Origin of the sequence: Aeromonas sp. FDAARGOS 1408, assembly GCF_019048665.1 — a bacterium.
Taxonomy (GTDB): domain Bacteria; phylum Pseudomonadota; class Gammaproteobacteria; order Enterobacterales; family Aeromonadaceae; genus Aeromonas; species Aeromonas dhakensis.
This window is the reverse complement of record NZ_CP077394.1, coordinates 1,189,058-1,418,247: the sequence shown is the minus strand read 5'-3', so window position 1 is coordinate 1,418,247 and position 229,190 is coordinate 1,189,058. Positions and strand designations below refer to the sequence as shown.

Sequence of the window (229,190 nt, the reverse complement as noted above, 5' to 3'; positions counted from 1 at the left end):
CGCTCACGATGCCGGCTATATCGATCAGAGCCTGGAGCAAATCGTTGGTCTGCAGACCGACAAGCCGCTCAAGCGCGCCATCATCGCCAACGGCGGTATCAAGATGGTCAAGACCTCTTGCGAAGTGTACGGTCGTCAGCTGGACCCGATGGTCGAGAAGATCTTCACCGAGTACCGCAAGACTCACAACCAGGGCGTGTTCGACGTCTACACCAAAGACATCCTGAACTGCCGCAAGTCCGGCGTCATCACCGGTCTGCCGGATGCCTACGGCCGTGGCCGTATCATCGGTGACTACCGTCGTGTTGCCCTGTACGGTATCGACTTCCTGATGGCCGACAAACTGGCCCAGTTCAAGTCCCTGCAGGCTGACCTGGAAAACGGTGTCAACCTGGAAGCCACCATCCGTCTGCGCGAAGAGATCTCCGAGCAGCACCGTGCCCTGGCCCAGATGAAGGTGATGGCTGCCAAATATGGTTGCGATATCTCCGTTCCGGCCAAGACCGCCAAAGAAGCCGTACAGTGGACCTACTTCGCCTACCTGGCGGCCGTCAAGTCCCAGAACGGCGCGGCCATGTCCTTCGGTCGTACCTCCAGCTTCCTGGACATCTACATCGAGCGTGACCTGCAAAAAGGCCTGATCACCGAGCAAGAAGCCCAGGAGCTGATGGACCACATGGTCATGAAGCTGCGTATGGTTCGCTTCCTGCGTACCCCGGAATACGATTCACTGTTCTCCGGCGACCCGATGTGGGCTACCGAGACCCTGGCTGGTATGGGCGTTGACGGCCGTACCCTGGTCACCAAGAACAGCTTCCGTATGCTGAACACCCTGTACACCATGGGCCCGTCCCCTGAGCCGAACCTGACCATCCTGTGGTCCGAGAAGCTGCCGGTCGGTTTCAAGAAGTACTGCGCCAAGGTATCCATCGAGACCTCTTCCGTTCAGTACGAGAACGACGACCTGATGCGTCCGGACTTCAACAACGATGACTACGCCATCGCTTGCTGTGTGTCCCCGATGATCGTCGGCAAACAGATGCAGTTCTTCGGTGCTCGTGCCAACCTGGCCAAGACCATGCTGTACGCCATCAACGGCGGTATGGACGAGAAGATGAAGCTGCAGGTGGGTCCGAAGACCGACATGATCACCTCCGAGTACCTCGAGTACAACGACGTGATGGATCGTCTGGATCACTTCATGGACTGGCTGGCCAAGCAATACGTTGCCGCGCTGAACATCATCCACTACATGCACGACAAGTACAGCTACGAAGCCTCTCTGATGGCGCTGCACGACCGTGACGTCTATCGCACCATGGCTTGCGGCATCGCCGGTCTGTCCGTTGCGGCTGACTCCCTGTCTGCCATCAAGTACGCCAAGGTCAAGCCGGTTCGTGACGAAGATGGCGTGGCCATCGACTTCGAAATCGAAGGCGAGTACCCGCAGTTCGGTAACAACGACGCTCGCGTCGATGACATCGCCTGTGACCTGGTAGAGCGCTTCATGAAGAAAATTCAGAAGCTGAACACCTACCGTGGTGCCGTGGCTACCCAGTCCGTGCTGACCATCACCTCCAACGTGGTGTACGGCAAGAAGACCGGTAACACTCCGGATGGTCGTCGCGCCGGTGCGCCGTTCGGCCCGGGTGCCAACCCGATGCACGGTCGTGACCAGAAGGGTGCCGTTGCTTCCCTGACTTCCGTCGCCAAGCTGCCGTTCGCTTACGCCAAAGATGGTATCTCCTATACCTTCTCCATCGTGCCGAACGCGCTGGGTAAAGACATGGAAGCCCAGAAAGCCAACCTGGCCGGTCTGATGGATGGTTACTTCCACCACGAGTCCAACCTGGAAGGCGGTCAGCACCTGAACGTCAACGTGATGAACCGTGAAATGCTGCTGGACGCCATGGAAAACCCGGAGAAATATCCGCAGTTGACCATCCGCGTATCCGGTTATGCCGTTCGCTTCAACTCTTTGACCAAAGAGCAACAGCAAGACGTCATCACCCGTACCTTCACCGCCTCTCTGTAATAGAGTCTCGGTGAACAAAAACCGGCGCCCAGGCGCCGGTTTTTTTATGCCTGATAGTCAGGGAACATAGGCCTGAAAACCTGCAGGCAGGGCCGGCACTCCACTTCTCTCACCCCACCTTGTTCAGGGCCGCTCCCCTGCTGCCAGACGGCGGTTGATATCAGCGATGACCGGAGCAATGTCGGCCAGGGTATCGATCACGTAATGAGCCCCCGCCGCCCGCAGTTTGGCCTCGGCCGGTGCGCGCCTAGTGGCGATCTCCGCCTCGCTCATGGCGGAAAACGCTTCCCAAGTGGCGCCAAACTCGTTGCCGGAGACCGACAGACCTACGGTCCACATGCCCGCGTTCAACCCTTCGCTGATGCCAGGCACGGCGTCATCCACCTTGATGCAGCGATGCACCGCGCTTACTCCGAGCTCAATCACGTTGGCCAGCGCCATCCAGGGGCCGGGACGGCCACCCGCCTTGAGGTCATCGGTGGCGACCCAGTGATCCGGGCGATAGCCGTGATCCAACGCCGCCGGCACCAGCGCTTCCATTACCGGACGGGGGTAACCGGAGCAGGAGCCGATGCGCAGCCCCTGCTCCCGCAAGGCATCCAGCACCGACAGCACCCCGGGAATGGGAGTGGCAAAGCGGGTCACCGCGGCAATCTGCAGCGGCATAAAGGTGTGATAGAGGTGGTCCACCTCGGCGTGGCTCATAGGGTGGCCGAAGCGGGCCTGCCAGCGGGCATCCACCGAGGGCAGACGGCCGAGCGCCGCGATATGATCCCACTTGCCCAGCCCCATGGGCTGGCGCGCCTCATCCAGGGTCACAGCAAAGTCATAGGCGCGGGCGAAGGCCTCGACGAAGATGGAGGTGGGGGCGAAGGAGCCGAAATCGACCACGGTACCGGCCCAGTCGAGGATCAGTGCCTCTATGTCTGTGGTCGGGTGGCTGGCAATCTGCAAGTCAGTCATGGTGATGTTCCTGTTTCGGTGAAAGCGCGATCTCGCCGAGGGCGCGATCGAGAATGGCGATGGCGCGCACCAGATCGGCGCGAGCGATATTGAGCGGGGGCGAGAGCTGGATGACGTTGCCCTGGGAGACCTTGAAGCTGAGCCCAAGCTCCAGACAGCGGTAGAGCAGCCGCTCGGCGGCCTGACTATTGCGGGTGCGACTCTGGTGATCGACCACCAGATCGAGGGCCCACAGAAGGCCGATACCGCGCACCTGGCCGATCAGCGGGTAACGCTCGGCAAGCGCCGCGAGCTCGCGCGCCATAAAGCGACCATCCTCCCGCACCTTGGCCAGCAACCCCTCTTCTCGGATGGTAGCGATGGTGGCGAGAGCCGCCGCGCAGCCGATAGGGCTCTTCTCGTGGGTGTAGTGACCGAGCGAGATGGCCGCCGCCTGATTGAAACGATCCCGGGTGATGAGCGCGGCAAACGGCACCACCCCGCCCCCCAACCCCTTGCCAAGACAGATGATATCGGGCTCGATGCCGAACTCTTCGAAGCTGAACCAGTGGCCGATGCGGCCCAGGGCATTGGGGATCTCGTCGACGATCAGCAGCACATTATGGCGATCGCAGATCTCCCGCACCCGTTGCCAGTAGGCCCTTGAGGGCACCTGCACGTCGGTGTTGCGAATGGGCTCGGCGATAAAGGCACCTATCCCCCCCTCCTTCTCGATGACGTACTCCAGATAATCGGCGTAGTGCAGATCATCCCCTTCCCCGCGATACCAGACGCCGCGATAACGGGTGGGGGGCGGGATGCGCTCCACTCCGGCCATCAGCGGGCCCATGCCGGCGCGAAAACAGGCCTCACCACCGACCGAAATAGCATCGAGGGAGGCGCCGTGAAAGGCATCCCACAGGGACACCACCTTGCTGTTGCCGGTAATGAAGCGGGCAAGCTTCAAGGCAATGCCCACCACCTCGCTGCCGCCGGGGGCGAACAGCACCCGGTTGAGATCGCCGGGGGCCAGCTCGGCCAGAGTGCGGGCGCAGTCGATAGCGACCCGGTGGGTGTAGCGGCGGGGGGCGAACGGCAAGTCGGCGAGCTGCTGCTGCACCGCGGCCACCACCCTGGGATGACCGTGACCCAGCTGATGGACGCTGTTGCCATGAAAATCGAGGTAGCGTTTGCCCGATACGCTGGTCAGCGAGCTCCCCTGCGCCCCCTCAAGCAGATCGAGACAGGGGGTGGAGAGCGCCTGATGGAGGAAGTAGCGGCTATCCTCCGCCAATCCGGCCTGTACCTCTTCGCTCTGGCCCGCCCACCAGCGCGCCCGTCCCTCGCCGAGGTTGATATCCCCTTCGCTGTCGGCGCGGCCACTGCTGTGCAGCTTATGGTCATGCAAATCGCAGCCACGCAGATCGCAACCGTGAAGCGCTTGGCTCGTCATCGCGCATCCCCTCGCCAGTAGCAGGCGCTGGCCATGGCGGCGAGCAAGGAGCGCACCCGCTCAGGAGTCACGTCACCGATATTGCCGATACGGAAGCAATCGGCTTGCGAGACCTTGCCCGGATAGATGACAAAGCCCTGCCCCTTGAGCCGCTGGTAGAAGTCGGCGAAGCGGTAGTCCGGGTGGGCCGGGGAGTAGAAGGCGGTGATGATGGGGGATTGCCATTGTTCTGGCAGCAGCGGCGCAAAGCCAAGGGCGGCCATGCCATCCACCAGGGTGCGCTGATTGTCGCGGTAGCGCCGATGGCGGGCGGCGATGCCCCCCTCTTCGTCCAGCTCGCGCAGGGCCTGGGCAAAGGCGAGTACGGTATGGGTGGGCGAGGTAAAGCGCCACTTGCCCCCCTGCTGCTCCATGGTCTGCCACTGGGCGTGCAGGTCGAGGGAGACCGAACGGGCACGACCGGCGCAGGCCGTGAGCGCCACGCGGCGGGCGATGACGAAACCAAAGCCCGGCACCCCCTGGATGCACTTGTTGGCGGAGCTGATGAGAAATTCGATGCCAAGGCGGCCCATGTCGATGGGGATGCCGCCAAAGCTGCTCATGGCATCGACGATCAGGCGGATGCCGCGGCGCTGGCAGAGCGCTGCCACCTCCTCCAACGGGTTGAGCATGCCGGTGGTGGTCTCGCAGTGCACCATGGCCAGATGGGTGATCTCGGGGTGGCGCGCCAGCATCGCCTCGATGGCGGCGGGTTCCGGGCGGCTTGTCTCGCCGCAGTCGAGCTCATGGTGACGCAAGCCAAGGCAGCGGGCCATCTCCCCCATGCGGGCACCGTAGGCACCGTTGTTGATGATAAGCAGACACTCATCGGCGCCTATCGCCGAGCCCAGCACGCTCTCCACCACATAGCTACCACTCCCCTGCAGCAGCACGGCGCTGTAGTCGCTTTCATATTCCGGGCCGGTGGCGAGACGCACCAGCTCGCGGCGGATGGGCTCGACCACGCCCTGGTTGTAGTCCGCATCCCAGGTGCAGCTGTCTTGCAGCATGGCGGCACGCACCGTGGCGGTGGTCGAGAGGGGGCCCGGGGTCAGCAGCAGGTAATCGACGGCGGCAGGGGCCGCAGGAATATGGGTCATGACTTCGCTCCTTTTGGTATATACCAGAATGAGCGCATTGTGGGTAACTGCCCCGCCAAGGTCAAAGGTGTGGGGTTACGTGCAACAAAAAATTCATTTTCAGCGCCGGGATCGCGATAATCTAGGAAGCCTGAACAGCAGGGGCGATGCTGGTATCTACCAACATGTTTTTATTTCGTCGTTTAACGGTCGGGCTGATGACCAGCCCTGCGCCCAGCCCATTGCCCAACTCATTGCACAACTTATTGCAAAACCAGGGATTTTCATGAGCAAACCCCAATACCTGCAGATCAAGGATGCCCTCGCCAACCAGATCCTGGCGGGGGGGCTGGCCCCCAACGACAAGCTCCCCTCCGAGCGACTGCTGGGGGAACTCTATGGCACCACAAGGGTCACCATCCGCGAGGCGCTGGTGCAGCTGGAGGCAAACGGCCTTATCTATCGGGAGGATCGCCGCGGCTGGTTTGTCACCCCGCCGCGCTTTCGCTTGAACCCCAGACGCACCTCCAACTTTCACCAGATAGTACGTGAGCAAGGGGGCGAGCCGCGCACCGAGCTGCTGGAGAAAAGCCGCCAGGCAGTGCCGCCCGCGTTGATGGCACAGTTGCAGCTCAAGCCGTTCGACAGCCTGTTTCTGCTCAAACGGCTGCGCTATGCCAACGGGCGCGCCATCTGTTACTGCGAGAACCACTGCCTGCCAGAGCGGGTGCCCGGCCTGCTAGAGCTGGATCTCAACGGCAGTCTGACCGAGATCTACCAGGCCCATTACGATCTCCACTATGCCCGCATGCAGGTGCGCTTCTTCCCCACCGCCCTGCCGGACGAAGTGGCCAAGGCGCTGGGGGCCACCGCCGGTCTGCCCGCCCTGCGCCTTGAGCGACTCAACTTCGATCAGCACGGCCGGGTGCTCGACTTCGATCTGGAGTACTGGCGCCACGACAGTCTGGAGATAGAGGTGGATACCCAGGATTAGTCACGGATAAATCAGGGACGGCAAAACGTCACGGGGCTGTCACGGTCACGTCATAAAGTTCCCCTAGCCTCTCTCTCGACCAATCTGGTTTATACCAAGCCAACTTATATGGAGAAGAGGATGAAACAGGGAACCCATCTGCTGGCCGCCGCCGTGCTGGCTGCCATGACCACCCCGGCACTGGCCGCAACCGATCTCACCGTCTATACCGCCTTCGAACCGGAGCAGCTCAGCGAGCTGAAAACCGCGTTCGAGCGCCAGCATCCGGATATCAACATCAAGTGGGTGCGTGACTCCACCGGCGTGGTCACCGCCCGCTTGCTTGCAGAAAAAGCCCAGCCCAAAGCGGATGTGGTATGGGGACTGGCCGCCACCAGCCTGATGCAGCTCGATCAGCAGCAGATGCTCAATGCCTATGCACCGAAAGGACTGGATAAGCTCGACAGCCGCTTTCGCGACAGCAAGGCCGAGCCGCACTGGATCGGTCTGGACGCCTTCTTCAGCGCCATCTGCTTCAACAAGGTAGAGGCGGAGAAACAGGGGATCCCGGCCCCCACCAGCTGGGCCGACCTCACCAAGCCCATCTACAAGGGCAAGGTGATCATGCCCAACCCCAGCTCCTCCGGCACCGGTTACCTGAGCGTCGCTGGCTGGCTGCAGACCATGGGCGAGAAGCAGGGCTGGCAATTCATGAACGGCCTGCACCAGAACATCGACCGTTACACCCACTCGGGCTCAGCCCCCTGCAAGCTGGCCGCCAGCGGCGAGACGGTGATCGGTATCTCCTTCGACTTCCCGGCCACCAGCCTCAAGGCCAAGGGGGCCCCCATCGAGGTGGTGTTCCCGAGAGAGGGTTCGGGCTGGGACATGGAAGCTGCCGCCATCATCAAGGGCACCTCCAAGCTGGATGCCGCCAAACAGCTGCTCGACTTTGCCGCCACCGAACAGGCCAACGCCCTCTACAACAAGTCGTTCGCCGTGGTTGCCATTCCGGATGTGGCCAAGCCCAGAGCCGGCTATCCCGCCAACATCAAGGGCCAGATGATCGACAACGACTTTGGCTGGGCTGCCCGCGAGCGCAACACCATCCTGGCCCAGTGGAGCGCCAGCTTCGACGGCAAGACCGAAGCCAAGCAGTAATCCTGTTGAGGGCAGGTTTGTGCGATGGCTGTAAATCGCCGCCGACAGATCCATTGCCGAAGGCCAACCCAGGTTGGCCTTCGTTTTTTGGCATCGCCCCCGTGTTTGTGTCGTCCTCAATGGGTGGCGCCCCCATCCACACGCGGCCAAGCTAGCTGCTGGCTACCCATCGTCATCTAACTGTCATCAAGCCGTCATCCCTAGATCACCTGACCGTCACACTTTGCCCGCAAACTGGTATATACCAAATCAGTAGCGAGTCGCACCATGACCCAGCCTTATCTGAACATTCAACACCTCAACAAGCAGTTTGGGACTTTTCAGTCCCTCAAGGGGATCTCTCTGACCATTGAGCCGGGGGAGTTTATCTGCTTTCTTGGCCCCTCCGGCTGCGGCAAGACCACCCTGCTCAGAGCCATCGCCGGGCTGGATCTGCCGGACAGCGGCGAGATCTGGCAAGGGGGGCGCAATATCTCCCAGCTGCCGCCCCAGCAGCGCGATTTTGGCATCGTGTTTCAGTCCTACGCCCTCTTCCCCAACCTGACGGTGGCCCAGAACATCGCCTTCGGCCTTGAGAATCAGGGGCTGGCGCGGGATCTCATCAAGGAGCGGGTCGCTCACTGGCTGGGGCTGGTGGATCTCACGGCCCAGTCCCACAAATACCCGAGCCAGATCTCCGGCGGTCAGCAGCAGCGGGTGGCGCTGGCCCGGGCACTGGCCCTCTCCCCCGGTCTGTTGCTGCTGGACGAACCGCTCAGTGCGCTGGATGCGCTGGTGCGCACCCACCTTCGCAGCGAGATCCGCGCCCTGCAGCAGCGCCTTGGCATCACCACCATCATGGTGACCCACGATCAGGAAGAGGCGCTGACCATGGCCGATCGCATCGTGGTGATGGATAGCGGCCGCATCGTGCAGGTGGGCACCCCGCAGGAGATCTACCACCAGCCTGCCAGCCGCTTCGTGGCAAGCTTTGTCGGCACCATGAACTTCCTCGACACCCTGGTGCTGAGCCCCACTCAGGTGCGCCTTAACGATCAACCGTTGCCACTCACCAACCGGGCCACGGCCGGCAGTAAATTGCAGGTGGCGATCCGCCCCGAGGCGATCACCCTGAGTGCGCCGAGCGAGCCCTATCTTGGACAACATGGCGTTGAGGCAACCATCGATCAGGTGGAGTTTCTCGGCGCCGCCCAGCGCCTTATCTGCACCGCCGACACCTATCTGGGCCCGCAGCAAATTCTGGTGGAGCGCCCGACCCACGAGCTGCCCCGCCACGAGCAGGGGGGCTGGCGCAGCGGCATGCGCTGCTCGCTGCACTGGCCCGCCGGAGCGATGCAGCTGTTTGAAGGAGAGCGCCCATGACAGCCCCCCTTGCGACCTCCTCTCTGCTGCCACCAGCGACAGCCCGCCAAGACTCCCACTGGCAGCGGCTTTGTCGCGGCTGGAGCCGGGATCAACTGCTGCAGCTGATCCTGCTTTTGCTTGGCATCGCCCTGCTGGTGGGGGGCCTCTTGCTACCGCTGCTCACCATGCTGCAAAAGAGCCTGCAGGATGAGAACGGGCTCTGGGTAGGGCTTGCCAACTTCAGCGCCTATTTCGACTCCCCTCATCTGGGGCGCACCATTGGCAACACCCTCTGGCTCGGGGTGCTGATCACCGCGCTGGTGGTAACCATCGCCTTTGGTTACGCATATGCCCTCACCCGCACCTGCATGCCGGGCAAGGGGCTGTTTCGCCTCATTGGTTTGATCCCGCTCTTGATGCCCTCCCTGCTGCCCGCCATCAGTCTGGTCTACTGGTTTGGCAATCAGGGGATCGCCAAGGGGCTGCTCGGCGGCGAGAGCATCTACGGCCCCATCGGTATCGTCATTGGCCTTGGCTTCTGGTGCTTCCCCCACGCCCTGATGATCCTTATCACGGCGCTCGGTCAGAGCGACGCCCGCCTCTATGAAGCCTCCCGGGTGCTGGGCAGCAGCGGCTGGCGCACCTTTGTCACCGTCACCCTGCCCACCGCCCGCTATGGCCTGCTCAGCGCAGCCATCGCGGTGTTCACCCTCACCATCTGCGACTTCGGGGTGGCCAAGGTGATTGGCGGCCAGTACAGCGTGCTGGCCACCGATATCTACCGGCAGGTGATCGGGATGCAGAACTTCTCCCTCGGTGCCGTTGCCAGCGTCACCCTGCTGCTGCCGGCACTCTTGAGCTTTGCCCTGGAGCACAGGGTGCGCAGCAAGATGCAGGAACAGAGCAGCACCAAGGCGGTGCCCTATTGCCCCAAACCCCATCGGCTGCGGGATCTGCTGGCGCTCGGCTGGTGTACTCTCTGGGGCCTGCTGTTTCTGGCGCTGGTGGGCATGGCCGTTTACGGCTCCCTGGTGCAGTTCTGGCCCTACAACCTCGGGCTGACGCTGGATCACTACGCCTTTGACAGCAACAGCGTCTATGGCTGGCAGCCCTTTACCAACACCTTGCAGCTGGGTCTTTTTACCGCCATCGCGGGCACAGTGCTGGTGATGGTGCTGGCCTGGGCGCAGGAGAAGGGACGCCACTTTGCATGGCTGCGCCAGTTACTGCATCTGCTCGCCATGCTGTCGCTGGCGGTGCCCGGCATGGTGCTGGGGCTGGGTTATATCTTCTTTTTCAACGGCAATCCGCTCTTTGGCAGCCTCTACGGCAGCCTGCCGTTAATGGTGCTCTCCTGCGTCATCCACTACTACACAGTGGGCCATATGACGGCGGTGACCAGCCTCAAGCAGCTGCCCAAAGAGCTGGAGCTGGTGGCCATCTCATTGCGAATCCCGCTCTGGAAGGCGTTCTGGCGCGTCACCCTGCCCGCCTCCCTGCCGGCGCTGCTGGAGATCTTCATCTATCTGTTCGTCAATGCCATGACCACCACCTCTGCGGTGATCTTCCTCTATTCGAGCGACAGCGTGCTCGCCTCCATCGCCGTGCTCAACATGGAGGACTCCGGCGATACCGCCGCGGCCGCCGCCATGGCCACCCTGATCCTGCTGGCCGCCGCCACCGTCAAACTGCTCCAGCTCTTTTTGAGCCGCGCCCTGTTGGCCCGCACCCAGCGCTGGCGCCATCCATAACCTTGTTGAGGAGTCATCATGTCCACTCTCCCCTTCTGGCTGGCCGAAGCGCTCGCCGCCGAACAGCCCGCGCCGCCCACGCCCCTAGTCGGCCACCACGAGGTCGATGTCTGTGTCGTCGGTGGCGGCTTTACCGGGCTGTGGAGCGCCATCGCCCTTAAACAGGCCGAGCCTGCCTTACGCATCCTGGTGCTGGAGAAAGATCGCTGCGGCAGCGGCGCGTCGGGTCGCAACGGCGGCTGCCTGCTCACCTGGTCGGCCAAGTATTTGACGTTAAAGCGCCTCTTTGGCGAAGAGCAGGCCGCCTGGCTGGTACGCACCTCCGAGCAGGCGGTGCACGAGATCGCCCGTTTCTGCGAACAGCACAATATTGAGGCACAGCTGAGGGTCGAGGGCACTTGCTACACCGCCACCAGCGAGGCCCAGCGCGGCCTGATGGAGCCGGTATTGCGGGAGCTCACACAAGCCGGCCTTAACCAGTGGCAGGCGATTGAGGAGGGTTAACTGGCAAACCAGAGCGGCTCCCACGTCCATCTGGAGGGGTTCTACAACCCCCACGCGGGCTCGGTGCAACCGGCACTGCTGGTGCGCGGCCTGCTGCGGGTGGCGCGAGAGCTGGGGGTCGAGGTCTATGAACGCTCCCCCATGCAGCGCCTCGAAGGGGGCCAGCCTGCCCGGGTGCAGACGCCAGAGGCCATCGTTCACGCCCGCAAGGTGGTGCTGGCCCTCAACAGCGCCATGGCGGCGCACTTTCGCGAGTTTCGCCGCAGTATCGTGCTGGTCTCCTCCGATATGGTGATCACCGAGCCGGCACCACAGGCGCTTGCCGCCCAGCAGCTTGCGCACGGCCGCTCCGTGGTGGATGGCCGCACTTTTGTCCACTACTACCGCTCCACTCCGCAAGGGCGGCTGATGCTGGGCAAGGGGGGCAACACCTTTGCCTTTGCCAACCGCCATCTGGCCGAGTTCGATGCCCCCAGCCGTTATCTTGCCCCCCTCACCCGCACCCTGCGCCGCTTCTTTCCGGCCCTTGCAGAGGTGCCCATTGCCGCCAGCTGGTGCGGCGCCTCCGACCGCTCGGTGGATGGCCTCCCCTTCTTCGGCCACTGGCGAGGGCAGCCCAACGTGGTCTATGGCCTCGGCTATTCCGGCAACGGGGTGGCCCAGAGCTGGATCGGCGGCCAGATCCTGGCGGCCCTGGTGAGAGATGAAGTACGGGAGGAGGACAAACCGTGGCGTGACTGCGCCCTGGTAAGCGGCCCGCGCGGCTATTTCCCACCGGAGCCGTTTCGCTGGCTGGGGGCCATGGCGGTGCGCAATGCCATCCGGCGCAAGGAGCGGGCGGAAGATGAAAACCGCCCGGTGGCCTGGTATGACAAACAACTGGCCAAACTTGCCGATGCGGCGGGCAAGGCGGACAAATAGACGCCTTCGCAGCGCTGAGGAAGGAGCCAGAAAGCCGAAGGGGCAGGAGAGTGATGACTCCCCTGCCCCTTCGCAGTTGGTACGGCTCGCAGCTGACCCGATAGACAGGCTGGCGTTAGCTGGCCCAGGTAATGATGTGATCGATCCAGTCGCCGGCATCCACCTCGTGCACCACCTTGCCGCGCACCGACTGGCCGGCCTGGTGCATGGCGCTGCGGCTGCCGGTGATAAGCGGATGCCACTCTGGCAGGCTCTGCCCCTCCGCCAGTAGGCGGTAGGCGCAAGTCGACGGCAGCCAGTCATATTCGGCAATCTTGTCGTGGGTGATCTGCAGGCAGTCCGGCTCTTTCTTAAAGCGGTTGCCGTAGTCGGAGCACTGGCAGGTCTTGGTATTGAGCAGGTTGCAGGCCACGTTGGTGAACACCAGCTCCTCGGTGTCCTCGTCGATCAGCTTGTTCAGGCAGCACTTGCCGCAGCCGTCGCACAGGGACTCCCACTCCGTCATGGTCATCTGCTGCAGGCTCTTCGCCTGCCAAAATGGGGCGTTCTGCACGGGTTCTGTTTGCTGCGCGTTTTGCTGCATGAAGATAGGCTCACTCAATACACTGACAAGCGCGTGGTTATACGCCCTATGGCCCGATTTTTCAAGGTTGGCGGAGGTTTCGCCTATGAACTCCCTGCCGGTACCCTGGAGCAGATTTACGATATCAAAGTCACTCGCATCGTCTGTATGCAGCAAGACCGATTTACCCAATCCAATAAGGCTCAGGCGGTAAGGCTGGCTATCAACTACGAGCGAAGCGGAGATGCCGCCAGCCCAGTGCCTTTACCAGCGAAATGCCGACCCCTGAGCCGGCATTTTTATGGCACGGCGTTATTGTCAGACCTGACAGAGAGGGAAGCTGCGCAAGGGCAAATGGTCTTGGTTGAACACGGATTCAGCTTGCCCCTTTAACCCGGCTCGGAGGAGCATTAGCAACCAGCGTGGCCAGCTTGCTACCCCAAACGACGGCAGTATTGACTCATCAGTAAGACACTGTTGGCCAATACGGTTGCAGCAGCGTAACAATCTTGGCCCGTTGGATTCTGTCCGTAGGCCATAGCAGTGGCATACTAATCCCCCGAACGTCCGAATACGTTTCTTTATTCGAAACAACTAGGTGTGAATTTGCATGAAGAATACTTCATACAGGCAGTTCAACCACATCTATTCCTTTTTCGAGCAGTTCATGACGTTGGTATGCGATTTCTAAAAGTGAATCTCTGTCATAACTATCTACAAGACATATAACAGACTCCCAAACCGGTGGGAAATCAATTAAAATTACATCTTTTTTAGCCTTTTGTAAAAGGTCTTCTAACATAGATGCTGCTGGTCGAGTATCAGAAAACCAATATCTTCCATGTTTTTCAATAGACTGAATGGCTGAAGTGTAATGACTTTTCAAAACAGCATCTTTAAGACTGTCTTTATCGATATCCATCCTTATCTCCTCGATACATTCCACAATTAAAAATATCATATCTACGACTGTACAATCTATGCTTTGACAGAGTTTATGAGCTTACTTATTTGCTCGACCCCATCAAATGTAGATGGTAAATTACCATCCTCCGTTACTATTCCGGAGAAAATAACTCTTTCAAATCGCTCCAAAGCATCAGCATCTTTGCTTTTTATTTCACTAGCATAACTAGAATAACTTTGTATAAATCGACACAATGTCTTTCTAAGATCAATTTGCAATAACTGTGACTTAACCGATTTATAATTAAAGAGAAGGACTCTGAAATAATATATAGATATTGCGACTAAAGATATTGTAGGAAAAATTGATACCAGTAGGCCATCTCTGATGACAGATAAATTATCAATATTGACATAGATAAATATAAGCTCAGCGGTTATCGGTAAAACTATAACCAATGATAGCAGCTTAAGCCAAACAAGAATCCCATCGCGTTCACGCATCTTCTCTTTTGATAAATCATCAAAGCCTTGATACAAACCAACAAAATTATATGCATTTTCATATCTAGACAGAGAATCCTCAATTGACTTTACTCGGCGCTCTCTTTCACTTAAATCTTTATCCCATTCTTCTTTAAGTTGCTTAGCCTTCCCCGCAACAGCATCAAAATTTTTAAGTGAGTCAATCTCGTCACTGTTTGCAACAGCCTTAAAAATAGTTATTGGCATATCGCGTATTGCGAACTCAATTTGCTCTCTAGCTGACTCTTCAAACAACCCAATATTATTAAATACAAATCTTCTAGCTCTTTCGAACTCAAAAGACAAGTCACTTTTAGTTGAGAGATACAATTCAAAAAGAAACCGGAAACACATTGAACAAATGTCATCCAAATGCTCTTTACTTAGCTCATCTTTATCTGCCAATCGACTAATGAATTGATCACCAATCCACTTTATATTTATTTGACAAAAGCTGTTCCATTCATCAGGGTTCTTATCCATGGCATTAATTACTAAACGAATCAGACTATTTCGCTGTTTATCGAAATCATTCAAGGGGATTAAGCCATCTATTCTTTGTCTGAACTTAGCAAGTACAGTTTTACTTTGATTTGTGTCAAATAGTTTAATCATAAATAATACAACTCACTAAAATAAAAACATGGTATCAGACTGAATGTACCATATCCTACTTTGAGAATACTCCAAGATCTAGTTGTATATAAAATGTGTTTTAATATGCTCATAAAAATACCGCCCCAAAGGGCGGCATTTTACTATCCGAGATAACAGGCTAACTTACCAGCCGGTTACTTCACGCAGGGCCTTGCCGATATCGGCCAGGGAGCGCACGGTTTTCACGCCGGCATCTTCCAGGGCGGCAAATTTCTCGGCCGCGGTGCCTTTACCACCGGCGATGATGGCGCCCGCATGACCCATGCGCTTGCCAGCCGGAGCGGTGACGCCCGCAATGTAGGAGACCACCGGCTTGGTGACGTGGGCCTTGATATAGGCCGCCGCGTCTTCCTCGGCGTTGCCGCCGATCTCGCCGATCATCACGATGGCTTCAGTCTGCGGATCGTTCTGGAACATCTCCAGGATGTCGATGAAGTTGGAGCCCGGGATGGGGTCGCCACCGATACCGACGCAGGTGGACTGGCCGAAGCCCTCGTCCGTGGTCTGCTTGACCGCTTCGTAGGTCAGGGTGCCGGAGCGGGAGACGATGCCCACCTTGCCCGGCTTGTGGATGTGGCCGGGCATGATGCCGATCTTGCACTCACCCGGGGTGATGACGCCCGGGCAGTTGGGGCCGATCATCCGCACGCCGGTTTCCTGCAGCTTCACCTTGACGTCCAGCATGTCCAGGGTCGGGATGCCTTCGGTGATGGTGACGATGAGCTTGATGCCGGCATCGATGGCTTCCAGGATGGCGTCCTTGCAGAACGGGGCCGGTACATAGATGACGGAGGCAGTAGCGCCGGTGGCTTCCACGGCGTCACGGACGGTGTTGAACACCGGCAGGCCCAGGTGAGTGGTGCCACCCTTGCCCGGGGAGACGCCGCCGACCATCTGGGTACCGTAGGCAATGGCCTGTTCGGAGTGGAAAGTGCCCTGACCGCCGGTAAAGCCCTGGCAGATCACCTTGGTGTCTTTGTTGATCAGAACGCTCATTATTTGGCCTCCGCTGCTTTTACCACTTGCTGAGCTGCGTCAGTCAGACTCGTTGCGGCGATGATATTGAGGCCGCTGTCGGCCAGTTTACGGGCACCCAGTTCGGCGTTGTTGCCTTCCAGACGCACCACCACGGGCACTTTCACCCCCACTTCCTTCACGGCGCCTATGATGCCTTCCGCGATCATGTCGCAGCGCACGATGCCACCGAAGATGTTGACCAGCACGGCTTGTACCTTGCTGTCGGACAGGATGATCTTGAACGCCTCGGTCACGCGCTCCTTGGTGGCGCCGCCGCCGACGTCCAGGAAGTTGGCCGGTGAGCCGCCGTGCAGGTTGACGATGTCCATGGTGCCCATGGCCAGACCCGCGCCGTTGACCATGCAGCCGATGTTGCCATCGAGGGCCACATAGTTCAGCTCCCACTGGGCGGCGTGCGCTTCACGGGGGTCATCCTGGGACGGGTCATGCATCTCGCGCAGCTTCGGCTGGCGGTACAGGGCGTTGGCGTCGATGTTGATCTTGCCGTCCAGGCAGTGCAGGTTGCCCTTGTCGGTGATGACCAGCGGGTTGATTTCCAGCAGGGCGAAGTCGCAGTCCAGGAACATCTGGCCCAGACCCATGAAGATCTTGGTGAACTGCTTGATCTGATCGCCGACCAGACCCAGTTTGAAGGCCAGCTCGCGGGCTTGATAAGGCTGCGGGCCTACCAGCGGATCGATGGCGGCTTTGTGAATGAGTTCCGGGGTTTCGTGGGCGACTTTCTCGATCTCCACGCCACCTTCGGTAGAGGCCATGAAGACCACGCGGCGAGAACCACGGTCAACCACGGCGCCCAGGTAGAGCTCCTTGGCGATGTCGGTGCAAGATTCCACCAGGATCTTGGTAACCGGCTGACCGTTGGCGTCAGTCTGATAGGTCACCAGGTTCTTGCCGAGCCAGTTCTGGGCGAAGGCGCGGATCTCGTCCTTGCTCTTGGCCAGCTTGACGCCGCCCGCTTTACCGCGGCCACCGGCGTGGACCTGGCACTTGACGACCCAGGTATTGCCGCCAATCTTGTCGGCCGCTTCGGCCGCTTCCTGCGGGGTGGCACAGGCATAACCTTCGGAGACCGGCAGGCCATACTCGGCAAACAGCTGTTTTGCCTGATATTCATGCAGATTCATAGATGCTCTATCCGTGTTGTAGGTATTTCCGTCCGGGGCTCGTGTTTCTCAATCCCCTGTGAAAGAGGCCAGGGTGGCCCCTCGTTATCTTTCTAATTTCACTTTCACTCAGACGTTCCGTCAGGGCCGCGAGGGCCCCTGCTTGCCGCCGGGCAACAGGCCCGGCGGCAAGCTTGTGGCGCAGCTTGGCAAGCCCACAGGCTTGCCACTCCGGCCGATTTCCTTAGACGTCCAGCAGCAGACGGGTCGGATCTTCCAGCAGCTCCTTGATGGAGACCAGGAAGCCCACCGACTCGCGGCCGTCGATGATGCGGTGATCGTAGGAGAGCGCCAGGTACATCATCGGCAGGATTTCGACCTTGCCGTCGACGGCCATGGGGCGGTCCTGGATCTTGTGCATGCCCAGAATGGCGCTCTGGGGCGGGTTGATGATCGGGGTGGACATCAGGGAGCCGAACACGCCACCGTTGGTGATGGTGAAGTTGCCGCCGGTCAGTTCGTCCACGGTCAGCTTGCCGTCACGGCCCTTGCCGGCCAGATCCTTGATGGCCTTCTCGATGTCGGCCAGGCTCATGCTGTCGCAGTCACGCAGCACCGGAGTCACCAGACCACGGGGGGTGGAGACGGCGATGCTGACGTCGAAGTAGTTGTGGTAGACGATGTCGTCACCGTCCAGCGCCGCGTTCACTTCCGGGTAGCGCTTGAGGGATTCCACTACCGCCTTCACGTAGAAGGACATGAAACCGAGCTTGATGCCGTGCTTCTTCTCGAAGATCTCGCCGTACTGCTTGCGCAGCTTCATGATGGGCGCCATGTTGATCTCGTTGAAGGTGGTCAGCATGGCGGTGGTGTTCTTGGCCTCCAGCAGACGCTCGGCGATACGCTTGCGCAGACGGGTCATGGGCACGCGTTTTTCAGTGCGACCGGCCAGCGGGGCGACCGGCGCAGCCGGAGCCGCAGCGGCAACCGGCGCGGCGGCGGGCTTGTTGCCCCCCTTGATGAAGGCTTCCACGTCTTCCTTGGTGACGCGACCGCCCTTGCCGGTACCGGTCAGCTTGGCAACGTCGATGTCATGCTCGGCCACCAGGCGGCGCACGGAGGGGCTCAGGCCATCGGCGGCGTCATCGGCTACCGCTTCCACTGGCTTCTCCTTGGTCTCTTCACCGGCCACCGGGGCAGGCTTGAGCATGGCGATCAGCTGGCGGGAGAGCACGGTGGCCCCTTCGCTTTGCAGGATGTCGCCCAGCACGCCGGCTTCCGGCGCCGGCACCTCCAGCACGACCTTGTCGGTCTCGATGTCAACCAGCACTTCGTCACGGGCAACCAGATCACCCGGCTTCTTGTGCCAGGTCGCGATGGTGGCATCCGCCACTGATTCCGGCAGGTCCGGTACTTTGATCTCGATAGTCATCTAATCAGTTCCTTGTTTACTTCTTGGCCAGCGGGCTTGTTCTTGGTCGAAGAGGACGCTCCCGGGGAGCGCCCTCTCCTTCACAACTCGTTATTCCAGGGTAAGTGCGTCTTCCACCAGGGCTTTTTGCTGCTTGGCGTGGACGGACATGTAACCGACGGCCGGCGAGGCCGAGGCCGGGCGACCGGCATAACGCAGACGGGCATGGCTTGGCAGCACGCTGTCGTAGTGATGACGGGTGCAGTACCAGGCGCCCTGGTTCTGCGGCTCTTCCTGACACCAGACGAAGTCGGTGACATGGCTGTAGTCGGCCAGGATGGCGCGCACTTCCTCTTCCGGGAAGGGGTAGAGCTGCTCGATCCGCACCAGCGCCACATCTTGCTGCTCGGCCTTGCGACGGGCATCGAGCAGGTCGTAGTAGACCTTGCCGGAGCAGAACACCACGCGCTTGACGCCCTTCGGATCCAGCGCATCGATCTCGCCGATGGCGTTCTGGAAGGTGCCTTCGGCCAGCTCTTCGAGCTTGCTCACCGCCAGCGGGTGGCGCAGCAGGGATTTGGGCGTCATCACGATGAGCGGACGGCGCATCGGACGCACTACCTGACGGCGCAGCATGTGGAATACCTGGGCCGGGTTGGACGGCACACACACCTGCATGTTGTGCTGGGCGCACATCTGCAGATAGCGCTCCAGACGGGCGGAGGAGTGCTCCGGGCCCTGCCCTTCGTAACCGTGCGGCAGCAACATGGTCAGGCCGCACATCCGGCCCCACTTCTGCTCGCCGGAGGAGAGGAACTGGTCGACCACGACCTGGGCGCAGTTGGCGAAGTCGCCGAACTGGGCTTCCCAGATGGTGAGGCCGGCCGGCTCTGCGCTGGCGTAGCCATATTCAAACGCCAGTACCGCGTTCTCGGTCAGCACGGAGTCGTACACCTCGAACGGGCCTTGCTTGTCGTGCAGGTTGCACAGCGGGGTGTAGGTGCTGGCATCGGTCTGGTTGTGCAGCACGGCGTGGCGGTGGAAGAAGGTGCCGCGGCCGGAGTCTTCCCCGGTGAAGCGGATGCGGGAACCCTTGTCCACCAGGGTGGCGTAGGCCAGGGTCTCGGCAAAGCCCCAGTCCACCAGCTTCTCGCCGGCGGCCATCAGGCGGCGGTCTTCGTAGATCTTCTCGACCTGGCGCTGCAACACGTGGGTGGTCGGATACTGGCTCACCCGCTCGCCGAGGGCTTTCAGATGATCCATCGGCACAGTGCTGTCATAAGGCATGGCCCAGTCGTGGCCCAGGTAGGGGGTCCAGTCGACGGAGTGCAGCTCCATCGGGCGCCACTCCTTGCTCACCCGCTCACCGCGATCCAGGGTGTCGCGATACTCGTTGACCAGGGTAGTGGCCAGCTCCTGGCTGATGACGCCATCCGCCACCAGCTGATCGGCGTAGATCTTGCGCGGGGTCGGGTGCTGCTTGATCTTCTGGTACATCAGCGGCTGGGTGGCGCTCGGCTCATCGGCCTCGTTGTGACCGTGACGACGGTAGCAGACCAGCTCGATCACCACGTCGCGCTTGAAGGTGTTGCGGTAATCCAGCGCAATCTGGGTCACCAGCACCACGGCTTCCGGATCATCACCGTTGACGTGCAATACGGGAGCCTGCACCGCCTTGGCGATGTCGGTGCAATATTCGGTGGAGCGCAGGTCACGAATATAGGAGGTGGTGAAGCCCACCTGGTTGTTGATGACGATGCGCACCGTCCCGCCGACGCCGTAGGCACGGGTCTGGGACATGTTGAAGGTCTCGGCCACCACGCCCTGACCGGCCATGGCCGAGTCACCGTGGATGGTGATGGGCAGCACGGTCGAGCCGTCCTTGTCACCGCGGCGGTCCATGCGGGCACGCACGGAGCCGATGACCACGGGGTTGACGATCTCGAGGTGAGACGGGTTGAAGGCGAGCGCCAGGTGGACGTTGCCGCCCGGAGTGGCGAAGTCGGACGAGAAGCCCATGTGGTACTTCACGTCACCCGTGCCCCAAGATTCGCCGTGCTTGCCGGCAAACTCGTCGAACAGGTCCTGGGCGCGCTTGCCCAGCACGTTGATCAGCACGTTGAGGCGACCACGGTGGGCCATGCCGATGACGGCCTCTTTGCAGCCCTGCTCACCGGCGCGGCGGATCAATTCTTTGAGCATGGGAACCATGGCATCGCCCCCTTCCAAGGAGAAACGCTTGGCCCCCGGGAACTTGGCGCCCAGATATTTTTCCAGCCCTTCGGCAGCGGTCAGGCTCTCGAGGAAGCGGGTCTTCTCTTCGAGGGTATAGCTCCCCTTCCCTTCGATGGACTCGAGCCTGTCTTGCAGCCAGCGTTTCTCCTCGGTGGAGGTGAGGTGCATGTAGTCGGCGCCTATGCTGCCGCAGTAGGTCTTCTTCAGCGAGGCATAGAGATCGGAGAGCACCATGGTCTCGCGACCGATGGCGTAGGAGCCCACGTTGAAGGTGGCCTCCATGTCCGCGCCTTGCAGGTTGTGAAACGCAGGGTCCAGTTCGGCAACGGTTTCACGCGCCCACAGGCCGAGCGGATCCAGATTGGCGTTTTGATGGCCGCGGAAGCGGAAGGCGTTGATCAGCTGCAGTACCCGCACCTGCTTGGCATCCACTTGCGGATCGGAGACGGGGGCACTGTAACGGGAGGGCTCCTTGGCCAGGCGACGGAAATAATCGCGGACCCGGGAATGGGGTTGTTCTATCGCATGGCCATTGACCTGGGGCAGCGAGCTAAACAGGCTGCGCCACTCTTCGGCTACGGATTCGGGGTCTTCCAGGAAGGATTCGTACAAATCCTCGATATAGCTTGCATTCGCACCAGCCAGGTGAGATGACTCCAACCAGGCCTTCATCACGCCGTTATGCATTTCTATCCCTTGTACATCTTGTTCACTGCAGCGCAGCTTGTAGGGGTCAAATAGCCATCCAGGCTGGATGGCTATCCAGAGGTCGGGCCTGGCGCGTGACGCCCTGGCCCTGATATCAAACAGCCCGGTTGAGCAGCATCGACTTGATGTGGCCGATGGCCTTGGTCGGGTTCAATCCCTTGGGACAGACGTTCACGCAGTTCATGATGCCGTGGCAACGGAACACACTGAAGGCGTCATCCAGATTACCCAGTCGCTCGGTCGCGGCGGTGTCGCGGCTGTCCGCCAGCCAGCGGTAGGCGGCGAGCAGCCCGGCCGGGCCGATGAACTTGTCCGGGTTCCACCAGAAGGAGGGGCAAGAGGTGGAGCAGCAGGCACAGAGTATGCACTCGTACAGGCCATCCAGCTTGGCGCGCTCTTCGGGGGATTGCAGGTGCTCACGCACGGGCGGCAATTTTTCGTCGTTGATGAGGAAGGGTTTGACCTTCTCCCACTGGGTGTAGAACTGGGTCATGTCGATCACCAGATCGCGGATCACCGGCAGGCCTGGCAAGGGGCGGATAACGACGTTATTGCCCTTCTTCAGCAGATCGGAGAGCGGGGTGATGCAGGCAAGACCGTTCTTGCCATTCATGTTGAGACCGTCTGATCCACAGACCCCTTCGCGGCAGGAGCGGCGGAAGGCGAGCGTGGGATCCAGCTCTTTCAACTGGATCAGTGCGTCGAGCACCATCATGTCGGAACCTTCAGGAATATCAAGACGATATTCCTTCATATGGGGGACGTTATCAACATCCGGATTGTATCTGTAGACAGAGAATGTGACGTTCATTGTGCTTGGCTCCGCAATCAGTAAGTCCGGACCTTGGGCGGGAACGCCTCACGGGTCTTGGGTGACATGTTGACAGCGCGACGGGTCATGGACTCGGTGTCCGGATGATAGAGGCTGTGGCACAGCCAGCTCTCATCGTCACGCTCCGGGAAATCGAAGCGGCTATGGGCGCCCCGGCTCTCGGTACGGAAGTTGGCGGCCACCGCGGTGGCATAGGCGGTCTCCATCAGGTTGTCCAGCTCCAGGCACTCGATGCGCTGGGTGTTGAACTCTCTGGAGGTGTCGTCCAGACGGGCGTTCTTGAGGCGCTCGCGGATGAGTTTCAGCTCGGCCAGCCCTTCCGCCATGGCATCCCCTTCGCGGAACACGGAGAAGTTGTTCTGCATGCAGCGCTGCAGATCCTTGCGGATCTGGGCCGGGTCTTCACCGTTACGGTTGCTTTCCCAGCGGTTGAGGCGCTCGAGCGCCTTGGCGATGTCGGCTTCGGTGGCTTCCACGCCGTGCTCCATCGAGCCCAGGGTCTCCACCAGGTGTATGCCGGCGGCACGACCGAACACCACCAGATCCAGCAGGGAGTTGCCGCCCAGACGGTTGGCGCCGTGCACGGAGACGCAGGCGATCTCGCCCACCGCGAACAGACCGACCACCGGCACGTCATTGCCGTCCTTGTCCTGGGTCAGGCACTGGCCGTTCACGCTGGTCGGCACGCCGCCCATCATGTAGTGGCAGGTCGGGATGATGGGGATGGGTTCCTTGACCGGATCCACGTGGGCGAAGGTGCGAGAGAGCTCGCAGATGCCCGGCAGACGGGATTCCAGTACCTCTTTGCCGAGGTGATCCAGCTTGAGCTTGATGTGCGGGCCCCAGGGACCGTCGCAGCCACGGCCTTCGCGGATCTCGATCATGATGGAACGGGCCACCACGTCGCGACCGGCCAGGTCCTTGGCGTTCGGCGCATAACGCTCCATGAAGCGCTCGCCGTCTTTGTTCAGCAGGTAGCCGCCTTCACCGCGGCAACCTTCGGTCACCAGTACCCCTGCCCCGGCGATGCCGGTGGGGTGGAACTGCCAGAACTCCATGTCCTGCACGCCGACCCCGGCACGCAGCGCCATGCCGACACCGTCACCGGTGTTGATGTGGGCGTTGGTGGTGGACTGGTAGATGCGACCGGCGCCGCCAGTGGCAAGCACGGTGGCCTTGGCCTTGAAGTAGACAACTTCACCGCTCTCCATGTCGATGGCGGTACAGCCGACGATGTGGCCGTCCTGGTTCTTCACCAGATCCAGCGCATACCACTCTGAGAAGACGGTGGTCTTGTTCTTGACGTTTTGCTGATACAGGGTGTGCAGCAGGGCGTGGCCGGTACGGTCGGCAGCCGCCGCGGTACGGGCAGCCTGCTCGCCACCGAAGTTCTTGGACTGACCGCCAAACGGACGCTGGTAGACGCGGCCGTTGTCGAAGCGGGAGAAGGGCAGACCCATGTTCTCCAGCTCATAGACGGCCTCGGGGCCTGTCTTGCACATGTACTCGATGGCTTCCTGATCACCGATGTAATCGGAGCCTTTCACGGTGTCATACATGTGCCACTGCCAGTTGTCGTCGTGGGCGTTGCCCAGCGCAACCGTGATGCCGCCCTGGGCGGAAACCGTGTGGGAACGAGTCGGGAAAACCTTGGAAAGCAGTGCGCAGCTCTTGCCGGATTGGGCAATCTGCAGCGCGGCGCGCATGCCGGCACCACCGGCGCCGATCACGACCGCATCAAATTCACGAGTTGGAATAGTCACCTTACACACCCCACAGCACGACGAAACCCGTCATCAGATAGACAAACAGCACCACCACCAGTGCAAACTGCAGCGCACCGCGCAGCCCGACCGGCTTGATATAGTCGGTCAGCACCTGCCACAGACCGATCCAGGCATGGATCAGCACACACAGCAGCGCCAACAGGGTGAACACCTTGGTGAAGGTTTTCGCGAAGAAACCGGTCCACACCTCGTAGGTGATGTCGTTGAACGCAACGAAACCCACCAGATAGAGGACATAACAGGTCATGATGAGGGCGGTGGCGCGGATCAGGATGTAATCGTGAACACCGCTGCGCCCGAATGTTGCAGAATTGGTTACCATACCAGAACCCCCGCCAATACCGCCAAAATCGCAGTGATCACGAAGGCCACACGGGCACTTTGATTACCGGATTCCAGCTCTTCCCAATAGCCCATGTCCATGACCAGGTGACGCAGCCCGCCCACAATGTGGTAAGCCAGCGCGGTCAGGATCCCCCACAGCACGAATTTGACCAGGAAGTTGTCCATGATGGACACCACGGTCTCAAATCCTTCGGGAGAGGCGAGTGAAGTACCAAGCATCCACAGCAAGATTGAGAGCGCCACAAAGGTGATGACCCCTGAGACACGATGCAAGATGGAAGCGATGGCGGTGACAGGAAAGCTGATCGTCTGTAGGTCGAGGTTTACAGGTCTCTGTTTATTTTTCACGGCTTTGCCCACTCAGCTCCATTGAGCACGTTAGTTATTGTTTTTTAACGCTTATGAGGGCACGGAGTGGCATTTGTTAGGTTTTTGTTACCAAAACAACTCGGGAAAGCCAAAAACGACATTTTCAATATCACATCTGGCTTTGCGAAAGCGTTTCAAACACCGACAGCCATCACCCACGAGGCGCAGTATATCGGCGGGCTTAACCAATGACAATCAATTAGCTACAAAGAAAACCCAAAACCGTAAACCAGATCTCACAACTGATTTAACAAAACATTAATGATCATCCAGCAAAATTGACAACAGACCTGAACTCTGTTTCAAATAAGGCGCTCCAGCCGCCCTGGTACGGGTCAGAACCTTTGCCAGCGTCATCAAACTCGTAATAAAGTAGAGCTGGAATCAAATTATAAAAGAGCAAAGGAGACGTGCTATGGCTGATAAGATAGCCACCCTACATCTGCCCGGCAAAGACCCGGTAGAACTCCCGATCCTGTCAGGAACTGTCGGACCCGACGTGATCGATGTCAGAAAGCTGGGCGCGCAAGGGTACTTCACCTTCGACCCCGGTTTCATGGCCACCGGTTCTTGCAAATCATCCATCACTTACATAGATGGCGATCAGGGTGTCTTGCTGCACCGTGGTTACCCCATCGCCCAGTTGGCCACCCAGGCCAGCTACCTCGAAGTCTGCTACATCCTGCTGTACGGCGAGGCGCCCACCAAGGCGCAATACACGGAATTCGAACGTCTGGTCACCCGCCACACCATGGTGCATGAGCAGATCGCCTTCTTCTTCCGCGGCTTCCGCCGCGACGCTCACCCCATGGCCGTCATGTGCGGCGTGGTCAGCGCGCTTTCCGCCTTCTATCACGATGCCCTCGACATCAACAACGAAGAGCACCGCGAGATCTGCGCCTTCCGTCTGCTCTCCAAGATGCCGACCCTGGCCGCCATGTGCTACAAGTACTCCATCGGCCAGCCGTTCATGCAGCCGCGCAACGCCCTCTCCTATGCCGGCAACTTCCTGCACATGATGTTTGGCGTGCCGACCGAAGAGTACAAGGTCAACCCCATCGTCGAGCGCGCCATGGACCGCATCTTCACCCTGCATGCGGACCACGAGCAGAACGCCTCCACCTCCACCGTGCGTCTGGCTGGCTCCTCCGGTGCCAACCCGTTTGCCTGTATCGCCGCGGGGATCGCCTCCCTGTGGGGACCGGCCCACGGCGGTGCCAACGAAGCCTGCCTCAAGATGCTCGAGGAGATCGGCTCCGTGGATCGCATCCCCGAGTACATCGCCAAGGCCAAGGACAAGAACGATCCGTTCCGTCTGATGGGCTTCGGTCACCGGGTCTACAAGAACCACGACCCCCGTGCCACCGTGATGCGCGAAACCTGTCACGAGGTACTGACCGAGCTGCAGATCAAGGATCCGCTGCTGGACGTGGCCATGGAGCTGGAACGCATCGCGCTGTCCGACCCCTACTTCATCGAGAAGAAGCTCTACCCGAACGTGGACTTCTACTCCGGCATCATCATGAAGGCCATCGGCATCCCCATGTCCATGTTCACCGTGATCTTCGCCATCTCTCGTACCATCGGCTGGATTGCCCACTGGAACGAAATGCACTCGGATCCGGATCAGAAGATTGGCCGTCCGCGCCAGCTCTACACCGGTCAGCCGCAGCGCGAGTTCACCCCGCTCGACCAGCGTTGAGTCACGGGTTTCAGTTTTTTTGTTACAAAGGCGGTCATTGACCGCCTTTTCATTTGCCGCTCTAATGCCCCCCTTTTAGCCAAGGAGTCCATCATGAGACCATTATTCATCAGCGCCGGTGCCGCCCTGCTGCTCAGCGCCTGCCAGAGCGCCCCTGCCCCGACCGCCGGCGAGACCCTCTACGTCAACAGTCAGCTGGTGCACTGCGTCGGTGTCGGCCCCATGCAGTGCATGCAGGTGCGCAGCGACGAGCAGCAGCCCTGGACCCTGTTTTATCAGCAGATCGAAGGCTTCCAGTTCGAGCCCGGCTACCGCTACCAGCTGAGCGTCAGCAAGGAGCAGCTCACCGATGTGCCGGCAGATGCCCCTTCCCTGCGCTACCAGCTCATCAAGGTCGTCAGCAAACAGGCGGCGCGCTGATCAAAAAAGGCATCATTTGAAGATGCCTGTTCAGTTGGTGACCCGCTTCTGGTAGGCTGGCTGACGCATTCACTATTTAATCAGCGTTTTCGGGCAGTCATGCCCTGTCACTATGATCAAGATCCGCACGACCCGGGCCAACGACTGGCCCGCCATCATGGCCATTCAGGACGAGTGTTATCACCAGCTGGATCCTGAACCCATCGACGTCATGAGCAACAAGGCCGAACTGGCGCCCGACTGCTGCTGGGTCGCCGAATATCAGGGCCAGGTACTGGGTTACCTGCTCTGCCACCCTTGGCGCGCCCACCAACCACCGCCCCTCTCCGTGTCCATGCAGCGCCTGGCCGGCAACGACGAGTTCTATCTGCATGATCTCGCCGTCTCCAGACAGGCTCGCGGCAAGGGGATCGGCCAGCGTCTGCTCGCCACCGCCCTCGCGTTTGCCACCGACGAAGGGTTCGAGCACGCCGGTCTGGTGGCGGTACAGGATGCGCCAGCCTTCTGGCGAAAGCAGGGGTTCAAGCCTGCCAGCACCCAGAAATCCCTGGCCGAATATGGCGAGGGCGCCACCTACATGCGACTGCCGCTGCAGGCGCGGGCTTGACGAACACCCAATAAAAAAGGCGCCTTGCGGCGCCTTTTTTGCAACTCATGACGGGCTCATCAAGCCTTGTACTTGCTGAACACCAGGGAGGCGTTGGTACCGCCAAAGCCGAAGCTGTTGGACATGACGGTGTTGAGCTCAGCCTCTTCATACTCACGCACGATGGGCAGACCTTCAGCCTTCTCGTCCAGGGTCTCGATGTTGATGCTGGGGGCGATGAAGCCGTGTTCCATCATCAGCAGGGAGTAGACAGCCTCGTGCACGCCAGCGGCGCCCAGCGCATGGCCGGTCATCGCCTTGGTGGCAGAGATCTTGGGACCGTTGGCACCAAACAGGGTCTGGATAGCTTCCAGCTCTTTGGTATCACCGACCGGGGTGGAGGTGCCGTGGGTGTTGATGTAGTCAACCTTGCCAACACCTTGCATCGCCATCTTCATGCAGCGCACCGCGCCTTCACCGCTCGGGGCGACCATGTCGTAACCGTCGGAAGTGGCGCCGTAGCCGGTCAGCTCGGCATAGATGTGAGCACCACGAGCCAGCGCGTGCTCCAGCTCTTCGATCACCAGGATGCCGCCGCCACCTGAGATGACGAAACCATCGCGGTTCGCATCATAGGTACGGGACGCCTTTTCCGGTGTGTCGTTGTATTTGGTAGACAGCGCGCCCATGGCGTCAAACTGGATGGTAGAAGACCAGTCCAGTTCTTCACCGCCACCGGCGAAGACCACATCCTGTTTGCCAAGCTGGATCAGCTCCATGGCGTGACCGATGCAGTGAGCGGAGGTCGCGCAGGCGGAGCTGATGGAGTAGTTCACGCCCTTGATCTGGAACGGGGTCGCCAGGCAAGCAGAGGTGGTGGAGGACATGGTGCGCGGCACCATGTAGGGACCCACACGCTTGACCCCTTTCTCGCGAGCGATGTCCACAGACTCGGAGGTGTTCTTGCCGGAAGCACCACCCGAACCGACCACCAGGCCGGTACGCTCGTTGGAGACCTGGTCTTCCGCCAGGCCGGCATCTTCAATGGCCTGCTGCATGGAGAGGTAGGCGTAGGCCGCAGCGTCCCCCATGAAACGCATGACTTTACGGTCGATCAGTTCAGACGGATCGAGTTTGATGTTACCCCAGACACGGCTGCGCAGGTTGTGCTGCTCGAACTGCTCGGAATAGGTGATGCCAGATTTGCCTGCTTTCAGGGAGGCCAGCACTTCTTCCTTGTTGTTGCCGATACTGGAGATGACGCCGATACCGGTGATCACTGCTCTTCTCATTAATTCATCTCGTCTGGAAAAACTGGCACCGAGTCTACCCGCTTTCGGCTGCCAAACTGGTCTGCTTTCACGTAGAATGCCCGCGATTTTGTGACGCGAGCTGAGGAAAACGTGAGTCAAACATCCTTACATCATGCCCGATTGGACTGGAATGAAGCGGGAACTCCAGTCTCCAGTGAGTTCGGGGATGTGTACTTTTCCAATGATAACGGTCTAAGTGAAACCCGCTACGTCTTTTTGCAGCAAAATCGGCTGCCAGCGCGATTTTCGCACCACGATAGTGACATTTTCGTGATAGGTGAGACAGGTTTCGGCACAGGTCTTAACTTTCTGGCGACAATGGCCGCCTTTCTGGAACAGGCGCCCCAAACCGGCAACGGTTCCCGGCTGCACTTCATCAGTTTCGAAAAGTACCCGCTCACCCAGGCCGATCTGCGCAAGGCGCTGGCGGCCTGGCCCGAGCTTGCCCACCTGAGCCAGGATCTGATTGCCCAGTGGCCGCTGCCGGCCTGCGGCTGTCATCGCCTCATCTTTGCCGGCGGCCGCATCCGACTCGATCTCTGGCTTGGCGACATCAAGGAGATGCTGCCCCAGGTGCCCCACCCGGCAACGGGGCTGGTGGATGCCTGGTATCTGGATGGCTTCTCGCCGGCCAAGAACCCCGAGATGTGGACCCAGGATCTGTTCGACGGGCTGGCCCGTCTCGCTCGTCCCCAGGCGACCATCGCCACCTTTACCTGTGCCGGTTTCGTGCGCCGCGGCCTGATTGCCGCCGGCTTTGCCATGCAGAAGGTGAAAGGGCACGGCAGCAAGCGGGAAATGCTGGCGGGCGAGCGCGCAGACAAGCTGCCGCAGCAGACCATAGCCCCCTGCTATGCCCGTCCGGCCGGGCGGGCGGGAGAAGTACTGATCATTGGCGGTGGCATCGCCTCGGCCATGACGGCGCTCTCGCTGGTGGAGCGGGGCCGCAAGGTCACCCTCTTGTGCCAGGATGACGAGCCGGCCGGCGGCGCCTCCGGCAATCGCCAAGGGGCGCTCTATCCGCTGCTCAACGGTGAGCACGATGCCCTGTCGCGCTTCTATTCGCTGGCCTTCGGCTTTGCCAGAAGTCGACTGCTGGCCCTGGCCGAGCGCCATCCCGTCGCCTTTTCCCTGTGCGGCGTCACCCAGCTCGGTTATAACGACAAGTCCGCCGCCAAGCTGACCAAGATGGCGCAAGGCCCCTTCCCGCCCGAGCTGATGCACCCGCTTTCCGAGCCAGAGGTTGAGCAGGTGGTCGGCCTGCCTTGCGGCCACGGCGGCGTCAGCTATCCGCTGGGGGGCTGGCTCTGCCCAGCCGATCTGACCCGCGCCGCCATCAAGGAGGCGCAGGCCGGCGGACTGCTTGAGGTACTCTTCAATACACAGATCACGACCGTGACCGAACAGGCGGATGGCTGGCAAGTTGAAAGCTGTGACGGGCGCCACTGGCAGAGCCCCACCCTGGTGGTGGCCGCCGGACACCAGTTGCCGGCGCTCATCCCCTTTGCCGAGTTGCCGCTCTATCCGGTGCGCGGCCAGGTGAGCCATGTGCCCACCACCGCCAGCCTGAGCCGGCTCAATACCGTGCTCTGTTATGACGGCTACCTCACCCCAGCCAACGAAGGCCAATACTGCATCGGCGCCAGCTATGGCCGCAACCAGACCGACCTCGCGTTTCGCGCCGACGAGCAGGCCCAGAACCAGGCGCGCCTGCAGGCCTGCCTGCCGCAACAGCGCTGGCCTGCCGAGGTGGACGTGAGCGGCAACCAGGCCCGGGTCGGCGTGCGCAGTGCCAGCCGGGATCATCTGCCGGTGGCGGGGCCGGTCGCCAGACTGGCGGCGCTGGCGGATCACAATCTGAAGGCGCCCGTTGATCAGCAGAGTCCATTGCCCCTCTACCCCGGTCTCTATGTGCTGGGGGCGCTCGGCTCACGGGGTCTGTGCTCGGCCCCCCTTTGCGGCGAGCTGCTCGCCAGCGAGATCTGCGGCGATCCGCTGCCGCTGGCCGCCGATCTGCTGGAGGCGCTCCATCCGGCCCGCTACTGGGTACGCAAGCTGCTCAAGGGCAAGCCGTTGCAGTAAGCCTCAGATGCTCAGCTCAAGTGCTCGGCAAGGCGCAACAACAAAACGGGCTCCCCAGCGGGAGCCCTTTTTGTTCGCTCAAATCCAATCGGGCTCAGATGCCCTTTGGCCAGTTAAGCCCCAGCTTGCGGCCATGGTCGGTCTGCTGCTGCAACTGGGCAAAACGCTCGCGCAAGCTGGCCAGTCCACCCTGCCCGCGCTGCCAGGCCTGATACTGCAGGGCGGCGCAGTCACGCTCCACCGGCAGCTGGGCCAGTTGGATACCAAGCTGGCTCACGCTCTCCAGCAAGATGTCCTTGTGGCGGCTCTCATAATCGAACATGGCGGCCACCAGCTTGTCCCACTTCTGGCGCTCGGCGACGGAGGCCTTGGCCTTGTCCATCCAGTTCGGCACCATCACCTTGATGCGGGTGGTGACCTTGACCTGCTCCAACTCGCAGCGCTGCGCCCCGGGGCTGGTCTGCAACTGCCAGGAGAGTTGATAGCTGGCCATGCCGATGTGGCCATTGGCCCGGGCTGTGCCCGCATTGGTCATCTGGCGGGCCAGGCTCGCCACATCCGGCCCGGAAACCCGATAAAACTGGAAGTCTACCTTGATGTCAGGCACCGCCTTGATGCCGGTGTAATGGGAACTCTCGGCCCCTGCGGTGGCGGCGAACAACATCAGTGCCACCATGAAAAGTTTGCTGACCATTCCCATCTCTGCTGCCTTGACCTCGTTGCTGGCGGGGTTGTTATTTTAATTAATAATCAACGCATTAATATTCAAAGCAGGAGATTAACCGCGATCCCCGCGACTGTCACCTACTCCCGTCACAAAGCCTAAGTGTCAGCTTGACAAGTCGCAACCCCGCGCCCGTATTGATTTGCAAGCGAGATCACAAGTGATGCGCTACATCATGGTGGGTTACCCCTTATTGGATAATAATCGCCGAGTTTTATGTCGATGCATTTCGGGATTGGCCAGATTAACCTCCAAGTTGACGCCAATAATGCATCCACTCCCATTCGTACTCAGGAACTCACTCTATGATGGAACTCCTTATTGGTACCCTGGTCACCCTTGCCGTGGGCCGCTACATCTTCAAGGGCTACTCGGCCACCGGGGTGCTGCTCAGCGGCGGCCTGCTGCTGCTGGCGATCACCGCCCTGATGGGCAAGGCGGTGCTGCCCGCCAGCGTCACCTCCACCGGCCACGTGGCCACCGACGTGTTCGAATACGTGCGCTTCCTGCTGGTGGACCGGGGCGGCGGCCTTGGCATGCTGATCATGGTGCTGTGCGGCTTCGCCGGCTACATGAGCCACATCGGGGCCAACACCATTTTGGTGAAACTGGCCAGCAAGCCGCTCAGCGTCATCAAGTCCCCCTACATCCTGCTGGTGGCCGCCTACCTGGTGGCCTGCGCCATGTCGCTGGCGGTGAGCTCCGCCACCGGCCTCGGCGTGCTCTTGATGGCCACCCTGTTCCCGCTGATGGTCAACATGGGGATCTCCCGCGGCGCCGCGGCGGCGGTGTGCGCCTCGCCGGCCGCCATCATCCTGGCCCCCACCTCGGGGGACGTGGTGATGGCAGCCCAGGCCGCCAACATGGAGCTCATCGAGTTTGCCTTCAAGCTGACCCTGCCCATCTCGCTGGTGGCCATCGCCGCCATGGCGGTGACCCACTTCTTCTGGCAACGCTATCTGGATCAGAAGGCCAGCGAACACAACGCCGCCGTCGCCCCGAGCGATCTCATCACCGACGCCCCCGGCTTCTACGCCATCCTGCCCTTCACCCCCATCATCGGGGTGCTGCTGTTTGACGGCAAACTGGGGCCCAAGCTCGACATCGTCACCATCATCGTCATCTGCCTGGTGCTGGCCGCCCTGCTGGAGCTGGTACGCAAGCGCAACGGCAAAGAGCTGCTGGACGGGTTGCAGGTGTGCTGGCGCAGCATGGCCGATGCCTTCGCCGGCGTGGTAATGCTGCTGGTGGGGGCCGGGGTGTTTGCCCAGGGCCTGATGGGGCTCGGCTTCATCGCCAACCTCCTGGATCTGGCCCAGAGCTTTGGCACCGGCGGCATAGTCATCATGCTGGTGCTGGTGGTCATCACCACCCTGGCCGCCTTTACCACGGGCTCCGGCAACGCCCCCTTCTACGCCTTCGTGGAGCTCATTCCCCATCTGGCCACCAGCCTCGGCGTCAACCCGGCCTACCTGGTGATCCCCATGCTGCAGGCCTCCAACCTCGGCCGCACCATCTCGCCGGTCTCTGGGGTGGTGGTCGCCTGTGCGGGGATGGGTAATCTCTCTCCGTTCGAGGTGGTCAAGCGTACCTCGCTGCCGGTGGCCGTCGGCCTGCTGGTGGTGATCCTCGCCACCCAGATCATGGTGCCCGCCTGACGTGGTCGGGGCTCCCTGAGCGGATGCCCCGCCTCTCCCCGCTCTACCAGCCCGGCCTGCCGCCGGGCTGGTATCTCCCCCCGCCATTGGAGTAGACTCGGTGCTCTTTTTCTCTAAGGAGGACCGAGATGAGTATTACGGTTCAACTTGCCCATTTCAGTGACTGCCACTCCCATTTCGACGGCTCCCCCATGCGCTTCGCCCCCGCAGGAGAGTCCGAGTGGCGCACCCAGTGCGGCGGCTATGCCCGTATCCTGACCCGGCTCAACGCCCTGCGCCGGCAGGCGGACGAGGCGGGTCAGCCCTGCCTGTTTCTGCACGGTGGCGACACCTTCCAGGGCTCGCTCTATTTCAACCGCTTCAAGGGGCGGGCCAACGCCGATCTGCTGAGCCTGCTGCGACCGGACGCCATGGTGATCGGCAATCACGAGTTCGATCTCGGCAACGGTCCTCTGGTGGAGTTCCTGCGCCAGCTCGATTTTCCGGTGCTGGCCGCCAACCTCGACAGCAGCCAAGAGCCGGCCGATACCCCACTCCCCCTGCGCGGCCTGTCCAATCTGCACGATGTCAGCCGCCCCTGGCAGCGGCGCCAGCTCGGCGGCGTGCCCTTTGCCCTGCTTGGCATCACCTTGCCGCAGATGGCCGCCATCGCCAACCCGGATGCCCACACCCGCTTCCACGGCATCGAGCAGACCCTGAAGGCCGCACTGGCAGAGATCAAGGCCGCCGGCATTCAGCACATCATCCTGCTCAGCCACCTGGGGCTAGAGCAGGACAAACGGCTGGCCGAGCGTTTCCCCGAGCTCAGCCTCATCATCGGCGGCCACACCCACAGCCTGCTGGGGGAGCTGGCGCCGCTCGGGCTCGACAGCGAAGGCAGCTACCCGCTGATGGTGAACGGGGTGGCCGTCCTGCACGCCGCCCACAGCGCCCTCTGCCTCGGGGTATGCGAGCTGGCCTTTGACGAGCGCGGCCGGGTAGCGCGCAGCCGCGGCCAGCTGGAGTGGCTGCCCTGGCAGCTCTGGCCCTTTGCCGGCAATCCGCCGGCCGGGCTCACCTTCTGCGACCCCGACCCCGAACTGGAACAGCATCTGGCCAGGCGCTACCGGCCCGAGCTGGAGACCATGACCCAGCGCATCGTGACCCGCCTTGACGAGCCGCTGCACCACCAGCGGCTGCCCGATGCCAACCTGCCGGCCGGCAGCCAGGTCGCCCCCCTGGTGGCGAGCGCCATGCTGGCCAGCGCCCGCGAGCAGGTCGGTCAGGTGGACTTTGCCCTGCACAACGCCGGCGGGGTGCGCTGCTCCCTCGAACCCGGGCCGCTCAGCGAAGCGGACATCGCCGGCCGCCTGCTGCCCTTCGCCATCCCGCTCACTCTCTATCGGGTGCACGGTCATGAATTGGCCGAAGCGCTGGAGGGGGCCATCGACAACGCCACCAACAACGGCGTGACGGGCAATGGCAGCGGCAGCTTCCCCTACACCGCCGGAGTGCGCTTCTGTTATCAGGCGGATCAGCCCAAGGGGCGCCGGATCACCCGGCTGGAGTGGGAGCGTGCGCCTGATGAGTGGCAAGCGGTCGAAGCCGACGCCGTCTATCGGGGGGTCTCCAGCGCCTACACCGCCTCCGGCAAGGAGGGCTACACAGCGCTGGCCCGCACCCTGACCCAGCACAATCAGGAGCTCGGCATCACCCTGGCGGATGCCTTCATTCGCTGGGCTCGCTATCTGCCGGCGCTCACCGCCATGCCGGCGCGGGTGGAGTATCAGGGGCCGACCGCCGGCTGATCCCCCGCCAGCCGGGGCGAAAGCCGGACTCGGCTTCGCCCTTTGTCCCCGTACGCAATAAAACGTGCCGCTTTCTTGTCGTAAAGCGGCACTTTTGCAAATTATTTCAAGCACATTCCCCTGGCCCATTGCATCGTGTGGTCAGGCTCGGCAAGATAGGCCCGCTTTCGAGACTTCCCAGCAGGAACAGGTCACCCATGAATCATGCCATCCGTTTTACTCCTCCTCGCGTCAATCCGGGCCTGCGGCCGCTGGTGATCCTGCTCACCGGTTTGCTGGCCTTGCTGTTCTGCCTGCGCAACCCGCTGTTCCACGGCATGGCGCCGGGCTTCGACGCCTCGCTGTTTGCCGTGATGGGCAAGATGTGGAGCGAGGGGGGCGTGCTCTATCGGGACATGATCGACATCAAGGGCCCCATGATCTTCGCCCTCGACGCCTTCGGCTACGGCCTCGGCGGCTTCTTCGGGATCTGGCTGCTGGAATGGGCGCTCTGCTGGCTGGGGCTGATGGCCAGCTGGCAGGCCTTCGGCCAGCTCGGCCTCTCATTGCGGGCCCGGCTCGGCAGCATGCTGGCGGTACTGGCGCTCTACGGCACCCGCTACTACTACGGCAACATGACCGAGGACTGGACCTTCCATTTGGCCCTCATCGCCCAGTGGGCCTTCATCACCATGCTGCTGGACAAGCGCTGCAGCTGGGGACCGGCGCTGGTGGCCGCGCTCACCTTTGCCATCGTTGCCTGGATGCGCACCAACAACGGCGCCTTCTGGGGCGCCTGGTATCTGGTGCTGTTCTGCCACTGGTGCCTGCGCGAGCAGTGGCGCTGCGCCCTCTCCCTGCTCTGCTCCAGCCTGCTGGGGCTGGCGCTCGTCGGCGGTCCGCTGCTGGCCTACTTCCAGCACCACAACCTGCTGGCCGAATTCAAATACTACGCCTTCGACATCTTCTTCGAGGGGAGCTATGGCAACGGCTTCTCGCCGGATGTGGGCAGCGTCGGCCTGCTGCGTACCGGCCTCATCATGCTGCTGCCCGCCTTCATCGTGCTGATGATGAGCCGGCGTCAGGAGTGGTACCTGCCGGTGCTGTGCGCCACCCTGTTTGGGGTCATCTTCACCCTGATCGCCAACTCGGTCTCCGGCCACGTGTTCGATCACTACGACGTGCTCTATCTGCAGCTGGCCCTGCTGCCGCTGGCCTGCCTGCTGGATCGCAGCGAGCAGCAAGCCGATGCCCTCGGTCTGCTCTGCATCTCGCTGGTGGTGCTGACCGCCAGCTGGCTGCTGGCCCAGCAGCTCGGTTACGGCTGGAGCACCAAGGAGTGGTCACTGGAACGGGTACGTGAAGTGCTCGGCAACAGCCTGCTGTGGGCACTGCCGGTGCTCATTCTGGTGCCCCTGTGGCGCGCCTGGGATGTGCGCAGTGCCACCCCCTGGCTCGCTTCGCTGGCCATGCTGGCCCTGCTGCTCAACAACGCCTGGGAAGGCAGCCAGAAAGGCCGGCCCTTCAACCCGCCGGCCCAGGTACGGGTCGACCGGATCCTGGCCGAGACCACCCCTGCCGACAAGATCTGGGTGGATGGCATCCAGCCGCAATATTACCTCTGGACCGATCGCCAGCCGGCCTCCGCCTACCTCTTCTTCGCCAACGTCAACCCGCCCTACGACGTGCGTGAACGAGTGCTGGCGGATGTAAAACGTCAGGAGCCCAAATTTATCATCGCCAAGCCGGATCGGGTTGCCGATGAGCTCAAGAAGCCGGACTCCCCCTCCAGTCTCGCCTTCTATCAATATCTGGTGAGCCAGTATGAAGAGGTGGAGCCGGGTCTCTATCGCAGACGCTGAGCCCCCTTGAGCGAACAGGGCCGTCATCCCGCGATGACGGCCTTTTCATTGCGGTGAGGCAGGCCCGGCCCGAAACGGTAGGCAAGCGGCGACGCGCTGACTACAATGGCGCTCTTTTGATGTATTGAGTAATGCAGACATGGCGGAACTGACCTATCTCGGTGGCTACCCCGAGCCCCTCAAGGCCCAGGTGCAACAGCTGATCGCGGCGGGCAAGCTCGGGGAGGTGCTGGCCAGGCGCTATCCTGAGACCCACCTCATCCAGAGCGACAAGGCGCTGCTCGCCTACACCATGGAGCTGAAGAACCGCTATCTCAAGAGCTCGGCGCCGCTTTCCAAGGTGATCTTCGACGGCAAGATCAACGTGATCAAGGATGCCCTCGGCCTGCACACCTATGTGAGCCGGGTGCAAGGTAGCAAGCTCAAGGCAAAGAACGAGATCCGCATCGCCGCCCTGTTCAAGGAGGCCCACCCGGCCTTCCTGAAGATGATCGTGGTGCACGAGCTGGCCCACCTGAAAGAGAAGGATCACAACAAGAGCTTCTATCAGCTCTGTCAGCATATGGAGCCGGACTATCATCAACTGGAGTTTGATCTGAGGCTCTGGCTCACCTGGCGCGATCTCGAGCGTGCCGCACGCTGACCCATCGCAGGTTTCAAGGAGGAGACATGACCCCGTTGCGCCGACCACTTGCCCGCTGGTTGATGGCGGCACTCTTGCTGAGCCCTTCCCTCTCGGCGGCTGAACGCTGGCAGAGCGATGCCTATCTCACCGCAAGCTTCTTTGAGATCGCCATGAAGCGGGAGTACGGCCACGAACAGAACGTGCGCTTCTCCCGCTGGGAGCAGCCCATCCGGCTCAAGCTGGTCAACGAGTTTGGCGACAAGGCGCTGCAAAGCGAGGTGGTCAGGGTGCAGAGCCAGCATCTGGCCGGCATCATAGGCCGCCCCATCGCCCTGGTCAGCGAGCGACCCAACATCACCCTGATCATGACCGAGCGCGCCAAGATGGCGAGCTGGGCCCAGCGCACCATGGGGCAGGATGCCTCCGTCAAGACGGCGCTCAAGGAGGGGCTCTGCATGGCCAACTTCACCACCAATACCCGCCGCGAGATGGCCCGCGCCACCATCATCATTCCGGTGGATTACAGCCGGGCCAAGGGGCGCTTCCTCGACTGCGTGGTGGAGGAGCTCACTCAGGTGATGGGGCTGCCCAACGATTCGGACAAGGTGTTTCCCTCCATCTTCAACGACAACAGTATCGACAGTTTTCCGACCGGGCTCGATTACGTGCTGCTCAAGCTCGCCTATCACCCGGCCCTGCAGGCAGGCATGACGGCCAGCGAAGTGCGCGCCGCCCTGCCCATCGCCCTCAAGGCGCTGCGGGCCAGCGGCGACATCGCCCAGGCCGATCAGCGGGTGCAGGTCAACAGCCTCAAACGCTGGGCCGGGCTCTAACGCTTACTGCCTGTTCTAGGCTTTGAGGATTAAGGGCTGAAGGCTCGACAAGCACGGGCTCCCATCCCGCGAAAACAAAAAACGCAGCCGTGGCCGCGTTTTTTCTGTCTATCCAATTCTCATATGCTCGACGCCTGGCTCAGGAGGCTGCACTCTCCGGCATCCAGCTGTCGGCGTTCTCCCACACCTCCTGCACCATGGCTTCCGCCAGCTCCTTCTCCTCCTTGCTGGCCCGGCTGACGGTCAATGCCATGGCACTACCGGGGGCGACGCGAACATGCAGGTCGGGGAATTTCTCGCCCAGCTGCTTGAGCAACTCCTGGCGCAGCGCCTCCATGGTCGAGGTGGGCACCTGATGTTTCTTGTCGATGATGATTTCCAGACGCATAGGATACTTCTCCATGATTTTTACTGTATTTTTATACAGTAAAAGTCAAAAGTAAAGAGGGCGCCAGCGGCTGACCAAAAACTCTTTCCTGCCAGACCTTCTCCCCCTGATGCATTTGGCTGCCTATTCAAGCGGTCAATCGAGCAAACGGCGCAACGCAGCAACGCAGCAACGCAGCAACGCAGCAACTTCATTCTCCTCGCTCAACCCTGATGCCGTGCAAAAAGTTGTTGATATTGATTCTCAACGGAGGCATGATCTTATTGTTATAACATAACACTGAATCACACAGAGCGAACCATCATGCGTCCAGACATTCATCCCGAGTACCGTCAGGTTCTGTTCCACGACCTGACCGCCAACACCTATTTTCTGGTGGGCTCCACCCTCAAGACCGATCGCACCAAGCTGTGGGAAGACGGCAACATCTACCCCTATGTGACGCTGGATGTCTCCAGTGCGTCACACCCTTTCTATACCGGCAAGCAGAAGCAGGTCAGCAAGGAGGGTCAGGTCGCCCGCTTCGGCCAGCGTTTCGGTCAGTTCTTCAACAAAGGAAAAGCGCAGTCATGAAAGTCCTCTCTTCCCTCAAATCAGCTAAGTCGCGCCACCCCGATTGCCAGATTGTCCGCCGCCGCGGCAAGCTGTTCGTGATCTGCAAGAGCAACCCCAGGTTCAAGGCCCGTCAGCGCTGATCCGCAGCATCATAAAAACAAGGCCCTTCTGCGAGGGCCTTGTCCATTTATCACTCCGGCATCACGCCGAATCTGCCGCTGTTGAAGTCATCGATGGCCTGCACTATCTCTTCATGGCTGTTCATCACGAAGGGGCCGTGCCCTACGATGGGCTCCTCGATGGGCTCGCCGCTCAGCAGCAACACAGTGGCGTCGCTGTTTGCCTCGATCAGCACCTGCCGCCCTGCCCGGTCCAGCACCACCATCTGCGCCTCCCGGGCGATGGCACTGCCGTTGACCTGCACCGAACCCTTCAACACGATGAGCGCGCCGGTCCAGCCTTCGGGCAACTCGAGTGTGCTGATGCTGCCCTGTACCAGACTCAGATCCCAGACATGCAGCGGACTGAAGGTATGGGCCGGGCCACGGACCCCCTCAAACTCGCCGGCGATGACCCGTACCGACCCCGCGTCGCTGGCCAGTGCCACCGTCGGAATGTCGCGTGCCAGGATGGGCTGGTAACCGGGCGGCGTCATCTTGTGCCGGCTCGGCAGATTCACCCACAGCTGCACCATCTCGAGCTCACCGCCTGACTTGCTGAAGGCCGGGGCATGAAATTCCTCGTGCAAGATACCCGCGCCGGCGGTCATCCACTGCACGTCACCCGGGCCTATCACGCCGCCCCGACCGGTCGAATCCCGGTGCGCCACTTCGCCCTTGTAGACGATGGTCACCGTCTCGAAACCGCGATGGGGATGTTCACCCACCCCGCGCGGCTGGCTAGTCGGCGTGAAGTTGGCCGGGCCGGCATAGTCGAGCAACAGAAACGGGCTCAACTGCTTGCCGTGGCTGCTGTAGGAGAAGAGGGAGCGTACGGGAAAGCCGTCGCCCACCCAGTGAGGACGGGGGGCGCTGTAGACACCGAGGATCTTTTTCATCTGTCGCTCCTGACATATCCGGTGGAATTGAACACTGGAGACAGCATAGTTTCGAGACGAACAGGTGGGTAGACTGCTAAATTAGGCATCAGCGTCCTATTTTTGGAACGATGAGAGCGCCCTATGCAGGATCTGAACGATCTCTACTACTTCGTCCAGGTGGTGGATCACGGCGGTTTTGCCCCCGCTGGCCGCGCCATCGGCATGCCCAAATCCCGCCTCAGCCGCCGGATAGCACAGCTTGAAGAGCGGCTCGGCGTGCGGCTGCTCCAACGCTCGACCCGCCAGTTTGCGGTGACCGAGCTGGGCCGTACCTATTACGAGCACTGCAAGGGGATGCTGGTGGAGGCCGAGGCGGCGCAGGCTGCCATCGAGATGACCCGGGCCGAGCCCTGTGGTCTCATCCGCATGAGCTGCCCCATTGCCCTGCTGCATACCCATATCGGCCCCATGCTGGCGGATTTCATGGCCCGTCACCCGCAGATCGGGATCGAGCTGGAAGGGACCAATCGGCGGGTCGACCCCATCGCCGAAGGGGTCGATGTGGCGATCCGGGTCAGGCCGCCACCGCTGCAGGACAGCGAACTGGTGATCCGGACACTGGCACAGCGTCGCCAGTGCCTGGTGGCCAGCCCGGCACTCGTCGCACAACGGGGCTTGCCTGCCGCGCCGGCGGATCTGCACGGCTGGCCCAGCATGGGGCTGGGGGCGCCACGGCAGCACTATGTCTGGTCGCTGTTCGGGCCGCAGGGGGCCCATGTCGAGCTCGCCCACCAACCCCGTTTCGTCACCACCGACATGGTGGCCCTGCGCAGCACCGCGCTGGCCGGGATCGGCGTGGTGCAGTTGCCGCTGTTGATGGTGCGGGAGCAGCTCGATGCCGGCACCCTGATCAAGGTGGTGCCCGCCTGGGAGCCAAAGCCCGAACTCATCCACGCCGTGTTCCCCTCCCGGCGCGGCCTGCTCCCCTCTGTGCGGGCGCTGATCGACTATCTGGTGGCACGATTTGCCGCCATCGACGAGGAGTAACCTGCCGTGCCCGGCCGCGATCGCCAGGCTGGACATCCATCCTCGATGTCTGGCACATTGGCGGACGCGGCCAGAGAAGCCGTTGAGCCATGCCTTTGTCTTAGAAGATCATGGCGTTGCTCATCTCACCGGGCTGGCCAACCTGCCGCGGCCAATAAACCGCCAACCACGACGACTGCCCTTCGCTCTGCCTGCGCTATGGTTTACCATGCAGGCAACCGAGGTGCATGGCACCCCCACCCAGGCGCCAGGCGCCGCCGTCATCGGATATCCCTCTCGAGCAACATGAGCAAAACAGCACACGCCGGCAGCGAGCCGACCTTCTACTTCCACGATTACGAGACTTTCGGCATCAGCCCGGCCAGGGACAGACCGGCGCAGTTTGCCGGCATTCGTACCGATGCGGATTTCAACCTCATCGGCGAGCCGCTGGTCATCTATTGCAAGCCGCCGGCGGACTATCTGCCGGAGCCGGAGGCGTGCCTCATCACCGGCATCACGCCACAAAAAGCGATGAAGGACGGGCTGTGCGAGGCGGATTTCATCCGCCAGATCCACGAGCAGTTCGCCACCCCAGGCACCTGCGTGCTGGGCTACAACAGCATCCGCTTCGATGACGAGGTGACCCGCTACACCCTCTATCGCAACTTCTATGACCCCTATGCCTACAGCTGGCAGAACGGCAACTCCCGCTGGGACATTCTCGACATGCTGCGGGCCTGCTACGCCCTGCGCCCGGAGGGGATCGAGTGGGCGTTTGACGAAGAGGGCAAGCCGAGCTTCAAACTGGAGAAGCTCACCGTCGCCAATGGCGTGTCCCACGCCAACGCCCACGATGCGCTCTCCGACGTGCTGGCCACCATCGAGATGGCCAGGCTGGTAAAAAAGGCCCAGCCCAAGCTGTTCGATTATCTCTTTGATCTTCGCAACAAGAACAAGGTGAAGGCCCTCATCGACGTGGTGACCATGAAGCCGCTGGTACACATCTCCGGCATGTTCTCCCCCTGGCAGGGGTGCGCAAGCTGGGTGTCGCCGCTCGCCTGGCACCCCAGCAACCAGAACGCGGTGATCATGGTGGATCTCACCCGCGACCCCACCCCGCTCATCGAGCTCACCAGCGAGGAGATACGCGAGCGCCTCTACACCAAAAAAGAGGATCTCGGGGATCTTGCCGGCATTCCGGTGAAGCTGGTGCACATCAACAAATGCCCTGTGCTGGCGCCGGCCGCCACCCTGACGCCGGAGCGGGCGGACCAGCTTGGCATCGACCGGGCTCAGTGCCGCAAGAGCCTGGATCTGCTGCGCGCCCACCCCGAAGTGCGGGAAAAACTGGTGGAGGTATTCAATCAGGAGTTTACCGGCAACAATGACGGCGATCCCGATACCCAGCTCTACGCCGGCTTCTTCGGTCACGGCGACAAGTCCACCATGGATCTGGTGCGCGCCACCCCGGCGGATCTGCTGGGCGAGCGGGAGTTTGCCTTCACCGACGCCCGGCTGCCGGAGATGCTGTTTCGCTACCGCGCCCGCAACTGGCCGCACACCTTGAGCGAACCGGAGCAGAAGCGCTGGCGACTACACTGCAGCGACTACTTCAGCCGCCGTCTGCCGGACTATGTGCCACGCCTCGAGGCGCTGGCTGAGCAGAATCAGGGGAACGATCGGAACTTTACCATCCTCAAGAGCCTCTATCACTACCTCGAAAATCTGTGAGATGTGACCCGCCTCACGGTTAAATGACTGTACGCTCCCCCGCCCCGCGACATAATGGGAAGGGGAGCAAAGACTCCTGATGTTTCAATTATTTGTGCGCTAACATTGCACTAACGGCCGGTTGGCCTATCGACCCTTGGGGATGCCTCATCCGATGCGTTCAGGATTATCCGGTTTTGGTTTGCTCATCTGCGCCCTGCTGCCATCGACCAGCATGGCGGGTGTGCGCTTTGATATCCCCGACTACCTGCTGCAGTTGCCGCAGCAGACCTATGAGCTGATCGAGAGCAACTTCAGTCGCCTCTATCGGCAGACCGACTTCACCCCCCAGATCACCAACAGCTATTTCAACCGCTCCGATCTCTACAACTTCGTCGGCGTGCCGCTGGCCATCACTCCCCAGGCCGGCTTTCAGCTGGAGGTATTCGGCCAGCTCTACAACCGCGCCTCCCAGAGCTATGTGCACATGAGCCAGGACATGTCGCTCTATCGGATGATCCGGGCCGACATGATGGGCAACACCAACGACGAAGTAGCCCTCGGCATGGGGCTCGGCATTCCGCTCACGGCGCAGCTCACCTTCAAGGCCCTGCTCTCCAGCAACGAGATCCCGGGCTATGGCGCCGCCAACTACGCCATCGGCTTCGAGTGGCGTTACTGACTCAAGGCCAGCAGCCCTCTTTCGCAATAAATTCAGGCTCCCATGGGAGCCTGAATCATGAGTGCCAGCCTGCTCAGCGGTAGCGGATCACCCGCCCCTCACCCCCCTGCAGGGTGAGCGCAGTGCCGACGGCCCCCTCATCCCAGAAATCCTCGCCACCCGCCGGCAGCAAAAACTCCTGAGGCTGCGCCTCCCAGTTGAAGAGGCAGAGCAGGGTACCGCCCTCGGGCAGGCTCACCTCGCCGCAGGCAAAGTCCATCGACTCGAAACGGGCGCAAGGGGCCCGCGCCGCGCAGAGCTCCAGCAGCTTGCGCAGTTGCGCCGCCTGAACCTCGTCGAGATCCTGCAGCCTGTCCCCGGCCAGCATCATGCCACCGCTTGCCACCAGCGCCGCCAGATGGAAGTGGTACTCGGCAGGGCTCGCCTGCTGGCTTGGCAGATCCCGCAGGCAGATGCAGTCAGGATCGAGGGCCCACAGCCGGTCGTTCTGCCAGGCGCGGCAGAAGGCCTCGCGAGCGATCTGGCGATAGCGATGGCCGTGGCGTTCCACGTCATCGCTCACCCGCATGCCGTGCACCAGGCCAAGGCTTGGCCAGATGGGCGCGTTGCAACCGAGCAAAAAGGCCCCCTCGCCCGCCCCGCGCAGGATGGCGGCCATGCCGCGCCGGTAGGCCTCGACCCGGGTGGCAGCCGGGTCGTGGAAGCGACCTCCGTGGATGGCGCCCCAGAAGTTGGCGTCGAGCTTGAAGTAGTGGATGCTCCACTGCTCGCGCAGGGTACGGAACACCCGCTCGAGGTGAGCCTGCACCTCTGGGTGGGTGCCGTCCAGCACGTACCAGGGGGTGCAGCGCCAGCCGCCGTAGGTAACCCGCTCGGAGGGCAGCGGCAGCCCGTCATCCCCCTTCACGAACCAGTCGGGGTGCTCCTGAAACACCTGGGAGCCAGGCTCGGCGATAAAGGGGGCCACCCAGAGAGCCGGCTCGCAACCGGCGCCTTTGATCTCGGCGGCCAGGGATGCCACCCCCTGCTCGAACTTGGCCGACGGGGTGAGCCAGTCGCCCATTTTCGCTTGATAGCCATCGTCAATCTGCACGTAGCGCAGGGCCGGGAAACGCTCGGCACGCACCTGCAGATTCTCGCGAATGTCGGCGGCGCTCACGTCCGCGTAGTAGTGATACCAGGAGCACCAGCCGCTGGGGCGATCGCCAACCTGGCCGATCAGCGAGCCATGTTCGGCCTCGATCCGCTGCGCCAGTTCGGCCAGCAGCGCCTCCCGATCTTTTCCCTCGAGACAGAGCAGCGCCTCACTCTGCCAGAACTGGCCGGCCGGGAGCGCACGCCCCTCGCCGTTCATCAGGATCTGCAGCCGGCCATCGGGGTAGAGCCGAAACTCCCCGCCAAAGCGCTGGCAGCTGGCAAAGGCGAGCAGCAGCCAGCCCCTGTCGTGCTCCACCAGCAGCAGGTTGTGCACCGTGTGATAGCCCTGATCGTCGGTGATGCGATAGACGCCGGCATCGGGGCAGCGACCGACCGGTTGCAGCGCTTGCCAGCTGCCCATGGTCTGGGCCAGCATCTGGAAGCCTTCGCCGTAGATGGCGCTCGCAGGCGAGAGGCCGAGTTTGCCGTCAAACAGCGTCCAGTGCCCGACCCGGGCCTCGCTGCTGCCGGTGTTGTCGAGCCGCACCCGGCACAGGGGGCCTTCCCACTGGCGGGTTTGCAGCAACGAAGGGGGGAGATGGTGGTCGTCCGCCAGCTGGCGCAGGCGGGACAAGAGAGATGTCATGGCGACTCCTTGTGGTTCGAAAAGGGTTCTATCTGAAAATCTTCAATTAAATCAGCCTCAAACGAACTGATTTCAGCTGTTATTGTTTTAATGCCGCGACCCTGTCTCTCTGGTAGACTGGCGTATTCCTTACTTTACCGTTACCAAGATGGGGCTCCTGTGATCGCGCAACGTGCCTTGCTGTACCTTCGTGACTTTCTGGTCATCGTCGCCTGCCTGCTGGCGGGCAAAGCCCTGGCAGCCATCCTGCCGTTCGCCTTTCCCGGCAGCATCATCGGCATGCTGCTGCTGTTCGTGCTGCTCTCCCTGCAACTGGTGAAACTGCACTGGGTCGAGCAGGGCGCCGGCCTGCTGCTGCGCCACATGGGGGTCTTGTTCGTGCCGGTGGCGGTCGGGCTGGTGGCCTGGCTGGAGCCGCTGCGCCAATCCTTCGGCCTCATCATGCTCTGTATCGTGCTCGGGATCGTGCTGATCCTCGGCACCGTCGGCCGTCTCTACCAGAGGATGAACAGATGATCTTCTGGCTGGCCATTCCCTTGACCCTGGCGCTCTATTTCGCCACCCGGGCCCTCTATCGCAAGCTGCCCTGGCCCATCATCAACCCGGTGCTGGTGCCCACCGCCGTCATCATCGGCCTGCTGCTCTGGTTCGATCTGCCGCTGGAGCAGTACGAGAGCGGCACCCGCCCCATCACGGCCCTGCTGGAGCCGGCGGTGGTGGCGCTGGCGCTGCCCCTCTATCAACAGGCCCGCCAGATCCAGGCCAGGCTCAAACCCATCCTGATCTGTACCCTGAGCTCGGTCCTGATCTCGGTCTGCACTACCCTGGTTATCGGTCATTTTATGGGGGCCAATCCGGCACTGCTGGCCTCGCTCGCCACCAAATCCATCACCACCCCGCTCGCCATGAGCGTCAGTCAGTCGCTGGGCGGCATTCCCGCCATCGCCGCCGCCGTGGTGGTGGTGGTCGGGATCGTCGGCGCCCTGGTCGGCTTCCCCCTGCTCAGGCTGATGCGGGTCACCGACCCCGAAGCCCAGGGGCTGGCCATGGGCGCCTGCGCCCACGCCATCGGCACCGCCACCTCCGCCGAGCAGGGCATCACCCAGGGCGCCTTTGCCTCGCTGGCCATGGTGGTATGCGGCATCCTCACCGCCGCCGTGGCGCCCCTGCTGTTTGCCATTTACCACTGGTTGAGCTGAAGCGCACCCTTTTCCGCTGCGGCGGGCCTGCGGGCCCGCCGATGTGCGACCTGCCGCACAATTTGCACAAGACAAACGTTTCCATTAACATCCCCCTCCGTTTGCCCGTCAGGGCGTGAGCACGCTCACACATTTAGCCGAGCTTGCTCCCTACAATGGCCCCCCAATTGGCCTTTGAGGACACACTATGCATCCCCGTTTTGCCAAGCCACTCGATACCCTGTCCGCTCCGCTCAAAGCAGCCCTGCTGCCCATGCTGGGCGATGATTTCCAGGCCCGCTTCACCGCCGATCAGGTCGCGACCCTGAAAGCCGCTACCGGTCTTGACGATCGCGCCCTGCGCCTGGCCCTGCTGCCACTGGCCGCCGCCTGCTCGGTGGCCCCCATCTCCAAGTTCTTCGTCGGCGCCATCGCCTGCGGCCTGAGTGGCAACTGGTATTTCGGCGCCAACATGGAGTTCGCCGGCCAGGGACTGTTCCACTCGGTGCATGCCGAGCAATCCGCCATTTCCAACGCCTGGCTGGGCGGCGAGACCGGCATCTCCGAGATCACCGTCAACTACACCCCCTGCGGTCACTGCCGCCAGTTCATGAACGAGCTGAGCACCGCCAAGACCCTCAAGGTCTCCCTGCCGGACGACTTGAGCGCGCTGCAATCCTTTCTGCCCCACTCGTTCGGCCCGGCGGATCTGGACATCACGGACGCCCTGATGAGCCCGCAGTCCCACGACGAGCTCCAGCTTGAGAGCGATGATCCGCTGTGGCAGGCCGCGCTGGCCGCCGCCCGCCAGAGCTACGCCCCCTACAGCCAGGGTTATGCCGCAGTGGCACTGCAGTTCGCCGACGGTCGCATCTTCTGCGGCCGCTACGCCGAAAACGCCGCCTTCAACCCCAGCCTGCCGCCGATGCAGATGGCCTGCGCCCATGCGGTGCTGGGCGGCGAGGATCTCGCCACCATCCGCCGCGCCGTGCTGCTGGAGAGCAAGGATGGCCAGATCAGCCAGCAGGACTCCGCCCGCGCCACCCTCAAGGCGCTCGGTTCGGTCGAACTGGAGTATCAGGCGGTCTGATCGGCCATGGCCTGAAACAACAAGGGGAGCCAGTGGCTCCCCTTGTTGTTTTGTGGTGATCAGCTGATCCCCCGTCAGGACTCCCAGACGATGCTCTGGGAAGAGGACCAGGCGTCACCCAGGTTCGCGTACTTCTGCTCCAGCAGGTGGCGGCGGATCTTCATGGTGGGCGTCAGCACCCCGTTCTCGATGTTCCAGGGGCTCTTCACCACCAGGATGCCGCGAATCTTGGCATGGGACTCCAGCTGCTCGTTGACCCGGTTGCGGGCCGCCTCCAGCTGGGCATTGACCTGATTGCGATCCCCCTTCATGGCGTGTTCAGCCAGCTGTACCAGCGCCACCGGCTGCGGCATGCCGTAGCCGATCACGCACAGCTGCTCGATGATGGGCTCCTGGCCCAGCAGCCCTTCGATGGGCACCGGCGCCACATACTTGCCCTTGGCGGTCTTGAACACGTCCTTCATGCGGCCGGTGATGGTGAGGTAGCCCTCCCGATCCAGCTTGCCCATGTCGCCGGTGTGCAGCCAGCCCTCTTCATCGATGGCCTCGCGGCTATGCTCGGGATCCTTGTAGTAGCCCAGCATCATGCCCTCGCAGCGACAGAGGATCTCCCCCTCGTCTGAGATCTTGATGTTGACCCCGATCCCTGCCTTGCCGACCGTGCCTATCTTGTCGGCCCTAAACGGGTAGTTGATGGTGGAGTAGGCGTGGTTTTCGGTCATGCCCCAGGCTTCGGTCACCTGAAGGCCGATGCTCAGGTACCACTCAAGCAGGGCCGGCGACACCGGCGCCGAGCCGCAGCCAAGTACCCGCGCCTGATCCAGCCCCAGCCCCTTTTGCAGCTTGCGCTTGATGAGGCCCGAGACGAAGGGGATCTTGAGCAGCAGCGCCAGCTTCTGCTGAGGCAGCTTCTCGAGGATCTTGATGCGGAACATGGCCCACAGCCGCGGCACCGAGATGAACACGGTGGGACGGCAGCGTTTGACGTCCTCGATGAAGGTATCGAGGGACTCGGGAAAGGCGATGGTGGCGCCGCCGTAGAGGCTGCCGCCGTAGATGTAGACCCGCTCTGTGATGTGGGCGAGCGGCAGATAGGAAAAACCGCGGTCGGACTGGGTCAGGCCCACCGTCTCCACCAACTTCTCGCACGACCAGGCGTAACGTTCGACGCTCAGCATGGCCCCTTTCGGCTTGCCGGTGCTGCCGGAGGTGTAGACCAGGCTCAGCAGGGCGTCCGGCGCCTGCACCGGGCTGTCCGGGATCGGTTCGTGGCGATCCAGCAGTTCGTCCCACTGGTGGGCCGCCGGCATAGTGTCATAGGGAAAGGCAATGCGCAGCAGATCGGCGGGCACCCCCGCCTCCTGGCTTTTCCAGTCATCGAGCTTGCCGACGAAAATGGCCTTGGCCTCGCTGTGGCGCAGCACGTATTCGATGGTATCGACGTTGGCGGTGGGGTAGATGGGCACGCTCACGTACTGCCCCATCTGCATGGCGAGATCGGCGATGAACCACTGGGCGCAGTTCTTGGAAAGCAGTGCCACCTTGTCGCCGGCCACCAGCCCCAGTTGACGCAGTGCCGTCACCATGCGGCGGGCCACGTCGGCCACTTCGCCCCAGGTGAAGTCCACGTATTCTCGGTTGATGGTTTGACGCAGATAGACTCTGTCAGGAGACTGCCGCTCCCAGTGATAGAGCATTTCGAGCGGCAGTTTATTGGCAATACGCGAGGAGGAAGCCATAGTTTAATCCCTGAAACAAAAGGCGAAACTTATTATTAACCTTTCACTAACCTCAGGGAAGAATAAACTTAAACTTCTGTTTGAACTGTGTAACCGATCAAGCTTCTGCCTGTTGTTGCAAACGAATCCACATCGCCTGCACCAGCTTCTCATCCTCTTCCGAGAGTTCACCCTGCAAAATGGCCTCGTTCAGGCTGCGCAGCACATAGCTCTTTACATCCCGCACCAGGGTCTTGCCTTCCAGCTCGGCCCGCGCCACCGCCAGCGAGATGTGGCCGCGCAGGTAGCCCCCGGCAAACAGCTCGTCATCGGTCGCCGTGGCCACCATGCTGTCTATCAGTCCCAACAACTTGTGCTCAAATTCATGAATCGTCATTTAACGCAGCCTCATTTTCCGGGATTGCCGGCAAAATAATTCGGGGGAGTGGAACCGCGATCCGGTTGATCGCGGCTCTCTGGCGCCAGGCCAGCCGCATCCTTGATGTCCTATTCCGGGTTGGCCACCGGGTAGATGACCTGATCCTTGTATCCCGTGGTGATCCGCAGATAACCACTTAACGACCGGTTCAGCGCCGGATCATCGGTATCCACCAGCAGCGGACGGCCATCGAGGGCTGCCAGCTTGGCTTTGGTGGCCAGGACCTGGATCTGGTCCCGCCCGACGGCCCGGATCACCTCTGGACTCAGTTGCTGATTTCCGCGCCCGAACAGATGTCCCTGACCGCCGATCAGGGTGATGATCAGCCGGCAGCGACGACCGCGGATCCGGGTCAGGATCTCGGCGGCGCAGAGATCCTGCCCGATAAGCCGGCCATTTTCCACCAGATCCACACCGAGCAGGGTATTTTCCAGACCCAGCTCCGCCATGCAGGCCGCCACCGTGCTGCCGGAGCCCATCAGATAGAGGGTATCGGGCTCCATCTGTTCGACCACACCGGCGGCGATGTCCGCCAGCACCAGCTCTTCGGACTCCCGTCCCCCCTGCTTGACCGCCTGCACGTAGCGCAGATCGCCGGGCACCTGCAGCTGGCCATAGTGGCGGGCGCGCACCTTGCCGGCGCGAAACGCCTCCTCGTCGATGTCCATCACCTCGGCATCCACCAGACTCAGCAGTTCGCCTGCGATCATCCTGGCCGCCACCCGGCCGCTGGCGGCGGGGGTCACCCCGTACACCCCGGAGTGGATCTTGCAGCCAGCCGGAATGCCCAGCACATGGCATGACTCCCCCACCGCCGCACAGATGTCCCGCGCCGTGCCGTCACCGCCGGCAAACAGCAGCAGATCGACGCCGGCCTCGCGCAGCGCCAGCGCCGCCGCGCGGGTATCGGCCGCCGTGGTGGGCACAGTGGCGGGCTGGTAGACGATGCGACAGGGCAGACCGAGCTCGCCGGCAAGCCCGGCCCCCATCTCCCCCGCCACCGTCAGCAGCTCGAAGCGCTCCGCCAGTTCACACAGTGGCAGCAGCGCCTGACGAGCCCGCTCGCAAGCCTTGGGCACGGCACCACGGGCCAGCGCCTCGGCCACCATGCCGTCACTGCCCTTGAGACCGACCGCGCCGCCGATGCCGGCGACCGGATTGATGATGAGTCCTAAACGAAACATATGTCCCTCCCGTTGGATGGTCGCCATTTTTATCTTTTCCAGCCACTGGGACAAGCCATAACCCCCTGCTAGAATGCGCGGTTTCAACCCTCAACCAAAGTTCAACCAAGGTTTCATCATGCTGGAATGGGTTCTGGACCCCTCTGCCTGGGTCGCGCTCGCCACCCTGACCCTGCTCGAGATCGTGCTCGGCATCGACAATATCATCTTCATCTCCATCCTGGTCGGCCGTCTGCCAGAAGCCCAGCGCCAGAAGGCGCGGATCCTGGGGCTGGCGCTTGCCATGGGCACCCGCATCCTGCTGCTGCTATCGCTCGCCTGGGTGATGCGCCTCACCGAGCCGCTGTTCACCGTGCTGGGCGAGGCCATCTCGGGCCGCGATCTCATCCTGTTGCTGGGAGGCCTGTTCCTCATCGGCAAGAGTGCCCACGAGATCCACGCCACCCTGGAGGGGGCCGCCGAGCCCGAGAGCGTGAGCACGGCCGCCTCCGGCTTCATCAGCACCCTGATCCAGATCGCCATCCTCGACATCGTCTTCAGCCTGGATTCGGTCATCACGGCGGTGGGCATGGCGGATCACGTGCCGGTCATGGTGCTGGCCATCATGATCGCCGTCTTCATCATGATGTTCGCCGCCAAGGCCATCGGCGACTTCGTCGACAACCACCCCACCATCAAGATGCTGGCCCTCTCCTTCCTCACCCTGGTGGGCTTTGCGCTGATGGCCGAGGGGATGGACCTGCACATTCCGAAGGGCTACATCTACTTCGCCATGGCCTTCTCGCTGACGGTGGAGATGATCAACATCCGCCTGCGCAGTCACCACGACCGCGAGAAGTTCAAGCAGCAATAACGGCGAGCCACAAAAAAGAGCGCCTGATGGCGCTCTTTTTGTATCTACACAACCGTGTCATTCATTGCTGATGACAATCGCCACGCGGCGGTTTTCGGCCCGACCGGCAGCCGTCTTGTTGTCGGCGATCGGATCGCGCTCGCCACGGCCCCGGATGTCCAGGTTGGCCTGCGGCATGCCGACCGAAACCAGCACGTCGGCCACCGACTGTGCCCGCTTGTAGGAGAGCTGATCGTTATAGTCCGCCGCCCCGTTGGAGTCGGTATGACCATCGATCCGCGCCCGGTTCAAGCCCACTTCCAGCAGAGTCGTCCCCAGTTTTTCCACCACGACGCGCGTCTTGGGGGTCAGGGCATCCGCGTTGTTGGCAAACAGCACACGGTTGGAGAAGTCCAGAGTCCAACCCTCGTCGGTCAGGCGAAAGCCTTGCTCCTTGAGTACGGCGATCTGCTCTGCCGTGAGGCCGTGGGGAGCACTCTGGCAGCCCATCAGCACGCTCAGCAGCAAACCGATCAAGCCGGTTTTCATCAGGACATGGATCTTCATTGTTATTTTTCCTCAGCAGAGACATCAAATTCCAGCTGCTCATGGAGTGCAAGCTCCCGACGCAGCCGTTTGGCTTGGTACATGGCATGGTCCGCCTGCTGCAGCAGATCGGCGGCACTCTGCCCCTGATCCGGATACAGCGCGACGCCAATGCTGACGGCCGCCACCAGCTGGCTGCCGTCCCCCAGTACCACGGGGTCCGCCATGGCCTGCTGGATGCGGGCAACCACATCCTCCACCTCCTCCACCAGGGAGAGGGGGGTGAGCAGGATGGCAAACTCGTCGCCCCCCAGACGGCATACCAGATCCATCGGCCGCAGCTGATGTTGTACCCGTCTGGCCAGCGCGATCAGCACGTCATCCCCGGCGGCATGGCCCAGGGTGTCGTTGATCTGCTTGAAGCGATCACAATCGAGGTAGAGCAGCGCGAAGCGCTCGTCATGCAGCCGGCCCGTGGTGACCGCCTGATCCAGACGAGCCTCAAACAGAGCACGATTGGGCAAGCCGGTCAAGGCATCGTGGGTGGCCTGGTGCAACAGGCTGGCATTCTCCCGCCGCTGGTGGGCCTGCCAGGCCTCCAGTTCGTCGAGCAGGGAGTTGAAATCCTGACCCAGCTCGTGCAGCTCGGCGATGTTGGCTTCCGGCACCCGCATGGCGAGGATCCGCTGGCGGCTCACGCTGTGGGCCACCTGGGCCAGCTCCTTGAGCGGCGCCGTGAGGGAGTGTTGCATCCGGTGCGCCACATAGAGGGCCCCCAGGGTGCTGAGCACCAGGCAGAGCAGCATGGCCAGCAGGGTTTGCAGCAGGAACAACAACAGATACTGGCCGTGCCCCACCAGGTGGATGTGGGCGATCTCCATGCCCCCCCGCATCATGGGCTGATCCACCGGCCCCGGCAGGATGATCCGCGCCAGATACTGCTCAAGGCCGGACCAGGGGGTGCTCATGGCCCGGCTCCAGCTCGCCAGCAGCTGGCCGCTCGGCAGATAGATGCTGGCCTGCGCCACGTCTTCGTGCGTGAGGATGGCCTCCAGCGCCTCCCGGGCCGCCTCCTCGTCGTGGAACACCACGGCCGCTTCGCTGGTATAGCCGATGGCGCGGGCGACCAGCTCCAGATTGTGATCCGCATAGAGCCGCAGCGCCAGCAGGGCGATGCCGGTCAGCAGCAGACCGGCCATGCAGACCGCGGTCAGGGACGTCACCAGGTGGGTGCGTCCCAGACTCTGTCGCAAGGTGAGGCGCTGGGAAGGGGGGCGGAACAGACCTATCATGCCCCCCCCTCATCGGCCTTGGCCAGTTTGAGCACCGCCGGATGCACCCGCACTCCGCTCCTGGCCAGGGCATCCAGATTGACCCTGAACCGGATCCGCTCCTTGCCGATCTGCAGGCAGAAGACGGCGTCGGCCACGCACTCGGAGCTGGATTCGCTGATACTGAGGATGGGGTAGCCACGCAGCCGTTCAAACAGCGGCAAGCGCCGCTCGGAGGAGAGCACCCCCAGATAGAGCACGTCGCACTGGGGGCCGATCGCCTCGTCATCGATTTCGTAGCGATGGACGCTGACCGGTCGGCCGTTGGCCTGCTGCTTGATGGAAAAGAGCGCGGTGGCGTATTCCGTCGGTGCCGCCACGCACAGGCGCAGCTCGCTCGGTTCATTCGGCCAGCGGGTATAGCTGAGAATGTCGAGCACGGTCTGGCGTACCTGCTCGGACCGCAGCTCGGCCGCGGTGAGCGGGGGCGACTCGCCGGAGAGGGCCAGCGAGCAAAACAGGGGCGCCAGCCAGACCAGGATCCTGAACAGTGAAAAAGTGTGCATCATGCCTGCGCTTACACCCGCCTCAGCAACCACACAGGGCACAGGCCCGAAGGGGGTGAGCCGGCAGGAGATAGTATGGAACTTGTCAGCAGCATGACAAGGCGCAGCCCGCAGAGCAAGGGGCTGACCGGGCTGGCGTCACAATAATGAAGAGGGCCCACCCCGGCGTGAGCCCTGCGATAAGTTACATTCATGGGGTTACTTCTTGCTGATCCCGTATTCCCGCAGTTTGTTGGCGATGGCGGTGTGCGACACCCCCAGCCGTTTGGCCAGCTGACGGGTGGAGGGGAACGCCGGGTAGAGCCGCTCCAGCAGCCGGCTCTCGAAGCGTTTCACCGCCTCGTCCAGCCCCCCTTCGAACCACTCGTCGATGAGCGGCATGGCGTCGGCCGCCACCGGCAAGTCCACGTGCTCAGGGCCGATCTCGTCCCCTTCCAGCAAGGTCATGGCGCGATAGAGGCAGTTGCGCAGCTGGCGCACGTTGCCGGGCCAGCGATAGGCGGTCAGGTACTCGGCCATGTTGCGGGTAAAGCGCGGGCGCGGACGCTGCAGTTCGCTGGCAAAACGGGAGACGAACTGCTGGGCCAGCGCCATGATGTCCGCCTTGCGCTCGCGCAGCGGCGGCAGCGCCAGACTCAGCACGTTGAGGCGGTAGTAGAGATCTTCCCGGAACTTGCCCTCGTGCACCAGATCCAGCAGCTGCTTCTGGGTAGTGCAGATGAAGCGCACATTGACCTTCACCTCCTGCTCGTCGCCGACCCGGCGGAACACACCGTCTTGCAACACCCGCAGGAACTTGGTCTGCAGATGGGGCGACATGTCGCCGATTTCGTCCAGCATCAGGGTGCCACCGCTCGCCAGCTCCAGTACCCCGCGCTTGCCCTCAGTGTTGTTGCCAAAGGCGCCGGGGGCGTAACCGAACAGCTCGCTCTCGGCCACGTTGTCCGGCATGGCCGCGCAGTTGAGCGCCATGAAGGGATGGCTGGAGCGCAGACTGGCACCGTGGCAGGCGCGGGCCAGCAACTCCTTGCCGGTGCCGGTCTCGCCGACGATCAGCAGCGGCGCATCCTGCATCGCCAGCTTGCTCGCCTGGGCCAGCACCTGTTTCATCTTCTGGCTCTCGGCCTGCAGGTGCTCAAAGCCCCCCACTTCCACCGCGTGGAGCGCGCTGAAGTGCATGCCGACCCGGCGGGCGGACTTGAGCACCACCACGGCGCCGGCCAGGGCCTGCTTGCCCTTCTCCTCGGCCACGAACAGCGGCATCAGATCCGCCAGATACTCCTCGCCGCCGATGCTGAGCTTGCAGGTCTGCGGGCGGATCTCGCTCGCCTCCAGCCAGCGGCTGAAGGAGAAGCCCTTGACCAGGGAGCCGAGCGCCGCGCCGCGCACCTCCTCCACCGGCAGGGCCAGGGTGGTGAGGGCGGACTGGTTGGCCTGGGTCACCTTGCCCTTGGCATCGAGGGAGAAGACCAGATCCGGCAGCGCCTTGAGCAGCGCCTCAATCTCGTGGTGCTCCCGCTCGGAGGGCATGTAGGGGATGGTCTTGACGTCATAGACGCCGGGAATACGGCGGATCTCCGGCATCAGGTGCTGGAAATCACGAAACTCCAGCTCGGGAAAGTTGAGATAGATGATGCCTGAGGTATCGATTTCGATGCCGCGCAGATCGATGTTGTGCTCCACCAGGCGGTCGAGCAGTTCCCGGGTCAGGCCCAGGCGGTCTTCACAGCTGACTTCAAGACGCATTCGGGACACACTTCCTAGCTAACTCTATGAATGACCGGATAATACAGACTCGATCCCGCCAGTGCGAGCGCCAGCCCATAAAAATGCGGGCCCGCCCCGTTTTCACCGGGCAGGCCCGCGTCATCTACAGGCGTTTATTTGAGCAATTTGTCGATGAGGAATGGCCTCTTCACTTCAGCAGCTCATCCGTGCGCGCCGCCATGATGAAGTCGTTGCGGTGCAAGCCGCCTATCTTGTGGGTCCACCAGCTGACGGTCACCTTGCCCCACTCGGTGAGGATGGCGGGATGATGAAACTCCGCCTCCGCCAGTTCACCCAGCCGGTTGGTGAAGGCGAGCGCCTCCTTGAAATTGCGGAAGGTGAATTCGCGCCGCAGCTGCAGCTCACCTTTTACCACCAGCGGCTGCCAGTCGGGGATGAGGCGCATCAGTTCGCTCAGCTCCTGCTCGCTCACCTTGGGGGCATCGGCGCGGCACGCTTCACACTGCTGGCTGGCCAATTCGGACATGGGACTCTCCTTGTGTATCGATGAAAAGGGGTGATCAACACTGGCGGGCGGTTCAACTCGCCTGCTTGCCGCCGGCCGGTGTAAAACGGGGGGGGCGCAGCCCCAGGCGGCGCGCCTCGGCCACCATGGCCATGATGTCCTGCTCCGCCAGACGATAGAGCTCATCAAGCTCGGGCAGCACGAAATAAGTGGGCTGCATGATGTCGATGCGATACGGGGTGCGCAGCACCTCGATGGGGTCAAAGGGTTGCAGTACCGGCTGGCAGCCGAGGGCATAGGCGGTCTCGCCGATGGAGGAGAGAATACCGCCACCGTAGATGCGAAGCCCCTTCGCCGTGGCCAGCAGGCCAAACTCCACCGTGAACCAGTAGAGCCGCGCCAGAAAGACCCGCTCCTCCTTGCCGGCCCGCTGGCCGAGCTGGCCATAGACATGGGTGAAGTGGGCGAAAGCGGGGTTGGTCAGCATGGCGCAGTGGCCGAAAATCTCGTGAAAGATGTCGGGCTCCTGCAGGTAGTCGAGCTCGTCCCGGCGGCGGATGAAGGTGGCCACCGGAAACTGGCGGTTGGCCAGCAGGGCAAAGAAGCGGTCAAAGGAGATGAGGGCCGGCACCGCCGCCACCGACCAGCCGGTGGCCGGTTGCAACACGGCGTTGATCTGGGCCAGCTGGGGGATCCGATCCCGGGGCAGGTCGAGCCGCGCCAGCCCGGCCTGGTACTCGTCACAGGCCTTGCCTTCGAGCGCCGCCAGCTGGCGTGCGATCAGGATCTGCCAGGTGCCGTGCTCCTCGTCCGAGTAGTGGATCGTGCCCGCTTCGTCCGGCTGGTGGGCGGTGTAGAGACTTGCCATGGGTGACTCCATCCTCTGGGTTGCAACCCGCCATCCGGGCGGTGTGGCGCCATTGCGCGATGAGATCACTGTAACGGTTTGCCCCCCAAAAAAGCAGCCGACCCTGGGGTCGGCTGCTGCGGACAATTGTAAATAATTTGTGACAACCACAATCGAGCCCTTGGCCTGGTGCTCACCCCTTGTTGAGGTAGCCCGCCAGCTGACCGATCAGCCGCTTTCTCAGCTCTCCCAGTCTCGGCTTCTCGTCCGCGCACCAGGGCAACGGGCGGCACGCCTCTATGGTGCGCAGGCCGAGCCGGGCGGTGAGCAGCCCGGCCCCCACCCCTTGCGCGGCACGGGCGGAGAGCTTGGCGGTGAGCTCGGCCCCCAGCAAATCCATCCCCACCTCGGTCACCAGCTCGGTGGCACCGGCGTAGAGCATGTTGCGAAACACCTGACGGATGAGGCGAATGCGGCTCCAGTAGCCGAGCTCGATGGCGTAGACGTCGGCGATGTCCTCGATCATCCGCAGGTTGCGCCACAGCATCAGCGTCATGTCGACGGTGGCGAGCGGGCTCAGGGCCACCAGCACGGCGGCCTCCCCCGACCATTTGGCCACCCGCGCCTGGGCCAACTTGTCGCGCTCGCCGAGCACCAGCTGGCTGTAGAGGGTCAACACCTCCCGATCGTTGTGGCTCTCGTCGAGCTGGGCCAGCCAGGTTTGATACCCCTCGCGCCCCTTGTCGCCGCTGCGCTCGGCCAGCCCTTCGCAAAACCCCTGCCCCTGGCCGACCCCCTGATGAGCCAGCAGATCCTCGGCCCGCGAGCGCACATCCTGACGCCGCTTGAGGGCGCGCAGGCGCAGCCACTCACGTCCCACCACCCCGGCGGTGCCCGCCGCCACCAGCGCCGAAGCCGCCAGCCAGGCGCCGCCCCAGAGCGGGGTGGTGAGAAACTGCTCGTAGAGAAAGGCGCCGTACTGGCCCAGAGAGAGCAGGCCGACCGCCCCCAGCCCCCAGGCCAGCAGCCGATGACGGCGGCGCGGCTTGATGACGAGGGCGCTCTCCACCTCGGTGAGCTCTTCCAGCTCATCGAGGCGCTCGAAGCTCGCCTCCTCCAGTCGCTGGGCGGGTGCCGGCGCTCGCTGGTCGTCAGCTGTCGTCAAGGTGGGCTCCAGGATCACCTTGCCTTGCAGCGGCGGCTGCGCTTTTGTCTGATCGTTCATCGCTTCTCCTGAAAACCGTCTTCTGGGTGCGGCGCAGGCAACAAACCCGGGCCGCACGCCCTTATTCGAGGTGATCCCCGAGCAGAAACTCCAGCGCCGCATCGAGCCGGATATGGGGCAGCGCCTGATGGGCGCTCATGGGCAGCGGGCGAAAAGCCTGAAAATCAAAGCCTTGATTGTTCCACCACTGCGCAGGCGGGATATGGGATGGCACCTCGCCCGGAAACAGCAAGAGCGGCTCACCGCTCAGGCTGGTGCCACGGATGGCGGGGAACTCGCGGCCATCGGCCACCCCCTTGCCCACCTCGGTCGCCTTGATGGCGGCCAGCGCCAGACACTCGGTGGCAATCCCCTCAAAACGGGCCTGGCCGCGGCCGCTGCGCACCAGGTGCTGCAGCAGGGAGACCATGGGGCCGTGCTGCTCCGGGGTGACGTGATCGGCCTTGCTCGCCACGAACAACAGCTTGTCGATGCGCGGCGAGAAGAGCCGCCGCCACCAGTTGCTCTTGCCGTAGGCAAAGCTCTCCATGATGCGGGCGATGGCTTGCTGCATGTCGCCAAAGCTGGCCGCCCCGGCGTTGAGGGGCTGCAGACAGTCCACCAGCACGATCTGGCGATCGAAACCGGCGAAGTGCTGCTCATAAAAACCCTGCACCAGATGCTGCTTGTACTGCTCGAAGCGCTGTTTGAGGGTGGCGTAGAGAGTCCCCTCGGCGGGCTCGCCGGCAGGCATCTCCCACACCCAGGGCACAAACTGCAGCATGGGGGCACCGGCATACTCCCCCGGCAGCACGAAGCGACCGGGCTGGATCAGGTGCAGCCCCAGCTCACGCTTGCAGGCGTGCAGATAATCGGTGTAGCGCTCGGCGAGCTGGGCCACCGGCCGCTCCTCGAAGCCCTGCTCCGCCTGCCATGCGGGTGCCAGCCAGCCGGCGGCCAGGGTCTGCAGCTCGGGGCGGCGCAGCTGCTCGCGCACCTGCTCGCTCCACTGCTCGTAGCTCATCTCCAGCAGCGGCAAGTCGAGCAGCCACTCCCCGGGGTAATCCACCAGATCCACGTAGAGGGTGGAGATCTCCCCCAGGTGCTTGCGCAGCGGATGACGGGTGCGATAGCGGATTTCCAGGCGCACCTCGGCCACCCCGCGGGTCGGCTCGGGCCAGGCCGGCGGATCGCCAAACAGGGCGTCGAGGCCGCGCTCGTAGGCAAAGGTGGGAATGTGGGCATTTTGCTGGGGCACCCGGCGAGCGCCGAGGATGCGCCCCTGGCGCAGGGCATCCCACAGGGGCAGCCGGCCGTCGATGGCCGCGTGTTCCAGCTGGTTGACCAGCGCCGTGATGAAGGCGGTCTTGCCGCTGCGAGAGAGGCCGGTGACTGCCAGCCGGATGTGGCGATCCCGGACCCGGTTCACCACGTCGCTTGCCTTGTGCTGCAGGCGATTGAATTGCTGTTCCAGTTTATTGAGTATCAAGGCTTGTTCTGTTCTCCCGTAGCTGCCCGACGAAGCGGGTGGCAGGCAGCACCACCCTCGTCATGATCCCCGCCCGCCTCCCCTGCCATCAGAGGCAAGTCCAGGTCGGCGGGGCCATCGTACCGCTCAGGCCTTACAAGTTGCGAAACTCCCGCTGCAGGGTGAACTCCTTGGAGGTCACCAGCTTCTCGATGCGCTGCACCCTGGGCTCCAGCGCATCCAGCTCCTGGCCGATGCGGGCAAGGGCCTGATGAGGCGTGACGCCTGCCTGCCAGCTGCGCGCCTTCATCCGCACCTCGGCAAAGTCGGCATCCTCCTGGGCATAAAGGGTGACCGGCTTCTTGTCGAGCAGAAACCAGGCGGCGACGTAGGCGGTGAAGGTGATGAAACCGGCGAAGATGAGGCCACTGATGGCCAGCAACCGCACGATCCAGGTCTCCACCCCGAAGTACTCTGCCAGACCGGCACAGACCCCGGCTATCTTGCCGCGCTGGGGATCCCGGTACAGGTTGCGACCTTCACGACTGATGCTGCTCATACCTTGTTCCTCCAACCCGGGACTTCCGCATCCAGAATCGACTCCAGGGCACCGACCCGCTCCTGCATCTTCTCGGCACGCACCAGCAAACCCTGCAGCTGTTCACGCTCGCCATCGGCAAGACCGGCGCCAATGCGCCCCTTGGCACGGTAGTGCAGCACCAGCCAGATGGGGGCCACCACTACCATGAAGACCACCATGGGAACCATCAACACACCCAGCAGATCTTCCATCTGTTACTCTCCCTGTTTCGGCGTGGTGTCGCTCTGGCCCAGCTTCTGGCGCATGGCTTCCAGCTCTTTGCTTATTTGATCGTCGGCTTCCAGCTCGGCAAACTGTTGGGCCAGCGCCTTGTCGGACTGCCCCAGATCGGCGCGGGCCTCCATCTCGTCGATGCGGCGCTCCATGCGCTCGAACTTGCTCACCACCGCCTGGCTGTCGCCACGGGCAACCTGGCTCTGTACGTTGAGACGGCTGCTGGCCGCTTCGGTGCGAATGGCCATCGCCTTCTGGCGGGCACGGGCATCTTCCAGCTTGGCTTCCAGCTGACGGATCTCCTCCCCCAGCTTCTCGATGCCGCTGTCCACCGCCTGTTGCTCACGCAACAGGGAGTCGGCCAGCTCGGCCTGCTTCTTCTTCTCGATGAGCGCCGCGCGGGCCAGGTCTTCCCGCTCCTTGCTCAGGGCCAGCTCGGCCTTGCCCTGCCACTCGGCGACCCGCTCCTGATGGCGGGCGACCTGGCGGCCGATCTCTTTCTGGTTGGCGAGGAAGCGGGCCAGGTTGGAGCGCTCCTTCACCAGTTCGTCTTCCATCTCCTGGATGATCAGGCGCACCATCTTCTGGGGATCTTCTGCCTTGTCGAGCAGGGCCGTCAGGTTGGAATTGATGATGTCGGCCAGGCGGGAAAAAATACTCATGATTGTACTCCTGTGGTTGGCATACGTTGTTTCTCCATTGACAATGGCAACTTGTGTGCCAATCTGGAACAGAATTTAACTTGTTGATTTATATGGGGCTGCTCGATCACATTTCAAGAGGCACCACACAAGTAATGATTAGAATCACCAACTTTTGGTAAGATTGACCAGCTTTCACCGACTCACGGGGATGACTATGACCACGGCCACGGAAAGCCTGTTGGGGGAATCCAACGCATTTCTCGAGATCATTGAGCAGGCCTCCCGCCTGGCGCCGCTGCGCAAGCCCGTGCTGATCATCGGCGAACGGGGTACCGGCAAGGAGCTGATCGCCCACCGCCTACATTATCTCTCGGCGCGCTGGGATCAAAGCTTTGTCACCGTCAACTGCGCCACCCTGAGCGAGAGCCTGCTGGAGACCGAGCTGTTCGGCCACGAGGCGGGCTCCTTCACCGGCGCCGCCAAACGTCACCAGGGCCGCTTCGAGCGGGCCGATGGCGGCACCCTCTTCCTTGACGAGCTGGCCACCACCAGCGCCCGGGTGCAGGAGAAACTGCTGCGGGTCATCGAATACGGCGAGTTTGAACGGGTGGGCGGCGCCAAGGCGCTCAAGGTGGATGTGCGGCTGGTGTGCGCCACCAACGAGGATCTGCCGGCGCTGGCCGACAAGGGGCAATTTCGCCACGACCTGCTCGACCGGCTCGCCTTCGACGTCATCACCCTGCCCCCCCTGCGGGAGCGGCGCGACGATATTCTGATGCTGGCGGAACACTTTGCCCACGGCATGACCCGGGAGCTCGGCTATCCGCTGTTTGCCGGCTTCTCGCGCAAGGCGACCCAGCTGCTGCTGGACTACCCCTGGCCAGGCAACGTGCGGGAGCTGAAAAACGTGGTGGAGCGCAGCATCTACCGCCAGGGCAACCCCCAGTTGCCGCTGGCCGATCTGGTGCTCAATCCGTTCGATTCCCCCTGGCGACCCTTGGCTCGCACCGACACCGCCGCGGCGCAGCCAAGCGAGGCGCAACCGGCGCCCGTTGCGGCCACTGCCACCCTGCCGCTGGACCTCAAACAGGCGGTGGCGGGCTACGAGATTAATTTACTCAAGCAAGCGTTGCAGCAATCCCAGTATAATCAGCGCAAAGCCGCCCAACTGCTGGCCCTGAGCTATCACCAGTTCCGCGGAATGCTGCGCAAATACCAGCTGCTGGACAGTGACAACGATGCGGATTAATAACCCGGGCAGCCCGTGCCAGAGCGGCTTCCCCCCCTTGCCGGCCCCATCGCCGGCAACTTCGTATAAAAACATGGTTCGACAATGAGAATGCTCAAACCCCTGCTGCTTGGTGTGCTGGTGCTGCTCACCGGTTGTCACAAACAGGATGACGCGTCCAGAACGGGACTCATCTATTGTGCGGAAGGCTCGCCCCAGACCTTCAATCCCCAGGTCTCCAACTCGGGGGTGACCCTGGATGCCAGCTCGCGCCCGCTCTATGACCGCCTGCTGGAGGTGAACCCCAACACCCTGGCGCTCGAAGGCGGGCTCGCCACCCGCTGGCAGGTGAGCGAGGATGGCCTCTCCTATACCCTGACCCTGCGCCAGGGGGTGACCTTTCACCACACGCCCTGGTTCAACCCCTCCCGCCCCCTCAACGCCGACGACGTGGTGTTCACCTGGCAGCGGCTGCTCGACAAGCTGCACCCCTATCACGAAGTGTCCGGCGGCGAGTACCCCTACTTCTACAGTCTGGGGCTGGATCAGCTGATCAAGCGGGTCTACCGGAAGGGGGCCGATAACGTCGTGTTCGAGCTCAACCGGCCGGATGCCTCCTTCCTCGCCACCCTGGCCAGCGACTACGCCATCGTACTCTCCGCCGAGTATGCCGAGCAGTTGCAAAAGGCCGGCACCCCGGGGCTCATCGACAGCCGCCCGGTGGGCACAGGGCCGTTCAGCTTCAAGGAGTATCGCCACAACGAATACGTGCGCTACCTGCGCCACCCCGGTTACTGGGGCGGCGAGGCCAAGATTGAGCAGCTCATCTACGACATCACTCCCAAATCCTCCAAACGGCTGGCCAAGCTGCTGACCGGCGAGTGCGACGTGATGAGTACCCCCTCCGCCAGCCAGCTGTCGGTGATCGACAAGGATCCCGACCTCAGCTTGGCGGTGCAGTCCGGCATGAACGTCGCCTTCCTCGCCCTCAACACCCGCAAGGCACCGTTCAACAAGGTGCAGGTGCGCCAGGCCATCGCCAGCGCCATCAATATCGACAACCTGCTGCAGGCGGTCTATTTCGAGACGGGCCAGCCCGCCAACAGCCTGCTGCCGCCGCTCTCCTGGGGTTACAACCCCTCCCTGCCGATGCGCCAGCCGGATCTCAAGAGGGCGCGCCAGCTGCTCAAGGAGGCGGGACTGGCGCAAGGCTTCGAGATGCAGGTGCTGGTGCAGCCGGGCTCGCGCGCCTACAACCCGGATGCCCTCAAGACCGCCCAGCTGATGCGAAGCGATCTGGCCAAGATCGGCATCAAGCTCAAAATCGTGCAGCAGGAGTGGCCGGTCATCGAGGCCCGCCTCGCCCAGGGTCAGTACGACAGTCTGCTCAGCGGCTGGATCGCCGACAACGCAGACCCGGACAACTTCTTTCGCCAGCTGCTGAGCTGCGCCGCCGTCGAGCGCGGCAACAACTACAGCCGCTGGTGCAGCCCGGCGTTTGATCAGCTGCTGGACGACGCGGTGACCACGCCCCAGCTGGCGTTTCGGCTGCGCAACTACTATTACGCCCAGACCCTGCTCAACGAACAGATGCCGCTCATTCCGCTGGCCCATGCCCTGCGTACCCAGGTCAGCCGCAGCGACATTGAGGGGCTCTCCCTGATGCCCTTTGGCGGCACCGTCTTCAACCAGGCCTATCGGGAGTAAGCATGTTTCTCTATATCCTGCGTCGCATCAATCTGCTGCTCATCACCCTGCTGGCGCTGACCTTCGTCGCTTACCTGCTGGACGTGCGCCTCATCGGCCAGCAAGCCAGCTTCTGGAGCGGCTACCCCGACTTCCTGCGTCGCATTCTGGACGGGGATCTGGGGCTCTCCAGCGTCTCCGGCCTGCCGGTGCTGGACGAGATCCGCCACTATTTCCCCGCCACCCTGATCCTCTGCGGGGCGGCCTTCGCCATCTCGCTGCTGGTGGGCATCCCGCTCGGCACCCTGGCGGCCCTCTCCCAGGGCAAGCCGCTAGATCTCACCATCATGACCGCCGGCCTCATCGGTTACGCGGTGCCGGTGTTCTGGCTGGCGCTGCTGGTGGTGATGTTCTTCTCGCTGGAGCTGGGCTGGCTGCCCGCCTCGGGCCAGATAAGCCTGCTCTATGACGTGCCCTCCATCACCGGCATCGCCCTCATCGACGTCTTGATGAGCCACGAGCCCTGGCGCCAGGCCGCCCTGCACGACGCCCTGCGCCACCTGATCCTGCCCTCGCTGGTGCTGGCGGTGGTGCCCACCACCGAGGTGATCCGCCACGTGCGCAGCTCCCTCATCGACGTGATGAAGCAGAACTACATCAAGGCGGCGGCCAGCCGCGGCCTCTCCCGTCGCCAGATCGTCTGGCGCCACGGTCTCAAGAACGCCCTGCCGCCGGTGCTGCCACTGCTGGGCCTGCAGCTGGGCAGCGTGCTCACCTCCGCCATGATCACCGAGGTGGTGTTCGAGTGGCACGGCATCGGCCGCTGGCTCATCAACAGCATCGCCCTGCAGGACTACGCCGCCATCCGCGGCGCCACCCTGGTGGTGGCCAGCTTCGTCATCTTCATCAGCGTCAGCACCGAGCTGCTCACCACCATCATCTACCCGGCGCGGCGCAAAGAACTCTATGCAAAACAAGACTGAACGTGCTCATGGCATGACCCGGAGCCAGGAATCCTATGCAAGACAAGACTAGCCTCTACCCCGAGCTCAAGATCCTCTCGCCGCTGGAGCAGACCTGGGCCTCCTATCGCCGCAATCCGCTGGCGATGGCAGGGCTCTGGTGCTTCGTGATCCTGCTGCTGATCACCCTGCTCGGCCCGCTGGTGGTGCCCTACGGCATCGACGAGCAGCACAGCTCCCGCCTGCTGCTGGCCCCCTCCTGGGCCAACAGCGGCAACATCGACTACTTCCTCGGCACCGACGATCTGGGCCGCGACATCCTCTCCCGGCTGGTGGTGGGCGCGCGGCTCACCTTTGGCAACGCCCTGCTGGTGGTGGTGATTGCCATGGTGGTGGGCACCGCCATCGGCATCCTCGGCGGCATGAGCAAGGGGCTCAAGTCGAGCGTGCTGCACCACCTGCTCGATACCCTGCTCTCCATCCCCTCCCTGCTGCTGGCCATCATCATGGTGGCCATCCTGGGGCCGGGTCTGTTCAATACCCTGATCGCCATCACCCTGGCGCTGATCCCGCCCTTCATCCGGGCCACCTACAACGCGGTCCACACCGAGATGCAGAAGGAGTACATCATCGCCAGCCGGCTCGACGGCTCGCCCCCCTTGCGCATCATGCGCCTCGCCATTTTGCCGAACATCGTCGAGACCCTGGTGGCCCAGACCACCCGCACCCTGTCGGCGGCCATCCTCGACATTTCGGCGGTGGGCTTTCTCGGCCTCGGCGCCCAGTCACCGCAACCTGAGTGGGGCGCCATGCTGGCGGACTCCAGCGATCTCATCTATCTCGCCCCCTGGACCGTGACCCTGCCGGGCATGGCCATCCTGTTCAGCGTGCTGGTCACCAACCTGGTTGGTGAAGGCATTCGCGAAGCACTCAAAGAGGGGAACGACTGATGCAATGCTCTGTGCCCAAGATAGGCATGCTCACCCTTGTCCCCCGCCAATTCCTGTACGGCGTGCAGGTCAACCCATCGCTGGTTGGCGAGGGCATTCGCGAAGCACTCAAAGAGGGGAATGACTAATGCCGCTGCTCGACATACGCAACCTCACCATCGAGATCGACACCCCGCAGGGCAAGGTCAAGGCGGTGGACAAGGTGAGCCTGACCCTGGCCGAGGGGGAGATCCGCGGCCTGGTGGGGGAATCCGGCTCCGGCAAGAGCCTGGTGGCCAAGGTGATCGTCGGCATCCAGAAGGACAACTGGACGGTACGCGCCGACCGGATGCGCTTCAACGACATGGACCTGCTGACCATGGCCCCCCGCGAGCGGCGCCGCATCATGGGCCGCGAGATCGCCATGATCTTCCAGGACCCCATCAGCTGTCTCGACCCCTCCGAGGAGATCGGTACCCAGCTGGAAGAGGCGATCCCCACCGACTCGTTCGAGGGGCAGTTCTGGCAGCGCTTCCAGTGGCGCAAGAAGAAGGCCATCGCCTTGCTGCACCGGGTCGGCGTCAAGGATCACCGCAAGGTGATGCGGGCCTACCCTCACGAGCTGTCGGACGGCATGTGCCAGAAGGTGATGATCGCCATGGCCATCGCCAACCAGCCGCGCCTGCTGGTGGCGGACGAGCCCACCAGCGCCATGGAGTCCACCACCCATTCGCAGATCCTGCGGCTGCTGGACAAGATGAACAAGCTGGGCAACACCACCATCCTCATCATCAGCAACGACATCGCCGCCATCGCCAACCTGACCGACACCATCAACGTGATGTATTGCGGCCAGATGGTGGAGGTGGGCACCCGGGAGCAGATCCTTGAGACCCCGCACCACCCCTACACCGATGCGCTGCTCAAGTCGATCCCCGACTTTGACAAGCTGGTGCGCCACAAGTCGCGCCTCGAGACCCTGCCCGGCGTCATTCCGCCGCTGCAGCACCTGCCCATCGGTTGCCGGCTCGGCCCCCGCTGCCCCTACGCCCAGAAGCAGTGCGTGCAGACGCCGCTGATGAGCAAGATCAAGGGGCACCAGTTCAGCTGCCACTTCCCGCTGAACATGGAAGAGCCCAAGAAGTGACGTCAATTTCGTATCAGTGCGTGACAGCGAGCCCTGTCACCAAGGAGTCAGGACAGTGATCGAACCCTCTCTGCTGCAGGTCCGAGGCCTGTGCAAGACCTATCAGAACCGCACCGGCCTGTTTCGACGCCGGGCGGTGGAAGCCATCAAGCCGCTCTCCTTTGATCTCGAGGTGGGCCAGACCCTGGCCATCGTCGGCGAGGCCGGCTCCGGCAAGAGCACCCTGGCCCGCATTCTGGCGGGCATGATAGAGCCGAGCGGTGGCGAGATCGCCATCGAGGGGCAGCCGATGATCCACGGCGACTATCAGACCCGCTGCAAGCTGCTGCGGATGATCTTCCAGGACCCCAACTCATCCCTCAATCGCAAGATCCGGGTCGGCCAGATCCTGGAGACGCCGCTGCGCCTCAACACCGAGATGACCGAGGAGGAGCGCCGCGACAAGGTGATACAGACCCTGCGCATGGTGGGCATGCTGGCAGATCACGCCCTCTTCTACCCGCAGATGCTCTCCGCCGGCCAGCAGCAGCGGGTGGCGCTGGCGCGGGCGCTGATCCTCAACCCCAAGATAGTCGTGGCCGACGAGGCGCTCTCCACCCTGGATATCTCGGTGCGCTCCCAGATCATCAACCTGCTGCTGGAGATGCAGGAGACCATGGGGCTCAGCTATGTGCTGGTGGCCAACGATCTGGGGGTGGTGAGCCACATCAGCGACGAGGTGCTGGTGATGCACGAAGGGCGGGTGGTGGAGCGCGGCAAGACCCTCAAGGTGTTCGCCGATCCCCAGCACGAGGTGACCCGCCGCCTCATCCAGAACTACGACAACGAATACCGCCGCTGAGCCCTGCCCGGCGGCCTGCCACCGGCCCTTCCCCGCTGTTTCCGCTGCCCCGAAAATGAGACAAAAAAATCCCGGCTCAGGGGCCGGGAATTGCGCTCAAAAGTAAATGCGTCGCTCGTAGTAGGAACGCTGCAATGGTAGGCAGCCCCCTTCGCGTCAACAACTGTCAGATCTGACAGGAAGACCGCTATGGAACCTGAACTGCGGATCCGGCGAGCGGATCAGCTCCGCCTCCAGTTGGCCGAAGAAGGCCACCCGCTCGCTGATGTCCTCCCCCGCATATTGCTCGGCCAGCGCCAGATAATCCTGATAGTGGCGCGCCTCTGAGCGCAGCAGGGAGACGTAGAAGCGACCCAGCTCCTCGTCCAGATGGGGTGCCAGCTTGGCAAAACGCTCGCAGGAGCGCGCCTCTATGTAGGCGCCGATGATCAGCTTGTCGACTATGGTGGCGGGCTCGTGGGTGCGCACGTGCTGCATCAGGTTGCGCGCATAGCGGGAGGCGGTCACCGGGCCGTAGGGGATGTCGCGGGCGGCCATCAGCTCCAGCACCTGCTCGAAGTGGTGCAGCTCCTCCTGAATGAGCCGCACCATGGGAAACAGCAGCGGATTGCGAGAGAGCTCCTCGAACACGGTGCGATCGGTCTCTCCCATGGTCCGCTTGCCGAGGATCTCGGCCTTCTCCGGAATGGCGTCCAGCTCCCGATAGAACGCCAGCTTGGGCAGCAGATGTCGCTTGCCCTTGGGCAGGCAGTAGCGGCGCACCAGGCTGTGGGCGGTGAGCGCAGCCTTGTTTTCGCAGTTGGCGTGATCGATGAGCAGGGTCGGCAGCTGGGCAGGATCCCGCGCCATCTCGATCCACGCATCCGGGGTCTCGCAGTGCAAAAACTGGCGCACGGGGGCTAGCAGGTCATCCATCTGAACTCTCGTCTGGTCGGGTTGATATGGCGGCGCCCCATGCTAGCGGATCCCGCCGCCACTGCCCATAGCTGCGGCTACAAACGCTGCTTTTTCAAGCAGATGCAGGGCCCTTTTCGGCAAGCGGAAACAACAATGGGGGCCTTGGCCCCCATCTCGTTGCAACACCTCAGCGTGGAAAACGTTTAACTGCCTTCGTTAAAAATTTCCAGGTTGCTGGTGCCTTCCTGCCACTCGCGCACCGCCTTGTTGTCATCGCTGCGCATGGCGTTGAGGTGGTCGAGGTAGGACTGATCCACGTCGGAAGTGACGTAGTGGCCGTTGAACACCGAAGTCTCGAAGTGACGCAGCTCGGGGTTGATCTCCCGCACCGCCGCTTCCAGATCTTCCAGATCCTGGAAGATGAGGCCATCGGCACCAATCAGTTTGCACACCTCTTCCACTTCCCGGCCATGGGCGATCAGCTCGTTGGCGGTGGGCATGTCGATGCCGTAGACGTTGGGGAAGCGAATTTCCGGCGCCGCCGAGGCGAAGTAGACCTTGGCGGCCCCCGCTTCACGGGCCATCTGGATGATCTGCTCGGAGGTGGTGCCGCGCACTATGCTGTCGTCCACCAGCAACACCTTCTTGCCCTTGAACTCGGAGCTGATGGCGTTGAGCTTGCGACGCACCGACTTCTTGCGCTGGGTCTGGCCCGGCATGATGAAGGTACGGCCGATGTAGCGGTTCTTCACGAAGCCCTGACGGTACGGCAGATCCAGGGTGTGGGCGATTTCCAGCGCCACGTCGCAGGAGGTCTCGGGGATGGGGATGACCACGTCCACGTCGAGATCTTCCCACTCGCGGGCGATCTTCTGACCCAGCTTGCGACCCATGTTGAGGCGGGCGGCATAGACCGACACCTTGTCGATGCACGAATCAGGGCGAGCGAAGTAGACGTACTCGAAGATGCAGGAGCTCATCTGCGGGTTCTCCGCACACTGCTCGGAGAAGAGCTGGCCCTGCTCGGTGATGTAGATGGCCTCGCCCGGGGCGATGTCGCGCACCGTCTCGAAACCGATGGCATCGAGCGCCACGCTCTCGGAGGCGAGCATGTACTCCACCTGCCCCTGCTCGTCGACCCGGCGACCCAGGATCAGCGGGCGAATGCCGTTGGGATCGCGAAAGCCGATGAGGCCATGGCCAATCACCAGGGAGACCACCGCATAGGCACCGCGGATCTGCTGATGCACCTTGCGCACCGCAGAGAAGATGTCCTCCGGTTGCAGGGCCATCTTGTCGCAGCGATCCAGCTCGTGGGCCAGCACGTTCAGCAGCACTTCGGAATCCGAGGTGGTGTTGATGTGGCGGCGGGCCACCTTGAACTGCTGCTCCTTGAGCTCCTTGGCGTTGGTGAGGTTGCCGTTGTGGGCCAGCACCATGCCGTAGGGAGAGTTCACGTAAAAAGGCTGGGCTTCAGCGGCACTGGAGCTGCCTGCGGTGGGATATCTGACATGTCCTATGCCGATATGCCCTTTCAGGCGCTGCATGTGACGCACTTCAAACACGTCCTTCACCAGGCCGTTGGCCTTGCGTTGCCGGAAGTTTCCACTGTCAATGGTCACGATCCCGGCGGCATCCTGTCCCCTGTGCTGCAACACCGTCAAGGCGTCGTAGAGGGCCTGATTGACGGGGGTGGTGCCAACTATACCGACAATACCACACATGTCTTTGCTACCTCGAAGTCACTATACCTGTTTAAGAAAACTCGATGAGTTCAGCATGAACCCGAAGAACCACTGGATGACCGGCTTGAACTCGGGCACCAGCTTGGATGCCACCCACCAGTCGCTCTGGGAGAGGCTGGTGAAGGTATCCATGAAAAAAAGCAGGGCACTGACGATCAGTACCCCGCGAATTGCGCCAAAACAGATGCCGAGCACCCGGTCGGTGCCGGACAGCCCCGTCTTGTCTACCAGCAGGCCCACCACGTAGTTGACCACGCTGCCCAGGATCAGGGTCGCCACGAACAGGGCGGCGATGGCCAGGCCATTGCGCACCAAGGGATCGCTGAACGAGGTGAAATAGACGGCGAGATCGGGATAGAAATGGCTGGCGATGAAGAAGGCGACGAACCAGGTGACGAGAGACATGGCCTCCTTGACGAAGCCGCGCACCAGGCTGATGAGAGCAGAGAAACCGACGATGCCGATGATGGCGTAATCAATCCAGACCATAGAAAAAGATGTCCTGCGAAATTGCGGCGCAGTCTAACAAAAACGATTGCGCAATGCTTGATAAAATTGTGTTACATGTTCAAAGAGACGCCGGCAACGAAGATTTATTCACGATAAAAACGGTTGACCGGCGCCAGAATGCACAACGCCATGGCATGCCATGGCGTTGTCGTCTGCAATGAGCGCTTACCCGATGTGGGTCAGGCCGCCCATGTAGGATTGCAGCGCAGTCGGGATGGCGATGCGGCCATCTTCCTGCTGGTAGTTCTCCAGCACCGCCACCAGGGTGCGACCCACCGCCAGGCCAGAGCCGTTCAGGGTGTGCAGCAGCTGCGGCTTGCCATCGATGCGCACGCGAGCCTGCATGCGGCGCGCCTGGAAGTCGGTGCAGTTGGAGACGGAGGAGATCTCGCGATAGGTGTTCTGGGCCGGCAGCCACACTTCCAGATCGTAGGTCTTGGCAGCGCAGAAGCCCATGTCACCGGTGGAGAGTGCCATCACACGATACGGCAGCTCCAGCAGTTGCAGTACCTTCTCGGCGTGACCCACCATCTCTTCCAGCGCGTCCCAGGATTTTTCCGGGTGCACCAGCTGTACCATCTCGACCTTGTCGAACTGGTGCATGCGGATGAGACCGCGGGTGTCACGGCCGTAGGAGCCCGCTTCGGAGCGGAAGCAGGGGCTGTGGGCGGTCATCTTGATGGGCAGTTCCTGCTCGTCGAAGATCTCGTCGCGGGCCATGTTGGTGAGCGGCACTTCGGAGGTCGGGATCAGGGAGAACTTGCGTACCTTGCCCTCTTCTTCCCCTTCCCCTTCGATGCCGGTATTGAAGAGATCCTGAGAGAACTTGGGCAGCTGACCGGTGCCGTACAGGCTGTCCGGGTTGACCAGGTAGGGCACGTAGCACTCGGTGTAACCGTGCTGCAGGGTGTGCAGGTCCAGCATGAACTGGGCCAGGGCGCGGTGCAGGCGGGCGATCTGGCCCTTCATCACCACGAAACGGGAACCGGAGAGCTTGACGCCGTTCTTGAAGTCAACGCCCTTGGCCGCTTCACCCAGATCGATGTGATCGCGCACCTGGAAACTGAACTCGCGCGGGGTACCCCAGCGACGCACTTCCACGTTGTCGTTCTCGTCACGACCGACCGGAGTGGTGTCGCTCGGCAGGTTGGGGATGGCGTCGGCGATGGTCTTCAGCTCGGCCAGCAGGGCATCCAGCTCGACCTTGCTGGTCTCGAGCTCTTCGTTAATCTTGGTTACTTCAGCCTTGAGCGGGGCAACATCTTCGCCGCGACGGGCAGCCTCACCGATGGATTTGGAGCGGGCGTTGCGCTCGGCCTGCAGCTCCTGGGTACGGGACTGCAGATCCTTGCGTTTCTCTTCCAGAGCATTGACAGCCGCTACGTCCAGAGCGTAGCCACGTGTCGCCAGACGAGCGGCGGCATCGTCGATGTCGCTGCGCAGATATTTGGGATCCAGCATGGTTTACCTACTTTTTTAAAATGGGATCTGGGCCTGAGTCATCATGACGGGCTGGGAAACAGATCCGGAAGTTAACATCGGTTGGCACACCCCTGTCGTCTTTTTGCATCGGGCCAACAAGAGCAAGCCTTCGAAATCAAGAAGATGGCACCAGGCCAAGACAAGCGGGGTCAGAGGGGCAGTGTATCAGACCGCCCCCCCGCCCGAACAGGGACTATTGCGCCCGTTTTGCCCTGTTTTCCGGGGGATGACGACCTGGATCAAATCGGCTGACCAATTAACGTGCAATCGGCCCGAATTGGTCAGGCAGAGGCGCGGCCACTCCCCTGCCCCGACCGGTTATTTCTCCCGCTGACGCGGGCTCTGCTTGTCCAGTTCGTGCAGGTAGTCGAGCTTCTGGCCGATCTGCTTCTCAAGGCCGCGATCGGTGGGCTGATAGTACTGCTTGCCAGCCAGCTCAGGCGGGAAGTACTGCTCGCCGGCGGCATAGGCGCCCGGCTCGTCGTGGGCATAGCGATACTCGGCGCCGTAGCCCAGCTCGCTCATCAGCCTGGTCGGCGCGTTGCGCAGGTGCGGCGGCACCTCGAAGTCCGGCAGGTTCTTCGCATCATGAAGCGCCGCCTTCCAGGCGGTGTAGACCGCATTGCTCTTGGGGGCGCAGGCGAGGTAGACGATCGCCTGGGCGATGGCCCGCTCCCCTTCCGCCGGGCCGATGCGATGGAAGCAATCCCAGGCCGAGAGCGCCACCTGCATGGCACGGGGATCGGCGTTGCCCACATCCTCGGAGGCTATCGCCAGCAGCCGGCGCGCAATATAGAGCGGATCGCAACCGGCGCTCACCATGCGGGCATACCAGTAGAGCGCCGCATCCGGTGCCGAGCCGCGAATGGACTTGTGCACCGCCGAGATGAGGTCGTAGAAGTGATCGCCCCCCTTGTCGAAACGGGCCACGTGCTCCCCCACCACGGCGGCGAGCAATGTGCTGTCGATCACCCGCGCCCCGGCACTGTCGGTTTCCGCCATGTCGGCCAACAGCTCCAGATAGTTGAGGGACTTGCGCCCGTCCCCGTCCACGGCTTTCGCCAGCGCCTCCTTTACCCCGGGGGCGAAGGCGAGGCTCGGGTCGTTGAGGCCACGGGGGTCCTGCATCGCCTGATCGATCATGGCGAGGATATCCAGCTCCTCCAGCCGTTTGAGCAGATAGACCCGGGCCCGGGAGAGCAGCGCGTTGTTCAGTTCGAACGAGGGGTTCTCGGTGGTGGCGCCGATGAAGGTGATGGTGCCGTCTTCGATGTGGGGCAGGAACACATCCTGCTGGCTCTTGTTGAAGCGGTGCACCTCGTCCACGAAGAGGATGGTGCGCACCCCGCGCCAGCTGTTCTCCTTGGCCTTGTCGATGGCGGCGCGGATCTCCTTGATGCCGGAGGTCACCGCCGAGAGCCGCTCCACCTCGGCCTGACAGTAGTGGGCAACCAGTTCTGCCAGCGTGGTCTTGCCGGTGCCAGGTGGGCCCCACAGGATCATGGAGTGGCAGTGGCCCGCCAGGATAGCCTTGCGCAGGGGTTTGTCGGGCCCGAGGATATGTTGCTGACCTATGTACTGCTCGAGGGTTTGCGGCCGCATCCGGGCCGCCAGCGGACGAAAGTCCGACGAGAAATCCAGCGATAAATTGCTCATCTGCATTGACCGTCAGGAAGGGTGCAGGCCGCCGTTGCCGGGCGGCCTGCCAATAAAGCCAGCGCCTGCTTGCGCATCAGCGCTGATCGTCCAGTGCGACCCCCGCAGGCGTCTTGAAAACAAATTCGTTGCCCTTGAGCGCCGGCTTGCGGTTGAAGTTGCTCAGGGTGAACTCGCTCCACTGCCCCTGGGCCTCTTTCACGTCGAAGCGGTTGATGTTGTTCTGACGGTCGAAGGTGATGCGAAAGGAGGCGATCAACTCGTCCTGGTTGCGGCTGGTGACTGTGTAGACATCCCCCTGCTGGGTCACATCGTAGTTCTTCCAGAGCGCATCGTCGTTGCCGGCGATCAGCACGAAGGGGGTGTTGAGCACCGCATCCTTCATCTTGAGGGCAGTGACCTGCTCGACGAAGGGATCGTAGATCCAGACATCCTTGCCATCGGCCACGATCAGGCTCTCGTCCGGCGTGGTGGTATGCCAGTTGAAACGGTTGGGACGCTGCACCAGCAGGGTACCGCCGGCACGCTGCAGCTCCTTGCCCTTGCTGTCATAGACCACCTGGGCAAACTTGGCGGAGAAGAGACTCACCCCCGCCAGTTTCTGCTTGAGATCGCTGGCCGCATCGGCCCACGCCTGGCTGCTGGCCACCAGCAGCACAGTGCCCATCAAGAGTTGTTTTTTCATCACGCTTTTCATAACGGCTATCTCGATAAAAGGCCACGCCCGCAGGGGGCATGGCCAGGATGATAGAGGGGTGAGCCTTAGTCCCGCACCGGTGGCGGGGCCAGCACGTCGCGCTGACCATTGCCGCCCGGGGCGCTGACGATGCCCTGGTTTTCCATCTGTTCGATGAGACGGGCCGCCCGGTTGTAACCAATCTTGAACTTGCGCTGCACGCTGGAGGTGGAACCACGGCGCGACTCCACCACGAAGGCCACCGCCTCGTCGAACAGGGGGTCAAGCTCTTCGTCGTCACCACCGCCATATTCGCCGCTGCCGCCCTCGCCGCCCGACTCACCGGAGAGGATCTCCTCGATATAGTTCGGCTCGCCGCGCAGTTTCCAGTCCGCCACCACCTTGTGCACCTCGTGGTCATCGACGAAGGCGCCGTGCACCCGGGTCGGGTTGGAGGTACCGGCCGGCATGTAGAGCATGTCGCCCATGCCGAGCAGGGATTCGGCGCCACCCTGGTCGATGATGGTACGGGAGTCGATCTTGCTCGACACCTGGAACGAGATACGGGTCGGGATGTTGGCCTTGATGAGGCCGGTGATGACATCCACCGACGGACGCTGGGTCGCGAGGATGAGGTGGATACCGGCCGCCCGCGCCTTCTGGGCGATACGGGCGATAAGCTCTTCCACCTTCTTGCCGACGATCATCATCATGTCGGCAAACTCGTCCACCACTACCACGATATGGGGCAGTTTTTCCAGCTCAGGCGGCATCTGATCCATGGAGTCACCCGGGCGCCACAGCGGATCCAGCAGGGGGTCGCCCTCCTCGATGGCGGCCAGCACCTTGTCGTTGTAGCCCTTGAGGTTGCGCACCCCGACCGCCGACATCAGCTTGTAGCGACGCTCCATCTCGCCCACGCACCAGCGCAGGGCGTTGGCGGCGTCCTTCATGTCGGTCACCACCTCGGTCAGCAGATGGGGGATCCCTTCGTAGACCGACAGCTCCAGCATCTTGGGGTCGATCATGATGAAGCGCAGATCGTCCGGCGTCGACTTGTAGAGCATGGAGATGATCATGGTGTTCACCCCCACCGACTTACCGGAACCTGTGGTACCGGCCACCAGCAGGTGGGGCATCTTGGCGAGGTTCACCACCACGGGTTCGCCGGCGATGTCCTGACCCAGCCCCATGGTGAGCGGGTTGCGGCTGCCCGAGAACGCCTCGCAGTCGAGGGTCTCGCGCAGGTAGACGGTCTGACGCACCCGGTTAGGCAGCTCGATCCCCACATAAGTCTTGCCCGGGATCACCTCCACCACCCGCACGCTGCTGGCCGACAGAGAACGGGCCAGATCGCGGGAGAGGTTGGTGATCTTGCTCGCCTTCATGCCGGGCGCCAGATCCAGCTCGAAACGGGTGATGACGGGACCCGGATAGACGCCTACCACCTTGGCCTGCACGTTGTAGTCGGCGAGTTTCGCCTCCACCAGCCGGCCCATGCGCTCCAGCTCGTCCTTGCTCATCATCTGGGTCTTGGCGGGCGGGCGGTCCAGCAGCTCGATGCTCGGCAAGGGGGGCAGCCCTGGTTGCAGGCGGCGCTTGGGCTTGCCAGGAGTTGGGGCAGCCGGTGCCGGCGCCTCCTCATCCCCTTCGGCCCAGGGCAAGTCGAGATCATCGTCCTCGTCATCGGCCGTCACCAGCGCGGGCTGACGACGGGCGCCGGCCGCGGCGGCTCGCTTGGTGCGGGTAACCGGCGCAGGCGCGTCATCATCGTCGTCGTCAAACTGCGGATCGAACTGGAAGGTATCCTCGTCGAGCTCGGGCAGCCACTCCTCGGACTTGGCCTTCTGGCCCTTGGCGGCCACCTTCTCCTTTGGGCGACGGGTCCAGCCGGTATGCGGCTCATCCTCCTCGTCGTCACCCAGCTCGATGGCACCTACGCCTCCCTCCAACAGGGGATCCGGCCCCTCGTAACGGGGCTGGCGCCAGCCACCGGTGAGCCAGCGGCCCAGGGTGGCAGGAAAGTGATAAACGGCGCTGACCGAGCCGGTGCAGACGGCACCGATCCGCTCGACGATGGTCAGCCAGGACCAGCCGGTAAACAGGGTGATGCCGGTGGCCACGAAGCAGAGCAACAACAGGTTGGCCCCGACGCCGCCAAACAGCGGCACCACGGCGGAGGAGATGACGTCCCCCACCAGGCCGCCGGCGGAGAAATTCTGCAGATCATTGAAGTTCATGCTGGCGATGGCGGACATGCCGAGCACGGTCAGGATGAAACCGACGATGCGCACCGACAGGGTAAGGTAGTCCACATCGAGCAGGCGGCTCGGGCGCCAGAACAGGCTCCAGCCAAGCAGCACAACCAGGGGGGGCACCAGGTAGGAGAAAGCCCCGAAGGTAAACATGGTGATATCGGCGAGCCAGGCCCCCGCGCTGCCGGCGAGGTTCTTAACCTCCCCTTGCCAGGAGGTCTGGGACCAACCGGGATCGGCGGGGTGGTAGGACAACAGGGCAAGCAAGAGATAGGCAGCCATCAGGGTGATGGCGATCAAGACGGCTTCGAAGATCCGTTGTGTACCTGATAAAGGAGTAAACAGCTTTTTATCGGCCAAACTCCGGCTCCTTTCTGAAAACATGTAATGCAGGGGGATAAGGGGGCCTAGTATCCCTGAAAAGCCCACCGGTTGTCAGCCAGTGCCCGATGTGCCGACCGTATTCACAACCGGCACGATAAGAAGAAACGAGCGGACCGGCCGCTCGTTTCTGAATGTCGTGACTTGTCGCAAGGCTGGCAAGCCACAGCATAACCCAACTCAACGGGTGCTGATCACCAGCCGACTGCTCTGTTTGACCTCTTCCATCACCACGTAGGTGCGGGTGTCGTTGACGCCGGGCAGACGTAGCAGGGTTTCCCCCAGCAGGCGGCGGTAGGCCGACATGTCGCTGACTCGGGTCTTGAGCAGATAGTCGAAATCGCCGGAGACCAGATGGCACTCCTGGATCTCTTCGAGCACCTGAACAGCCTTGTTGAACTGTTCAAATACATCCGGGGCACCGCGATTGAGGGTGATTTCCACGAATACCAGCAGAGACGCATCCAGATAATGAGGGTTCAGAATGGCGGCATATCCTTCGATATACCCTTGTCGCTCAAGGCGACGAACCCGTTCCAGACACGGTGTGGGACTCAGGCCAACACGTTTGGACAACTCAACGTTCGAAATTCTGCCATCCTTTTGCAGCTCATTCAGAATGTTGCGGTCAATCCTGTCCAAATCCTTTAGCCGACTCTTAGCTTCCATCATTTATTCCATCCTTTGGCTATTTTTTGGTAAGAATCACCAGTCATTTTATAATTATGGTCACAAATCCTGTCAATACCTGAATATGCTAGGCGCAAATGTTGCTGAAAATGAGCGCAACACAAAACACCAGTCGATAGTCGAGGGATAGCATGATTATCGGTGTACCTGAAGAAATAAAAAACCATGAATACCGCTTAGGCATGGTTCTGGCCAGTGTACGTTAACTAACAGCACGAAACCATACCGTTTTCGCCCAAAGCGGCGCAGGAAGCGGCAATGAGTTTGCCAATGCAGATTATCACGCTGCCACTGCTGCTATTTTGTCCTGTGTTGCCGAGCTTTTCGCCAGGGCAGAGTCACCACAACGATCAGCCAAGGCCGCCAAGCCGGCTGCCGCCCTCTCGTGTTTCCCTCCTTCTTATAGATGTACGTCCCGCCCACGGCGGGCCCCATTGCGCCAGAAGCTGTCAATCCTGGCGAGCTTGTCTCCATGTGAGCGGGGTCTGGTTCACTTGTGCCGGCAATCCAGTACGCATGAGCCCCACTCCTCTTGTTGTCGGCCGTGGGGCCACCAGGCATTGCTCGCCCGGGCCCATGACGACAGCCAGGGACAACCCGTGACAAGAGAGCGCTTCCCCTTCATGAAGGGCCTTGAGGCCGATTGATGCAATCGACGCACTGGCCTTTGACCCCATATCACGAATTACCTACAATCGCGCAAACTCATCACGTCTCGGAAATCACATCATGAGCCAAGTCACTCATAGCAAACTGCTGATCCTGGGCTCCGGCCCGGCTGGTTACACCGCGGCCGTCTACGCCGCCCGTGCCAACCTCAATCCGCTGCTCATCACCGGCATGCAGCAAGGCGGTCAGCTGACTACCACCACCGAAGTGGAGAACTGGCCCGGTGACCCCGAGGGTCTGACCGGTCCGGCCCTGATGGAGCGCATGAAAGAGCATGCGGAGAAGTTCGATACCCGCATCCTGTTCGATCACATCAATGAAGTGGAGCTGACCCAGCGTCCGTTCCGCCTCAAGGGCGACAACGGCGAATACACCTGTGATGCGCTGATCATCGCGACCGGCGCCTCCGCCAAGTACCTGGGCCTGCCTTCCGAAGAGGCCTTCAAGGGCCGCGGCGTCTCCGCCTGCGCCACCTGTGACGGCTTCTTCTATCGCAACCAGGAAGTGGCCGTGGTCGGCGGCGGCAACACCGCCGTGGAAGAGGCACTCTATCTGGCCAACATCGCCAAGAAGGTGCACCTGATCCATCGCCGCGACGAATTCCGCGCCGAGAAGATCCTGATCAAGCGCCTGCACGACAAGGTTGCCAGCGGCAACATCGTGCTGCACACCCACCAGACCCTGGACGAAGTGCTGGGTGACGACATGGGGGTGACCGGTGTGCGCCTGCGCAACACCCAGAACGATACCACCCAGGATCTGCCGCTGATGGGGGTCTTCATCGCCATCGGTCACCAGCCCAACACCCAGATCTTCGACGGCCAGCTGGAGATGCAGAACGGCTATCTGAAGGTACGTGGCGGCCTCGACGGCTTTGCCACCCAGACCAGCATCGAAGGGGTTTTTGCCGCCGGTGACGTGGCTGACCACACCTACCGTCAAGCCATCACCTCCGCCGGTACCGGCTGTATGGCCGCCCTCGATGCAGAGCGTTATCTGGACGCGCAATAAGCACAAGGGATATAAAAGGCATGCCGCAAGGCATGCCTTTTTGCTTTAAGGAGCCGGATGAAACAGAAAATATTGATTGTCGAGGATAGTCTGACTATTCGTCGCATGCTGATCCAGGCCATTGCCCAGCAAACCGGGCTGGAAATCGATGCGTTCGAAACCCTGGAAGGGGCCCGACACTGTCGGGGAGAAGAGTATGTGGTTGCCCTGGTGGATCTCACCTTGCCGGATGCCCCCAGCGGAGAAGCGGTCAAGGTATTGCTGGAGCGCGGCCTGCCGGTGGTGATCCTCACCGCCGACATCAGCGAGGAGAAACGAGAAGCCTGGCTTGAGGCCGGGGTGCTCGATTATGTGATGAAAGATTCACGTCACTCCCTGCAGTATGCCGTCAGCCTGGTCCATCGCCTCTACCTCAACCAGCGCATCGAAGTACTGGTGGTCGATGATTCCCGTACCTCCCGCCACCGCACCATGGCCCAGCTGCGCAAGCAACTGCTGCAGGTGCACGAGGCGAGCCACGCCCGTGAAGCGCTGGCCCAGCTCGAGCAGAACCCGGCCATCCGGCTGGTACTGGTCGACTACTATATGCCAGAAATTGACGGGATCAGCTTGGTACGCATGTTGCGCGAGCGCTACAGCAAGCAGCAGCTCGCCATCATAGGGATCTCGGTGTCGGACAAACGCGGCCTCTCCGCCCGCTACCTCAAACAGGGTGCCAACGACTTCCTCAACCAGCCGTTCGAGCCGGAAGAGCTGCAGTGCCGGGTCAGCCACAATCTGGAGGCGCTGGAACAGTTCAACAGCATCCAGGAGTCGGCCAATCGTGACTACCTGACCGGGCTCTACAACCGGCGCTACTGGTTCAACGAGGGTCAAAAATGGTTCGAGGAACACCAGCGCCAGGAGACGCCGCTTGCACTGTGCGTACTCGATGTGGATCACTTCAAGCAGGTCAACGATCACTGGGGTCACGCCATCGGCGATCAGCTGTTGTGTCACCTCACCCGTCTGCTCACCCAGTTCTTCCCCGATGCCATGATCGCCCGCTTTGGCGGCGAGGAGTTTGCCCTGATGGTGCCTCAATGCACCGTGCCCGTGCTGCTCAAGCGGCTGGAAGGGTTGCGCCAGCAGATGCGCCAGCAACCGCTGTCACGGGAAACGCCGCTGTTCGTTCGCGCCAGTTTCGGGGTGATCCAGGTCGGGCGCGTCTCCATGGACGAGGCATTGAGCGAAGCGGATCGCCTGCTCTATCAGGCCAAGAACACCGGTCGTGACAAGATAGTGTCTCAAGGCTCAGCGGCCTGATCGCACCATCCCGGATGCTCGTCGTGTAGTACCGCCCGACCGCAGCCCCTCCCCGGGCACACGTCGGGTCCCCCTCCTGTTACCTCCCCGTCATGTCACAGCCCTGCTCAGTAGGTCTTGTCGACCCGCACGCCATCGTCGAAATAGAGGATGCGCACCTTGTCGCCGTTCATGAATACCATGGCCGGATCGTAATCCTGAATGACGTTGACCAGCCCGTTCTGTTCATTGCGAATGAGCAGTTCCACCAGCTTGTTCTCCACCACTGTGCCGCCGGATTGATACTGCTGCGCCGCAGCGGCGCCCGCCAGAGCCCCGACAGCAGTGGCGATTTCCCGACCATGGCCGCCACCGAACTGGTTGCCAAGCAGACCACCCAGCACGGCGCCGCCCAAGGTTTTCCAGCCTGAACGCTCGGATTCCAGGATCTGACGCTGGGTGATGTTGCGCACCGTTTCGACCTGGCCAAACACCACCTGATTCACGGGCCTGGCGGTATTGCGCTCGTAGACCTGGGCCCAGGCGGGCGCAGTGACAAAGCAGAACAAGCTGGATACTATCAGGATAATGGCCTTCATCTATGAACCTCGTTGCCTTATGTCTCGCTATCTTACCCAATTGGATGATGAGCTGTGCTGGTTTCCCGACCCCGAGCACGCCCTGGATGAACCCAACGGCCTGCTGGCGATCGGTGGCGATCTCTCCCCCGCCCGTTTGCTGGCAGCTTACCACAAGGGGATCTTCCCGTGGAACGAACCCCACCAGCCGCTGCTGTGGTGGTCACCCGACCCCAGAGGCGTAGTGCAGCCGGCGCAACTGCACATCGGCCGCAGCCTGCGCAAATTTATCCGCCGTACCCCATTCGATATTTCCATCGATCGCGCCTTTAATGAGGTGATAGCGGCCTGCGCCGCCCCCCGTCGCAGTGCCAGTGGAACCTGGATAAGCACACCCATGATCGACGCCTATCGACAGCTGCACCGCCTTGGCCATGCCCACTCCATCGAGATCTGGCAGGATGACCGGCTGCAGGCCGGCCTCTACGGCCTCTCCCTCGGCCGGGTGTTCTGTGGCGAGTCCATGTTCAGTCGCATCGACAACGGCGCCAAGCTGGCCATGGTAGCCCTCTGCCAGCACTTTGCCCGGCATGACGGGGCCCTGATCGATTGCCAGATGCAGAACGACTTTCTGGCCACCATGGGAATAGAGGAGTGGCCGAGAAGCAAATTCCTGACGACGCTGACCCAGCTGAGTCGGCAACCACTGGCGGCCGGCTGCTGGCAGGCGGGGAGCATGACACTATGACCGAAGAAGTGATCCTCAAGGTAGGACTGACCCCCAAGCATCAGTGCAGCTATCTGGGTCATGAACAGGAACAGCTGTTGGTATTGATGGATCACAGCCTGCTCAACGCCAGCGGTTACGAGCGCCTGCTGACGGCCGGCTTCCGCCGCAGTGGCAACGACATCTATCGCCCCCACTGCCCGGCCTGCAATGCCTGCCAGTCACTGCGCATCCACAGCGAACGGTTCGTGCCCAGCCGCAGCCAGAAGCGGATCCGCCAGCTCAACCGGGATATCGAGCTGGTGCTGAGCTACGATGACAAGCCCGAATACTATCAGCTCTATGAGCGCTACATTCGCGAACGCCACCATGACGGCAGCATGTATCCCCCCAGCCGCACCCAGTACAAGGGGTTTCTCCATTGCGACTGGATGCCGCCCCTCTATCTGGAAATGCGCAAGGATAATCGACTGATCGGGGTCGCTACTACGGATCTGCTGCCCCATTCCCTCAGCGCCATGTACACCTTCTTCGACCCGGCCCATGCCGATCGCTCCCTCGGTACCTTTGCCATTCTGAGCCAGTTGGAACTGGCCAGGCGTACTGGCCGCAGCTGGCTGTATCTGGGCTACCTGGTGGAGGAGTGCCGCAAGATGAATTACAAGAGCCAGTACCTGCCTCATGAGCGCCTGATACAGGGAGAATGGAAAAATATCGACAGCAAGCCCGAGTAAACTTTACACATAGCCTTAAATCCGGCATGATCCAGCGGATTTTTGTTGTGGCTTATCAAGAGGATTCAATGGCTAAAGAAGACAGTATTGAGATGCAGGGCACTATTCTCGAAACCCTGCCCAATACCATGTTCCGTGTGGAACTGGAAAATGGTCACGTGGTTATCGCTCATATTTCCGGCAAGATGCGCAAAAACTACATCCGTATCCTGACTGGAGACAAAGTAACGGTAGCTCTGACTCCGTACGATCTCTCCAAGGGCCGTATTGTTTTCCGCTCTCGCTAAGCCAGGAATTCAGCAAAAAACCCCAACCTTTCGGTTGGGGTTTTTTGTGGTCTTTCAACTGTTCAATGCTTAGTGGGAAACGGCTTCAACATTGACCTGATAGTCAAAGCTGAGGCTGTCGTTTATCAACTCAACCTTCACAACCCCCCCATCGACCAGCGCCCCGAACAGGATCTCGTTGGCCAGGGGTTTCTTGAGGTGTTCCTGGATGACCCGCCCCATGGGTCTTGCCCCCATGGCCCTGTCATACCCTTTCTCGGCCAGCCAGTGGCGGACACCCTCGGACACTTCAAGGGATACCCCTTTCGCATCCAGCTGAACCTGCAACTCGACGATGAACTTGTCGACCACCTGATGGATGATCTGCATGTCCAGATGGTTGAACCAGATGATGTGATCAAGCCGGTTGCGAAACTCCGGACTGAACGTCTTGTTGATCACCGCCATGGCATCGTGGCTCATATCCTGCTGCTGGAAGCCGATGGACTTGCGCTGGGTCTCCTGCACCCCTGCGTTGGTGGTCATCACCAGGATCACATTGCGAAAATCCGCCTTGCGCCCGTTGTTGTCAGTCAGGGTGCCGTTGTCCATCACCTGCAGCAGCAGGTTGAACACGTCCGGATGCGCTTTTTCGATCTCGTCCAGCAGTACCACTGAGTGCGGATGCTTGAGGACAGAGTCGGTCAGCAAACCCCCCTGCTCGAACCCCACATAACCGGGAGGCGCCCCGATCAGACGAGAGACGGTGTGGCGCTCCATGTACTCGGACATATCAAAGCGCAGCACCTCCACGCCAAGCGCCTTGCCGAGCTGCTGGGTGACCTCGGTCTTGCCTACCCCGGTCGGGCCGGCAAACAGGAAGCAGCCCACAGGGCGACGCTCGTTGCCCAGCCCTGAGCGGGAGAGGCGAATGGAGTCTGTCAGCACCTCGATGGCCTTGTCCTGGCCAAAGACCACCATCTTGAGATTGCGTTCCAGGTTCTTCAGCACTTCCTTGTCGGAAGAGGAGACTGATTTCTCCGGGATGCGGGCAATCTTGGCGACAATGGTTTCGATCTCCTGCACATTGATCACTTTCTTGCGCTTGCTCACCGGCAGCAAGCGTTGACCCGCCCCGGCCTCGTCGATCACGTCGATCGCCTTGTCCGGCAGATGACGGTCATTGATGTACTTGGCGGAGAGCTCCACCGCGGCACGGATGGCCTTGACGGTGTAACGTACCCCGTGGTGCGCCTCATAGCGGCTCTTGAGACCCATCAGGATGCGGGTAGTGTCATCCACGCTGGGCTCAACAATGTCGATCTTCTGGAAGCGACGCGCCAGGGCGCGGTCTTTTTCAAAGATCTGGGAGTATTCCTGGTAGGTGGTAGAGCCGACGCAACGCAGCAAGCCATTGGAGAGCAGCGGCTTGATGAGGTTGGCCGCATCCAGCTGACCACCGGAGGCAGCCCCTGCCCCTATGATGGTGTGGATCTCGTCGATGAACAGGATCGCCCCTTCCTGGCGCTCGATCTGCTTGAGCAGCACCTTGAGGCGCTTCTCGAAGTCACCGCGATATTTGGTCCCCGCCAGCAGCGACCCCATATCCAGGGAGTAGATGGTACTGCCGGCAATCACCTCGGGCACATCACCCTTGACGATACGATAGGCCAGCCCTTCCGCGATGGCGGTCTTGCCCACCCCGGCTTCTCCCACCAGCAAGGGATTATTCTTGCGACGGCGGCAGAGCACCTGAATGGTACGGTTGAGCTCCTGATCGCGCCCGATGAGGGGATCGATACGCCCTTCCAGTACCAGCTGATTGAGGTTGGTGGCAAAGCTCTCAATCTGGGCAGCAGAGACCTCATCGTCAGACTCGACGTTGTTGCTGCTGTTGTCCGGTTTGCTGTCTTTGCGTACTCCATGGGAGAGGAAGTTGACCACATCCAGCCGGCTGACCTCGGCCTTTTTCAGGAAGTAGGCGGCCTGGGACTCCTGCTCGCTGAAGATGGCAACCAGCACGTTGGCTCCACTGACCTCGGTGTTGCCGGAGGACTGAACGTGAAACACGGCGCGCTGCAGCACCCGCTGGAAGCCCAGTGTGGGCTGGGTCTCGCGGTCTTCATCATCACGGGGAATAAGCGGGGTTGTTTGACTGATGAATGCGCTGATCTCTTTGCGCATCTGCTCCACGTCAGCACCACAAGAACTCAGCGCCTCATTGGCTGAGCTGTTATCCAGCAGGGCTAACAACAGGTGCTCGACGGTCATGAATTCGTGGCGCTCGTCACGGGCCAGTTTGAAAGCCTCGTTCAGCGTCTTTTCTAGATCTTTATTCAACATAGGCACCTCCCCTAGTACAGCAACAATGTGGTGTCGTCATCGCCATCAAGTCATCAGATTCAAGCCTTTTCCATGGTACAGAGCAGTGGATGTTCGTTGTTACGTGCATAGGTGTTGACCTGGACCACTTTGGTTTCGGCAATCTCGGCGGTGAATGTGCCACAGACTCCCTTACCACTATAATGCACGCTCAGCATCACCTGAGTGGCCTTGTCCAAATCCATACCAAAGAACTTTTGCAGCACCTCCACCACGAACTCCATCGGTGTGTAGTCGTCGTTGTTCAGAACGACCTTGTACATGGGTGGCGGTTGCAGCTTGGTTTTCTCTGCCTCTGCAATCTCTTCATTAGCAAAGAGTTCTTTCTGCTTGCTCATAGTCGCGCTTTGGTACCTCTAGATTACTACCGCCTAACACAAGATTGGTCAATAGACTTGTTAACCAGATCACATCAGTTGTTAACAACTCCTTGACTCGCTCAAAAGTTAGACTAGATTGGTTACTTGCTAATCGGCGCCCGTCTGCTATGGGCTATGTTACTAGTTATAAAGGGCTGGCGCAGGTTACTCAACGACTTCAAGGTAATCAATAAAAGGATGTAGATGTATGGCAACCGGAACAGTCAAGTGGTTTAACAACGCAAAAGGATTTGGGTTTATCTGTCCGGAAGGAGGTGGCGAGGATATTTTCGCCCACTACTCCACGATACAAATGGAAGGCTACAAGACGTTGAAAGCAGGTCAAGCAGTCAACTTCGAGCTGCAGCAGGGGCCGAAAGGCAATCATGCCTCTGTCATCGTGCCAAACGAAGCACAGAACATGTAAGAGTCGAACTGGATAAATAAAAAAACCGGCAACCTTGCGGCTTGCCGGTTTTTTTATTGCTGCGAGCCAGAGGAGAAGTGCATTCTCCTGGCGGGTCAGTCAGGCAAAGATCATTTTGCGTTGTCGTGATAGTCCTGACAGGCGCTCAGGGTGTTTTCCATCAGGCTGGCTACCGTCATGGGGCCTACTCCACCCGGTACGGGCGTGATGAAGGATGCGTGGTTGCGGGCAGTCTCAAACTCCACGTCACCGACCAAAGAGCCATCCGCCAACCGATTGATACCCACGTCGATCACCAGTGCCCCCGGCTTGACCCACTCACCCGGGATGAAATTGGGTTTGCCAACGGCGACCACCAGCAGGTCGGCACGGCGAACTTGCTCTTCCAGATCCTGGGTGAAACGGTGGCAGGTGGTAGTAGTACAACCGGCCAACAGCAGCTCCAGCGTCATCGGCCGGCCAACGATGTTGGACGCACCGACCACCACCGCATGCAAGCCGTGTGTCTTGACCCCGGTCGTTTCAATCAGCGTCATGATACCTTTGGGCGTGCAGGGGCGCAGTGCCGGAATTCGCTGTGCCAGCCGACCCACGTTGTAGGGGTGGAAACCATCCACATCCTTGTCGGGGCGAATACGCTCCAATACCTGAGTCGTATCGCAGTGAGCCGGCAAGGGGAGCTGCACCAGAATACCGTCAACGTCTGCGTCTTCATTCAGCTTATCGATCAGTGCCAACAACTCTTCCTGGCTTGCCGTCGCATCCAGATCGTAAGAGCGGGAGATAAAGCCCACCTCTTCACAGGCACGCCGCTTGCTGCCGACATAGACCTGAGAGGCAGGATCTACCCCGACCAGGATCACCGCCAGACCCGGCGCCCGTTTTCCTTGTGCCAACCGCTGTTGGACTTGCGCTGCAACCTGATTGCGAATCGTTTGCGCAACCTGTTTTCCATCAATGATTTTGGCAGACATCGTTCTTCACTCACCATGTGTTCAACTGCCGCGCATTGTCGCATTTTTTTGCCACGGGTGTTAGCGGCTCTCGCATGGAGGGCAATAAGTAGGCATTTGAATTCATTGGTGGAAAAATTCGTTGACGCTGGCTTTCCCGCTTGGGTATGATGCCGGCCCGTTGCCCAGTACAGCCGCTGTCGCTATGCTGGAGACGAGATTTTCGGTGATTAGCGCAGCCCGGTAGCGCATCTGGTTTGGGACCAGAGGGTCAAAGGTTCGAATCCTTTATCACCGACCAGGTTTTTCGACATGCCGCCAGGCTTGTCGAGGCAATGCGCCCTTAGCTCAGTCGGATAGAGCAACGGCCTTCTAAGCCGTGGGTCGCAGGTTCGAATCCTGCAGGGCGCGCCATTGATGATATGCATCTCCCCGATGCAAGCATTGATGGTTATCTTCAGTGGTGGCTGTAGCTCAGTTGGTAGAGTCCCGGATTGTGATTCCGGTTGTCGTGGGTTCGAGCCCCATCAGCCACCCCATTATCCCTTTCAGAAAACATTCAATCTTATCTATTTAAATCCAGTAGAAACAACCCTCTCTTATTGCGTCCTGATGGTTGCCTGCAAAATGTCTTTAAGGCATCCGTGTCGGTACGGGCGCTTTAGCTCAATGGTGAACATATTCACCTGTTCGAACACTTCAGCCGTAGCTTCAAAAGCACCACACTGCCTCGAGGAACTGGTGACGGACGGCCGACACCTTCTTCATTCGCATGCTCAAGGGAGTAGGCAAAGTGTATCCACAAACCGTGTTGGACTGCTTCAACCACCGCGCTACACCACCAGCAAGCTGACATTGACCTCGGCCCATGCGCTCAACGAAACGGTACTACCGTTCTTCGTGGCTCACGAGGCGCGGGTCTATACCACCTAGACAGCTATTTCGAACTCTGCACAACCAGCGCCCCACACTAGGGCAGAATAATGAAAAAACAGCCCTTTCTAGCGCATATTCAAGAAGGTTCTGAAATTGATGATGACAGAAGAGCATACTAAAGTAACGTAAACAAGACACCGGTTTTAGGCCGGTGTCAGGTGATAACTAGATCTGTACAGCTGAGTCGTTACAACACTAAACAAATAAGCTGATTGAAATAATGTTAGAATTATCTTGTCAGTACTTTAAATCACTCTGGTGAATTAATATTAAAGAAGAAACGTCCCAAAATATAAAAACAAAACGTCAGCTTTAGAATAATGCCTTACTATGATACTATTTATATAGTAAACATGTGACAACTTCGCGATTATTTTTATTTAAGATGCTCAATCAAAAATACACTTTCTCATCATGGCAGTTTCGTCACCATTATTTTCTAAAATAAAATCAGGCTGCTTATTCCAAATGTACAACTTTTTCTTTTTATCAAAAAATCCATACCAATTAACAACAAGAGATTTACCATTCACAGATAGTTTAGCAATCGGTTTCTCTAGAGAGATAGATGACCAGTTTATTTTTTCATTTCGTGACTCCAACACGTCAACAAAAAACAATTCCGAAGAACCATTTTTTAACTCCTTTAATCTTGCAGAAATTAACAGATTATTGTCATTTACATTAACTCTTACCCCTCCCCCATCAGATACTATTATATTGCCTCCGAATCCACCACAATTAACAGACCAATAACCAACATATGTTCCAATGTTAGCGTTAGCCGTACTAGAAGATACCGCTAGCAACATAAATACGATTCTACTGAACATCATTAAATAACTCCAAAAAGCCTGGCTTTATAAAAAGACTTGTTTTTCCTAAACGTTCTTCAGAAAGAAATTTTTCGTAGGAACTCAAGCATTCATCAATTTTTTTAATCGGTTGACCATGTCGACCAGGAGGAAGGCTCGCCCATTCATAACTGCAACTATCTTCAATAGCTTCCTTTATTTTATTATTTACTATCATGGACAGTGCATTTCCACGAACTTTTTCTTTCAAGAAAACTACACAAAGCAGATCCTGATATATTGGTGAAAAATCTTTTATTTTATATTTCTTGCGCCAAAATTCAGTCGATGGGTCATTCCATGTATAGCCCATAACTTGATAGGCGCCAGCTGCCGACGATATATATTCAACATTTGTTTTTTTATTCTTACGCGTTATTTTAATTTGTGGATGATCATTAAATGTTCTATTGTAGTCTTTTATAAAAGATTGGCCGCCAAACAGTCTTTCATAACCACTGTCGGTATCAGTCCCTTCACACATTCTAATCATTCTCATAAAGGCTCTAATTCTCAACTCAGCCTCCGAAGATAATGAAATGTTCATCAATAGCGAAAATGGATGAAAATGCCATACATTAGGCCCAGCAATCTTAACTTTACCAAGATTATCCATCCACCCTAATTCCTCCACCCGTTTAACCTCATGTTCAATTAAAGGCGGGAGAGCAGTGACTTTACAAAAAATACTTTTAAATCGCTCCATCATCACTTTTGATGCCGGAACCCACCACTCGCTGCTATGCTTCACCACCATCCCTTTAACTCGATCATAGTTCTCTATGCTATCGACAGCATTCTCCAACTTTTTAACTGTAAGATCATTATCTTTCAACTCTTTATCATCTGAAGCATGACGATACAGGTTCAGGAAAAATGGGGGGATCTTAGCCGGATCCAAGGCTCCATCACTATCAGAGCCATCAATCAGCGTGAAGCCTTTATCCTTCCACTCTTTACTACTAACTACTGCCTCTGCTCGTGGATCGTCACTAAATAACTCTATGTGGACCATATGCTTGCTAGACATTCCCCCTTCGGTAGAAGTTGGTGCTTCGTACAAACCAAGATAGCCAATGGTTTCGCCAGCACGAATTGGTACCGGGGTTGGCAATTCATACAGCTCGCCCAAGTGAGTCGGCTCCTGGTCCTTAATCTCAATATTCTCTTCTTCCACACATAACCAAACAAAACGACCAAGAGGCTGTACGACACAACGGGCCATACGTCGCGCTCTACCACGAACTTCCTGCCACTCGCATCTATGTGCATCAAAGCTGATCAGACTTCCGGCTGGGACACTAAAAACACTATCACCAGCCACATAATGTCCTGTTTTCCCTTTTTGAGCTTTGGGATCGGCACGACCAACCATATCTTCTTTCACACGAGCTTCTATTTTGTCATATACCCACATAGGCCTAACAATGTTGCCTATTTTTTCTATCGCACTCGGGTCTTGTGCCATCCAAAGGTTATCAATTCCTTTTGTGGCTAATACTTCTTTGCTACTAGCACCGTTACTCAGCACCTTGATACGAGCAAATTCGAACTCCCCTTGACCTGTTACATAACCACGTTGTGCAGTAACACCTTCGACAAGTTCGAATTCCTCTCCCGCTTTCAAGGTTAGTGCGGGAGGTTGGTAATCATGATTCGGTACACTATGACGCACCCGCCATCCCTTTTTTAACCGATAGCGGCTGTTTTTCGGCCATTTATCCCAAGGGCATAAATGCATATACAGAGTGTAATAAGTGAAACCTCCATCTTCTTCCTTCGTCCCCTTATCAGAAGTATTATCCCTTGGTGTGGTATCCTTAGCTCCGTCAGCTGGTTTATCTTGCTTGAACTTGTGACGAACCAAGCAAAAAGAATTGGAATAGCGATACTCTTGCCCTTTATATTTGCTAACCAAATAATCAGGCATCATTCGAAAGGCAACCACCTCACCATCGGCAATACATCTAACTGGATGGATATTTTTTACCCAAGGAGCTTTCTTATCACTAATATGAATACCGCCATGCCAAGTGTTAAGACCCAATAGATAGTTAGCCTCATTTCCTAAAAGAGACGCTAATGACTTGGCATCTTTAAACTCCTTCCCATCCGCCTGGGTAATAGGTAAGCAAGGAGATGTGGGAGGTATAATATCTATGAGCTTACTAATAGCGGCGTTTTTATTAACCCACCACTCTTGAGGGTTGACAATTTTTCCGGAGGAATCTTTTATCTGATAATGAATATGCATTGCATATTGGTTTTCTTTTTGCGGTCCTCTACCGCCCATTCTTCCAATCTGGGTAACTCCAGCTTTAACAGGCTCGCCCTCAGTTACATCTTGTGATAGCAAGTGGAGAATTTCATGACTAAAACCTTTATTATCCAGTATTTTTACTGTGCCAAATGAGCCACCTGAATATGAAACTTTACCATCAATCGGTGAAAAGGCCGCGGGATGTTGCATATTAATCCCTGTCTGCCCACCTATATAATTGAAATCAACGCCTTTATGCGGTCCTGATGCCCTCTTTTCACCAAAAGGGGCTGTAATATGTGGTTTTTTCCCATCGCGAGGAGGAAGTATCAAATTCATGGCGATATCAAAAGACATATATACCTCCACCTACATAGAATGATCAGTTATTTTTACGAGATACCAACACTTGTCTTTTTTGGAAAAAGACAACGACACTTGATAACCCGAATCACGCCCCTTGATAACAGCCTCTAAGTTATCCTTGTCAATTTTAATCTCTCTATCGCCATCAGCGCCTTTACTACTCACAACAGGAAAATCTGACAACTTAAAAAAACGAGATTCATTTACCTCTTTAATGTCACCATCCAGCTCTTGATAAAAAACAATATCAACAGGTTTTGCTGTGTATCTAGTTTGAACTTCGATTTCATTAATAAAAATTCGAGAAAAACCATCAAAACTGTCAGCAGGACAGGACTCTGCAATACATTGGGATGACATGAAGAGAAGGATAACTAGCTTAAAAAGCTGTGGGATTTTCATAGAATCTCCAAACTTAAAAATTCCAATGATTAATTTGAAAAAACATTTTAACTCTATCGCCCTGAAAAACTGACTTTTGCCAGAGTTTTCTCTTCTTTCAAGAGCGCCTCCATCGCCTTCTCGGTGGGGATGGTCTTGACCAGTTCGACCAGTTCGGGAGCCTTGACCACTTCTACTCCCTTGGGCACCACGGGAGCCTTCCCCCCCCAGCCAGAGCCTGAACCTGCGCTGCCGCCGGCATTGAGTTTGATGGCGGGGCCGACCAGCTTGATGCCGCTAGGATCCACTTTCACAAAGCTGCCGCCTCCCTTGAGGGTTATTTCAGAACCCGCCTCCAGCACCAGCTTGTCGCCCACCTTGATATGCACTTCCTGACCGGCTTCCACCAGCAGGGATTGCCCCAGCTTCTGGTGCAGGCTGGCATCCACCGTCAGCGAGTAGTCGGCTTTTATCTGGTCGCGCTTCTCCCCCTCCACCGTCAGGTGGTCATTGGCCTTGATGCGGGTCACCCGCTCATTGTCGATATCGGTGTGCTGGTCGTGCTTGATATGCCAAGCCGCGTCGTTCTCTATCAACACGTTCAGGTCTTTCTGACCGTGGATATAAATCTCTTCCTGCCCCGCCTGGTCTTCAAAGCGCAGTTCGTTGAAACCCTCACCCTGGTGGGTCTCGGTACGCAGCACGGTGCGGGTCTTGTTGGCCGGTAACTCATACGGCGGGCGGTTGGTGGCGTGGTAAGTTCGACCCGTCACGATGGGCTGGTCCGGGTCCCCTTCAAGGAAACTCACGATAACCTCGTGGCCGATGCGCGGGATGGCCATCATGCCATACTGACCGCCGGCCCAGCCCTGGGAGACTCGCACCCAGCAGGAGCTCTGGTCATTGGAGCTACCATATCTGTCCCACGGGAACTGCAGCTTCACCCGGCCGTGCTCGTCGCAGTAAATCTCCTCACCGTCGGGGCCCACCACCATGGCAATTTGCGGGCCATCCACCATGGGCTTGTGAGGGGCCTCCGGGCTGCCGATGCGCGCCCGCCAGGTGGTACTCGCTTTCACCACGCCAAATTCGTTGTGGTAGACGGTGGGGCCGCTCCCACCCTCCTCTTCCAGCGCCTGTGGCTGCAAACCGGTGTGCTGGATGCGCACGATTTGCCAGTCGGTGTTGAGGCTGCTATTGGGGTGTTCGGTGAGTGAGAAGCTCTGCCCCGGCTGCAAGGCCGCGCAGTTGGACTTAGCCTGGCCCGCCACTGCATCGTTGCGCAGCGCATCCAAGCGGTGCTGGGCAAACGCCTTGCCGCTCGGGTCCTCTTTGTAGCGACCCGGATAGTCGAAGTGCTGGTAGGTGTCGCGCTGGTGCGCAAGCTCCACCCCCACCTTCTTGTGGGAGAGGCCATAAGCCGGGGTCTTGAAGCTGTAGTCTTTGAGCTCCACATCCGAGGGTCGTACCGCCTCCCGGTAGTGGAACTGACGGACATAAGGGCCCTGTTCCGGCGAACGGTTGCCGAGGTTGAAGAAGAGCTCTGGGCCGGCAGTCAGGGCGGCTGCGTCATCGGCAAACACGATACGGTGCTTGCCCTGCTCGAATTCGTGGAAGTAAAACATCCCCTCTTCGGCGGCGAGGCGGTTCACGAAATCGAGGTCGGTTTCCCGATACTGAACGCAATATTCCCGCTTGGTATGCTCGTTTTTCAGGGCAAAGGCATAGTCGGTGATGCCGTGCTCTTGCAACAGGATGCTGAGGATTTCATCGGGCTTTTGCGCCTGAAAGATTCGGGAGTTCTGGCGAAGTGACAGCCGCCACAGGGCCGACTGCACCAGCAGCTGATAGCGGGTGCGGCGAAAGCCGCTGTCCCCTTGCGCGAAGTCACTCACCACCCCGCACACCCGGCGCTGCAGCTCGCCATTGTACCACACCAGCAGCTCGCACGGCTGGTCCAGAACGGCGCCAAAGTCGATGTCGGGCTGGGCACTCGCCAGCTCCAGGCGCAGGTTGAACGGCCGGTTCAGCGCTTCATCAAGCGCAAACTCGGCCACCACGAAGGTGCTCTCAGGCAGGGCCCCCACCTTGACGGTAAATTGTAATCCTGTGCTGTCTGCCATGAAGCGCTCCTTAACCTGCCTGTCCGCTGCCCGAACCAATCACCACGCCGCCGCAGCCGACGGCGGTACCGGTCACGGCGATGGGCTTGCCGTTGACCAGCACAGAGCCGACCCCGCCCGAGATGCTGCGCGGATGGGGTGGATTGTTGGGTTTGTCGTGGGGGGCCAGCGGATCACCCTGGCGGGCCACCGGCTTGCCATCGAGGAATACATCGGGGCTGGCGGCAATCACGGGGGATGGGTGGAAACCCTCGTGGTCGGTGCCGATGTCACCGAGCAATGCAATAGAAGGACACATCTGGATTCTCCGTGGGGCAACCATGGTGCAAGCGCAGCCTGGTGCAGAGACAGTTGAAGCGGCGACCCAGCAGCCTCCATGCCATGGCAAGGTCACCCATAATCACATTAAAAATCAGTCAATTACGATTCAAGCTCGTTGAGTCTGACAAATCTGCTGCAATCCATTGCGCAAGACAGGGCAAGTTTTCCGGCAAACCTTGCCTTGCCAGTCAAATTCACCATACCTTGCGCCACTCTTTGCTCAGACCAGCATTTTCAGCTACCAGAAGCGCCCTGTTGCAGCTGATAGAGGCGGATGTTGAGCGCTTTCAGATCATTTTCCAGGCTCTTGAGCTCGGCTGCCGTGATGGGCTCCTGAGAGGCTTTTCTCGCCTCCAGTTCATCCAGGCGCAGACTGAACGGGATGTTCTGCATCAGGTTCTTCTGCACTTCGTAGAGCTGGGATTTGAGGTAGGAGATGGTCACCGTCTTGCGCTGGCGCTCCAGCTCCAGCAGCTGATCAAGCAGCGCATCCACCCCGGCGCGGGCATCCAGATAGGTGGGCACGCTGATGACATCCCCCTGCTGGCTGCCAAGCTGCGTCTGCCACTGCTTGTCCAGCGCCTTGACCGCCAGCGAGTCGGGATAGAGCATCTGTAACGAGTTCCGCAGTCCCTCACCGTAGCGATACCAGTAGAGCGGCGACGTCTGCTCGAGCCGGGTCAACTGGTTCTGGTAGCGGGCTACCAGATCGCTCTCCATGTTCTGCAGAGTCTGCTCCCCCAGCACGATGCGCGCCTGGCGAATGTCGTCGTAGCTGAGGGCTCGGGGCAGCTCGGCGGCCGGCTGTACCAGGCGCTGGGCCGCCACGGTTTTCTCCTGCTGATGTTGCTGCCAGCCGAGCCACCCCATCACTGGCAGGGCGCAGCTGAGCAGGCCACAGCCAAACCAGAACCAGGCGGGACGCTGCCGGCGGTGCTGCTCAATCTTCAGCACGGTGGGCTTGACCTGCCCCTTCTCTCGCCCCACCAGAATGCTGCCCTGGGGCAGGTGCGGGGTCGATGCCGAGACCGTGCCGCCGTGCTCACTCTCCATGTCGGACTTGAAGAACACCATGGGCGGGATCTGCAGATCCTCCTTGAGGCCCGGCTCGTCGGAGACGATGACGATCTCGGTCTCATCGAACAGGTGGGTATACCCCTCGATGAAGTGCACCAGATTCTCGACCCGGGGAATGCGGCTCAGATCCGCGTTGTGCAGCTTCTCGCTGATGAGCTGCAGCGCCCGCTCGCAGCGATAGATCAGCCGCTTGTCCTCGTGGCTGATCTGGTACTGGCGAATGACGTCGCTGATGCGGGCGATGAACCAGTCGAGCATCTCGATGCGGGCCCGCTCCTGATGGACCGGCGGCCAGAAGCTCTCCCACTGGGTGACGATGAGGTTGGCGAGAAACTCGCACCCTTCGGTAAAACCGCTGAGCCCCTGCAGGCGCGAACGGGCCAGGGTGAAGTAGATGGCGGTCTGCAGATCCACCCCGTGTTTTTCGAAGATGAGGCTGGCGAGCTGATGGATCCGCTGCCAGTCCACCTCGGGGCGCGAAGCGTGGCTGAGCTTGTTGATCTCGGCCCGCAGCGCCTCGTACTCCGGCAACATCCTGGGGTCGCGCCCCACTTTCAGGGCCTGCTGACCTTGTTGATTCTGTGACATATGAACTTCCAACACAGGAAGGGGGCACAGCGTGCCCCCGACGCGATTAATAGAGGGATTCGGGCAGTCTGAACTGGCTGAACAGACCGCCGGTGAAGGGGTTTTGCGCGCTGTCGGTGTAGACGCGATAGGTCATGGCCCCCTGATCCACCGGGAAGCGCACATCGAAGGTGGCGTCATTGACCTGGGTCAGCTCCCCCTTGTCCATCAGGCGGAACATGGCCCAGGGGCCGACAAAGCCTTCGCTGCGCGGTGAACGCTCGCGGGCGGCCGGCACCAGGGTTATCTTGCTCTCGGCCCCGTCGCGCATGGTGTTGGGCCACACCAGCGGGATCTTGGTACGGCGGCCATGGGCGTATTCCAGCAACTGGCCATCCAGGTTCAGCACGCTGCGCCGCTTGTTGGCGGTGAGCTCGATGGGCTCGAGGGCAAACTGCACCTCCAGGTTGCCCTGCTGGCTGAAGAAGATCTGGCGGATACGGGCAGCACGGTCCAGCTGCTTGACCAGCTCGGCCTGGATGGGCGAGCTGAACTCGCCTTCCATCAGGCCGCTCTCCACCATGGGTTTGAGGTTGACCTGATAGAAGCTGTCCAGCGTCCCACCCGGCGCAAAGAAGCGCTCCATCTCGGAGAGGGGCACGTCCTTGTTCGAGCTCGGATCAAACGGATAACGACCGGCCAGCTGGCTGTTGAAGGGGACCAGCACCTTGTCCTGCCACTCCTGATTGAGAGAGGACATGGCCAGGTCGATCACCAGTCGCGAGCTCTGCTCGGAGAGCTGACCCACCCAGCGATCGAGCGGGGCCGGCAGGCTGCGGGCATATTGCTGCAGCGCGAACACCGGATCGGCGTACTTGTTGGTCATGCGCAGCTGCACCGCTTTCAAGGCGGACTGGCCCGGCTCGGTGGCGTTGACGATGAGCTCCAGGTAGTGCTGCAGCTCCACCAGCTTCTGGTTAACCTCCTGAATGAGCGGCCCCTGCTCACCACGTCCAGCCAATACTCCATTAGTGGCCATAAAGGGGCGACCGATGCGAGCGCTGATGGCCTGGGCCGGGTCCCCTTCCACATCGGAGATCTTGCGAATGCGGGTGTTGTCATCCAGCGAGGCCAGTACCCGCTGGAACGGCTGATCGTTGCCGGTGATGGCAGCGAGCACGTCCAGCGCCTGCTCCGGGCTCTCCAGGGTCTGCACGTCCAGATTGGTCAGCAGTTTTTGCCACTGGTTGACGTAATCGGTGACGTAACGGTCGTTGACCTGACGGGTGATCTCCTTGCGATCCGCCTCGCTCAGCTGGCTCAGCTTGCGCTGGCCCAGCACCCAGGCATCCATGGCGGTGAGATCGATGAGCGCCTTGTCTTGCTTGAGGAAGAAGTCGTTGAAACCGGGCCAGGTGAGCAGCCGCGGCACCTGGCCGGCGTTGTCGCTGCGCAGGGCAAACACGGTGTCGAAGGTGGGGCCCACCTCGTCACGCACATTGAGATCCGGCGGCAATACATCGCCCGCCTTCACCACCAGGTTCTGGTAGACCCGCTGATACATGGGCAGCTTGCCGAGCTCGCGCTGGGCACCGTAGACCGGCTCCTTGAAGGGCACGAAGGCGGTGATGGCGGCCTGATCCCGCTCTGCCCTGGCGCCATACCAGTTGGTGTGATCGAGGGCATAGTCCAGGTGCCCCATCAGCTGCTCCTGCACCGCCCCCTGCCCCGGAAAGGCCTTCTGCCAGCGGCTCGCCATGTACTGCGCCACCAGCTCCTTGTTGCGACCGGACGCATCGTCCAGCATCCGCATCACCCGCAGGATGGCAAGCTTCTCCTCGCTCCCCGCAGGTGCCTGGTTGAGATCCTCAAGCAACCCCTGCATCTGGGCCGGCAGAAAGCGCAGGCTCAGCAGTTGCAGGTAGGAGCCCTCCACATAAGGACCAATCTCGTCCCCCTGGTAGAGGCCGAGGTCGGCCACCAGTGGCATCCGCTCACGGTAGTTGCCAAAGGAGAGGGTCGCCTCACGAATGAGGTTGAGGCGCGGCAGCTGGCTCACCCCGAAGGCGTGGGCATCGGCCACCTCGTTGGTCTCCATGAAAGCCTGCGCCTTGGTCAGTACGTTGCGGCCCGCCTCCTCGTTGACCCGGTAGAAGTAGTGCCAGCCACCGATGAGGGCTGCCGAGAAGAGTGACAGGCAGCTGAGGCCGATGGCCATGCGGCGCCGGCGATAGAGGGTGTGCAGCCGGTTCTCGCCGGCCAGATGGGCCTCCGGGAAGATGATGGAGGAGAACAGCTGGCGCACGAAATAGGTGTTGGACTCCCCGCGCAGGGCCGAGTGGATGGGATCTGGCAGGTTGTAGCGGCGGGAGGCTGCCTGGGCAAACGCATCGAACGGCACCCCTTGCTGATAGACGGAGCTGACATAGACCCCGCGCACCAACAGCGGCTTGCTCTCCTCGATGGCCAGGGTCTCGGCCAGCAGGCTGGTCACGTAATCCTTGAGGCCCGCCAGCTGGCGCACGAACGAGAACAGCGCGTTGCGCTGGGCGGCATCGAGCCGGCTCAGCATCAGCTCGGGCAGATTCTGGTTGAGGTTGTCCACCCACTGATCCCAGAACAGGGCCAGATCCTGCTGCCAGTCGGCGCCCGGCTTGAAGGTCACCCCCAGCACGGCCTCGCGGGCCTCCTTGTCGAGCTGCTGGTAGATCACGTCAAAGCCGCGCAGCAGATCAAGCTTGGTGAAGGTGACATAGAGCGGCAACCGGGTATTCATGGTGGCCGACACCTCCTGCAGGCGCGAGCGCATCAGCTGGGCATAAGCCTTGCGCTCGGCCACGCTGGCGTGAGAGAGCCAGGCCAGATCCACGGTCAGCACCAGGCCGTTGAGGGGTTGGCGACGGCGGTGTTCATTGAGCCAGCCGAGCAGGTGCAGCCAGAGCCGCTCATGCTTGCGCGCCTGGGGATCCAGTTCGGCTTCGCTCTGGGAGAGCAGCACCCCGGCGGGATCCAGCATCACCGCCTGTTCCCCCAGCCAGCAATCCACCAGCTGATCCTGCGCCACGTCGCGCAGCTCGGTATCGAGTCTCGGGTTGAGCTTGTTGGCCGGGTTGGCGCGGTGAATGAGGCTGCTCTTGCCGCTGCCGGGCAGGCCCAGCACCAGATACCAGGGCATGGCGTAGAGCGCCCCCTTGCCCAGATGGGTATTCAGCGCCTGCAGCCAGCGATCGAGGAACAGCGCCTGCCTGTCGATGAGCCCCTTGACAGGATCCTGCTCCAGCACCACCTCGTGCTGACGCTCGGCCTTGAACTGCTGCATCTTGCGCCACACCCGCCAGGAGACTACCCCCAGCAGCAGCCAGAGCCAGAGCAGGGTGAACACCACCCGCCCCCACAGCGGCTCGAACGGCTTGGCGCCGCGCACCTCGAGACGCGGGCCCAGCCACCACACCAGGATGAGAGCCAGCACCCAGAGCACAGCACCGAGCAGGGGCCAAGAGGGTTTCAATTTCGGCAGCTGTTGCCGCAGAAAAGTAAAAATGGTTTTGAACATAAAATGTGATCCAACTCCGACTCAATGACTCATTTCGGCACTCATTTCGACAACGGCGCCGCCAGGCTCTCCAGGCGGTTGACCAGCCCGGGCTCCCAGTGCGACAACCCGAGGCGACTGGCCTCTTGCCACAAGTGTTGATAGTGCTGGCGCGCAAGCGCCTCCATGCCTTCCTGCGCCAACAGCTCCGCCTGCACCAGCAAGGCATGGAAGCGATCTCTTGGCTCTTTCAACTGCGTCATCCGCTCATCGAGCAGGGCGAGCGCCGCCGCGACCCCTTGCTCGCCGTGACGCTGGGCCACCTCCTCGGCCAGTCCCGCCTCGCCACTGCCGGCACTGCCGCCCTTGGCCGGTTGCAGCCAGCGGCTGCACTCGGGGGAGAGAAACGGCGAGCCGTCGCTAAAAGCGAGCTCCCGCAGGGCCGGCAGGCGCTGCAGGAAAGCGCCGAGCTCCTCGGCGATCGCCTGGGCCACCGCCCCGAAGCCGAGCTTCTGGGCCACCTCGGCCGAGAGCCTGTGCCCCTCGAACCAGTAGGGCGCCAGAGTCAGGCTCTGCTCGATGCGTTGCCAGAGCCCCTGTTCAGGGACGTTCATGGCGGCGCGATACTCGTCCACCATGTCCGCCGACATGGGCGCCAGCGGGGTTTTATTGCCCGCCCCGCTCATGGGAACCGCCGTGATCCCGGCCCAGACGGCGTGACGGCGCAGCCGATAGCCCACTGCCGCCTCCGGCTGGCGTTCGATCAGGAGCTCAGCCACCTTGAGCTGGGTCTGGCGCCAGGCGCGATCGTTGGAGCTGTCGACATCGATGCCGGCACTGCCGCCACCGCCGCTGAGTACCATGGCGCCGCTGGCACTCGGCCCAGCCGCTGTCGGGCTGCCCGCTGCCGCCGCGCCGCTGCTCTGAGACTGCCCAGCAGCATCAGCCTGCGCCTGCGCCACCTGCTGGCGCTGGGCCCGCTTCAGCCCCATCACCAACGGGTCGAGCAGCTCCCCCTTGTCGGGACACTGCGCCAGCCAGACCCGCTCCAACTGCTCGGCCTGGGCCAGCAACTGGGCCAGCTCGGCTGCCGAGGCGCTCTCGCAGATGCGCGGCAGGGCCCCTTCGAAGCGCTTGACGATTTGCACCATCAGCCGCTGTTTCTGGCTGGTATTGCCGGGCCAGGCCAGCAGCCAGTAGGCCTGGATCCAGGCCTCCAGCAGGCTGATCGCAGCCCCCAGCGGGGTCGCCTTGGCCGGGTGCTGCAGGCAGCGCAGCAGCTGGGCCAGCACCCGCATGTCCTTGGTGCGGCTCTCCAGCAAGCCGAGGCAAGCCTCGGCTACCGCATTGAGATCGACCTGGCTGTGAGCGAGGGATCCCAGCTTGACCAGCTCGGTTTCCACGTAGTCCCAGCGCGGCTCATCGGCCAGCACCGCGCCTCTTATCTGTTCATCCGGCAGGCTGGTGAGCAGGCGTGCACACCAGGGGTGTTGATAGCTCATCTTCCCCCCTACCAGCGGCACTGCTGACGCAGCGGTACCAGCGCCTCTTTCAGGCCGCTCAAGTCAACCCGCAAGAGGGCACCGTTGTCGGCCCGCACCTGCAGCTCGCGATGGCCCAGCCAGCGCTTGAGCTCTTCGATGGCGGGCAGACCGCGGCCATATTCCAGCAACAGACCCTGATCCCGAATAAACCAGCTCTGGGAGCCGGCACTCGGCTGACCATCCAGCGCGACCTGCACCTTCTCGCCGCTCCAGGGCTGATCCAGCCGCAGCCGGATATGGGTGATGCTGTCGACGCAGCCGATGGAGAGCGTCGCGCCGCGCAGCGCCGGACGGGTCAGGGTTTCACTGCCACGCGCCTCATCGCTTTGCAGGAGGAAGGGGGCGCTCGCTGGCGTGCGGGCCTGCTCCTGGGCCCAGATGGCCTGCCAGGCCGCCGATTTGGGGGAATCCCCTTCGGTGGCACTGACCGCTCCATTGCCGATGGCGTCGTAGCAGGCGAGCCGCACCAGCGGCGAGGGCTCCTGCCGGCAGGCTTGCCAGCGCGCCATGTCCAGCGGTGCCTCGGCCGCACTGGTGGCCAGCAGCAGAGGCAATAGGGCGATGACGCTCATCAGTTCACCTCCAGTTTCTGGCACTTGTGATCCAGGGTGCGCTTGGGTATGTTGAGACTCTCGGCCACCAGCATCCGGTTGCCGTGGAAGTGGCGCAGGCGCGCCTCGATGACGGAGGCCTCGTACTGCTGCATGGCCCGGCGCAGATCGCGGATGTGGTTGTAGTCGTCCATGTAGCCGGGCAACTCGACGCAGACCCGCTCGCGCAGCTCTGGCGGCAACGCCTCCAGCCCCACCTCCTCCCCGGAGCGGGTATGGGCACAGGCCACCTCCAGCAGGTTGCGCAGCTCGCGCACGTTGCCGGGGAAGTCATAGGTCTGCAGCTGTTTCAAGAACTTGCGCTGCAAGCCGGCGAGCGTCTTGCCATCCTGGGCGGCAAACTGGGCCATGAAGTGCTGACAGAGCAGCGGCACATCCTCGATATGCTCGCGCAGGGGGGCGATCAGCAGCAGGCACTGACAGAGACGGTGGTAGAGGTCGGCCCGAAACCGCCCCTCCTCCACATGACGGGTGAGCGGCTGATGGGTCGCGGCGATGAGGCGAAAATCGGAGTGATACTCCTGCTCGGCCCCGAGCGGCCGGTAACTGCGGGTTTCCAGCACCCGCAGCAGCTTGGCCTGCATGGCGGCGGGCATGTCGCCCACCTCGTCCAGAAACAGGGTACCGCCGTTGGCCTGGGCCACCAGCCCGGTCTTGTTGGCTAGGGCGCCGGAGAAGGCCCCCTTCTGGTAGCCGAACAGCTCGCTCTCGATGAGGTTCTCCGGGATGGCGGCGCAGTTGATGGCGACAAAGGGCTTGTTGGCGCGATCGGAGCACTGGTGCACCAGCCGTGCCACCACTTCCTTGCCGCTGCCGGTCTCGCCCTGGATCAGCACGGTCAGCTTGTGCTGGCCAGCCTGGTTTATCTGCTCGCGCAGCCCGCGGATCACCGCCGACTGGCCGACCAGCTGATCGCCGAGCAGCTTCTCGTGCTGACGCAGCCGCTCCCCCTCTCCCTTCATCTGGCGCAGGGAGTCGCGCAGTACTCCCTGATCCCGCCGGCTGCGACCGAGATCGCGAATGAGGGTGAGCTGGTTGCAAAAGACCTGGGAGAGCTGGGCCAGCTCGGGGCCGTCGGCCCAGGCCCGCAGCACCTCCCCCTCATCCATCAGGGCCAGCACGGCAAACGGCTTGCCGTTGCCATCCAGCAGCGGATAGGCGTGCAGGCCGCACTGCTGGCCAAGGTCGGCCAGCAGTGCGCGAAAACCGGCGTGCTCGATGCGAGCGCCGCCGTAGAGGGAGTCCCAGGTGCGGGACTGAGCTTTGTGCAGCACATAGGCAAGGGGGTGGGAAAAATCGTCCACCGCCAACCCCAGCGTCACTTCCTTCCCCCTGACCCAGCCTTTGCATTCGAGCTGACGGCCGCTTATATCCAGCATGCCGAGCAGCAGCCCCCTGGGCTGGAAGCTGGCATGGAGGGTCGAGCTCCACCAGTGACACAGATGCGGCTCATCGCGCTGGGCGGTGAGTGCCAGGGCAAATGCGAGGGCTTGCTCCATACTCAAGCCCCCACCTCGGCCACGAACTGGTGATCGGCCACGGAAAAGTGGACGCGCTTGATGGGTTCACCGGCCGAGAGGCGCTGCAGCAGTTGCAGGGAGACCGGCGGCAGCAGGGCTCCGTCGATGACGGATTCAAGCATACGCGCGCCGTTCTCGCTGCGATTGGCCCGCAGCAGGATCTCCTCGGCCACCTCGTCGTCCAGCACCACCTCGGCGCCGAAACGCTCCTTGAGCAGCTTGACCAGCCGGTTGAGCTTGCCGCCGACGATCTGCACTAGCGTGTCGTGACCGAGCGGCAGGTAGGGGATCACCTCCATCCGCGCCAACAGCGCCGGCTTGAAGAAGGCGGCGAGCTCCGGATAGAGGGCATCCAGCAGCATGTCTGGCTGCTCGGCGTGGTCGACGATGGTCTGGAAACCGAGGTTGGAAGTGAGGAAGAAGACCACGTTCTTGCAGTCGATGATGCGCCCTTCCCCGTCCGCCAGCTCGCCCTTGTCGAACGCCTGATAGAATAGGTTGAGCACGTCCGGGTGGGCCTTCTCTACCTCATCCAGCAGCACCACGGAATAGGGCTTCTGCCGAATGGCCTCGGTCAGCACGCCCCCCTCGCCAAAGCCGACGTAGCCGGGCGGCGAGCCGATGAGACGGGAGACAGTGTGCTTCTCCTGATACTCGGACATGTTGATGGTGGTCAGATACTGGCGACCACCAAACATCAGCTCGGCAATCTGCAGCACGGTTTCGGTCTTGCCGACCCCGCTCGGTCCCACCAGCAGGAAGGCCCCCAGCGGGCGGCCGGGACGACGCAGGTCGGCGCGAGCGGTCAGCAGATGCTTGTGCAGGTGGGCCACCGCCACATCCTGCCCCTTGATAAGCTCGCCGAGGTACTCCGGCAAGCGGGTCACCACGTCCAGCTCCCCTTGTGAGATGCGATTGAGGGGCACCCCGGTCCACTCGGCGATGACGGCAGCAATCTGGGTCTTGTCGACGTGAGCTGAGACCAGCACTTCTCCTTGCTGCAGCTCGGCCAGCTCGCGCTCGAGGGTGGCCAGCTGCTCGGCAGCGGCTTGCGGATCGAGCGGCGCATCGGCGAGATCCAGCGCCTCTCTGGCCAGCATCTCATCCTGCTGATCGGCCAGCAGCGCCGCGCGCAGCTCGACTATCTGGTGCACCAGCCCCTGCTGCTGCTGCCAGCGGGCCTCCTGCTCGGCCAGTTCTTCGCGGCAAGCCTGCTGGGCCCCCTGCAGTTCGGCCAGGCGATCTGCGTTGTCACCAAGACCGATCAGGCTCTGGCGCTCCAGCTGGCGGATCTCCAGCTCGCGCTGGCGCAGCGCGTTTTGCAGGTGGCTGACCGCGCGCGGCGGCGTGGTGAGGTTGATGGCCACCCGGGCACAGGCGGTGTCGAGCACGTCGATCGCCTTGTCCGGCAACTGACGGCCGGAGATGTAGCGGGCGGAGAGCTGGGCGGCGGCCTGCAGCGCCTCCTCGTCGATCAGCACCCCGTGGGCCTTCTCGTAGATGCTGCGCAGGCCGCGCAGGATCACGGTGGCCTCGTCGGCATCGGGCTCACCGACCTTCACCAGCTGGAAGCGGCGCGACAGGGCCGCGTCTTTTTCCACGTATTTCTTGTACTCGCCCCAGGTGGTGGCGGCGATGGTGCGCAGCTCGCCCCGGGCCAGCGCCGGCTTGATGAGGTTGGAGACATCCAGCCCACCCGCCTGGTTGCCGGCCCCAATCAGGGTGTGCGCCTCGTCAATGAAGAGGATGACTGGCTGCACGGCGTCCTTGACCTCCTGCATCACCCCCTTGAAGCGTTTCTCGAACTCTCCCTTGACCGAGGCGCCGGCCTGCATGGCACCGAGATCCAGCGTCATCAGCTCGACCCCGCGCAGCTTTTCGGGCACCTGACCCGCCACCATGCGCAGGGCCAGCCCCTCGATGAGGGCGCTCTTGCCGACACCGGCCTCCCCCACGACTATGGGGTTGTTCTTGCGACGACGGGAGAGGATGTCAATCATCAGGTCGATTTCGTGATCCCGGCAGAGCACGGGGTCCAGGCTGCCCTGGCGAGCCTGTTCGGTCACGTTGACGGTAAAGCGGGCCAGCAAGCTGGCATCGGCCGGCAGCGCGGCCTGGGCCGTCTTGCCGCCGGGGGCAGTGGTCACTTGCGTCTCGGCAGACTCCTTGACCCACTCGTCAAACTGCTGGCGCAGCAGCTCGCGATTGACCTTGGCAAGCAGGCGGGTCACCGAGCCCGGCAAATAGCGCTGCGGGGTCATCAGCAGCACCAGCAGCATGACGCCGCTGCGAAGCTGACCATGCTGCAACTCGGCGGAAGCGAGCAACCAGCTGTCTTGCAGCCACTCCACCAGCATGGGCGAAAAGGAGGGGTAACCCTGGCCATAACCGTTGTCAACCGGCGAGGGTTGCAGCAGGGTTTTCAGCTCTTCAACGTCGACCTCGGCCACCTTCAGGATCTGGCGCACGTCGCTCAGCGGGGTCTCCAGCATCTTGAGCAGCAGGTGCTCGATGCGGATCTCGGCCCCCTGATGATTGACACAGAGGGCCGCGGCCTCCTCCAGCATGTGACGGCAGATGGGGTTGAGTCTTTCCACCAGTACCGGTAGCTCTATACGAATCAAGGCGTGCTCTCCTTAGTATTTTATTTTAATAATTCGCCCAGTTGACGCAGTACGTCCTGGGTCTGGTTATTGAGTTGGTGGTGATAGAGGCCGAAGATCAGCGCCAGGATCAACGCCCCGCCCATGAACAGGCTGCGCAGGGAAACCTGCTTGCGCAGCTGATAGCGGGAGGCCTGCTGCCCCAGATCGAGGTGAAACACGCTGGGTGCCTCGCCACCAGCCTCGGGGGCCAACTGCTTGTGCAGCTGGCGCACGATGCGCTCGAACTCCTCCCGCCCCTGGCTCATCACCTTGTAGCGCCCCTCGAAGCCGAGGCAGAGGCACAGGTAGATGAACTCCAGGATGTCGCGATAGCGCTCGGGGTCTTCCTGCAGACGGGCCAGCAGCACGAACACCTTCTCGCCGCCCCAGGTCTCGTTGTGGAAGCGGGCCAGCAGGGAGTGCTGGGACCATTCGCTCTGGCTGCCCCAGTCGCGCCCCATCACGGCCTCATCGATGAAGGTGCAGAGGATGTAGCGAAACGACAGCACCACCCCGTTCTCGTAACCCTGGGCCATCAGCTCCTGTTCGATGGCCTGGATCTCGGTCACCACCCGCTGGTAGAGCTCGGGCACCTGGTCATAGCGCGACAGCAGGCGCACCCGCTGCACCAGCCCCAGCAAGGGGGTCACCGCGTCGATCATCGGGTTGATGCTCTGGCCGCGCAGGCGGAACCAGTAGTCCGAATCCATGTCCAGCTGTTCGGCGTGATCGAACAGCAGGTCGCTGAGTTGCTCGTTCTTGATAATGTCCGTGGTCATCTCTGCTTATTCCTTGGTGCGATCACTGGCTGCGAATGGCCCAGAGCTGCATGTCGAGCTCGGGGAAGTCGCCGGCGATGTGGAAGGCAAGGGTATTGCTGACCGCCAGCATCTGCCAGGCCGGGCTCTGCCGGTCGAGCTGGAAGTAGCTGTAACCGGCGTGATAGGGCAGCTGGCGCGGCGCCACCGGCAGCGGCAGCAGCGGGATGCCGGGCAGTTGCAGGCTGATGAGCTCGCGGATCTTGTCGCTGGAGGCCACCTTGGTCTGCTGCAGCAGCTGTTTGCGCAACTGCTCCTGCGGCATGCGGGCGCGCACCGCCAGCACGAAGTCGGCGCTTTTCATCAGCTCGCTCTCGTTGACCATGGCCACCATGATGCCGTACTGGTGTTTGCGCAGCTGGATGGAGACGGCGCGCGGCGACAGCACGGTACTGAGCGCTTGGCGCAGGGCCAGCATCACCGGCTCGAAGCTCACCTGCTGATCGTCGTGACGATAGGCCGGAAACTCCGGCGGTAGGCGGGACTCGTCAGTAAAGGTCATCAGCTCGCCGCAGAGCTGCACCAGCAACTCGTGCAGCCGCTCCGGGTGCAGGGTACCCAGGCGCGCCAGATGAGAGAGCTGGGGCTGGGCCCGGTTCAGGAGCTGCAACATCATGAACTCGGCCACATCGGCCACCCCCTGCTGGCCGGGCGCTGCGATGCGCTGGGAGAGGCTGCGCGCCCGCTCCGCCACCAAACCCGCCGACTCGCCGAGGAAGCGTTTGAGGGCCGGAATGGCCGACACGCTGATGCTGCAGGGCATGAAGTTGGGATCCAGGACCAGACCGCCATCGGGGCGTTTGTCCAGAATGCGGGCGATGGCCAGGGAGGCGTAGGCACTGCGATCTTCGCGCTCCAGCATCAGGCGCAGGCTGACCCGACCCACTTCGAGGGAGACCACGTCTCCCCCTTCGCTGTGCAGATCGCGCACATCGTGGCGATGGGCCTGCAGGCGGGTAGCGACCTGGCCGCCCTGCCCCACCTCGTTGACGCCGCTTACCGAGAGCGGCAGCGCCAGATAAACCTTCTGGTTGGCCACCGAGGCGTCGGTGATCTCCAGCGGGGTCGGCAGCATGTCGTCGTTGGGGATGTTGAACACGGTCCCGTCCGGCAGGATACCGGTGGCCCCGACCAGGGCGATGCGACCAAAGCCCAGGTAATCCTCGTTGATGGCGAGCGACTGCAAGCCGTAGAAATAGTCGGACAGCGCGCTCAGGCGAGCGTGCAGCGCGTAATCCGAATGCCTTTGTTGTTGCTGGAAGTGCTGGGGCTTGATGAAGAGCCCCTCACGCCAGATAACCCGATTTCGACTCGACATGGTTATTCTTCTTCTTTTTGCAGTTCCACTTCATCCAGGCGCAGGTGCACCAGGATTTGATAAGCCGCGCCCTTGCTCTTGATCTTGATGACCTTGCGCCACTCGGCGCTGTCCGGGTCGGCGTAGCGTGCGATCACGCCGATGTAACGGGTCTTCTCGTCGAGCTTGACGGGAGGCAGGTATTTGAACTGGCCCGGCAGCAGGGTGTAGTCCTGATGATCCAGGTAGTTCTTGCCAAGGGCCTTCTCGACATCTGCCGTCACCTGGTCGTAGTCGGTGGCGAGCAGCTTGGAATCCTCGGCCAGCAGCACCACCTGAAACTCGATGGGCGCCGCCTCCCCGCTCTCGTTGGGGTTGACGTCAGGCTCCGCCAGCAGGCTCAGCCCCAGGGTCGCCGGTTGACTGTCATTGCTACCCACCTGGATATCCGGGTTCATAGCGACGTCGGCCATCTTGCCCATGGTGGTACAGCCAGCCAGGGCCAGCAGAGCCGCCCCCAGCATCAGCGCACGTATCATCAAATCAGTCCCTGTTGCTGACGCACGGCCTGGTCATAGGCCTGGGCATACACCTGGTGGAACAGCTTGTCGAACCCCTGCTGGCGGGCGGAGGTGAGCTCGCGGTAGTAGTGTTGGTACATGTTCCAGGCCCAGCCTTCGTCGGCCGTGTCCGGTGCACCGCTGCGGCGGTATTGCTCGAACCGCCCCAGCAGGGCCTGCGGCGAAAACGCCTGCAGGATGCTGTCGAGGGCTGCGCCGATGGCCTGCTGGTTCGCCACGTGGTGGATGCGCACATTGTTCAGGCTCTCGGCCACCGCCGCCGGCGCACTCAGGTGGACCGGGCTCTTCTGCTCGGCAAACAGCACCGCCAGGGTCTCGTCATAGTCAAGGCCCAGGCGCAGCGGGTTGTCCTCGATGGGGCGCAGGTGCTTGTCCGCCAGCGCCGCCTGTTCGGTTTGCAACTGCAGCAACCCCTCCACCATGGCCCGCACCGTCTTGCCCATCTCTTCGAGCATGTCGTGGGCCTGCTGGGTGTCCTGCAGTTGCAAGGGCTGACCCAGGCCGCGCATCAGCGGGGTCAGGGCCACGTGATCGACGCCGTCCAGCGACAGCTGATAATCGGGGTGGTTCTCGATGCTGGGCATATCCAGAAATTCTTGGTTCATGGTGTTCTCGACAGCAGAAAAGGGGGCAAGGGGGGAAACGTCCACATCCGGCTGTGAACGCGGTGAAGCCTGCAGGCGACTATCCGCCAGCGGGCCATCCGTCGGCACGCCAGCTGTTGGCAAGCCATCCATCAACGAATTGGGGGTCCGGCGCTCCTGTTGCAGTGCCAGCAGGGGATCGGCCGCCAGGGTACGCGGATCATCGGTTCGGGCTGCAGGCTCATCACCGGTCAGCCACTCGTCGAGCTGCTCGGTGGCGCGATTGCCGAGCACCTGCTGCAGGCTCTGCTCCGGGGTGATGGCCCCCAGGTAGGTACGCAGCCGGAACGGGCCGACGATGAGCTCGTCCCCCTGCTCCAGATGCACTTTGCGGGCCCGCCCGATGGGTGAGGTGGCGCCATTGATATAGGTCTGGCCGCTCAGATCGCACAGGCAGAAGCGACCGTCGTTGAGCTCGATACGGGCGTGGGCGGGCAGCACGGCCCCCAACCTGTCCCGCAGCTGCCAGTCATCCTGCTCGGAGGCGCCCAGGGTCCCCCCCATCTCGTCGAAGCGGTACTGCACCTGCTGGCTGCCGTCGAGCTGTTCGCTGTTGAGCACCACCAGGGAAAGTTGCTGGTTAAAATCGTCCACGGTTACTCCTGCACTGATCTCTGTACTTAAATGTTCTGCGCAGCTTATTTCTGCACTTATTCCTGCACACAAATGGTCACGAACGGATCGCTCGGCGGCTGGCCGAGAAAGGTACTCCACCCCAGACGGGCACTCTGCTCTTCACCGAGTCTCAGTCCCCTCGCCTGCTCCTGACCGAAACCCAGCCGCAGATCCCAGGCCAGCTGATCGCGCAGGATGAAGGAGACGAAGGTCACCAGGGCGTGGAAGTGCTCCCCGTTCGGCAGAAACCCGAGAAACTGGCCAAAACTCAGGTTGTTGATCTTCAACAAGAACTTGCCGGCACAGTCGTTCACCTTGTCGCCGATGACAAAGTCATCCCCCAGGGTGGCGCAGGCACCGCCAAGGCGGTTTTGCTGATCCTGATGAATAGGCACCTTGCGCCACTGCCAGGCGCTCACCTCCACGTCCGCCAGATCGAAGCAGTGGGCCACCAGACCGGCCACCACCTCGGGGGAGCGGCTGGGGCTCGCCAGCATGCCCGCATAGGAGAGCATCTTGGCCCGGTTGACCGGCAGGCTCTGGCAGACCGCCTCGTTGCCAAGCCCTACCAGAGCAAACATCAGGCGGGAGAAGCCATCCTCGCCGTTGTCCTGAAACCGGACGTGGTAGCGATACTTGCGCCAGATCCGGTGCAGCAGGGTCAGCAGGCGGTGATGGAAGAAATCCAGGAACAGGCCGAGCTTCTGCTCCCCCTGGGCGTACTCCCATGCCAGCGAATCGAGGTAATAGCCAGGCATCGGTGACTGGCTGCCGTGCAGACCGAGAAAGGCCACCTCCAGCTCGTGGCGGCCCTGCCCGTCCCGGCCAATCTGCAACACGTCACTGGTAGGGAACCCCAGGGAGGCGGTCGCCTTGAAGCGGATGTTCTCGTCACCGGGCAGGTAGTCGAGCCCTCGCTCCTGATCGGCACCATCCAGCCGGTTGAGCAGCTCAACCAGCTGGAAGAAGTTGAAGCGGGGTGCGTCCTTGCCGGACGTCACATCAGGGAGTGCTGACCGATCTGGACTGGCCACTGATAGCGCTCCTTGTTGTCGAGATTGACCACCTCAAGCAGGTGGAAGGCGTTGACGCTGGCGTACAGCGAGAAGAAGTGGGCCAGCACGGTGCTGAACAGATAGAGCTCCCCTTCGCTGCCAAAGGCAGACTGGCGGATAGAGAGCACCGACTTGAGCCCCCGCACCGGCATGCCACGTACCAGCCGGTCCACCGGCTTGGTTTCGATCTCCTCGATCCCCGCCAGCCGCTTGCGCGAGGCCTGCTCTGCCTGCTTGTCGTGCAGCGCCGGAAAATCGTAGGTACGCAGCACCTGCACCAGGGCATCGCGGCGCAATAGGGAGACATAGTTGAGCGACAGGTTGGAAATCAGCGTCCAGTGCAGACTGCCGTCCAGCGCCGGGCGCAGCGGCCGGGTCGGCCGGATCAGGTTGCGGAAGGTGGCAAACGAGGGTGAGCTGCCGGTTGGCACGCAGACGCTGCCCACCTTGAGGCGGGCGGCGCGGGAGCGGTTGGTACAGGTGAGCGTCACCGAGATGGATTCATCCAGTTCGACCGTGGTGGTTTCATCCCCGCGCACGAACGAGAGGCTGTGCTCGAAACCATCCCCGCTCACCGCCTCCTTGACCCGCACCCGGTAGTAGAGCGCCAGCCGCTGCTTGGCCCGCTCAATCTGGTGCTGGAAGCTCTCGAACGGCTGATAGATGCGCGGCGTGCCGCGGGAGCGGCCGAGGTTCCCCTCGACCCAACCTTCCACCTGATCCACCGAGAAGATCTCGAAGCTGTCGGCATGGCGATAACTCGCCTTCAGGGGGTACTCCGCCTGACGGCCATTGAGATTGACCGGCTCGCTGTCGTGCTGGAACAGGTTGATGGCCGGCACGCAGTTGAGCATGAAGGAGTCGGGTCGGATCTTGAGCTCCGCCGGCAGCGGCCGGTCGAAGCAGAAGTGCACCTTGAATTCGCTCACCGGCAACGGCTGTTTGGGCCAGTCGCCACCGGCGAGTTCGAAGAAGAGGAAGCTTTCCGGGAAGCAGAAATACTCCTGCAGGATCCGGTAGCCGGAATAGACGTTGTTCGGATAGGGCAAGAGCGCATCACCGCGCTCGAAGCCGACCGGTTTGAGGGCCTTGGCCTCCTGACGAAAGCGCTTGCCGTCGATCTCGAGCTCGATATGGGAGAGCTGGTTGGAGAGCCAGAAGTAGAGCTCATAGGCGGTGTAGCTGTCGCCACCGAGGAAGAAGCGCAGCTTGTCCAGCTGCAACTCGCTGAGCGGCAGAGGGGCATGCAGGGCGATATCCAGCGAGATGGTGGAGAGATCGTTGCCGCTCTGGGCGGCAATATGACGGATATCGGCCGGATAGACCCAGGTATCGTGACAGGTCTGGAAATGGCAGGTCACCTCGTCCATGGGCAGGCTGTCGAGCTGGCAGCCTTGCCTGACCAGCGCCGGCTGGGCGATGGCCCCCGGAATGACCGAAAACTGCATGATGGTCATGCTGGGCACGGGACGCAGGTAGTTGGGCCAGAGCATGTTGAGCAGACCGTGGGTCAGCTCGGGAAACTCATCCTCAATCTTGGCGCGCAGGTTGCCCGTGAGGAAGGCGAATCCCTCCAGCAGGCGCTCCACGTCCGGATCGCTATTTTGCTCCGACAGAAAGCGGGTGAGCTCGGGATGGCTATCTGCAAATTCGCGCCCTTGCAGGCGCAAAAATGCCAGTTCATCCCTGAAGTAATGTTCCAGCGACATTGATCAGACCATGCGGTAGTGACGATGACTGTCCATATGGACGTTGAACGAGGTAACTTGCTCGATATGCTCCAGCCGCACGTGGGCCGTCACCTGAAACGACATCTCAAGCGGACTCGCCTGATGGTCGGGTGAACGGACATCCACATGCACGATCCGCGGTTCATAACGACGGATGCATTGCCGGATCGCCTCCCGGATCCGCCCCTTGATGTCGGCACTGCCCTGGGTGGCATCGTTGAAATCGATGACCCCGAGGTCAGGTGCGCTGCGACAATTGCCGGGACGGGTGTTGAGTACCTGTTCGAGCTGCCGTTTAACAGACGCGATCAGTTCCTCAGACTCCGTACGGGGGGAGGAGCCAAGCCCCTCCCCCCTGATGCGATCAAACAGACTGGCCGCATTTCCTCTATCCCAGGAAGAGAGATGCGGCATCGGGCCTTATTCCTTGTCCAGACGACCTACCAGAGAGAGCTCGAAGCTCGCCCCCATGTACTTGAAGTGCGGGCGCACCGACATGGCAACCTGATACCAGCCCGGCTCCCCTTCCACGTCCAGCACCTTGATCTGGGCGGCACGCAGCGGGCGGCGACTGCGCACCTCTGCCGGCGGGTTTTCCTGGTCTGCAACAAACTGCCGGATCCAGCTGTTCAGCTCACGCTCCAGATCCTGACGTTCCTTCCAGGAGCCGATCTGCTCGCGCTGCAGCACTTTGATGTAGTGCGCCAAGCGGTTGATGATGAACATGTAGGGCAGCTGGGTACCCAGCTTGTAGTTGGTTTCCGCCTCCCGGCCTTCCTTGGTATTCGGGAATACCTTGGGTTTTTGCACCGAGTTAGCGGAGAAGAAGGCGGCGTTGTCGCTGTCTTTGCGCATGGTCAGGGTGATGAAGCCCTCTTCCGACAGCTCGTATTCACGACGATCGGTGATGAGCACCTCGGTCGGTATCTTCGCCTGCAGCTGACCCATGGCTTCATAGACGTGTACCGGCAGATCGTGGATGGCACCACCACTCTGCGGGCCTATGATGTTCGGGCACCAGCGATACTTGGCGAAACTGTCGGTCAGGGAGGTGCCCATCAGATAGGCGGTGTTGCCCCACAGATAGTGGTCGTGATCCGAGCTGATATCTTCCTGATAGTTGAAGCCCTTGATGGGGTTCTCGGTCGGATCGTAGGGCAGACGTGCCAGGAAGCGCGGTGCGGTCAGCCCCAGATAGCGGGCATCTTCCGATTCACGCAACGCACGCCACTTGGTGTAGGCCGGACCTTCGAAGACTGACTTGAGATCCTTGATGGAGGGCAGATCGGTAAAGCTGTCGACCCCGAAGAAGGCGGGTGCGACGGAAGAGATGAAGGGGGCATGGGACATGGCCCCTACCGCGCTGACATACTGCATCAGCTTGATGTCGGGAGAGCTGTGGGTGAAGGCGTAATCACCGATCACGGCCCCCACCGGCTGGCCACCAAACTGGCCATATCCGCTGGAATAAACATGTTTGTAGAGACCGGACTGGGTGATTTCGGGTGAAAACTCGAAATCTTCCAGCAGCTCTTCCTTGGTGGCATGCAGCACCTGGATCTTGATGTTCTCGCGAAAATCGGTGCGATCCACCAAAAGCTTGAGGGAGCGCCAGGAGGACTCCATCTCCTGCAGCTCCTTGGCATGCAGGATCACGTCCATCTGCTTGCCGAGCTTCTTGTCGAGCTCGACAATCATGCTGTCCACCAAGGCCTTGTTGACCGGACTGCTGGCAGTGCCGCTATCCAGGATGTTGGCAATCAGGGCAGCTACTCCCTGCTTGGCGACACTGTAACCCTCATCCACCGGGGTGATGCGAGCCTGCGCCATGATTTCGTCCAGCAAGGACGAGGAGGCGGCACTCGCCCCCGCTTGAACCTGTTCTTCGACCAAAGACATGTTTTTTCCTTTTCTCGTCAATCAATCCAACCCGGCGATCACTCGGCAGGTTTAATCAAATCCAGCTCTTTGAGCAGTTGCTCACGCGCTTCATCACTGGACAACAGCTCCTGCAAACGATTGCGGAAGGCGGGGATATTGCCGAGCGGCCCCTTCAAGGCAACCAGGGCCTCACGCAGCTCCAGCAGCTTGCGCAGCTCGGGCACCTGCTGGGCCACGCTGTCAGGGGTGAAGTCTTCCAGAGACTGGATCTTGATCGAAACCGGCAACTCGTCCTGGCTGTTTTCCTCCAGGCGATTGGGAACGGAAAAATTCAGTTCCAGTGCAGATTCTTTCATGACGGAAGAGAAATTATTCTTGTCGATGGAGACGGTCTGACGCTCCTCGATGGGGGTGTCTTCGGTGCGTCCCTTCATGTTGCCGACCACCATCATGGTCAAGGGAAGTTCTACTTCTCCCTGTTGACCTCCGGTCGACGGTACATATTTGATATTAATACGTTCCTTGGGTGCAACAGTGGCCCCATCAATATTTTTTCCCATGCTCTAAATACCAAGTTGTGGGTCTATCCAGACCCAAAAGCTTATAGCCGGTGGTTTAGCCAACAACTGTCAAAAATGACAGTTGACGCTATTGCCGGTTGGCAAGAGACCAATCCACTGGCCAACAGATATGCGTTCGACCAAAAAGAGCAACAGCTCTAATTATCAAAAGCACAATACCCACTTGTTTATTCATAACAACCCGAAGTGCCTCTACTCTATCGTTAGAGGTCATATTGGCTTAAATGCCATTTATAATTAATGGTATATTTATAGATGAGCTACCGTCAATGAAATATCCGTGAAAAAGAAATTACAAAAATAAAAAACCAATTAAAACAACAGTTTAACTGCAACCACTTAAATCTTGAAAGGTGAGGATTGATATATTAACAAAAAACAAACCTATAACTTTCAACTGTTATCATACCCCATCACGCCAAACTCCAGCAGTTGTGCGTCAATTATTGACTGATTGAGTCAAGATAGTAATGCGCCAGGTTATGACGCTAGAAAGAAGAAAGGGATTGTTCATACATGAAAACATGATAAAGGTTGTTTTCATCTACGCGAATAACAGATAAGCAAGTTAATAAGAGTTCTGTTGTATCAACCTCACATGAAAAACGCTAACCCTCTAAAAAATAATACAATTGATCAGCCAGGCTGATCATAATTCTGACTAGATTGCTGTAAGAACCAATGCTGCGCCAATTTCTGTCCGACACTTTTCTCTTTTTCCGTCATGCCTTTCTCCAGCTCATCACGCGCTTTGGCTGACTCTTGATTACCCTCGGTTGCCGCCAACAGATACCATGCATAAGCATGCACTCTATTGCGTGGAGCTCCCAACCCCTGTTCACGCATGATCCCCATGCGATATTGGGCCAATCGGTGTCGGGCATTGGCCGCCAGCCGATACTGTTTGAGTGCTTGCGGGTAGTCTTCCTTGCCACCCAACCCGAGCCGCAGCATCTCGCCATAGGCGTAACGCGCATTGACATTGCCCTGTGCTGCCGCCAGTGCAAAATAGTGGCGAGCGGTCACCAGGTCCCCTTGCTCTTGCTGCCATTGAGCCAATGCAAACTGAGCCTGACTGAATCCCCCTTCTGCGGCACGCGTCAACCAATACTCTCGTTCTGCGGCACCACTCTGCTGCAAGCTCAATTGATATTCGGCCTCATGGGAGCCACTTCCTGCCGCCAGCTCCAGCCAATAGCGGCCAAGTGCAAGATCCTGGTGAACCTGTTTGCCGACCAGATAGGCCTGCCCCAGCCACAACTGGGCCGGTGCAGAGCCCGCATTGGCGGCTCGCAGATAAAGGCTGAATGCCTCTTCAGAAGGCGCCTTGCGGGCCAGCACCAACAAGGCATCCGGCTGTTGCTGCGCGGCTGCTTTCTCATACCAGTGCAAAGCAAGATCGGAGCGCTTGCTCACCCCTTTCCCTTGCTCATAGCGAGCACCAAGCTGATATTGAGCATCGCGATTACCCTGCTCCGCGGCCTTCTCCAGCCACTTGACGGCATCTTCATCGGCCCCAGCCTGACCTGCATACCACTGCCCCAGAACCAACTGGGCATTCGCATGATCGCGCTTGGCTGCCTGCTCGAACCAGTCGAGGCACTCACTGACCAGCTTGTCCTTGTGCCGTTGCCGGCAATCCTGACCCAACTGATAGCTGGCTTCGGCATTGCCCAACTTGGCTGATTTTTGCCACCATTGCGTGGCCAGCATAGGGTTCTTTGGTTCCCCCAACCCTGCCTGATACCAACTCCCTACTTGCAGGGCTGCCTTTCCCCGCAGTCCGGCATCAGCCGCCAACGGACCGACTTGATCGGCGGCCTGCTTCATCCAGCGCATCGCCTGCGGGTAATCGGGCTTGGCCACCAAACGATTGGCCAATTCATATTGGGCCTTGCCCTGCCCTTGTTGTGCGGCTTGCAAGAGTTCGGATTCCGTCTGTGACGTCGTGGTTGTACAAGCGGCCAGCCAATGGCTCGCCAGCACCAAGCATAATGTGCGGTATGTCATCATTGATATCTGCGACTAATTAAGATGGGAGGGAGAACTGCATACATGACATTTTCTAACTACTTTCTGTATTTACTATTTCACGTTGGCTCTGTTTCAATAAATACCGGTATAGGGCTTTTTCGGTTGATACAAGGCGCTATTGTTCGTTCACATGGTCCAGCTTGACCAGATGCAGACCCAGCTTGCGCCCCTCGTTTAACAGTTTATCGAGAACATCCGTTCGACAAATAAACCCTGTATATTGATCTGCATCTATATCCCAAAGCACGACTTCATATTCTCGCGCTTGCAGCCATAAGTCATAAAGCACCAACAGGCGCCAAACCGATGTATCCTCACCCGGTTCGGCGCAAATGAAGTGCTCCTTCAAGCCATGAATATCCGCCAATGCGTTGCCCTGCAACTCAACTTCCTCGACGTCTCGCCAGTCAATATTGAGACACACCCAATGCTCATCAGAGTTGAATTCAACAAGTGCTGACACAATGCCACCCTGTAGCTCATCGGTATGGGTATTCATCAGCGCGTTCAATCTGCCGACTCTGATCTCTTCAGGCAGAGGAGATAGTAAAATTGATAGGAGCCATTTCTTTCTTCGTCTTTCGACATAGACCATGGGAATCAACAGGGGTGACAAGATAATGACGGATAGGAGCAGAAATAGTTTTTTTATCGCCTTCACCTTTCTTTCCCGATTTTTTCATACAGAGCCAAAGGGGCCAAGCAATACCACGGCAGCACCAAAACGATGTTCGGTTCGCGATGTATCGATCACGCAGACAATGCATGATCGATACACTGCGGACTACTCCTGTACCCAGAACAACATGTCATCCTTGTTGACATGGGTTTGGGAAGGTAAGCTCTGCCCTTTGCGAAGCTGCCACTGCTCATCGGTCAGGTTGCAGCGCCAGTTGCCATCCTGCTCCACCACGGAACCCGGCATGGCAATAGGATGTTGGGCTACTCGCAATGCCTGCCATTTCTCTGCAATACCATTGGCTCTGGCATAATCGACCAGATCCTTGGGGTAATAGCGCATGTCTCGATAGCTGCTGTCATCCAGCTCATAAAGCAGGGTGACCAGCGCCGCTTCAAAAGCCCAATAGCCAAAGTAGATGGCATGCTTTGCCTTGTGCCTGTCGTGCCAATAGCACTCTTTACACCCCTTGTACCATCCTTTGAGATATTGCTTGATGCTCGCCTGACGCTCAACCTTGGTGGGATTCACACCATCTCCCTTGATGGCATCAAATAGCGGGCGGTACACCTCTGGAATATAGGATTCTGGACCTCGAGGGAAGCCAGGATAACCCAGGCGGGCCAACAGTACGCTCCACAACGGGTCGTCGTCCCCTTCCGGATTCTTACTGATATAACGCACCAACTCGGGCAATATCTCATCCTGGCCATAGAGGATGCTTAATGAGAGCATCCAGAGCAGATATTGATAAGCATCTTGCTCCCAGTAATAAAACTGTTCATCTGGAAACTCTTTTTTATGGCGTAAAAACTCTTTAGTGACGATGCCTAGCTGAGCAATAACCTCTTCATGAGAGACTCCGCCAGAATAAAGCAAGATCAGATGTTCAAGATTATCCATAAACATGCCCGCACTGGCACCAGAGCGAGTAGGCAATCCTGCTGGGTCACTCCAGCGTTCATGGTGAGGATCATTTATCCAACTCCACCACTCCTGGTCAAAATAGAGCGATTCTTTGTAGTCTTCTAGCTGAACCAAGAAGAAATCCTCAGATAATAGTGGATCTCGACGCTGCTCAATAAACGAACTCATTCTCTACTCCTACTTGACCGGGATAGTACCGATAGCATCGGCATTCTTATTCAACTTGGTGATCTGAATCACCTCACCAGACTCATCGACGATCATCAACCAAGATTCATATTTTTGTTTTCTGATATCCGCCAATAGCTTTTTATCTGCTATTTCATCCGGTAATCGCCTTTCTATCCACAAATTGCTCATCTGCTTGCCCGACCCCTTGGTCATCGACAACAACTGGGTGCTCTTGGTGCCATCCCCATCGATATACTCCCCCCCTGCCGTCCGAAACTTGGTCTCGGTCACCACGTAGGGAGGCGGAGGATTGGTGTTCTTGTAGATACCATCGATGCCCCGCCCTCTGGGCTTGTCATTCAGGCTACGTACCCGGCGATGTTCTGGCAACAGGTTCTCGAACTTGTGATTTGCCATCCAATTGTCGCTGATGATCTCGCCATAAATCCCTTTCTTCGAGCGGCTCAGGATCTTGAGCTCCACTTTGACCACATCATCCGGCAGCGGGTGGATAACGGTACCACCGGGCATGGCCTTGTAACCAGGGGCATGCTTGACCGCCTCTTTCTCCAACCCAGCGGCTATCTCATCGAGGGACTTGAGCACGGGCCCCATGGCGACAGGCAGCATCTGACCCGCCTGTGACTGCATCTGCAACACCAGACGCTGGGATTGCTCAAGCCAGATCCTGACTGAAGCAGGAGCCAATCCCTTTATCTTGCCGATCAAGCTGGTCAGCGACTTGACGGCATCGTTCAGATAACCCAGCAACACACTGACCGCAATCTGTCCCCTCAACCCACGGATCTGACCGGCAAATTCTTTTAGCACTTTGTCGAGGCGCGAGATACCCAGCACTTTCTTGACCTTGGGATCACTGAGAAACGTCAGCACGGGCGCCATTGCAGGTCTGATCGCCTTGGTGGCATCCCCACCCGCCTTGCGGACAAACAGGAAGATGATTTTCAACACCCCCTTGAGGGCTGAACCCAGCGACGGGATCAGCCCTATCAGGGTAAAGCTGAGGAAAACCCACTTATCCGGCTGCTTGGGATCACGGGAAATATCCCGGGCATTGGCAATCAGATCGCGACAATCCAGCACCTGGTCAACTACGGGAATTAGACCCAGCACCGCATTGGCGGCGATCTGTCCTGCGCTTTGATTGGGGTTGAAATCCCCCTGCAGGGCCTCCCAGATCCACTGCAGGCTGGAGGCAATCCCTTTTTTGACGGCCTCAGCACTTTGTTTGACATAGGCAGCCCCACCGGAAACAGCCTGATCCAGGTGGTCATAGAGCTGCTCAAACAGATCGTTACCGAACATATCAGCCCTCGTCGCTCAGACTGTCGAGATGGCCGGTGAGGGCCGAGATGGATTCACGGGGCAGATCGACAAAATTGTCCTGCAGGTCATAGGTCACTGAAGCGGTGCCAGCAGGCACATCCTCGAGCAGCGCCATGCCATCACCATCCAGCGTGCCTTCCCGCACCGACCCATCGCTCAATACGGCCTTGTAGGGAGTGCCCGCCAGCGGCATCAGCTCGGAGTCGAGGTGATAGAACTTCATCCAGCGCGTGTGAGGGCTATCCAACATACCCTCAATACTCTTGGGTACCTTGCCAGCCCAACCGGATCCAGAGCCTGCATTGCCACCCGAGTTCATCTTGATGGTGGGCCCCACCAGGGTCACACCACCGCCATCGACCTTGATAAAGCAGCCGCCGACCTTGACGGTAATTTCAGAGCCGGCTTCCAGCACCACCTTGGCACCGGCCTTGACGTGCACCTCTTGCCCCGCCTGGGTTAGCCAGCTATCACCCAGTTTTTGGTGCATGGAGGCATCCACCGTCAGCGAATAGTCAGCCTTGATATGATCCCGCTTCTCTCCTTCAACGGTCAGATGATCGTTGCCAAGACTGGGCGGAGCCCCCTGCTCACCCGGCACCTTTCTGATACGAGTCACCCGCTCGTTGTCGATATCGGTGTGCTGGTCGTGCTTGATATGCCAGGCCGCGTCGTTCTCGATAAGCACGTTCAGATCTTTCTGACCGTGGATGTAAATCTCTTCCTGTCCGGCCTGGTCTTCAAAACGCAGCTCGTTAAAGCCCTCACCCTGGTGGGTCTCGGTGCGCAGCACGGTGCGGGTCTTGTTGGCAGGCAGCTCGTAGGGCGGGCGGTTGGTGGCGTGATAGGTGCGACCCGTCACGATGGGCTGGTCCGGGTCCCCCTCCAGGAATGAGACGATGACCTCGTGGCCGATGCGCGGGATGGCCATCATGCCGTACTGGCCGCCGGCCCAGCCCTGGCTCACCCGCACCCAGCAGGAGCTCTGGTCGTTGGAACTGCCGTAGCGGTCCCACGGGAATTGCAGTTTCACCCGGCCATGCTCGTCGCAGTAAATCTCCTCCCCATCGGGCCCCACCACCATGGCGATTTGCGGGCCATCCACAATGGGTTTGTGGGGGGCCTCCGGGCTGCCGATACGCGCCCGCCAAGTGGTGCTGGCTTTCACCACCCCGAATTCGTTGTGGTAGACAGTCGGGCCGCTGCCCCCCTCCTCTTCCAGCGCCTGCGGCTGCAAGCCGGTATGCTGGATACGCACGATTTGCCAGTCGGTGTTGAGGCTGCCGTTGGGGTGTTCGGTCAGCGAGAAGCTCTGCCCCGGCTGCAAGGCCGCGCAGTTGGACTTAGCCTGGCCCGCCACCGCATCGTTGCGCAGCGCATCCAAGCGGTGCTGGGCAAAGGCCTTGCCGCTGCCATCCTGCTTGTAGCGACCCGGGTAGTCGAAGTGCTGATAGGTATCGCGCTGGTGAGTCAGCTCAGCCCCCACTTTCTTGTGGGAGAGGCCATAAGCCGGGGTCTTGAAGCTGTAATCTTTGAGCTCCACATCCGAGGGGCGTACCGCCTCCCGGTAGTGGAACTGCCGCACATAGGGGCCCTGCTCGAGGGAACGGTTGCCGAGGTTGAAGAAGAGCTCGGGACCAGCGGTCAGGGCGGCTGCGTCATCGGCAAACACGATGCGGTGTTTGCCCGCTTCAAACTCGTGGAAGTAGAACATCCCCTCTTCAGCGGCGAGGCGGTTCACGAAATCGAGGTCGCTCTCCCGGTACTGGACACAGTATTCCCGCTTGGCGTGCTCGTTCTTGAGCGCAAAGGCGTAATCGGTGATGCCGTGTTCTTGCAAGAGGATACTGAGAATTTCATCGGGTTTCTGTGCCTGAAAGATGCGGGAGTTCTGGCGAAGCGACAGACGCCACAGCGCCGGCTGTACCATGAGCTGATAGCGGGTACGGCGAAAACCGCTGTCTCCTTGCGCAAAGTCACTGACCACCCCGCATACCCGGCGCTGCAGCTCGCCGTTGTACCACACCAGCAGCTCGCATGGCTGGTCCAGCACGGCGCCAAAGTCGATGTCGGGCTGGGCGCTTGCCAGCTCCAGGCGCAGGTTGAACGGCCGGTTGAGCGCTTCATCAAGCGCAAACTCGGCCACCACGAAGGTGTTTTCGGGCAGAGCCCCCACCTTGACGGTAAATTGTAATCCTGTGCTGTCTGCCATCGTTGCTCGCCCCTGAGATATCGTGCAGCCCCATCAGGCGGGGCACTTCAAGCCGTGTGAGAGATCCGCCTTCGCCCCGGTTTTTCTGACACCATGGCTACCGCACGCCCTTGACGGCGTGCGGCAAGACGTAAACTCGGATTTTTTCTTGTGCCCCCTCACCTCAGGCAAACGGGCAAAAGAAAAAACGCGTGTATTGAAACGGAGCGGGAAATGCCAGAAACGGCAAAAGGGCACCGCAAGCAGTGCCCTTTGACTGAGAATTACGCTTCGATCGGCGCGCGCCAGTCGTCCGCACCGGAGGTACCGGCAACGGTGTGCTCCCAATCGATCTTGCGATAGGCCATGGAGACCTGGATCAGCTGGGTGAAGTCAGACTTCGCCGGATCCTGGCAGTGTGGCATCTGGCAGTCGATGTCGACGATGGTGGCGTCGGTCAGCACGGTAGAGAAGAAGTGCTCCTGCTTGCCCTCGACGGAGGTGCGGTACCACTTCAGGGTCACTTTCGGCAGCATCTCGCCGGAAGCCAGCGCGTTGTACATCAGCGGCACGGCCTTGTTCAGCGCAACGGTGAATTTGAACGGCTTGTGGACACGCTGACCAGCAGGCTGACCGGATTGCGGATCGGTCGGTACGGTGACGACGTGCTGGAACTCTTGTACCAGCATCTCGTCTTCGTGGCCCTGCACGAAGATGTTGCCGACGGAATCGGAAGTGAAGGCACCGGCGGTGATGTTGCCCTGAGTTTTACCTTCGATGCTGATGTAACATGGAGTTGGCATGGAATTGCTCCTGATTGGTTGAACGGTAATGACACTCGACCGAATCCGTTAGCAGTGACCATGCCAGTTCATTTTATTGTTTTAAAACAATAGGTTGAATCAATTACCAATCAAGCCATCATCGCAATAACGCAACAAGTTGCGCATTCAATATATTCATCCAGACAAAGTTGCACATACAGAATAAGAAACTAAAAATCCCGCAATGCATTGCGCAAGTCAGAACTTATTTCAACCTGATGATCCGCACGGGGGTGATGGCAACTGAGCTGTACGTTGACAATAGGAAACATCGGGGGCCGGCTGCCCGTCGATACAACCTGGTTATGGATGATGGAGAAACTGTGAAGACAGCGGGAGGCGACAAGCTATCACGCAAAACAAAAAACCGACCATCGGATCGGTTTTAACATCTGAGGATGGGTCGGGATTGACTCGCGCCATCCCTGACGCTCGCCCTGCGGGCGGCCTCTGGCCGTCCAGGCGGGCTATCCTGCCCACCTGTCGAACCAGGGCCCGAACCGAGCCGCCCGTCACCGGATAAAACAAAAGGCCCCGTCTTGCGACGGGGCCTTTTGTTTTATTTGGCCGTGAGGGATGATTCGCCACTGCATGGCTCACCCCTTCCGGGCGGCCTGCGGCCGTTCATCGCAGCAAGCTGCTCTGCTCGAACCCGACGAGGGTTCTCACCCTCCCTCTTCGACATGAGCTGATAATTCTTCCCCAAAGCAAAAAAACCGACCATCAGGTCGGTTCTTTAAAATTTGGCGGTGAGGGAGGGATTCGAACCCTCGATACGTTGCCGTATACACACTTTCCAGGCGTGCTCCTTCAGCCACTCGGACACCTCACCAAATTTTTACTTCTTGAATTGGCTTTCGGAGCACGCTGCGCGTGCATCTTGCCGACTTCGTCGGTGGGCAGCCTCTCGGTCACCTCACCAAATTTTGGTCTGTTGTTTAACGTGCTCAGCCAGCACGATGTTCGCTGCGCTGTTGCGCTGGAACGGGGCGTAATTTAGGGGAAAGCCCCGCCGGCGTCAACGGCTTTTTGCATCAGACGAACCGTTCGCACATTTAACGCACAAATCAGTGCACAGACTCCGGCGCAACCTGGATTTCCGGCAGATTCAGGAAGCCCAACCGCTCGCATTCGGAGACAACTTCATGGGTCGCGGCTATGGTGCTTTCCACAAACAGCAGGAACTGCTCGACGCTGAGCCCCGCCTTGGTAAAGACGGTATGCCCCACCACCAGCCGCGGCAGGTTGTCATCGATGATGTCGAGGAACACTTTGAGCGACGGGTACTGCATGTTGAGGCGACCCAGCTCGGCCACCAGCGGCAGCAAGGCGGAGGGACGCACCTCCAGCTCGGATGAAAACAGCACCCCTTCCTCTTCAACGAAGATCCGGCTCTCCTGGATGCCCTCGACGGACTGCAGGGAGACGATGTGGATACCATGGCACTGATCACAGACATAGTGCTCGATACGAGCCTGCTGCAACCAACGCATTATCATTTCGGAGCTGGGGATATTCATCATTTCCACGACACAATTGGGATCAAGGGGCGCAGTCTAAACCAATTTTCCGGCAACCAAAAGCGCACTGGCCGGATAAGCACGGCCCTCGCTTCTTTTTGGCAAGCAGCCTGCATATACTCAGCCCATTCCAGCGCCACACTCGCCCCACAGGGGGCTAAATGACCATCCAAGAAAAGTACCGTCTGCATCTGAAATCCCTCTCGGATGAACTCTTGATCCTGCAAAAGCCCATCCGCATTCTGGATGCCATCAAGTGGCCCCGTCACCTGCAGGCCGACTTTCTGGCCAGCGGAGGGCGCACGCTGCCGGCCGTCGACAAGGCCTTCTATGATGGCCTTCCCCTCGGCTTCGATCCCCGCAACAAGTACCTGGAGCTCAAGGAGCTGCGGGACAGGATCCGGCGCCGGCTCGGTCCCCAGGATGAGCTTGGCCGCATCCTGCAGGAGACGGTGGATCAATACATGGTGGTCATCGAGATGCTGCGCCAGCGCGGGCAACCGGACTTTCTGCGCTACAGCCGGCTGCTCTACGGCTCGGCCGGCGATCACCTGCGCGGCGATCGCAAGACCCTCAAGGAGCTGGGGGCCAGGCTGTGCGACATCTTCTCCCTGCCCGGCGCCCGCCACCTGGTGCGCCCCTACCCCAAGGAGTTCGAGGGGGAAGCGGCGGTGGCCAGGTTGCAGAGCAAGCTGTCGAACTACTTCAGTGACGGCACAGTGCAGGTCAAGCTGAGCGATGGCATCGTCTCGGATGCCGCGGCCGGCGGCGATTACATCAAGCTCAACTCCCACGCCCGCTTCTCCGAGCTGGATCTGCAGGTGCTGGAGGTCCACGAGGGCTGGGTACACGTGGGCACCACCCTCAACGGGCGCCAGCAACCCTATGCCACCTGGCTCAGTGCCGGCTCGCCGCGCATCACCGCCTGCCAGGAGGGGCTGGCGGTACTGATAGAGACACTCACCTTCAGCTCCTTTCCGGACAGGGCCAAGCGCATCTCGGATCGGGTGATGGCCATCGACATGGCGGAGCGCGGCGCCGACTTCATCGAGGTGTTCCGCCATTTCGTCGATCAGGGTGCCAGCGAGCACGATGCCTACAAGATCACCCAGCGGGTCTTTCGCGGCGGCATGGTCGAGGGAGGCGCCTGCTTCACCAAGGATCTCTCCTATGTGAAAGGTTATGTGGAGACGGTCAACTTCATCCGCAGCGCCGTGCTGGAGGGAGTCCCCGAGATCCTGCCCATGCTGTTTGTCGGCAAGGTGACCCTGGACGACATCCCGGTGCTCTATCAACACTACCTGGAGGGGCTCATCAGTGCACCCCGTTATCTGCCCCCCATGTTTCGCGATCTCACCGGCCTCTACGTCTGGTTCGGCTTCGCCTCCGGCATGTCGCTGGTGGATATTGGCCGGGTGCAGCAGCACTTTCGCCAGCTGTTCCACCGCCTGCCGGTGGCCGATCCCATCATTGCCCCGGTCGATATCGAGATAGATTGACCCCTTAGAAACAAGCAAGGCGCCAGATTGGCGCCTTGCTTGTTCATGTTATCCCCATCAGCCGCGGGTTATTTGAAAGCCCGCCCTTCCAGGTAGTGCTTGCGGCACAGGGAGACATAGCGATCGTTGCCGCCGATCTCCACCTGCTCGCCATCTCGCATCACCTGGCCTGCTTCATTGACCCGGGAGTTCATGTGCGCCTTGTTGCCGCACCAGCAGATGCTTTTCAGCTCCTCGAATTTGTCGGCCAGGCAGAGCAGGTGATAGGAGCCGGGAAACAGCTCGCCGCGAAAATCGGTCTTGAGGCCGTAGGCGATCACCGGAATGTCCTGCTCGTCGACGATACGGGCCAGCTGATAGACCTGCTCCCTGGTCAGGAACTGGGCCTCATCGACGATAAACACATCGATACGCTTCTCGGCATGACGGGCTTTCACCATCTCGAACAGATCACAGCGCTCTCTGAACACTTCGACTTTCAGCTCCAGCCCCACCCGGGCACTGATCACCCCGACCCCGAAGCGGTCGTCGATGGCGGGTGTCATGGCCAAGGGATGCATGCCCCGCTCCAGATAATTAAAGTGCGCCTGAATGAGCTGGGTCGATTTGCCTGAATTCATGGTGGCAAACTTGTAGTGCAGTGAAGCCATGATACTGTTCCGAAACTGAATTTATGGGGCGCATGCTAACCAAAGCCCCCAACAAAACCAAGGGGCCTTGCGGCCCCTTGTACGTTTTAAGCAACAGCCAGGTCCGCCTGGGACCTTGCCTTGCGCAAATGGTAGCTGGAGAAGATGACGAACCAGAGGGCGCTGACGCTGAAGCCCGCCAGCACCGAGTGCATCAGCCCCATCACCAGATACCCGAGGGCGGCGCCAAAGGCGATGGCAAGGGCATAGGGCAGCTGGGTCATCACGTGATCGATGTGATGGCAGCCGGCACCGGTAGCCGACAGAATACTGGTGCTGGAGATGGGCGAGCTGTGATCCCCGAACACCGACCCCGCCAGCACGGCGGCCAGCATCGGCAACATCAGGGCCGCATCGCTGGCCGCCGCCATGTCACCCGCCAGCGGCAGCATGATGCCGAAGGTGCCCCAGCTGGTGCCGGTGGCAAACGCCATGGCACAGGAGAGCACGAACACCACGGCCGGCAACACTTCCACCGGCAGATTGCCGTTGGCCAGGGAAGCCAGGTACTTGCCGGTCTCCACATCGCGCACCACGGCGCCAATGGTCCAGGCAAACAGCAGGATGTTGATGGCCGGCAGCATGGCCATCACCCCTTGCGGCGCGGCCTTGAGCCAGTTCTTGGCACCGAGCTTCAGACGCATGGCCAGACCGATGGAGACCACCAGACTGCACAGGGCACCGTAGACCAGGGAGGAACCCACGTTGGTATTCTCGAACGAACCGAGCACGCTGAACGGCTCGCCATTGGCGGCCAGCACGGCGGCACCGGAGTCGATCATGAAGTAGACGGTGGCCGCGGTCAGGGTCAGGATCGGCAACACCATGTCGATCATGCCGCCGTTGCTCTCCTCCGGGCTCTCCATGTCCAGACCGATGGGGCGGCCTTTGGACTCATCCCACAGCTTGCCTTCCAGCGCCCACTGCTCGTGCTGGCGCATCGGACCGATATCGAGCTGAAACGCGATCACCACCAGCACCATGATGAGGGTAAACACCGCATAGAGGTTCATCGGGATCATCTCGACGAAGGCGGAGATGGGGCTCTGCCCGGTGATGCCGTGAGCCGTCATGATGCCGCCCACCAGGGCGATGATGTAGGCCCCCCAGGAGGAGATGGGCATCAGCACGCAGACCGGCGCCGCGGTGGAGTCCAGCAAGTAGGCCAGCTTGGCCCGGGAGATCTGGAAGCGGTCGGTGACCGGACGGCAGATGGCCCCCACCGACAGGCTGTGGAAGAAGTCGTCGATGAAGAAGGCAAACACCATCATGCCGGTGAGCGCCTTGGCCCCCTTGCGGGTCCTGGCGCGCTTGGCGGCCCACTCGGCAAACGCCCGGGTCGCGCCGGAGACGCTCATCAGGCTGATGAGGCCGCCCAGCAGCAGCATGAACAGCAGCATATTGATGTTGTCACGGTTGAGCGCCCCGTCGACCCAGAAGATCTTGAGCACTGTGTTCAGCATGTAATGCAGGGAGTCGAGGGGAGAAAACTGGTTCAGCAGCAGGCTGCCGGTAACGATACCGACGCCAAGCGACAGCAGCACACGGCGGGTGAGGATCGCCAGTGCGACGGCCAGCAGAGGGGGAATGATTGACCAACCGGAGTCGGCGTAGTGAACGATGTCCATGATCTCTTTGCACCTAAAGACAGCAGGTGGAGATCTACCGAGAGGATAAAGAAACAAAACCCATGGGGAGGTAATACTCCTCAGCCCCTTCAGGTAGCGCTCCATAGTGGATGACTATGGCAGTCCTGCACCTATTAGATGCAGAACCAGCAGCCCGGTATGATGGCCTGGCCACTTCGGCGCTGACTCCTTTCCTCGTGCATCACAGGCATCACCCTCCGCACAAGTAGTCATAGGCAGCGCGCCTCTACTTAAAGGTATTCGAGGCACATTTTATCGTGCCGACACGTTATAGCAAGTTTTTTGATTAAATCCCCAAGCAAGCAAGATCAAAAGGGCAAAGAGGTAGTCAAATGGTGCAAACATTATGATTTTGTCGCTATTTTCATCTACTTGGAACTCAGTCGAGTATGCCACTGGCCAATATTGCTGAATCGGGCCTGAATTCAATTGCATTACTTAATTCCAGGCATGAATTTATTAATTCGACTCGCTTGACTTAATCCCGAACGGCCGTATAAATTAGCCAAAATAACTATTTTTATTTAATTCACTCTTTTGCTCGCGTGGTGAACACTATGAACGAATTTTTGAAAGTACTGCTGAATATCCGTAGCCTGCGCGCTGCTTGCCGTGAGCTGACGCTGGAACAATTGGAAGAAGGCCTGGAAAAGCTCTCCGCAATTGTCGGCGAACGCCAGCAGGATGAAGCCGCCGAGCGTCAGGCTCGTGAAGAACATCAGCGCAAAATTAATGAATATGCCGAAATGCTGAAAGCTGCCGGTATTGATCCGGCTGAACTGGTTGGCACAGTCGCAGCCGAACCGGCCAAGGCGACCAAGAGCAAACGTGCCCCTCGCCCGGCCAAATATCGCTATATGGACAACGGCGTGGAAAAAACCTGGACCGGTCAGGGTCGCATGCCGTCCGTGATTGCCAAGGCGGTCGCCGAAGGTAAATCCGTCGAAGACTTTGCCATCTGATAAAACAGCATTGGCCCAATAAAAAACCTCGCCTTGCGAGGTTTTTTATTGCCTGCGGCCTGCCGTCAGCCCCGCTCTGCCGCCTTGACCCAGAGCACTTCGGGCGTCGCGGTACAGGCCAGCAGGTAGCGGGCTATGGTGAAGAACCAGTCACTCAGCCGGTTCATGTAGGGCAGAATGGCCGGGTTGAGCTGCTCGCTGCGGCCCAAAGTCAGTAGCAGACGCTCGCAGCGCCGGGTCAGGGTGCGCACCACATGGGCTTGCGCCGCCGCCCGGGAGCCGCTGGGCAGAATGAAATTGCGCAGCAGCGGCAAATTGGCGCTATAGGAATCGATCTGTTGTTCCAGCCGCAGGGTCCACTCGTTATTCACCTGCCAGATGGCGGCCTCCTGAGCGTCACTGGAAAATGCCAGCTCCCCGCCAAGATCGAACAATTCCTGTTGCAGCAATAACAGGTCTGCCAATAATCCGGTTTCCGCTGCGGGCACCTCGGCAATAAGAAGACCTATATGAGAATTTAATTCATCGATATAGCCGTAGGTTTCCACCCGCATATCGTCTTTGGCCAGTTGCACGCCATCGGCCAGCCGAGTCATGCCCTTGTCGCCCTGCCTCGTATATATTCTCATACCGACATCCTGTTAATAATGGGAACAATCATGGATTCAAGCCCGTTTAGCTTGATTTCATAGGCAAGCGCCAGCGTTTGACCAAGCGATCCGGCCGGGAAACCGGTGCGGGCCAGCCACACCAGATAAGGCTCCGGAATATCGATGATGCGGCGCCCCCGATATTTGCCGTACGGCATCTTGTTGGCCAGCGACAGCAAGACCCGCTCGTCGGACAACCATTCCATTTCAATCGATATCCAGATATTTGTGGGTCTGGATGGAGAGCCGCCAATTGCGGGCAATGCAGGTTGCCATGGCCAGCTGGGTCGCCCTGGGTTTCTGGCTGATGGGTTGCAGTGCAATCACCACGTCGTCGCGCAGACGAGCGGTGGCCAGCAGCGCATCCAGCTCCTCCACGTGGCGCTCGGTGGCCACCGGATGCTTGACCTCGTTGGCGCGCTCAAGGGCCGAGAGCAGCACCGGCAACCCACCCTTCATATTGATCTTGGGGGATACGGTGACCCAGGTCTGCTCATGGGTCTGGATCTCGCTGGTACCACTGGTTTCGATCTGCACCTGATAGCCTGCCGCAATGAGGGCGGTAGAGAGATCCTGCAGGTCATAGAGGCAGGGTTCGCCCCCGGTGATCACCACGTGACGCGCCTGATAGCCAAGTTGCTGAAAGCTGGCCAGGATCTGCGCCGTGCTCATCTTGCTCCAGCCATCGGATTCGTTGGAGCAGTCGAGCACCGCCTGCACGCCCACTTCACGAGCAGGATCGACCACCCAGGTATGACGGGTATCGCACCAGGGGCATCCCACCGGGCAACCCTGCAGGCGAACGAAAATGGCGGGCAGGCCGGTGAAGACCCCCTCCCCCTGGATGGTCTGGAATATCTCGTTGATTGGGTAATGCATCTTGGTCACGGCTGGTTGCAAAAGTCGCGGATTATACCCCAAGCATGGCCGAGACGCAGGCTCAGCATCCGCTTTTCTCACCGAGCCCGGTTTTTTGGTGCAGACGCGCCATCACGCCCACCTTGTCGGCCAGGTACTGCTGCAGGCCGCGGCTGCGCAGATCGCAGGCCGGACAGGCGCCGCAACCATCGCCGGCAATGCCGTTGTAGCAGGTGAGCGTCTGCTGGCGCACGGTATCGAGGTGGCCGTAGTGATCCGCCAGCGCCCAGGTCTCGGCCTTGTCGAGCCACATCAGCGGGGTCTCGAAACGAATGGCGCGATCCAGCCCCAGCGAGACGGCCTGATTGAGCGCCTTGACGAACTCGTCGCGGCAATCCGGGTAACCGGAGAAATCAGTCTCGCACACCCCGGTGATCACCGCCTCGGCGCCCACCTGATAGGCGTAGATGGCGGCCAGGGTCAAAAACAGGATGTTGCGGCCCGGCACGAAGGTATTGGGCAGGCCATTCTCCTGCAGCTCGAAGCTCACCGGGATCTCGTCCCGGGTCAGGGCCGAGATGGCAAGCTCCCCCAGCATGGTCACGTCCATCACCTTGTGGGCGGCGATGCCGAGCCGGCTGGCCAGACGGCGCGCCGTCTCGATCTCTTCACTATGGCGCTGGCCATAATCGAAGGTGATGGCATGCACCTCGTCATAACGAGACAAGGCCTGGACCAGGCAGGTGGTACTGTCCTGACCACCACTGAATACCACGACGGCTTTTTTCACGTATGTCACTCCTCTGGGCAGTTCAACTGCGTCGGCCCTGGGCAAAATCATGCCACTGCCGGTTCAAATGGGTAAAAAGGGTCATCAGCGGGGCGAAGCGATCGGGTGCGCCCTCCCACTGGGACAACAGATGGTAGCCCGCTTCCAGGGTCGAGAGCGCCTCAGGAAACGGCTTCTTGCGAATGGAATATTGCCCCGCGACGGCATCCAGCCCAATTCGCGGCAACTGCTGCAACTCGGGGTTGCTGTGCAGCATCCGGTAGGCCTTGCGCCAGGTGCCATCGAGCAGCAGAAAACAGACTCGGCGAGCCGGCTCAGCCGTCTCCCTCTCTCTCACCTCGGCAAGGGTGATGGCCTCCTCATCCGGCCACAGCAGATAACACTGCAGCGCGGGATCGGCCAACAAGGCCGCCAGCTCGGGGACGTCGGCCACCTGTTCACCCACATGCAGACGGGCCTGCGCCAGCGAGGCGGCCAAAAGGACGGCGGTTCCCTTGGGATGACCAACCTCCCCCGGATGCTGCAGGATGTGCAGGGGCGCATGGGGTGAAACCGGCCGAATATAATCGCACAGACAGGCTTTGAGGGCTCTGGTGCAACGTGTACAGTATCGACACTTGTTGTCGTCGGACTGTTTCATGTTGTCAGAAAAATCAGGATTGCTCTGGGTCATCACGCTTTCACTCGCCAGTTTGCTGCTCTTTTTCACCGTGCCGAATCACCAGCTCTCCTTCGATCGCACCCTGATAGCCCAGGGTGAAGGGTGGCGCATCATAACAGGCAATCTGGCCCACACCAATCTGTGGCACCTGTTGCTCAACCTGAGCGGGCTGTGCGTGCTCTACAGCCTGTTTCGTGAATACCTGACAGGCTGTCGCCTGCCGCTGCTGCTGCTGTTGCTGGGGAGCGCCGTCGGGCTCGGCATCTGGTGGTGGTGTCCGCAGACCCAGTGGTACATGGGGCTGTCGGGAGCGTTGCACGGCCTGTTCGTGTGGGGCGCGCTGCAGGATATCCGCTATCGCCGTCACTCCGGCTGGTTGATGCTGGCAGGGGTAGCGATCAAGCTTGGGGTGGATTTCTACAGTGCGGGGGAAAGTCCGGTGTCCGCCCTCATCGGGGCCAGGGTACACATTGAATCACATCTGATTGGTTCGGGCGCCGGCCTGTTGCTCGGCCTGCTGCCGGTCACCCTGCGCCCCCACGCCGTCAAGGAGTGAGCCAACACCGGATGCAATGCCGGCCCCATCGGGCCGGCATTCTTTTTATGAGCGGCTCGCAAGCTCCGCGTTGATGCCGGCCAGCATGGCGGCAGGATCGGCCGCCTGGGTGATGGGGCGACCAATCACCAGATAGTCGGCACCCGCCTCCACCGCCGCCAGCGGCGTCATGACCCGGCGCTGATCCCCGGCAGCCGAGCCGGTGGGGCGGATCCCCGGCGTCACCAGCTTGAACTCGTCACCGAGCAGCGCCTTGAGCTCACGCGCTTCGTTGGCGGAGCAGACCACCCCGTCCAACCCCGCGTCTTTGGTCAATTTGGCCAGCCGGATCACCTGCTCGGCCGGCGTCACATCAAGACCCAGCGGCGCCATGTCGGACTGCTCCATGCTGGTCAGCACGGTCACCCCGATGAGCAGCGGCGCCTTGTCGCCATAAGGCAGCAGCGCCTCCTTGGCGGCCCGCATCATCCGCTCGCCACCACTGGCGTGCACGTTCACCATCCAGACGCCGAGTTCGGCACTGGCGGCGACTGCCTTGGCGACGGTGTTGGGAATGTCGTGAAACTTCAGATCCAGAAAGACATCGAACCCCTTGGCAACCAGCTGACGCACGAACTGGGGGCCAAACAGGGTAAACATCTCCTTGCCTACCTTGAGACGGCACTGGGCCGGGGAGATACGTTCAATGAAGGCGAAGGCATCGGCCTCGTGCTGATAATCCAGCGCAACCAGTACTTTGGGATCTAGCATCTCACTTCCTATCGATGGTTATTCGCCGCCCGGAGCGAGTCCGGCCCGGCCTGAAAAAACCAGGCCACAGGGGCCTGGTTGATGACATTGTTGTGGCTCTTACTCCCCGTCCAGACCGCGGATCGGCTTGATGGCTCCCCACTGGCGGCAGGAGGGGCACTGCCAGAACAGGGAGTGGGTGGCAAACCCGCACTGCCGGCACTTGTGAGTGGATTTGATCTTGATCTGCTCGTCGACCAGCGCCTTGAGCATGGTCAGGCTCTCCTTGGCCTGCCCCTCTTCGGCACCACGCAACTGCAGCGCCATCAGGTGCTGGAAGCCGCGCAGAGACGGCGTGCGCCGCAGCTGGCGCAGCACCAGCTCGGAGGCTGCCTCGCGCCCGTTATGGCGCTCCACATAATCGGCCAGCCGCAAGGTGACCGGGAAGCCGGCCCGCGCCTCCTGGGCCTGGCCGAGCAGCTCGGGGATACGCGCCTCCTCGCCGCACAGTTCCAGGCTCTCGCACAGGGGTTCCAGCACTTCGCTCGCGAAATCGATGTCCTGGGTAAGCACTCGCTCAAACTCGCGGGCCGCCTGGCGCGGATCGCCCTCCCCCTTGGCCAGCCAGCCGAGGCCGAGCGAGGCACGCACACAGTTGCCATCGGCAGTCAGGGCCTTGCGAAAACGCAGCTGGGCCTGCTTGCGATTCTCTTCGCGCAGGGCCATGTCGGCCAGCTCGCACTGGTAATGGGCGATGGTGGGAGCCAGCTTCTTGCCCTGGAATTTTTGCAACCGCTCGCTCACCGCGATCGCCTTGTCCCAATCACGCAACTGCTGGTAGATGAGCTGCAACTGGGCCAGCGCCGTCTCCTCATACTCCCCGTCCTCGGTGAGCTCGAGCCACAGCTTCTCGGCCCGATCGAGCAGGCCGGCGGCCAGGAAGTCCCGTGCCAGCTCCTGCAGGGCGAGCTGACGCTGCTCCATGGTAAGCTGGCGGGTGATGAGGTTCTGGTGGATCTTGATGGCCCGGTCTACCTCACCCCGTTGACGGAACAGGTTGCCGAGGGAGAGGTGGGTTTCGATGGTCTCGCTGTCCACTTCCAGCAGCTGGATAAAGAGATCCACCGCCTTGTCGGATTCGTCGGACAGCAAATAATTGAGACCCGCCACGTACTGGCGGGAAAACTGGTTACTCTGTTTCTGGGTGTCCTGGCGAACACTCCTGCGCCCCATATACCAGCCGTAGCCGGCGGCAATGGGCAACAGCAGGAAAAGCAGTTCAAGCATCGAGGGACATTATTCCTTGGCAGCCGTTCGGGCCAGCTCCAATTCACGGGATTGACGGCGCATGGTGCGATTGAGGGTGCGGTTTTGCATCTTGAGGCGCAAGAACAGCAGACCGAAAACCAGCCAGCCCAGCAGGAAGCCACCACCAAAGAAGAATCCCAGCAACATGGAGAGCGAGAACTCTCCTTGGGCAATCAGATAATTGAACTGCACCAGCTGGCCATTTTGCGAACCGATGGCCAGCGTCAGGATAAACACCAGTACCAATGGAATGAGGGCCAAGATACGCTTCATAGGAGCTCCCTGTCAGTAGCTAATGAGAGGCTGATTATCCTTAAAATCACCGGCAGACTCTAGAGCGAATGGGAAAAGACTTGGCAAAACCGGACAATTGCCACAATAGAAACCGTAAAAACAAAAAAGGCATACCCAGGTATGCCATTTTCTGCATTATTCGATGATGTTCACGCGCTCGCGTAACTCTTTGCCGGGCTTGAAATGCGGAACATATTTCCCGGTCAATTCAACCTTGTCCCCGGTCTTGGGGTTGCGGCCCACACGGGGTGCACGATAGTGCAGTGAAAAACTTCCAAATCCGCGGATTTCAATCCGGTCGCCGTTTTGCAAAGTCGACGCCATTTGCTCAAGGATCTCCTTGATGGCGGCTTCGACATCTTTGGCCGGCATATGCATGCGGCTGGCAGCCAATTGTTCGATGAGATCTGATTTGGTCATAACGTTAAATCTCCTTCCCCGATCACATGCAATATTCATTACGCCAAGATAAAAAAGGGCGGCGTGACACGCCGCCCTTTTCTTGCATCAAGGATTATTCACCCTTGGCGGCTTTGAACGCTTCAGCCATGGCATTGCTGAACACAACTTCTTCTTGTTGGTTCAGGTTGTCGATGGCAACACGCTCGTCAGCCTCGTCCTTGGCGCGGACAGACAGGCTCACGGTGCGGTTCTTGCGATCAACGCCCATGAATTTAGCTTCAACTTCGTCACCAACAGACAGCACCAGAGTGGCGTCTTCTACGCGGTCACGAGCAGCGTCGGAGGCACGCAGGTAGCCTTCTACGCCGTCAGCCAGTTCGATCACGGCACCCTTGGCATCAACCTCGGTGACCTTACCCTTCACAATAGCACCTTTCTTGTTGTCAGACAGGTACTTATTGAACGGGTCTTCTTCGATCTGCTTGACGCCCAGGGAGATGCGCTCACGCTCCGGGTCAACTTGCAGAACAACGGCTTCGATTTCGTCGCCTTTCTTGAATTCACGAACTGCTTCTTCACCCTGGTTGTTCCAGGAGATGTCAGACAGGTGAACCAGGCCGTCGATACCGCCGTCCAGACCGATGAAGATACCGAAGTCAGTGATGGACTTGATCTTACCGGAAACACGGTCGCCCTTGGCGTGAGTTTCGGCAAACAGCTGCCACGGGTTGGATTTGCACTGCTTCAGACCCAGGGAGATACGACGACGCTCTTCGTCGATGTCCAGAACCATCACGTCAACCACGTCGCCAACGTTAACAACCTTGGACGGGTGGATGTTCTTGTTGGTCCAATCCATCTCGGATACGTGTACCAGGCCTTCAACGCCTTCTTCGATTTCAACGAAGCAGCCGTAGTCGGTCAGGTTGGTCACGCGGCCAGACAGACGGGTGGTCTCCGGGTAACGCTTGGCGATAGCAACCCAGGGATCTTCGCCCAGCTGCTTCAGACCCAGGGATACACGGGTACGCTCGCGGTCGAACTTCAGAACCTTGACTGCGATCTCGTCGCCAACGTTGACGATTTCGGAAGGATGCTTAACGCGCTTCCACGCCATGTCGGTGATGTGCAGCAGGCCGTCAACACCGCCCAGATCTACGAATGCACCGTAGTCGGTCAGGTTCTTGACGATACCCTTAACTTCTTGACCTTCTTGCAGGTTAGCCAGCAGGCTTTCGCGCTCGGAGGTGTTCTCGGTCTCGATCACGGCACGACGGGAAACAACAACGTTGTTGCGCTTCTGGTCCAGCTTGATGACTTTGAACTCGAGTTCTTTGTTTTCCAGGTGAGCGGTGTCACGGATCGGACGCACGTCAACCAGAGAACCCGGCAGGAAGGCACGGATGCCGTTCAGTTCAACGGTGAAACCACCCTTGACCTTGCCGTTGATGATACCGATAACGGTAGCTTGCTCTTCGTAAGCTTTTTCAAGCTGCAGCCAGGCTTCGTGGCGCTTGGCTTTTTCGCGGGACAGCTTGGTTTCGCCGAAACCATCTTCGATAGAGTCCAGAGCCACGTCAACGGAGTCGCCTACGTTGATTTCCAGCTCGCCCATGGCGTTCTTGAATTCTTCAGCCGGGATAGCGGACTCGGATTTCAGACCGGCGTCAACCAGTACGAAACCATTTTCGATAGCAACGACAGTACCCTTGACGATGGAACCTTGACGGGTTTCAACGGCATTCAGGGACTCTTCAAAGAGTTGAGCAAAAGATTCGATCATTGTTTATGTCACAAATGAAACATCCACTTGTCATCCAGCACAAGCGGGGTTGTTTTAAATAATCTGCGCCATCCATGGTGCAGACGACCGGATGTCAGCTTGCGCTGGCATCGCCGAGTTGTTGCTCCGCATAGGCGAGCACCGTTGCCAGCACTTCGTCTATGGACATGGCGGTTGAATCCACCACGAGAGCATCTTCTGCCGGTTTCAGGGGGGCAACAGCGCGATTTCTGTCGCGATCGTCACGCTCCCGAATCTCGGTTAAAAGACGCTCAAAGTTAACATCAAAGCCCTTATCTTGCAACTGCTTATAGCGGCGAGCCGCCCGTTCTTCGGCGCTGGCGTCGAGGAAAATCTTCACTTCCGCCTCGGGGAAAACCACTGTGCCCATGTCGCGGCCGTCGGCGATGAGGCCGGGGGCCTGGCGAAAAGCGCGCTGACGGCGCAGCAGGGCTTCGCGCACCCGCGGGAAGGCGGCAATCTTGCTCGCGGCATTGCCCACTTCCTCGGTACGAATGGTACGGGAAACATCCTCCCCTTCCAGCACGACCTTCACCTGCTCGGCATCGACCTGGAACTGCACGTCCAGATTGGCGGCCAGGGGAACCAGCGCGGCTTCGGAATCGAGCTCGACATCGTGATGCAAGGCCGCCAGGGCCAGCACCCGGTAGATGGCGCCGGAGTCGAGCAGGTGCCAACCCAGTTTTTCAGCCAGCAACTGGCACAGGGTGCCCTTGCCGGCACCACTTGGGCCATCAATTGTCATCACGGGGGCCATCTGCGGCATAACGTCTCTCCTGCACACTTGTTGCACACATCCCGGGAGGGATGGGGTAATGGGCGCCGATTATACCCAAATGTGCCGAGCCTGGCAGTCGCCAGCACACACAATTGCGCAAAACCGGTCGTAACTGTCCTCTTTGTGTACAACGGGGCAAGCCATTAAACAGTGCAAGGTTTTGTTCTTATGGTTGTTCCGGACAAGGCGCGCTAAACTGGCCGCCCTTTTTTAAGCAGCTGTAGTAAGGAGCAACCTATGAGCAGCGTTACCCTCGTGGCCAAATCCAAGTTGCCAACCCCCTGGGGCACCTTCACGCTGGTCGGCTTTCAGGAAACCGGCACCGGCAAGGATCACGCCGCGCTGGTGATGGGCGATATCACGGGTGATGAGCCGGTGCTGGGCCGAATTCACTCCGAATGCCTGACCGGCGATGCCCTGTTCAGTCTGCGTTGCGACTGCGGCTTCCAGCTGCAGGCCGCACTGGAAAACATCGCCAAGGCAGGCCGTGGCGTCTTGCTGTACGTGCGTCAGGAAGGACGCGGCATCGGTCTGCTCAACAAGATCCGGGCCTATCATCTGCAGGATCAGGGCGCCGACACCGTTGAAGCCAACGTGGCGCTCGGCTTTGCCGCCGACATGCGCGACTACACCATCTGCGCCGACATGCTCAAGCAGCTGGAGGTGAAATCCCTCAAGCTGATGACCAACAACCCGCGCAAGATGAAGGCGATGGAATCCTTCGGCATTCCGGTGGCGGAGCGGGTGCCCCTGCAGGAAGGGCGCAATCCCCACAACGAGTTCTACCTCTCGACCAAGGCCAGCAAGCTGGATCACATGTTCAAGAAGTGATCCCGCCTCGCCGCTCGTTGCCATGAAAAACGCCTCCCATCGGGAGGCGTTTTTTGTTGCTCTCGTATCGCCGCAGCGCTAGCGGATGGGCAGCTCAATATCGGCAAACATGGCATCCACGTCGTCGCTGGAGCGCAGGGCAATGGCACGCTCCACCACGTCCCGGGTCAGATGGGGGGCAAAGCGGGTCATGAAGTCATACATGTAGGTGCGCAGGAAGGAGCCCTTGCGAAAGCCGATCTTGGTGGTGCTGTGGGCAAACAGGTGGCTGGCATCGAGGGCCACCAGATCGGTATCGACCTGGGGATCCAGCGCCATGGTCGCCATCACGCCGATCCCCACCCCCAGCCGGACATAGGTCTTGATCACGTCGGCATCGGTGGCGGTGAAGACGATGTTGGGCTCGAAACCGGCCCGGTTGAAGGCAGTATCGAGCTCGGAACGGCCGGTAAAGCCGAACACATAGGTCACCAGCGGGAAGCGGGCGATGTCGGCGATGGAGAGCTTGCCGACCTGGGTCAACGGGTGGCCCTTGGGGACGATCACGCTGCGGTTCCAGTGATAGCAGGGCAGCATGATGAGATCTTCGTACAGGTGCAGCGCCTCGGTGGCGATGGCAAAGTCCGCCTGTCCCTTGACCACGGCTTCGCTGATCTGGGTCGGCGTGCCCTGATGCATGTGCAGGGAGACCTTGGGAAAGCGCTTGATGAAGCCTTTTATCACGTCAGGCAGTGCATAACGGGCCTGGGTGTGGGTCGTCGCGATATGGAGCGTGCCCTGTTCGGGGTGAGTGTGCTGACTCGCCACCGACTTGATGCTCTCCACCTTGCCCAGGATCTCGTTGGCAATCTTGATCACGTCCCGTCCAGCCGGAGTGATCTGGGTCAGGTGTTTGCCGCTGCGCTCGAAAATCTGGATCCCCAGCTCATCTTCCAGCATGCGCACCTGCTTGCTGATCCCTGGCTGAGAGGTATAGAGACTCTCTGCCGTTGCCGACACGTTCAGTCTGTGGTTGGCAACCTCAACGATATAACGCAATTGTTGGAGTTTCATGATGTTAGGCTCTAAAGGCGACTTGAACTAATACTAACAAACTTTTGACTGATAGCCTTTCCTTCTTGGCCATTTATGGCTGTGCCTGCGCCAGCAGAAAATCCCGCAAGGCCCGGTTGGCCATGGAGAGCGGATCCCCCCGCCGCCACGCCACACAGAGATCGAGAAAGATCGGGGGCGCGAACGGAATCCCGGTCAGGGCCGGCTCTTCGTCCAGCGCCATCCGCAAGAAGGTGGTCACCGCAAAGCCCTGCTTCACCACCGCCTTGAGCAGCGGGATGAGGTTGCTCTCAAAGGCGATGTCGGGCTCGCAGCCCAGCCCCTGAGCCAGCGCTTCCATGTGCTCGCGGTGATAGAAGCCACGGCGAAACATCGCCAGCTCCTGGCTGAAGAACTCGCTCAACGACACACTCCGGGCCTGACGCAGCGGATGCTCCTCCCCCACCACCATCAACATCTCTTCACGCAGCAGCTGGGCCCCTTCCAGCGCCGGCGGCAGATCGCTGGTGATGAGGATGGCGAGATCCAGCGAACCGTCCACCATCCGGCTCAACAGCTCGCGGGTACCCGCCTCCTCCACCCGGATCTTGAGGCCGGGGTAGCGGTGCTTGAAGGCCATCAGGATCGGCGGGAAGTAATAGGAGCCCATCATGTAGGGGATGCCGATGCGCACTTCTCCGCGCTCCAGTCCCTTGAGTTCGGCCATCTCGGCCTCGGCCTGGTGCATCTGGCGCAGCAGGCGCTCGGCATGGCGGCAGAGCACCTCCCCTTCCGGGGTGAGCCGCACGTTGCGATCCTGGCGGTCGAACAGGCGCAGATCGAGCTGTTGCTCCAGCTTGGCGATGGCCATGCTGATGGCGGGCTGCGCCACGTGCAACCCGTTGGCCGCCTTGGTAAAGGAGCCGGCATCCCGCACCGCCAGCAGATAGGTGAGCTGTTTGAGGTCCATATCAATTTGGTTTATCAGATGGATAACTTAAATATATTATATTTATGTTCTAGCGCGCACTAACCTGCAACAAAGCTGTCAGGACAATTGCATATGATCGAAGTCGGTAGTCGTGAATGGATCCGCGCCACCCTGGCCCTCAGCCTGGGCTCCTTCCTGGTGTTTCTCAATCTCTATCAGACCCACCCCCTGCTGCCGCTGCTGGCCGAGGTGTTTTCCGTCAGCTCGCTGTCGGCCGGCTGGGCTCTGGCTGGCTGCACCGCTGGGCTCGCCGTCTCGCTGCTCGTCTGCGCCCGGCTGGCGGATCGCTTCGGCCGGCGCCGGATCATGTTGTGGAGCCTGGCCGGCGCCATCCTGATCTCCCTGCTCATTAGCCTGGTCAGCCAGTTTGAACAGCTGTTGCTGCTGCGGATCCTGCAGGGTGTGCTGCTGGCGGGGCTACCCGCCACCGCCATCGCCTACATGGGGGAAGAGTTCAGCAAGCGGGCCCTGCTCTCCGCCGTCGGGGTCTACATCGCCGCCAACTCGCTGGGGGGCATCGCCGGTCGGGTGGTCGGCGGCCTGCTGGCCGGCTGGTTTGGCGACTGGCAACACACCTTTCTCGGCATCGGCCTCATCAGCCTGGCCCTGCTGCCCCTCGTCATCTGGTTGCTGCCGGCCCAGACCCGCTTCGTGCCCGTCATCGCCAAGCCGGGCCAGTTTCGCCAGGCCATCACCAGCCACCTCGGCAATCCGCTGCTGGTAGGGGCCTACCTCATCGGCGGCCTCAACTTCATGGTGTTTCTGAACCAATACAGCTACCTCACCTTCCTGCTGGCCAGCCCCCCCTTCTCCTTGCCGACCCAGTGGCTCGGCATGCTGTTTCTGACCTATCTGTCGGGGACGGTGGCCTCCTCCCTCAGCGGACGCTGCGCCCATCGCTGGGGGGCACAGCGTCTGCTGCTGGTCGGCATAGCCCTGATGGCGCTCGGCAGCGCCCTGCTGCTGTGCGGCTCGCTCGGGGCCATCCTGTCGGGTCTGCTCATCTCGAGTTTCGGCTTTTTTCTGGCCCACGCCTGTGCCAGCGCCTGGGTCGGCCAGCACGTGGAGCACAACCGGGCGCTCGCCTCATCGCTCTATCTGGTGGGTTACTATCTGGGGGCCAGTCTGGGTGGACTTTATCTGCACCCCTTCTGGGAGCAGGGAGGACTCGGGGGATTGGTGCTCGGCATCGAGCTGGTACTGGTCATCACGGCGGGATTGAGCCTCTGGCTCGGCCATTTGAAGGGACGCCCCGCCCGCCCCCGCATCTGTCATCCCTGACGCCATTCCTGATATCAGACGGGGCCAGTCAAGCGGCTCCGTTTCATCAAGCCTGGTCGTAGTAGCCGGCAGGCACCGGCACCACGGCGCCGCTCGCCAGCTCTTCCTCGATCACCTCGGCCAAGGTGCGCAGATGGAATTTGATCTGCCCAGAGGCCAGCATCACCGCCACATCGGGATTGCGTTCATCATTCAGGTTGCCGGTCTTGAAGGCCACCTCGGGATGGGCAGCCAGCAAGGCATCCAGCGAAGGCACCACCAGCTCGATATGTTCCAGCCCGGCCTGATGGCTGCGACCGGGTTTGGGCGCCGCCAGCTCGATGCAGGGCACGCTGCCGTGGGCATGGGGCACTGGTTGATGCAGGCGGTAGGTGGCGATGGGCCGTCCGCCGATCATCCCCTCCACCAGCAGGTCGCCATGGGTTGCCAGCAGCCCCTTCAGGGTCAGGTACTCCAGCAGGGTGGCGGCCCGATAGCAGAGGTGGTCGACCTCGATGGCGGCGGGATGGATGGCAAGTTCGTCCAGCTCGGTCAACAGCTGGCAAACAAATGGGGCCATCGGCCCCAGTGTGGTATCGAGTGGATGTGACATGATCACCATTTCTTCTTGGGTTGGAACAAGACGTCCAGTTCGTCCGCTTCTTTGTCCTTGATGTTTTGCAGCTCTTTTTCGCTGTGCTCTTGGAGATGGGCGTCGAGTCCGGCCAGTCCCTGCCGCATGTCCTCTTCCCGCGCCATCAGGTAGGGATCTTTATCCGCGACGCTGGCCAGGGCGGAGAGCCCCTTGGTGTAGAGCTGGCGACAGGTGCCGTATTGCCCCTGGATCTGGGCATCCATGGCCCGTTTCACCAGGTTGGCGATGTTGACCTTGAGCTGCATCAGCTCGAGGCGGCGATCCTCCTGGGCAAAGCCCTGCGGATCTATCTTGCCCTTGTTGTGCTCGACCCGCAGCACGGCCCGCATCTTCTTGACCAGCTGCAACATCTGGATGGCCTGACGATCCGATTCGGGGGTCTTGAAATGCCCCTCATCCTGGCTGCTGTAGTTCTCCTGCACGTTCTTGATCTGGGTCTGCACGTCGACAATGCGCTGCTTGATCTGGGCATTGGGCATCACCAGGGCGATGGCGCGATAGGCATCGAGGATCCGGTGCTGCAACAGCAGCACTATGTTCTTGGAGAAGGGCACCAGGTTGACGTTGAGCAGCATCTCTTCGGTTTCATCCACCACCGACTTGTAGCGGGCGATGGCGTGACGCTTGTCGGCCTCTGCCTTCTGCTTATATTGCTGCATCACGTTATAGGCGATGACCAGAAACAGGAGTGCGCCAATAGACAGCAATACCAAGGTTAAAATCATAGGAAGTCCAAACTCCTGTCCCAATTCAATTGCGTGATCCTACAACAGCTTACCTAGTTAAGGTAGTCCGCACCGCAAGGCTTGCCCCCGATTTATGCCGCAAGGTGGCCGTAAAAACGGGGGAAAACCGGGATCACACGGCGCTGGCAACACCGCCATTACCCCTTAGTATCGCCCATCGGGCTCATTACTTGAGGCTGAAGCCCCGGGATCGCAGGAAATCCTGCATGAAGGGCCGCGCCTCCTTGCCAAGAATGCCCCGGATCTGGCCGCTCCAGCTCTGCTGCTTGTTGTTGCTGCTGCGAGACTGGTAATAAGCCTGGATCTGCCGGTCATAGCTGGCAAGCAGCTCCCGATCCAGTTCGGCCTGATAGCGGTTTTCATGCACCACCAGAGCGCGGGGCAAGCGGGGTTTTTGCTCAGGCGCCTGAGCCGGATGGCCGAGACAGAGGCCGAACAGCGGGATCACCTGATGCGGCAAACCCACCGCCTCGCTCACCGCAGCCGGGTTGTTGCGGATCCCGCCGATATAGACACCGCCAAGCCCCATGGATTGGGCAGCCAGCAGGGCATTCTGGGCCATCAGGGCACCGTCGATGGCGCCGATCAACAGCTGTTCGACAAAGCCGGTCTGGGCATCCGGAACCACCTCGCAGTGGCGATGATAATCCGCGCAAAAGAGCAGGAACTCGGCAGCCTGGGCTACATAGGCTTGATGCCCCGCCAGTTCGGCAAGCTGGCTGCGCAGGGCCTTGTCGGTCACCCGGATGATGCTGTTGGCCTGCAGAAAGCTGGAGCTGGAGGCGGCCTGTGCCGCACTCAGGATCTGGTCGAGCTGGGCCTCGCTGATGGGGTCGGCGGTGAATTGACGAATGGAGCGATGGGCAAGAATAAGGTCGAGAGTCGGGTTCATGTTGCCTCCATATGAAGAAGCCCACACTCTACCCAAAAACAGCGAGGGGCCCAAGGCCCCCCGCGCTCGCGTCACAGCACGACCGGCTAACCGGCCAGCGGATAGTTGCCCGCCTTGCAGCTGACCACGAAGCCGCTCTCTTCCACCTGCGCCACCGACATCGGCTTGCTGAACAAGAATCCCTGAAACACGTGGCAGCCCTGGGTGCGCAGGGCGGCCAGTTCGTGTTCGTCCTCCACCCCTTCGGCCATGATGCCAAGGCCCAGGCTGGTGGCCATGGCGACGGTGGCCCGGATCACCGGCAGGTTGAGCCCCACCACGAAGGAGCGATCCAGCTTGATGGTGTCGATGGGCAGCCGGTTGAGATAGGCCAGCGACGAGTAGCCGGTGCCGAAATCGTCGATGGCAATCTTGATCCCCTGCTCGCTCAGGGCATCGAGGATCTCGATGCACCCCTTCATGTCCAGCATCAATACCGTCTCGGTCAGCTCCAGCGTGAGCAGGCCGGCATCCACGCCAAACTCCTTGAGCTGCTGGGCCACCAGCTCTGGCAGGGAGGACGAGAGCTGAAAGCCGGAGAGATTGACCGACACCGGCACGCTCACCCGCCACTTCTTCTGCCAGTGGGCCATCTGGGCCAGCGCCGTCGACAACACCCAGCCACCTATCTCGCGAATGAGCCCCATCTCTTCCGCCAACGGGATGAACTCCACCGGCGAGACATGGCCCAGTACGGGATTGTGCCAGCGCAGCAGCGCCTCGTACCCGAGCAACCTGCCTTTTGCCACATCCACCTGGGGCTGGTAGCAGAGGCTGAGCTCCCCCCGCCCGATGGCCTTGGCCAGGAACTGCTTCAGGGTCAGCTTGCGATGCAGGGTCTGCTGCATGCTGGGGGTGAAACGCTGCCAGCGCAGCCGCCCCATCTGCTTGGCCTGATACATGGCCATGTCGGCGCGGGTGATGAGGTTGTCGCCGTCGTCCGCATCATCCGGATAGATGGCGATGCCGATGCTGCCACCTATGGTCACCTCGGGCACCCCGCTCAGCTGCAACGGCTTGGTCATCTGGGAAAGCATGAGATCGGCCACCTCCTGCGCCCGATCGCTGGAGTGGCTGAGCGGCACCAGCGCGGTAAATTCGTCGCCACCGAGCCGGGCCAGCTCCACATCGCGCGGACAGATCTGCTTGAGCCGGCCTGCGACCCGCTCCAGCAGCCGGTCACCGGCCTTGTGGCCGTAGTTGTCGTTAACCAGCTTGAAGTTGTCCAGGTCCATGAACACCAGGGCGAAACGCCCGCCCAGCCCGCAATAGGCTTCCAGCGATTTCATCAAGCCATAGCGATTGAGCAGCCCGGTCAGCGAGTCGTGCCAGGCCAGGTGGCGATGCTCCAGCTCCTCCAGCTTGCGGTCGGTGATGTCACGCATGGTGAGCAGGATCTGGGCCCCCTGCTGGATGTGACGAAACTGGTACTGAAACCAGCGCATCCCCTTGAGGGTGCGGCACTCCCCCTCGGCCACCACTTCATCGAGCCGGGAGAGCTTCTGATAGAAGGCGTCGTCATTGCCGGAGAAAAGCTGGGAGAGATGATGTACCTCATCACCGAAGCACATCTCGAAGTGGTGATTGCCGCTCTCGAGCCGGCCCAGGTTGTCAAAAAGGCAAGCCAGGGTATCGCCAGTGGCGAGGGAGGACTCCTGATAGAGGGTGTCGGCATCGATGACTGCCTCGGTCATCATCATCAGCCGCCCCGCCAGCTGGATGCCGGAGAGGCGCAGATAAACCTGTTTTTTGACCCCCTTTGGGGAGAGGGTCCACCACTCGCTGTAGCTGCGCCCCTGCTGAAAGTCCCCGAGGTAGCGCTGCAACAGCAGATCGATGGCCTGTGCCATGTCGGCCGAGAAATCGCGCGACTGCAGTTCGTCCAGCGAGCTGGCTTCCCACACATTCAAGGCGGCGCGATTGGCCCAATAGATATGGTGATGCCGGATGTCATACACCCAGATTGGGGTATGCAACACATCCATCCCGTTCAATAACCGTTCGTCTAGCGTATTCATCTAATATGGTGATTCATGGTATGTGATCACTGGGAAACCCAGCGGCGGAGAGCCCTCCCGGGCAACCGATGCTGGTACAAAATCGGATCCAGCCCATAATGGAAACAAGCATGCGCAAGGGGCTGACTTCATATGAAAACGCTACATGTGAAACCCATGGTCAGGAAAAACGGACTCACGTTGGTATTGTTGGGCATCATAGTAAGCATTGCTATGATTTTTATACTTTTTTTACTCGGTGAACAACCACTAATCCCCCCGGTCTCCGGCCTGTTGGCGGGTCTGATGATGATCTTTATCGGCTCATTGAAGCTGGTCGAGCCCCATTTCAGCCTGTCGCTCTGTCACGATTGTCTGCAATATCACCACAAATACGGCGGTTGGATCCTGAAATGGAGAAATATTCAGCGAATCGACCAGCCACGCATTCATCTGGGCTGGGATCTCGTCCCCCTGCCCTACATAGGTTTGAAGATCAAAGATTACGACGATTTTTTGACATTGATCACACCCAGATTGGCAGTGCGTCTGCTGACCGAGCAGCGTGGCGTCCTGTTGCAGGCACTGCGCAGTGAGCAACCCGAATGCATCGGCGGGGGCTGCGGCGACCCTTTTCAGGGGGAAGGCTTGCTGGAAGAGAGTCACTTTCGCTCCCCCTCCGGTCAACGCTATGAGGGGGTGATCGCCATGCTGGCCAACCGCATGACACGGCTGCGTGATCTGCTCGGCTACGATCTGCTGGTGCCGGACAACAGCCTGGACCGGGATCCGGCCGAATTTGTCCGACTTTTGCACCAGTACCAGCGGGAGTCGAATCTAATCCAGATCAATTAAACGCCGAATTGAGCTTGCCAAGGCTGGCCGCACTTCTTAAGGTCACTGCCTTGTTACACCCAGAACACCGCTTATGAAGTACATCGAAGAGTTCTATCTGTTCGTCAAGGTGGTACAAGAGGGAGGCTTCTCCCACGCGGCCGCCGCACTGGGCATGCCCACCGGCACCATCAGTCGACGTATTTCTCAGCTGGAAGAGCAGCTCGGCTGCTCCTTGCTACACAGATCCACCCGCAAACTCCGCCTGACCGATGAAGGACTGCGCTACTACGAGCGCCTGTGCACCCCGCTCGGTGAAATCGAGCAGGCCACTGGCGAGATCCAGGGCAAAGAGGCCGACCTCAACGGCGTGATCCGCCTGGCGGCCCCCATCGCCCTCTCCAACACCATCCTGGTCGACATGCTGGCGGACTTTGGCCTGCGCTACCCCGAGGTGCAGTTCGACATAACCCAGACCAACGATCATCAACACCTGTTCGACAACGACCGGGATCTGGTGTTTTTCAACGGTGAGCTCCCCCAGTCCCTGCCCAATGCGCTCTGCCTAGGTCACATCGAATACGGCCTGTTTGCCTCCCCCCTCTATCTGGAGAAGATGGGCACCCCCTCCCATCCGGGCCAGCTGGAGGAGCATGCGCTCATCTACTGCTGGCCCCATCAGCACTGGCAACTGACCGACCGGGAGGAGCAAACGGTGCAGATCAAGCGGGCCGCCAGGCTCACCGTCAACCAGACCCAGGCCGCCGTTCGCGCGGCCAGACGGCACCTGGGGATCGTCAACGCCCCGCTCCACTACGTGCACCCCTTCCTGCAGGATGAGCAGCTGGTCGCGGTGCTGCCCGACTGGAAAACCGGCAACCGCCCCTTCTACATGTTGCGTTGCCAACCTCAGTTTGCCCCGTTGCGTGTTAAGATGTTCGCTGATTTTGTTGAAAAATACTCAGCGCGCTACCGGAGCCTGCAGTGGGACAACCAATTTTCACCGGCGAACAGCCTGTCTCATTGCATCTGACCGTTGGCGGGCCACACTTATAGCAATCCTCGTTGACCAGGCCGGCCTAACACTATGAATGTATTGATATGTGATGACTCAGGATTCGCCCGTAAACAGCTGGCCCGCGCCCTCCCCGCAGACTGGGACGTGACGCTCCACTACGCCGCCAACGGGCTGGAAGGGATAGAGCAGGTCCTGATGGGGCATGGGGATCTGATCTTTCTGGATCTGACCATGCCGGAGATGGACGGCTACGGCGTACTGGAGACTCTCAAGCGCGAAGGGCTGCGCAACAAGGTGATCGTGGTCTCCGGCGACATCCAGCCGGAAGCCTATCAGCGGGTGATGGGACTGGGGGCGCTCGACTTCATCAAGAAACCGGCCGCCCCGGAGACTCTCAGCGCCCTGTTGAAGCAGCATGATCTGTGGCAGGCCAAGGGTAGCGCCGTACCGGAAGCCGCCAGCCCCGCAGCTCAGGCGATGGTCGATGCCGGCAGCGTCGATACCGGCATCAAGATCAGCCCCGAAGTACGCGATGCCTATCAGGAGCTCGCCAATGTCTCCATGGGTCAGGCCGCCGACCTGCTGGCCCGCCTGCTCAACGCCTTCGTGGTGCTGCCCATCCCCAACGTCAACGTGCTGGAGGTATCCGAACTGCACATGGCCCTCTCGGCCGCCGCCGACTCGGACACCCTCTCCGCCGTCTGCCAGGGTTTCATCGGCGCGGGCATCGCCGGCGAGGCGCTGATCCTGTTTCACGACTCCAGCTTCAAGGATCTGGCCCGGCTGATGAACCATCAGGGCACACTCGATCGCAACGCCGAGCTGGAGCTCTTGATGGACACCGCCAACGTGCTGATCGGCGCCTTCCTGCGCGGCTACGCCAGCCAGCTCGATACCCCCTTCAGTCAGGGTCACCCCGTGGTGCTCGGCCAGCACAGACCCATCAACGAGCTCATCAACACTAACAAGAGTCGCTGGCGCCGCACGCTGGCCATCGAGATCAACTACCGGGTCCAGGATTATGCGGTGCAGTGCGATCTGCTGCTGCTGTTTACCGAAGATTCCATCGCCACCATGAACAACAAAATCATGCACATGCTCTAGGAGTGACCATGGAAATCCGTGAATTTCATTGGCTGATGAACATAGTCCAGAACCTGGACGTAGGGCTGGTCGTGCTCGACAAGGAGTACAGGGTGCAGGTGTGGAACGGCTTCATGGAGAGCCACAGCGGCCGGCTGGCCGGTGAGGTGCGCGATGGCGTGCTGTTCGACCTCTTCCCCGACGTGGATCGCGCCTGGTTCGAACGCAAAGCCAACATGGTGTTCAAGCTCAACAACCGCGCCTTCAGCACCTGGGAGCAGAAACCCTATCTGCTGCGCTTCTCCAACTACCGCCCCATCACGGGCTCAGCGCCCCACATGTTCCAGAACCTGACCCTGGTGCCGCTGGCCGACTTCGGCGGTCAGGTAACCCACATCGCCGTGATGATCTACGACGCCACCGACGAGGCCATGCTGATGAGCGGCCAGCGCCAGGCATGAAGACACTTTGCAGCACAATGAAAACAGGGCGCCTTGGCGCCCTGTTTTGTTGTGAGGCGCTCAGCGGGCCCCGAGGTACTCGGTGAAGGCGTCGATCACCTCGTCGATGTCGTCATCGGTGATCTGCAGATGGGTCACCAGCCGCATCTCGCCGTAACCGGAGAAGAGGATCCCCCGCTCCTTCATGAAGGCAAGCAGGGGACCGCTCTGCTCTTTTGCCAGCTGCAGGAAGACCATGTTGGTCTGCACCTGGACCAGATCCAGGGTGATGCCGGGCAAGGCAGCCAACCCCTCGGCCAGACGTCTGGCCCGGCGGTGATCGTCCGCCAGGCGGGCGACGTGCTGTTCGAGGGCAAACAGACCGGCCTGGGCCAGGATCCCCGCCTGACGCATGCCGCCCCCCAGCATCTTGCGCAGCCGTCTGGCGCGGGCAATGAAGGCGCGAGAGCCCACCAGCAGCGATCCCACCGGTGCCCCCAGCCCCTTGGAGAGGCAGATGGAGATGCTGTCAAAGGGAGCTGCCAGTTCGTGTACCCCGTGACCGCTCGCCACGGCGGCGTTGAACAGGCGCGCCCCGTCCAGATGCAGCTGCAGCCCACGTTCGTCGACGAACTCGCGCATCGCCTGCAGGTAGTGAAGCGGCAGCACCTTGCCATTGTGGGTGTTTTCGAGGCAGACCAGCCGGGTCTGCACAAAATGGGCATCGTCAGGGGCAATGGCCGCGGCCACATCGGCCACCGCCAGCGAACCGTCAGCCTGCATGGGCACCGCCTGCAGTGCGACCGAGCCCAGCACGGCGCTCCCCTGGGCTTCATAACGATAGATGTGGGCCCCTTGGCCCACGATGGCCCCCTCCCCGCGCTGACAGTGGCTCATCACCGCCAACAGGTTGGACATGGTGCCGGAGGGGACAAACAGCGCGGCCTCCTTGCCCAGCAGCTCGGCCCCGCGGGCCTCCAGTGCATTGACGCCGGGATCTTCCCCGTAGACATCATCCCCCACCTCGGCATGCAGCATGCTCTGGCGCATGGCATCCGTGGGCTGGGTGACCGTATCACTTCGTAAATCGATATAGCGCATGACATCCCTCCTGAAGCTGGAGCATGACGTTAGCCAGCCATGGCTGGCTTGGCAAGCGGACCGTTTCCGGAATGTGAAGCCGGTGACGGCTTACCAGGGTAGCGGCTGGCCCTGCAAGTCGAGGAAGCTGCCGGACTGGGCCGGCGACAACTGGTTGAGAAGATCAAGTAGACGCGGCGCCACAAGCGCCGGATCCTGCAGGGTCTCGGTCGCCAGCTCATGCAGGAAGGGTTGATTCATGGGGGTATCCATCAGCCCGGGATGGACGGTGATCACCCCGGCGGCGGGAAAGCGTTCGCGCCACTCATGGGCCAGCGTTTTCGCCCCCATGTTGAGCGCCGCCTTGCTCATCCGGTAGCTGTAACGGCTGCCCGTCTCGTTGGCGCCGAGGCTGCCGGCCAGATCGGAAAGAGAGCAAAGCCAGAGGCGGGCATCCGGCGTCATGCGCCGGCTCAGACAGGCGGCCAGAGCCAGGTGCGGCCAGGCATTGGCCAGCAGGCTGTCGCACAGCCACCTGGGGTTGACCTCCTCCACTCGCCGCTCCGGCATGAAGTTGATGTCGTGCAGCAGACCTATGGTGTTGATCACCACGCTCGGCAACGCCGCCGTGTCATAGAGGGTGAACAGGGCATCGAAGGAGAGGGCGTCCACCTCCTGCAGCGGGAAATAACAGGCGGGATCCACCCCTTTTGGCAGTTGCCGGCCAGCCAGCACCAGCTCCTCGCCGCGAGCGGACAGCTCATGTGCCAGTGCCGTGCCCAAGCCGCCGCTGCCCAAGATCAGATAACCCATCGCCCTCTCCCCGCTGCCCTCATCTGTTTAGAGGGTATCAGAATAATCCCCGGCCGTAGCCGGGCCATCCCCATCCGGGCTTATGCCTCATGCAGGTGCCTGCCAAATTCGCGGGCCCGCGCCAGGTCGAGAAACCCGTCAGCCTGCTTGTGGCTGCGCAAGAACTGGTAATAGGCGAGCAGGATCACCTGCGCGTCTGCTTCCGGCAGCGACAATCCGGGCTTCTGCTCCTGCAACAGGCTGCCGGCCGCCTCCAGGGCTTCCCGATCCACCACCTCCGCCTGCCGATAGAGGTAGCCACAGCCGGTGGCGAGCCACTCCAACGAGCAGTTGGCGGCCATGGCTATCTGGTTCGCCTTGCCAAGCCCGGGTTCAGCCCCCTTCAGATATTTGCGGATCAGGGCCTCGCTCAGCCCCACCTTGCGGGCAAAGGCGCTGACGCTGCCCGTTCCTATCAAGCTCTGCAAGCGTTCGGCAAAACCGTCCATGTCCTCTCCCTCAGAACCAAAGTTCGAATTAACAAAAGCCGCATTATTGCCTTGCCAACCAGAAGAGACCAAGATGCGGGCAGCATCTTTTTACCCTTATGAGCCAAGGAGCCTCCATGTCCGTATCTCGACTCCCCCTCCATCCCGAGGGCCCGACCTTCTCCCGTCTCATCATGGGCTACTGGCGCCTGATGGAGTGGCAGCTCTCCCCGAGCGCCCTGCTGGAACTGATGAAGTACCACCTGGATCTGGGGGTCACCACTATCGATCACGCAGACATCTATGGCGGCTACCAGTGCGAGCAGGCCTTCGGCGAGGCGCTGCGCCTTGACCCCTCCCTGCGCAACCGGATGGAGATCGTCAGCAAGTGCGGCATCGCCCTCACCGCCAAGCCGGAGCACGCGCTGAATCACTACAACACCGGCAAGGCGCACATCATCGCCAGCGCCGAGGCCTCCCTGCAAAAGCTCGGCACCGATCACCTGGATCTGCTGCTGATCCACCGCCCGGATCCCCTGATGGATGCCGACGAGGTGGCCGATGCCTTCATCACCCTCAAGCAGGCGGGCAAGATCAAGCATGCCGGCGTCTCCAACTTCACAGCCCGTCAGTTCGAGCTCCTGCAGTCACGCCTGCCCTTCCCGCTGGTGACCAACCAGCTGGAGATCTCGCCGCTCAATCAGAGCACCACCCTGGACGGCACCCTGGATCAGTGCCAGCAGCTGCGCATCAAGCCGATGGCCTGGTCCTGCCTCGGGGGGGGACGCCTGTTCCAGGCCCCCGAATATGCCCCGCTGCGCGCCGAGCTCGAGCAGATCCGCCATGAGGTGGGCGCCGAGCAGATCGAGCAGGTGGTCTATGCCTGGGTCATGATGCTGCCAAGCCAGCCGCTGCCGCTGATAGGCTCCGGCAAGCGGGAGCGGATCGCCGCCGCCGTGGCCTCCCAGTCCATCGTCCTCAGCCGTCAGCAGTGGTTCCGCATCCGCAAGGCGGCGCTTGGCTACGACGTGCCCTGATTTATCCGGCAAACGCCAGAAACAAAAACGGCATGGGGAAACCCATGCCGTTTTGCGTTATCGAGGCAGCTCAGCGATGACGCTGGGGGCGACCACGTGGTGCATCTGTCTTCGGTTTGGCCTGGTTGACCGTAATGGTACGGCCACCAATCTCGGTGCCATGCAAACCGGCGATGGCTTTTTCTGCCTCGCCATTGACAGGCATTTCAATGAAGCCAAACCCCTTGGACTGACCGGTATCGCGATCGATGATGATATCGACCTTGTCTACCTGCCCAAATTGGCTGAACACGCTTTTCAGTTCGTCGGCCGTCATCCGGTACGACAGATTACCTACGTAAATCTTCATGCCATCCACTCTCGATTCAAGGTGCCTTCTCTATCCAATCACCAACACAAAGGTAAGGGCACACCCCCCATGCCGGACCTGCCGGGACGTCGTGTCCGGGCACTTCCCCGCTCCGTTTACTCAACTCATTGATCTGTTGGGCGAACAGAGCGGACAAGATCAATTCGAGTCACTGGCAGTATCTGAGCTTTGGCAAAGATTGTCGAGAAAATAGTCAGATCATATGGGGAGCAGGGCGTCCAGCAGCCCCTGCAGCGTACGCCGGCCATGCCAGGCCCGCTTAAAGCCGAAACGATAGATGCCGGGCGCCACGGCGTGGGTTCCCTCGCGGCCGAGCCCCATCAGCGCGGTGGCGGCGGCCAGCTGTTCTTCATCGAGCGCCAGATCCAGGCTGAAGGCCAGCCACTGACCATCGTGGCCCACCTTGCGATCCCGCTCGACCCCGACCAATGCCGCCCTGGGCAGCGCCAGCGCCTGATCGTTGCTGCCATTGAGCAGATAGAGGTGGGTCTCATCCCAGGCCAGCTCCGCCAGCCGCCAGCGCTGCCAGCTGCGAGGCAGCACCATCATCAGCAGCACGATACCGCCGAACACCAGCCCGACCCAGGGCAGCAGCCCCATCTGCGGGTAACCCAGACCGATGGCGGCCAGCACGGTGAGCAGGCTCGCCAGCAGCAAGACCACCATCACCGGATAGAAACGGCGGGCGGGGGGCATCAGCCAGACCAGCCCCGTTTTGTTCACCAGCTCACTGACCTTCATTCATCTCTCCTTATTCATAGACGCTGGACGCGCCATTTTTGTCGCGCATTGTGCGCGAGCCGCCCCGCAGGATGCAACCCGTGCCGCCAGCTGGATGACGGCTTCGCCGCACTCTTGATATGATTCCCTCCATCTGAGTCCATTTGCACGCTTGTCGGGAGTCTCATGCTTGCCACCACCCTGCTCTTCATGGCCAGTGCCTTTCTTGCCGAACCTCACCCCCGCCAGGCCGAGGCCATTGGCGGCTACGCCGCCGGCTGCCTCAAGAACGGGGTGGCGCTGCCACTGAGCGGCCCCGGCTATCAGGTGATCCGTACCAAGCGACTGCGCTACTACGGCCACCCCGAGCTCATCGCCTACCTCACCACCCTGGCCAACCAGACTCGCATGGCCGGCATGCCGGATCTCTACATCGCCGATCTCGCCATGGCCCACGGCGGCCCGTTCACCTCCGGCCATCGCAGCCATCAGACCGGCCTCGATGCCGACATCTGGTTTCGCATGGCCAACCAGCCCATCTCCCGCTGGGAGCAGGATGCCCCCAAGGAGTGGGCGCTGATCGACGAACCCAGCTACCGGGTGCTGCCCGGACGCTTCGGCCCCCAGCAGCTCAATCTGCTGCGCCTGGCGGCCAGCAAGCCCGAGGTGGCCCGCATCTTCATCAACCCTGTGCTCAAGGCCGAGGTATGCAAACGGGCGGCCGATGAGCCCTGGGTCGGCAAGCTGCGTCCCTGGGTCGGCCACTTCAGCCACTTTCATGTGCGCCTGCGCTGCCCGGCCGACAGCCCGGATTGCCAACCCCAGGCCCCGATCCCGCCCGGCAACGGCTGCGGCGCCGAGCTGGCCTCCTGGCTCAAGGACAAGCCGCAGTTGTCCAAGGTTTCGATGGCTTATCACAAACCCAGGCTGCCCGCCCGTTGTGGCGGTTGACCACAAGCTGCTATGGTGAGCCGTTATCTGCAAAAAATATCAATGGAGAACAACAAGATGGGCACTTCACTCTGGCAACGGGCAACCCACGCCCTGTTGACCCTGACGCTGCTGCTGGGCCTGACCGGTTGCGGCATGAACAACATTCCCACCCTGGATGAGCAGGTCAAGGCGAGCTGGGGCCAGGTCGAGAACCAGTATCAGCGCCGTGCCGATCTGGTCCCCAATCTGGTGGCCACCGTCAAGGGCTACGCCAGCCACGAGCAGGAGACCCTCAAGGCGGTGACCGATGCCAGAGCCCGGGTCGGCAGCCTGCAGGTGAGCGATCCCGCCCAGCTCAAGGAGTTTGAAGCGGCCCAGAACCAGCTCTCCGGCGCCCTCTCCCGCTTGATGGTGGTGGTCGAACGCTATCCCGATCTCAAGGCCGATCAGCAGTTCCTCACCCTGCAGGCCCAGCTGGAAGGCACCGAGAACCGCATCTCGGTGGCCCGGCGCGACTACATAGAAGCGGTACGCCAGTTCAATACCGAGATCCGCACCTTCCCGGGCGTCATCTGGTCCAAGCTGCTCTACTCGGATCTTGAGGCCAAACCTACGTTCAGCGCCAAGCCCGGTGCCGATGAGGCGCCCAAGGTCAGCTTCCAATGAACCTCGTGATCCGTGCCCTGCTGCCCTGCCTGCTGCTGTGGACGGCGGTGGTGTCAGCCGCCCCCACCTTCCCCGCCCTGAGCGGACGGGTGGTGGACGAGGCCAACCTGATGTCCCGCAAGCAGGCCCACCAGCTCACCCAGCAGCTGGCGGCGTTCGAGAAGCGCAGCGGCATCCAGCTGGTGGTGGTCTCTATCGACACGCTGGCGGGTGACACCATCGAAGAGTACGGCTATCAGCTCGGCCGCCACTGGGGGATCGGTCAGAAAGGCAAAGACAACGGCGTACTGCTCTTGATCGCCCAGGATGAGCGCAAGGTGCGCATCGAAGTGGGCTATGGACTGGAAGGGGCCCTGCCCGACGCCATCGCCGCCAACATCATCCAGACCCGGATCCTGCCCGCGTTCAAGCGCGGCGACATGGTGGCCGGGGTGGTCGCCGGCAGCCAGGCGATCATGCAGGCGCTGGCGGGCGAGTACAAACCGGTAGACAACGCCAGCAAGGACAAGCTGGGCGGCCCCTGGCTGTTCATCCTGATGGTGATTGTGATGATCGTGCTGCACAACCTGCGTGGCGGTGGCGGCGGTGGTGGTCGAAGTGGCCGGCGCCGCGCCGCTTACCTCGCCGGTGGCTTCGGTGCCGGTCGCTCCGGCGGCGGCTTTGGTGGTGGCGGTGGTTTCAGCGGAGGGGGCGGCAGTTTTGGCGGCGGCGGTGCCTCCGGTGGTTGGTAACAGGGATTAAGAGACGACACATGATTTCGAAACAGTTCTTTCACACGTTGCAGGCCAGGGTCAAACAGGCGGAGCAGGCAACCGATGCCGAGCTGGTGACCGTGCTGGCCCCCGCCAGCGACGGCTATCGCTACATCCCCACCCTGTGGGCGGCCCTGCTGGCCATGCTGACACCCCTGCTGTTGTTCGAGCTCGGCTTCTGGCTCGGCTGGTACGAGATCCTGCTGGTGCAGTGGTCGGTCTGGCTGGTACTGAGCATCCTGTTCCACTGGACCCCCATCAAGATGTACCTGATCCCGAAACAAGTGCGCCAGCACAGGGCCGCCCTGATGGCACGCCTGCAGTTTGTCGAGCAAGGGCTGCACCGCACCCGGGATCGGCTCGGGGTGCTGATCTTCGTCTCGGTGGCCGAGCACTACGTGGAGATCCTGGTGGATGACGGCATCGCCCAGCACATCGATAACGCCCAGTGGCAGGAGATCATCGATGACTTCACCCGCCGGGTGCGCAACAAGGAGGTGGAACAGGGTTTCCTCGAGTGCATCGAGCGGACCAGCGCCATTCTGACCGACGCCTTCCCCGCCACCCGGGACCAGAACGAGCTGCCGGACAGCCTGATCATCCTCGACAAGCCCTGAACAGGATTAAAAAACCGGCATTCTGTTCAAGGGATAGACATTCGATAAAGATTATGAAAAATAAGGGGAAAAGTGGTTGACCCCGGCAGCCCTTTCCCCTAAATTACGCCCCGTTCCAGCGCAACGGCGCAACGAACGAGGTGCTGGCTGAGCACGTTAAACAACAGACCAAAATTTGGTGAGGTGTCCGAGTGGCTGAAGGAGCACGCCTGGAAAGTGTGTATACGGCAACGTATCGAGGGTTCGAATCCCTCCCTCACCGCCAAATTTTAAAGAACCGACCTGATGGTCGGTTTTTTTGCTTTGGGGAAGAATTATCAGCTCATGTCGAAGAGGGAGGGTGAGAACCCTCGCCGGGTTCGAGCAGAGCAGCTTGCTGCGATGAACGGCCGCAGGCCGCCCCGAAGGGGTGAGCCACGCAGTGGCGAATCATCCCTCCCTCACCGCCAAATTTAAAGAACCGACCTGATGGTCGGTTTTTTACTTTCAGACTCTGACGAAAGCGGCCCTCTCACCCAGCGTCGAGCAGGCCGGCAGCCTCTATCTATCCTCCAGGCAGTTCTGCTGGCAATGATCCACTCCATGGCGCACCGATCTCATCGTCCATTTGAACGGCCAACCTGATGGCTGATAGTGACGTTCCGCCACCAGCTAGCCTCTGCAGCCAAGCATCTCAAACGCAAGACCACAGCACCGCCAAATTCCCTCTGCTGGCAGCAACGTCCACCTTGGTGGCACACCCCTTTCCAGCCGGAAAAAACCTCTCCCAGGCGGCAGCTGACGCTGACGCGCGTTATTGCTCACCGATTGGATATCATTTTGAAAAACTGATACTTAAGTAGCTACACTAGCCATTATCAATCTTCAGGGATGCGTAATAAATGAGCTTAATCGGCCTGGTTCTGGCATTGATCGCCATTCTGGGCGGCAACATGATCGAAGGCGGCCACCCCAGCGCCCTGCTCGATCTGCCCGCCTTCCTCATCGTGATCGGCGGTACTGTTGGTGCCGCTCTGACCCAGTTCCCCTTCTCCGTCGTCGGCAGCACCCTCAAGCGTTTCAAGTGGTTGCTGACCCCTCTCAAACTCGACATGCAGGAGCAGGCCGAGTTGTTGGAGAACCTGGCGGGCAACGCCAGGCGCAGCGGCATGCTGGCCCTGGAAGGGATGATCGACGACATCAAGGATCCCTTCCTGCAAAAGGGGGTACAGATGATGGTCGACGGTTACGAGAAGACCAAGATCCACGAGGTGCTGGAAAACGAGATCGAGTTCGAGCAGGAAGATCTCGAGCAGACCGTCAAGTTCTATGAGGCCATGGGGGGTTATTGCCCGACCATGGGGATCGTGGGGGCGGTATTTGGCCTCATTCACGCCATGGGCCTGCTGGATGCCCCGGACAAGCTGGGGGGCGCCATTGCGGTGGCCTTCATCGCCACCATCTACGGGGTATCGGCCGCCAACCTCATCTTCCTGCCCTTCGGCAACCGCTACAAAGCCTTTGCCCACCAGATCCGCCACTACAAGGAGATGACCCTGACCGGCATCCTCTGCATCGTGGACGGCGAATCCCAACAACGTCTGCAAGTCACCCTCGAACCCTACTTAGGAGGCCATGGTGGCAAAAAAGAAAAAGGCTGAGGCGCCGGAGAACCACGAACGCTGGCTGGTCTCCTATGCCGACTTCATGACCCTGCTGTTCGCCCTGTTCGTGGTGCTCTACTCCTTCGCGATGGCCAAGCAGTCTGAAACCCGGGTGCTGATCCAGGGCTTCATCGAGTCGCTGGGTAAAATAGGCCTGATCTCCCCGCCTGCGGGTTCACCGGTCATGCAAGGGGGGACCGGCATTCTTGAGCCGGAATCCAAGACCACCCCGAGCAGCCCCGAGAAGGAGACGGTGCTGGAGAAAGATGCCCCCACGGCAGCTTCGGATCCCTTCAACGAGACCATAGGCGCCTCTGAGAAGCCGAGCGCGACGGAGTCCTGGCCTCACAAGACCCAGGAGCAGGAGTGGGTGCAGGTCACCAAGAAGAAGCTGGAGCAGCAGCTCAAGGCACAGATCGAATCCAAGGATCTGGAGGTAGAGCAGCTCGGCAGCCAGCTGGTGATCCGCATCGGTGAAAAGGCACTGTTCCCGGCCGATTCCGCCTTCCTGCAGCCCCAGTTCATTCCGCTGGTCAACAAGATCTCCGGTATTCTGGCGGATATCCCGGGCAAGGTGGTGGTCACAGGTCACACCGACAACACCCAGGCGCCGGTGGAGCTCTATCGCAGCAACTGGGAACTGTCGGTGCTGCGCTCGGCTTCCATCGTGCACACCCTGCTCACCAACCCCAAGCTCGATGCCTCCCGGATCATCGCCCAAGGGGTGGCCGATGCCCAGCCCCGCTATCCCAACGACACCCCGGAACACCGGCAGGCCAACCGTCGGGTCGAGATCACCCTCTCCCAGGGCAAGGCCGCCGAAGAGTCCCTCCCCGTCCTCAAACCCTGATCCAGCAGACCCCGCCCGGCGGGGTCTCGTTTTTCTCGATTAGTTTATTTTTCAAACTGCCCCACGATTTTCCCCCCATCACAAAGGCGAGTGAAAATGATTCTCAAATAGGAACATTGACCCCGCTTGCAAAATACGATTTTCCTCCCGCTGATTAATAATTAATCCCCTGAAATGACATGTAAATCAGTATCGAAGTGGCATAATACGTAACATCCTTGTTAAGTCTCGTGATTAATTTGGTTAGGGAAAACTCCTATGTTTGCTGATATTGCTGTCCAGCATTGGGCTTTTGCTGTCTATGTAGTTGGGGCCATCTGTATCTGCCTGATCATGATCGGCCTGGCAGCCCTGCTGGGAGGCCGCGCCTACGGCCGAGCCAAAAACAAGCCCTTCGAATCAGGCGTAGACTCCGTGGGCAATGCCCGTCTGCGCTTCTCCGCCAAGTTCTATCTGGTTGCCATGTTCTTCGTCATCTTCGACGTGGAAGCGCTCTATCTCTTTGCCTGGTCCGTCTCCGTTCGGGAGAGCGGCTGGGTCGGCTTCATCGAGGCCACCATCTTCATCTCCTTGCTGCTGGTAGGACTCATCTACCTGTGGCGCATCGGCGCCCTCGACTGGGCACCGAAAAAACGCGTCCTGACCGACAAGAAGCCAGACTGAATTACTGATTATCCCTTTGAGGTTGCACCATGAAGTACACCCTGACCCGGATTGACCCGGATGCGCCGGTTGAGCGCTACCCCCAGGAACAGCGCCAGATCGTCGAGGATCCCCTGGCTCAAGAGGCCTCACGCGGCATCATGATCGGGCGCCTCGAAGAGGTGCTGCAGGACACGGTCAACTGGGGCCGCAAGAACTCCCTCTGGCCCTACAACTTCGGCATCTCCTGCTGCTACGTAGAGATGTGTACCGCCTTCACCTCCCCTCACGACGTGGCCCGCTTCGGTGCCGAAGTCATTCGGGCCTCACCGCGCCAGGCCGATTTCATGGTGATCGCCGGCACCCCCTTCATCAAGATGGCCCCGGTCATCCAGCGCCTGTACGAACAGCTGCTCGAGCCCAAGTGGGTCATCTCCATGGGGGCCTGCGCCAACTCGGGCGGCATGTATGACATCTACTCGGTCGTTCAGGGCGTCGACAAGTTCCTGCCGGTCGACGTCTACATTCCGGGCTGTCCGCCCCGTCCCGAGGCATTCCTGCAGGCCTTGATGCTGCTGCAGGACTCCATCGGCAAGGAGCGCCGTCCGCTCTCCTGGGTGGTGGGCGATCAGGGCATCTATCGCCCCCAGATGCCTGCCGAGAAGGACCGCAAGCGTGGCGAGCGGATCAACGTCACCAACCTGCGCACGCCGGATGAGATCTGACCATGAAACTGACTCGAGAATTTCCCAGCAACTACGCCATGGCCCAGTGGCAACCGAGTGATCACAAAGACGCTCAGGTAGTCGGCGAGCTGTTTGCCCATTTCGGTGCCGAACGCTTCACCATCCAGAATACCCGCACCGGCGTGCCGGTGGTCTGGCTCTCCCGCGAGCTGCTGCTGGATGTGATGGGGTTCCTTAAAAAGCTCCCCTCCCCGTTCGTGATGCTGTTTGACTTGAGCGCCACCGACGAGCGGATGCGCAGCCATCGTCACGACCTGCCCGACAGCGACTTCACCGTCTTCTATCACCTCATTTCCATCGATCGCAACGCCGACCTGATGTTGAAGGTGCCGCTCAAGGAGGGGGATCTGACGCTGCCCACCGTCAGCCGCCACTTCCCCAACGCCAACTGGTATGAACGGGAAGTGTGGGATCTGATGGGCATCAACTTCGACGGTCACCCGCACCTGACCCGCATCATGATGCCCAAGAGCTGGCAGGGTCACCCGCTGCGCAAGGATTATCCGGCGCGGGCCACCGAATTTGATCCCTTCATGCTCGATGCCGCCAAGCAGGACATGGAGCAGGGCAACCTGATGTTCAAGCCGGAAGAGTGGGGCATGAGTCGCGGCAACGAGAACGAGGACTACATGTTCTTGAACCTGGGTCCCAACCACCCCTCCGCCCACGGCGCCTTCCGCCTGGTACTGCAGCTCGATGGCGAGGAGATCCGCGACTGCGTGCCCGATATCGGCTATCACCACCGCGGTGCCGAGAAGATGGGCGAGCGCCAGTCCTGGCACAGCTACATCCCCTACACCGACCGGGTCGAGTACCTGGGCGGGGTGATGAACAACCTGCCCTACGTGCTGGCGGTCGAGAAGCTGGCCGGCATCAAGGTGCCACAGCGGGTCGACATGATCCGGGTGATGCTGGCTGAGCTGTTCCGCATCCAGAGTCACCTGCTGTTCATCGGTACCTATATCCAGGACGTGGGCGCCATGACCCCGGTCTTCTTCACCTTCACCGACCGGCAGCGGATTTACACCATCATCGAAGCCATCACTGGCGCCCGCATGCACCCGGCCTGGTTCCGCATCGGCGGCGTGGCCCACGATCTGCCCGTCGGCTGGCAGCGACTGGTGCAGGACAACCTGCTGAGCTGGCTGCCCAAGCGGCTGATGGACTATGAGAAGGCCGCCATGCGCAACAGCATACTGCGTGGCCGCACCATCGGCGTCGCCGCCTACACCACCGAACAGGCGCTGGCCTGGGGCACCACGGGCGGTGGTCTGCGCGCCACCGGCCTCAACTTCGACGTGCGCAAGTGGCGCCCCTACTCCGGCTACGATCAGTTCGAATTCGAGGTACCGGTCGGTGCCAACGGCGATGCCTACGATCGCGCCTTGGTGCGCATCGAGGAGATGCGCCAGAGCATGCGCATCATAGAGCAGTGCATGAAGAACATGCCGGAGGGGCCGTTCAAGGCGGATCACCCGCTCACCACGCCGCCACCCAAAGAGCGCACCCTGCAGGACATCGAGACCCTGATCACCCACTTCCTGCAAGTGTCGTGGGGCCCGGTCATGCCGGCCGCCGAGTCCTTCCAGATGATCGAGGCGACCAAAGGGATCAACAGTTATTACCTGACCAGCGACGGCTCCACCATGAGCTACCGGACCCGGATCCGCACCCCGAGCTTTGCTCACCTGCAACAGATCCCCTCGGTGATCCGTGGCCAGATGGTGTCGGACCTCATCGTCTATCTGGGCAGTATCGATTTCGTTATGTCGGATGTGGACCGTTGAGTAACGGCTGTTACCAAGAACCGTTACACGACAACAAGAACAAGCCACAAAAGGTTATGCCATGAGCCAGCAATGTCAGTGCCAACACAATCCGTCCCCGCAGGGACAGAGTTCATGCCAGGGCAAGGGGAACGATTTCGTCCTGAGCCAGGCAGAACGCGATGCCATCGAGCATGAGAAACACCACTACGAAGATCCCCGCGCCGCCAGTATCGAAGCGCTCAAGATAGTGCAGCAGGCCCGCGGCTGGGTACCTGACGGTGCCATCCACGCCATCGCCGCCGAGCTCGGCATCCCCGCCAGCGACGTGGAGGGGGTCGCCACCTTCTACAGCCAGATCTTCCGCCAGCCGGTCGGTCGCCACATCATCCGCGTCTGCGACAGCATGGTCTGCTACATCAACGGCCACGAACAACTGCTGGCCGGCCTGAAAGAGGTGATGGACCTGGCCCCCGGCCAGACCTCCGCCGATGGCCGCTTCACCCTGCTGCCGGTCTGCTGCCTCGGCAACTGCGACAAGGGGCCGGCCCTGATGATCGACGACGACACCTATGGCGGGCTCGATCCCGTCAGCCTGCTCAAGACCTTGGAGGCTTACCCATGAGTCTGGCATCCCTTGGTACCGCCAACCGCATCGCCCGCGCGGCCGACACCCATCCCCTCACCTGGCGGCTGCGCGACGACGGCCAGCCGGTCTGGCTGGATGAATACCAGAGCAAGCAGGGTTACGATGCGGCCCGCAAGGCACTGAGCCAGATGAGCCCTGATGAAATCGTCGGCACCGTCAAGGATGCCGGCCTCAAGGGTCGCGGCGGCGCCGGCTTCTCCACCGGCGTGAAGTGGGGCCTGATGCCCAAAGACGAGAGCATGAACATCCGTTACCTGCTCTGCAACGCCGACGAGATGGAGCCGAACACCTACAAGGATCGGCTGTTGATGGAGCAGCTGCCCCACCTGCTGATAGAGGGGATGATCATCTCGGCCAAGGCCCTCAAGGCCTACCGTGGCTACATCTTCCTGCGCGGCGAGTACGTCGATGCCGCCACCAACCTGCGCCGGGCGGTAGAAGAGGCCAAGGCCGCCGGGCTGCTTGGCAAGAACATCCTGGGCTCGGGCTTTGACTTCGAGCTGTTCGTCCACACCGGCGCCGGCCGTTACATCTGCGGCGAAGAGACGGCGCTCATCAACTCCCTGGAAGGGCGCCGCGCCAACCCGCGCGCCAAACCCCCCTTCCCCGCCGTTTCCGGCGTCTGGGGCAAGCCCACCTGCGTCAACAACGTCGAGACCCTGTGCAACGTGCCCGCCATCATCGGCAACGGTGTGGCCTGGTATCAGGGGCTGGCACTGCCGGGTTCGGAAGATCACGGCACCAAGCTGATGGGCTTCTCCGGCAAGGTCAACAACCCCGGCCTGTGGGAGCTGCCGTTTGGCATCACCGCCCGCGAGCTGTTCGAGAACTACGCCGGCGGCATGAAGCCCGGCTATCGCCTGAAAGCCTGGCAACCGGGTGGAGCCGGTACCGGCTTCCTGCTGCCCGAGCACCTGGATGCCCAGATGTACGCCGGCGGCATCGGCAAGGTCGGCACCCGGATGGGCACGGGCCTTGCCATGGCGGTGGATGACAGCATCAACATGGTCTCCCTGCTGCGCAACATGGAAGAGTTCTTCGCCCGCGAGTCCTGCGGCTGGTGCACCCCCTGCCGCGACGGCCTGCCCTGGAGCGTCAAGCTGCTGCGCGCGCTGGAGCGGGGCGAGGGTCAGCCAGGGGATCTCGCCACCCTGGAGCAGCTGGTCAGCTTCCTCGGCCCGGGCAAGACCTTCTGTGCCCATGCCCCTGGCGCCATCGAACCGCTGGGCAGTGCGATGAAGTATTTCCGCTCCGAATTCGAGGCCGGCGTCAAGGCGCCGCAGGATAGTCACAAGCAGCTCAAGGGTATCCAGCCCAACCTGCTGGGCGAGCGCTGGTAAGGCGCCCAGTGCGCCCGCTGAACCGGCGCGAGCCACAGAATTTATCTCATTGAAGTCAGGGAAGTTGTATGGCCACCATTCATGTAGACGGTAAAGAGTTCGAGGTAGACGGGGCAGATAACCTGCTGCAAGCCTGTCTCTCCCTTGGGCTGGACGTCCCCTATTTTTGCTGGCACCCGGCGCTCGGTAGCGTCGGCGCCTGCCGCCAGTGTGCGGTGAAGCAGTATCAGAATGCCGACGACAAGCGCGGCCGCCTGGTCATGTCCTGCATGACTCCCTCCACCGATGGCACCTATATCTCCATCGAGGATGAAGAGGCGAAGGAGTTCCGCAAGACGGTGGTGGAGTGGCAGATGACCAACCACCCCCACGACTGCCCGGTGTGCGAAGAGGGTGGCGCCTGCCACCTGCAGGATATGACGGTGATGACCGGCCACAACAGCCGGCGCTACCGCTTCACCAAGCGCACCCACCAGAATCAGGATCTGGGTCCCTTCATCAACCACGAGATGAACCGCTGCATCGCCTGCTATCGCTGCGTCCGTTACTACAAGGACTACGCCGGCGGCGAGGATCTCGGGGTCTACGGTGCCCACGACAACGTCTACTTCGGCCGGGTCGAGGATGGCACCCTGGAGAGCGAGTTCTCCGGCAACCTGGTGGAGGTCTGCCCCACCGGCGTGTTCACCGACAAGACCCACTCCGAGCGCTACAACCGCAAATGGGACATGCAGTTCGCCCCCAGCATCTGCCAGGGGTGCTCGGTCGGCTGCAACATCAGCCCGGGTGAGCGTTATGGCGAGCTGCGCCGCATCGAGAACCGCTATCACGGCGCCCTGAACCACTACTTCCTGTGCGACCGCGGCCGCTTCGGCTACGGCCACGTCAATCTGACCGACCGCCCGCGCCAGCCCCTGCTGCAGGATGGCAATGACAGGCTGGCCATCACGGTGGATGGTGCCCTGAACCGGGCCGCCGATGCCCTGCGCACCGCCAGTGGCGTCATCGGCATCGGCTCGCCGCGGGCGTCGCTTGAGAGCAACTTCGCCCTGCGCGAACTGGTGGGTGCCGCCAACTTCTACAGCGGCGTCGAGCAAAGCGAATGGGAATGCCTGAAGAAGATGCTGCAGATCCTGCAGCACGGTGGTGTGCGCACCCCCAGCCTGCGTGACATGGAAGAGGCCGATGCCGTGCTGGTGCTCGGCGAGGATGTCACCCAGACCGCCGCCCGCATCGCCCTGGCCCTGCGTCAGGCAGTCAAGGGCAAGGGCCGTGAAATCGCCCGCAAGCTGAAGGTGGATCTGTGGCAGGTCGCCGCGGTGCAGACCCTGGCCCAGAACGAGCGCTACCCGCTGCTCATCACCAGTCTCGACACCACCCGGCTGGACGACGTGGCGAGCGGCACCCTGCACGCCCCCCACGCGGATCAGGCGCGCCTCGGCTTCGCCATCGCCCATCTGCTCGATGGCAGCGCCCCTGCCCTGACCGATCTCGCCCCCGAGCAACAAGCCCTGGCCGCCAGCTGGGCCGCGCTGCTCGGCAACGCCAAAAAGCCGCTCATCATCGCCGGCACCGGTGCCCGCAGCCAGGCGCTGCTTGAGGCGGCCAGCAACATCGCCCGCGCCCTCAAGGGCCGTGGCCAGGCCGTGGAGCTCGCCCTGGTCGCTCAGGAGACCAACAGCCTGGGGCTGGCCATGCTGGCCGGCAATGCCGCCCCGCTGGAAGCCGCCCTCGAGCGTATCGAAAGAGAAGAGAAGCTCGCGCTGGTGATGCTCGAGAACGATCTCTACCGCCGCGCACCGCGCAGCCGCGTCGATGCTGCCATCGACCGCCTGCAGCACCTGCTGGTGGTCGATCACCAGGACACCGGCACCGCCCAGAAGGCGAACCTGGTGCTGCCTGCCGCCAGCTTCGCCGAGGCAGACGGTACCCTCATCAACATGGAAGGCCGCGCCCAACGCTTCTTCCAGGTCTATGCCCCCGCCTTCTACGACGCCGATATCCAAGTGCGCGAGAGCTGGCGCTGGCTGGCTGCCCTGCAAGGGGCGCTGGATCGCAAACCGCTGCGCTGGAACAACTTCGACGAGGTGAGCAGTGCCTGCGCCGCCAGCGCTCCGCTGCTGACCGCCATGCGCGAGGCCGCGCCCAACGCGGGTCTGCGCATCCGCGGCATGAAGCTCGCCCGCGAGCCGCACCGCTACAGTGGCCGCACCTCCATGCTGGCGGATCAGAACGTGAGCGAACCCAGAGTCGCCCAGGATCCCGACTCCCCCTTCAACTTCTCCATGGAAGGCTACGCCGGTGCCCGCCAGCCGCTGCAACAGGTGCCATTCGCCTGGGCGCCGGGCTGGAACTCCCCGTCCGCCTGGAACAAGTTCCAGGACGAGGTGGGTGGCAACCTGCGCGCCGGGGATCCCGGTCGCCGTCTGCTGGAAGCGGGCGAGGAGAGCCTCGGCTGGTTCGACACCGTCCCCGCCCCGTTCAGTGCCAAAGAGGCGCTGCAGGTGGTGAGCTATGACCAGCTGTTTGGCGGCGAAGAGCTCTCTGCCAGAAGCCCGGTCATCCAGGCCCGCATGAGCGAGCCCGTGCTGGTGCTGAACCCGGCCGACGCCAACCGTCTCTCCCTCAGTGCCGGCAACCAGGTCGCCTTCTCCTGGGGTGGCCACCACTGGCGGCTGACCCTGCGACTGAGCGAGCATCTGGCTGCCGGTCTGGTTGGCCTGCCGCTTGGTGTCAGCGGTCTGCCGACCGCCCTGCACCAGCAATATCTCGCCAACCTGCAGGAGGCCATCGCATGAGCGACTCTCTGATCGATCTGTTGCTGGAAATCGGCAAGGCATTGATCGTGCTGGTGGGGATCGTGGGGGCCGGCGCCTTCATGAGCTTCATCGAGCGCCGTCTGCTGGCGCTGTGGCAGGATCGTTACGGCCCCAACCGGGTAGGCCCCTTCGGCCTGCTGCAGCTGGCGGCCGACATGATCAAGATGTTCTTCAAGGAGGACTGGATCCCGCCCTTTGCCGATCGCCGGATCTTCGTGCTGGCCCCCATCATCGCCTTTACCGCCTTCATTCTGGCGTTTGCGGTGGTGCCGATCACCCCCACCTGGGGCGTGGCGGATCTCAACGTGGGGCTGCTCTACATCCTGGCCATCGCGGGGCTGGCGGTCTATGCCGTGCTGTTCGCCGGCTGGTCGAGCAACAACAAGTACTCCCTGCTCGGCAGCCTGCGCGCCTCGGCCCAGACCCTCTCCTACGAGGTGTTCCTCGGCCTCTCCTTGATGGGCATCGTCATCCAGACCGGCAGCTTCAACCTGCGGGATATCGTGGAAGCGCAGGCAGGACTGTGGAACATCATCCCCCAGTTCCTGGGCTTCATCACCTTCCTGTTTGCCGGCGTCGCCGTCACCCACCGCCATCCGTTTGACCAGCCGGAAGCCGAGCAGGAGCTCGCCGACGGTTATCACATCGAGTATGCGGGCATGAAGTGGGGTCTGTTCTTCGTGGGCGAGTACATCGGCATCGTGCTGATCTCTTCGCTCATCGTGACCCTGTTCTTCGGTGGCTGGCACGGCCCCTGGCTGCCGCCTTTCATCTGGTTTGCCCTGAAGACCGCCTGCTTCATGGTGTTCTTCATCCTGCTGCGGGCCTCCCTGCCCCGCCCGCGCTTTGACCAGGTGATGTCGTTTGGCTGGAAAGTCTGCCTGCCGCTGACCCTGCTCAACATGCTGGTCACCGGCGCCGTGGTGCTGATGAATGCGCAGTGAGGCCCCGATGGACAGAAAAATTGTGATGCCGTTTGGCTGGAACGTCTGCTTGCCCGCCGCCCTGCATCCCGCTCGGGATGCAGCCGCTACGGGCTGTGGTGCTGATGAATGTGCAGTGAGGCACGACTATGAAAATTATTAACATCATCAAGGGTGTCGGCACCCAGTTACGCAGCCTGGGCATGGTGTTCTCCCATGCCTGGCGCCCCCGCGAGACCCTCAACTACCCGGAGCAGGCCGTCTATGCGGCGCCTCGCTATCGCGGCCGCATCGTGCTGACTCGCGACCCGGACGGCGACGAGCGCTGCGTGGCCTGCAACCTGTGTGCGGTGGCCTGCCCGGTCGGCTGCATCTCGCTGCAAAAATCCGAACGGGAAGATGGTCGCTGGTATCCGGAGTTCTTTCGCATCAATTTCTCCCGCTGCATCTTCTGCGGCCTGTGCGAAGAGGCCTGCCCCACCACCGCCATCCAGCTGACGCCGGATTTCGAGATGGGCGAGTACCGCCGCCAGGACCTGGTGTACGAGAAGGAGGATCTGCTGATCAGCGGGCCCGGCAAGTACCCGGACTACAACTTCTATCGCATGAGCGGGATGGCCATCGACGGCAAGCCGAAAGGGGATGCCGAGAACGAAGCCAAGCCCATCGATGTCAAGAGCCTGCTGCCCTGAGGAGTCAATCATGGAACTGGCATTCTATGCCGCGGCCCTGGTCGCCATTTACAGCACGCTGCGGGTGATCAGCACCAGCAATCCGATGCACGCGCTGCTCAATCTCATCATCTCCCTCATCGCCGTGGCCATGATCTTCTTCTGCCTGGGCGCCGCCTTCGCGGGCGCCCTGCAGGTGATCGTCTACGCAGGCGCCATCATGGTGCTGTTCGTGTTCGTGGTGATGATGCTGAACCTGGGCTCGGCCCAGGATCAGGAGAAGCACTGGCTCACTCCCACCACCTGGGTGGGCCCGGGCCTGCTTTCGCTCATTCTGCTGGGTTTTCTGGCCTACGGCATTCTCGGGGTCACCGGCGGTGAACTCGGTCTGACCGACGTCAGTGCCAAAGCGGTCGGCATCGCCCTGTTCGGTCCTTACGTGCTGGCGGTGGAGCTCGCCTCCATCCTGCTGCTGGCGGGTCTGGTCACCGCCTATCACCTTGGCCGCGAAGACAAGAGCGGCGAGGTACTCTCGGTGCCCCGCACCCCGGCCCGTCCATCACAAGAAGGAGGTCAGCAATGAATGGCATCCCCATGGAGCACGGACTGCTGCTCGCCGCCGTGCTGTTCTGCATCGGCCTGTGCGGCCTGCTGATCCGCCGCAACTTGCTGTTTATCCTCATGAGTATCGAGATCATGATGAACGCCTCGGCACTGGCATTCGTGGTGGCTGGCAGCCGCTGGGCCCAGGCCGATGGCCAGATCATGTACATACTGGTGATTTCTCTGGCGGCAGCGGAGGCCAGTATCGGCCTCGCCCTGTTACTGCTGCTCTATCGTCGTTACCACACCCTCAACGTGGACACTGTGAGCGAGATGCGCGGATGAGCCTCCTATACCTGACTTTTCTGTTTCCGCTGCTGGGATGGCTGGTGCTGGCCTTCTCCCTCGGTCGTTTCGGCGAGCGCACCTCGGCGCTCATCGGCGTCGGCAGCATAGGGTTGTCGGCCCTCACTACCCTGTGGGTCGGCATTGATTTTCTCAACACCATGCCGGCGGGCGGCGTCTATACCCAGACCCTGTGGCAGTGGATCTCGGTGGGCAGCTTCAGCCCCAGCTTCCGCCTGGCACTGGACGGCCTGTCGCTGACCATGCTGGGCGTGGTCACCGGGGTGGGCTTCTTCATCCACCTGTTCGCCTCCTGGTACATGCGTGGGGAAGAGGGCTATTCGCGCTTCTTCACCTACACCAACCTCTTCATCGCCAGCATGCTGTTCCTGGTGCTGGCCGATGACCTGCTGTTCGTGTATCTGGGCTGGGAAGGGGTAGGTCTGTGCAGCTACCTGCTGATCGGCTTCTACTACAAGGATCGCAACAACGGCGCCGCCGCCCTCAAGGCGTTCGTGGTGACCCGGGTCGGCGACGTCTTCCTCGCCATCGGCCTGTTCATCCTCTATCGCGAGCTCGGCACTCTCAACATCCATGAGCTGCTGGTGCGCGCCCCCACCCTGTTTGCCGAAGGCTCCCCCGCCCTGTCGCTGGCCTGCCTGATGCTGCTCGGCGGCGCCGTCGGCAAATCGGCCCAGCTGCCGCTGCAGACCTGGCTGGCGGATGCCATGGCGGGCCCGACCCCGGTCTCGGCACTGATCCACGCGGCCACCATGGTGACCGCCGGTGTCTATCTCATCGCCCGCACCCACGGTCTGTTCCTGCTGGCCCCCGAGATCCTGCATCTGGTGGCGCTGGTCGGGGCCATTACCCTGGTGCTGGCGGGCTTTGCGGCCCTGGTGCAAACCGACATCAAGCGGATCCTGGCCTACTCCACCATGAGCCAGATCGGCTACATGTTCCTGGCCCTCGGCGTTGGTGCCTGGGAAGGGGCCATCTTCCACCTGATGACCCACGCCTTCTTCAAGGCGCTGTTGTTCCTCTCCGCCGGTGCCGTGATCGTCGCCACCCACCACGAGCAGAACATCTTCAAGATGGGGGGCTTGCGCAAGAGCCTGCCGCTGGTCTATGCCTGCTTCCTGGTAGGGGGCTCGGCCTTGGCCGCGCTGCCGCTGGTGACCGCCGGTTTCTACAGTAAAGACGCCATCCTGTGGCAGGTGCAGGCCAGCGGCCAGAGCGCCCTGCTGTGGGCCGGTCTGGGTGGTGCCTTCCTCACCTCCCTCTACACCTTCCGCCTCATCTTCATCGCCTTCCACGGCGAGGCGAAGACCCAGGCTCATCCCGGCCACGGTCTGGCCCACCAGCTGCCGCTGCTGGTGCTGATGGTGCTCTCCACCGGCATCGGCGCCCTGATAGTGCCGCCGCTGGCGGGGGTACTGCCGACGGGTCCGGGGGATCACATCGAAGAGGGGCGCCACGCGTTGGAGATCACCTCCGCCGTCATCGCCATCGCCGGTATCGCCCTGGCCGCCTTCCTGTTCCTGGGCGAGCGCCGCCTGGCCAGCAGCATAGCCAACAGCGCGCCGGGCAAGTTGCTCAGCACCCTCTGGTTCAACGCCTGGGGCTTTGACTGGCTTTACGATCAGCTGTGGGTCAAACCGTATCTGCTGGCGACCCGGTTGCTCGGCAAGGATCCGCTGGACTGGATGATGAACCTGCCGGCCTGGCTGGCCCAGAGCGGCCACCAGCTGCTGGCCTGGACCGTTTCCGGCAAGTTGCGCTGGTATGCAGCCTCCATGGGGATGGGCGCCGCCCTGATCCTGGCCCTGCTGCTGCTAGGCTGATCCCGTGATGCAGCCCCTGAACTCGCAGCAAGCCCACGGGCCTGCACAGTGACTAGAACATAGACGAGAGCTGATATCGTGACCTTACTCTGGATCTTGTTAATACCCTTCATCGGCGGTCTGCTCTGTTGGCAGACCGAGCGATTCGGCGAGTACTTCGTACGCTGGGTCGCCCTGCTGTCGATGAGCGCCTGCCTGCTGCTCTCCTGCGCCATCTGGTGGAGCGGCGACTTCACCCTGGCAGCCCAGGGCGGCGTGCCCGTCTGGGCCGCCGAACTGCAACTGCCCTGGATCCCCCGCTTTGGCATCTCACTGCACCTGGCGGTGGATGGCTTGTCGCTGCTGATGGTGATCCTCACCTGCTTCATCGGCGTGCTGGCCATCCTCTGTTCCTGGAAGGAGATAGTGCAGCGCATCGGCTTCTTCCACCTCAACCTGCTGTGGATTTTGGGTGGCGTACTCGGCGTCTTCATGGCGCTGGACCTGTTCCTCTTCTTCTTCTTCTGGGAGATGATGCTGGTGCCCATGTACTTCCTGATTGCGCTGTGGGGCCACTCGGTCACCGACGGCAAATCCAGGATCAACGCCGCCACCAAGTTCTTCATCTACACCCAGGTCAGCGGCCTCATCATGCTGGTCGCCATCCTGGGCCTGGTGCTGACTCACCACGCCGCCACCGGCGTGTTCACCTTCAACTATCAGGACTTGTTGAACACCCCCATGAGCGAGGGTGTGCAGTGGCTGCTGATGCTGGGCTTCTTCATCGCCTTCGCGGTCAAGATGCCGCTGGTGCCGCTGCACGGCTGGCTGCCGGATGCCCACAGCCAGGCGCCGACCGCGGGTTCCGTGGACCTGGCGGGGATCCTGCTCAAAACCGCCGCCTACGGCCTGCTACGCTTCGCCCTGCCGCTGTTCCCCGAGGCATCCGCCGAATTTGCCCCCTACGCCATGGTGCTGGGCCTCATCGGCATCGTCTACGGCGCCATCGTGGCGTTCGCCCAGACCGACATCAAGCGGCTGGTGGCCTACACCAGCATCTCCCACATGGGCTTCGTGATGATCGCCATCTATTCGGGCAGCGAGCTGGCCCTGCAGGGCGCCGTGGTACAGATGATCGCCCACGGTCTCTCCGCCGCCGGCCTCTTCATCCTGTGCGGTCAGCTCTACGAGCGTCTGCACACCCGGGACCTGCGCCTGATGGGCGGGCTGTGGGGTCGTCTGCGCTACCTGCCCGGCGTGATGCTGTTCTTCTCGATCGCCTCTCTGGGGATGCCGGGCACCGGCAACTTCGTCGGCGAATTCCTGATCCTCATCGGCAGCTTCCAGGTTGCCCCCGTGCTCACCATCATCGCCACCTTCGGGCTGGTACTGGCTTCGGTCTACTCCCTCATCATGCTGCAGCGCGCCTGCTTCGGTACCCCCAAGGACGAGAGCGTGCTCAAGGGGCTCGACAGCCGCGAGCTGGTGATGATGATGACCATCGCCGGTCTTTTGGTGCTGCTCGGTGTCTATCCCCAACCGGTGCTCGACACCGCGGGCAACAGCCTGCTGAGCGTGCTGCACTGGTACGCCCTGCCCTTCGCAGGAGCATTGCAATGAGAGTGACCGCTGTTAAACCGCTGGCCCTGTTGCCTTCCTTGTCCCTTACAGGAGCACTGCAATGACCTTCACCGCTTCGCAACTGCTGGCCCTGCTGCCCCTGTTGCTGACAACCGGGGCCATGGTGGCCCTGATGCTGGCCATCGCCTGGAAACGGTGTGATGACACCGCCTTCGTGGTCACCATCGCCGGCCTCAACCTCGCGCTCTTCTCCCTGCCCATCGTGATGGCGCAAGGCGATCAGGGGGTCACCCCGCTGCTGCAGATCGATGGCTACGCCGTCTTCTACATGGGGCTGGTGCTCATCGGCGCCCTGGCCACCTGTACCTTCGGCCGCTCCTGGCTCAAGGGCTATCCGGACAACCGGGAAGAGTTCTACCTGCTGCTGCTGATCGCCACCGCCGGTGGCCTGGTGCTGGCCGGCTCCCGTCACCTCGCCTCCCTGTTCATCGGGATCGAGATGCTGACCCTACCGATGTTCGGTCTGGTGGGCTACGCCTATCGCGAGCGCCACTCGCTGGAGGCCAGCATCAAGTACATGGTGCTCTCCGCCGCCGCCACCGCCTTCCTGCTGTTCGGCATGGCGCTGCTCTATGCCCAGGCCGGCAGCCTGAGCTTCAGCGATCTGGGGCTGACCCTGGCCACCACCCCGGCTCACCACCCGCTGCTGATGGGCGGTCTGGGTCTGATGCTGGTCGGCTTTGCCTTCAAGCTCTCCCTGGCGCCGTTCCACCTCTGGACCCCGGACGTGTACGAAGGGGCGCCGGCCCCGGTGGCCACCTTCCTCGCCACCGTCAGCAAGATCGCGGTGTTCTGCGTGCTGCTGCGCTTCTACCTGGCGGTACCCGCCGCCGCGGATCCCATGATCCACTGGCTGCTGGCCGCCATGGCGGTGGTCTCCATCGTCATCGGCAACCTGCTGGCCCTGCTGCAGACCAACATCAAGCGGATGATGGGTTACTCCTCCATCTCCCACTTCGGCTACCTGCTGGCGGTGATCGTGGCGAGCCGTCTCGGCCAGATGCCGGTGGAAGCGGCCGGCGTCTATCTGCTGATGTATCTGTTCACCAGCTTGGGGGCCTTCGGCGTCATCAGCATGATGTCCAGCCCCTATCGCGGCAAGGATGCGGACTCCCTGCACAGCTACCGCGGCCTGTTCTGGCGTCGCCCCTACCTGACCGCCGTGCTGACCGTGATGATGCTCTCGCTGGCCGGTATCCCCATGACGCTCGGCTTCATCGGCAAGTTCTACCTCATCGGGGTGACCGTCGATGCCAAGCTGTGGTGGCTCTCCGGCGCCATCGTGCTCGGCAGTGCCCTGGGTCTCTACTACTACCTGCGGGTCATGGTCACCCTCTACCTGCGCGAGCCCGGCATGCAGCTGCGCGACGCCAAGGGGGACTGGGCCATCACCTCCGGTGGTCTGGTGGTGCTGCTCTCCGCCGCACTGGTGGTGGCACTGGGTCTCTATCCCCAGCCGGTCATCAGCCTGGTGCAGGGCTTCCAGAACGTGGTGCTGCGCTGATTTCACGCCACCCAAAAAAACCGGCCCAAGTGGCCGGTTTTTTTATCTGCCCAGAGCGGGATGTCCGCTCAGCTGTCTCAAATTTATCTGCCTTTATAACGGCTTATAAGCGCTTATCGGACACGACCGGGTATCCACCTCGCCCGCCTTGCTGATATATTGGCCATTGGCAGGAAAGGAGTTCCGAGGGATGATGCAGCCCGCTTTTCTTTCATTCGATACGCAGCCACTGGCCGATGCACTGCAGCCCTATCGCGGGGAGCGGCTCGATCTCTTGCTGGCCGAGCAGGATGCCGGGCACGTGGCCGAGTTGCAGCAGCAGTGCCGGCGGCTCGATATTCGGCTCAGCGGCGCACTCTTTCCCCGCCTCATCAGCCGCCACGGCTTTCATGAGCACGGTGCCTGGCTGCTGCCGCGCCCGGCTTCCCACGCCCCCCTGCTCATCCCGCTCGATCCCGCCGCCAGCACAGACCTGCAAGTCAGCACCCTTTGCGATGCGCTGCTCCCCCAGCTTGCGCAGTGGCCAGAAGCCGCAGGCGTACCGACCCTCTTTCTGACCTTTGATGCCATGATCCCCAACATCGCCTCCCTCCTCGAGGGGATCTATCTGCATCTCGCGGACAGGGTCAATTATGCCGGCGTCAATGCCGGCAGCGGCCAGTTCCGCCCCATGCCCTGCCTGTTCGACAACCACAGATTGCTGGCGCAGGCGGTCTGCTGCACCCTGCTGCCCCACCACAGCTACCCGCTGCTCGAGCACGGCTATCAGCTCACCGCCCAGCCCATGCTGGCCACCAGCAGCGAGGGCAACAAGATTGCCTTCATCGACTGGGAGCCGGCCTTCAGTCGCTACCAGTCCCTGGTCCAGCAACAGTTCCAACAGCGCCTGACGCCGGATCAGTTCTACCAGTACGGTGTCCACCTGCCGCTCGGGCTGCTGCGGGCCAACGGCGACGTCATCGTGCGCATCCCGGTCGCCGTCACCGACGAGGGGGCTCTGCTCTGCGTCGGGGAGGTGCCGGATCACAGCATCCTCACCCTGCTCAAGGCGCCGCAGAGCCCGACCGCCCACGCCATCGAGCTGGCCGAAAAGCTGAGCCGGCACGGCGCCCCCGAGCGCCTCGAGATCTACTACTGCGCCGGCCGTCAGCAGCACTTCGGCGAGCAGAGCACGCTGGAGCTGAAGACCCTCTTCAGCCACAGCGGTGCCCACGAGCTGGTGGGCGCCCTCTCCCTTGGCGAGATCGGCAGCCTGCGACCAGGGGAGTATCCGCTGTTTCACAACGGAGCCATTCTCTGCAACGGGGAGGGACGGCGATGAACAACGACCACGCCATGGCCATCGTCTGCGATCTTGCCCTCTGCATCGGTCGCGAGGTCACTCTGGACGCCCTGTTGACCAAGGTGCTGCAGCGTTTTCTGTTTCACTGTGCCTGCCCGGTCGGGCTGGTGCTGCAGCAGTTGCCACAGGGTGAGTACAAGATCATCAAGGCGATCGGGGATGAGCAGCTGGTCAGCCATCAGGGGGAGCCGCTCGCGCTGCCCCACTGGGTCGGCGACGGCGAGCAGTGCATCCTGCACGCCCCGCTGCCGCTGCCCGCTGCACGCCCCTACCCCTTTGCCTACCGGCTGCGGATCGAGGGGGGTTACCTGATGCTGCTGCTCTCCCCCAATGCGGAGCAGCAGGGGGAGCGGCTCTGTCACCTGTTCAGCCCCATCCTCGGCAACCTGGCCCGCGCCATCCAGCTGTGCCGGGACAGCGAGCAGCTGGCGCTGCGCCAGCAGGCGGAGCTGGTCGACATGCAGCGCTTCAACGAATCCCTGCTCAAGGCAATTCCCATTCCGGTGTTTTACAAGGATGTCGAGGGGCGTTTCATCAGCTGCAACCCGACCTTCACCCAGATCACCGGCATCAGCAAGGCCGAGCTGCAGGGCAAGCGGGTGGACGAGCTCCTGCCCCCGGAGATGGCCGACGAATACACCCAGCGCGACCTGGAAGTGCTGCGCAGCAGGCAGCCGCAATATTTCGAGCACACCCTGTTTGACCGGGAGGGCCGCCGCTATCAGGTGCTCAACTTCAAGGATCTCTTCTACGACCATCAGGGCGAGGTGGCCGGCATCATAGGCGCGCTGGTCGACATCACCCACATCAAGGAGAGCGAGCAGCAGCAACGTACCCTGCTGTTCCAGACCATAGCGGCGCTCTCCTCCGCCATCGCCCACAAGGATCCCAGCACCGCGGGCCACGAGCGGCGCGTGCACGATCTGGCGCTGGCCATCGGCCAGCATCTGCAACTCGCGCAGGATCGGCTGGATGGACTGGGCCTCGCCGCCATGGTGCACAACATCGGCCTGCTGCAGATCCCCGCGGAGATCCTCACCCGCCCCCGCGAATTGCGGGAGGTGGAGTTCGAGCTCATCAAGCTGCACCCGCAGGCGGGCTGTGAAATTCTGCAGCAGATAGACTTCCCCTGGCCCATCGCCACCATAGTGCAGCAGCACCATGAGAACATGGACGGCAGTGGCTATCCGCAGGGATTGCAGGGGGATGCCATCTGCCTGGAGGCGCGCATCATCCGGGTGGCCGACTCCCTGGCGGCCATGACCGCCCACCGTCCGTTTCGGCGGGCCCTCTCCTTCACCGATGCCTTCGCCGAGCTGACCCGCTATGCCGGTGTCCACTACGACGAACAGGTAGTCAGCGCCTGCTTCGCCGTCTGGCAGGCTGGCTACCGCTTCGCCCCCCTTTGACCGAGGCTGGATGACGATGAGTTCAAGACCCGCACCGCCCTTTACCCCGCTGTCCACGGCAGCCCTGCTTGGTCAGGTGATGGATCAGCTGCCCTACCGGGTGCTGCTCAAGGATACCCGCTCCCTCTTCATCGCCTGCAACCGGCTTCTGGCAGACGATCTCGCCCTCACCCCGGCCGAACTGGCCGGCAAGTGCGATGCCGACTTCTTCCCGGCCGAGCTGGCCCAGCGCTATCGGGACGACGATCTCAGGGTCATGGCCGGCGGCATCACCCAGCGCCACGAGGAGCCTTATCTCAAGGGAGGTGAGGCCCGCTGGCTCAGCACCACCAAGTTTCCCCTGCACGACGAGCTGGGCCAGGTGGTCGGCGTCGGGGTCTTCTTCGATGACATCACCGAGAAGAAGCAGCAGCAAGAACGGCTGCAACAGTACACCTGGACCCTGGAGGCCATCGGCCGCGCCCATCACGCCATGCTCAGACCGGACGACGAGCAGACGCTGCTGCAGGAGATCTGCGACGCCATCACCTTCGACGGCCGTTTCCCCCTCGTCACCGTGCTGCAGGAAAAACCTGACCAGCACACCCTGCAGGTGCTGGCGCAGGCGGGCAACGCAACCTGGTTTGCCAGCGACGAGTGGCTCACCCGGGATCCCGCCCTGCACCAGGCCATCAGCACAGAGATGCCGTGCAACGAGGCGCTCCCCTGCGAGCTGGTACATCATTCGGCCACCCTGCGCGCCCGCCTGCTGCTGCCGCTGCAGTGGCACACCGGCGGGCACGGCGGCCTGCTCATTCACAGCGAGCAGGCCCGCCCCTTCACCGACGAGGAGGTGCACCTCTTCAGCCAACTGGCGGACTACCTTGCCTATGGCCTGCAGGCCCGCAGCACCCAGCAGGCCTACCTCACCGCCCAGCGCGACAAGATGCTGCATGCCCGTCAGCTGGAGCTGGCGCTGGAAGATGCCCTCGGTGCCATTGCCGCCGTGCTGGAGCAGCGCGATCCCTATACCGCCGGCCACCAGAAGCACGTCGCCACCCTGGCGCTGGCCATCGGTCGCGAGCTGCAGCTCGATGAGAAGCGGTTGCGGGGACTCTATCTGGGGGCCATGGTGCACGACATCGGCAAGATCCAGGTGCCGGTCGACATCCTCACCAAGCCGGGGCGGCTCACGCCCCAGGAGTTCAACCTGGTCAAGGAGCACCCGGGCGCCGGTTATCAGGTGCTCAAGGACATCGCCCTGCCCTGGCCCATCGCCCAGATGATCCACCAGCACCACGAGTACATCGACGGCTCAGGCTACCCGGCCGGGCTCAAGGGCGAGCAGATCCTGCTGGAGGCCCGCATCCTCACGGTGGCCGACATAGTGGAGTCCATGTCCTCCGATCGCCCCTACCGCGCCGCCCTCGGCATTCCCCAGGCCAGGGCCCATATCATCCAGCTGCGCGGCACCCGGCTGGATGAAGCCGTCGTGGACGCCTGCCTGCGCATTCTCGATCGCGGTGACTTCATCCCCCACGAACTGGGTCACGGCCGCCCCTAGCGGGAACGTCGCCATAAAAAAAACCGGCCACAAGGGCCGGTTTTTGTTTGCGTCGCAGGCTTAGCCCAAACGAACCCGGGCATTGCGGAACATCCGCATCCAGGCGCCATCCTCGCCCCAGTTGTCCGGGTGCCAGGAGTTGGCCACGGTGCGGAACACCCGCTCCGGGTGCGGCATCATGATGGTGGCGCGACCATCCGTGGTGGTCACGGCGGTGATGCCGTTCGGCGAACCGTTCGGGTTGGCCGGGTACTGTTCGGTCACGTTACCGCGGTTGTCCACGAAACGCAGTCCCACCAGGCCGCTGGCTTGCAGCGCCGCCAGGTGAGCGGCATCGCGCACCTCCACTCGTCCTTCCCCGTGGGAGACGGCGATCGGCATCATGGAACCCGCCATGCCGGCGAAGAAGGCGGACGGGGAGTCCTGTACTTCCACCAGGCTGAAGCGGGCCTCGAAGCGCTCGGAGCGGTTGCGCACGAAGCGCGGCCAGAGATCGGCGCCCGGGATCAGCTCGCGCAGGTTGGACATCATCTGACAGCCGTTGCAGACACCCAAGGAGAGCGTATCGCCGCGCTCGAAGAAGCGCTGGAACTGCTCGCGGGCCCCCTCGTTGAACAGGATGGACTTGGCCCAGCCTTCGCCCGCCCCCAGCACGTCGCCGTAGGAGAAGCCACCGCAGGCCACCAGGGTCTGGAACTGCTCCAGCTTGATACGGCCTTCGAGGATATCGCTCATATGCACGTCGACGGCGGTGAAGCCGGCGCGGTCAAACGCCGCCGCCATCTCCACGTGGGAGTTGACCCCCTGCTCGCGCAGCACCGCCAGACGGGGGGAGACCCCGCGGGCAATGTAGGGTGCAGCCACGTCCTCGGCCGGGTTGTAGCTGAGCTTGGCCTGCAGGCCAGGATCGGCTGCGTCCTGACGGGCGGCATGCTCCTGATCCGCGCACTCGGGGTTGTCGCGCAGACGCTGCATCTGCCAGCTGGTCTCGCCCCAGATGGTTCGCAGGGCAGTGCGGCTGGCGCGATAGACCTCCTGACCTGCCCGCTGCAGAGTGATGAGATCCCCCTCGCGCACCGTGCCGAGCACGTGGGAGCAAGCCGCCAGACCGTGACCGGCCAGCAGGGTCATCACCGCCTCCTTGTCTTCACGACGCACCTGGATGACGGCCCCCAGCTCCTCGTTGAACAGGGCCGGCAGCAGGTCGCCACCGATGCGATCCAGTTGCAGGTCGAGGCCGCAGTGACCGGCGAAGGCCATCTCCACCAGGGTGACGAACAGGCCGCCGTCGGAGCGGTCGTGGTAGGCGATCAGCTTGCGATCGGCCACCAGTGCCTGAATGGCGTTGAAGAAGCCCTTGAGCTGGACCGGGTTGTCCAGGTCCGGCGCCTTGTCACCCAGCTGGCGATAGACCTGAGCCAGGGCGGAGGCGCCGAGGCGCTGCTTGCCGTTGCCAAGGTCGATGAGGATAAGGTCGGTTTCACCAAGATCGCTGCGCAGTTGCGGGGTGACGGTGTTGCGCACGTCCTCCACCCGGGCAAAGGCGGATATGAGCAGGGAGAGCGGCGAGGTGACGCTTTGCTCCTTGCCATCCTGCTGCCAGCGGGTCTTCATGGACATGGAGTCCTTGCCCACCGGGATGGTGATGCCAAGGGCCGGGCAGAGCTCCTCGCCCACCGCCTTGACCGCCTCGTAGAGACCGGCATCTTCGCCCGGGTGACCGGCTGCGGCCATCCAGTTGGCGGAGAGCTTGACCCGCTTGAGCGATCCGATGTGGGCCGGCGCCAGGTTGGTCAGGGCCTCGGCCACCGCCATACGGGCGGAAGCCGCATGAGAGAGCAGCGCCACCGGGGTGCGCTCGCCCATGGACATGGCTTCGCCATGGTAACTGTCGTAGGTGGCGGCGGTGACGGCGCAATCAGCCACCGGGATCTGCCAGGGGCCGACCATCTGGTCGCGGTTGACCAGACCGGTCACGCTGCGATCGCCGATGGTGATGAGGAAGGATTTCTCCGCCACGGTGGGCAGACGCAATACCCGCTCGGCGGCGTCGCCGAGGGTGATGCCATCCAGTTGCAGTGCCTTGCCCTGGGCGGGCAGGCTCGCTACGTCGCGGTGCATCTTGGGGGTCTTGCCCAGCAGCACGTCCAGCGGCAGATCGATGGGGTGGTTGTCAAAGTGCTGGTCGGATAGGGTCAGGTGTTTCTCTTCGGTGGCGCTGCCGATGACGGCATAAGGTGCACGCTCACGCTCGCACAGCGCCTTGAACAGCGACAGCTTCTCTTTGGCCACCGCCAGCACGTAACGCTCCTGGGATTCGTTGCACCAGATCTCGAGCGGGCTCATGCCCGGCTCGTCGTTCGGGATGGCACGCAAATCGAAGCGACCGCCGCGATCGCCGTCGCTCACCAGCTCCGGCATGGCGTTGGAGAGGCCACCGGCACCCACGTCGTGGATGAAGACGATGGGGTTGTCGTCCCCCAGTTGCCAGCAGCGGTCGATCACCTCCTGGCAACGACGCTCCATCTCGGGGTTGTCACGCTGCACCGAGGCAAAGTCGAGGTCCTCGGCCGACTGACCGGAGGCCATGGAGGATGCGGCGCCGCCGCCCAGACCGATGTTCATGGCCGGGCCACCCAACACGATGAGGGCCGCCCCTACCGGGATCTCCCCTTTCTGGACGTGCTCGCTGCGGATGTTGCCGATGCCGCCCGCCAGCATGATGGGTTTGTGGTAGCCGCGCACCTCGATGCCATTGTGGCTCGGCACCTCCTCTTCGAAGGTACGGAAGTAACCGAGAATGGCCGGACGGCCGAACTCGTTGTTGAAGGCGGCGCCGCCAAGCGGCCCCTCCTGCATGATGTCAAAGGCGCTGACGATGCGGCTCGGCTTGCCGAAATCCTGCTCCCAGGGCTGTTCGAAACCCGGGATGCGCAGGTTGGAGACGGAGAAGCCCACCAGGCCCGCCTTGGGCTTGGCGCCACGGCCTGTCGCACCCTCGTCGCGGATTTCGCCGCCGGAGCCGGTAGCAGCGCCCGGGAAGGGGGAGATGGCGGTTGGGTGGTTGTGGGTCTCCACCTTCATCAGGATGTCGACCTGCTCCTGATGATACTGGTATTCGCCGTTGGCGGGACTCGGGAAGAAGCGGCCACCCTGGCTCCCTTCCATCACGGCGGCGTTGTCTTTATAGGCAGACAGGACATGATCCGGCGTCTGCTCGAAGGTGTTCTTGATCATCTTGAACAGCGACTTGGGCTGCTGCTCACCGTCGATGGTCCAGTCGGCGTTGAAGATCTTGTGGCGGCAGTGCTCGGAGTTTGCCTGGGCAAACATGTAGAGCTCGATGTCGTTGGGATTGCGACCCAGCCGGGTGAAGTTCTCCACCAGGTAGTCGATTTCGTCGTCGGCCAGCGCCAGGCCCAGTGCCACGTTGGCCTCGGCCAGGGCGGCGCGACCACCACCCAGCACATCTACCTGGGTGAAGGGGCGCGGCTCCTGATGGGCAAACAGGGCGGCGGCCTCGTTCATCTCGCCAAACACCGTCTCCATCATGCGGTCGTGCAGCACGGCGGCCACGTCGGCGCGTTGGGCAGCGCTCAGCTCACCCTTGGCCTGCACGTAATAGGCGATGCCGCGCTCGAGCCGCTTGACCTGGGTCAGGCCGCAGTTGTGGGCGATGTCGGTTGCTTTGGAAGACCAGGGGGAGATAGTGCCGGGGCGGGGGGTAACGAGAAACAGCTGACCGCTGGGGGTGTGTTCGGGGATGGTCGGGCCGTAGCGCAGGAGCTGGCCCAAGGTCGCTCGCTCCGGGGGCGACAGCGGGCTCGAGAGCTCGGCGAAGTGCACAAATTCGGCATAGACATCCTCTATCTCTACTCCTCTCTCCTGTTTCATCTGCGCGAAGCGTTGCAGCAGTTTTTGGACACGAAACTCAGACAGTGCGGGGGCACCACGCAAGATATCCATATGACCTTTCTCACCAAGTGTTGAAGTGGGGGGGAATTGAGACGCGCGTATTATAGGGATCAGGCCGACGGCGGACAAACGTTTTTCTTGTTTTGCCAAGTGTGACTCGGTCCACACTCTCTGGTATAAAGGTGCCTCTTTTTTGACAAATGCCGATTTTTTCAACAAGGGTACTCACCTACTTGCGCTGCATTTTTCGACTGTTTATCGGGCTGATGTTGCTGCTGACCCTGGTCGGTTGCGACTTCTACACCCCCTCCAGCCAGCTGGAGCAGATCCGCCAGCGGGGCGAGATCCGGGTTGGCACCATCTACGGCCCCACCTCTTATTACCAGCGTGACGACACCGCCCAGGGGTTCGATTACGAGCTGGCGAGAAGCTATGCCGACTGGCTGGGGGTCAAGCTGACCATAGTGCCTGTCTACTCCACCGCCGAGCTGGTGGATCTGCTCAAGAAGGGCAAGCTCGATCTGGCCGCTGCCGCCATCGTCATCACCCCGGAGCGGCGCCAGCTGTTTCGCTTCGGCCCCGGCTTCTACCAGGTCTCGCCCAAGCTGGTCTATCGCAACGGCTCCCCCAAGCCCAAGGGCATCGGCGATCTCAAGGGCAACATAGTGGTGCCTGCCGGCTCCACCGGGGAGGATCTGCTCAAGGAGCTGGCCAAGCAGCACCCCAACCTCAAGTGGAGCACCAACCGGGACGCCGACGTGGAGGAGCTGCTCAAGCAGGTGGCCGACGGCAAGATTGACTACACGGTGGTGCAGGATACCGTGCTGGCCCGTACCCAGCGCTACTACCCCGAGCTCACCGAGGGGATGACGCTGGCCAAGAACCAGACCGTGGCCTGGGCCATGACCAAGCTGCCGGACGACAGCCTCTACGCCAGCATCATCGATTTCTTCGGCCAGCGCTTCATGGATGGCGCCATCGCCAAGCTCGACGAGAAGTATTTCGGCCACGTGCAGAACTTCGACTTCGTCGACACCCGCACCTTCCTGCAGCGGGCCAAGAGCCTGCTGCCCAAGTATCAGGATCTGTTCAAGACCCACGCCAAGCTGGTGGACTGGCGCCTGCTGGCCGCCATCAGCTATCAGGAGTCCCACTGGGATCCTGAGGCGCGCTCCTACACAGGGGTGCGCGGCATGATGATGCTGACCGAGCCCACCGCCAAGGCGATGGGGGTCAACAACCGGCTGCACCCGGAGGAGAGCATCAAGGGGGGCGCCCGTTATCTCGAGCAGATGATGGCGAAGGTGCCCGCCTCGGTGCCCGATGACGAGAAGGTGTGGTTTGCCCTCACAGCCTACAACATCGGCTACGGCCACATGATGGATGCCCGCCGCCTGACCAAGGATCTCGGCAAGAATCCGGACGCCTGGAGCGACGTGAAAGAGGTGCTGCCGCTGCTGCAGCAGTCACGCTGGCACCGCAAGGTGCGCTACGGCTATGCCCGCGGCGGCGAGGCGCGCAACTACGTCAACAACGTGCGCCAGTACTACCAGAGCCTGCTTTGGCTCGACAACGAGCAGCAGAAGGCCCATCGCCGCGAAGAGCTGGATGAGGATGACAGCAGCGAGCCGACCAGCGCCGAACGTCCCACCGTCATTGCCGAAGTGGTCAAGCAGATCACCCTGCGCTGATCCCTGTTGACAGGTTTGTTTTTCGGGTGGTTTCTCTGTTACCATCCGACCACACCGGAGCCTATCCGAATCTGTTTTTATCGCACTATTTCATCCACTTGCACTCGGATGACAGCACGTTCAGATAGGCTCCCATCATCACCCAAGGCCGGGATGGCCACCCCATGGGAGGAGACCAAGATGCGAGCTCGCAGAAGAACGACACTGGTCAAGAAGACAAGGTGCGGCTGGAGCCCCAGACGCAAGCTCAAGCTCAACGAGATCAAACGCAAGATATGGCGCCGAAACCGCTCCTTCACCTTGCTGATAGCAGAGCACACAGCATAAACCCGGCATTAGCCGGGTTTTTTATTGCCTCAATTTTCCGTCAGCGGGCTCACCTCGAAGAGCACTGCCCGCTTCGACACCAGGCTGTTGCAGTGGTTGCAGAAGTAATCCACCGCGCCGCAGGCCTTGAGCCGCTCCAGCTCCTGCCGGCAGGTCGGGCAGAGCGCCCGGATCTGGTAACGGGCCTGGCACTGACCACAGGTGGTCTCACGGCTGCGGCTGTCCAGCTCGCCCTGGCAGGCAGGGCAGACAAGTTGACTCATGGTTGGCTCCTTGCAAAGTGAATGTGCACTGGGCGGCCCCACTGCACATTCCCCTCCCCTTCAATAGACCACTAGAAAAACGGCTGCCGGTGAGGGCAGCCGCTGGACCTTATTTCTTGGCTTTGGCCTTGAGCAGGCGCTTGCGCTGGCGCTCCTGGCTCAGGGTCAGGGTGTTCTTCTTGCCCTCGAACGGGTTGACCGACTCCTGGAACTCGACCCGAACCGGCGTCCCCATGATTTTCAACGACTTGCGGAAGTAGTTGATGAGGTAGCGCTTGTAGGAGTCCGGCAGGTCGTTGAGCTGGTTGCCGTGGATCACGATGCGCGGCGGGTTGTAGCCACCGGCGTGGGCGTACTTCAGCTTGACCCGGCGACCGTTCACCATGGGCGGCTGGTGGTCTTCCTGCGCCATCTGCATGATGCGGGTCAGCATGGCGGTGCTGGTACGGCGGGTGGCAGACTGGTAGGCCTCCTGGATGGATTCGAACAGGTGGCCGACGCCGCTGCCGTGCAGGGCGGAGATGAAGTGCACGCGGGCGAAGTCGATGAAGCCCAGACGACGATCGAGCTCGTTCTTGACGTCCTCTTTCACCTTCTGATCCAGACCATCCCACTTGTTCACCACCAGTACCACGGAGCGGCCGGTGTTGAGCACGAAACCGAGGATGCTGAGATCCTGATCGGTGATGGTCTCCTGGGCGTCGATCACCAGCAGGCAGACGTTGGCATCTTCAATCGCCTTGAGGGTCTTGATGACGGAGAACTTCTCCACCGTCTCGTGCACCTTGCCGCGACGACGCACGCCGGCGGTGTCGATGATGACGTACTTCTGCTCGTCGCGCTCCATCGGGATGTAGACGGAGTCGCGGGTGGTGCCCGGCATGTCATAGACGATAACCCGATCTTCACCCAGCATGCGGTTGGTCAGGGTCGACTTGCCGACGTTGGGGCGACCGACGATGGCGAACTTGATGGGCAGGTCGGCGAACGGCGTCTCCTTGGTGTCCTCCTTGGTGTCGAGTTCACCGGCCGCCACCATGCGCAGCAGGGCCTCTTCGTCGAAGTCTTCCTCTTCTTCATCCAGCTCGGCTTCTTCGCCGGCGGCTTCGACCAGGGTCTCCAGATGGGGGGCCAGCGCCAGCTCCAGCAGGCTCAGTACGCCACGACCGTGGGCGGCCGCCATCTGGTAGACCTCGCCCAGGGCCAGACCGTAGAACTCGGAGACGGCGGAGTCACCGTCGATTCCGTCGGTCTTGTTGGCCACCAGAAACACCTTCTTGTGGGTCTTGCGCAGGTGCTCGGCGATGGCCTGATCCGCCGCGGTCAGACCGGCGCGGGCATCCACCATGAACAGCACCACATCGGCCTCTTCGATGGCCAGCAGGGACTGCTCGGCCATCTTCAGCTCGATCCCCTCTTCGGTGCCGTCGATACCACCGGTATCCACCACGATAAATTCCAGCTCGCCCAGCTTCGCCTGGCCATATTTGCGGTCCCGGGTCAGACCGGGGAAGTCGGCCACCAGGGCGTCCCGGGTACGGGTCAGGCGGTTAAACAGGGTGGATTTCCCCACGTTGGGGCGGCCCACCAGGGCTACTACAGGAGTCATAAAAGCCTCATTCTCAAGACGACAAAGGCTCCGGGTCCGAAGACCAGGAGCCGGATATTCACATTATCGGGCGATCAGGGACGCTTGACAGCGTACAGCTTGCCGCCACGGCTCTGCACATACAGGGTGTCACCGTCCACCAGGGGGGCGGCGTACAGACCACTGCTGTCGAGCTGCTGCATGGCCTTGATGGACCCGTCGGTCCGATCCAGCCAATACAGGTAACCTTCCACATCGCCGACCACCACATAGCCACCCATGATGACGGGGGCGGTCACGGTGCGGTTTTCCAGCTGGGTGTTGGACCACAGCTCGAGACCGTTGCGACGGTCGACCGCAAACAGATGGCTGCGGCTGTCGGTCAGCACGATGGCATTGCCGGTCACCGCCATGTCGCGGTAGCCGGAATACTTGCGCTTCCACACTTCATCGCCGCTCATCAGCTTGCGCGCCATCAACTGGCCATTATACGCGATGGCATAGAGCTCATCGCCGGCGATCAGCGGCGTGGCATCCACGTCCACCATGCGGTCGAGCTCGGTGGCGCCGCGCGGGTCGGCCACCTTGGACTGGCGCACCGGCTGGCCGTTGCTCAGCAGGGCGATGCCCACCTTGCCATCGGCGCGGCCGTACAGCACGGCACCGTTGGTGATGATGGGGGCACCGGCGCTGCGCAAGGTCAGCGGCGGCTGCTCTTCCGCCAGGGTCCACTGCAGCTTGCCCTCGTCGGTATCAAGCGCCACCAGGCGACCCGAGGTGGTCAGTACCACCACCCGGCCATCCTCGACGGCGGGGCTCGCCACCACTTCACCCGGTACCGTGGTCTGCCACAGCACTTCCCCATTCTCTTCGTTCAGGGCGTAGACCACCCCGTTCTCGGAGCCCAGGAACAGCTTGCCGTAGCGGGAGACCAGGCCACCGGAGAGGCGGGCGCTACGCTTGTCGGCGTTGATTGGCAGATCCGCCAGATCGACGCTCCACAGCTCCTTGCCGCTTTCGCGGTCAAAGGCGGTGACATCACCGTCGCGGGCCGCCGCATAGATGCGCTCCTCTTCCACCACCGGCTTGAGCTGGGAGTAGAAGTCACCGATGCCGTCACCCACCGAGGAGGACCAGGCGGTATCGGCCGTGAACGCGGACTCGACCTTGGGCAGCGGGGCCATGGGGTTGAGATCCTCTTCCGAACTGAACAGGGAGCAGCCCTGCAGGGCGAAGGAGACCGCAGCCCCCAACGCCACCATCTTGAACAGATTACGCATCCGGAGCCTCACCCGTGGTCACCGCTGGCAACGCCAGATCGTCCATCTTCAGCTTGAGCTCGGCGCTGCTCTGCAGACCGCCGGCATCGGCCGCCGCCTGATAGGCATCGCGAGCCTCTTCGCTCTTGCCCTGCTTTTGCAGGATGTCGCCGCGCACTTCGGCCACCTGGGCCTTGAAGGCGTCGTTGTTGATCTTGCCAAGCTGGGCCAGCGCTTCATCGGCCTTGCCCTGATCGTTCAGCACCCGGGCCAGACGCAGTGCGGCGATAGGACGAATGCTCTCGTCACCACTGGTAGCCACCTGGGTCAGCTGCTCGGCAGCCAGATCCAGCTTGTCCGCCTTGACCGCGGCCGCCGCCAGTTGCAGCGCCGCCAGCTCGGCGTAGGAGTCGCCCTTGTGGGCGCTGATGAAGCTTTGTGCCTGCTCGAAGCCGGCCGCGTCACCCTTGGCCAGCTGGGCGCTCATCTCGTTGTAAGCCTGGGAGGCGGCTTCCTGGGTGGTCTGCTGATGCTCGTTGTAGTAGCGCCAGCCAAAGAGTCCAACCAGACCGATAACAGTTCCTGCGATCACCGAGGTTCCGTTCTCTTTCCACCAGTTCTTGATGACCTCAACCTGTTGTTCTTCGGTGGTATAAACTTCCACAGCTTACTCTCCTTTCGCTGCCAGCAGGGCAATGGCGGCGTCGACCGTGACGGTCTGTTGCTCGGCCTGGCCACGCAGATATTTGATGGTGATCTCCCCGTTTTGCACCTCGGTCTCGCCAAGGATCAGGGCAATGGCCGCGCCGCTCTTGTCGGCACGCTTGAGTTGTTTCTTGAAGTTGCCGCCGCCGCAGTGGCTCATCAGGCGCAAATCAGGCAGGGCATCGCGCAGCCGCTCGGCCAGCTGGAAACCGGCCTGTTCAGTGCCCTCACCCACCATGCAGAGATAGACATCCACCGCCGGGCGGATGTCGGCATTGAGTTCGAGGGTTTCCAGCATCAGCACCAGACGCTCCATGCCCATGGCAAAGCCCACTGCCGGGGTCGGCTGACCGCCCAGCTGCTCCACCAGGCCGTCGTAGCGGCCACCAGCACAGACGGTGCCCTGAGCACCCAGGCTGTTGGTGACCCACTCGAACACGGTGAGGTTGTAGTAGTCAAGGCCGCGCACCAGACGCTCGTTCACCTCGTACTTGATGCCGGCAGACTCGAGCAGGCGCTTGAGCCCCTCGAAGTGGGCCAGGCTCTCTTCGCCCAGGTGATCAAACAGACGCGGCGCGCCCACCAGGATGGCCTGTACCTTCTCGTCCTTGGAGTCGAGCACCCGCAGCGGGTTGCTGTACATGCGGCGCTGGCTCTCTTCGTCCAGCTCGCTCTTGTACTGCTCCAGGTAGGCGACCAGCGCATCGCGGTAAGCGGCACGTTCGGCACTCTGACCGAGGGTGTTGAGCTGCAGGGTCACGTGTTCGCTGATGCCGAACAGACGCCACAGGCGGTGAGTCAGCATGATGAGCTCGGCATCGATGTCCGGCCCGTTGATGCCAAACAACTCGACCCCGAACTGGTGGAACTGGCGATAACGGCCCTTCTGGGGACGCTCGTGACGGAACATGGGGCCCATGTACCACATCCGGCGTTCCTGGTTGTAAAGCAGACCGTGCTCGATACCGGCACGCACGCAGCTGGCGGTCCCTTCCGGACGCAGGCTCAGGCTGTCGCCGTTGCGGTCTTCAAAGGTGTACATCTCTTTTTCGACCACGTCGGTCACTTCACCGATGGCGCGCTTGAACAGATGGGTCTGCTCGACAATCGGCATGCGCACTTCGCTGTAGCCATAGCTGGCCACGACCTGGCGCAGGATCTGTTCTACTTTCTGCCATACCGGGCTCTGCTCCGGCAGGCAATCATTCATACCGCGAATAGCTTGGATCTGTTTTGCCACGTTGATACTCGAGAAAAAGAGGTAAAATTTGGCCGCATTATAGGGATTTTCGACCCCGAGGTAAAATCAGGGTATTCCAATGCGGGATGTAAAATCAGCAACCTAAAGACAGGGCCACCCTGAGTGGCCCTTGGTTGCTCAACCCTCGTCCACCTGGATCTGGTTGGCCGGATCCAGCATGGCGGCCCGGGCGCGAATGCGGCGCTCCAGGGTCGGGATGAGATCCTTGTTGTCGAGCCGGTCGACCCGCTGGCCCGCTTCGTAGAAGGCGCTCTTGTTGGCCGCACCGGCGAGGCCCAGATCGGAGACCAGCGCCTCCCCCGGACCGTTAACCACGCAGCCGATGATGGAGACATCCATCGGAGTGATGATGTCTTCGAGCCGCTCTTCCAGCGCATTGACGGTGCCGATGACGTCGAACTCCTGGCGGGAGCAGGAGGGACAGGCGATGAAGTTGATGCCGCGGGAACGGATGCGCAGGGACTTGAGGATATCGAAGCCCACCTTGATCTCTTCCACCGGATCGGCCGCCAGCGAGATGCGCAGGGTGTCGCCGATGCCTTCGCTCAGCAGCATGCCCAGACCGATGGCAGACTTCACCGCGCCGGCGCGAAAACCGCCCGCTTCTGTGATGCCCAGGTGCAGCGGCTGCTCGATCTGCTTGGCCAGCAGGCGATAGGCGCCAACCGCCAGGAAGACGTCGGAAGCCTTGACGCTCACCTTGAAGTTGTCGAAGTTCAGGCGATCCAGATAATCCACATGGCGCATGGCTGATTCGAGCAGCGCCTCGGGGGTGGGTTCGCCATATTTTTCCTGGATGTCCCGTTCCAGCGAGCCGCCGTTGACGCCGATGCGGATCGGGATGTTGTAGTGGCGGGCGCAGTCGACCACGGCGCGCACCCGCTCCTCGTTGCCGATGTTGCCCGGGTTGATGCGCAGGCAATCGGCGCCGTATTCGGCCACTTTCAGGGCGATGCGGTAGTCGAAGTGGATGTCGGCCACGATGGGGATGCGGGTCTGCTGCTTGATGAGCTTGAACGCTTCCGCCGCCTCCATGGTGGGGACGGAGACCCGGACGATGTCGGCACCGACCCGCTCGATCCGCTGGATCTGCTCGACGGTGGCGGCCACGTCCGTGGTCTTGGTGTTGGTCATGGTCTGTACCGTGATGGGGGCATCGCCCCCGACCGGTACGTTGCCGACCATGATCTGCCTGGATTTACGACGAATGATGGGAGATTCGTGAGCGGACATGGCGGACAGATTACTCCTGCGGCAGTGAGAGGCGAGCAGTCCGGCCGTTGTTGTAACGGCTCATGTCGATGGACTTGCCCTTGTATTCGATATTGATGGCCATGGGCGCACCAATGATGAATTTGAGCGGCTCGGGTCCTTCCAGTACCAGTTCGTCATTGGCCTTCTTGAGGCCGCTGAACAGGGTCTTGCCATTGGCATCCTTGACGTCCAGCCAGCAGTCGGCGGTGAAGCTCATCTTGAGCTGGGGCACCTTGGCAGGCTCGCTCGCGGCGGTGTCGTCAGCCGGTTGCGTGGCGGCAGCGGCAGACGTCTCGGCAGTGGTGGTCGCCACGGCGCTGCTGGCATCCGCCGGCAGAGTGGTCGCAGCGGCATCGCTCACCACCGGGGTTACGGCAGCGTCTGCGGCGGCGGAAGCGGCAGGAGCCAGTACCGGCTCGGCAACATCGACGGCCGGAGTGGCGCTCGGCGTATTGGGGTTGCGGGCTGCGCCCATTTCGGTCGCGGCCAGGGCCTCGTCACCGGCGGAGCGACGCGCCGTGCTCTGCCACCACCAGACGACGGAGAGGGCGATCAGCACCAGGATCACCAGCCAGGTGACAACCTTGAGGCGGCTGTCGTTGGCCTGCTGACGGGAGCGACGAGAGAAGCTCTGCATGTCGATGTTGTCGGGCGGTGTCAGGCCCAGCTTGTCATAAGCGGCGAGGATGGTCTCTTCCGGAATACCGACCAGCTTGGCATAGGTACGCAGATAGCCGCGGATGAAGGTATGGGAGGTATGTTTGTCATACGTATCCGATTCAATCGCGGCAATCAGGGTCAGACGAAGGTGAATGCGGGACGCAACCTGTTCTCGCGTCCAGCCGAGCTGTTCACGGGCGTTGCGCAGCAGCTGGCCTGGGCCAACTGCCTGGGAGTCGTCTTGGAAATCGTGTGGCTGTTCAGTAGTCATTGGCTAAGTAACGCTTGGCTTGTTGCGAAGTGGGATATTGCCTTACCAGCTCAGTCCCGAATTGGTGAAGTAGTGCCGGTTTGTCCATGGCCTGCGCCAGCCGCAATCTCAACCAGAGACTGTTCTCGTTCTCGTCCGATACATCGGCAAAACGGGCGAGATAGGCCTGCACATCAGGCAGCTTGCCATCTTTCATGGAAAGCTCCGCCATGTCCAGCAATAACCTTGGATTGCGGGGATTATACCCCAAGGCCAAGCGATAGTACTCGCTTGCTTTATCATTTCTGCGATTTTGCGCGGCGCAAAGTGCCGCGTTTTCATAGGTATCGGCGATCTTGATGTAGTTCGGCTGGCTGACGGCCTGCAGGAAGGCTTTCTCAGCCTCGTCGAAACGACCGCGATTGCAAAGGAAGGCGCCATAGTTGTTCATCGCGTCAGCATTGGACGGATCCACGGCAAGGGCTTTCTGGTAACTGGCTTCGGCTGCCTTGTAATCTTGCACCTGCTGGTAGAAGTAGGCAAAACCGATGTAAACCTGAGGATTGGCGGCGTCGTACTGGAGGGCGCGATCAAGGTTGAACTTGGCCTGCTCGGCGTTGCCCTGCTGCAGATACTGGATGCCCAAATCCAGACGGGTCTGGGCTGCCGCCTTGAGGTCGGGACCGACCTCACGCTGGGTGGAATTCTGGCCAGCGTAAGTGGTCTCGGTAACACAGCCTGGCAGCGCACAGAGCGCTGCCACTACGATCAATGTACGTGTATCCATTCCCTGACTATACAATGGCTTAGCAAGTTAAACCATTTTGACGGAAATCCCATCCTGTTGCATCCGATTTTTCATGGTGCGCTTGGTGCGATCGATCACCTCCCCCACCAGCTGACCGCAGGCCGCATCGATGTCGTCACCACGGGTCTTGCGGACAATGACGGTGAAGCCGTACTCCATCAGAACCTTGGAGAAACGGTCAATGCGACTGTTGCTCGGCTTGCCGTAAGGGTTGCCCGGGAAGGGGTTGAACGGGATCAGGTTGATCTTGCTCGGGGTGTCCTTGAGCACCTTGGCCAGTTCGTGGGCATGCTGCATGTCGTCATTGATGTGATCGAGCAGCACATACTCCACCGTGACCCGGCCGCCGTTGGCGTTGGACTTGCCGAGGTAGCGACGCACACCGGCCAGGAAGGCTTCGATGTTGTACTTGTCGTTGATCGGCATGATCTCGGAGCGCAGTTTGTCGTTGGGAGCGTGCAGGGAGATGGCCAGCGCCACGTCGATCTGGTCGCCCAGCATGTCCAGCGCCGGCACCACGCCGGAGGTGGAGATGGTGACCCGGCGCTTGGAGATGCCGTAGCCGTAGTCATCCATCATCAGGCGCATGGCCGGCACCACGTTGGCGAGGTTGAGCAGCGGCTCGCCCATGCCCATCATCACCACGTTGGTGATGGGACGCTTGCCGCCGACGATCTTGGCGGCGCGCCACACCTGACCGATGATCTCGGAGACTTTCAGGTTGCGGTTGAAGCCCTGCTGGGCGGTGGAGCAGAACTTGCACTCCAGGGCGCAGCCCACCTGGGAGGAGACACACAGGGTCGCCCGATCGTCCTCGGGGATGTAGACGGTCTCCACCTCCTGGCCGCCGACCTGCAGCGCCCACTTGATGGTACCGTCGGAGGAGCGCTGTTCTCGGCTCACTTCCGGCGCCCGGATCTCGGCGATCTCCTTGAGACGCTCGCGCAGCACCTTGTTGACGTTGTTCATCTGATCGAAATCATCACAACCAAAGTGATAAATCCACTTCATTACCTGATCTGCCCGGAACGGCTTCTCGCCCAGTTCGACGAAGAAGGCACGCATGGCATCCCGATCGAGATCCAGCAGGTTGGTTTTTGTTTCGCTCATCAAGGGCCTCAGCTCACACACTTCATAAATTATCGGCTGACCTACGTCAGGGGGCGGCATTGTACAAATTATGGGTCCGGCTTTCCACCTGGAGAATAAGGGGATATTGACCGAATGACCAAAAAACAAAAGGGAGCCGAGGCTCCCTTGAGATTCTGCTGACGAAAATCAACCGCGCGGGCAGATCTCGGCGTCAGAGAAGAAGTAGGCGATTTCACGAGCGGCAGAGGCCGGCGCATCGGAGCCGTGCACGGCGTTGCGATCGATGCTCTCGGCGTAGCAGGCGCGCAGGGTGCCGGCCAGGGCCTCTTTCGGGTTGGTGGCGCCCATGATTTCACGGTGACGACGGATGGCTTCTTCGCCTTCCAGCACCTGGATCATGACGGGGCCGGAGGTCATGAAGCTGACCAGACCGTCATAGAAAGGCTTGCCCTGGTGCTCGGCGTAGAAACCGGCGGCTTGTTCGCTGCTCATGTGCAGCATCTTGGCGGCGATGACTTTCAGGCCAGCGCTCTCGAAACGGTTGTAGATGGCACCGATCAGGTTCTTGCTGACGGCGTCCGGCTTGATGATGGAGAAGGTACGTTCGATGGCCATTGAGATCTTTCCTTAACTACAGAGATTTATTGTTAGAATCCATGTTCGGCGGCGATTATACGTAAACAAAAACCGAAATAACACACAGAAAAGCAACTTTTTATTAAACAATTCCATCCCTAAAACAACATCACCACTCATCTTGGCCCAGGCCGGCAGGAAAAAATGTGCGCTTGCGCACGATCACCATGCTAACCCCCTGAAACATTGGCTATTGCCCATCTTCTGCAATATGGGAAAGGGCACCCGCAGGTGCCCTTGATGTGGTTCTCTCAGCGGGTTTCCGCCAGCAGGGTGTGGGCGATGGTGCGCATCCCCAGGGTATTGGCCCCCGGAGCCCACAGATTGTCGCCGTTGTCGCTGAAGCAGGCAGCGAGATCCACGTGCAACCAGCCTCGCCCTTCGTTGCCCACGAAGCGGGAGAGGAATCCGGCCGCATTGGAGGCGCCGCCCGGGCCACCGCCCGGCACGGGGCGGCTGTTGGCAGTGTCAGCATAGTGGGACGGACACTGCTGGCTGTGCCAGGGCTCCAGCGGCAGCGGCCAGGCAGGCTCCTGCTCGGCATCCGCATAGGCCATGGCGCGGCTCACCAGCCCCTTGTCGAGGCCAAACAGCGCATTGTAGCGTCCACCCAGCGCCATCACAGCCGCCCCGGTCAGGGTGGCGGCGTCGATGACCAGCGGCGCGCCGGATTCGCCGGCCAGTTGCAGACCGTCGGCCAGCACCAGGCGCCCCTCGGCGTCGGTGTTGACTATCTCCACCGTGGTACCGTTCTTGTAGGTGAGGATGTCACCCAGCTTGTAGGCGTGACCCGAGACCAGGTTCTCGGCGCAGCAGAGGATAAGCTTCACCCGCTTGTCGAGGCCGCGCAGGATGGCCAGCGCCAGCGCGCCGGTGACGATGGCGGCGCCCCCCATGTCGTGCTTCATGGTGAGCATGCCCTGGGAGGTCTTCATGGAGTAGCCGCCGGAGTCAAAGGTGATCCCCTTGCCCACCAGGGCCGCGGCCACCGGGGCCTTGGGATCCCGACCTGGATTGAAGTCCAGCTCCAGCATCACGGGCTCGCGCTCGCTGCCACGACCGACCTGGTAGAGACCGACCCAGCCCGCCTGTTGCAGCGCCTCCCCTTTGAGGATGCGATGGCTGATCTTGTCGGGGGCCAGCTCGGTGAGGAAGGCGGCAGCTTCGACCGCCAGCTCCAGCGGTCCCAGCTGCTCGGGGGTGGCATTGGTCATCTCTCGCACCCAGCGCCCGCACAGCCAGCGCGCTTCCAGCTCCTCCCTGTCCTCCTCGGACGAGGTGGCCCACTGCAGCGCCACTTCCGCCTTGGGTGTCTGCAGCCCCTGGGCAAAGGCCCATTGCTGCTCGCGCTCCCAGTGACCGGCCAGCACCACCTTCTGGATCCCCTGGCTGCACAGGCGCCGCGCCGCCTGCTGGATGTCCAGCAAGGGGGTGGCGGTCACCAGATGGATCACCATGCCATCGGCGCGGTGAGAGAGCAGCGCCCCCTCCCCCCACTCGGCCGGCGCAAATTCTCGGCTCAACCAGACGTTCATGCGCCCACCTCCTGCAACCAGCGGGCAATCGTGCGCAGACCGTGGCCCTTGGCACCGGTCGCCCACAGATCGTTACCCGATTTTTGATAGGAGGCGGCCAAGTCCAGGTGTACCCAGCCCTTGCCTTCATCACGCACGAAGCGCGACAAGAAGGCGGCTGCCGTGGTGGCGCCGGCGGTCCCTTCGGCGGATGCCACGTTGCCCAGCTCGGCAAAGGCAGAGGTGAGCTGGCCCGCGTGCCAGGGCTCCAGCGGCAGCGCCCAGGCCTGCTCGTTTTCGGCTTTGGCGGCCGCCAGCGCACGCACCTGCTCGACCTCATCAAGGGCGAACACGGCGTTGTAGTCGCGACCCAGCGCAGTCTTGGCGGCGCCGGTCAGGGTAGCGGCGTCGAGGATATAGGCTGCCCCGCTTTCGCTGGCGGCCAGCAGGCCATCGGCCAGCACCAGACGGCCTTCCGCGTCGGTGTTCTGGATCTCGACCGAGATGCCGTTGCGATAGGTGAGGATGTCGCCGAGCTTGAAGGCGTGGCCGGAGACCAGGTTCTCGGCGCAGCAGAGGATCAGCTTGACCCGTTTGTCGAGGCCGCGGCTGATGGCCAGCGCCAGCGCGCCGGTCACCATGGCGGCGCCACCCATGTCGGATTTCATCGGCAGCATGTTGTCGGAGGACTTCATGGAGTAGCCACCGGAATCGAAGGTGATCCCCTTGCCCACCAGGGCCGCCAGCACGGGAGCGTTGGCATCCCCGGTCGGGTTGTAGTCGAGCTCGAGCAGCACGGGCTCGCGCTCGCTGCCACGGCCCACCGACCAGATCCCGATGTGACCGGCCTCCTGCAGTGCCTCCCCGGCGGTAATGCGGGCGGTCACCTTGTCACCGGCGAGGCTGCGAATGAGCAGCAGGGCGGACTCCGCCAGGCTCATGGGATAGATCTCCTGCGGGCAGCCGTTGGTCACCTCGCGCACCCAGCGAGCCGCCTTGAGCAGGGCTTCCAGCTCACGAGCCTCCTGCGCTGACTGCTCACCAAAGTCGAGCTCGCGCACGCCCTTGGCAGCGTAAAAGCCCTGGGCGAAGGCGTAGCGACGCTCCCGATCCCAGCCCTCACCCACCAGCTTGACGCGCTTGATGCCGCTCGACTCGAGGCGTCTGGCCCCACGCTGGATGGCGCGCAGCGCCTCCTTCTCCTGGCCGCCGCGGCCCAGATGGAGATGGGCTTCGTCGCCGTTGAAACTGAGCAGGGCACCCTCGCCCCAGTGGGCAGCGGCAGCCTGGGAAGACAACCGTACGTTCATCATGTCAGCCATGTTCTCTTGCTTCCTTTTTATTGGCACTTTCATCAACGAATAGGGAGATCGCGGGCACAAAAAAGGCCGCGCCCTCAAGGGTCACGGCCTTCACCATATCATTACTGCACCACGAGATGCTGCACGCGCAATTCACTCATGTGTAATTAAGAGGTCATCAGTGGCGCTCAGACGCCAGATTCAGGGTGTACTTGGGCAGTTCCACCACCAGATCCTCGTCCGCCAGTCTGGCCTGGCAGCTGAGACGGGATTCAGGCTCCAGTCCCCACGCCTTGTCCAGCATGTCATCTTCCAGCTCGTCGCTCGGCTCGAGGGAGTCGAACCCTTCCCGCACCACACAGTGGCAGGTGGTGCAGGCGCAGGACTTCTCGCAGGCGTGCTCGATCTCGATGCCGTTGCGCAGCGCGATGTCCAGAATGGTTTCACCGGTCGCGCCTTCGAGGGCCGCGCCGTCCGGACAGAGCTCGGGATGGGGCAGAATAATCAGTTTTGGCATATTACACCTTGTTGACGTTTTGTCCGGTCAGCACCTTGCGGATGGAGGCATCCATCCGGCGGGCTGCAAATTCGCCACTGGCAGCGTCCGCCGCCTCGATGGCCTCTTTGATCTGGTTGGTGGTACCCGTGCTGCGCATGGTCAGCAGATGGGCGATGGCAGCATCCAGCTCGGCCCGCTCGGCGGCGCTCAACAGCGCTTCGCCATCGGCGGCCAGCGCGGCGTTGAGGCTCTCGACCACCCGGTCGGCCTCGACCTGCTGCTCCGCCAGCATGCGGGCGTCCATGTCCTGCTGGGCATTGGCGATGGAGGCGCTCAGCATGTTGAGGATGTCATCCTCACCCAATCCGTAGGAGGGCTTGACCTGGATCTCGGCCTGCACGCCGGAGGATTTCTCCATGGCGCTGACCGACAGCAGACCGTCCGCATCCACCTGGAAGGTGACGCGAATGTGGGCCGCCCCCGCCGCCATGGGCGGAATGCCGGTCAGGGTGAAGCGGGCCAAGGATCGGCAATCCGCCACCAGCTCGCGCTCGCCCTGCACCACGTGGATCGCCATCGCAGTCTGGCCATCCTTGAAGGTGGTGAACTCCTGAGCGCGGGCCACCGGAATGGTGGTGTTGCGCGGGATCACCTTCTCGGCGAGGCCCCCCATGGTTTCTAACCCTAAGGAGAGCGGAATGACGTCCAGCAGCAGCATCTCGGCATCGGGCTTGTTGCCCACCAGGATGTCGGCCTGGATGGCGGCACCGATGGCCACCACCTTGTCGGGGTCGATGCTGGTCAGTGGCGTACGTTGGAAGAACTCCCCCACCAGCTCGCGCACCAGCGGCACCCGGGTGGAGCCGCCGACCATCACCACTTCCAGCACATCTTCCTGTTCGAGACCCGCATCGCGCAGGGCGCGGCGACAGGCCAGCAGGGTGCGCTTGACCAGCGGCTGGATCAGCTGGTCAAACTGGCTGCGGGTGACGGTGCCCTGCCAGCCGGCAAAGGCGCAGGCAACGGCATCGGCATCGGTGAGACCGTGTTTGACGGCGGCGGCGGCGTCCAGCAACTCGCGCTGGGTACGGGCATCGAGCTGACCGGACAACCCGGCTTGCTCTTTCAGCCAGTCCGCCAGCAGGTGGTCGAAATCATCGCCACCGAGGGCCGAGTCGCCGCCAGTGGCCATCACCTCAAACACCCCGCGATGCAAACGCAGAATGGAGATGTCGAAGGTACCGCCACCCAGGTCATAGACGGCGATCACCCCTTCCTGACCGGAGTCGAGGCCATAGGCGATGGCGGCGGCGGTCGGTTCATTGAGCAGACGCAGCACGTGCAGACCGGCCAGTCTGGCCGCATCCTTGGTGCCCTGGCGCTGGGCGTCGTCGAAATAGGCGGGCACTGTGATCACCACGCCGTCGAGATCGCCACCCAGGGCGGCGGCGCCCCGCTCGGCCAGTTTTTTGAGGATCTCGGCCGAGACCTGCACCGGGTTGACCAACCCCTGACGGGTCTGCAGCTGCGGCATACCGTTGTCGGCCGCCACGAATTCGTAGGGCTGCTGGCGGGTATCGATGTCGGCCAGCGCCTTGCCCATCATCCGCTTGGCGGAGACGATGGTGTTGTGCGGGTCGAGGGCTGCCTCGCGCTTGGCATCGAAGCCGACCCGGATGGTATCGGCCTGGTAATGCACGACGGAGGGCAGCAGATCACGCCCCTGCTCGTCACAGAGGGTGTCGGCCTGACCGCTGCGCACGGCGGCGACCAGCGAGTTGGTGGTGCCAAGGTCGATGCCGACGGCACGCTTGTGCTGATGAGGTGCGGCGCTCTGGCCGGGCTCGGCGATTTGCAGTAATGCCATGGGTAATCAAACTTCCAGCGTTAAAGGATCAAGACTCGAACAGGGAGTCTTCGAATCGTTCCAGCTCCTCGAGGAGCTTGTCGACAAACTTGAGCTTGCGAACGCAGTCAGCGGCCTTCTGATCATCGCCGGTGGCGAGGCTCAGGGTCAGCTGCTGCATCAACTGCTGGTGATCATGCCTGATCTCCTGGCGAAAATCCTTGATGGCCCGCTCAGGGTCGGCTTCGCCTTTCAGATCGGCCAGCCGCTCGCGCCACTCCAGTTGCTGCATCAGGAAAGCGGGATCTTGCAGCGTCTGCTGCTCGCCGCGGATATCGGTACCACGCAGGGAGAGCAGGTACTCGGCTCGGCGCAGGGGCGCCTTGAGGGTAGTGAAGGCATCGTTGATCTGGGCGGCACGTTGCACCGCGACCAGCTGTTCCCGCTCGGGAGCCGTGGCAAAACGATCGGGATGGAACTGGGTTTGCAACTGACGGTAGGTATCCGCCAACTGACGGGTATCGAGCTCGAAGCCTTCCACCAGCCCAAACAGCTCGAAATGATTCATGCAGACCTCTTAGAACCTGATGCGACCGCCGTCCTGCTCGCCCTCGGCAAACGGGACGGCGTGGTTGAACTGGCCGTGGCCGGCCGGTTCAACACATGCGCAATCAGGTGTAGCAAACATCTCAGACACTGAAGCTTTCGCCGCAACCACACTCACCCTTGGCGTTGGGGTTGTTGAACTGGAAGCCCTCGTTGAGGCCCTCCTTGACGAAGTCCAGCTGGGTACCATCCAGGTGGATCAGGCTCTTGGCATCGACGATGATCTTGACGCCGTCCTGCTCGAATACCTGATCTTCATCCGCCAGCTCGTCGACAAATTCGAGCACGTAGGCAAGACCGGAACAGCCGGTGGTCTTGACGCCGAGGCGCAGGCCGATGCCCTTGCCCCGGTTGGCCAGAAAAGAAGAAACCCGTGCCGCTGCGGCATCTGTCATGGTAATGGCCATACTGCGCTCCTGACCTTAGAGACCTTTCTTCTGCTTGTAATCGGCGATGGCGGCCTTGATGGCATCCTCGGCCAGAATGGAGCAGTGGATCTTCACCGGCGGCAGCGCCAGCTCTTCGGCGATGTCGGTGTTCTTGATGCCGGCTGCTTCGTCCAGGGTCTTGCCCTTGACCCACTCGGTCACCAAGGAGCTGGAGGCGATGGCGGAGCCACAACCATAGGTCTTGAACTTGGCATCTTCGATGATGCCGTCGTCGCTGATCTTCAGCTGCAGCTTCATCACGTCACCACAGGCCGGCGCACCGACCATGCCGGTAGCGATGCTGGGATCGTTCTTGTCGAAGCCGCCTACGTTACGTGGGTTCTCGTAGTGGTCGATTACTTTTTCACTGTAAGCCATATCTAACTCCTGCTAATTCCGTTGTTCACCAAACACTTGCTCTCTTGGCAAGGATCAGTGATGAGCCCATTCGACCGTGTTCAGATCGACGCCGTCCTTGTACATCTCCCACAGGGGAGACATCTCGCGCAGACGACCGATGGAGTCACGGATAAGCTTGATTGCGTAATCAATCTCTTCTTCGGTGGTGAAGCGACCCATGCTGAAACGGATGGAGCTGTGCGCCAGCTCGTCGTTCAGGCCCAGGGCGCGCAGCACGTAGGAGGGCTCCAGGCTGGCCGAGGTACAGGCAGAACCGGAAGAGACCGCCAGATCCTTGAGCGCCATGATCAGGGATTCCCCTTCCACATAGGCGAAGCTGACGTTGAGGTTGCCCGGTACACGCTGTTCCAGGTCACCGTTGATGTAGACCTCTTCGATATCCTTGATGCCGTCCCACAGACGCTGACGCAGGGCCATGATGCGCTCACCCTCGCTCGCCATCTCTTCTTTGGCGATGCGGAAGGCTTCGCCCATGCCGACGATCTGGTGAGTCGGCAGGGTGCCGGAACGCATGCCGCGCTCGTGGCCGCCACCGTGCATCTGGGCTTCCAGGCGCACACGGGGCTTGCGACGCACGTAGAGGGCACCAATGCCTTTCGGGCCGTATACCTTGTGGGCGGACATGGAGAGCAGGTCAACCTTGAGCGCTTCCACGTCGACCGGGATCTTGCCCACGCTCTGTACCGCATCCACGTGCAGCAGGATCTTGCGGGAGCGGCACAGCTCGCCGATAGCGGCGATGTTCTGCACCACGCCGATCTCGTTGTTGACGTGCATGATGCTGACCAGAATGGTGTCATCGCGCAGGGCGCCTTCGATCTGCTCCAGAGTGAACAGGCCGTTGGGCATCGGTTCGAGGTAGGTTACCTCATAGCCTTCGCGCTCCAGCTGGCGGCAGGTATCCAGTACCGCCTTGTGCTCGGTCTTGGAGGTAACGATGTGCTTGCCCTTGCCGGCGTAGAAGTGGGCGACGCCCTTGATGGCCAGGTTGTTGGACTCGGTGGCGCCGGAGGTGAAGACGATCTCGCGCGGGTCGGCACCGATCAGCTCTGCCACTTGATTACGGGCCAGGTCGACCGCCTCTTCGGCTTGCCAGCCGAAACGGTGGGAACGGGAAGCTGGATTGCCGAACAGGCCATCCATGGTGAGACACTGCATCATTTTTTCTGCGACACGCGGGTCCACCGGACAGGTTGCCGAATAATCAAGGTAAATAGGCAGTTTCATGTTTTTCTCCGTTACAGCCTGGGTCATACATCGACTGGCTGTGGAAAGCACGTTTGTTTATAGTTGGACTTTCAAGCTCACATCGCCGCGTTCTGCCCGATCAACCAGGGACAACACGGTTTTCATCTGTTCGTCTTGCTTGCCGGCAATACGGCGCACATCCGCCTGATCAACCAGCTCGGCCAGGGTGATATCCCCCAGGAAGCTGGAGATCCGCTCGCTCAGGTCACGCCACAAGGAGTGAGTAAGACACTGGGTGCCGCCGTGGCAGCCGCCCTTGCCGAGGCACTTGGTGGCATCCACCGATTCATCCACCGCGGTGATCACCTGACCGACCGAGATGGCATTCGGGGCCAGACCGAGGCGATAGCCGCCACCGGGGCCACGCACGCTGCTTACCAGGCCATGCTTGCGCAGGCGGGCAAACAGTTGCTCCAGATAGGACAAGGAGATGCCCTGGCGCTCTGAAATATCAGCCAGGGGCACGGGCCCCTGCTCTGCATGCAACGCCACGTCGAGCATGGCAGTCACAGCGTAACGTCCTTTTGAGGTCAGTCTCATATGCCTTACCGTCTTGCGAACCAATCAATATGGGCATATGGTCACATACCCGACTAAATCAGTCAAGTATATGGTTGAGTAATTCAGTCGGGTTTAATCCTGCGGCCTGGGTTTTTGCACCGAGGTCAGAATGCCGCGCAGAATGTTGAGTTCCACCGCCTCCGGACGTGCCCGGTTGAACAGGCGACGCAACTTGTTCATCACCTGCCCCGGGTGGTCATCGGTGATGAAGCCGGTCTTGAGCAGCGTCTGTTCCAGATGCTGATAAAAACCTTCCAGTTGATCGGCACTGGGATACTCCACTGCCATCCCGCTGTCGCCTGCTTGCTCTTGCTGCTGCAGCCAGTGCATGCGCACCTCATAACAGAGGGTCTGCACCGCCATGGCCAGATTGAGGGAGCTGTACTCGGGATTGGCCGGGATGGCCACGTGGTAGTGGCACTTTTGCAGCTCGTCGTTGGTGAGGCCGGTACGTTCACGGCCAAACACCAGCGCCACCGGATGCTGCATACCTTCAGCCACCAACTTCTCGCCCGCTTCGCGGGGATCCAGCATGGGCCAGCTCAGGGTGCGGGAACGGGCACTGGTACCGATCACCAGGCCGCAATCGGCGATGGCTTCATCCAGCGTCGCCACGACACGGGCATTGGCCAGGATGTCGCTGGCACCGGCAGCCAATGCATTGGCATTGCCATCGGGCAGGGCTTGCGGATCAACCAGCACCATCTGACTCAAGCCCATGGTCTTCATGGCGCGTGCCGCAGACCCCATGTTGCCGGTGTGAGAGGTGTTTACCAACACGATACGAATCTGATCCAACATGCCCAGTCAATCTTCAGTCAAAAATGGCGCGCAATTGTAACATAGCCAATCGCTATTTTGGCACCGTAAATGGCGCTCCATTTCACAACTATCGCGCCGGTTTGTAGAACAAAGCGGCATGAGGCGGGCACAAGGGCGGGCTAAACTTGGAGGATGGGAAGGTGAAAGAGGGGAGACCACATGTGCCCGCGCTGGCTTTATGAGAAGCTGCCGGCCTGCTATCTGCTGGCAGCCATCGGTATCATCGCACTCAGCCACTCCCCGCTGCTCTGGCTGGCGGGGGGCCTGCTGTTTGTCGCTGGGGCCGCCAGCTGGATGATGCGCTCCAGCTATCGGCGCACCGATCTGGTCATCTTCCCAAACAAGGTCTGGCTGCAGCCGGAGTGGTTCTACGAGGCCCAACCTTTCCTCTGGCTGGTGCTGGGGCTGCTGCTGTCACGCCAGCAAGGCGCCGGTGCCCTGCTGGCGCTGCTGCCCTGCCTCTGGGCCCTGCGCTGCCTGTGGGCCCGCAACCACTATCGCCATCATGCCGAGGGGCTAGCCTCACAGCTGAGACGCCACCCCACCCGCCGGCGCAGAATGCGCCTCTTGCGCTGAGCTGGCCCTGGCCTGCTCGATAAAGCTGGCGAGATCCATCAGCGGATAGCGCACCAGGCTCGGCAACCCGTCCAGATCCAGGCTGTCCATCAGGTTTTTTACCTCCAGTCCCAGCTCAGTATTTCCTTCAATCTTCAGCTTGCGCTGGAAGAAGAGGGAGTCGGGGTCTTCCTTGCGACCGGCAATCAAGATGAGATCGTTGCTGCTGCCGCTGAAGCAGACATCGGCCTGTTCACAGTGACGGGCCACCACCAGCTTGCCCTCCTGCTCGCTGATGAACCAGCAGAGCTCGAGATCCGATACCTCGACCTTGAGCCACTTGCCGGCCAGAAATGCAAAGTCGCCATCGGCGATGGCCTCCTTGAAGACGCTGGCCAGCAGGCGCTCCATCAAATGCTGTTGCAGGGCAAAGGGCACCAGCTTGAGGGGATGGCGCAAGAAGCGGGGGGCCTGTTCGACCAGGCGATGTTGCAGTTGTTTGAACACGATGAACTCCCAGTTTTTTGCGCATTCAAACACAGGGTCAGCGCCATGATCCTGTTGGAAATCAAACTTGTGCCCACTTACCTCAAGAAGGGTAAAGCCACACAAAGCTGCCTCAGGTCAAAAAGTGGAAGGACGCCGGTGAATACAATCGGGCCACTTTTTTGCATTTTTGCCCTCTCGGAGCGTACCGATGGAATTACTCTGTCCGGCAGGCAGTCTGCCGGCACTGAAAACAGCCGTGGATAACGGGGCCGATGCCGTCTATATCGGCTTCAAGGATGACACCAACGCCCGCCATTTCGCCGGGCTCAACTTTACCGACAGCAAGCTGGAGAAAGCGGTCGACTACGTGCATCAACATGGCCGCAAGCTGCACATCGCCATCAACACCTTCGCCCACCCGGGCTCCGATGCCCGCTGGCAGCAGGCGGTGGACAAGGGCGCCGCACTGGGTGCCGATGCCCTGATCATCGCCGATCTCGCCGTGCTCGATTATGCCAGCCGCCGCTACCCGGATCTGGAGCTGCACGTCTCGGTGCAGGCCAGCGCCACCAACGCCGCCGCCATCCGCTTCTACCAGCAGCACTTCAACGTCGGACGAGTGGTACTGCCTCGCGTGCTCTCCATGCACCAGGTGAAACAGCTGGCCCGCGAGACCGACGTCGGCCTCGAAGTCTTCGCCTTCGGCAGCCTCTGCATCATGGCGGAGGGGCGCTGCTACCTCTCCTCCTACATGACCGGCGAGAGCCCCAACACCGTCGGTGCCTGTTCACCGGCCAAGTTCGTGCGCTGGGAGGAGACCCCAAGCGGCCTCGAGTCTCGCCTCAACGAAGTGCTCATCGACCGTTACGGCCCGGGGGAGAACGCCGGCTACCCAACCCTGTGCAAGGGGCGCTTCGAGGTAGACGGTCAGACCTACCACGCGCTGGAGGAGCCCACCAGCCTCAACACCCTGGGCCTGTTGCCCGAGCTGTTCCAGACCGGCATCCAGTCGGTCAAGATCGAGGGGCGCCAGCGCAGCCCCGCCTACGTGGAGCAGGTGACCCGGGTCTGGCGCGCCGCCATCGACGCCTATCAGGCCAACCCCGAAGCCTATCAGGTCAAGGCCGAGTGGGATGCCCAGCTCGCCCGCGTCTCCGAGGGGAGCCAGACCACCCTCGGTGCCTATCATCGCCAGTGGCAATAAGGAGCCCTGTTCATGAAATTCTCTCTCGGCCCCCTGCTCTTCTACTGGCCCAAGGCCGACACCCATGGCTTCTATCAGGCGGCCGCCCAAAGCCAGGCCGACATCGTCTATCTGGGGGAAACCGTCTGCAGCAAGCGCCGCGAACTGAAAGCGGATGACTGGATTGCCCTCGCCCGCCAGGTGGCCAGCTCGGGCAAGCAGGCGGTGCTCTCCACCCTGGCTCTCATCTCCGCCCCCTCCGAGCTCAAGGAGGTCAAACGGCTGGTCGACAACGGCGAGCTGATGATCGAGGCCAACGATCTGGGCGCGGTCCAGCTCGCCAGCGAGGCCGGGTTGCCGTTCGTCTGCGGTCCCGCCATCAACGCCTACAACGCCGACGTGCTGCGCATGCTGCTCAAACAGGGGATGCAGCGCTGGGTGATGCCGGTGGAGCTGTCGCGCGACTGGCTGGTGCAGCTCAATCAGGATCTCGGCCGCGCCCGCCAGCAGTTCGAGGTGGAGGTGTTCGCCTACGGCCACCTGCCGCTCGCCTATTCGGCGCGCTGCTTCACCGCCCGTTCACTCGATCGGCCCAAGGACAACTGTGAACTGGCCTGCATCGACTACCCCACCGGCCGGCTCGCCAGCAGTCGCGAGGGGCAGAAGGTGTTCAACCTCAACGGCATCCAGACCCAGTCCGGTTACTGCTACAACTTGGGCAACGATCTGGCCGGCATGGAGGGTTTGGTGGATGTGGTACGGCTCTCCCCCGAGGGGTTGGATACCCTGACGATGCTGGATCGCTTCAAGGCCAACGAACGGGGTCAGGCCCCCCTGCCCCTGCAGCAGGAGCGGGACTGCAACGGCTACTGGCGCCAAATCCCCGGCATGATGCTGGCGCAGTAATTGCGCCCTTACTGGCGGGCGGGCACGGTGGTCACTCTATGCAATGGCGCCGTAAAACCTGACACCCAAACAGCAAAAAGGCCTCGCTATGAGGCCTTTTCCATATCGTTCAAAGCGGTGACAGTCAGCAAGCTCAGGATGCCTGCTTGCTGCTCTTGCCCTGGGCACTCTGGGCGCCGGGCGGCAGGGGTTTGCGCGCCATCAGCTCCAGCTCGAGCAGGGCATATCTGTGCTCGATGAAGTCATACACGTTGTTGGCCAGCGCCAGCTTGAAGTAGCTGATGGCCTCCTTGCGATTGCCCCTGGCCAGCTCGAACTTGCCGAGGTAGAAGTAGGTTTCACACAGGCGCTCGGCGAGCTCCCGGTTGTCCTTCACCCCTTTCACCACGTTGCCCATCAACTGGGTAGCGTTGAGTTCGCCGGTATAGAGACGCACCAGATCCCAGTTCCAGGCGTCGTCGTCATACTTGTTGAGCCGCTCGCGCATCCGGCTCATGGCGGCCGGCGCATTGAGCTTCTGCTCGGCCAGATAGAGCCAGATCACCCGGTAGGGATCTTCCGGCTGCGCCTCGTAGAAGCGCTTCATATCGGCCGCAGCCAGCTCGGGGCGATTGCCGTAATAGAGCGCAATACCACGGTTCAGATAGGCATAGTCATAATCGGGAGCCAGCTCGAGGGCGGAATCAAATGCCTCGTAGGCCTCGTCATAATTCTGCTGTTGCACCAGATAGACGCCGATGAAGTTGTAGGCTTCGGCGAAATCCGGCTTCTCCCGCAGGGCACGGTTGAAATCCAGCCGCGCCAGAGAGCGCAAGCCTACCCGGTCAAACACGACAGCACGCTCATAAAACAGTTCGGCCCGTTGCTCGGTGGTCAATTCCATCTCACTGAGCATCTGCCCGAGTCGCGCCAACGCCAACTCGCTCTGGTAAGAGACCTGCAGGGGGGTCGCCAATACCAGTGAAGCGGGTTGCGGCTTGGGAACTTGAGGCGTTTGAACCTGACTGCTACTGCTGCAACCCCACATGGGGAGCAGCAACAGGATACCAAGGAGGTATCCAATCCCTTTCCTGACGTTCAATGAACACTCCGACGCTTACGCTTGACCCGGCATATGGTAAAGGTCAGCCGACACTTTGTCATGTGGCTGAGCCTCTCTCCCTCAAATAAATCAGGATTCGACAGGGTATCCGGCATCACACCAGCCCCGAAAGCCACCATCCACGCTGACCACCCGGCCATAGCCCATCTTCTGCAGGTTCTCCGCCACCAGAATGGAGCGAAAACCGCCACCACAATAGAGATAGAGCTCGGTGTCGGGATCCGGATAATGGGTCTCGATATCCCGCTCGATCACCCCGCGCCCGAGGTAGGTCGCGCCCGGCAGATGGCCCCTGGCCCACTCGCTCTCTTCCCGCACGTCGACCAGGTGAAAGGTGCGCCCCTCCTCCTGCCAGCGCTTGATCTGGTGCACGTCGGTCTCCTGCACATGGGGGCGAATGGCCTCTACCAGCGCCAGAAAACGGGGATTGTGTTGCATGGCTTGCTCCTTGCCTCTTGGCCAATGGCCGTGGGTGAAACCGTCATAATGACTCACCCGGATGATAAGAGAAAGGGCGCCTCGTGGCGCCCTTGTCATTTACGGCAGGATCTCTTGCTGATCCGCCCCCTCTTTCTCCACCTGGGTCGGCAGCATGTGCTCCCGCTTGACCCCGAAGAACATGGCGAACGAGCTCGCCACATAGATGGAGGAGTAGGTACCAAACGCCACACCGATCACCATGGCCACCGAGAAGCCGTGGATCAGTGGACCGCCCTTGAGCAGCAGCGCCACCACCACCACGAAGGTCAGGCCGGAGGTGATGATGGTCCGGCTCAGGGTCTCGGTCATGGAGAGATCCAGGATGTACTCGGTATCCCCCTTGCGCACCTTGCGAAAGTTCTCCCGCAGGCGGTCGAACACTACGATGGTGTCGTTCAAGGAGTAACCCACGAGCGTCATCAAGGCCGCCAGCACGGTCAGGTCGAACTCGTACTGGAAGTAGGCGAAGACGCCCAGGGTGATCACCACGTCGTGCACCAGGGAGAGGATGCCGCCCATGGCCAGACGCCATTCGAAGCGTACCGCCACGTAGATCAGGATACAGATGATGGAGGCCAGCATGGCCAGCGCACCGTCCGTCGCCAGCTCGTCACCCACGGAGGGGCCGACGAACTCCACGCGCTTGAGCACGGCGCCCTGATCGATCACCTTGGCGGCCGCCAGCACCTCGTTGCCCTGCTGCTCCACCTTGACCCCCTCTTTCGGGGTCAGGCGCACCAGCACGTCACGGCTGGAGCCGAAGTGTTGCAGGGTCGCCCCTTCAATCTTCTGCTCGTCCAGCACCTCGTGCATCTTCTCCAGGCTCACCGACTGCTGGAAGCCCACCTCGATGGTGGTGCCGCCGGTGAAGTCCAGACCCCAGTTCAGACCCCGATCGAACAGGAAGAACAGGGAGATCACCATCAGCAGGGTAGAGAAGACCACACCCGGCTTGGCAAAGCGCATGAAGGGGATGGGCTTTTCAAAATGTAGAATCTGAAACATGTCTCTTCCTTAGATCGGCAGCTTGTCGAGGCGCCGACCACCCCAGGCCAGGTTGATGATGGCGCGGGATACCGTGATGGCGGTAAACATGGACGCACTCAGACCAATCCCCAGCGTCAGGGCGAAGCCCTTGATGGCGCCGGTACCGATACCGAACAGGATCACACAGGTGATGAGCGAGGTGATGTTGGAGTCGGCGATGGTCGAGAATGCCCGATCAAAGCCCAGGTGGATCGCCTGCTGCACGCCGCGGCCGTTGCGGATCTCTTCACGAATGCGCTCGTAGATCAGCACGTTGGCGTCCACCGCCATGCCCAGCGTCAGCACGATACCGGCGATGCCCGGCAGGGTCATGGTGGCCCCCGGGATCATCGACATGATGCCGACGATCAGCACCAGGTTCATGGAGAGGGCAATGTTGGCCACCCAACCGAAGGCACGGTAGTAGATCCCCATGAACAGCACGATCACCAGCATGGCCCAGCCGATGGCTTCCATACCGCTGTCGATGTTCTGCTGACCCAGGCTCGGGCCAATGGTGCGCTCTTCCACGATCTGGATCGGGGCGATCAGCGCACCAGCACGCAGCAGCAGCGCCAGGTTGTGGGCTTCGTTGGCGTTGTCGATGCCGGTGATGCGGAACTGGCTGCCAAGGCGCGACTGGATGGTGGCGACGTTGATCACCTCCTCCTGCTTGCGGAACTTGCGCTTGCCGTCCGGACCCGGCTGACCGACCGGCTTGTATTCGATGAATACGGTGGCCATGCCCTTACCGACGTTGTCCTTGGTAAAGTTGGCCATCTTGTTGCCACCCTGGCCATCGAGCTTGATGTTGACCTGGGGACGGCTGTATTCGTCGAAACCGGACTGGGCACCCACGATGTGGTCACCGGTCAGGATGATGCGCTTTTGCAGCACCACCGGACGACCGTTGCGATCGTTGTAGACCTTGGAGCTCGGCGGTACGCGACCGTCGGCCGCAGCCTGGATGTCGGCGGTCTCATCGACCATGTGGAATTCCAGGGTCGCGGTCGCGCCCAGGATCTCCTTGGCACGGGCGGTGTCCTGGATACCAGGCAGTTCCACCACGATGCGCTCGGCACCCTGCTGTTGTACCAGCGGCTCGGCGACACCCAGTTCGTTCACCCGGTTGCGGATGATGGTGATGTTCTGCTCGAGGGCGTACTTCTTCACCTCCTTGACCTTGGCTTCACTTAAGGAGGCCAGCAGGACGAACTCGTCCCCCTTCTGCTCGGTGGTAAAGGTGAGATCCGGGTTCTGACGACGCAGGAAGGAGACCGCCTTGCTCTGGTCGGCTTCGTCGCGGAAGACCACCTGCACCTGATCACCGACCCGGCGCACGCCGGAGTAACGGATCTTCTGGGTACGCAGCTCGGAGCGGAAATCCTGCACCATCTGCTCCTGCTGCTTGGCCAGCGCTTCGGCCATGTCCACTTCCATCAGGAAGTGCACGCCGCCACGCAGGTCCAGACCCAGCTTGAGCGGGTTGGCACCGATGGCTTCGAGCCAGGCAGGGGTGGAAGGCGCCAGGTTGAGTGCGGTAATGAAGTTGTCACCCAGCTTGTTGGCGACCAGATCGCGCGCCTTGAGCTGCTCTTCGGTGTTCTTGAAACGAATCAGAATGAAGCCGTGTTCGAACGCCGCATGCTTGACCGGGATCTTCGCCTCGTCGAGGGTCGCTTTCACCAGGTCAAGGGTATCAAGCTTGACTTCGGCACCCCGGCTGGCAGAGATCTGCAAGGCCGGGTCTTCGCCGTAAAGATTGGGGGCTGCATATAGAAAACCGATGGCGATCACCACGATCACCATCAGGTATTTCCACAGCGGATAGCGATTTAACACGCTGTGCTCCTCGGGAGATTAGAGGGACTGGATAGAACCCTTGGGCAGAACGGCAGAGACGAAATCACGCTTGATGGTGACCTGGGTCTGATCGTTCAGGGACAGCACAATGTATTCGCTGTCGGCGGAAACCTTGGCGATCTTGCCGACCAGGCCGCCGGAAGTGAGCACTTCGTCACCCTTGGAGAGGGAACTCATCAGATTGCGGTGATCCTTGGCACGCTTGGCCTGGGGACGATAGATCATGAAGTAGAAGATGAGACCGAACACGGCCAGCATGATGATCATTTCCATGCCACCACCCTGTGCCGCCGGAGCCGCGCCTTCTGCATATGCCTTGGAGATAATGCTCATTTAACAACCTCTTATTGATGTAAATTTGATAACTAGCTTATAAATCGTTGTTATTTCACGTCATTTTCAGCTAACGGAGGCACGGGCTTCCCTTGCCGACGGTAAAACTCAGTTACAAAGTCGTCTAATTTACCCTGCTCGATCGCGTCCCGCAAACCCTGCATCACACGCTGGTAATAACGCAGGTTGTGAATGGTGTTCAGACGGGCACCGAGGATCTCGTTGCACTTGTCCAGATGGTACAGATAACTGCGGGTGTAGTTCTTGCAGGTGTAGCAGTCGCAGTCCGCATCCAGGGTGCTGGTGTCCTCGCGATACTTGGCGTTGCGGATCTTGACCACCCCGTCGGTGGTGAACAGGTGACCGTTGCGGGCGTTGCGGGTCGGCATCACGCAGTCGAACATGTCGATGCCGCGGCGCACCCCTTCCACCAGATCTTCCGGCTTGCCCACCCCCATCAGGTAGCGTGGCTTGTCGGCCGGAATTTTCGGGCAGACGTGCTCGAGGATGCGATGCATGTCTTCCTTGGGCTCACCCACCGCCAGACCACCGACCGCGTAACCGTCAAAGCCGATCTCCAAGAGACCTTCCAGCGACACATCCCGCAGATCTTCGTACACGGAGCCCTGGATGATGCCGAACAGGGCGTTCTTGTTGCCGAGCGCATCGAACTTGTCGCGCGAGCGCTTGCCCCAGCGCAGGGACATCTCCATCGACTTGCGCGCCTCTTCGTAAGTGGCCGGGTACGGCGTGCACTCGTCGAAGATCATCACGATGTCGGAGCCCAGATCGTACTGGATCTCCATGGACTTCTCGGGGTCGAGGAAGATCTTCTCGCCGTTGATGGGGTGACGGAAGTGCACCCCCGCCTCGGTGATCTTGCGGATGTGCCCCAGGCTGAACACCTGGAAACCGCCGGAGTCGGTCAGGATCGGGCCCTGCCAGTTCATGAAGTCATGCAGATCGCCGTGGGCGCGCATCACTTCCTGCCCCGGGCGCAGCCAGAGGTGGAAGGTGTTGCCAAGCAGGATCTGGGCGCCAGTTTCACGTACCTCTTCCGGGGTCATCCCCTTGACGGTGCCGTAGGTGCCAACCGGCATGAAGGCCGGGGTCTGCACGGTGCCGCGCTCGAATACCAGCTGACCGCGACGGGCACGGCCGTCGGTGGTTTTCAGTTCAAATTTCATTGCTACCTCGGTTTCAGTCAGAGAAACAGTCTGACAAATAGTAGGGCCGCACCGGCCCGGTACAAGAAGCCGGCCGGGATCCTGACGATCAGGTCCTGAACGGCTTCTGAAGGGCAGCCGCTTACGCCGCTGCCCGGCGACGGGTGACAAACATGGCGTCCCCGTAGCTGAAGAAACGATACTGCTCGGCCACGGCGGCCTGGTAGGCGGCCATCACGTTGTCATAGCCGGCAAAGGCGCTGACCAGCATGATCAGGGTCGACTCGGGCAGATGGAAGTTGGTGACCATGGCATCGACCACCTGGAACTGGTAACCCGGGAAGATGAAGATGTCGGTGTCGCTGAAAAACGGCGCCAGCGGCTTGCCCTGGGCCAGGGTCACCTTGGCCGCGCTCTCGAGCGAACGTACCGAGGTGGTCCCCACCGCAATCACCCGGCCGCCGCGGGCACGGGTCGCCGCGATGGCGTCCACCACCTCCTGCGGCACTTCGGCGTATTCCGAGTGCATGTGGTGATCTTCAATCTTGTCCACCCGTACCGGCTGGAAGGTGCCCGCCCCCACGTGCAGGGTGACGAAGGCCGTTTCCACGCCCTTGGCACGAATTTTCTCCAGCAGCGGCTCGTCGAAGTGCAGGCCGGCGGTCGGCGCCGCCACGGCGCCCGGCTTCTGGTTGTAGACGGTCTGGTAGCGCTCCTTGTCGGCATCCTCGTCGGGACGATCGATATAGGGGGGCAGCGGCATGTGGCCGATGGCTTCCAGGATCTCCAGCACCGGGCGCGGATCGAGGAAGTGGATCTCGAACAGGGCGTCGTGACGGGCGCGCATCTCGGCCTCGACGGGCACGCCGTCGGCACCGGCATCCAGGATCAGGCGGGTGCCTGGCTTGGGCGACTTGGATGAGCGCACGTGCGCCAGCACGCTGTGCTCGTCCAGGATGCGCTCCACCAGCACCTCCAGCTTGCCGCCGCTGGCCTTCTGGCCAAACATGCGCGCGGGGATGACCCGGGTGTTGTTGAACACCAGCAGATCACCGGGGTTGAGCTGGTCCAGCACATCGACAAATTGACCGTGGCGCAGGGCGCCGGTTTGACCGTCGAGCTGCAGCAGACGACTGGCGGTACGCTCCGCCATCGGATAGCGGGCAATCAGCTCGTCTGGCAGATCAAAATGAAAATCGGATACTTGCATCTTTCACCTCGGGGGAATCGGCGGCTAGTCTAGTTATCCCCCTCTTGCAAGGCAACCCAAAAGACCAAAAACCCAAGAGAGACAAGGGATAGCGAGCAATTATGTGAAGCAGGGCCAGTTAAGAAACCTTTAAGGTTTTGTATTGACCCTGATCATGTTTTGCCGAAGGGGGCTGGGCTAGGGTGAAAGCAGATACACAAGGAGGCCCACCATGATGACCCTATCCGAGATCATGACTGAACACCCCTTCACCCTGGGTCCGGAAAACAGCGTCAAACAGGCGATGGACCTGATGCAGCAGGAGCGGATCCGCCATATTCCCATCGTTGACGACCACCATCATCTGCTGGGCCTGGTCACCCTCTCCGATATCCTGGCCACCCGCGAATCCAAGCTGCTGCTGATCAATCCGGAGCGGGAGGCGGAGTTCACCGACAGCGTGCAGCTCGACGAGATCATGACCCGTCAGGTGGCGAGCGTGGATCCCCATGCCGGCATCAAGGAGGCGGCCCTCTATCTGCAGCGCCACAAATATGGCTGCCTGCCGGTACTCAAAGGGCACAAGCTGGTAGGCATAGTCACCGAGTCGGACTTCATTGCCGTGGCCATCAATCTGCTGGAGCTGATGGAAGAGCAGGATCCATCTGATGACTTTTGATCTACACATCATGTAATTAAATTACAATAAAAGCGTTTTCAGCCTGAATTATCGGCATAAATGGTGAAACACTTTCATTTTGACTGAAAAATTACACCATCAACTTGCTTTGTGATCTGCATCACACTATCATGACCCCCATGCAATAGTTGCCGAGGGGGAGACGAGGGATTGTGCACCCATCCTCTTCCTCTCATTTGTCTGCAAGTTTGCACACCCCGTAGTTAGTCTTTGCTGTAAAGCTTTTGTTTATATAGCCATTCCTTGTTTGATGACCCGGCCTTGTCCTTGCGACGACGCCGGGATTTTTTTATCCGCGTTTTACCCCTCCCCTTCACTTGGCACGCTCTCGCCGCCCGTTCGCTCACCCCCGACGCCCCTCTGCGCCACGACTTGACGGCCCTCTCCCCTTGAAAAGCCGAGGTCGCGCACAGATGTTGAATCTCGACAAGGAGTTATCTCTGCATGCGGGCGATATTCATGTTAGGTACAGCAGAGGTGGTTTATCTAATAAGTCGATTTAAGTGATTCAAAATTGCGGCTTTGACCGATTAGGAAAAGCCCCTATGATGACTCCATCGAAAGTTAAACGCCTCGTCTGGCACGACTCTTCACTACCGGACGGGCACATGTACATCACCAAGGAGCAAATACATGTCTACCTACATCAACACTGAAATCAAGCCGTTCAACGCCACCGCCTACCACAATGGCAAATTCGTTCAGGTGTCTGACGCTGACCTGAAAGGCAAGTGGTCCGTGGTCTTCTTCTACCCGGCTGATTTCACCTTCGTCTGCCCGACCGAGCTGGGCGACCTGGCCGACAACTACGCCGAATTCCAGAAGCTGGGCGTCGAGATCTACGCCGTCTCCACCGACACCCACTTCACCCACAAGGCCTGGCACGACACTTCTGACACCATCCAGAAGATCCAGTACCCGATGATCGGCGACCCCACCGGCACCATCACCCGCAACTTCGGCGTGATGATCGAAGAAGCTGGTCTGGCTGACCGCGGTACCTTCGTCATCGACCCGCAGGGCATCATCCAGATCGTTGAAATCAACGCTGGCGGCATCGGCCGTGACGCCCTGGAGCTGCTGCGCAAGGTCAAGGCTGCCCAGTACGTTGCCGCTCACCCGGGTGAAGTGTGCCCGGCCAAGTGGAAAGAAGGCGACGCCACCCTGGCCCCGTCCCTGGATCTGGTAGGCAAAATCTAAGCCTCCCCGCTCTGAAGACCGGCCCGTTCAAGGGCCGGTTTTGTTTACGGACCTCTGAAAAGGCGCCGGTCTGCTTTCTGGCCTGACAAAACGCCGACCCGCATTCAACAAGAAGGAATTCGACCATGTTAGATACCAACCTCAAACAACAACTCAACGGTTACTTGCAGTACATCGTCAATCCCATCGAGATCAGCGTGTCCGGCAACGACAGCGACAAATCCGCCGAACTGCTGGCATTGGCCAGCGAGATCGCCGAGATGTCCCCCAAAATTACCCAGACCTCTGGCACCAACGCCCGCAAGCCTTCCATGAGCGTCGCGCCGAAGGGCCAGGCCCCGCGCGTTCATTTTGCCGGCATCCCCATGGGTCATGAATTCACCTCCCTGGTGCTTGCCCTGCTGCAAAGCGGCGGTCACCCCTCCAAGGCCGATGCAGCCGTGCAGGAGCAGATCAAGAATCTGAAGGGCGAGTTCCACTTCGAGACCTATATTTCGCTCTCCTGCCACAACTGCCCGGACGTGGTGCAGGCGCTCAACCTGATGGCGACCCTGAACCCCGGCATCACCCACACCATGATCGACGGCGCCCTGTTCCAGGACGAGGTCAACGAGCGTCAGATCATGGCGGTACCGAACGTCTACCTGAACGGTCAGCCGTTCAGCCAGGGCCGCATTTCGCTGGAAGAGATCGTCGCCAAGCTCGACACCGGCGCCGCCGAACGCAAGGCGCAAGAGCTGAGCGAAAAGGCCCCCTACGACGTGCTGGTTGTCGGTGGTGGCCCGGCCGGTGCCGCAGCGGCCATCTATGCCGCTCGCAAAGGCATTCGCACCGCCATCGTCGCCGAGCGTTTCGGTGGCCAGGTGATGGACACCGTCGGCATCGAGAACTTCATCTCCGTGCCCTACACCGAAGGCCCCAAGCTGGCCGCCAGCCTGGAGCAGCACGTCAAGCAGTACGGCGTGGAAGTGATCACCGAGCAGCGCGCCGCCACCATCAGCCGTGATGGCTACGTCAACGTGGATCTCGCCTCTGGCGCCACCTTGAAGAGCCGCGCAGTGATCCTGGCGACCGGTGCCCGCTGGCGCGATCTGAACGTGCCGGGCGAGCTCGAGTACCGCACCAAGGGCGTGGCTTACTGTCCGCACTGTGACGGCCCCTTCTTCAAGGGCAAGCGGGTTGCGGTGATCGGTGGCGGCAACTCTGGCATCGAGGCGGCCATCGACTTGGCCGGCATCGTCGAGCACGTCACCGTGGTGGAGTTTGCCGACACCCTGCGTGCCGACGAAGTGCTGCAGAAGAAGGCCCGCTCCATGAGCAACATCGACATCATCATGAGCGCCCGCACCACAGAAGTGATCGGTGACGGCAGCAAGGTGGTGGGCATGGATTACGAAGATCGCACCACAGGCGAGATCAAGCACCTGGCGGTGGCCGGTATCTTCGTCCAGATCGGTCTGGTGCCGAACACCGAGTTCCTGAAAGGGAGCGAAGTGGCCCTGACCCGCTTTGGCGAGATCGAGATCGACACCAAGGGCGCCACCTCCCTGCCCGGTGTCTACGCCGCAGGGGACGCCACCACAGTGCCGTTCAAGCAGATCATCATCTCCATGGGCGCAGGGGCGACCGCCGCGCTGGGGGCGTTTGATTACCTCATTCGCAACCCGGCGCCAGAAGCCGCTGCGACCAAGGCCGATGCCGTGACCGCCTGATAGCGACCAGATGGACAAAAAGCCGACTCACAGAGTCGGCTTTTTTTATCGGTGCGAAAAGGCTCAGCCGGCTTTCGACGGTTGACCCTCATCCGGCTCGGGCGTGGCATAGCTGGCGGGCACCGCCTCCCCGTCCAGATCCGTTCTCGGCTCCAGCTCCGCCGTCATGGGGGTATTGGGCGGCACCGGGATGAAGACCTGGTGCTCGGCCAAGGGGATGGGTGCCCGCTGCCGCCTGCGCCAGCCGAGATAACCCGCCAGCAGCAGACCGCAGAGGGCAAAGTAGACGAACAGCCCCTCTGGCCCGAACTGCGCCATGACAAACGGTGCCAACAGCGGTCCGGTCATGGCCCCCAGACTGTAGGCGAGCAGCAACCCCTGATTGGCCCCCAGCACCTGATCCGGGCGCAGCTCGTCACAGGCGTGGCTGAGGCTCAGGGGATAGATGGAGAAGGCCATACCCCCCAGCAGGAACACCAGGCTCCCCTCGACGGGGCCGCGCCAGGCATCCGGCAGCAACACCATCAGGATCGCGAGCAGGGTCAGCACGGCGCAGAGCAGCAGGATCACCCCCCGCCTGTCGTAGCGATCCGACATCCGGCCGATGGGGTATTGCAGGCACATGCCCCCCAGGATCACCAGCGCCATCATCTCCGCCACCTGGGAGAGGGACGAGCCGCTGTTGGTGAAATAGAGCGGTAGCAGGCCATAGATGGCCCCCAGCACCAGACCGGAGGTAAAGCTGCTGCCCATCCCCGCCGGAGTGAGCCGCACCAGCTCCAAGACGCCGACCGGCTGGGGTGCCACCATGGCCGGGGTCGCCACTCGGGAGATAGCCAGCGGGATCACCGACAGGGTCGCCGCCATGGCGCACAGGGCGAACGGGGTCAGCACCATGGGATCCACCCACTTGAGCAGCAGCTGTCCCAGCGCCAGGGAGCCGTAGAGCAGGATCATGTAGAGAGACATCAGCCGGCCCCGGTTCGCCGGGGTGCTGGAGACCAGCATCCAGGACTCCAGCACCACGAACAGGCCGCCGGTGGCAAAGCCCCCCACCAGCCGCAGCGCCGCCCAGCTGAGCGGCTCCACCACCATGCCGTGCAGCAGAAACAGAAAGCAGAGCAGGGAGGCGTAGGCCGCATAGGCCCGGATATGGCCCACCCGGATGATGAGGCGGGCGTTGACGAAGGCCCCCAGCACCAGACCGCCGAAGTAGGCGGCCGAGACCAGGCCGATGGCCTGGGCCGATACCTGCTCGGCAGAGAGGCGCACCGTCAGCAGGGTGTTGAACATGCCGTGACCCAGAATGAAGATCACCAGACTGGTCAGGGGTGAGAGGAACCTTGCGAGTGTCATGGGGTCTCCCTGGTTGGCGCAATTGTGAGCAAAACAGTCATGGTACCGTTTGCTTCCCGCTCGCTTCAACCCCGCGGGATCAGTCAACTCATGACACGCAGGGCCCGCGCCGGACAACTAGAATGGGAATACAGTCCACTCACCCCAGCCCCAGCAAACAGGAACGCCTTCATGTCTGCGAGCCTATCCAAGTACCCGATCGCCCCCGAGTTCGAGATCCCGGACTCCCTGCGTCTCTCCTGGCAGAAGACCGTCAACCTGATGGCTGAGCTGTTTCACGTGCCGGCCGGGCTCATCATGCGGGTACACCCTCGCGAGATAGAAGTGTTCATCACCAGCCAGACGCCGGACAACTGCTATCCGGCCGGGGCCCGCGAACACCTCGACTCCGGCCTCTATTGCGAACGGGTCATGGATACCCGCCAGGAGCTCCTGGTGCCCAATGCCCTCAAGGATCCCGAATGGCAGCACAATCCGGACATCAAAGTCGGCATGATCTCCTATTGCGGTCTGCCGCTCTGCTGGCCCGATGGCAGACTCTTCGGCACCATCTGCGTGCTGAGCCGGGAGGAGAACGACTACGGCGGCCTCTACCGGCAACTGCTCCTGCAGTTTCGTGATTCGGTGCAGCAGGGCATGCACACCCTCTACGACAATATTCGTCTGCAGGAGACGCAAGAAGAGCTGGAGCAACACAAGTCGCAGTTGACCCACACCCTCGACAGTCTGAAAAAACCCAGGAGGATCTCATCCACACCGAAACCCTGGCGGCGCTGGGGGCCATGGTGGCCGGCATCTCCCATGAGCTGAACACCCCCATCGGCAACGCCCTGATCGCCACCACGGCCCTGCAGGAGCAAACCCGGCAGCTGGCCGCCCAGCTGGGGGCTCAGACTATCCGTCGCACCACGCTGGAGGAGTTTGTGCACGCCAGCCAGGAGATGAGCGAGCTGGCCCTGCAGGCCATCACCCAGTCGGCCAAGCTGATCAGCAGCTTCAAGCAGGTGGCCATCGAGCAGACCTCGGAGAGCCGGCGCAGCTTCGATCTCAGGCGCCTCATCGACGACAACCTGGCCAACCTCAAGGCCGGCCCCGGGTTTGATAAGGTCGTGCTACACAATCTCATCGACGAGGAGCTGCTCTGCGACAGCTACCCGGGCCCCCTCAGCCAGGTGCTGCTCAACCTGATCCACAACGCCCTCCTCCATGGCATCGGGGATCGCCAGGATGGACGCATCGAGATCCGGGCCCATCAGGACCAACAATCCATCCACCTGGAGGTGCTGGACAACGGTCGCGGCATGGCGCCCAACGTACTGGCCCACATCTTCGATCCCTTCTTTACCACCACCCTGGGCAAGGGGGGCTCCGGACTGGGGCTCTCCATCTGCCGTCGCATCGCCACCTCGGTGCTGGGTGGCGGCCTGACGGCTCGCTCGGCGCCGGGCAAAGGCAGCTGCTTTACCCTCTCCTTTCCCCGCATCGCCCCTGGCCGCGTCTGAGAGGCAGAACTCAGCCCCTCTCGCCGAGTGAATCGAGTTGCGATGCCGGCCAACACAAGGGCGGCGGTGAGGTCTATCCTTGCAGATGTCCACCAGTGAGGTAATCAAGATGAAACCAGCCCTGTTTCTGTTAACTCTGCTCTTTACCGGCAGTGTGCTCGCCTTTCACTGTCCCGCCGACATGAAGAAGATTGACGATGCCCTGGCCAAGTCCCCGCCGCTGAGCACCGAACAACTGGCACAGGTGAAGAAACTGCGGGCCGAAGGCGAAGCGCTGCACAATGCGGGCAAGCATCAGGAATCCGTCGATACCTTGGCCAAGGCGATGGCCATGTTGGGCCTGAACAAGGGTTAGCCCGGCGGCAACCCACTGGCAGCGAGCCGATTGCACTGCCCCCTTGCGGCCCCTCGTCCACGATGCGAGGGGCCGCTTTTATCTGACCCGGCTACACCCGACCGCTGTAGAGCAGGGTGTTGTAATTGAAGGCAATCACACCGTTGACGGCGTGGCGCTCAAATTCCCGGGCAATCAGCGCCGTCAACTCGGTATGGGTCTGCGAACCGGCCACTGGGGCATAAGAGGAGGAGTTGAGCCGCCCCAGCACCCCGTCGAGATCGAACCGCTGACGGTTGGCGAAGCGCTCGAGCCGGTAATCCCCCTCGAAGAAGGCGGCAAAATCCGCCTCCCCCAGGTTGCGATGATTGACCTCCTCATAGTCCCCCGAATAGGTGCGCAGCCCCGCCTCGTAGGCCTTGAGAAACGGGGTGTCGGTCAACCGGTCGTTCCAGATGAGGGCCACTCTGCCACCTGGCTTTAGCAGCCGCCGACACTCCTGCTTGAAGGCGGGACGATCGAACCAGTGAAACGCCTGGGCCACCGTGATGAGATCCACACAGCCATCCGGCAGACCGGTGACCTCGGCCCGACCGTCAGACCAGCCGACATTGGCAACCCCGGCCAGCAACTGCTGCGCCGCCTCGCGCATCTCCTGATTCGGCTCCACTGCCCAGACCCGCGCCACCCGGGGGGACAGCAGCGCCGTCAGGATACCGGTGCCCGCTCCTATGTCGGCCACCTGGCTGGCGGGCCCCATGGCCAGTTCATCGGCCAGGAAGTCCAGCATGGCCGGCGGGTAGCCGGGGCGGTATTTCACATAAGCCTCAACGCGAGCTGAAAATCGTTCGGTATTGTCCATTCCTCTCTCCTGCCATGTCGCCACCTGATGGCGCGGCTTGCCTTGCCAGCGCCCCATACCGATGTACCTCGTGGTCATCCGGTTGCCGCGGGCACAGACCCACGCGCCCCCCCTCCTTCTGAGCAGGCGGCACATCATCTATCTGACCAGATTGACCTGTCATGGCGCCGGAATAAAGAGGCCTCTCACCCTTTCCCTGTCACGCACTGTTCGACCGCGCAGGTCTGCTCGACGACATGAGATCGCCATCACACTCTGCACACGGCACAACTGACATTCAGGTTATTAGTCGGCGGTTAAGTAATAAGCTGGGGGCTTGCCGCGTCATTCTTCGCATGAGGCCCCCGGGCTCAACGGGCCGCCGTGTCATGAATGCTCAAGTCGTTCGGCCAACGAGGTTTTTTTCTGAGCCTACACGGAGCGAAAAGATGCAACTAGGGAAAATATCGGCGGCGGTGAGCATGATCCTCTCTGCCGGCGTCATGGCAAAAACGGATAAACCGAACATAGTGGTCATCTTCGGTGACGACATCGGCTGGCAGAACGTCAGCGCCTATGGCATGGGCACCATGGGTTACACCACCCCCAACATCGACCGGATCGCCAAGGAGGGGATCAAGTTCACCGATCACTACGCCCAGCCGAGTTCGACGGCGGGCCGCGCCGCCTTCCTGACCGGCCAGTACCCCATTCGTTCCGGCATGACGACGGTGGCCATGCCAGGTGGCGCCCTGGGCCTGAAGAAAGAGTCCCCGTCTCTGGCCGAAGTGCTCAAAGCCGTCGGCTACAAGACCGGCCAGTTCGGCAAGAACCACCTGGGGGATCACAACTTTGCCCTGCCGACCGTCCACGGCTTCGACGAATTCTTTGGCAACCTCTATCACCTCAATACCCAAGAAGAACACGAGCAACGGGATTACCAGAATTTTGCCAAGCAGTATTCAGGCTCGCTCGAGGCGTACAGCAAGAAGTTCGGTACCCGCGGCGTCCTGCACTGCTATGCCACCGAGACCGAAGACAAGACGGTTGACCCGCGTTTCGGCGAAGTCGGCAAACAGAAGTGCACCGATACCGGCCCGCTGGGTCAGGAGCGGATGAAGGAGTTCGACCGCGCCGAGATGATCCCGGCCGCCCTCAAGTTCATCGACGGCTCGATCAAGGAAGACAAGCCCTTCTTCACCTGGGTCAACACCAGCCGCATGCACCTCTATACCCGTCTCAACGACAAGTGGCGCTACGCAGCCGAGCAGTACACCAGCGAATACGACTACCATGGCAGCGGCATGATGCAGCACGACAGCGACATCGGCTATCTGCTCGACGAGCTGGAAAAACGGGGGCTGAAAGAGAACACCATCGTCATCTATACCACCGACAACGGTCCGGAACACTCCTCCTGGCCTTATGGCGCCACCACGCCGTTCCGCGGCGAGAAGATGACCACCTATGAGGGGGGCGTCCGGGTGCCCATGATGGCGCGCTGGCCGGCCCAGATCCCGGCGGGTGGCGTGCTCAACGGCATCCAGGGTCACCAGGATCTCTTCACCACCCTGGCGGCGGCAGCGGGTGTCCCCGACGTCAACAAGAAGATGATGGACGAGAAGAAGCAGTACATAGATGGCGTCAACAACCTCGCCTACTGGGAAGGCAAGAGCAAGGAGTCGGCTCGCAACTCCATCTTCTACTACTTCGAGGACAAGCTCTCGGCGGTGCGAGTCGGCCCCTGGAAGTTCCACTTCGCGGTGGCCGAAAACTACTATGACAACCTCACCCCGCTCTCCAAGCCCAAGCTCTACAACCTGAGAGCCGATCCGTTCGAGAGTTACGACTCCGTCGATGCCAACGGCCACTTGTTGCAGAAGATGTCCTGGATGCTGGCACCGGTCAGCGAGATGGTCGGCGAGCACGTCAACACCCTGGTCAAGTATCCGCCGGTTCAGGGGAGTACCACCTTCGACATGGCCAAGGTCATTCAGGAAGCCATGCAGAAAACTCAGCAGTAAACCACGCGGCGGAGGGTTATCCCTCCGCCACCTTCTTCATGCGGCAGAGCTGGGCACCTCGTCAGGCATCCACCCCGTATCGACCTCGCCCGCCGCCACCAGCAGAGTAACGATGAACAAGATCCGGACCCGTGACACGACGCACCTGGACGTCACCCCGCTCAAAACCGCCAGCCGTGACAGCAGCGGCGCCTATGCCCGCCGCTTCCACGTCATGGCCAAACCGGGGGGCTCCAAGTGCAACATTGATTGCCAATATTGCTTCTACCTGCACAAGGAAGATCTGCTCCATCAACCGAGACAACCCAGGATGGATGAAGATACGCTGGATACCTTCATCCGCAGCTACATAGAGGGGCAAGATGGCGACGAGATCGTCTTCTCCTGGCAGGGCGGTGAACCGACTCTGCTCGGCATCGACTACTTTCGCCAGATAGTAGCGCTACAGCAACAGCATTGCCCGCCCGGGGTCAGCATTCGCAACGACCTGCAGACCAACGGCATCCTGCTCAATGACGAGTGGTGCCGGTTTCTCAAGGAGCACGGCTTTCTGGTCGGTCTCTCCATCGATGGGCCCCGCGCACTGCACGACAAATACCGGGTGACCCGCAGCGGCAAACCCACCTTCGATCTGGTGATGGCGGCGGCCGCGCTGCTGCGCCAGCATCAGGTTCCCTTCAATGCCCTGACCGTCATCAACCGGCACAATGCGAAATATCCCCTCGAGGTGTATCGCTTTCTGACCCGGGAGCTGGGGGCCAGCTACATCCAGTTCACCCCCTGCGTCGAGGCCAGCGACTTCAAGCGCACGGCCCCGCAATTCTGGAACGACAGCATGCTGCCCCTGGTCGGCAGTGACCTGAGCAAACCCGGTCACCCCATGTCGATCGTCACGGACTGGTCGGTGGATCCCGATGACTGGGGCACCTTTCTGGCAACCGTGTTCGAGGAGTGGGTCAACAACGACCTGGGGCGCGTGCTGGTCAATCTGTTCGAAACCGCCGTGGCCCAGACCATGGGGTACCCCTCCCAGCTCTGCGTCACCGCCGAGTTTTGCGGCAAGGCCCTGGCCATCGAGCACGATGGCAGCGTCTTCTCCTGCGATCACTTCGTCTATCCGGAGTACCGGCTGGGGGATATCAAACAGCGCCCCTTGAGCCACATGGCCCTCTCCACCCGCCAGGAGGCCTTTGGCATGTCCAAGCGGGACAGCCTGCCCGAATATTGCCGCCAGTGCCCCTACCTGACGCTCTGCTGGGGCGAATGCCCCAAGAATCGTCTGGTCAGGGCCCCGGATGGCGAGCTTGGCCTGAACTACCTCTGCCCCGGGATCAAGCACTTCTTCGACTACGCCGCCCCCATACTGGCAGGCATAGCCCAGGTGTTGACGACGCAGCAGCAGGGCAGATAAGCCGGCAGGCCCTGGTTCCGGGTCTGCCAAATGCCCATAAAAAAATCCGAAACCCGCCAACGGGTTTCGGATTTTGACACCTTGATAGCTCTGCTCAGCCCTATTGCCCGACCAGGCCCTGCCGATGCAGGGCCTTTTTTACCAGGTCATTGTTTGCCAGGTCATGCTGAGCACCTGCGCTTACTTGGCGTAGTCCTCGGTCGGGATGCAGGAGCAGAACAGGTTGCGATCACCGTAGACGTCGTCGATGCGGTTGACCGACGGCCACAGCTTGGCGGCGCGCACAGCGTCTGACGGGAACACCGCCTCGGCGCGGCTGTAGCCACGATTCCACTCAGCGTCCATCACGTCATCCTGGGTATGGGGGGCATGCACCAGGGGGTTGTCGGTGAGGCTCCAGTGGCCGTCCTGCACCTTGGCGATCTCGGCACGAATGGCGGTCATCGCCTCCACGAAGCGGTCCAGCTCGCGCTTGGATTCCGACTCGGTCGGTTCGACCATCAGGGTGCCCGCTACCGGGAAGCTCATGGTCGGCGCGTGGAAGCCGTAGTCCATCAACCGCTTGGCCACATCCATCTCGCTGATGCCGGACGCTTCTTTGAGCGGGCGGATATCCAGGATGCACTCGTGAGCCACCCGACCGTTGCGCCCGGAGTAGAGCACGGGGAAGGATTCACCCAGCTTCTTGGCCAGGTAGTTGGCGTTGAGGATGGCCACCTGAGTGGATTTCTTCAGCCCCTCGTCCCCCAGCATGGCGATGTACATCCAGCTGATGGGCAGGATGCTGGCCGAGCCGAACGGTGCCGCCGACACGGCGCCGTTGTTGCGGCTCTCCTTGTCGGTCTTGACCACGGCGTGACCAGCCACGAACGGCGCCAGGTGTTTCTTCACGCCGATGGGGCCCATGCCCGGGCCGCCACCGCCATGAGGAATGGCGAAGGTCTTGTGCAGGTTGAGGTGGGACACGTCCGCCCCGATAAAGCCCGGTGCAGTGAGGCCCACCTGGGCGTTCATGTTGGCGCCGTCCAGATAGACCTGACCACCGTGCTGGTGAACGATGTCGCACACCTCCTTGATGGTCTCCTCGTACACCCCATGGGTGGAGGGGTAGGTCACCATCAGACAGGAGAGCTGATCCCCCGCCTCGGCGGCCTTGGCGCGCAGGTCGTCCAGATCCACGTTGCCCGATTTGTCACAGGCGGTGACGATGACCCGCAGGCCCGCCATCTGGGCGGAGGCCGGGTTGGTGCCGTGCGCAGACGCCGGGATCAGGCAGATGTCGCGATGCCCCTCGCCGCGGGACTCATGGTACTTCTTGATGGCCAAAAGGCCCGCGTATTCGCCCTGGGCGCCGGAGTTGGGCTGCATGCAGACCGCATCGTAACCGGTCACCTTCACCAGCCAGTTTTCGAGGTCGGCCAGCAGCAGCTGATAACCCTTGGCCTGGGCCAGCGGAGCGAACGGGTGCAGCTTGCCAAACTCGGGCCAGGTCACCGGGATCATCTCGGCGGTGGCATTGAGCTTCATGGTGCAGGAGCCGAGCGAGATCATGGCGTAGTTGAGGGCCAGATCTTTGGCTTCGAGACGGTGGATGTAGCGCAGCATCTCGGTCTCGGAGTGGTACTTGTTGAACACCTCGTGGGTCAGCACGGCGTCGGTGCGCAGCAGATCCTGCGGGATGGCGTGATGGGCCTGCGCCGCCTTGTCGAGGGCCTCGATGTCCAGACCGTGGCCTGTGCCCAGGAACAGCTCGAACAGCTCGGCCACATCGCCACGGGTAGTGGTTTCAGAGAGGGAGACACCCACCGCACCATCCAGATCGGCGCGCAGGTTGATGCCGAGCCCTTCGGCCTTGGCGATCAGCGCAGCCTTCTCGCCCGTCAGCACAGTCAGGGTATCGAACCAGCTGGCATGCTTGAGGGACACGCCCTTGGCCTTGAGGCCGAGCGCCAGAATGGTGGTCAGACGGTGCACGCGGGAGGCGATGGTTTTCAGCCCCACCGGGCCGTGGTAGACGGCGTAGAAGCTCGCCATGTTGGCCAGCAGCACCTGAGCGGTACAGATGTTGGAATTCGCCTTCTCGCGGCGGATGTGCTGCTCACGGGTCTGCATCGCCATGCGCAGGGCGGCCTTGCCGCGGGCATCTTTGGAGACGCCGATGATGCGACCCGGCATGGAGCGCTTG

Annotated in this window: 208 protein-coding genes, 5 tRNA genes, 2 other RNA genes, 1 pseudogene and 1 riboswitch (2 of these 217 running past the window's edge); of the genes and pseudogenes, 86 read left to right on the top strand and 130 right to left on the bottom strand. The window is 61.2% G+C overall.

Annotated elements, in window-relative coordinates; translation table 11 throughout:
- On the top strand, positions 1–2,035 hold the 3' portion of the coding sequence (gene pflB / locus I6L38_RS06745) for a formate C-acetyltransferase (protein WP_005300244.1). Its footprint begins 248 nt before the window's first position; 2,035 of the gene's 2,283 nt are visible here — the last part of the coding sequence; its start codon lies off the left edge, out of view; the stop codon is at positions 2,033–2,035.
- 123 nt (positions 2,036–2,158) lie between these two features.
- On the opposite strand, the gene phnX is transcribed toward pflB, so the two are convergent.
- Genes phnX through phnW form a run of 3 tightly spaced genes read right to left on the bottom strand, consistent with a single transcriptional unit; the run spans position 2,159 to position 5,569 of the window.
- Positions 2,159–2,998 carry a phosphonoacetaldehyde hydrolase gene (gene phnX / locus I6L38_RS06740; RefSeq protein ID WP_216989308.1) on the bottom strand — a complete coding sequence of 280 codons (840 nt, stop codon included), beginning with the start codon at positions 2,996–2,998 and terminating at the stop codon, positions 2,159–2,161.
- Positions 2,991–4,430, bottom strand: coding sequence for an aspartate aminotransferase family protein (locus tag I6L38_RS06735; protein ID WP_216989307.1), 1,440 nt, complete (start codon positions 4,428–4,430; stop codon positions 2,991–2,993). The genes phnX and I6L38_RS06735 overlap by 8 nt, the downstream gene beginning before the upstream one ends.
- Positions 4,427–5,569 carry a 2-aminoethylphosphonate--pyruvate transaminase gene (phnW, locus tag I6L38_RS06730; protein WP_195879157.1) on the bottom strand — a complete coding sequence of 381 codons (1,143 nt, stop codon included), beginning with the start codon at positions 5,567–5,569 and terminating at the stop codon, positions 4,427–4,429. The genes I6L38_RS06735 and phnW overlap by 4 nt, the downstream gene beginning before the upstream one ends.
- A 265-nt stretch (positions 5,570–5,834) precedes the next feature.
- Here phnW and phnR point away from each other — a divergent pair, with 265 nt between their 5' ends.
- The 5 genes and pseudogenes from phnR to I6L38_RS06705 all read left to right on the top strand — a co-directional run bounded on the left by phnR (position 5,835) and on the right by I6L38_RS06705 (position 12,202).
- Entirely contained in the window at positions 5,835–6,542 is a 708-nt protein-coding gene (gene phnR / locus I6L38_RS06725) for a phosphonate utilization transcriptional regulator PhnR (RefSeq protein ID WP_005300236.1), read from the top strand.
- Between the two features lie 120 nt (positions 6,543–6,662).
- Positions 6,663–7,682 (top strand): putative 2-aminoethylphosphonate ABC transporter substrate-binding protein, encoded by a 1,020-nt coding sequence (locus I6L38_RS06720; RefSeq protein ID WP_195879158.1) that lies wholly within the window; start codon positions 6,663–6,665, stop codon positions 7,680–7,682.
- Positions 7,683–7,949: 267 nt separating this feature from the next.
- Positions 7,950–9,044 (top strand): putative 2-aminoethylphosphonate ABC transporter ATP-binding protein, encoded by a 1,095-nt coding sequence (locus I6L38_RS06715; RefSeq protein WP_043171589.1) that lies wholly within the window; start codon positions 7,950–7,952, stop codon positions 9,042–9,044.
- Positions 9,041–10,777 carry a putative 2-aminoethylphosphonate ABC transporter permease subunit gene (locus I6L38_RS06710; protein ID WP_216989306.1) on the top strand — a complete coding sequence of 579 codons (1,737 nt, stop codon included), beginning with the start codon at positions 9,041–9,043 and terminating at the stop codon, positions 10,775–10,777. Before I6L38_RS06715 ends, I6L38_RS06710 begins: the two co-directional genes overlap by 4 nt.
- An 18-nt stretch (positions 10,778–10,795) precedes the next feature.
- Positions 10,796–12,202, top strand: a pseudogene (locus I6L38_RS06705) (FAD-dependent oxidoreductase).
- 115 nt (positions 12,203–12,317) lie between these two features.
- On the opposite strand, the gene I6L38_RS06700 reads toward I6L38_RS06705, so the two are convergent.
- The 11 genes from I6L38_RS06700 to sdhC all read right to left on the bottom strand — a co-directional run bounded on the left by I6L38_RS06700 (position 12,318) and on the right by sdhC (position 24,671).
- Positions 12,318–12,785 (bottom strand): YcgN family cysteine cluster protein, encoded by a 468-nt coding sequence (locus I6L38_RS06700; RefSeq protein WP_017787165.1) that lies wholly within the window; start codon positions 12,783–12,785, stop codon positions 12,318–12,320.
- 601 nt (positions 12,786–13,386) lie between these two features.
- Positions 13,387–13,686, bottom strand: coding sequence for a hypothetical protein (locus I6L38_RS06695; RefSeq protein WP_216989305.1), 300 nt, complete (start codon positions 13,684–13,686; stop codon positions 13,387–13,389).
- Between the two features lie 56 nt (positions 13,687–13,742).
- The gene (locus I6L38_RS06690) at positions 13,743–14,810 is read right to left on the bottom strand and encodes a hypothetical protein (RefSeq protein WP_216989304.1); all 1,068 of its coding nucleotides are present in this window, start codon (positions 14,808–14,810) and stop codon (positions 13,743–13,745) included.
- 165 nt (positions 14,811–14,975) lie between these two features.
- Positions 14,976–15,848 (bottom strand): succinate--CoA ligase subunit alpha, encoded by an 873-nt coding sequence (gene sucD / locus I6L38_RS06685; protein WP_005300222.1) that lies wholly within the window; start codon positions 15,846–15,848, stop codon positions 14,976–14,978.
- Positions 15,848–17,014, bottom strand: coding sequence for an ADP-forming succinate--CoA ligase subunit beta (sucC, locus tag I6L38_RS06680; RefSeq protein ID WP_005300220.1), 1,167 nt, complete (start codon positions 17,012–17,014; stop codon positions 15,848–15,850). Before sucC ends, sucD begins: the two co-directional genes overlap by 1 nt.
- 223 nt (positions 17,015–17,237) lie before the next feature.
- Positions 17,238–18,425 carry a 2-oxoglutarate dehydrogenase complex dihydrolipoyllysine-residue succinyltransferase gene (gene odhB / locus I6L38_RS06675; RefSeq protein WP_005300217.1) on the bottom strand — a complete coding sequence of 396 codons (1,188 nt, stop codon included), beginning with the start codon at positions 18,423–18,425 and terminating at the stop codon, positions 17,238–17,240.
- A 90-nt stretch (positions 18,426–18,515) separates the two neighbouring features.
- Positions 18,516–21,326 carry a 2-oxoglutarate dehydrogenase E1 component gene (gene sucA / locus I6L38_RS06670; RefSeq protein ID WP_216989303.1) on the bottom strand — a complete coding sequence of 937 codons (2,811 nt, stop codon included), beginning with the start codon at positions 21,324–21,326 and terminating at the stop codon, positions 18,516–18,518.
- A 115-nt stretch (positions 21,327–21,441) separates the two neighbouring features.
- Positions 21,442–22,158 (bottom strand): succinate dehydrogenase iron-sulfur subunit, encoded by a 717-nt coding sequence (locus I6L38_RS06665; RefSeq protein ID WP_010634177.1) that lies wholly within the window; start codon positions 22,156–22,158, stop codon positions 21,442–21,444.
- A 17-nt stretch (positions 22,159–22,175) separates the two neighbouring features.
- A complete protein-coding gene (sdhA, locus tag I6L38_RS06660; RefSeq protein ID WP_216989302.1) occupies positions 22,176–23,942 on the bottom strand; it encodes a succinate dehydrogenase flavoprotein subunit in 1,767 nt (588 codons plus the stop codon).
- A gap of 1 nt (position 23,943) precedes the next feature.
- Positions 23,944–24,288 carry a succinate dehydrogenase, hydrophobic membrane anchor protein gene (gene sdhD / locus I6L38_RS06655; protein ID WP_017782712.1) on the bottom strand — a complete coding sequence of 115 codons (345 nt, stop codon included), beginning with the start codon at positions 24,286–24,288 and terminating at the stop codon, positions 23,944–23,946.
- Positions 24,282–24,671, bottom strand: coding sequence for a succinate dehydrogenase cytochrome b556 subunit (sdhC, locus tag I6L38_RS06650; RefSeq protein ID WP_005300207.1), 390 nt, complete (start codon positions 24,669–24,671; stop codon positions 24,282–24,284). Before sdhC ends, sdhD begins: the two co-directional genes overlap by 7 nt.
- A gap of 424 nt (positions 24,672–25,095) precedes the next feature.
- Here sdhC and I6L38_RS06645 point away from each other — a divergent pair, with 424 nt between their 5' ends.
- From I6L38_RS06645 to I6L38_RS06635, 3 genes are all read left to right on the top strand, one after another.
- Entirely contained in the window at positions 25,096–26,382 is a 1,287-nt protein-coding gene (locus I6L38_RS06645) for a citrate synthase (protein WP_005300205.1), read from the top strand.
- 93 nt (positions 26,383–26,475) lie between these two features.
- Entirely contained in the window at positions 26,476–26,802 is a 327-nt protein-coding gene (locus I6L38_RS06640) for a DUF4377 domain-containing protein (protein ID WP_005300200.1), read from the top strand.
- A 112-nt stretch (positions 26,803–26,914) separates the two neighbouring features.
- The gene (locus I6L38_RS06635; protein WP_005300196.1) at positions 26,915–27,409 is read left to right on the top strand and encodes a GNAT family N-acetyltransferase; all 495 of its coding nucleotides are present in this window, start codon (positions 26,915–26,917) and stop codon (positions 27,407–27,409) included.
- A 59-nt stretch (positions 27,410–27,468) separates the two neighbouring features.
- On the opposite strand, the gene fabB is transcribed toward I6L38_RS06635, so the two are convergent.
- Complete coding sequence (fabB, locus tag I6L38_RS06630) at positions 27,469–28,680, bottom strand: beta-ketoacyl-ACP synthase I (protein WP_054545032.1); 1,212 nt, start codon at positions 28,678–28,680, stop codon at positions 27,469–27,471.
- 90 nt (positions 28,681–28,770) lie between these two features.
- Between fabB and mnmC the strand changes: the two genes are divergently transcribed.
- A complete protein-coding gene (gene mnmC, locus I6L38_RS06625) occupies positions 28,771–30,783 on the top strand; it encodes a bifunctional tRNA (5-methylaminomethyl-2-thiouridine)(34)-methyltransferase MnmD/FAD-dependent 5-carboxymethylaminomethyl-2-thiouridine(34) oxidoreductase MnmC (protein WP_196249031.1) in 2,013 nt (670 codons plus the stop codon).
- Positions 30,784–30,877: 94 nt separating this feature from the next.
- Here mnmC and I6L38_RS06620 read toward each other — a convergent pair whose 3' ends face one another.
- The gene (locus I6L38_RS06620; protein WP_017779966.1) at positions 30,878–31,477 is read right to left on the bottom strand and encodes a DUF922 domain-containing Zn-dependent protease; all 600 of its coding nucleotides are present in this window, start codon (positions 31,475–31,477) and stop codon (positions 30,878–30,880) included.
- Positions 31,478–31,812: 335 nt separating this feature from the next.
- On the opposite strand from I6L38_RS06620, the gene dcuC reads away from it, so the two are divergent.
- The 5 genes from dcuC to I6L38_RS06595 all read left to right on the top strand — a co-directional run bounded on the left by dcuC (position 31,813) and on the right by I6L38_RS06595 (position 38,251).
- On the top strand, positions 31,813–33,165 hold the full coding sequence (dcuC, locus tag I6L38_RS06615) for an anaerobic C4-dicarboxylate transporter DcuC (protein ID WP_043171579.1): 1,353 nt from the start codon (positions 31,813–31,815) through the stop codon (positions 33,163–33,165).
- Between the two features lie 128 nt (positions 33,166–33,293).
- Positions 33,294–34,952, top strand: coding sequence for a bifunctional UDP-sugar hydrolase/5'-nucleotidase (locus I6L38_RS06610; protein ID WP_216989301.1), 1,659 nt, complete (start codon positions 33,294–33,296; stop codon positions 34,950–34,952).
- A gap of 197 nt (positions 34,953–35,149) precedes the next feature.
- The gene (locus I6L38_RS06605) at positions 35,150–36,793 is read left to right on the top strand and encodes a hypothetical protein (RefSeq protein ID WP_024941601.1); all 1,644 of its coding nucleotides are present in this window, start codon (positions 35,150–35,152) and stop codon (positions 36,791–36,793) included.
- A gap of 139 nt (positions 36,794–36,932) precedes the next feature.
- Positions 36,933–37,436, top strand: a complete 504-nt coding sequence (locus tag I6L38_RS06600; RefSeq protein WP_005300181.1) for a M48 family metallopeptidase — start codon at positions 36,933–36,935, stop codon at positions 37,434–37,436.
- 26 nt (positions 37,437–37,462) lie between these two features.
- Positions 37,463–38,251, top strand: coding sequence for a DUF2927 domain-containing protein (locus I6L38_RS06595; RefSeq protein WP_024941602.1), 789 nt, complete (start codon positions 37,463–37,465; stop codon positions 38,249–38,251).
- 139 nt (positions 38,252–38,390) lie between these two features.
- Here I6L38_RS06595 and I6L38_RS06590 read toward each other — a convergent pair whose 3' ends face one another.
- Positions 38,391–38,639 (bottom strand): DinI family protein, encoded by a 249-nt coding sequence (locus I6L38_RS06590; RefSeq protein ID WP_005300177.1) that lies wholly within the window; start codon positions 38,637–38,639, stop codon positions 38,391–38,393.
- Between the two features lie 303 nt (positions 38,640–38,942).
- Between I6L38_RS06590 and I6L38_RS06585 the strand changes: the two genes are divergently transcribed.
- Positions 38,943–39,212, top strand: a complete 270-nt coding sequence (locus I6L38_RS06585; RefSeq protein WP_024941603.1) for a type B 50S ribosomal protein L31 — start codon at positions 38,943–38,945, stop codon at positions 39,210–39,212.
- A complete protein-coding gene (ykgO, locus tag I6L38_RS06580) occupies positions 39,209–39,334 on the top strand; it encodes a type B 50S ribosomal protein L36 (protein ID WP_005300174.1) in 126 nt (41 codons plus the stop codon). The genes I6L38_RS06585 and ykgO overlap by 4 nt, the downstream gene beginning before the upstream one ends.
- A gap of 50 nt (positions 39,335–39,384) precedes the next feature.
- Here ykgO and I6L38_RS06575 read toward each other — a convergent pair whose 3' ends face one another.
- Positions 39,385–40,251, bottom strand: coding sequence for a pirin family protein (locus tag I6L38_RS06575; protein WP_024941604.1), 867 nt, complete (start codon positions 40,249–40,251; stop codon positions 39,385–39,387).
- Positions 40,252–40,374: 123 nt separating this feature from the next.
- Here I6L38_RS06575 and I6L38_RS06570 point away from each other — a divergent pair, with 123 nt between their 5' ends.
- The 3 genes from I6L38_RS06570 to I6L38_RS06560 all read left to right on the top strand — a co-directional run bounded on the left by I6L38_RS06570 (position 40,375) and on the right by I6L38_RS06560 (position 43,654).
- Positions 40,375–41,280 carry a LysR family transcriptional regulator gene (locus tag I6L38_RS06570; RefSeq protein ID WP_024941605.1) on the top strand — a complete coding sequence of 302 codons (906 nt, stop codon included), beginning with the start codon at positions 40,375–40,377 and terminating at the stop codon, positions 41,278–41,280.
- A 285-nt stretch (positions 41,281–41,565) separates the two neighbouring features.
- Positions 41,566–42,993 (top strand): exodeoxyribonuclease I, encoded by a 1,428-nt coding sequence (gene sbcB / locus I6L38_RS06565; RefSeq protein WP_043171575.1) that lies wholly within the window; start codon positions 41,566–41,568, stop codon positions 42,991–42,993.
- A 154-nt stretch (positions 42,994–43,147) separates the two neighbouring features.
- Positions 43,148–43,654 (top strand): hypothetical protein, encoded by a 507-nt coding sequence (locus I6L38_RS06560; RefSeq protein ID WP_005300120.1) that lies wholly within the window; start codon positions 43,148–43,150, stop codon positions 43,652–43,654.
- Between the two features lie 73 nt (positions 43,655–43,727).
- On the opposite strand, the gene I6L38_RS06555 is transcribed toward I6L38_RS06560, so the two are convergent.
- Positions 43,728–45,437, bottom strand: a complete 1,710-nt coding sequence (locus tag I6L38_RS06555; protein WP_024941351.1) for a glycoside hydrolase family 36 protein — start codon at positions 45,435–45,437, stop codon at positions 43,728–43,730.
- A 159-nt stretch (positions 45,438–45,596) separates the two neighbouring features.
- Here I6L38_RS06555 and I6L38_RS06550 point away from each other — a divergent pair, with 159 nt between their 5' ends.
- The 3 genes from I6L38_RS06550 to cdd all read left to right on the top strand — a co-directional run bounded on the left by I6L38_RS06550 (position 45,597) and on the right by cdd (position 47,705).
- Positions 45,597–45,953 carry a CidA/LrgA family protein gene (locus I6L38_RS06550; protein WP_017785392.1) on the top strand — a complete coding sequence of 119 codons (357 nt, stop codon included), beginning with the start codon at positions 45,597–45,599 and terminating at the stop codon, positions 45,951–45,953.
- Positions 45,950–46,636 carry an LrgB family protein gene (locus I6L38_RS06545; protein ID WP_024941350.1) on the top strand — a complete coding sequence of 229 codons (687 nt, stop codon included), beginning with the start codon at positions 45,950–45,952 and terminating at the stop codon, positions 46,634–46,636. The genes I6L38_RS06550 and I6L38_RS06545 overlap by 4 nt, the downstream gene beginning before the upstream one ends.
- 187 nt (positions 46,637–46,823) lie before the next feature.
- Positions 46,824–47,705, top strand: a complete 882-nt coding sequence (cdd, locus tag I6L38_RS06540) for a cytidine deaminase (RefSeq protein WP_017779977.1) — start codon at positions 46,824–46,826, stop codon at positions 47,703–47,705.
- A gap of 74 nt (positions 47,706–47,779) precedes the next feature.
- On the opposite strand, the gene I6L38_RS06535 is transcribed toward cdd, so the two are convergent.
- The 3 genes from I6L38_RS06535 to I6L38_RS06525 form a co-directional block, all read right to left on the bottom strand.
- The gene (locus I6L38_RS06535; protein WP_216989300.1) at positions 47,780–49,444 is read right to left on the bottom strand and encodes an AMP-binding protein; all 1,665 of its coding nucleotides are present in this window, start codon (positions 49,442–49,444) and stop codon (positions 47,780–47,782) included.
- Between the two features lie 97 nt (positions 49,445–49,541).
- Entirely contained in the window at positions 49,542–49,820 is a 279-nt protein-coding gene (locus I6L38_RS06530; protein ID WP_005300108.1) for a YfcL family protein, read from the bottom strand.
- Positions 49,821–49,930: 110 nt separating this feature from the next.
- Positions 49,931–51,046, bottom strand: a complete 1,116-nt coding sequence (locus I6L38_RS06525) for an ATP-NAD kinase family protein (protein ID WP_024941349.1) — start codon at positions 51,044–51,046, stop codon at positions 49,931–49,933.
- A gap of 118 nt (positions 51,047–51,164) precedes the next feature.
- Between I6L38_RS06525 and I6L38_RS06520 the strand changes: the two genes are divergently transcribed.
- Positions 51,165–51,899 carry a TerC family protein gene (locus tag I6L38_RS06520; protein ID WP_010634198.1) on the top strand — a complete coding sequence of 245 codons (735 nt, stop codon included), beginning with the start codon at positions 51,165–51,167 and terminating at the stop codon, positions 51,897–51,899.
- 57 nt (positions 51,900–51,956) lie between these two features.
- Here the strand turns inward: I6L38_RS06520 and I6L38_RS06515 are convergent, their stop codons facing one another.
- From I6L38_RS06515 to pspA, 11 genes are all read right to left on the bottom strand, one after another.
- Positions 51,957–52,445, bottom strand: coding sequence for an OmpA family protein (locus I6L38_RS06515; RefSeq protein ID WP_005300102.1), 489 nt, complete (start codon positions 52,443–52,445; stop codon positions 51,957–51,959).
- A 2-nt stretch (positions 52,446–52,447) separates the two neighbouring features.
- Entirely contained in the window at positions 52,448–53,716 is a 1,269-nt protein-coding gene (locus I6L38_RS06510) for a diguanylate cyclase (RefSeq protein ID WP_005300100.1), read from the bottom strand.
- Positions 53,713–54,264, bottom strand: a complete 552-nt coding sequence (locus tag I6L38_RS06505) for a YfiR family protein (RefSeq protein ID WP_010634200.1) — start codon at positions 54,262–54,264, stop codon at positions 53,713–53,715. Before I6L38_RS06505 ends, I6L38_RS06510 begins: the two co-directional genes overlap by 4 nt.
- Before the next feature lie 195 nt (positions 54,265–54,459).
- The gene (gene tyrR / locus I6L38_RS06500; RefSeq protein ID WP_010634201.1) at positions 54,460–56,007 is read right to left on the bottom strand and encodes a transcriptional regulator TyrR; all 1,548 of its coding nucleotides are present in this window, start codon (positions 56,005–56,007) and stop codon (positions 54,460–54,462) included.
- 169 nt (positions 56,008–56,176) lie between these two features.
- Positions 56,177–56,515 carry a 4a-hydroxytetrahydrobiopterin dehydratase gene (locus I6L38_RS06495; protein WP_005300093.1) on the bottom strand — a complete coding sequence of 113 codons (339 nt, stop codon included), beginning with the start codon at positions 56,513–56,515 and terminating at the stop codon, positions 56,177–56,179.
- Between the two features lie 52 nt (positions 56,516–56,567).
- On the bottom strand, positions 56,568–57,362 hold the full coding sequence (gene phhA / locus I6L38_RS06490; RefSeq protein ID WP_024941348.1) for a phenylalanine 4-monooxygenase: 795 nt from the start codon (positions 57,360–57,362) through the stop codon (positions 56,568–56,570).
- Between the two features lie 172 nt (positions 57,363–57,534).
- Positions 57,535–58,566, bottom strand: coding sequence for a YcjF family protein (locus tag I6L38_RS06485; protein WP_216989299.1), 1,032 nt, complete (start codon positions 58,564–58,566; stop codon positions 57,535–57,537).
- 61 nt (positions 58,567–58,627) lie between these two features.
- Complete coding sequence (locus tag I6L38_RS06480; protein WP_024941346.1) at positions 58,628–60,034, bottom strand: YcjX family protein; 1,407 nt, start codon at positions 60,032–60,034, stop codon at positions 58,628–58,630.
- A gap of 133 nt (positions 60,035–60,167) precedes the next feature.
- Positions 60,168–60,572: an envelope stress response membrane protein PspC gene (gene pspC, locus I6L38_RS06475; protein ID WP_024941345.1), complete on the bottom strand. Its 405-nt coding sequence runs from the start codon at positions 60,570–60,572 to the stop codon at positions 60,168–60,170.
- Complete coding sequence (gene pspB, locus I6L38_RS06470; protein ID WP_005300084.1) at positions 60,569–60,805, bottom strand: envelope stress response membrane protein PspB; 237 nt, start codon at positions 60,803–60,805, stop codon at positions 60,569–60,571. The genes pspC and pspB overlap by 4 nt, the downstream gene beginning before the upstream one ends.
- Positions 60,806–60,808: 3 nt before the next feature.
- Positions 60,809–61,489, bottom strand: a complete 681-nt coding sequence (gene pspA / locus I6L38_RS06465; protein ID WP_005300077.1) for a phage shock protein PspA — start codon at positions 61,487–61,489, stop codon at positions 60,809–60,811.
- Between the two features lie 196 nt (positions 61,490–61,685).
- Here pspA and pspF point away from each other — a divergent pair, with 196 nt between their 5' ends.
- From pspF to I6L38_RS06435, 7 genes are all read left to right on the top strand, one after another.
- Positions 61,686–62,720 (top strand): phage shock protein operon transcriptional activator, encoded by a 1,035-nt coding sequence (pspF, locus tag I6L38_RS06460; RefSeq protein ID WP_024941344.1) that lies wholly within the window; start codon positions 61,686–61,688, stop codon positions 62,718–62,720.
- 90 nt (positions 62,721–62,810) lie between these two features.
- Positions 62,811–64,406 (top strand): ABC transporter substrate-binding protein SapA, encoded by a 1,596-nt coding sequence (gene sapA, locus I6L38_RS06455; RefSeq protein WP_017779987.1) that lies wholly within the window; start codon positions 62,811–62,813, stop codon positions 64,404–64,406.
- 2 nt (positions 64,407–64,408) lie between these two features.
- Positions 64,409–65,368, top strand: a complete 960-nt coding sequence (locus I6L38_RS06450) for an ABC transporter permease subunit (protein ID WP_005300071.1) — start codon at positions 64,409–64,411, stop codon at positions 65,366–65,368.
- Between the two features lie 35 nt (positions 65,369–65,403).
- Positions 65,404–66,297 (top strand): ABC transporter permease subunit, encoded by an 894-nt coding sequence (locus I6L38_RS06445; RefSeq protein ID WP_005300069.1) that lies wholly within the window; start codon positions 65,404–65,406, stop codon positions 66,295–66,297.
- The gene (locus I6L38_RS22705) at positions 66,297–66,425 is read left to right on the top strand and encodes a hypothetical protein (protein ID WP_005300067.1); all 129 of its coding nucleotides are present in this window, start codon (positions 66,297–66,299) and stop codon (positions 66,423–66,425) included. The genes I6L38_RS06445 and I6L38_RS22705 overlap by 1 nt, the downstream gene beginning before the upstream one ends.
- Entirely contained in the window at positions 66,425–67,423 is a 999-nt protein-coding gene (locus tag I6L38_RS06440; protein WP_005300065.1) for an oligopeptide/dipeptide ABC transporter ATP-binding protein, read from the top strand. The genes I6L38_RS22705 and I6L38_RS06440 overlap by 1 nt, the downstream gene beginning before the upstream one ends.
- Before the next feature lie 55 nt (positions 67,424–67,478).
- Positions 67,479–68,264 carry an ATP-binding cassette domain-containing protein gene (locus tag I6L38_RS06435; RefSeq protein WP_005300064.1) on the top strand — a complete coding sequence of 262 codons (786 nt, stop codon included), beginning with the start codon at positions 67,479–67,481 and terminating at the stop codon, positions 68,262–68,264.
- Positions 68,265–68,420: 156 nt separating this feature from the next.
- Here the strand turns inward: I6L38_RS06435 and miaE are convergent, their stop codons facing one another.
- The 8 genes from miaE to lrp all read right to left on the bottom strand — a co-directional run bounded on the left by miaE (position 68,421) and on the right by lrp (position 78,538).
- Positions 68,421–69,179 carry a tRNA-(ms[2]io[6]A)-hydroxylase gene (gene miaE / locus I6L38_RS06430; protein WP_024941343.1) on the bottom strand — a complete coding sequence of 253 codons (759 nt, stop codon included), beginning with the start codon at positions 69,177–69,179 and terminating at the stop codon, positions 68,421–68,423.
- A gap of 185 nt (positions 69,180–69,364) precedes the next feature.
- Entirely contained in the window at positions 69,365–70,885 is a 1,521-nt protein-coding gene (gene purF / locus I6L38_RS06425) for an amidophosphoribosyltransferase (protein ID WP_043171569.1), read from the bottom strand.
- 21 nt (positions 70,886–70,906) lie between these two features.
- Positions 70,907–71,395, bottom strand: a complete 489-nt coding sequence (locus I6L38_RS06420) for a CvpA family protein (protein ID WP_005300057.1) — start codon at positions 71,393–71,395, stop codon at positions 70,907–70,909.
- A gap of 186 nt (positions 71,396–71,581) precedes the next feature.
- The gene (gene serS, locus I6L38_RS06415) at positions 71,582–72,877 is read right to left on the bottom strand and encodes a serine--tRNA ligase (RefSeq protein WP_017782742.1); all 1,296 of its coding nucleotides are present in this window, start codon (positions 72,875–72,877) and stop codon (positions 71,582–71,584) included.
- Between the two features lie 339 nt (positions 72,878–73,216).
- Positions 73,217–74,560, bottom strand: coding sequence for a replication-associated recombination protein A (locus I6L38_RS06410; RefSeq protein ID WP_043171568.1), 1,344 nt, complete (start codon positions 74,558–74,560; stop codon positions 73,217–73,219).
- A 70-nt stretch (positions 74,561–74,630) separates the two neighbouring features.
- Positions 74,631–75,239: an outer membrane lipoprotein chaperone LolA gene (gene lolA, locus I6L38_RS06405; protein ID WP_041203754.1), complete on the bottom strand. Its 609-nt coding sequence runs from the start codon at positions 75,237–75,239 to the stop codon at positions 74,631–74,633.
- A gap of 77 nt (positions 75,240–75,316) precedes the next feature.
- Positions 75,317–77,845, bottom strand: a complete 2,529-nt coding sequence (locus I6L38_RS06400) for a DNA translocase FtsK (protein ID WP_024941341.1) — start codon at positions 77,843–77,845, stop codon at positions 75,317–75,319.
- 201 nt (positions 77,846–78,046) lie between these two features.
- Positions 78,047–78,538 carry a leucine-responsive transcriptional regulator Lrp gene (gene lrp / locus I6L38_RS06395; RefSeq protein ID WP_005300047.1) on the bottom strand — a complete coding sequence of 164 codons (492 nt, stop codon included), beginning with the start codon at positions 78,536–78,538 and terminating at the stop codon, positions 78,047–78,049.
- A 747-nt stretch (positions 78,539–79,285) separates the two neighbouring features.
- On the opposite strand from lrp, the gene trxB reads away from it, so the two are divergent.
- Both trxB and I6L38_RS06385 read left to right on the top strand, forming a co-directional pair.
- A complete protein-coding gene (gene trxB, locus I6L38_RS06390) occupies positions 79,286–80,236 on the top strand; it encodes a thioredoxin-disulfide reductase (protein ID WP_024941340.1) in 951 nt (316 codons plus the stop codon).
- A 57-nt stretch (positions 80,237–80,293) separates the two neighbouring features.
- Positions 80,294–81,541: a diguanylate cyclase gene (locus I6L38_RS06385; protein ID WP_216989298.1), complete on the top strand. Its 1,248-nt coding sequence runs from the start codon at positions 80,294–80,296 to the stop codon at positions 81,539–81,541.
- 107 nt (positions 81,542–81,648) lie between these two features.
- On the opposite strand, the gene I6L38_RS06380 is transcribed toward I6L38_RS06385, so the two are convergent.
- On the bottom strand, positions 81,649–82,119 hold the full coding sequence (locus I6L38_RS06380) for a glycine zipper 2TM domain-containing protein (RefSeq protein ID WP_005300039.1): 471 nt from the start codon (positions 82,117–82,119) through the stop codon (positions 81,649–81,651).
- Positions 82,120–82,138: 19 nt separating this feature from the next.
- Between I6L38_RS06380 and aat the strand changes: the two genes are divergently transcribed.
- The 3 genes from aat (at position 82,139) to infA (ending at position 83,846) form a co-directional block, all read left to right on the top strand.
- Positions 82,139–82,846, top strand: coding sequence for a leucyl/phenylalanyl-tRNA--protein transferase (aat, locus tag I6L38_RS06375; protein WP_216989297.1), 708 nt, complete (start codon positions 82,139–82,141; stop codon positions 82,844–82,846).
- On the top strand, positions 82,843–83,559 hold the full coding sequence (locus tag I6L38_RS06370; protein ID WP_005300035.1) for an arginyltransferase: 717 nt from the start codon (positions 82,843–82,845) through the stop codon (positions 83,557–83,559). The genes aat and I6L38_RS06370 overlap by 4 nt, the downstream gene beginning before the upstream one ends.
- 68 nt (positions 83,560–83,627) lie before the next feature.
- Positions 83,628–83,846, top strand: coding sequence for a translation initiation factor IF-1 (gene infA, locus I6L38_RS06365; RefSeq protein ID WP_005300033.1), 219 nt, complete (start codon positions 83,628–83,630; stop codon positions 83,844–83,846).
- A 69-nt stretch (positions 83,847–83,915) separates the two neighbouring features.
- Here infA and clpA read toward each other — a convergent pair whose 3' ends face one another.
- A complete protein-coding gene (clpA, locus tag I6L38_RS06360; RefSeq protein ID WP_043171564.1) occupies positions 83,916–86,168 on the bottom strand; it encodes an ATP-dependent Clp protease ATP-binding subunit ClpA in 2,253 nt (750 codons plus the stop codon).
- A 59-nt stretch (positions 86,169–86,227) separates the two neighbouring features.
- Entirely contained in the window at positions 86,228–86,545 is a 318-nt protein-coding gene (gene clpS, locus I6L38_RS06355) for an ATP-dependent Clp protease adapter ClpS (RefSeq protein ID WP_005300028.1), read from the bottom strand.
- A gap of 229 nt (positions 86,546–86,774) precedes the next feature.
- Between clpS and cspD the strand changes: the two genes are divergently transcribed.
- Positions 86,775–86,993: a cold shock-like protein CspD gene (cspD, locus tag I6L38_RS06350; RefSeq protein ID WP_005300025.1), complete on the top strand. Its 219-nt coding sequence runs from the start codon at positions 86,775–86,777 to the stop codon at positions 86,991–86,993.
- A 110-nt stretch (positions 86,994–87,103) separates the two neighbouring features.
- On the opposite strand, the gene folD is transcribed toward cspD, so the two are convergent.
- Positions 87,104–87,967, bottom strand: coding sequence for a bifunctional methylenetetrahydrofolate dehydrogenase/methenyltetrahydrofolate cyclohydrolase FolD (folD, locus tag I6L38_RS06345; RefSeq protein WP_005300012.1), 864 nt, complete (start codon positions 87,965–87,967; stop codon positions 87,104–87,106).
- Between the two features lie 203 nt (positions 87,968–88,170).
- Between folD and I6L38_RS06340 the strand changes: the two genes are divergently transcribed.
- From I6L38_RS06340 to I6L38_RS06330, 3 genes are all read left to right on the top strand, one after another.
- Positions 88,171–88,247: transfer RNA gene (locus I6L38_RS06340), tRNA-Pro, on the top strand.
- 36 nt (positions 88,248–88,283) lie between these two features.
- A tRNA-Arg gene (locus tag I6L38_RS06335) sits at positions 88,284–88,360 on the top strand.
- A gap of 49 nt (positions 88,361–88,409) precedes the next feature.
- A tRNA-His gene (locus tag I6L38_RS06330) sits at positions 88,410–88,485 on the top strand.
- A 786-nt stretch (positions 88,486–89,271) separates the two neighbouring features.
- Here the strand turns inward: I6L38_RS06330 and I6L38_RS06325 are convergent.
- The 29 genes from I6L38_RS06325 to I6L38_RS06185 all read right to left on the bottom strand — a co-directional run bounded on the left by I6L38_RS06325 (position 89,272) and on the right by I6L38_RS06185 (position 125,581).
- Complete coding sequence (locus I6L38_RS06325; protein WP_155292465.1) at positions 89,272–89,694, bottom strand: hypothetical protein; 423 nt, start codon at positions 89,692–89,694, stop codon at positions 89,272–89,274.
- A gap of 10 nt (positions 89,695–89,704) precedes the next feature.
- On the bottom strand, positions 89,705–92,353 hold the full coding sequence (locus tag I6L38_RS06320; protein ID WP_080689759.1) for a peptidoglycan DD-metalloendopeptidase family protein: 2,649 nt from the start codon (positions 92,351–92,353) through the stop codon (positions 89,705–89,707).
- A gap of 12 nt (positions 92,354–92,365) precedes the next feature.
- Positions 92,366–92,764 carry a hypothetical protein gene (locus I6L38_RS06315; protein WP_155292464.1) on the bottom strand — a complete coding sequence of 133 codons (399 nt, stop codon included), beginning with the start codon at positions 92,762–92,764 and terminating at the stop codon, positions 92,366–92,368.
- 53 nt (positions 92,765–92,817) lie between these two features.
- Positions 92,818–94,866, bottom strand: a complete 2,049-nt coding sequence (gene tssI, locus I6L38_RS06310) for a type VI secretion system tip protein TssI/VgrG (RefSeq protein ID WP_216989296.1) — start codon at positions 94,864–94,866, stop codon at positions 92,818–92,820.
- 10 nt (positions 94,867–94,876) lie between these two features.
- Positions 94,877–95,164 carry a type VI secretion system PAAR protein gene (locus tag I6L38_RS06305; RefSeq protein ID WP_005300007.1) on the bottom strand — a complete coding sequence of 96 codons (288 nt, stop codon included), beginning with the start codon at positions 95,162–95,164 and terminating at the stop codon, positions 94,877–94,879.
- 257 nt (positions 95,165–95,421) lie between these two features.
- On the bottom strand, positions 95,422–96,852 hold the full coding sequence (locus I6L38_RS06300; protein WP_201885038.1) for a VasL domain-containing protein: 1,431 nt from the start codon (positions 96,850–96,852) through the stop codon (positions 95,422–95,424).
- Between the two features lie 46 nt (positions 96,853–96,898).
- Positions 96,899–100,384 (bottom strand): type VI secretion system membrane subunit TssM, encoded by a 3,486-nt coding sequence (gene tssM / locus I6L38_RS06295; RefSeq protein WP_216989295.1) that lies wholly within the window; start codon positions 100,382–100,384, stop codon positions 96,899–96,901.
- Positions 100,385–100,425: 41 nt separating this feature from the next.
- Complete coding sequence (gene tssA / locus I6L38_RS06290; RefSeq protein ID WP_216989294.1) at positions 100,426–101,865, bottom strand: type VI secretion system protein TssA; 1,440 nt, start codon at positions 101,863–101,865, stop codon at positions 100,426–100,428.
- An 8-nt stretch (positions 101,866–101,873) separates the two neighbouring features.
- On the bottom strand, positions 101,874–102,479 hold the full coding sequence (vasI, locus tag I6L38_RS06285; RefSeq protein WP_216989293.1) for a type VI secretion system-associated protein VasI: 606 nt from the start codon (positions 102,477–102,479) through the stop codon (positions 101,874–101,876).
- Positions 102,479–104,017, bottom strand: coding sequence for a sigma-54-dependent transcriptional regulator VasH (gene vasH, locus I6L38_RS06280; RefSeq protein WP_216989292.1), 1,539 nt, complete (start codon positions 104,015–104,017; stop codon positions 102,479–102,481). The genes vasI and vasH overlap by 1 nt, the downstream gene beginning before the upstream one ends.
- A 2-nt stretch (positions 104,018–104,019) precedes the next feature.
- Positions 104,020–106,662, bottom strand: a complete 2,643-nt coding sequence (gene tssH, locus I6L38_RS06275) for a type VI secretion system ATPase TssH (protein ID WP_216989291.1) — start codon at positions 106,660–106,662, stop codon at positions 104,020–104,022.
- Positions 106,663–106,682: 20 nt separating this feature from the next.
- Positions 106,683–107,462 (bottom strand): type IVB secretion system protein IcmH/DotU, encoded by a 780-nt coding sequence (icmH, locus tag I6L38_RS06270; protein ID WP_216989290.1) that lies wholly within the window; start codon positions 107,460–107,462, stop codon positions 106,683–106,685.
- A gap of 22 nt (positions 107,463–107,484) precedes the next feature.
- Positions 107,485–108,819, bottom strand: coding sequence for a type VI secretion system baseplate subunit TssK (tssK, locus tag I6L38_RS06265; protein WP_216989289.1), 1,335 nt, complete (start codon positions 108,817–108,819; stop codon positions 107,485–107,487).
- Positions 108,820–108,821: 2 nt separating this feature from the next.
- Positions 108,822–109,337, bottom strand: coding sequence for a type VI secretion system lipoprotein TssJ (gene tssJ, locus I6L38_RS06260; protein ID WP_216989288.1), 516 nt, complete (start codon positions 109,335–109,337; stop codon positions 108,822–108,824).
- Positions 109,337–110,617 carry a type VI secretion system-associated FHA domain protein TagH gene (tagH, locus tag I6L38_RS06255; protein ID WP_216989287.1) on the bottom strand — a complete coding sequence of 427 codons (1,281 nt, stop codon included), beginning with the start codon at positions 110,615–110,617 and terminating at the stop codon, positions 109,337–109,339. Before tagH ends, tssJ begins: the two co-directional genes overlap by 1 nt.
- A 56-nt stretch (positions 110,618–110,673) precedes the next feature.
- The gene (tssG, locus tag I6L38_RS06250) at positions 110,674–111,672 is read right to left on the bottom strand and encodes a type VI secretion system baseplate subunit TssG (RefSeq protein ID WP_017787306.1); all 999 of its coding nucleotides are present in this window, start codon (positions 111,670–111,672) and stop codon (positions 110,674–110,676) included.
- A complete protein-coding gene (gene tssF / locus I6L38_RS06245; protein WP_019840944.1) occupies positions 111,636–113,402 on the bottom strand; it encodes a type VI secretion system baseplate subunit TssF in 1,767 nt (588 codons plus the stop codon). The genes tssG and tssF overlap by 37 nt, the downstream gene beginning before the upstream one ends.
- 3 nt (positions 113,403–113,405) lie before the next feature.
- Positions 113,406–113,837, bottom strand: coding sequence for a type VI secretion system baseplate subunit TssE (gene tssE, locus I6L38_RS06240; RefSeq protein WP_010634233.1), 432 nt, complete (start codon positions 113,835–113,837; stop codon positions 113,406–113,408).
- A gap of 6 nt (positions 113,838–113,843) precedes the next feature.
- Entirely contained in the window at positions 113,844–115,322 is a 1,479-nt protein-coding gene (gene tssC, locus I6L38_RS06235) for a type VI secretion system contractile sheath large subunit (protein ID WP_017764288.1), read from the bottom strand.
- Positions 115,323–115,360: 38 nt separating this feature from the next.
- Positions 115,361–115,864 (bottom strand): type VI secretion system contractile sheath small subunit, encoded by a 504-nt coding sequence (gene tssB / locus I6L38_RS06230; protein WP_017764287.1) that lies wholly within the window; start codon positions 115,862–115,864, stop codon positions 115,361–115,363.
- Positions 115,865–116,521: 657 nt separating this feature from the next.
- Positions 116,522–117,895, bottom strand: a complete 1,374-nt coding sequence (locus I6L38_RS06225) for a tetratricopeptide repeat protein (protein WP_226009918.1) — start codon at positions 117,893–117,895, stop codon at positions 116,522–116,524.
- Positions 117,896–118,034: 139 nt separating this feature from the next.
- Entirely contained in the window at positions 118,035–118,580 is a 546-nt protein-coding gene (locus I6L38_RS06220) for a hypothetical protein (RefSeq protein ID WP_117404255.1), read from the bottom strand.
- Positions 118,581–118,703: 123 nt separating this feature from the next.
- The gene (locus tag I6L38_RS06215) at positions 118,704–119,693 is read right to left on the bottom strand and encodes a PoNi-like cognate immunity protein (protein WP_117404253.1); all 990 of its coding nucleotides are present in this window, start codon (positions 119,691–119,693) and stop codon (positions 118,704–118,706) included.
- 9 nt (positions 119,694–119,702) lie between these two features.
- Positions 119,703–121,022 (bottom strand): type VI secretion system polymorphic nuclease effector, encoded by a 1,320-nt coding sequence (locus I6L38_RS06210; RefSeq protein WP_201885048.1) that lies wholly within the window; start codon positions 121,020–121,022, stop codon positions 119,703–119,705.
- Position 121,023: 1 nt separating this feature from the next.
- Positions 121,024–123,255 (bottom strand): type VI secretion system effector VgrG, encoded by a 2,232-nt coding sequence (gene vgrG / locus I6L38_RS06205; RefSeq protein ID WP_201885049.1) that lies wholly within the window; start codon positions 123,253–123,255, stop codon positions 121,024–121,026.
- Between the two features lie 263 nt (positions 123,256–123,518).
- Positions 123,519–124,037: a type VI secretion system effector Hcp1 gene (gene hcp1, locus I6L38_RS06200; RefSeq protein ID WP_010634242.1), complete on the bottom strand. Its 519-nt coding sequence runs from the start codon at positions 124,035–124,037 to the stop codon at positions 123,519–123,521.
- Positions 124,038–124,618: 581 nt separating this feature from the next.
- Positions 124,619–124,747: non-coding RNA, RtT sRNA (locus I6L38_RS06195), on the bottom strand.
- A 55-nt stretch (positions 124,748–124,802) separates the two neighbouring features.
- Positions 124,803–124,890: transfer RNA gene (locus tag I6L38_RS06190), tRNA-Ser, on the bottom strand.
- A 235-nt stretch (positions 124,891–125,125) separates the two neighbouring features.
- Complete coding sequence (locus I6L38_RS06185; RefSeq protein ID WP_005299960.1) at positions 125,126–125,581, bottom strand: YbjN domain-containing protein; 456 nt, start codon at positions 125,579–125,581, stop codon at positions 125,126–125,128.
- A gap of 158 nt (positions 125,582–125,739) precedes the next feature.
- Here I6L38_RS06185 and I6L38_RS06180 point away from each other — a divergent pair, with 158 nt between their 5' ends.
- Positions 125,740–127,077, top strand: coding sequence for a flavohemoglobin expression-modulating QEGLA motif protein (locus I6L38_RS06180; RefSeq protein ID WP_024942537.1), 1,338 nt, complete (start codon positions 125,740–125,742; stop codon positions 127,075–127,077).
- 68 nt (positions 127,078–127,145) lie between these two features.
- Here the strand turns inward: I6L38_RS06180 and I6L38_RS06175 are convergent, their stop codons facing one another.
- Entirely contained in the window at positions 127,146–127,727 is a 582-nt protein-coding gene (locus tag I6L38_RS06175) for a thymidine kinase (protein ID WP_005299956.1), read from the bottom strand.
- Positions 127,728–127,813: 86 nt separating this feature from the next.
- Positions 127,814–129,394, bottom strand: a complete 1,581-nt coding sequence (locus tag I6L38_RS06170) for a Na+/H+ antiporter NhaC family protein (protein WP_010634245.1) — start codon at positions 129,392–129,394, stop codon at positions 127,814–127,816.
- Positions 129,395–129,480: 86 nt separating this feature from the next.
- Positions 129,481–129,652: riboswitch (Lysine riboswitch) on the bottom strand.
- A gap of 320 nt (positions 129,653–129,972) precedes the next feature.
- On the opposite strand from I6L38_RS06170, the gene I6L38_RS06165 reads away from it, so the two are divergent.
- Positions 129,973–130,377 carry an H-NS family nucleoid-associated regulatory protein gene (locus I6L38_RS06165; protein WP_005299952.1) on the top strand — a complete coding sequence of 135 codons (405 nt, stop codon included), beginning with the start codon at positions 129,973–129,975 and terminating at the stop codon, positions 130,375–130,377.
- A gap of 65 nt (positions 130,378–130,442) precedes the next feature.
- On the opposite strand, the gene I6L38_RS06160 is transcribed toward I6L38_RS06165, so the two are convergent.
- The 5 genes from I6L38_RS06160 to I6L38_RS06140 form a co-directional block, all read right to left on the bottom strand.
- On the bottom strand, positions 130,443–131,006 hold the full coding sequence (locus tag I6L38_RS06160; protein WP_216989286.1) for a cob(I)yrinic acid a,c-diamide adenosyltransferase: 564 nt from the start codon (positions 131,004–131,006) through the stop codon (positions 130,443–130,445).
- A complete protein-coding gene (locus tag I6L38_RS06155) occupies positions 131,003–131,233 on the bottom strand; it encodes a DUF3820 family protein (RefSeq protein WP_005299948.1) in 231 nt (76 codons plus the stop codon). The genes I6L38_RS06160 and I6L38_RS06155 overlap by 4 nt, the downstream gene beginning before the upstream one ends.
- A gap of 1 nt (position 131,234) precedes the next feature.
- On the bottom strand, positions 131,235–131,906 hold the full coding sequence (queE, locus tag I6L38_RS06150) for a 7-carboxy-7-deazaguanine synthase QueE (protein WP_216989285.1): 672 nt from the start codon (positions 131,904–131,906) through the stop codon (positions 131,235–131,237).
- Positions 131,907–131,967: 61 nt separating this feature from the next.
- On the bottom strand, positions 131,968–132,675 hold the full coding sequence (gene queC, locus I6L38_RS06145) for a 7-cyano-7-deazaguanine synthase QueC (protein WP_208199922.1): 708 nt from the start codon (positions 132,673–132,675) through the stop codon (positions 131,968–131,970).
- Between the two features lie 22 nt (positions 132,676–132,697).
- Positions 132,698–133,384 carry a tRNA-uridine aminocarboxypropyltransferase gene (locus I6L38_RS06140; RefSeq protein ID WP_216989284.1) on the bottom strand — a complete coding sequence of 229 codons (687 nt, stop codon included), beginning with the start codon at positions 133,382–133,384 and terminating at the stop codon, positions 132,698–132,700.
- Here I6L38_RS06140 and rrtA point away from each other — a divergent pair.
- A complete protein-coding gene (rrtA, locus tag I6L38_RS06135) occupies positions 133,314–133,892 on the top strand; it encodes a rhombosortase (protein ID WP_172442662.1) in 579 nt (192 codons plus the stop codon). The genes I6L38_RS06140 and rrtA overlap by 71 nt on opposite strands.
- 45 nt (positions 133,893–133,937) lie before the next feature.
- Here the strand turns inward: rrtA and pyrF are convergent, their stop codons facing one another.
- The 6 genes from pyrF to cmk all read right to left on the bottom strand — a co-directional run bounded on the left by pyrF (position 133,938) and on the right by cmk (position 139,195).
- Positions 133,938–134,642 carry an orotidine-5'-phosphate decarboxylase gene (gene pyrF / locus I6L38_RS06130; protein WP_117404243.1) on the bottom strand — a complete coding sequence of 235 codons (705 nt, stop codon included), beginning with the start codon at positions 134,640–134,642 and terminating at the stop codon, positions 133,938–133,940.
- A 99-nt stretch (positions 134,643–134,741) separates the two neighbouring features.
- The gene (gene lapB, locus I6L38_RS06125) at positions 134,742–135,908 is read right to left on the bottom strand and encodes a lipopolysaccharide assembly protein LapB (RefSeq protein ID WP_201882968.1); all 1,167 of its coding nucleotides are present in this window, start codon (positions 135,906–135,908) and stop codon (positions 134,742–134,744) included.
- A 9-nt stretch (positions 135,909–135,917) separates the two neighbouring features.
- A complete protein-coding gene (locus I6L38_RS06120; RefSeq protein WP_005299936.1) occupies positions 135,918–136,202 on the bottom strand; it encodes a LapA family protein in 285 nt (94 codons plus the stop codon).
- A 156-nt stretch (positions 136,203–136,358) separates the two neighbouring features.
- A complete protein-coding gene (gene ihfB, locus I6L38_RS06115) occupies positions 136,359–136,643 on the bottom strand; it encodes an integration host factor subunit beta (protein WP_005299934.1) in 285 nt (94 codons plus the stop codon).
- A gap of 94 nt (positions 136,644–136,737) precedes the next feature.
- On the bottom strand, positions 136,738–138,408 hold the full coding sequence (rpsA, locus tag I6L38_RS06110; protein WP_005299919.1) for a 30S ribosomal protein S1: 1,671 nt from the start codon (positions 138,406–138,408) through the stop codon (positions 136,738–136,740).
- Between the two features lie 94 nt (positions 138,409–138,502).
- A complete protein-coding gene (gene cmk, locus I6L38_RS06105) occupies positions 138,503–139,195 on the bottom strand; it encodes a (d)CMP kinase (protein WP_010634252.1) in 693 nt (230 codons plus the stop codon).
- A 249-nt stretch (positions 139,196–139,444) separates the two neighbouring features.
- On the opposite strand from cmk, the gene ribA reads away from it, so the two are divergent.
- Complete coding sequence (gene ribA, locus I6L38_RS06100) at positions 139,445–140,038, top strand: GTP cyclohydrolase II (RefSeq protein ID WP_005299914.1); 594 nt, start codon at positions 139,445–139,447, stop codon at positions 140,036–140,038.
- Positions 140,039–140,116: 78 nt separating this feature from the next.
- Here the strand turns inward: ribA and cysB are convergent, their stop codons facing one another.
- Together cysB and I6L38_RS06090 are read right to left on the bottom strand one after the other, a co-directional pair.
- The gene (cysB, locus tag I6L38_RS06095) at positions 140,117–141,091 is read right to left on the bottom strand and encodes an HTH-type transcriptional regulator CysB (protein ID WP_010634254.1); all 975 of its coding nucleotides are present in this window, start codon (positions 141,089–141,091) and stop codon (positions 140,117–140,119) included.
- Between the two features lie 73 nt (positions 141,092–141,164).
- The gene (locus tag I6L38_RS06090; protein ID WP_024942543.1) at positions 141,165–142,040 is read right to left on the bottom strand and encodes a LysR family transcriptional regulator; all 876 of its coding nucleotides are present in this window, start codon (positions 142,038–142,040) and stop codon (positions 141,165–141,167) included.
- Between the two features lie 93 nt (positions 142,041–142,133).
- Between I6L38_RS06090 and I6L38_RS06085 the strand changes: the two genes are divergently transcribed.
- Positions 142,134–143,342 carry an MFS transporter gene (locus tag I6L38_RS06085; RefSeq protein ID WP_043171931.1) on the top strand — a complete coding sequence of 403 codons (1,209 nt, stop codon included), beginning with the start codon at positions 142,134–142,136 and terminating at the stop codon, positions 143,340–143,342.
- Positions 143,343–143,388: 46 nt separating this feature from the next.
- Here I6L38_RS06085 and I6L38_RS06080 read toward each other — a convergent pair whose 3' ends face one another.
- The 4 genes from I6L38_RS06080 to I6L38_RS06065 all read right to left on the bottom strand — a co-directional run bounded on the left by I6L38_RS06080 (position 143,389) and on the right by I6L38_RS06065 (position 147,638).
- Positions 143,389–143,943: a VOC family protein gene (locus I6L38_RS06080; protein WP_024942545.1), complete on the bottom strand. Its 555-nt coding sequence runs from the start codon at positions 143,941–143,943 to the stop codon at positions 143,389–143,391.
- Positions 143,937–144,701: a hypothetical protein gene (locus I6L38_RS06075; RefSeq protein WP_005299895.1), complete on the bottom strand. Its 765-nt coding sequence runs from the start codon at positions 144,699–144,701 to the stop codon at positions 143,937–143,939. The genes I6L38_RS06080 and I6L38_RS06075 overlap by 7 nt, the downstream gene beginning before the upstream one ends.
- Positions 144,702–144,888: 187 nt before the next feature.
- Positions 144,889–145,614, bottom strand: a complete 726-nt coding sequence (nfsA, locus tag I6L38_RS06070) for an oxygen-insensitive NADPH nitroreductase (protein WP_201889300.1) — start codon at positions 145,612–145,614, stop codon at positions 144,889–144,891.
- Positions 145,615–145,700: 86 nt separating this feature from the next.
- Positions 145,701–147,638, bottom strand: a complete 1,938-nt coding sequence (locus I6L38_RS06065) for a bifunctional diguanylate cyclase/phosphodiesterase (protein WP_024943465.1) — start codon at positions 147,636–147,638, stop codon at positions 145,701–145,703.
- Between the two features lie 165 nt (positions 147,639–147,803).
- Here I6L38_RS06065 and I6L38_RS06060 point away from each other — a divergent pair, with 165 nt between their 5' ends.
- The 4 genes from I6L38_RS06060 to I6L38_RS06045 all read left to right on the top strand — a co-directional run bounded on the left by I6L38_RS06060 (position 147,804) and on the right by I6L38_RS06045 (position 151,046).
- Positions 147,804–148,505, top strand: a complete 702-nt coding sequence (locus I6L38_RS06060) for a DUF2982 domain-containing protein (RefSeq protein ID WP_005299887.1) — start codon at positions 147,804–147,806, stop codon at positions 148,503–148,505.
- Between the two features lie 73 nt (positions 148,506–148,578).
- A complete protein-coding gene (locus I6L38_RS06055) occupies positions 148,579–149,517 on the top strand; it encodes a LysR family transcriptional regulator (RefSeq protein WP_024943464.1) in 939 nt (312 codons plus the stop codon).
- A 54-nt stretch (positions 149,518–149,571) separates the two neighbouring features.
- The gene (locus I6L38_RS06050; protein ID WP_042008168.1) at positions 149,572–150,606 is read left to right on the top strand and encodes a response regulator; all 1,035 of its coding nucleotides are present in this window, start codon (positions 149,572–149,574) and stop codon (positions 150,604–150,606) included.
- A gap of 8 nt (positions 150,607–150,614) precedes the next feature.
- Positions 150,615–151,046 (top strand): PAS domain-containing protein, encoded by a 432-nt coding sequence (locus I6L38_RS06045; RefSeq protein ID WP_005299876.1) that lies wholly within the window; start codon positions 150,615–150,617, stop codon positions 151,044–151,046.
- Positions 151,047–151,106: 60 nt separating this feature from the next.
- Here I6L38_RS06045 and ltaE read toward each other — a convergent pair whose 3' ends face one another.
- The 3 genes from ltaE to I6L38_RS06030 form a co-directional block, all read right to left on the bottom strand.
- The gene (ltaE, locus tag I6L38_RS06040) at positions 151,107–152,126 is read right to left on the bottom strand and encodes a low-specificity L-threonine aldolase (RefSeq protein ID WP_216989283.1); all 1,020 of its coding nucleotides are present in this window, start codon (positions 152,124–152,126) and stop codon (positions 151,107–151,109) included.
- Between the two features lie 90 nt (positions 152,127–152,216).
- Positions 152,217–152,918, bottom strand: coding sequence for a short-chain dehydrogenase (locus tag I6L38_RS06035; RefSeq protein WP_005299871.1), 702 nt, complete (start codon positions 152,916–152,918; stop codon positions 152,217–152,219).
- An 80-nt stretch (positions 152,919–152,998) separates the two neighbouring features.
- Positions 152,999–153,406, bottom strand: coding sequence for a helix-turn-helix transcriptional regulator (locus I6L38_RS06030; RefSeq protein ID WP_010634263.1), 408 nt, complete (start codon positions 153,404–153,406; stop codon positions 152,999–153,001).
- A gap of 116 nt (positions 153,407–153,522) precedes the next feature.
- On the opposite strand from I6L38_RS06030, the gene I6L38_RS06025 reads away from it, so the two are divergent.
- Complete coding sequence (locus tag I6L38_RS06025) at positions 153,523–154,422, top strand: aldo/keto reductase family oxidoreductase (RefSeq protein WP_216989282.1); 900 nt, start codon at positions 153,523–153,525, stop codon at positions 154,420–154,422.
- Positions 154,423–154,492: 70 nt separating this feature from the next.
- Here the strand turns inward: I6L38_RS06025 and I6L38_RS06020 are convergent, their stop codons facing one another.
- Complete coding sequence (locus tag I6L38_RS06020; protein WP_026141388.1) at positions 154,493–154,771, bottom strand: RNA-binding protein; 279 nt, start codon at positions 154,769–154,771, stop codon at positions 154,493–154,495.
- A gap of 219 nt (positions 154,772–154,990) precedes the next feature.
- Positions 154,991–155,533 (bottom strand): hypothetical protein, encoded by a 543-nt coding sequence (locus tag I6L38_RS06015; RefSeq protein WP_043171923.1) that lies wholly within the window; start codon positions 155,531–155,533, stop codon positions 154,991–154,993.
- A gap of 165 nt (positions 155,534–155,698) precedes the next feature.
- On the opposite strand from I6L38_RS06015, the gene mepA reads away from it, so the two are divergent.
- From mepA to I6L38_RS05895, 24 genes are all read left to right on the top strand, one after another.
- Positions 155,699–156,463 carry a penicillin-insensitive murein endopeptidase gene (mepA, locus tag I6L38_RS06010; RefSeq protein ID WP_043171922.1) on the top strand — a complete coding sequence of 255 codons (765 nt, stop codon included), beginning with the start codon at positions 155,699–155,701 and terminating at the stop codon, positions 156,461–156,463.
- A 42-nt stretch (positions 156,464–156,505) separates the two neighbouring features.
- Positions 156,506–157,111, top strand: coding sequence for a LemA family protein (locus I6L38_RS06005; RefSeq protein WP_043171921.1), 606 nt, complete (start codon positions 156,506–156,508; stop codon positions 157,109–157,111).
- On the top strand, positions 157,108–157,842 hold the full coding sequence (locus I6L38_RS06000; RefSeq protein ID WP_043171920.1) for a YgcG family protein: 735 nt from the start codon (positions 157,108–157,110) through the stop codon (positions 157,840–157,842). Before I6L38_RS06005 ends, I6L38_RS06000 begins: the two co-directional genes overlap by 4 nt.
- 20 nt (positions 157,843–157,862) lie before the next feature.
- The gene (locus I6L38_RS05995) at positions 157,863–158,480 is read left to right on the top strand and encodes a TPM domain-containing protein (protein WP_043171919.1); all 618 of its coding nucleotides are present in this window, start codon (positions 157,863–157,865) and stop codon (positions 158,478–158,480) included.
- 177 nt (positions 158,481–158,657) lie between these two features.
- Positions 158,658–158,745, top strand: a tRNA-Ser gene (locus I6L38_RS05990).
- Positions 158,746–158,800: 55 nt separating this feature from the next.
- A non-coding RNA gene (locus I6L38_RS05985) (RtT sRNA) lies at positions 158,801–158,929 on the top strand.
- Between the two features lie 432 nt (positions 158,930–159,361).
- A complete protein-coding gene (locus tag I6L38_RS05980; protein WP_005299846.1) occupies positions 159,362–160,120 on the top strand; it encodes a flagellar motor protein in 759 nt (252 codons plus the stop codon).
- Positions 160,095–160,973 carry a flagellar motor protein MotB gene (locus I6L38_RS05975; RefSeq protein ID WP_043170969.1) on the top strand — a complete coding sequence of 293 codons (879 nt, stop codon included), beginning with the start codon at positions 160,095–160,097 and terminating at the stop codon, positions 160,971–160,973. Before I6L38_RS05980 ends, I6L38_RS05975 begins: the two co-directional genes overlap by 26 nt.
- 258 nt (positions 160,974–161,231) lie before the next feature.
- Positions 161,232–161,636, top strand: coding sequence for an NADH-quinone oxidoreductase subunit A (locus I6L38_RS05970; protein WP_005299842.1), 405 nt, complete (start codon positions 161,232–161,234; stop codon positions 161,634–161,636).
- A 29-nt stretch (positions 161,637–161,665) separates the two neighbouring features.
- Complete coding sequence (locus tag I6L38_RS05965) at positions 161,666–162,340, top strand: NADH-quinone oxidoreductase subunit B family protein (protein ID WP_024941392.1); 675 nt, start codon at positions 161,666–161,668, stop codon at positions 162,338–162,340.
- Positions 162,341–162,342: 2 nt separating this feature from the next.
- A complete protein-coding gene (gene nuoC / locus I6L38_RS05960) occupies positions 162,343–164,148 on the top strand; it encodes an NADH-quinone oxidoreductase subunit C/D (RefSeq protein ID WP_010634272.1) in 1,806 nt (601 codons plus the stop codon).
- Positions 164,149–164,209: 61 nt separating this feature from the next.
- Complete coding sequence (gene nuoE, locus I6L38_RS05955; RefSeq protein WP_043170968.1) at positions 164,210–164,752, top strand: NADH-quinone oxidoreductase subunit NuoE; 543 nt, start codon at positions 164,210–164,212, stop codon at positions 164,750–164,752.
- Positions 164,749–166,116, top strand: a complete 1,368-nt coding sequence (nuoF, locus tag I6L38_RS05950) for an NADH-quinone oxidoreductase subunit NuoF (protein WP_043170967.1) — start codon at positions 164,749–164,751, stop codon at positions 166,114–166,116. Before nuoE ends, nuoF begins: the two co-directional genes overlap by 4 nt.
- A 68-nt stretch (positions 166,117–166,184) precedes the next feature.
- Positions 166,185–168,914: an NADH-quinone oxidoreductase subunit NuoG gene (nuoG, locus tag I6L38_RS05945; RefSeq protein ID WP_043170966.1), complete on the top strand. Its 2,730-nt coding sequence runs from the start codon at positions 166,185–166,187 to the stop codon at positions 168,912–168,914.
- A complete protein-coding gene (gene nuoH, locus I6L38_RS05940; RefSeq protein WP_005299829.1) occupies positions 168,911–169,879 on the top strand; it encodes an NADH-quinone oxidoreductase subunit NuoH in 969 nt (322 codons plus the stop codon). The genes nuoG and nuoH overlap by 4 nt, the downstream gene beginning before the upstream one ends.
- Positions 169,880–170,007: 128 nt before the next feature.
- A complete protein-coding gene (gene nuoI / locus I6L38_RS05935; RefSeq protein WP_005299827.1) occupies positions 170,008–170,550 on the top strand; it encodes an NADH-quinone oxidoreductase subunit NuoI in 543 nt (180 codons plus the stop codon).
- A 10-nt stretch (positions 170,551–170,560) separates the two neighbouring features.
- Positions 170,561–171,112: an NADH-quinone oxidoreductase subunit J gene (gene nuoJ, locus I6L38_RS05930; RefSeq protein WP_010634277.1), complete on the top strand. Its 552-nt coding sequence runs from the start codon at positions 170,561–170,563 to the stop codon at positions 171,110–171,112.
- Positions 171,109–171,417, top strand: coding sequence for an NADH-quinone oxidoreductase subunit NuoK (gene nuoK, locus I6L38_RS05925; protein ID WP_005299823.1), 309 nt, complete (start codon positions 171,109–171,111; stop codon positions 171,415–171,417). The genes nuoJ and nuoK overlap by 4 nt, the downstream gene beginning before the upstream one ends.
- On the top strand, positions 171,414–173,261 hold the full coding sequence (gene nuoL, locus I6L38_RS05920) for an NADH-quinone oxidoreductase subunit L (RefSeq protein WP_043170965.1): 1,848 nt from the start codon (positions 171,414–171,416) through the stop codon (positions 173,259–173,261). The genes nuoK and nuoL overlap by 4 nt, the downstream gene beginning before the upstream one ends.
- A 78-nt stretch (positions 173,262–173,339) precedes the next feature.
- Positions 173,340–174,860, top strand: a complete 1,521-nt coding sequence (gene nuoM, locus I6L38_RS05915; protein WP_043170964.1) for an NADH-quinone oxidoreductase subunit M — start codon at positions 173,340–173,342, stop codon at positions 174,858–174,860.
- 61 nt (positions 174,861–174,921) lie between these two features.
- A complete protein-coding gene (nuoN, locus tag I6L38_RS05910) occupies positions 174,922–176,385 on the top strand; it encodes an NADH-quinone oxidoreductase subunit NuoN (RefSeq protein WP_010634280.1) in 1,464 nt (487 codons plus the stop codon).
- Between the two features lie 190 nt (positions 176,386–176,575).
- Positions 176,576–177,706: an FIST signal transduction protein gene (locus I6L38_RS05905; protein ID WP_043170961.1), complete on the top strand. Its 1,131-nt coding sequence runs from the start codon at positions 176,576–176,578 to the stop codon at positions 177,704–177,706.
- On the top strand, positions 177,703–179,136 hold the full coding sequence (locus tag I6L38_RS05900) for an HD domain-containing phosphohydrolase (RefSeq protein ID WP_024941381.1): 1,434 nt from the start codon (positions 177,703–177,705) through the stop codon (positions 179,134–179,136). The genes I6L38_RS05905 and I6L38_RS05900 overlap by 4 nt, the downstream gene beginning before the upstream one ends.
- Before the next feature lie 16 nt (positions 179,137–179,152).
- Complete coding sequence (locus I6L38_RS05895) at positions 179,153–180,679, top strand: HD domain-containing phosphohydrolase (RefSeq protein WP_024941380.1); 1,527 nt, start codon at positions 179,153–179,155, stop codon at positions 180,677–180,679.
- A 60-nt stretch (positions 180,680–180,739) separates the two neighbouring features.
- Here I6L38_RS05895 and purL read toward each other — a convergent pair whose 3' ends face one another.
- Positions 180,740–184,645 (bottom strand): phosphoribosylformylglycinamidine synthase, encoded by a 3,906-nt coding sequence (gene purL, locus I6L38_RS05890; RefSeq protein ID WP_216989281.1) that lies wholly within the window; start codon positions 184,643–184,645, stop codon positions 180,740–180,742.
- 149 nt (positions 184,646–184,794) lie between these two features.
- Between purL and mltF the strand changes: the two genes are divergently transcribed.
- The gene (gene mltF, locus I6L38_RS05885; protein ID WP_216989280.1) at positions 184,795–186,285 is read left to right on the top strand and encodes a membrane-bound lytic murein transglycosylase MltF; all 1,491 of its coding nucleotides are present in this window, start codon (positions 184,795–184,797) and stop codon (positions 186,283–186,285) included.
- Positions 186,286–186,641: 356 nt separating this feature from the next.
- Here mltF and I6L38_RS05880 read toward each other — a convergent pair whose 3' ends face one another.
- From I6L38_RS05880 to trmJ, 20 genes are all read right to left on the bottom strand, one after another.
- Positions 186,642–186,875, bottom strand: coding sequence for a zinc ribbon domain-containing protein (locus I6L38_RS05880; protein WP_010634287.1), 234 nt, complete (start codon positions 186,873–186,875; stop codon positions 186,642–186,644).
- 109 nt (positions 186,876–186,984) lie between these two features.
- Positions 186,985–188,484 (bottom strand): ribosome biogenesis GTPase Der, encoded by a 1,500-nt coding sequence (der, locus tag I6L38_RS05875; RefSeq protein WP_005299803.1) that lies wholly within the window; start codon positions 188,482–188,484, stop codon positions 186,985–186,987.
- 74 nt (positions 188,485–188,558) lie between these two features.
- Positions 188,559–189,743, bottom strand: a complete 1,185-nt coding sequence (gene bamB, locus I6L38_RS05870; RefSeq protein ID WP_216989279.1) for an outer membrane protein assembly factor BamB — start codon at positions 189,741–189,743, stop codon at positions 188,559–188,561.
- Positions 189,736–190,386 carry a tetratricopeptide repeat protein gene (locus I6L38_RS05865; RefSeq protein WP_010634289.1) on the bottom strand — a complete coding sequence of 217 codons (651 nt, stop codon included), beginning with the start codon at positions 190,384–190,386 and terminating at the stop codon, positions 189,736–189,738. The genes bamB and I6L38_RS05865 overlap by 8 nt, the downstream gene beginning before the upstream one ends.
- A gap of 3 nt (positions 190,387–190,389) precedes the next feature.
- Positions 190,390–191,667: a histidine--tRNA ligase gene (gene hisS / locus I6L38_RS05860; protein WP_017765907.1), complete on the bottom strand. Its 1,278-nt coding sequence runs from the start codon at positions 191,665–191,667 to the stop codon at positions 190,390–190,392.
- Positions 191,668–191,805: 138 nt separating this feature from the next.
- Complete coding sequence (ispG, locus tag I6L38_RS05855; RefSeq protein ID WP_024941377.1) at positions 191,806–192,921, bottom strand: flavodoxin-dependent (E)-4-hydroxy-3-methylbut-2-enyl-diphosphate synthase; 1,116 nt, start codon at positions 192,919–192,921, stop codon at positions 191,806–191,808.
- A gap of 10 nt (positions 192,922–192,931) precedes the next feature.
- Positions 192,932–193,873 carry a cytoskeleton protein RodZ gene (rodZ, locus tag I6L38_RS05850; RefSeq protein ID WP_201881756.1) on the bottom strand — a complete coding sequence of 314 codons (942 nt, stop codon included), beginning with the start codon at positions 193,871–193,873 and terminating at the stop codon, positions 192,932–192,934.
- Entirely contained in the window at positions 193,863–194,654 is a 792-nt protein-coding gene (tapF, locus tag I6L38_RS05845; RefSeq protein ID WP_017765910.1) for a PilW family type IVa pilus biogenesis/stability lipoprotein TapF, read from the bottom strand. The genes rodZ and tapF overlap by 11 nt, the downstream gene beginning before the upstream one ends.
- A gap of 12 nt (positions 194,655–194,666) precedes the next feature.
- Positions 194,667–195,770, bottom strand: a complete 1,104-nt coding sequence (locus I6L38_RS05840) for a bifunctional tRNA (adenosine(37)-C2)-methyltransferase TrmG/ribosomal RNA large subunit methyltransferase RlmN (RefSeq protein WP_005299790.1) — start codon at positions 195,768–195,770, stop codon at positions 194,667–194,669.
- Positions 195,771–195,938: 168 nt separating this feature from the next.
- Entirely contained in the window at positions 195,939–196,367 is a 429-nt protein-coding gene (gene ndk / locus I6L38_RS05835) for a nucleoside-diphosphate kinase (protein WP_005299787.1), read from the bottom strand.
- Positions 196,368–196,639: 272 nt separating this feature from the next.
- Positions 196,640–197,923 (bottom strand): aminopeptidase PepB, encoded by a 1,284-nt coding sequence (pepB, locus tag I6L38_RS05830; protein WP_024941375.1) that lies wholly within the window; start codon positions 197,921–197,923, stop codon positions 196,640–196,642.
- On the bottom strand, positions 197,920–199,224 hold the full coding sequence (gene pepB / locus I6L38_RS05825; RefSeq protein WP_024941374.1) for an aminopeptidase PepB: 1,305 nt from the start codon (positions 199,222–199,224) through the stop codon (positions 197,920–197,922). The genes pepB (I6L38_RS05830) and pepB (I6L38_RS05825) overlap by 4 nt, the downstream gene beginning before the upstream one ends.
- Positions 199,225–199,381: 157 nt before the next feature.
- Positions 199,382–199,720, bottom strand: coding sequence for an ISC system 2Fe-2S type ferredoxin (gene fdx / locus I6L38_RS05820; RefSeq protein WP_005299781.1), 339 nt, complete (start codon positions 199,718–199,720; stop codon positions 199,382–199,384).
- Between the two features lies 1 nt (position 199,721).
- Positions 199,722–201,569 carry a Fe-S protein assembly chaperone HscA gene (hscA, locus tag I6L38_RS05815; RefSeq protein WP_024941373.1) on the bottom strand — a complete coding sequence of 616 codons (1,848 nt, stop codon included), beginning with the start codon at positions 201,567–201,569 and terminating at the stop codon, positions 199,722–199,724.
- Between the two features lie 28 nt (positions 201,570–201,597).
- On the bottom strand, positions 201,598–202,116 hold the full coding sequence (gene hscB / locus I6L38_RS05810; protein ID WP_024941372.1) for a co-chaperone HscB: 519 nt from the start codon (positions 202,114–202,116) through the stop codon (positions 201,598–201,600).
- A gap of 121 nt (positions 202,117–202,237) precedes the next feature.
- Complete coding sequence (iscA, locus tag I6L38_RS05805; protein WP_005299772.1) at positions 202,238–202,561, bottom strand: iron-sulfur cluster assembly protein IscA; 324 nt, start codon at positions 202,559–202,561, stop codon at positions 202,238–202,240.
- A gap of 15 nt (positions 202,562–202,576) precedes the next feature.
- Positions 202,577–202,960: a Fe-S cluster assembly scaffold IscU gene (iscU, locus tag I6L38_RS05800; protein ID WP_005299770.1), complete on the bottom strand. Its 384-nt coding sequence runs from the start codon at positions 202,958–202,960 to the stop codon at positions 202,577–202,579.
- A gap of 54 nt (positions 202,961–203,014) precedes the next feature.
- Entirely contained in the window at positions 203,015–204,229 is a 1,215-nt protein-coding gene (locus I6L38_RS05795) for an IscS subfamily cysteine desulfurase (RefSeq protein WP_017781684.1), read from the bottom strand.
- A gap of 57 nt (positions 204,230–204,286) precedes the next feature.
- Positions 204,287–204,790: a Fe-S cluster assembly transcriptional regulator IscR gene (gene iscR, locus I6L38_RS05790; RefSeq protein WP_011705634.1), complete on the bottom strand. Its 504-nt coding sequence runs from the start codon at positions 204,788–204,790 to the stop codon at positions 204,287–204,289.
- A gap of 93 nt (positions 204,791–204,883) precedes the next feature.
- The gene (gene trmJ / locus I6L38_RS05785) at positions 204,884–205,612 is read right to left on the bottom strand and encodes a tRNA (cytosine(32)/uridine(32)-2'-O)-methyltransferase TrmJ (protein ID WP_017765915.1); all 729 of its coding nucleotides are present in this window, start codon (positions 205,610–205,612) and stop codon (positions 204,884–204,886) included.
- A gap of 180 nt (positions 205,613–205,792) precedes the next feature.
- Between trmJ and I6L38_RS05780 the strand changes: the two genes are divergently transcribed.
- A complete protein-coding gene (locus tag I6L38_RS05780) occupies positions 205,793–206,209 on the top strand; it encodes a hypothetical protein (RefSeq protein WP_017787219.1) in 417 nt (138 codons plus the stop codon).
- Here I6L38_RS05780 and I6L38_RS05775 read toward each other — a convergent pair.
- Positions 206,156–206,695, bottom strand: a complete 540-nt coding sequence (locus I6L38_RS05775) for an SCP2 domain-containing protein (RefSeq protein ID WP_024941371.1) — start codon at positions 206,693–206,695, stop codon at positions 206,156–206,158. The two genes, I6L38_RS05780 and I6L38_RS05775, sit on opposite strands and share 54 nt — an antisense overlap.
- Before the next feature lie 190 nt (positions 206,696–206,885).
- On the opposite strand from I6L38_RS05775, the gene I6L38_RS05770 reads away from it, so the two are divergent.
- Positions 206,886–207,881 (top strand): peptidase U32 family protein, encoded by a 996-nt coding sequence (locus I6L38_RS05770; protein ID WP_024941370.1) that lies wholly within the window; start codon positions 206,886–206,888, stop codon positions 207,879–207,881.
- Positions 207,882–207,893: 12 nt separating this feature from the next.
- Entirely contained in the window at positions 207,894–208,766 is an 873-nt protein-coding gene (locus I6L38_RS05765; protein WP_043170951.1) for a U32 family peptidase, read from the top strand.
- Between the two features lie 133 nt (positions 208,767–208,899).
- Here the strand turns inward: I6L38_RS05765 and nlpI are convergent, their stop codons facing one another.
- From nlpI to queA, 7 genes are all read right to left on the bottom strand, one after another.
- Positions 208,900–209,805 (bottom strand): lipoprotein NlpI, encoded by a 906-nt coding sequence (gene nlpI, locus I6L38_RS05760; protein WP_017765919.1) that lies wholly within the window; start codon positions 209,803–209,805, stop codon positions 208,900–208,902.
- Between the two features lie 132 nt (positions 209,806–209,937).
- The gene (locus tag I6L38_RS05755) at positions 209,938–210,306 is read right to left on the bottom strand and encodes a rhodanese-like domain-containing protein (RefSeq protein ID WP_024941368.1); all 369 of its coding nucleotides are present in this window, start codon (positions 210,304–210,306) and stop codon (positions 209,938–209,940) included.
- 99 nt (positions 210,307–210,405) lie between these two features.
- Complete coding sequence (gene secF, locus I6L38_RS05750; RefSeq protein WP_017780047.1) at positions 210,406–211,353, bottom strand: protein translocase subunit SecF; 948 nt, start codon at positions 211,351–211,353, stop codon at positions 210,406–210,408.
- Between the two features lie 9 nt (positions 211,354–211,362).
- A complete protein-coding gene (secD, locus tag I6L38_RS05745) occupies positions 211,363–213,216 on the bottom strand; it encodes a protein translocase subunit SecD (protein WP_005299734.1) in 1,854 nt (617 codons plus the stop codon).
- Between the two features lie 18 nt (positions 213,217–213,234).
- Positions 213,235–213,570: a preprotein translocase subunit YajC gene (gene yajC / locus I6L38_RS05740; protein ID WP_005299732.1), complete on the bottom strand. Its 336-nt coding sequence runs from the start codon at positions 213,568–213,570 to the stop codon at positions 213,235–213,237.
- A gap of 50 nt (positions 213,571–213,620) precedes the next feature.
- Positions 213,621–214,757, bottom strand: a complete 1,137-nt coding sequence (gene tgt / locus I6L38_RS05735; protein WP_016350389.1) for a tRNA guanosine(34) transglycosylase Tgt — start codon at positions 214,755–214,757, stop codon at positions 213,621–213,623.
- A 121-nt stretch (positions 214,758–214,878) separates the two neighbouring features.
- Complete coding sequence (gene queA, locus I6L38_RS05730) at positions 214,879–215,946, bottom strand: tRNA preQ1(34) S-adenosylmethionine ribosyltransferase-isomerase QueA (protein ID WP_010634307.1); 1,068 nt, start codon at positions 215,944–215,946, stop codon at positions 214,879–214,881.
- Positions 215,947–216,157: 211 nt separating this feature from the next.
- Here queA and I6L38_RS05725 point away from each other — a divergent pair, with 211 nt between their 5' ends.
- From I6L38_RS05725 to ahpF, 3 genes are all read left to right on the top strand, one after another.
- A complete protein-coding gene (locus I6L38_RS05725; protein ID WP_216989278.1) occupies positions 216,158–216,604 on the top strand; it encodes a CBS domain-containing protein in 447 nt (148 codons plus the stop codon).
- Positions 216,605–217,258: 654 nt separating this feature from the next.
- Positions 217,259–217,825 carry an alkyl hydroperoxide reductase subunit C gene (ahpC, locus tag I6L38_RS05720; protein ID WP_005299724.1) on the top strand — a complete coding sequence of 189 codons (567 nt, stop codon included), beginning with the start codon at positions 217,259–217,261 and terminating at the stop codon, positions 217,823–217,825.
- A gap of 125 nt (positions 217,826–217,950) precedes the next feature.
- On the top strand, positions 217,951–219,537 hold the full coding sequence (gene ahpF, locus I6L38_RS05715; protein ID WP_216989277.1) for an alkyl hydroperoxide reductase subunit F: 1,587 nt from the start codon (positions 217,951–217,953) through the stop codon (positions 219,535–219,537).
- 63 nt (positions 219,538–219,600) lie between these two features.
- Here the strand turns inward: ahpF and I6L38_RS05710 are convergent, their stop codons facing one another.
- Positions 219,601–220,893, bottom strand: coding sequence for an MFS transporter (locus I6L38_RS05710; RefSeq protein WP_216989276.1), 1,293 nt, complete (start codon positions 220,891–220,893; stop codon positions 219,601–219,603).
- Between the two features lie 171 nt (positions 220,894–221,064).
- Between I6L38_RS05710 and I6L38_RS22585 the strand changes: the two genes are divergently transcribed.
- The 3 genes from I6L38_RS22585 (at position 221,065) to I6L38_RS05700 (ending at position 222,750) form a co-directional block, all read left to right on the top strand.
- Positions 221,065–221,703 carry a GAF domain-containing protein gene (locus I6L38_RS22585; RefSeq protein WP_254204190.1) on the top strand — a complete coding sequence of 213 codons (639 nt, stop codon included), beginning with the start codon at positions 221,065–221,067 and terminating at the stop codon, positions 221,701–221,703.
- Entirely contained in the window at positions 221,676–222,395 is a 720-nt protein-coding gene (locus tag I6L38_RS22580) for a sensor histidine kinase (RefSeq protein WP_254204189.1), read from the top strand. The genes I6L38_RS22585 and I6L38_RS22580 overlap by 28 nt, the downstream gene beginning before the upstream one ends.
- 109 nt (positions 222,396–222,504) lie before the next feature.
- On the top strand, positions 222,505–222,750 hold the full coding sequence (locus I6L38_RS05700; protein ID WP_005299713.1) for a hypothetical protein: 246 nt from the start codon (positions 222,505–222,507) through the stop codon (positions 222,748–222,750).
- Between the two features lie 91 nt (positions 222,751–222,841).
- Here I6L38_RS05700 and I6L38_RS05695 read toward each other — a convergent pair whose 3' ends face one another.
- Positions 222,842–223,591 (bottom strand): class I SAM-dependent methyltransferase, encoded by a 750-nt coding sequence (locus I6L38_RS05695; RefSeq protein ID WP_216989275.1) that lies wholly within the window; start codon positions 223,589–223,591, stop codon positions 222,842–222,844.
- Between the two features lie 461 nt (positions 223,592–224,052).
- Between I6L38_RS05695 and I6L38_RS05690 the strand changes: the two genes are divergently transcribed.
- Both I6L38_RS05690 and I6L38_RS05685 read left to right on the top strand, forming a co-directional pair.
- Positions 224,053–225,594, top strand: a complete 1,542-nt coding sequence (locus tag I6L38_RS05690; protein ID WP_126882065.1) for an arylsulfatase — start codon at positions 224,053–224,055, stop codon at positions 225,592–225,594.
- A 112-nt stretch (positions 225,595–225,706) separates the two neighbouring features.
- On the top strand, positions 225,707–227,005 hold the full coding sequence (locus tag I6L38_RS05685; RefSeq protein ID WP_216989274.1) for an anaerobic sulfatase maturase: 1,299 nt from the start codon (positions 225,707–225,709) through the stop codon (positions 227,003–227,005).
- Positions 227,006–227,185: 180 nt separating this feature from the next.
- Here the strand turns inward: I6L38_RS05685 and gcvP are convergent, their stop codons facing one another.
- Positions 227,186–229,190 carry the 3' portion of an aminomethyl-transferring glycine dehydrogenase gene (gene gcvP / locus I6L38_RS05680; RefSeq protein WP_216989273.1) on the bottom strand. It continues 872 nt past the right edge of the window, so the window shows 2,005 of its 2,877 coding nt (coding positions 873–2,877); its start codon lies beyond the right edge, outside the window; its stop codon occupies positions 227,186–227,188.

Coding starts and splice junctions, on each gene's coding strand:
- phnX (WP_216989308.1), bottom strand. CDS start 2,998: ATGACTGACTTGCAGATTGCCAGCCACCCGACCACAGACATAGAGGCA.
- I6L38_RS06735 (WP_216989307.1), bottom strand. CDS start 4,430: ATGACGAGCCAAGCGCTTCACGGTTGCGATCTGCGTGGCTGCGATTTG.
- phnW (WP_195879157.1), bottom strand. CDS start 5,569: ATGACCCATATTCCTGCGGCCCCTGCCGCCGTCGATTACCTGCTGCTG.
- phnR (WP_005300236.1), top strand. CDS start 5,835: ATGAGCAAACCCCAATACCTGCAGATCAAGGATGCCCTCGCCAACCAG.
- I6L38_RS06720 (WP_195879158.1), top strand. CDS start 6,663: ATGAAACAGGGAACCCATCTGCTGGCCGCCGCCGTGCTGGCTGCCATG.
- I6L38_RS06715 (WP_043171589.1), top strand. CDS start 7,950: ATGACCCAGCCTTATCTGAACATTCAACACCTCAACAAGCAGTTTGGG.
- I6L38_RS06710 (WP_216989306.1), top strand. CDS start 9,041: ATGACAGCCCCCCTTGCGACCTCCTCTCTGCTGCCACCAGCGACAGCC.
- I6L38_RS06700 (WP_017787165.1), bottom strand. CDS start 12,785: ATGCAGCAAAACGCGCAGCAAACAGAACCCGTGCAGAACGCCCCATTT.
- I6L38_RS06695 (WP_216989305.1), bottom strand. CDS start 13,686: ATGGATATCGATAAAGACAGTCTTAAAGATGCTGTTTTGAAAAGTCAT.
- I6L38_RS06690 (WP_216989304.1), bottom strand. CDS start 14,810: ATGATTAAACTATTTGACACAAATCAAAGTAAAACTGTACTTGCTAAG.
- sucD (WP_005300222.1), bottom strand. CDS start 15,848: ATGAGCGTTCTGATCAACAAAGACACCAAGGTGATCTGCCAGGGCTTT.
- sucC (WP_005300220.1), bottom strand. CDS start 17,014: ATGAATCTGCATGAATATCAGGCAAAACAGCTGTTTGCCGAGTATGGC.
- odhB (WP_005300217.1), bottom strand. CDS start 18,425: ATGACTATCGAGATCAAAGTACCGGACCTGCCGGAATCAGTGGCGGAT.
- sucA (WP_216989303.1), bottom strand. CDS start 21,326: ATGCATAACGGCGTGATGAAGGCCTGGTTGGAGTCATCTCACCTGGCT.
- I6L38_RS06665 (WP_010634177.1), bottom strand. CDS start 22,158: ATGAACGTCACATTCTCTGTCTACAGATACAATCCGGATGTTGATAAC.
- sdhD (WP_017782712.1), bottom strand. CDS start 24,288: ATGGTAACCAATTCTGCAACATTCGGGCGCAGCGGTGTTCACGATTAC.
- I6L38_RS06645 (WP_005300205.1), top strand. CDS start 25,096: ATGGCTGATAAGATAGCCACCCTACATCTGCCCGGCAAAGACCCGGTA.
- I6L38_RS06640 (WP_005300200.1), top strand. CDS start 26,476: ATGAGACCATTATTCATCAGCGCCGGTGCCGCCCTGCTGCTCAGCGCC.
- I6L38_RS06635 (WP_005300196.1), top strand. CDS start 26,915: ATGATCAAGATCCGCACGACCCGGGCCAACGACTGGCCCGCCATCATG.
- fabB (WP_054545032.1), bottom strand. CDS start 28,680: ATGAGAAGAGCAGTGATCACCGGTATCGGCGTCATCTCCAGTATCGGC.
- I6L38_RS06620 (WP_017779966.1), bottom strand. CDS start 31,477: ATGGTCAGCAAACTTTTCATGGTGGCACTGATGTTGTTCGCCGCCACC.
- dcuC (WP_043171579.1), top strand. CDS start 31,813: ATGATGGAACTCCTTATTGGTACCCTGGTCACCCTTGCCGTGGGCCGC.
- I6L38_RS06610 (WP_216989301.1), top strand. CDS start 33,294: ATGAGTATTACGGTTCAACTTGCCCATTTCAGTGACTGCCACTCCCAT.
- I6L38_RS06605 (WP_024941601.1), top strand. CDS start 35,150: ATGAATCATGCCATCCGTTTTACTCCTCCTCGCGTCAATCCGGGCCTG.
- I6L38_RS06600 (WP_005300181.1), top strand. CDS start 36,933: ATGGCGGAACTGACCTATCTCGGTGGCTACCCCGAGCCCCTCAAGGCC.
- I6L38_RS06595 (WP_024941602.1), top strand. CDS start 37,463: ATGACCCCGTTGCGCCGACCACTTGCCCGCTGGTTGATGGCGGCACTC.
- I6L38_RS06590 (WP_005300177.1), bottom strand. CDS start 38,639: ATGCGTCTGGAAATCATCATCGACAAGAAACATCAGGTGCCCACCTCG.
- I6L38_RS06585 (WP_024941603.1), top strand. CDS start 38,943: ATGCGTCCAGACATTCATCCCGAGTACCGTCAGGTTCTGTTCCACGAC.
- ykgO (WP_005300174.1), top strand. CDS start 39,209: ATGAAAGTCCTCTCTTCCCTCAAATCAGCTAAGTCGCGCCACCCCGAT.
- I6L38_RS06575 (WP_024941604.1), bottom strand. CDS start 40,251: ATGAAAAAGATCCTCGGTGTCTACAGCGCCCCCCGTCCTCACTGGGTG.
- I6L38_RS06570 (WP_024941605.1), top strand. CDS start 40,375: ATGCAGGATCTGAACGATCTCTACTACTTCGTCCAGGTGGTGGATCAC.
- sbcB (WP_043171575.1), top strand. CDS start 41,566: ATGAGCAAAACAGCACACGCCGGCAGCGAGCCGACCTTCTACTTCCAC.
- I6L38_RS06560 (WP_005300120.1), top strand. CDS start 43,148: ATGCGTTCAGGATTATCCGGTTTTGGTTTGCTCATCTGCGCCCTGCTG.
- I6L38_RS06555 (WP_024941351.1), bottom strand. CDS start 45,437: ATGACATCTCTCTTGTCCCGCCTGCGCCAGCTGGCGGACGACCACCAT.
- I6L38_RS06545 (WP_024941350.1), top strand. CDS start 45,950: ATGATCTTCTGGCTGGCCATTCCCTTGACCCTGGCGCTCTATTTCGCC.
- cdd (WP_017779977.1), top strand. CDS start 46,824: ATGCATCCCCGTTTTGCCAAGCCACTCGATACCCTGTCCGCTCCGCTC.
- I6L38_RS06535 (WP_216989300.1), bottom strand. CDS start 49,444: ATGGCTTCCTCCTCGCGTATTGCCAATAAACTGCCGCTCGAAATGCTC.
- I6L38_RS06530 (WP_005300108.1), bottom strand. CDS start 49,820: ATGACGATTCATGAATTTGAGCACAAGTTGTTGGGACTGATAGACAGC.
- I6L38_RS06525 (WP_024941349.1), bottom strand. CDS start 51,046: ATGTTTCGTTTAGGACTCATCATCAATCCGGTCGCCGGCATCGGCGGC.
- I6L38_RS06520 (WP_010634198.1), top strand. CDS start 51,165: ATGCTGGAATGGGTTCTGGACCCCTCTGCCTGGGTCGCGCTCGCCACC.
- I6L38_RS06515 (WP_005300102.1), bottom strand. CDS start 52,445: ATGAAGATCCATGTCCTGATGAAAACCGGCTTGATCGGTTTGCTGCTG.
- I6L38_RS06510 (WP_005300100.1), bottom strand. CDS start 53,716: ATGATAGGTCTGTTCCGCCCCCCTTCCCAGCGCCTCACCTTGCGACAG.
- I6L38_RS06505 (WP_010634200.1), bottom strand. CDS start 54,264: ATGATGCACACTTTTTCACTGTTCAGGATCCTGGTCTGGCTGGCGCCC.
- tyrR (WP_010634201.1), bottom strand. CDS start 56,007: ATGCGTCTTGAAGTCAGCTGTGAAGACCGCCTGGGCCTGACCCGGGAA.
- I6L38_RS06495 (WP_005300093.1), bottom strand. CDS start 56,515: ATGTCCGAATTGGCCAGCCAGCAGTGTGAAGCGTGCCGCGCCGATGCC.
- phhA (WP_024941348.1), bottom strand. CDS start 57,362: ATGGCAAGTCTCTACACCGCCCACCAGCCGGACGAAGCGGGCACGATC.
- I6L38_RS06485 (WP_216989299.1), bottom strand. CDS start 58,566: ATGAACGATCAGACAAAAGCGCAGCCGCCGCTGCAAGGCAAGGTGATC.
- pspC (WP_024941345.1), bottom strand. CDS start 60,572: ATGAGCAGCATCAGTCGTGAAGGTCGCAACCTGTACCGGGATCCCCAG.
- pspB (WP_005300084.1), bottom strand. CDS start 60,805: ATGGAAGATCTGCTGGGTGTGTTGATGGTTCCCATGGTGGTCTTCATG.
- pspA (WP_005300077.1), bottom strand. CDS start 61,489: ATGAGTATTTTTTCCCGCCTGGCCGACATCATCAATTCCAACCTGACG.
- pspF (WP_024941344.1), top strand. CDS start 61,686: ATGACCACGGCCACGGAAAGCCTGTTGGGGGAATCCAACGCATTTCTC.
- sapA (WP_017779987.1), top strand. CDS start 62,811: ATGCTCAAACCCCTGCTGCTTGGTGTGCTGGTGCTGCTCACCGGTTGT.
- I6L38_RS06450 (WP_005300071.1), top strand. CDS start 64,409: ATGTTTCTCTATATCCTGCGTCGCATCAATCTGCTGCTCATCACCCTG.
- I6L38_RS06445 (WP_005300069.1), top strand. CDS start 65,404: ATGCAAGACAAGACTAGCCTCTACCCCGAGCTCAAGATCCTCTCGCCG.
- I6L38_RS22705 (WP_005300067.1), top strand. CDS start 66,297: ATGCAATGCTCTGTGCCCAAGATAGGCATGCTCACCCTTGTCCCCCGC.
- I6L38_RS06440 (WP_005300065.1), top strand. CDS start 66,425: ATGCCGCTGCTCGACATACGCAACCTCACCATCGAGATCGACACCCCG.
- miaE (WP_024941343.1), bottom strand. CDS start 69,179: ATGGATGACCTGCTAGCCCCCGTGCGCCAGTTTTTGCACTGCGAGACC.
- purF (WP_043171569.1), bottom strand. CDS start 70,885: ATGTGTGGTATTGTCGGTATAGTTGGCACCACCCCCGTCAATCAGGCC.
- I6L38_RS06420 (WP_005300057.1), bottom strand. CDS start 71,395: ATGGTCTGGATTGATTACGCCATCATCGGCATCGTCGGTTTCTCTGCT.
- serS (WP_017782742.1), bottom strand. CDS start 72,877: ATGCTGGATCCCAAATATCTGCGCAGCGACATCGACGATGCCGCCGCT.
- I6L38_RS06410 (WP_043171568.1), bottom strand. CDS start 74,560: ATGCAGATGAGCAATTTATCGCTGGATTTCTCGTCGGACTTTCGTCCG.
- lolA (WP_041203754.1), bottom strand. CDS start 75,239: ATGAAAAAACAACTCTTGATGGGCACTGTGCTGCTGGTGGCCAGCAGC.
- lrp (WP_005300047.1), bottom strand. CDS start 78,538: ATGATGGAAGCTAAGAGTCGGCTAAAGGATTTGGACAGGATTGACCGC.
- trxB (WP_024941340.1), top strand. CDS start 79,286: ATGAGCCAAGTCACTCATAGCAAACTGCTGATCCTGGGCTCCGGCCCG.
- I6L38_RS06385 (WP_216989298.1), top strand. CDS start 80,294: ATGAAACAGAAAATATTGATTGTCGAGGATAGTCTGACTATTCGTCGC.
- I6L38_RS06380 (WP_005300039.1), bottom strand. CDS start 82,119: ATGAAGGCCATTATCCTGATAGTATCCAGCTTGTTCTGCTTTGTCACT.
- aat (WP_216989297.1), top strand. CDS start 82,139: ATGTCTCGCTATCTTACCCAATTGGATGATGAGCTGTGCTGGTTTCCC.
- I6L38_RS06370 (WP_005300035.1), top strand. CDS start 82,843: ATGACCGAAGAAGTGATCCTCAAGGTAGGACTGACCCCCAAGCATCAG.
- infA (WP_005300033.1), top strand. CDS start 83,628: ATGGCTAAAGAAGACAGTATTGAGATGCAGGGCACTATTCTCGAAACC.
- clpA (WP_043171564.1), bottom strand. CDS start 86,168: ATGTTGAATAAAGATCTAGAAAAGACGCTGAACGAGGCTTTCAAACTG.
- clpS (WP_005300028.1), bottom strand. CDS start 86,545: ATGAGCAAGCAGAAAGAACTCTTTGCTAATGAAGAGATTGCAGAGGCA.
- cspD (WP_005300025.1), top strand. CDS start 86,775: ATGGCAACCGGAACAGTCAAGTGGTTTAACAACGCAAAAGGATTTGGG.
- folD (WP_005300012.1), bottom strand. CDS start 87,967: ATGTCTGCCAAAATCATTGATGGAAAACAGGTTGCGCAAACGATTCGC.
- I6L38_RS06325 (WP_155292465.1), bottom strand. CDS start 89,694: ATGTTGCTAGCGGTATCTTCTAGTACGGCTAACGCTAACATTGGAACA.
- I6L38_RS06320 (WP_080689759.1), bottom strand. CDS start 92,353: ATGTCTTTTGATATCGCCATGAATTTGATACTTCCTCCTCGCGATGGG.
- I6L38_RS06315 (WP_155292464.1), bottom strand. CDS start 92,764: ATGAAAATCCCACAGCTTTTTAAGCTAGTTATCCTTCTCTTCATGTCA.
- tssI (WP_216989296.1), bottom strand. CDS start 94,866: ATGGCAGACAGCACAGGATTACAATTTACCGTCAAGGTGGGGGCCCTG.
- I6L38_RS06305 (WP_005300007.1), bottom strand. CDS start 95,164: ATGTGTCCTTCTATTGCATTGCTCGGTGACATCGGCACCGACCACGAG.
- I6L38_RS06300 (WP_201885038.1), bottom strand. CDS start 96,852: ATGTCACAGAATCAACAAGGTCAGCAGGCCCTGAAAGTGGGGCGCGAC.
- tssM (WP_216989295.1), bottom strand. CDS start 100,384: ATGTTCAAAACCATTTTTACTTTTCTGCGGCAACAGCTGCCGAAATTG.
- tssA (WP_216989294.1), bottom strand. CDS start 101,865: ATGAGCTATCAACACCCCTGGTGTGCACGCCTGCTCACCAGCCTGCCG.
- vasI (WP_216989293.1), bottom strand. CDS start 102,479: ATGAGCGTCATCGCCCTATTGCCTCTGCTGCTGGCCACCAGTGCGGCC.
- vasH (WP_216989292.1), bottom strand. CDS start 104,017: ATGGAGCAAGCCCTCGCATTTGCCCTGGCACTCACCGCCCAGCGCGAT.
- icmH (WP_216989290.1), bottom strand. CDS start 107,462: ATGACCACGGACATTATCAAGAACGAGCAACTCAGCGACCTGCTGTTC.
- tssK (WP_216989289.1), bottom strand. CDS start 108,819: ATGTCGAGTCGAAATCGGGTTATCTGGCGTGAGGGGCTCTTCATCAAG.
- tssJ (WP_216989288.1), bottom strand. CDS start 109,337: ATGATACGTGCGCTGATGCTGGGGGCGGCTCTGCTGGCCCTGGCTGGC.
- tssF (WP_019840944.1), bottom strand. CDS start 113,402: ATGTCGCTGGAACATTACTTCAGGGATGAACTGGCATTTTTGCGCCTG.
- tssE (WP_010634233.1), bottom strand. CDS start 113,837: ATGCCGCATCTCTCTTCCTGGGATAGAGGAAATGCGGCCAGTCTGTTT.
- tssC (WP_017764288.1), bottom strand. CDS start 115,322: ATGTCTTTGGTCGAAGAACAGGTTCAAGCGGGGGCGAGTGCCGCCTCC.
- tssB (WP_017764287.1), bottom strand. CDS start 115,864: ATGGGAAAAAATATTGATGGGGCCACTGTTGCACCCAAGGAACGTATT.
- I6L38_RS06225 (WP_226009918.1), bottom strand. CDS start 117,895: ATGACATACCGCACATTATGCTTGGTGCTGGCGAGCCATTGGCTGGCC.
- I6L38_RS06215 (WP_117404253.1), bottom strand. CDS start 119,693: ATGAGTTCGTTTATTGAGCAGCGTCGAGATCCACTATTATCTGAGGAT.
- I6L38_RS06210 (WP_201885048.1), bottom strand. CDS start 121,022: ATGTTCGGTAACGATCTGTTTGAGCAGCTCTATGACCACCTGGATCAG.
- vgrG (WP_201885049.1), bottom strand. CDS start 123,255: ATGGCAGACAGCACAGGATTACAATTTACCGTCAAGGTGGGGGCTCTG.
- hcp1 (WP_010634242.1), bottom strand. CDS start 124,037: ATGCCAACTCCATGTTACATCAGCATCGAAGGTAAAACTCAGGGCAAC.
- I6L38_RS06185 (WP_005299960.1), bottom strand. CDS start 125,581: ATGATGAATATCCCCAGCTCCGAAATGATAATGCGTTGGTTGCAGCAG.
- I6L38_RS06180 (WP_024942537.1), top strand. CDS start 125,740: ATGACCATCCAAGAAAAGTACCGTCTGCATCTGAAATCCCTCTCGGAT.
- I6L38_RS06175 (WP_005299956.1), bottom strand. CDS start 127,727: ATGGCTTCACTGCACTACAAGTTTGCCACCATGAATTCAGGCAAATCG.
- I6L38_RS06170 (WP_010634245.1), bottom strand. CDS start 129,394: ATGGACATCGTTCACTACGCCGACTCCGGTTGGTCAATCATTCCCCCT.
- I6L38_RS06165 (WP_005299952.1), top strand. CDS start 129,973: ATGAACGAATTTTTGAAAGTACTGCTGAATATCCGTAGCCTGCGCGCT.
- I6L38_RS06160 (WP_216989286.1), bottom strand. CDS start 131,006: ATGAGAATATATACGAGGCAGGGCGACAAGGGCATGACTCGGCTGGCC.
- I6L38_RS06155 (WP_005299948.1), bottom strand. CDS start 131,233: ATGGAATGGTTGTCCGACGAGCGGGTCTTGCTGTCGCTGGCCAACAAG.
- queE (WP_216989285.1), bottom strand. CDS start 131,906: ATGCATTACCCAATCAACGAGATATTCCAGACCATCCAGGGGGAGGGG.
- rrtA (WP_172442662.1), top strand. CDS start 133,314: ATGTTGTCAGAAAAATCAGGATTGCTCTGGGTCATCACGCTTTCACTC.
- pyrF (WP_117404243.1), bottom strand. CDS start 134,642: ATGCTAGATCCCAAAGTACTGGTTGCGCTGGATTATCAGCACGAGGCC.
- lapB (WP_201882968.1), bottom strand. CDS start 135,908: ATGCTTGAACTGCTTTTCCTGCTGTTGCCCATTGCCGCCGGCTACGGC.
- I6L38_RS06120 (WP_005299936.1), bottom strand. CDS start 136,202: ATGAAGCGTATCTTGGCCCTCATTCCATTGGTACTGGTGTTTATCCTG.
- ihfB (WP_005299934.1), bottom strand. CDS start 136,643: ATGACCAAATCAGATCTCATCGAACAATTGGCTGCCAGCCGCATGCAT.
- rpsA (WP_005299919.1), bottom strand. CDS start 138,408: ATGATCGAATCTTTTGCTCAACTCTTTGAAGAGTCCCTGAATGCCGTT.
- cmk (WP_010634252.1), bottom strand. CDS start 139,195: ATGCCGCAGATGGCCCCCGTGATGACAATTGATGGCCCAAGTGGTGCC.
- ribA (WP_005299914.1), top strand. CDS start 139,445: ATGAGCAGCGTTACCCTCGTGGCCAAATCCAAGTTGCCAACCCCCTGG.
- cysB (WP_010634254.1), bottom strand. CDS start 141,091: ATGAAACTCCAACAATTGCGTTATATCGTTGAGGTTGCCAACCACAGA.
- I6L38_RS06090 (WP_024942543.1), bottom strand. CDS start 142,040: ATGGACCTCAAACAGCTCACCTATCTGCTGGCGGTGCGGGATGCCGGC.
- I6L38_RS06085 (WP_043171931.1), top strand. CDS start 142,134: ATGATCGAAGTCGGTAGTCGTGAATGGATCCGCGCCACCCTGGCCCTC.
- I6L38_RS06080 (WP_024942545.1), bottom strand. CDS start 143,943: ATGGTGATCATGTCACATCCACTCGATACCACACTGGGGCCGATGGCC.
- I6L38_RS06075 (WP_005299895.1), bottom strand. CDS start 144,701: ATGATTTTAACCTTGGTATTGCTGTCTATTGGCGCACTCCTGTTTCTG.
- nfsA (WP_201889300.1), bottom strand. CDS start 145,614: ATGAACCCGACTCTCGACCTTATTCTTGCCCATCGCTCCATTCGTCAA.
- I6L38_RS06065 (WP_024943465.1), bottom strand. CDS start 147,638: ATGGATGTGTTGCATACCCCAATCTGGGTGTATGACATCCGGCATCAC.
- I6L38_RS06060 (WP_005299887.1), top strand. CDS start 147,804: ATGAAAACGCTACATGTGAAACCCATGGTCAGGAAAAACGGACTCACG.
- I6L38_RS06055 (WP_024943464.1), top strand. CDS start 148,579: ATGAAGTACATCGAAGAGTTCTATCTGTTCGTCAAGGTGGTACAAGAG.
- I6L38_RS06050 (WP_042008168.1), top strand. CDS start 149,572: ATGAATGTATTGATATGTGATGACTCAGGATTCGCCCGTAAACAGCTG.
- I6L38_RS06045 (WP_005299876.1), top strand. CDS start 150,615: ATGGAAATCCGTGAATTTCATTGGCTGATGAACATAGTCCAGAACCTG.
- ltaE (WP_216989283.1), bottom strand. CDS start 152,126: ATGCGCTATATCGATTTACGAAGTGATACGGTCACCCAGCCCACGGAT.
- I6L38_RS06035 (WP_005299871.1), bottom strand. CDS start 152,918: ATGGGTTATCTGATCTTGGGCAGCGGCGGCTTGGGCACGGCACTGGCA.
- I6L38_RS06030 (WP_010634263.1), bottom strand. CDS start 153,406: ATGGACGGTTTTGCCGAACGCTTGCAGAGCTTGATAGGAACGGGCAGC.
- I6L38_RS06025 (WP_216989282.1), top strand. CDS start 153,523: ATGTCCGTATCTCGACTCCCCCTCCATCCCGAGGGCCCGACCTTCTCC.
- I6L38_RS06020 (WP_026141388.1), bottom strand. CDS start 154,771: ATGAAGATTTACGTAGGTAATCTGTCGTACCGGATGACGGCCGACGAA.
- I6L38_RS06015 (WP_043171923.1), bottom strand. CDS start 155,533: ATGAAGGTCAGTGAGCTGGTGAACAAAACGGGGCTGGTCTGGCTGATG.
- mepA (WP_043171922.1), top strand. CDS start 155,699: ATGCTTGCCACCACCCTGCTCTTCATGGCCAGTGCCTTTCTTGCCGAA.
- I6L38_RS06005 (WP_043171921.1), top strand. CDS start 156,506: ATGGAGAACAACAAGATGGGCACTTCACTCTGGCAACGGGCAACCCAC.
- I6L38_RS06000 (WP_043171920.1), top strand. CDS start 157,108: ATGAACCTCGTGATCCGTGCCCTGCTGCCCTGCCTGCTGCTGTGGACG.
- I6L38_RS05995 (WP_043171919.1), top strand. CDS start 157,863: ATGATTTCGAAACAGTTCTTTCACACGTTGCAGGCCAGGGTCAAACAG.
- I6L38_RS05980 (WP_005299846.1), top strand. CDS start 159,362: ATGAGCTTAATCGGCCTGGTTCTGGCATTGATCGCCATTCTGGGCGGC.
- I6L38_RS05975 (WP_043170969.1), top strand. CDS start 160,095: ATGGTGGCAAAAAAGAAAAAGGCTGAGGCGCCGGAGAACCACGAACGC.
- I6L38_RS05970 (WP_005299842.1), top strand. CDS start 161,232: ATGTTTGCTGATATTGCTGTCCAGCATTGGGCTTTTGCTGTCTATGTA.
- I6L38_RS05965 (WP_024941392.1), top strand. CDS start 161,666: ATGAAGTACACCCTGACCCGGATTGACCCGGATGCGCCGGTTGAGCGC.
- nuoC (WP_010634272.1), top strand. CDS start 162,343: ATGAAACTGACTCGAGAATTTCCCAGCAACTACGCCATGGCCCAGTGG.
- nuoE (WP_043170968.1), top strand. CDS start 164,210: ATGAGCCAGCAATGTCAGTGCCAACACAATCCGTCCCCGCAGGGACAG.
- nuoF (WP_043170967.1), top strand. CDS start 164,749: ATGAGTCTGGCATCCCTTGGTACCGCCAACCGCATCGCCCGCGCGGCC.
- nuoG (WP_043170966.1), top strand. CDS start 166,185: ATGGCCACCATTCATGTAGACGGTAAAGAGTTCGAGGTAGACGGGGCA.
- nuoH (WP_005299829.1), top strand. CDS start 168,911: ATGAGCGACTCTCTGATCGATCTGTTGCTGGAAATCGGCAAGGCATTG.
- nuoI (WP_005299827.1), top strand. CDS start 170,008: ATGAAAATTATTAACATCATCAAGGGTGTCGGCACCCAGTTACGCAGC.
- nuoJ (WP_010634277.1), top strand. CDS start 170,561: ATGGAACTGGCATTCTATGCCGCGGCCCTGGTCGCCATTTACAGCACG.
- nuoK (WP_005299823.1), top strand. CDS start 171,109: ATGAATGGCATCCCCATGGAGCACGGACTGCTGCTCGCCGCCGTGCTG.
- nuoL (WP_043170965.1), top strand. CDS start 171,414: ATGAGCCTCCTATACCTGACTTTTCTGTTTCCGCTGCTGGGATGGCTG.
- nuoN (WP_010634280.1), top strand. CDS start 174,922: ATGACCTTCACCGCTTCGCAACTGCTGGCCCTGCTGCCCCTGTTGCTG.
- I6L38_RS05905 (WP_043170961.1), top strand. CDS start 176,576: ATGATGCAGCCCGCTTTTCTTTCATTCGATACGCAGCCACTGGCCGAT.
- I6L38_RS05900 (WP_024941381.1), top strand. CDS start 177,703: ATGAACAACGACCACGCCATGGCCATCGTCTGCGATCTTGCCCTCTGC.
- I6L38_RS05895 (WP_024941380.1), top strand. CDS start 179,153: ATGAGTTCAAGACCCGCACCGCCCTTTACCCCGCTGTCCACGGCAGCC.
- purL (WP_216989281.1), bottom strand. CDS start 184,645: ATGGATATCTTGCGTGGTGCCCCCGCACTGTCTGAGTTTCGTGTCCAA.
- mltF (WP_216989280.1), top strand. CDS start 184,795: ATGCCGATTTTTTCAACAAGGGTACTCACCTACTTGCGCTGCATTTTT.
- I6L38_RS05880 (WP_010634287.1), bottom strand. CDS start 186,875: ATGAGTCAACTTGTCTGCCCTGCCTGCCAGGGCGAGCTGGACAGCCGC.
- der (WP_005299803.1), bottom strand. CDS start 188,484: ATGACTCCTGTAGTAGCCCTGGTGGGCCGCCCCAACGTGGGGAAATCC.
- bamB (WP_216989279.1), bottom strand. CDS start 189,743: ATGCGTAATCTGTTCAAGATGGTGGCGTTGGGGGCTGCGGTCTCCTTC.
- ispG (WP_024941377.1), bottom strand. CDS start 192,921: ATGTCCGCTCACGAATCTCCCATCATTCGTCGTAAATCCAGGCAGATC.
- rodZ (WP_201881756.1), bottom strand. CDS start 193,873: ATGACTACTGAACAGCCACACGATTTCCAAGACGACTCCCAGGCAGTT.
- I6L38_RS05840 (WP_005299790.1), bottom strand. CDS start 195,770: ATGAGCGAAACAAAAACCAACCTGCTGGATCTCGATCGGGATGCCATG.
- ndk (WP_005299787.1), bottom strand. CDS start 196,367: ATGGCCATCGAACGTACCTTCTCCATCATCAAGCCGGACGCCGTCAGC.
- pepB (WP_024941375.1), bottom strand. CDS start 197,923: ATGAACGTCTGGTTGAGCCGAGAATTTGCGCCGGCCGAGTGGGGGGAG.
- pepB (WP_024941374.1), bottom strand. CDS start 199,224: ATGGCTGACATGATGAACGTACGGTTGTCTTCCCAGGCTGCCGCTGCC.
- fdx (WP_005299781.1), bottom strand. CDS start 199,720: ATGCCAAAACTGATTATTCTGCCCCATCCCGAGCTCTGTCCGGACGGC.
- hscA (WP_024941373.1), bottom strand. CDS start 201,569: ATGGCATTACTGCAAATCGCCGAGCCCGGCCAGAGCGCCGCACCTCAT.
- hscB (WP_024941372.1), bottom strand. CDS start 202,116: ATGAATCATTTCGAGCTGTTTGGGCTGGTGGAAGGCTTCGAGCTCGAT.
- iscA (WP_005299772.1), bottom strand. CDS start 202,561: ATGGCCATTACCATGACAGATGCCGCAGCGGCACGGGTTTCTTCTTTT.
- iscU (WP_005299770.1), bottom strand. CDS start 202,960: ATGGCTTACAGTGAAAAAGTAATCGACCACTACGAGAACCCACGTAAC.
- I6L38_RS05795 (WP_017781684.1), bottom strand. CDS start 204,229: ATGAAACTGCCTATTTACCTTGATTATTCGGCAACCTGTCCGGTGGAC.
- iscR (WP_011705634.1), bottom strand. CDS start 204,790: ATGAGACTGACCTCAAAAGGACGTTACGCTGTGACTGCCATGCTCGAC.
- trmJ (WP_017765915.1), bottom strand. CDS start 205,612: ATGTTGGATCAGATTCGTATCGTGTTGGTAAACACCTCTCACACCGGC.
- I6L38_RS05780 (WP_017787219.1), top strand. CDS start 205,793: ATGTGCCCGCGCTGGCTTTATGAGAAGCTGCCGGCCTGCTATCTGCTG.
- I6L38_RS05770 (WP_024941370.1), top strand. CDS start 206,886: ATGGAATTACTCTGTCCGGCAGGCAGTCTGCCGGCACTGAAAACAGCC.
- I6L38_RS05765 (WP_043170951.1), top strand. CDS start 207,894: ATGAAATTCTCTCTCGGCCCCCTGCTCTTCTACTGGCCCAAGGCCGAC.
- I6L38_RS05755 (WP_024941368.1), bottom strand. CDS start 210,306: ATGCAACACAATCCCCGTTTTCTGGCGCTGGTAGAGGCCATTCGCCCC.
- secF (WP_017780047.1), bottom strand. CDS start 211,353: ATGTTTCAGATTCTACATTTTGAAAAGCCCATCCCCTTCATGCGCTTT.
- yajC (WP_005299732.1), bottom strand. CDS start 213,570: ATGAGCATTATCTCCAAGGCATATGCAGAAGGCGCGGCTCCGGCGGCA.
- tgt (WP_016350389.1), bottom strand. CDS start 214,757: ATGAAATTTGAACTGAAAACCACCGACGGCCGTGCCCGTCGCGGTCAG.
- queA (WP_010634307.1), bottom strand. CDS start 215,946: ATGCAAGTATCCGATTTTCATTTTGATCTGCCAGACGAGCTGATTGCC.
- I6L38_RS05725 (WP_216989278.1), top strand. CDS start 216,158: ATGATGACCCTATCCGAGATCATGACTGAACACCCCTTCACCCTGGGT.
- ahpC (WP_005299724.1), top strand. CDS start 217,259: ATGTCTACCTACATCAACACTGAAATCAAGCCGTTCAACGCCACCGCC.
- ahpF (WP_216989277.1), top strand. CDS start 217,951: ATGTTAGATACCAACCTCAAACAACAACTCAACGGTTACTTGCAGTAC.
- I6L38_RS05710 (WP_216989276.1), bottom strand. CDS start 220,893: ATGACACTCGCAAGGTTCCTCTCACCCCTGACCAGTCTGGTGATCTTC.
- I6L38_RS22585 (WP_254204190.1), top strand. CDS start 221,065: ATGTCTGCGAGCCTATCCAAGTACCCGATCGCCCCCGAGTTCGAGATC.
- I6L38_RS22580 (WP_254204189.1), top strand. CDS start 221,676: ATGGTGGCCGGCATCTCCCATGAGCTGAACACCCCCATCGGCAACGCC.
- I6L38_RS05700 (WP_005299713.1), top strand. CDS start 222,505: ATGAAACCAGCCCTGTTTCTGTTAACTCTGCTCTTTACCGGCAGTGTG.
- I6L38_RS05695 (WP_216989275.1), bottom strand. CDS start 223,591: ATGGACAATACCGAACGATTTTCAGCTCGCGTTGAGGCTTATGTGAAA.
- I6L38_RS05690 (WP_126882065.1), top strand. CDS start 224,053: ATGATCCTCTCTGCCGGCGTCATGGCAAAAACGGATAAACCGAACATA.
- I6L38_RS05685 (WP_216989274.1), top strand. CDS start 225,707: ATGAACAAGATCCGGACCCGTGACACGACGCACCTGGACGTCACCCCG.